Annotated in this window: 211 protein-coding genes, 3 tRNA genes, 1 other RNA gene, 5 pseudogenes and 1 other annotated feature (2 of these 221 running past the window's edge); of the genes and pseudogenes, 116 read left to right on the forward strand and 104 right to left on the reverse strand. The window is 53.6% G+C overall.

The window, feature by feature from the left end; genetic code table 11:
* The 6 genes from C7434_RS03905 to C7434_RS03935 form a co-directional block, all read right to left on the reverse strand.
* Positions 1–633: the 5' portion of an amidohydrolase family protein gene (locus C7434_RS03905; RefSeq protein ID WP_133745155.1), read on the reverse strand. Its footprint begins 438 nt before the window's first position; only the first 633 of its 1,071 coding nucleotides appear in the window; it begins with the start codon at positions 631–633; its stop codon lies off the left edge, out of view.
* Positions 634–1,242: 609 nt separating this feature from the next.
* Positions 1,243–2,187 carry a cytochrome d ubiquinol oxidase subunit II gene (locus C7434_RS03915; RefSeq protein WP_033738431.1) on the reverse strand — a complete coding sequence of 315 codons (945 nt, stop codon included), beginning with the start codon at positions 2,185–2,187 and terminating at the stop codon, positions 1,243–1,245.
* Positions 2,184–3,545, reverse strand: a complete 1,362-nt coding sequence (locus tag C7434_RS03920; RefSeq protein WP_050504769.1) for a cytochrome ubiquinol oxidase subunit I — start codon at positions 3,543–3,545, stop codon at positions 2,184–2,186. Before C7434_RS03920 ends, C7434_RS03915 begins: the two co-directional genes overlap by 4 nt.
* On the reverse strand, positions 3,545–4,096 hold the full coding sequence (locus C7434_RS03925) for a DUF1641 domain-containing protein (protein WP_133745156.1): 552 nt from the start codon (positions 4,094–4,096) through the stop codon (positions 3,545–3,547). The genes C7434_RS03920 and C7434_RS03925 overlap by 1 nt, the downstream gene beginning before the upstream one ends.
* A gap of 661 nt (positions 4,097–4,757) precedes the next feature.
* A complete protein-coding gene (locus C7434_RS03930; RefSeq protein ID WP_133745157.1) occupies positions 4,758–5,084 on the reverse strand; it encodes a four-helix bundle copper-binding protein in 327 nt (108 codons plus the stop codon).
* A gap of 327 nt (positions 5,085–5,411) precedes the next feature.
* A complete protein-coding gene (locus tag C7434_RS03935) occupies positions 5,412–6,470 on the reverse strand; it encodes an SDR family oxidoreductase (RefSeq protein ID WP_033738428.1) in 1,059 nt (352 codons plus the stop codon).
* 98 nt (positions 6,471–6,568) lie between these two features.
* On the opposite strand from C7434_RS03935, the gene C7434_RS03940 reads away from it, so the two are divergent.
* Both C7434_RS03940 and C7434_RS03945 read left to right on the forward strand, forming a co-directional pair.
* A complete protein-coding gene (locus tag C7434_RS03940; RefSeq protein ID WP_133745158.1) occupies positions 6,569–7,459 on the forward strand; it encodes a LysR family transcriptional regulator in 891 nt (296 codons plus the stop codon).
* 139 nt (positions 7,460–7,598) lie between these two features.
* Complete coding sequence (locus C7434_RS03945; protein ID WP_033738422.1) at positions 7,599–8,549, forward strand: bifunctional helix-turn-helix transcriptional regulator/GNAT family N-acetyltransferase; 951 nt, start codon at positions 7,599–7,601, stop codon at positions 8,547–8,549.
* 106 nt (positions 8,550–8,655) lie between these two features.
* Here C7434_RS03945 and C7434_RS03950 read toward each other — a convergent pair whose 3' ends face one another.
* On the reverse strand, positions 8,656–9,078 hold the full coding sequence (locus C7434_RS03950; RefSeq protein WP_033738420.1) for a MarR family transcriptional regulator: 423 nt from the start codon (positions 9,076–9,078) through the stop codon (positions 8,656–8,658).
* 198 nt (positions 9,079–9,276) lie between these two features.
* Between C7434_RS03950 and C7434_RS03955 the strand changes: the two genes are divergently transcribed.
* The 3 genes from C7434_RS03955 to C7434_RS03965 are packed head-to-tail and all read left to right on the forward strand — an operon-like array spanning position 9,277 to position 11,538.
* Complete coding sequence (locus tag C7434_RS03955) at positions 9,277–9,840, forward strand: non-oxidative hydroxyarylic acid decarboxylases subunit B (RefSeq protein WP_033738417.1); 564 nt, start codon at positions 9,277–9,279, stop codon at positions 9,838–9,840.
* Between the two features lie 33 nt (positions 9,841–9,873).
* Entirely contained in the window at positions 9,874–11,301 is a 1,428-nt protein-coding gene (locus C7434_RS03960) for a non-oxidative hydroxyarylic acid decarboxylases subunit C (RefSeq protein WP_133745159.1), read from the forward strand.
* A gap of 9 nt (positions 11,302–11,310) precedes the next feature.
* Positions 11,311–11,538, forward strand: a complete 228-nt coding sequence (locus C7434_RS03965) for a non-oxidative hydroxyarylic acid decarboxylases subunit D (RefSeq protein WP_072021682.1) — start codon at positions 11,311–11,313, stop codon at positions 11,536–11,538.
* A gap of 243 nt (positions 11,539–11,781) precedes the next feature.
* Here C7434_RS03965 and C7434_RS03970 read toward each other — a convergent pair whose 3' ends face one another.
* Complete coding sequence (locus C7434_RS03970) at positions 11,782–12,117, reverse strand: hypothetical protein (RefSeq protein ID WP_050504766.1); 336 nt, start codon at positions 12,115–12,117, stop codon at positions 11,782–11,784.
* Positions 12,118–12,375: 258 nt separating this feature from the next.
* Between C7434_RS03970 and C7434_RS03975 the strand changes: the two genes are divergently transcribed.
* Together C7434_RS03975 and C7434_RS03980 are read left to right on the forward strand one after the other, a co-directional pair.
* Positions 12,376–13,899 carry a GGDEF domain-containing protein gene (locus tag C7434_RS03975; protein WP_133745307.1) on the forward strand — a complete coding sequence of 508 codons (1,524 nt, stop codon included), beginning with the start codon at positions 12,376–12,378 and terminating at the stop codon, positions 13,897–13,899.
* A gap of 465 nt (positions 13,900–14,364) precedes the next feature.
* Positions 14,365–15,522: an epoxide hydrolase family protein gene (locus C7434_RS03980; protein WP_133745160.1), complete on the forward strand. Its 1,158-nt coding sequence runs from the start codon at positions 14,365–14,367 to the stop codon at positions 15,520–15,522.
* Positions 15,523–15,875: 353 nt separating this feature from the next.
* On the opposite strand, the gene C7434_RS03985 is transcribed toward C7434_RS03980, so the two are convergent.
* Together C7434_RS03985 and C7434_RS22365 are read right to left on the reverse strand one after the other, a co-directional pair.
* A complete protein-coding gene (locus tag C7434_RS03985; protein ID WP_033738410.1) occupies positions 15,876–16,325 on the reverse strand; it encodes an NUDIX domain-containing protein in 450 nt (149 codons plus the stop codon).
* 45 nt (positions 16,326–16,370) lie between these two features.
* Entirely contained in the window at positions 16,371–16,952 is a 582-nt protein-coding gene (locus C7434_RS22365; RefSeq protein ID WP_110267634.1) for a DUF6886 family protein, read from the reverse strand.
* A gap of 198 nt (positions 16,953–17,150) precedes the next feature.
* Between C7434_RS22365 and C7434_RS22115 the strand changes: the two are divergent.
* Positions 17,151–17,333: pseudogene (locus C7434_RS22115) on the forward strand (AraC family transcriptional regulator); the annotation flags it as partial.
* 86 nt (positions 17,334–17,419) lie between these two features.
* Here C7434_RS22115 and C7434_RS04000 read toward each other — a convergent pair.
* Complete coding sequence (locus C7434_RS04000; RefSeq protein ID WP_033738408.1) at positions 17,420–17,971, reverse strand: GNAT family N-acetyltransferase; 552 nt, start codon at positions 17,969–17,971, stop codon at positions 17,420–17,422.
* Between the two features lie 308 nt (positions 17,972–18,279).
* Between C7434_RS04000 and C7434_RS04005 the strand changes: the two genes are divergently transcribed.
* On the forward strand, positions 18,280–18,855 hold the full coding sequence (locus C7434_RS04005) for a YceI family protein (protein WP_033738405.1): 576 nt from the start codon (positions 18,280–18,282) through the stop codon (positions 18,853–18,855).
* Between the two features lie 28 nt (positions 18,856–18,883).
* On the opposite strand, the gene C7434_RS04010 is transcribed toward C7434_RS04005, so the two are convergent.
* Genes C7434_RS04010 through C7434_RS04025 form a run of 4 tightly spaced genes read right to left on the reverse strand, consistent with a single transcriptional unit; the run spans position 18,884 to position 21,347 of the window.
* Positions 18,884–19,690 carry a hypothetical protein gene (locus C7434_RS04010; RefSeq protein WP_033738403.1) on the reverse strand — a complete coding sequence of 269 codons (807 nt, stop codon included), beginning with the start codon at positions 19,688–19,690 and terminating at the stop codon, positions 18,884–18,886.
* Positions 19,687–20,244 (reverse strand): sigma-70 family RNA polymerase sigma factor, encoded by a 558-nt coding sequence (locus C7434_RS04015; protein WP_033738459.1) that lies wholly within the window; start codon positions 20,242–20,244, stop codon positions 19,687–19,689. The genes C7434_RS04010 and C7434_RS04015 overlap by 4 nt, the downstream gene beginning before the upstream one ends.
* Complete coding sequence (locus C7434_RS04020; protein WP_033738401.1) at positions 20,225–20,776, reverse strand: tetratricopeptide repeat protein; 552 nt, start codon at positions 20,774–20,776, stop codon at positions 20,225–20,227. Before C7434_RS04020 ends, C7434_RS04015 begins: the two co-directional genes overlap by 20 nt.
* A gap of 13 nt (positions 20,777–20,789) precedes the next feature.
* Positions 20,790–21,347 carry a cytochrome b/b6 domain-containing protein gene (locus C7434_RS04025; RefSeq protein WP_133745161.1) on the reverse strand — a complete coding sequence of 186 codons (558 nt, stop codon included), beginning with the start codon at positions 21,345–21,347 and terminating at the stop codon, positions 20,790–20,792.
* Positions 21,348–21,567: 220 nt separating this feature from the next.
* Here C7434_RS04025 and C7434_RS04030 point away from each other — a divergent pair, with 220 nt between their 5' ends.
* From C7434_RS04030 to C7434_RS04045, 4 genes are all read left to right on the forward strand, one after another.
* Positions 21,568–22,536 carry a D-2-hydroxyacid dehydrogenase family protein gene (locus C7434_RS04030; protein WP_033738399.1) on the forward strand — a complete coding sequence of 323 codons (969 nt, stop codon included), beginning with the start codon at positions 21,568–21,570 and terminating at the stop codon, positions 22,534–22,536.
* Between the two features lie 318 nt (positions 22,537–22,854).
* Positions 22,855–23,184 (forward strand): DHCW motif cupin fold protein, encoded by a 330-nt coding sequence (locus C7434_RS04035; protein ID WP_133745162.1) that lies wholly within the window; start codon positions 22,855–22,857, stop codon positions 23,182–23,184.
* A gap of 225 nt (positions 23,185–23,409) precedes the next feature.
* On the forward strand, positions 23,410–23,865 hold the full coding sequence (locus tag C7434_RS04040) for a GNAT family N-acetyltransferase (protein WP_033738395.1): 456 nt from the start codon (positions 23,410–23,412) through the stop codon (positions 23,863–23,865).
* 391 nt (positions 23,866–24,256) lie between these two features.
* On the forward strand, positions 24,257–24,823 hold the full coding sequence (locus C7434_RS04045) for a hypothetical protein (RefSeq protein ID WP_033738394.1): 567 nt from the start codon (positions 24,257–24,259) through the stop codon (positions 24,821–24,823).
* 777 nt (positions 24,824–25,600) lie between these two features.
* On the opposite strand, the gene C7434_RS04050 is transcribed toward C7434_RS04045, so the two are convergent.
* The 6 genes from C7434_RS04050 to C7434_RS04075 all read right to left on the reverse strand — a co-directional run bounded on the left by C7434_RS04050 (position 25,601) and on the right by C7434_RS04075 (position 33,052).
* The gene (locus C7434_RS04050) at positions 25,601–25,906 is read right to left on the reverse strand and encodes a hypothetical protein (RefSeq protein ID WP_133745163.1); all 306 of its coding nucleotides are present in this window, start codon (positions 25,904–25,906) and stop codon (positions 25,601–25,603) included.
* Between the two features lie 19 nt (positions 25,907–25,925).
* Positions 25,926–27,470, reverse strand: coding sequence for a methyl-accepting chemotaxis protein (locus C7434_RS04055; protein WP_133745164.1), 1,545 nt, complete (start codon positions 27,468–27,470; stop codon positions 25,926–25,928).
* A gap of 374 nt (positions 27,471–27,844) precedes the next feature.
* Positions 27,845–28,201, reverse strand: a complete 357-nt coding sequence (locus tag C7434_RS04060; RefSeq protein ID WP_243835873.1) for a hypothetical protein — start codon at positions 28,199–28,201, stop codon at positions 27,845–27,847.
* Entirely contained in the window at positions 28,194–29,738 is a 1,545-nt protein-coding gene (locus C7434_RS04065; RefSeq protein WP_133745165.1) for a methyl-accepting chemotaxis protein, read from the reverse strand. Before C7434_RS04065 ends, C7434_RS04060 begins: the two co-directional genes overlap by 8 nt.
* 860 nt (positions 29,739–30,598) lie before the next feature.
* The gene (locus tag C7434_RS04070) at positions 30,599–31,885 is read right to left on the reverse strand and encodes an aromatic amino acid transport family protein (protein ID WP_033737918.1); all 1,287 of its coding nucleotides are present in this window, start codon (positions 31,883–31,885) and stop codon (positions 30,599–30,601) included.
* A 36-nt stretch (positions 31,886–31,921) separates the two neighbouring features.
* Positions 31,922–33,052: a PLP-dependent aspartate aminotransferase family protein gene (locus tag C7434_RS04075; RefSeq protein WP_166649044.1), complete on the reverse strand. Its 1,131-nt coding sequence runs from the start codon at positions 33,050–33,052 to the stop codon at positions 31,922–31,924.
* A gap of 101 nt (positions 33,053–33,153) precedes the next feature.
* Between C7434_RS04075 and C7434_RS04080 the strand changes: the two genes are divergently transcribed.
* The 3 genes from C7434_RS04080 (at position 33,154) to C7434_RS04090 (ending at position 35,614) form a co-directional block, all read left to right on the forward strand.
* Positions 33,154–34,089 (forward strand): LysR substrate-binding domain-containing protein, encoded by a 936-nt coding sequence (locus C7434_RS04080; RefSeq protein ID WP_133745167.1) that lies wholly within the window; start codon positions 33,154–33,156, stop codon positions 34,087–34,089.
* Positions 34,090–34,644: 555 nt separating this feature from the next.
* Entirely contained in the window at positions 34,645–34,923 is a 279-nt protein-coding gene (locus C7434_RS04085) for a hypothetical protein (protein WP_033737924.1), read from the forward strand.
* Between the two features lie 355 nt (positions 34,924–35,278).
* Positions 35,279–35,614, forward strand: coding sequence for a hypothetical protein (locus tag C7434_RS04090; RefSeq protein WP_050504744.1), 336 nt, complete (start codon positions 35,279–35,281; stop codon positions 35,612–35,614).
* A 407-nt stretch (positions 35,615–36,021) separates the two neighbouring features.
* Here C7434_RS04090 and C7434_RS04095 read toward each other — a convergent pair whose 3' ends face one another.
* The 3 genes and pseudogenes from C7434_RS04095 to C7434_RS04105 form a co-directional block, all read right to left on the reverse strand.
* Positions 36,022–36,429 carry a hypothetical protein gene (locus C7434_RS04095; RefSeq protein WP_033737925.1) on the reverse strand — a complete coding sequence of 136 codons (408 nt, stop codon included), beginning with the start codon at positions 36,427–36,429 and terminating at the stop codon, positions 36,022–36,024.
* A gap of 751 nt (positions 36,430–37,180) precedes the next feature.
* Positions 37,181–37,671 (reverse strand): annotated as a pseudogene (locus C7434_RS04100) (methyl-accepting chemotaxis protein); the annotation flags it as partial.
* A gap of 98 nt (positions 37,672–37,769) precedes the next feature.
* Positions 37,770–38,648 (reverse strand): annotated as a pseudogene (locus tag C7434_RS04105) (dihydrodipicolinate synthase family protein); the annotation flags it as partial.
* Between the two features lie 22 nt (positions 38,649–38,670).
* On the opposite strand from C7434_RS04105, the gene C7434_RS04110 reads away from it, so the two are divergent.
* Positions 38,671–39,306, forward strand: a complete 636-nt coding sequence (locus C7434_RS04110) for a methyl-accepting chemotaxis protein (protein ID WP_243835874.1) — start codon at positions 38,671–38,673, stop codon at positions 39,304–39,306.
* Positions 39,307–39,511: 205 nt separating this feature from the next.
* On the opposite strand, the gene C7434_RS04115 is transcribed toward C7434_RS04110, so the two are convergent.
* Together C7434_RS04115 and C7434_RS22120 are read right to left on the reverse strand one after the other, a co-directional pair.
* On the reverse strand, positions 39,512–39,949 hold the full coding sequence (locus C7434_RS04115) for a VOC family protein (protein WP_133745309.1): 438 nt from the start codon (positions 39,947–39,949) through the stop codon (positions 39,512–39,514).
* An 821-nt stretch (positions 39,950–40,770) separates the two neighbouring features.
* Positions 40,771–40,848, reverse strand: a complete 78-nt coding sequence (locus tag C7434_RS22120) for a hypothetical protein (RefSeq protein WP_226374504.1) — start codon at positions 40,846–40,848, stop codon at positions 40,771–40,773.
* A 397-nt stretch (positions 40,849–41,245) separates the two neighbouring features.
* On the opposite strand from C7434_RS22120, the gene C7434_RS04120 reads away from it, so the two are divergent.
* From C7434_RS04120 to C7434_RS04150, 7 genes are all read left to right on the forward strand, one after another.
* Positions 41,246–41,482 carry a hypothetical protein gene (locus tag C7434_RS04120; RefSeq protein WP_110267613.1) on the forward strand — a complete coding sequence of 79 codons (237 nt, stop codon included), beginning with the start codon at positions 41,246–41,248 and terminating at the stop codon, positions 41,480–41,482.
* Between the two features lie 236 nt (positions 41,483–41,718).
* Positions 41,719–43,551 carry a DUF3857 and transglutaminase domain-containing protein gene (locus tag C7434_RS04125; RefSeq protein ID WP_133745169.1) on the forward strand — a complete coding sequence of 611 codons (1,833 nt, stop codon included), beginning with the start codon at positions 41,719–41,721 and terminating at the stop codon, positions 43,549–43,551.
* An 83-nt stretch (positions 43,552–43,634) separates the two neighbouring features.
* Positions 43,635–44,870, forward strand: a complete 1,236-nt coding sequence (locus tag C7434_RS04130; protein WP_166649045.1) for an HlyD family efflux transporter periplasmic adaptor subunit — start codon at positions 43,635–43,637, stop codon at positions 44,868–44,870.
* A 9-nt stretch (positions 44,871–44,879) separates the two neighbouring features.
* The gene (locus C7434_RS04135) at positions 44,880–46,931 is read left to right on the forward strand and encodes a peptidase domain-containing ABC transporter (protein WP_133745171.1); all 2,052 of its coding nucleotides are present in this window, start codon (positions 44,880–44,882) and stop codon (positions 46,929–46,931) included.
* Between the two features lie 882 nt (positions 46,932–47,813).
* Positions 47,814–47,963, forward strand: a complete 150-nt coding sequence (locus C7434_RS22130) for a LysR family transcriptional regulator (RefSeq protein WP_226374482.1) — start codon at positions 47,814–47,816, stop codon at positions 47,961–47,963.
* Positions 47,964–48,163: 200 nt separating this feature from the next.
* A complete protein-coding gene (locus tag C7434_RS22140; protein WP_232374210.1) occupies positions 48,164–48,766 on the forward strand; it encodes a substrate binding domain-containing protein in 603 nt (200 codons plus the stop codon).
* Between the two features lie 174 nt (positions 48,767–48,940).
* Positions 48,941–49,870, forward strand: a complete 930-nt coding sequence (locus C7434_RS04150; protein ID WP_039340776.1) for a flagellin — start codon at positions 48,941–48,943, stop codon at positions 49,868–49,870.
* A 318-nt stretch (positions 49,871–50,188) separates the two neighbouring features.
* On the opposite strand, the gene C7434_RS04155 is transcribed toward C7434_RS04150, so the two are convergent.
* Positions 50,189–51,355 (reverse strand): PAS domain-containing methyl-accepting chemotaxis protein, encoded by a 1,167-nt coding sequence (locus tag C7434_RS04155; RefSeq protein WP_133745172.1) that lies wholly within the window; start codon positions 51,353–51,355, stop codon positions 50,189–50,191.
* A 392-nt stretch (positions 51,356–51,747) separates the two neighbouring features.
* On the opposite strand from C7434_RS04155, the gene C7434_RS04160 reads away from it, so the two are divergent.
* Complete coding sequence (locus C7434_RS04160; RefSeq protein ID WP_006119690.1) at positions 51,748–52,323, forward strand: histidine phosphatase family protein; 576 nt, start codon at positions 51,748–51,750, stop codon at positions 52,321–52,323.
* Positions 52,324–52,468: 145 nt separating this feature from the next.
* On the opposite strand, the gene C7434_RS04165 is transcribed toward C7434_RS04160, so the two are convergent.
* Positions 52,469–54,043: a methyl-accepting chemotaxis protein gene (locus tag C7434_RS04165; protein WP_133745173.1), complete on the reverse strand. Its 1,575-nt coding sequence runs from the start codon at positions 54,041–54,043 to the stop codon at positions 52,469–52,471.
* Between the two features lie 649 nt (positions 54,044–54,692).
* On the opposite strand from C7434_RS04165, the gene C7434_RS04170 reads away from it, so the two are divergent.
* The 5 genes from C7434_RS04170 (at position 54,693) to C7434_RS04190 (ending at position 64,564) form a co-directional block, all read left to right on the forward strand.
* On the forward strand, positions 54,693–55,937 hold the full coding sequence (locus C7434_RS04170; protein WP_110267609.1) for an EAL domain-containing protein: 1,245 nt from the start codon (positions 54,693–54,695) through the stop codon (positions 55,935–55,937).
* Between the two features lie 933 nt (positions 55,938–56,870).
* The gene (locus C7434_RS04175) at positions 56,871–58,004 is read left to right on the forward strand and encodes a glutathione-independent formaldehyde dehydrogenase (RefSeq protein ID WP_033741031.1); all 1,134 of its coding nucleotides are present in this window, start codon (positions 56,871–56,873) and stop codon (positions 58,002–58,004) included.
* A 712-nt stretch (positions 58,005–58,716) separates the two neighbouring features.
* A complete protein-coding gene (gene fdhF / locus C7434_RS04180) occupies positions 58,717–61,686 on the forward strand; it encodes a formate dehydrogenase subunit alpha (RefSeq protein WP_205956231.1) in 2,970 nt (989 codons plus the stop codon).
* Positions 61,686–62,168: a DUF1641 domain-containing protein gene (locus C7434_RS04185; RefSeq protein ID WP_133745175.1), complete on the forward strand. Its 483-nt coding sequence runs from the start codon at positions 61,686–61,688 to the stop codon at positions 62,166–62,168. The genes fdhF and C7434_RS04185 overlap by 1 nt, the downstream gene beginning before the upstream one ends.
* Positions 62,169–62,980: 812 nt before the next feature.
* Positions 62,981–64,564, forward strand: a complete 1,584-nt coding sequence (locus C7434_RS04190; RefSeq protein WP_039340752.1) for an APC family permease — start codon at positions 62,981–62,983, stop codon at positions 64,562–64,564.
* Positions 64,565–64,793: 229 nt separating this feature from the next.
* On the opposite strand, the gene C7434_RS04195 is transcribed toward C7434_RS04190, so the two are convergent.
* The 4 genes from C7434_RS04195 to C7434_RS04210 all read right to left on the reverse strand — a co-directional run bounded on the left by C7434_RS04195 (position 64,794) and on the right by C7434_RS04210 (position 68,382).
* Positions 64,794–65,042 carry a DUF2543 family protein gene (locus C7434_RS04195; RefSeq protein ID WP_006119678.1) on the reverse strand — a complete coding sequence of 83 codons (249 nt, stop codon included), beginning with the start codon at positions 65,040–65,042 and terminating at the stop codon, positions 64,794–64,796.
* A 107-nt stretch (positions 65,043–65,149) separates the two neighbouring features.
* Complete coding sequence (locus C7434_RS04200; RefSeq protein WP_039340748.1) at positions 65,150–65,842, reverse strand: haloacid dehalogenase type II; 693 nt, start codon at positions 65,840–65,842, stop codon at positions 65,150–65,152.
* A 160-nt stretch (positions 65,843–66,002) separates the two neighbouring features.
* Positions 66,003–67,481, reverse strand: a complete 1,479-nt coding sequence (locus tag C7434_RS04205; protein ID WP_133745176.1) for a SulP family inorganic anion transporter — start codon at positions 67,479–67,481, stop codon at positions 66,003–66,005.
* 640 nt (positions 67,482–68,121) lie between these two features.
* A complete protein-coding gene (locus C7434_RS04210; RefSeq protein ID WP_006119675.1) occupies positions 68,122–68,382 on the reverse strand; it encodes a hypothetical protein in 261 nt (86 codons plus the stop codon).
* A 355-nt stretch (positions 68,383–68,737) separates the two neighbouring features.
* Between C7434_RS04210 and C7434_RS04215 the strand changes: the two genes are divergently transcribed.
* On the forward strand, positions 68,738–68,941 hold the full coding sequence (locus tag C7434_RS04215; RefSeq protein WP_080752806.1) for a hypothetical protein: 204 nt from the start codon (positions 68,738–68,740) through the stop codon (positions 68,939–68,941).
* Positions 68,942–69,198: 257 nt separating this feature from the next.
* On the opposite strand, the gene C7434_RS04220 is transcribed toward C7434_RS04215, so the two are convergent.
* Positions 69,199–69,474, reverse strand: a complete 276-nt coding sequence (locus tag C7434_RS04220) for a hypothetical protein (protein ID WP_033741039.1) — start codon at positions 69,472–69,474, stop codon at positions 69,199–69,201.
* A 90-nt stretch (positions 69,475–69,564) separates the two neighbouring features.
* On the reverse strand, positions 69,565–69,798 hold the full coding sequence (ycgZ, locus tag C7434_RS04225) for a regulatory protein YcgZ (protein ID WP_006119672.1): 234 nt from the start codon (positions 69,796–69,798) through the stop codon (positions 69,565–69,567).
* A gap of 499 nt (positions 69,799–70,297) precedes the next feature.
* On the opposite strand from ycgZ (C7434_RS04225), the gene C7434_RS04230 reads away from it, so the two are divergent.
* A complete protein-coding gene (locus C7434_RS04230; protein ID WP_133745177.1) occupies positions 70,298–70,795 on the forward strand; it encodes a glutathione peroxidase in 498 nt (165 codons plus the stop codon).
* Between the two features lie 105 nt (positions 70,796–70,900).
* Here the strand turns inward: C7434_RS04230 and C7434_RS04235 are convergent, their stop codons facing one another.
* Positions 70,901–72,325, reverse strand: coding sequence for a trehalose-6-phosphate synthase (locus C7434_RS04235; RefSeq protein ID WP_133745310.1), 1,425 nt, complete (start codon positions 72,323–72,325; stop codon positions 70,901–70,903).
* Positions 72,326–72,443: 118 nt separating this feature from the next.
* Positions 72,444–72,995: pseudogene (locus tag C7434_RS22370) on the reverse strand (GNAT family N-acetyltransferase).
* Between the two features lie 686 nt (positions 72,996–73,681).
* Between C7434_RS22370 and C7434_RS04245 the strand changes: the two are divergent.
* Positions 73,682–74,800, forward strand: coding sequence for an alkene reductase (locus tag C7434_RS04245; RefSeq protein WP_133745178.1), 1,119 nt, complete (start codon positions 73,682–73,684; stop codon positions 74,798–74,800).
* Positions 74,801–74,814: 14 nt separating this feature from the next.
* Positions 74,815–75,129, forward strand: coding sequence for a helix-turn-helix domain-containing protein (locus C7434_RS04250; RefSeq protein WP_006119667.1), 315 nt, complete (start codon positions 74,815–74,817; stop codon positions 75,127–75,129).
* 308 nt (positions 75,130–75,437) lie between these two features.
* Here C7434_RS04250 and C7434_RS04255 read toward each other — a convergent pair whose 3' ends face one another.
* Positions 75,438–76,982 (reverse strand): methyl-accepting chemotaxis protein, encoded by a 1,545-nt coding sequence (locus tag C7434_RS04255; protein ID WP_033741048.1) that lies wholly within the window; start codon positions 76,980–76,982, stop codon positions 75,438–75,440.
* Between the two features lie 586 nt (positions 76,983–77,568).
* On the opposite strand from C7434_RS04255, the gene C7434_RS04260 reads away from it, so the two are divergent.
* Entirely contained in the window at positions 77,569–79,533 is a 1,965-nt protein-coding gene (locus tag C7434_RS04260; RefSeq protein ID WP_133745179.1) for a methyl-accepting chemotaxis protein, read from the forward strand.
* 300 nt (positions 79,534–79,833) lie between these two features.
* Here the strand turns inward: C7434_RS04260 and ychF are convergent, their stop codons facing one another.
* The gene (gene ychF, locus C7434_RS04265) at positions 79,834–80,925 is read right to left on the reverse strand and encodes a redox-regulated ATPase YchF (protein WP_033741049.1); all 1,092 of its coding nucleotides are present in this window, start codon (positions 80,923–80,925) and stop codon (positions 79,834–79,836) included.
* A gap of 107 nt (positions 80,926–81,032) precedes the next feature.
* Positions 81,033–81,620: an aminoacyl-tRNA hydrolase gene (gene pth / locus C7434_RS04270; protein ID WP_033741051.1), complete on the reverse strand. Its 588-nt coding sequence runs from the start codon at positions 81,618–81,620 to the stop codon at positions 81,033–81,035.
* Positions 81,621–81,878: 258 nt separating this feature from the next.
* Between pth and ychH the strand changes: the two genes are divergently transcribed.
* Positions 81,879–82,154: a stress-induced protein YchH gene (ychH, locus tag C7434_RS04275; protein WP_033741052.1), complete on the forward strand. Its 276-nt coding sequence runs from the start codon at positions 81,879–81,881 to the stop codon at positions 82,152–82,154.
* On the opposite strand, the gene C7434_RS04280 is transcribed toward ychH, so the two are convergent.
* The 4 genes from C7434_RS04280 to lolB form a co-directional block, all read right to left on the reverse strand.
* Complete coding sequence (locus C7434_RS04280; protein WP_033741053.1) at positions 82,155–83,303, reverse strand: GGDEF domain-containing protein; 1,149 nt, start codon at positions 83,301–83,303, stop codon at positions 82,155–82,157.
* A gap of 220 nt (positions 83,304–83,523) precedes the next feature.
* Positions 83,524–84,471, reverse strand: coding sequence for a ribose-phosphate diphosphokinase (prs, locus tag C7434_RS04285; RefSeq protein ID WP_006118899.1), 948 nt, complete (start codon positions 84,469–84,471; stop codon positions 83,524–83,526).
* A 136-nt stretch (positions 84,472–84,607) separates the two neighbouring features.
* Entirely contained in the window at positions 84,608–85,465 is an 858-nt protein-coding gene (gene ispE / locus C7434_RS04290) for a 4-(cytidine 5'-diphospho)-2-C-methyl-D-erythritol kinase (protein ID WP_133745180.1), read from the reverse strand.
* Positions 85,462–86,088 carry a lipoprotein insertase outer membrane protein LolB gene (gene lolB, locus C7434_RS04295; protein WP_006118901.1) on the reverse strand — a complete coding sequence of 209 codons (627 nt, stop codon included), beginning with the start codon at positions 86,086–86,088 and terminating at the stop codon, positions 85,462–85,464. Before lolB ends, ispE begins: the two co-directional genes overlap by 4 nt.
* 216 nt (positions 86,089–86,304) lie before the next feature.
* On the opposite strand from lolB, the gene hemA reads away from it, so the two are divergent.
* From hemA to kdsA, 6 genes are read left to right on the forward strand one after another with little or no spacing between them, the layout of a single operon-like run.
* Entirely contained in the window at positions 86,305–87,561 is a 1,257-nt protein-coding gene (gene hemA / locus C7434_RS04300; protein WP_058708723.1) for a glutamyl-tRNA reductase, read from the forward strand.
* A gap of 42 nt (positions 87,562–87,603) precedes the next feature.
* The gene (gene prfA / locus C7434_RS04305) at positions 87,604–88,686 is read left to right on the forward strand and encodes a peptide chain release factor 1 (protein WP_006118903.1); all 1,083 of its coding nucleotides are present in this window, start codon (positions 87,604–87,606) and stop codon (positions 88,684–88,686) included.
* Entirely contained in the window at positions 88,686–89,528 is an 843-nt protein-coding gene (gene prmC / locus C7434_RS04310) for a peptide chain release factor N(5)-glutamine methyltransferase (RefSeq protein WP_133745181.1), read from the forward strand. The genes prfA and prmC overlap by 1 nt, the downstream gene beginning before the upstream one ends.
* Before the next feature lie 30 nt (positions 89,529–89,558).
* Entirely contained in the window at positions 89,559–89,957 is a 399-nt protein-coding gene (locus tag C7434_RS04315) for a SirB2 family protein (RefSeq protein ID WP_039340706.1), read from the forward strand.
* Complete coding sequence (sirB1, locus tag C7434_RS04320) at positions 89,954–90,763, forward strand: invasion regulator SirB1 (protein WP_033741062.1); 810 nt, start codon at positions 89,954–89,956, stop codon at positions 90,761–90,763. Before C7434_RS04315 ends, sirB1 begins: the two co-directional genes overlap by 4 nt.
* Positions 90,764–90,788: 25 nt before the next feature.
* On the forward strand, positions 90,789–91,643 hold the full coding sequence (kdsA, locus tag C7434_RS04325) for a 3-deoxy-8-phosphooctulonate synthase (protein ID WP_054687807.1): 855 nt from the start codon (positions 90,789–90,791) through the stop codon (positions 91,641–91,643).
* A gap of 63 nt (positions 91,644–91,706) precedes the next feature.
* Here the strand turns inward: kdsA and chaA are convergent, their stop codons facing one another.
* The gene (gene chaA, locus C7434_RS04330; RefSeq protein ID WP_006118908.1) at positions 91,707–92,798 is read right to left on the reverse strand and encodes a sodium-potassium/proton antiporter ChaA; all 1,092 of its coding nucleotides are present in this window, start codon (positions 92,796–92,798) and stop codon (positions 91,707–91,709) included.
* 365 nt (positions 92,799–93,163) lie between these two features.
* Here chaA and chaB point away from each other — a divergent pair, with 365 nt between their 5' ends.
* Both chaB and C7434_RS04340 read left to right on the forward strand, forming a co-directional pair.
* Positions 93,164–93,394 (forward strand): putative cation transport regulator ChaB, encoded by a 231-nt coding sequence (chaB, locus tag C7434_RS04335; protein WP_006118909.1) that lies wholly within the window; start codon positions 93,164–93,166, stop codon positions 93,392–93,394.
* Between the two features lie 427 nt (positions 93,395–93,821).
* The gene (locus tag C7434_RS04340) at positions 93,822–94,496 is read left to right on the forward strand and encodes a gamma-glutamylcyclotransferase (protein ID WP_162835475.1); all 675 of its coding nucleotides are present in this window, start codon (positions 93,822–93,824) and stop codon (positions 94,494–94,496) included.
* A gap of 29 nt (positions 94,497–94,525) precedes the next feature.
* Here C7434_RS04340 and C7434_RS04345 read toward each other — a convergent pair whose 3' ends face one another.
* Genes C7434_RS04345 through icmH form a run of 7 tightly spaced genes read right to left on the reverse strand, consistent with a single transcriptional unit; the run spans position 94,526 to position 102,904 of the window.
* Entirely contained in the window at positions 94,526–95,932 is a 1,407-nt protein-coding gene (locus C7434_RS04345) for a serine/threonine-protein kinase (protein ID WP_006118911.1), read from the reverse strand.
* Between the two features lie 44 nt (positions 95,933–95,976).
* Positions 95,977–96,918, reverse strand: coding sequence for a hypothetical protein (locus C7434_RS04350; RefSeq protein WP_133745182.1), 942 nt, complete (start codon positions 96,916–96,918; stop codon positions 95,977–95,979).
* Positions 96,919–96,928: 10 nt separating this feature from the next.
* Positions 96,929–97,708: a PP2C family serine/threonine-protein phosphatase gene (locus C7434_RS04355; protein ID WP_006118913.1), complete on the reverse strand. Its 780-nt coding sequence runs from the start codon at positions 97,706–97,708 to the stop codon at positions 96,929–96,931.
* Positions 97,705–98,832: a type VI secretion system-associated FHA domain protein TagH gene (gene tagH / locus C7434_RS04360; protein ID WP_133745183.1), complete on the reverse strand. Its 1,128-nt coding sequence runs from the start codon at positions 98,830–98,832 to the stop codon at positions 97,705–97,707. The genes C7434_RS04355 and tagH overlap by 4 nt, the downstream gene beginning before the upstream one ends.
* A 34-nt stretch (positions 98,833–98,866) precedes the next feature.
* Positions 98,867–99,565: a type VI secretion system-associated protein TagF gene (tagF, locus tag C7434_RS04365; RefSeq protein WP_058701708.1), complete on the reverse strand. Its 699-nt coding sequence runs from the start codon at positions 99,563–99,565 to the stop codon at positions 98,867–98,869.
* A gap of 13 nt (positions 99,566–99,578) precedes the next feature.
* Positions 99,579–101,687, reverse strand: coding sequence for a type VI secretion system membrane subunit TssM (gene tssM, locus C7434_RS04370; protein WP_033741079.1), 2,109 nt, complete (start codon positions 101,685–101,687; stop codon positions 99,579–99,581).
* Positions 101,687–102,904 carry a type IVB secretion system protein IcmH/DotU gene (icmH, locus tag C7434_RS04375; RefSeq protein ID WP_133745184.1) on the reverse strand — a complete coding sequence of 406 codons (1,218 nt, stop codon included), beginning with the start codon at positions 102,902–102,904 and terminating at the stop codon, positions 101,687–101,689. Before icmH ends, tssM begins: the two co-directional genes overlap by 1 nt.
* Positions 102,905–103,013: 109 nt before the next feature.
* Here icmH and C7434_RS04380 point away from each other — a divergent pair, with 109 nt between their 5' ends.
* From C7434_RS04380 to cobA, 8 genes are all read left to right on the forward strand, one after another.
* On the forward strand, positions 103,014–103,211 hold the full coding sequence (locus tag C7434_RS04380; RefSeq protein WP_133745185.1) for a hypothetical protein: 198 nt from the start codon (positions 103,014–103,016) through the stop codon (positions 103,209–103,211).
* Between the two features lie 634 nt (positions 103,212–103,845).
* Positions 103,846–105,069, forward strand: a complete 1,224-nt coding sequence (locus C7434_RS04385; protein WP_133745186.1) for a nitrate regulatory protein — start codon at positions 103,846–103,848, stop codon at positions 105,067–105,069.
* Positions 105,070–105,329: 260 nt separating this feature from the next.
* Entirely contained in the window at positions 105,330–106,592 is a 1,263-nt protein-coding gene (locus C7434_RS04390) for a CmpA/NrtA family ABC transporter substrate-binding protein (RefSeq protein WP_133745187.1), read from the forward strand.
* A complete protein-coding gene (gene ntrB, locus C7434_RS04395; protein ID WP_006118920.1) occupies positions 106,592–107,464 on the forward strand; it encodes a nitrate ABC transporter permease in 873 nt (290 codons plus the stop codon). Before C7434_RS04390 ends, ntrB begins: the two co-directional genes overlap by 1 nt.
* Positions 107,465–107,474: 10 nt before the next feature.
* Positions 107,475–108,263 (forward strand): ABC transporter ATP-binding protein, encoded by a 789-nt coding sequence (locus C7434_RS04400; protein WP_033741085.1) that lies wholly within the window; start codon positions 107,475–107,477, stop codon positions 108,261–108,263.
* Between the two features lie 10 nt (positions 108,264–108,273).
* Positions 108,274–112,347 carry a nitrite reductase large subunit NirB gene (gene nirB, locus C7434_RS04405; RefSeq protein ID WP_133745188.1) on the forward strand — a complete coding sequence of 1,358 codons (4,074 nt, stop codon included), beginning with the start codon at positions 108,274–108,276 and terminating at the stop codon, positions 112,345–112,347.
* On the forward strand, positions 112,344–114,965 hold the full coding sequence (locus C7434_RS04410) for a nitrate reductase (protein ID WP_133745189.1): 2,622 nt from the start codon (positions 112,344–112,346) through the stop codon (positions 114,963–114,965). Before nirB ends, C7434_RS04410 begins: the two co-directional genes overlap by 4 nt.
* Positions 114,962–115,792, forward strand: coding sequence for a uroporphyrinogen-III C-methyltransferase (gene cobA, locus C7434_RS04415; protein WP_133745190.1), 831 nt, complete (start codon positions 114,962–114,964; stop codon positions 115,790–115,792). Before C7434_RS04410 ends, cobA begins: the two co-directional genes overlap by 4 nt.
* Before the next feature lie 34 nt (positions 115,793–115,826).
* Here cobA and C7434_RS04420 read toward each other — a convergent pair whose 3' ends face one another.
* On the reverse strand, positions 115,827–116,639 hold the full coding sequence (locus tag C7434_RS04420; RefSeq protein ID WP_033741089.1) for a DeoR/GlpR family DNA-binding transcription regulator: 813 nt from the start codon (positions 116,637–116,639) through the stop codon (positions 115,827–115,829).
* A 343-nt stretch (positions 116,640–116,982) separates the two neighbouring features.
* Between C7434_RS04420 and C7434_RS04425 the strand changes: the two genes are divergently transcribed.
* The 8 genes from C7434_RS04425 (at position 116,983) to C7434_RS04460 (ending at position 125,494) form a co-directional block, all read left to right on the forward strand.
* Positions 116,983–117,780, forward strand: coding sequence for a GolD/DthD family dehydrogenase (locus C7434_RS04425; RefSeq protein ID WP_033741092.1), 798 nt, complete (start codon positions 116,983–116,985; stop codon positions 117,778–117,780).
* Positions 117,781–117,835: 55 nt separating this feature from the next.
* Positions 117,836–118,771, forward strand: coding sequence for a D-ribose ABC transporter substrate-binding protein (locus tag C7434_RS04430; protein WP_033741095.1), 936 nt, complete (start codon positions 117,836–117,838; stop codon positions 118,769–118,771).
* Positions 118,772–118,815: 44 nt separating this feature from the next.
* Positions 118,816–119,427, forward strand: coding sequence for a DUF2291 domain-containing protein (locus C7434_RS04435; protein ID WP_133745191.1), 612 nt, complete (start codon positions 118,816–118,818; stop codon positions 119,425–119,427).
* A gap of 10 nt (positions 119,428–119,437) precedes the next feature.
* A complete protein-coding gene (locus C7434_RS04440; protein ID WP_033741096.1) occupies positions 119,438–120,964 on the forward strand; it encodes a sugar ABC transporter ATP-binding protein in 1,527 nt (508 codons plus the stop codon).
* A gap of 16 nt (positions 120,965–120,980) precedes the next feature.
* Positions 120,981–122,048: an ABC transporter permease gene (locus C7434_RS04445; protein WP_033741097.1), complete on the forward strand. Its 1,068-nt coding sequence runs from the start codon at positions 120,981–120,983 to the stop codon at positions 122,046–122,048.
* A gap of 12 nt (positions 122,049–122,060) precedes the next feature.
* Positions 122,061–122,855 carry a glucose 1-dehydrogenase gene (locus C7434_RS04450; RefSeq protein WP_033741098.1) on the forward strand — a complete coding sequence of 265 codons (795 nt, stop codon included), beginning with the start codon at positions 122,061–122,063 and terminating at the stop codon, positions 122,853–122,855.
* Between the two features lie 164 nt (positions 122,856–123,019).
* The gene (locus C7434_RS04455) at positions 123,020–124,492 is read left to right on the forward strand and encodes a YchO/YchP family invasin (protein ID WP_133745311.1); all 1,473 of its coding nucleotides are present in this window, start codon (positions 123,020–123,022) and stop codon (positions 124,490–124,492) included.
* A 96-nt stretch (positions 124,493–124,588) separates the two neighbouring features.
* Positions 124,589–125,494 (forward strand): bestrophin family ion channel, encoded by a 906-nt coding sequence (locus tag C7434_RS04460; RefSeq protein WP_033741099.1) that lies wholly within the window; start codon positions 124,589–124,591, stop codon positions 125,492–125,494.
* 68 nt (positions 125,495–125,562) lie between these two features.
* Here C7434_RS04460 and C7434_RS04465 read toward each other — a convergent pair whose 3' ends face one another.
* Complete coding sequence (locus C7434_RS04465; RefSeq protein WP_033741100.1) at positions 125,563–126,654, reverse strand: porin; 1,092 nt, start codon at positions 126,652–126,654, stop codon at positions 125,563–125,565.
* 877 nt (positions 126,655–127,531) lie between these two features.
* On the opposite strand from C7434_RS04465, the gene C7434_RS04470 reads away from it, so the two are divergent.
* The 6 genes from C7434_RS04470 (at position 127,532) to spy (ending at position 134,398) form a co-directional block, all read left to right on the forward strand.
* The gene (locus C7434_RS04470) at positions 127,532–128,752 is read left to right on the forward strand and encodes an aspartate aminotransferase family protein (RefSeq protein WP_033741102.1); all 1,221 of its coding nucleotides are present in this window, start codon (positions 127,532–127,534) and stop codon (positions 128,750–128,752) included.
* Positions 128,749–129,780, forward strand: coding sequence for an arginine N-succinyltransferase (astA, locus tag C7434_RS04475; RefSeq protein ID WP_033741105.1), 1,032 nt, complete (start codon positions 128,749–128,751; stop codon positions 129,778–129,780). Before C7434_RS04470 ends, astA begins: the two co-directional genes overlap by 4 nt.
* Complete coding sequence (astD, locus tag C7434_RS04480; protein ID WP_033741108.1) at positions 129,777–131,246, forward strand: succinylglutamate-semialdehyde dehydrogenase; 1,470 nt, start codon at positions 129,777–129,779, stop codon at positions 131,244–131,246. The genes astA and astD overlap by 4 nt, the downstream gene beginning before the upstream one ends.
* The gene (gene astB, locus C7434_RS04485; RefSeq protein ID WP_033741110.1) at positions 131,243–132,568 is read left to right on the forward strand and encodes an N-succinylarginine dihydrolase; all 1,326 of its coding nucleotides are present in this window, start codon (positions 131,243–131,245) and stop codon (positions 132,566–132,568) included. Before astD ends, astB begins: the two co-directional genes overlap by 4 nt.
* Before the next feature lie 49 nt (positions 132,569–132,617).
* Entirely contained in the window at positions 132,618–133,613 is a 996-nt protein-coding gene (gene astE, locus C7434_RS04490) for a succinylglutamate desuccinylase (RefSeq protein ID WP_133745192.1), read from the forward strand.
* A 290-nt stretch (positions 133,614–133,903) separates the two neighbouring features.
* Positions 133,904–134,398 (forward strand): ATP-independent periplasmic protein-refolding chaperone Spy, encoded by a 495-nt coding sequence (gene spy / locus C7434_RS04495; protein WP_054633909.1) that lies wholly within the window; start codon positions 133,904–133,906, stop codon positions 134,396–134,398.
* Positions 134,399–134,597: 199 nt separating this feature from the next.
* Here the strand turns inward: spy and cho are convergent, their stop codons facing one another.
* The 4 genes and pseudogenes from cho to C7434_RS04515 form a co-directional block, all read right to left on the reverse strand.
* Positions 134,598–135,461: an excinuclease Cho gene (gene cho / locus C7434_RS04500; RefSeq protein ID WP_033741457.1), complete on the reverse strand. Its 864-nt coding sequence runs from the start codon at positions 135,459–135,461 to the stop codon at positions 134,598–134,600.
* A gap of 67 nt (positions 135,462–135,528) precedes the next feature.
* Positions 135,529–136,391 (reverse strand): annotated as a pseudogene (yddG, locus tag C7434_RS04505) (aromatic amino acid DMT transporter YddG).
* A gap of 79 nt (positions 136,392–136,470) precedes the next feature.
* Complete coding sequence (gene nadE, locus C7434_RS04510; protein ID WP_033741113.1) at positions 136,471–137,295, reverse strand: ammonia-dependent NAD(+) synthetase; 825 nt, start codon at positions 137,293–137,295, stop codon at positions 136,471–136,473.
* 128 nt (positions 137,296–137,423) lie between these two features.
* Positions 137,424–138,614 carry a multidrug effflux MFS transporter gene (locus tag C7434_RS04515; RefSeq protein WP_033741115.1) on the reverse strand — a complete coding sequence of 397 codons (1,191 nt, stop codon included), beginning with the start codon at positions 138,612–138,614 and terminating at the stop codon, positions 137,424–137,426.
* Between the two features lie 244 nt (positions 138,615–138,858).
* Here C7434_RS04515 and osmE point away from each other — a divergent pair, with 244 nt between their 5' ends.
* Complete coding sequence (gene osmE, locus C7434_RS04520; RefSeq protein ID WP_006118944.1) at positions 138,859–139,194, forward strand: osmotically-inducible lipoprotein OsmE; 336 nt, start codon at positions 138,859–138,861, stop codon at positions 139,192–139,194.
* A 53-nt stretch (positions 139,195–139,247) separates the two neighbouring features.
* Here osmE and C7434_RS04525 read toward each other — a convergent pair whose 3' ends face one another.
* From C7434_RS04525 to hxpB, 4 genes are all read right to left on the reverse strand, one after another.
* Positions 139,248–139,658, reverse strand: a complete 411-nt coding sequence (locus tag C7434_RS04525; protein ID WP_006118945.1) for a DUF6515 family protein — start codon at positions 139,656–139,658, stop codon at positions 139,248–139,250.
* 193 nt (positions 139,659–139,851) lie between these two features.
* Positions 139,852–141,243: an L-cystine transporter gene (locus C7434_RS04530; RefSeq protein ID WP_006118946.1), complete on the reverse strand. Its 1,392-nt coding sequence runs from the start codon at positions 141,241–141,243 to the stop codon at positions 139,852–139,854.
* Positions 141,244–141,392: 149 nt separating this feature from the next.
* A complete protein-coding gene (locus C7434_RS04535; RefSeq protein ID WP_033741117.1) occupies positions 141,393–141,983 on the reverse strand; it encodes a metal-dependent hydrolase in 591 nt (196 codons plus the stop codon).
* A gap of 131 nt (positions 141,984–142,114) precedes the next feature.
* Positions 142,115–142,783 carry a hexitol phosphatase HxpB gene (gene hxpB / locus C7434_RS04540; RefSeq protein WP_033741119.1) on the reverse strand — a complete coding sequence of 223 codons (669 nt, stop codon included), beginning with the start codon at positions 142,781–142,783 and terminating at the stop codon, positions 142,115–142,117.
* A 153-nt stretch (positions 142,784–142,936) separates the two neighbouring features.
* Between hxpB and C7434_RS04545 the strand changes: the two genes are divergently transcribed.
* The gene (locus tag C7434_RS04545; protein WP_006118949.1) at positions 142,937–143,473 is read left to right on the forward strand and encodes a YniB family protein; all 537 of its coding nucleotides are present in this window, start codon (positions 142,937–142,939) and stop codon (positions 143,471–143,473) included.
* A gap of 4 nt (positions 143,474–143,477) precedes the next feature.
* Here C7434_RS04545 and C7434_RS04550 read toward each other — a convergent pair whose 3' ends face one another.
* Complete coding sequence (locus tag C7434_RS04550) at positions 143,478–144,371, reverse strand: fructosamine kinase family protein (RefSeq protein ID WP_033741121.1); 894 nt, start codon at positions 144,369–144,371, stop codon at positions 143,478–143,480.
* A gap of 79 nt (positions 144,372–144,450) precedes the next feature.
* Positions 144,451–144,753 (reverse strand): type V toxin-antitoxin system endoribonuclease antitoxin GhoS, encoded by a 303-nt coding sequence (gene ghoS / locus C7434_RS04555; RefSeq protein WP_006118951.1) that lies wholly within the window; start codon positions 144,751–144,753, stop codon positions 144,451–144,453.
* A 351-nt stretch (positions 144,754–145,104) separates the two neighbouring features.
* Here ghoS and C7434_RS04560 point away from each other — a divergent pair, with 351 nt between their 5' ends.
* The 15 genes from C7434_RS04560 to C7434_RS04635 all read left to right on the forward strand — a co-directional run bounded on the left by C7434_RS04560 (position 145,105) and on the right by C7434_RS04635 (position 158,799).
* Entirely contained in the window at positions 145,105–145,866 is a 762-nt protein-coding gene (locus tag C7434_RS04560) for a DUF481 domain-containing protein (protein WP_006118952.1), read from the forward strand.
* Between the two features lie 247 nt (positions 145,867–146,113).
* Positions 146,114–148,042 (forward strand): threonine--tRNA ligase, encoded by a 1,929-nt coding sequence (gene thrS, locus C7434_RS04565; protein ID WP_006118953.1) that lies wholly within the window; start codon positions 146,114–146,116, stop codon positions 148,040–148,042.
* Between the two features lie 3 nt (positions 148,043–148,045).
* Positions 148,046–148,597, forward strand: a complete 552-nt coding sequence (gene infC / locus C7434_RS04570) for a translation initiation factor IF-3 (protein ID WP_006118954.1) — start codon at positions 148,046–148,048, stop codon at positions 148,595–148,597.
* A 100-nt stretch (positions 148,598–148,697) separates the two neighbouring features.
* Positions 148,698–148,895 (forward strand): 50S ribosomal protein L35, encoded by a 198-nt coding sequence (rpmI, locus tag C7434_RS04575; protein WP_006118955.1) that lies wholly within the window; start codon positions 148,698–148,700, stop codon positions 148,893–148,895.
* Positions 148,896–148,939: 44 nt separating this feature from the next.
* On the forward strand, positions 148,940–149,296 hold the full coding sequence (gene rplT, locus C7434_RS04580) for a 50S ribosomal protein L20 (protein WP_006118956.1): 357 nt from the start codon (positions 148,940–148,942) through the stop codon (positions 149,294–149,296).
* Positions 149,297–149,412: 116 nt separating this feature from the next.
* Positions 149,413–149,538: a sequence feature (Phe leader region), on the forward strand.
* Entirely contained in the window at positions 149,418–149,462 is a 45-nt protein-coding gene (pheM, locus tag C7434_RS21910) for a pheST operon leader peptide PheM (protein WP_106120997.1), read from the forward strand. Its footprint overlaps the feature before it by 45 nt.
* A gap of 71 nt (positions 149,539–149,609) precedes the next feature.
* Positions 149,610–150,593 (forward strand): phenylalanine--tRNA ligase subunit alpha, encoded by a 984-nt coding sequence (gene pheS, locus C7434_RS04595; protein WP_033741123.1) that lies wholly within the window; start codon positions 149,610–149,612, stop codon positions 150,591–150,593.
* 14 nt (positions 150,594–150,607) lie between these two features.
* Positions 150,608–152,995 carry a phenylalanine--tRNA ligase subunit beta gene (pheT, locus tag C7434_RS04600; protein WP_133745193.1) on the forward strand — a complete coding sequence of 796 codons (2,388 nt, stop codon included), beginning with the start codon at positions 150,608–150,610 and terminating at the stop codon, positions 152,993–152,995.
* Positions 152,996–152,999: 4 nt separating this feature from the next.
* Entirely contained in the window at positions 153,000–153,302 is a 303-nt protein-coding gene (ihfA, locus tag C7434_RS04605; RefSeq protein WP_006118960.1) for an integration host factor subunit alpha, read from the forward strand.
* A gap of 99 nt (positions 153,303–153,401) precedes the next feature.
* Positions 153,402–154,409, forward strand: coding sequence for a vitamin B12 ABC transporter permease BtuC (gene btuC, locus C7434_RS04610; RefSeq protein ID WP_033741127.1), 1,008 nt, complete (start codon positions 153,402–153,404; stop codon positions 154,407–154,409).
* 15 nt (positions 154,410–154,424) lie between these two features.
* Complete coding sequence (locus C7434_RS04615) at positions 154,425–154,970, forward strand: glutathione peroxidase (protein WP_133745194.1); 546 nt, start codon at positions 154,425–154,427, stop codon at positions 154,968–154,970.
* The gene (gene btuD / locus C7434_RS04620) at positions 154,971–155,720 is read left to right on the forward strand and encodes a vitamin B12 ABC transporter ATP-binding protein BtuD (protein WP_033741133.1); all 750 of its coding nucleotides are present in this window, start codon (positions 154,971–154,973) and stop codon (positions 155,718–155,720) included. It abuts the gene before it with no gap.
* Positions 155,721–155,786: 66 nt separating this feature from the next.
* A complete protein-coding gene (locus tag C7434_RS04625; RefSeq protein WP_033741136.1) occupies positions 155,787–156,245 on the forward strand; it encodes an NlpC/P60 family protein in 459 nt (152 codons plus the stop codon).
* Positions 156,246–156,536: 291 nt separating this feature from the next.
* Positions 156,537–157,271, forward strand: a complete 735-nt coding sequence (locus tag C7434_RS04630; RefSeq protein ID WP_006118964.1) for an EAL domain-containing protein — start codon at positions 156,537–156,539, stop codon at positions 157,269–157,271.
* Positions 157,272–157,362: 91 nt separating this feature from the next.
* The gene (locus C7434_RS04635) at positions 157,363–158,799 is read left to right on the forward strand and encodes a protein adenylyltransferase SelO (RefSeq protein ID WP_033741138.1); all 1,437 of its coding nucleotides are present in this window, start codon (positions 157,363–157,365) and stop codon (positions 158,797–158,799) included.
* Between the two features lies 1 nt (position 158,800).
* Here C7434_RS04635 and C7434_RS04640 read toward each other — a convergent pair whose 3' ends face one another.
* Positions 158,801–159,847 carry a 3-deoxy-7-phosphoheptulonate synthase gene (locus tag C7434_RS04640; RefSeq protein WP_033741140.1) on the reverse strand — a complete coding sequence of 349 codons (1,047 nt, stop codon included), beginning with the start codon at positions 159,845–159,847 and terminating at the stop codon, positions 158,801–158,803.
* Positions 159,848–159,998: 151 nt separating this feature from the next.
* Positions 159,999–160,826: a pyruvate, water dikinase regulatory protein gene (locus C7434_RS04645; protein ID WP_006118966.1), complete on the reverse strand. Its 828-nt coding sequence runs from the start codon at positions 160,824–160,826 to the stop codon at positions 159,999–160,001.
* A 439-nt stretch (positions 160,827–161,265) separates the two neighbouring features.
* On the opposite strand from C7434_RS04645, the gene ppsA reads away from it, so the two are divergent.
* The gene (gene ppsA / locus C7434_RS04650; RefSeq protein ID WP_033741141.1) at positions 161,266–163,650 is read left to right on the forward strand and encodes a phosphoenolpyruvate synthase; all 2,385 of its coding nucleotides are present in this window, start codon (positions 161,266–161,268) and stop codon (positions 163,648–163,650) included.
* Positions 163,651–163,853: 203 nt separating this feature from the next.
* On the opposite strand, the gene rprA is transcribed toward ppsA, so the two are convergent.
* An RNA gene (gene rprA, locus C7434_RS04655) (antisense sRNA RprA) lies at positions 163,854–163,963 on the reverse strand.
* 259 nt (positions 163,964–164,222) lie between these two features.
* The gene (gene ydiK / locus C7434_RS04660) at positions 164,223–165,317 is read right to left on the reverse strand and encodes an AI-2E family transporter YdiK (RefSeq protein ID WP_006118968.1); all 1,095 of its coding nucleotides are present in this window, start codon (positions 165,315–165,317) and stop codon (positions 164,223–164,225) included.
* A 207-nt stretch (positions 165,318–165,524) separates the two neighbouring features.
* Here ydiK and C7434_RS04665 point away from each other — a divergent pair, with 207 nt between their 5' ends.
* Positions 165,525–168,578: an FAD-binding and (Fe-S)-binding domain-containing protein gene (locus C7434_RS04665; protein WP_133745195.1), complete on the forward strand. Its 3,054-nt coding sequence runs from the start codon at positions 165,525–165,527 to the stop codon at positions 168,576–168,578.
* A gap of 30 nt (positions 168,579–168,608) precedes the next feature.
* Here C7434_RS04665 and C7434_RS04670 read toward each other — a convergent pair whose 3' ends face one another.
* Positions 168,609–169,013 carry a hypothetical protein gene (locus C7434_RS04670; RefSeq protein WP_133745196.1) on the reverse strand — a complete coding sequence of 135 codons (405 nt, stop codon included), beginning with the start codon at positions 169,011–169,013 and terminating at the stop codon, positions 168,609–168,611.
* Positions 169,014–169,404: 391 nt separating this feature from the next.
* Between C7434_RS04670 and sufA the strand changes: the two genes are divergently transcribed.
* The 7 genes from sufA to C7434_RS04705 are packed head-to-tail and all read left to right on the forward strand — an operon-like array spanning position 169,405 to position 176,004.
* Positions 169,405–169,779 carry a Fe-S cluster assembly scaffold SufA gene (sufA, locus tag C7434_RS04675; RefSeq protein ID WP_006118971.1) on the forward strand — a complete coding sequence of 125 codons (375 nt, stop codon included), beginning with the start codon at positions 169,405–169,407 and terminating at the stop codon, positions 169,777–169,779.
* Between the two features lie 7 nt (positions 169,780–169,786).
* Positions 169,787–171,280 (forward strand): Fe-S cluster assembly protein SufB, encoded by a 1,494-nt coding sequence (sufB, locus tag C7434_RS04680; RefSeq protein WP_033741147.1) that lies wholly within the window; start codon positions 169,787–169,789, stop codon positions 171,278–171,280.
* 46 nt (positions 171,281–171,326) lie between these two features.
* The gene (sufC, locus tag C7434_RS04685) at positions 171,327–172,073 is read left to right on the forward strand and encodes a Fe-S cluster assembly ATPase SufC (protein WP_006118973.1); all 747 of its coding nucleotides are present in this window, start codon (positions 171,327–171,329) and stop codon (positions 172,071–172,073) included.
* Positions 172,048–173,325, forward strand: a complete 1,278-nt coding sequence (gene sufD, locus C7434_RS04690) for a Fe-S cluster assembly protein SufD (RefSeq protein WP_133745197.1) — start codon at positions 172,048–172,050, stop codon at positions 173,323–173,325. The genes sufC and sufD overlap by 26 nt, the downstream gene beginning before the upstream one ends.
* Positions 173,325–174,548 carry a cysteine desulfurase SufS gene (sufS, locus tag C7434_RS04695; RefSeq protein ID WP_033741458.1) on the forward strand — a complete coding sequence of 408 codons (1,224 nt, stop codon included), beginning with the start codon at positions 173,325–173,327 and terminating at the stop codon, positions 174,546–174,548. Before sufD ends, sufS begins: the two co-directional genes overlap by 1 nt.
* A 21-nt stretch (positions 174,549–174,569) precedes the next feature.
* The gene (sufE, locus tag C7434_RS04700; protein WP_006118976.1) at positions 174,570–174,986 is read left to right on the forward strand and encodes a cysteine desulfuration protein SufE; all 417 of its coding nucleotides are present in this window, start codon (positions 174,570–174,572) and stop codon (positions 174,984–174,986) included.
* Between the two features lie 55 nt (positions 174,987–175,041).
* Positions 175,042–176,004 (forward strand): L,D-transpeptidase family protein, encoded by a 963-nt coding sequence (locus C7434_RS04705; RefSeq protein ID WP_033741150.1) that lies wholly within the window; start codon positions 175,042–175,044, stop codon positions 176,002–176,004.
* 230 nt (positions 176,005–176,234) lie between these two features.
* Here the strand turns inward: C7434_RS04705 and C7434_RS04710 are convergent, their stop codons facing one another.
* From C7434_RS04710 to C7434_RS04735, 6 genes are all read right to left on the reverse strand, one after another.
* Positions 176,235–176,471, reverse strand: coding sequence for a major outer membrane lipoprotein (locus C7434_RS04710; RefSeq protein WP_006118977.1), 237 nt, complete (start codon positions 176,469–176,471; stop codon positions 176,235–176,237).
* Positions 176,472–176,777: 306 nt separating this feature from the next.
* Positions 176,778–178,190: a pyruvate kinase PykF gene (gene pykF / locus C7434_RS04715; protein ID WP_033741152.1), complete on the reverse strand. Its 1,413-nt coding sequence runs from the start codon at positions 178,188–178,190 to the stop codon at positions 176,778–176,780.
* A gap of 344 nt (positions 178,191–178,534) precedes the next feature.
* Positions 178,535–178,611, reverse strand: a tRNA-Val gene (locus tag C7434_RS04720).
* Positions 178,612–178,621: 10 nt separating this feature from the next.
* Positions 178,622–178,698 (reverse strand) — tRNA-Val (locus C7434_RS04725).
* A gap of 3 nt (positions 178,699–178,701) precedes the next feature.
* Positions 178,702–178,778 (reverse strand) — tRNA-Val (locus tag C7434_RS04730).
* 152 nt (positions 178,779–178,930) lie between these two features.
* The gene (locus C7434_RS04735) at positions 178,931–180,304 is read right to left on the reverse strand and encodes an MATE family efflux transporter (RefSeq protein WP_039340608.1); all 1,374 of its coding nucleotides are present in this window, start codon (positions 180,302–180,304) and stop codon (positions 178,931–178,933) included.
* Between the two features lie 193 nt (positions 180,305–180,497).
* Here C7434_RS04735 and C7434_RS04740 point away from each other — a divergent pair, with 193 nt between their 5' ends.
* Positions 180,498–181,166, forward strand: coding sequence for a riboflavin synthase (locus C7434_RS04740; RefSeq protein ID WP_033741155.1), 669 nt, complete (start codon positions 180,498–180,500; stop codon positions 181,164–181,166).
* 186 nt (positions 181,167–181,352) lie between these two features.
* Here C7434_RS04740 and cfa read toward each other — a convergent pair whose 3' ends face one another.
* Together cfa and punC are read right to left on the reverse strand one after the other, a co-directional pair.
* Positions 181,353–182,501 (reverse strand): cyclopropane fatty acyl phospholipid synthase, encoded by a 1,149-nt coding sequence (cfa, locus tag C7434_RS04745; protein WP_033741158.1) that lies wholly within the window; start codon positions 182,499–182,501, stop codon positions 181,353–181,355.
* A 284-nt stretch (positions 182,502–182,785) separates the two neighbouring features.
* Positions 182,786–183,988: a purine nucleoside transporter PunC gene (gene punC, locus C7434_RS04750; protein ID WP_133745198.1), complete on the reverse strand. Its 1,203-nt coding sequence runs from the start codon at positions 183,986–183,988 to the stop codon at positions 182,786–182,788.
* Between the two features lie 108 nt (positions 183,989–184,096).
* Between punC and punR the strand changes: the two genes are divergently transcribed.
* Positions 184,097–185,002 (forward strand): DNA-binding transcriptional activator PunR, encoded by a 906-nt coding sequence (gene punR / locus C7434_RS04755; protein ID WP_033741159.1) that lies wholly within the window; start codon positions 184,097–184,099, stop codon positions 185,000–185,002.
* Here punR and purR read toward each other — a convergent pair.
* Positions 184,999–186,024: an HTH-type transcriptional repressor PurR gene (gene purR, locus C7434_RS04760; RefSeq protein ID WP_006118983.1), complete on the reverse strand. Its 1,026-nt coding sequence runs from the start codon at positions 186,022–186,024 to the stop codon at positions 184,999–185,001. The two genes, punR and purR, sit on opposite strands and share 4 nt — an antisense overlap.
* A 282-nt stretch (positions 186,025–186,306) precedes the next feature.
* On the opposite strand from purR, the gene C7434_RS04765 reads away from it, so the two are divergent.
* The gene (locus C7434_RS04765) at positions 186,307–186,396 is read left to right on the forward strand and encodes a YnhF family membrane protein (protein ID WP_100208612.1); all 90 of its coding nucleotides are present in this window, start codon (positions 186,307–186,309) and stop codon (positions 186,394–186,396) included.
* Between the two features lie 270 nt (positions 186,397–186,666).
* Here C7434_RS04765 and C7434_RS04770 read toward each other — a convergent pair whose 3' ends face one another.
* Positions 186,667–187,485: a C40 family peptidase gene (locus C7434_RS04770; protein WP_033741161.1), complete on the reverse strand. Its 819-nt coding sequence runs from the start codon at positions 187,483–187,485 to the stop codon at positions 186,667–186,669.
* Positions 187,486–187,849: 364 nt separating this feature from the next.
* Between C7434_RS04770 and C7434_RS04775 the strand changes: the two genes are divergently transcribed.
* Positions 187,850–188,185, forward strand: a complete 336-nt coding sequence (locus tag C7434_RS04775; RefSeq protein ID WP_170317969.1) for a Grx4 family monothiol glutaredoxin — start codon at positions 187,850–187,852, stop codon at positions 188,183–188,185.
* Positions 188,186–188,223: 38 nt separating this feature from the next.
* Here C7434_RS04775 and rnt read toward each other — a convergent pair whose 3' ends face one another.
* The 4 genes from rnt to C7434_RS04795 all read right to left on the reverse strand — a co-directional run bounded on the left by rnt (position 188,224) and on the right by C7434_RS04795 (position 191,285).
* Complete coding sequence (gene rnt, locus C7434_RS04780; protein WP_033741459.1) at positions 188,224–188,895, reverse strand: ribonuclease T; 672 nt, start codon at positions 188,893–188,895, stop codon at positions 188,224–188,226.
* A gap of 122 nt (positions 188,896–189,017) precedes the next feature.
* Positions 189,018–189,425, reverse strand: a complete 408-nt coding sequence (gene gloA, locus C7434_RS04785; RefSeq protein ID WP_033741163.1) for a lactoylglutathione lyase — start codon at positions 189,423–189,425, stop codon at positions 189,018–189,020.
* 113 nt (positions 189,426–189,538) lie between these two features.
* Positions 189,539–190,636, reverse strand: a complete 1,098-nt coding sequence (locus tag C7434_RS04790; protein ID WP_039340582.1) for an alkene reductase — start codon at positions 190,634–190,636, stop codon at positions 189,539–189,541.
* Between the two features lie 46 nt (positions 190,637–190,682).
* A complete protein-coding gene (locus C7434_RS04795; RefSeq protein ID WP_033741167.1) occupies positions 190,683–191,285 on the reverse strand; it encodes a TetR/AcrR family transcriptional regulator in 603 nt (200 codons plus the stop codon).
* A gap of 124 nt (positions 191,286–191,409) precedes the next feature.
* On the opposite strand from C7434_RS04795, the gene C7434_RS04800 reads away from it, so the two are divergent.
* The 4 genes from C7434_RS04800 to C7434_RS04815 all read left to right on the forward strand — a co-directional run bounded on the left by C7434_RS04800 (position 191,410) and on the right by C7434_RS04815 (position 193,873).
* The gene (locus tag C7434_RS04800; RefSeq protein WP_191091045.1) at positions 191,410–191,700 is read left to right on the forward strand and encodes a DUF1289 domain-containing protein; all 291 of its coding nucleotides are present in this window, start codon (positions 191,410–191,412) and stop codon (positions 191,698–191,700) included.
* A gap of 65 nt (positions 191,701–191,765) precedes the next feature.
* Positions 191,766–192,662: an aldo/keto reductase family oxidoreductase gene (locus C7434_RS04805; protein WP_033741168.1), complete on the forward strand. Its 897-nt coding sequence runs from the start codon at positions 191,766–191,768 to the stop codon at positions 192,660–192,662.
* 82 nt (positions 192,663–192,744) lie between these two features.
* On the forward strand, positions 192,745–193,263 hold the full coding sequence (gene sodC / locus C7434_RS04810; RefSeq protein WP_033741169.1) for a superoxide dismutase family protein: 519 nt from the start codon (positions 192,745–192,747) through the stop codon (positions 193,261–193,263).
* 142 nt (positions 193,264–193,405) lie between these two features.
* Complete coding sequence (locus C7434_RS04815; protein ID WP_039340576.1) at positions 193,406–193,873, forward strand: hypothetical protein; 468 nt, start codon at positions 193,406–193,408, stop codon at positions 193,871–193,873.
* On the opposite strand, the gene C7434_RS04820 is transcribed toward C7434_RS04815, so the two are convergent.
* From C7434_RS04820 to C7434_RS04830, 3 genes are read right to left on the reverse strand one after another with little or no spacing between them, the layout of a single operon-like run.
* Entirely contained in the window at positions 193,874–195,874 is a 2,001-nt protein-coding gene (locus C7434_RS04820; protein ID WP_033741171.1) for an FUSC family protein, read from the reverse strand. It abuts the gene before it with no gap.
* Positions 195,871–196,728: an HlyD family secretion protein gene (locus tag C7434_RS04825; RefSeq protein WP_203232187.1), complete on the reverse strand. Its 858-nt coding sequence runs from the start codon at positions 196,726–196,728 to the stop codon at positions 195,871–195,873. Before C7434_RS04825 ends, C7434_RS04820 begins: the two co-directional genes overlap by 4 nt.
* 5 nt (positions 196,729–196,733) lie before the next feature.
* Positions 196,734–196,976, reverse strand: coding sequence for a DUF1656 domain-containing protein (locus tag C7434_RS04830; RefSeq protein WP_006118996.1), 243 nt, complete (start codon positions 196,974–196,976; stop codon positions 196,734–196,736).
* 143 nt (positions 196,977–197,119) lie between these two features.
* On the opposite strand from C7434_RS04830, the gene slyA reads away from it, so the two are divergent.
* A complete protein-coding gene (slyA, locus tag C7434_RS04835) occupies positions 197,120–197,557 on the forward strand; it encodes a transcriptional regulator SlyA (RefSeq protein ID WP_006118997.1) in 438 nt (145 codons plus the stop codon).
* A 46-nt stretch (positions 197,558–197,603) separates the two neighbouring features.
* On the opposite strand, the gene slyB is transcribed toward slyA, so the two are convergent.
* On the reverse strand, positions 197,604–198,071 hold the full coding sequence (gene slyB / locus C7434_RS04840) for an outer membrane lipoprotein SlyB (RefSeq protein WP_006118998.1): 468 nt from the start codon (positions 198,069–198,071) through the stop codon (positions 197,604–197,606).
* A 282-nt stretch (positions 198,072–198,353) separates the two neighbouring features.
* On the opposite strand from slyB, the gene anmK reads away from it, so the two are divergent.
* On the forward strand, positions 198,354–199,475 hold the full coding sequence (gene anmK, locus C7434_RS04845; RefSeq protein WP_006118999.1) for an anhydro-N-acetylmuramic acid kinase: 1,122 nt from the start codon (positions 198,354–198,356) through the stop codon (positions 199,473–199,475).
* Positions 199,476–199,524: 49 nt separating this feature from the next.
* On the opposite strand, the gene C7434_RS04850 is transcribed toward anmK, so the two are convergent.
* Complete coding sequence (locus C7434_RS04850) at positions 199,525–199,758, reverse strand: DUF4060 family protein (RefSeq protein ID WP_006119000.1); 234 nt, start codon at positions 199,756–199,758, stop codon at positions 199,525–199,527.
* Between the two features lie 228 nt (positions 199,759–199,986).
* The gene (locus C7434_RS04855) at positions 199,987–201,198 is read right to left on the reverse strand and encodes a diguanylate phosphodiesterase (protein WP_006119001.1); all 1,212 of its coding nucleotides are present in this window, start codon (positions 201,196–201,198) and stop codon (positions 199,987–199,989) included.
* A gap of 701 nt (positions 201,199–201,899) precedes the next feature.
* Between C7434_RS04855 and C7434_RS04860 the strand changes: the two genes are divergently transcribed.
* Entirely contained in the window at positions 201,900–202,175 is a 276-nt protein-coding gene (locus C7434_RS04860) for a hypothetical protein (protein WP_033741176.1), read from the forward strand.
* A 173-nt stretch (positions 202,176–202,348) separates the two neighbouring features.
* Here the strand turns inward: C7434_RS04860 and C7434_RS04865 are convergent, their stop codons facing one another.
* The 7 genes from C7434_RS04865 to C7434_RS04890 all read right to left on the reverse strand — a co-directional run bounded on the left by C7434_RS04865 (position 202,349) and on the right by C7434_RS04890 (position 213,118).
* The gene (locus C7434_RS04865) at positions 202,349–203,113 is read right to left on the reverse strand and encodes an SDR family oxidoreductase (RefSeq protein WP_033741178.1); all 765 of its coding nucleotides are present in this window, start codon (positions 203,111–203,113) and stop codon (positions 202,349–202,351) included.
* Positions 203,114–203,251: 138 nt separating this feature from the next.
* Positions 203,252–205,324: a glycogen debranching protein GlgX gene (gene glgX, locus C7434_RS04870; protein ID WP_033741181.1), complete on the reverse strand. Its 2,073-nt coding sequence runs from the start codon at positions 205,322–205,324 to the stop codon at positions 203,252–203,254.
* A gap of 59 nt (positions 205,325–205,383) precedes the next feature.
* A complete protein-coding gene (treY, locus tag C7434_RS04875) occupies positions 205,384–207,915 on the reverse strand; it encodes a malto-oligosyltrehalose synthase (RefSeq protein WP_133745199.1) in 2,532 nt (843 codons plus the stop codon).
* Positions 207,912–209,699 carry a malto-oligosyltrehalose trehalohydrolase gene (gene treZ, locus C7434_RS04880; protein WP_133745200.1) on the reverse strand — a complete coding sequence of 596 codons (1,788 nt, stop codon included), beginning with the start codon at positions 209,697–209,699 and terminating at the stop codon, positions 207,912–207,914. Before treZ ends, treY begins: the two co-directional genes overlap by 4 nt.
* A gap of 465 nt (positions 209,700–210,164) precedes the next feature.
* A complete protein-coding gene (gene katE, locus C7434_RS04885; RefSeq protein ID WP_033741189.1) occupies positions 210,165–212,429 on the reverse strand; it encodes a catalase HPII in 2,265 nt (754 codons plus the stop codon).
* Positions 212,430–212,514: 85 nt separating this feature from the next.
* A complete protein-coding gene (locus C7434_RS22305; protein ID WP_269750992.1) occupies positions 212,515–212,643 on the reverse strand; it encodes a hypothetical protein in 129 nt (42 codons plus the stop codon).
* A 298-nt stretch (positions 212,644–212,941) separates the two neighbouring features.
* Complete coding sequence (locus C7434_RS04890) at positions 212,942–213,118, reverse strand: KGG domain-containing protein (RefSeq protein ID WP_072021692.1); 177 nt, start codon at positions 213,116–213,118, stop codon at positions 212,942–212,944.
* Between the two features lie 326 nt (positions 213,119–213,444).
* Between C7434_RS04890 and C7434_RS04895 the strand changes: the two genes are divergently transcribed.
* Positions 213,445–214,413 carry a UV damage endonuclease UvsE gene (locus C7434_RS04895; protein WP_033741191.1) on the forward strand — a complete coding sequence of 323 codons (969 nt, stop codon included), beginning with the start codon at positions 213,445–213,447 and terminating at the stop codon, positions 214,411–214,413.
* A 46-nt stretch (positions 214,414–214,459) separates the two neighbouring features.
* Here the strand turns inward: C7434_RS04895 and C7434_RS04900 are convergent, their stop codons facing one another.
* Positions 214,460–215,317, reverse strand: coding sequence for a manganese catalase family protein (locus tag C7434_RS04900; protein WP_039340546.1), 858 nt, complete (start codon positions 215,315–215,317; stop codon positions 214,460–214,462).
* A gap of 237 nt (positions 215,318–215,554) precedes the next feature.
* A complete protein-coding gene (locus C7434_RS04905) occupies positions 215,555–215,812 on the reverse strand; it encodes a biofilm development regulator YmgB/AriR family protein (protein WP_033741464.1) in 258 nt (85 codons plus the stop codon).
* A 589-nt stretch (positions 215,813–216,401) separates the two neighbouring features.
* On the opposite strand from C7434_RS04905, the gene C7434_RS04910 reads away from it, so the two are divergent.
* On the forward strand, positions 216,402–216,626 hold the full coding sequence (locus tag C7434_RS04910) for a hypothetical protein (RefSeq protein WP_133745201.1): 225 nt from the start codon (positions 216,402–216,404) through the stop codon (positions 216,624–216,626).
* Positions 216,627–216,875: 249 nt separating this feature from the next.
* Here C7434_RS04910 and C7434_RS04915 read toward each other — a convergent pair whose 3' ends face one another.
* Both C7434_RS04915 and bla read right to left on the reverse strand, forming a co-directional pair.
* Positions 216,876–217,664 carry a BPL-N domain-containing protein gene (locus tag C7434_RS04915; protein ID WP_133745202.1) on the reverse strand — a complete coding sequence of 263 codons (789 nt, stop codon included), beginning with the start codon at positions 217,662–217,664 and terminating at the stop codon, positions 216,876–216,878.
* Positions 217,665–217,892: 228 nt separating this feature from the next.
* Positions 217,893–218,774 carry a class A beta-lactamase gene (gene bla / locus C7434_RS04920; RefSeq protein ID WP_050504956.1) on the reverse strand — a complete coding sequence of 294 codons (882 nt, stop codon included), beginning with the start codon at positions 218,772–218,774 and terminating at the stop codon, positions 217,893–217,895.
* A 272-nt stretch (positions 218,775–219,046) separates the two neighbouring features.
* Between bla and C7434_RS04925 the strand changes: the two genes are divergently transcribed.
* On the forward strand, positions 219,047–219,913 hold the full coding sequence (locus tag C7434_RS04925; RefSeq protein ID WP_033741195.1) for a LysR family transcriptional regulator: 867 nt from the start codon (positions 219,047–219,049) through the stop codon (positions 219,911–219,913).
* A 213-nt stretch (positions 219,914–220,126) separates the two neighbouring features.
* Here C7434_RS04925 and C7434_RS04930 read toward each other — a convergent pair whose 3' ends face one another.
* Positions 220,127–220,414 carry a hypothetical protein gene (locus C7434_RS04930; protein WP_110267565.1) on the reverse strand — a complete coding sequence of 96 codons (288 nt, stop codon included), beginning with the start codon at positions 220,412–220,414 and terminating at the stop codon, positions 220,127–220,129.
* A gap of 664 nt (positions 220,415–221,078) precedes the next feature.
* On the opposite strand from C7434_RS04930, the gene umuD reads away from it, so the two are divergent.
* The 5 genes from umuD (at position 221,079) to C7434_RS04955 (ending at position 224,869) form a co-directional block, all read left to right on the forward strand.
* Entirely contained in the window at positions 221,079–221,498 is a 420-nt protein-coding gene (gene umuD / locus C7434_RS04935; protein WP_033741198.1) for a translesion error-prone DNA polymerase V autoproteolytic subunit, read from the forward strand.
* Between the two features lie 2 nt (positions 221,499–221,500).
* Positions 221,501–222,766 (forward strand): translesion error-prone DNA polymerase V subunit UmuC, encoded by a 1,266-nt coding sequence (gene umuC / locus C7434_RS04940; protein ID WP_033741199.1) that lies wholly within the window; start codon positions 221,501–221,503, stop codon positions 222,764–222,766.
* Between the two features lie 128 nt (positions 222,767–222,894).
* A complete protein-coding gene (gene hchA / locus C7434_RS04945; protein ID WP_033741201.1) occupies positions 222,895–223,740 on the forward strand; it encodes a glyoxalase III HchA in 846 nt (281 codons plus the stop codon).
* A gap of 131 nt (positions 223,741–223,871) precedes the next feature.
* Entirely contained in the window at positions 223,872–224,522 is a 651-nt protein-coding gene (locus C7434_RS04950; protein WP_033741203.1) for a TetR/AcrR family transcriptional regulator, read from the forward strand.
* Between the two features lie 143 nt (positions 224,523–224,665).
* Complete coding sequence (locus C7434_RS04955) at positions 224,666–224,869, forward strand: hypothetical protein (RefSeq protein ID WP_033741206.1); 204 nt, start codon at positions 224,666–224,668, stop codon at positions 224,867–224,869.
* A gap of 144 nt (positions 224,870–225,013) precedes the next feature.
* On the opposite strand, the gene ycgZ (C7434_RS04960) is transcribed toward C7434_RS04955, so the two are convergent.
* The 4 genes from ycgZ (C7434_RS04960) to C7434_RS04975 all read right to left on the reverse strand — a co-directional run bounded on the left by ycgZ (C7434_RS04960) (position 225,014) and on the right by C7434_RS04975 (position 226,806).
* On the reverse strand, positions 225,014–225,253 hold the full coding sequence (gene ycgZ / locus C7434_RS04960) for a regulatory protein YcgZ (RefSeq protein WP_033741208.1): 240 nt from the start codon (positions 225,251–225,253) through the stop codon (positions 225,014–225,016).
* Between the two features lie 227 nt (positions 225,254–225,480).
* The gene (locus tag C7434_RS04965) at positions 225,481–225,750 is read right to left on the reverse strand and encodes a hypothetical protein (RefSeq protein WP_033741209.1); all 270 of its coding nucleotides are present in this window, start codon (positions 225,748–225,750) and stop codon (positions 225,481–225,483) included.
* Between the two features lie 563 nt (positions 225,751–226,313).
* On the reverse strand, positions 226,314–226,541 hold the full coding sequence (locus C7434_RS04970; protein WP_033741210.1) for a YgdI/YgdR family lipoprotein: 228 nt from the start codon (positions 226,539–226,541) through the stop codon (positions 226,314–226,316).
* 31 nt (positions 226,542–226,572) lie between these two features.
* Positions 226,573–226,806 carry a YgdI/YgdR family lipoprotein gene (locus C7434_RS04975; RefSeq protein ID WP_033741212.1) on the reverse strand — a complete coding sequence of 78 codons (234 nt, stop codon included), beginning with the start codon at positions 226,804–226,806 and terminating at the stop codon, positions 226,573–226,575.
* A gap of 220 nt (positions 226,807–227,026) precedes the next feature.
* On the opposite strand from C7434_RS04975, the gene uraH reads away from it, so the two are divergent.
* The 5 genes from uraH to pdxY form a co-directional block, all read left to right on the forward strand.
* Entirely contained in the window at positions 227,027–227,443 is a 417-nt protein-coding gene (gene uraH, locus C7434_RS04980; protein ID WP_006119009.1) for a hydroxyisourate hydrolase, read from the forward strand.
* 275 nt (positions 227,444–227,718) lie between these two features.
* Complete coding sequence (locus C7434_RS04985; protein WP_006119010.1) at positions 227,719–228,033, forward strand: MliC family protein; 315 nt, start codon at positions 227,719–227,721, stop codon at positions 228,031–228,033.
* A gap of 23 nt (positions 228,034–228,056) precedes the next feature.
* The gene (gene pdxH, locus C7434_RS04990) at positions 228,057–228,713 is read left to right on the forward strand and encodes a pyridoxamine 5'-phosphate oxidase (RefSeq protein ID WP_033741468.1); all 657 of its coding nucleotides are present in this window, start codon (positions 228,057–228,059) and stop codon (positions 228,711–228,713) included.
* A gap of 136 nt (positions 228,714–228,849) precedes the next feature.
* Positions 228,850–230,124, forward strand: coding sequence for a tyrosine--tRNA ligase (tyrS, locus tag C7434_RS04995; protein WP_033741218.1), 1,275 nt, complete (start codon positions 228,850–228,852; stop codon positions 230,122–230,124).
* A gap of 56 nt (positions 230,125–230,180) precedes the next feature.
* On the forward strand, positions 230,181–230,686 hold the 5' portion of the coding sequence (pdxY, locus tag C7434_RS05000; protein ID WP_006119013.1) for a pyridoxal kinase PdxY. 355 nt of this gene lie beyond the right edge of the window; only the first 506 of its 861 coding nucleotides appear in the window; its start codon is at positions 230,181–230,183; the stop codon falls past the right edge of the window.

A 230,686-nucleotide genomic window follows, 5' to 3' on the forward strand; every position in this document is an offset into this window, starting at 1 on the left:
GTCCACAATGATATGAAGATCGGGTAGCGCATCTGCCAGCGCAATAATGTCATCAAGCTGGGTGTGGTAAACCCAGACATCCAGCGAGAGTCCGTTCCGGACAAGGCAGGCTGCGCCTTTGCGAAATGCGGTAGTGGTGGCAAGGCCAGCAGGCGGTGTGACAGGGCTTGATACGACGCGGGGATCACTGTGCCAGGCAAGCGGATTACGCATTCCTCGTAAACGTCCCCCTGAGCGCGCCATCATGAATTCAATGACGGGTTGCAGGTCATCTCCTGCCAGCAGACTGGCACCACCTACAATCGCTTCGCAGCCTGCTGCCTTACCATAATGGCCACTGTCAAACATAGCGGCAGCGCCGCTCGCGAACTCAACCTCACCCACGGGCCTGAAAGCTTCAGGTCCGTTACAGCGCAGCATGGAACGGCACTGCACATAAACCGTCGACAGAACCCGGTGTCCGGACTGCTCAATATCGTGGCTGAACTCAGGAACCAGATAACGTCCTGACTGGCGGTCCCATAAGTGGTGATGAGCATCCACTATGGGTAGATCGGGCATCAACGCGTTTTCGTGATGCCGTGCCAGCCAGTTTTCTCTGACAGGCAAATGCGGTGCGTTAACTGTCTCCATCGCTTCCCCTTATGCTTTGTAACCGAACCCAATCTGACGTTGCTGACAGGGCTCGGGAGCCAGTCTGCACGCAATGCGAGGTTTACAGAGTAAAACTGTGTTTTACAGAATAAATTGACTATAGAGTCATCGCCCAGCGGCAAGCCAGCAAAAAGAGGATGTTAATTGTGTAAATAAGATGTTAATCACAAATAGCCGGTCTTAACGTCAAAGCCGCGTTTTTAGCGCGTTGTTACCGCACAATGTGTACGGGGCAATCAGTACACGTGATAACCCTGTCAGCTGCAGGTTTAAGGCAGAACATCGCGAAGGAGCGCCTGCGTCGGGCATAAAGGGAGAACCGACACTTCCGGGGTCATTACTACACTGATAGCTACACGCGTCTGGCTGGAATACTGTATTTAACCGGAGGGTTATGTCATGCCGCATACTTATAAACGGGTAAGACGAGATAGATGGACGTTCTTCGGTAATGGAAACGGCAAGAAAGCGAATCGATGAAATCGATAGTGCACCGGTTAACCTCATCGCGCAACGCAGCGAATGTGTTAAGGCTGCCGCAGCGTTCAGTTCGTGCGCCAGATCGTGTCTGTCAGGTTATCTGTGGGATCATTTGACCCGTCCCCGAAAAACCCAGAAAGCCCAGCTATTGTAGGCCAGTGTCAGGGGCATAATGATGGCGATGCCCGCCAACAAGAAATACTGACCAGAGGCACCTGAAGAGGCGTCAGACAGCGTTAACGTACCAGGAATCAGCCATGGATACATGCCGGTCATCAGGGTGATAAACGTGAACGTCACCATCAGCAGCGCAAAAATTAACGGCGATAAAGCGGCGTTACTTTTCAACTTCACGATCAGCCCTGCCCAACAGAGTGCGACAAGCGCGAGGCTTATTTTTCCGGGAAGCGTTGAGAGGGCTTTCTGCCAGGGGGCAGGTAAATACGCTATGTTAAAAATGAAAAACAGGAAAGTCAGCCCCAGTAACCACCCACTCAGTTGCCTCGCACGTATGTTTGCCTGATCGCCCACGCGCCAGCGTATCCAGCAACAGGCCAGCAGGCTGTTAATCCATACCATGCCCAGGCCACTGATTAATGCATATCCCGACAGCCAGCTAAATTCGGTTTGACCCGGTAAACCGCTCACCAGTAAGCCGGCCATGTAGCCCTGCAAAAAACCGGCCGCAAACGATGCGATAAAAAGGACGAAATCAAGCCAGCGCTTAACGCGAGATGAAGCCTGCCCGCGGTATTCCAGCGCCAGCGCACGGCCAAAGAGGGAGAAAAACATCAGAAACAGCGGAACATAGATAGCATTAAAGATCCGACTGTAGGCCGCGGGAAATAGTGCTAAAAGCGCACCCGCGGTCAGGACAAGCCAGGTTTCATTAGCATCCCACACAGGCAGGATGGACTGGACCAGGCGGCGGCGATCCTGCTCATTATCAAAAAAAAGAATAACGGAACCGACGCCCAGATCGGTTCCGTCCAGCAAGAGGTAGATAAGTAACGAAAAGGCTACCGTGGCGGCGGACAGATCATCGAGACTCATGAAGAGGCCTCCGTGCTGATTTCGTCGCTGAGCGCATGACTGTCGAACGAATAAACGAGGCGTAAGAAATAATAGATTCCCAGGCCAAAGACCAGAGAATACACCCCGATGATGCCGGTGAAAGAGAAGATGACGGTCGATAAAGAAAGGGGAGCAATACTTTGGTCGGTACGTAATAACCCGTAGATCGTCCAGGGCTGACGGCCCACTTCAGTTACGATCCAGCCTGCGAGCAGGGCGATAAAGCCAGCGGGCGTCAGGCCCACAACCCACTTCATCAACCGGCGCGGCCACAGCGCGCGCCGGTAACGCAGCCAGAGCGCGGTCAGGCTGGTCACAAAAATAATGAGCCCCATGCCTACCATCACGCGGAAAGCAAAAAAGACCGGCCAGACCGGCGGCTGTTGATCTGGCTGGAATTCGCTCAGGCTTTTAATGTGCCCGGTGAGGTTATGGCGCAAATAAAGTGAGGCCACTGTCGGGATCGCCACTTCTGCGTGGTTAACCTGCGCTTTTTGATCGGGCAGGGCGAAAAGGCGTAAAGGCTCACCCTCACCCTGAGGCGGCCTGCGCCAGCTGCCTTCAATTGCAGCCAGTTTGGCAGGCTGGTAGTCACGGGTTTTTTCACCCTGCAGATCGCCCGTTACGATTTGCAGCGGCATAGCAATCAGCAGCAGCCAGAGGGACCATGACATCACACATTTCGCGGCACGGTCGGCGGGCTGCTTGAGTAACCGCCATGCACTGGCCCCGGCAGTCACGCAAAAACTCGCAATAAGAGAAGCCAGCACCATATGCGTAAACCGCAGTGGAAACGAGGGAGAGAAGACGATGTTTATCCAGCTCCTGGCATGGAAAATACCATGCTCATCGCGGAGATAGCCAACAGGCGTTTGCATCCAGGAGTTGGCGGCAAGGATCCAGAATGCGCTGAGGAAAGCCCCTAACGCCACCAGGCAGGTTACAATGAAGTGCAGTTTTGGGTTTATTTTACCCATACCAAATAACATCACGCCGGTCAGGCCTGACTCCAGGAAGAACGCCACCAGGATTTCATAAAACATCAGCGGGCCCATGACGCCACCCACTTTATGAGCAAAGGGACTCCAGTTGGTACCAAACTGGAATTCCATGACCACACCCGAGACGGCACCTACTGCAACCGTGAGCGAAAAGACACGCATCCAGAACTGAAGCGCCTGCCAGTGGTGTGAACGGCGGTAGCGTAACCAGGCTCCTTCCAGCAAAACAATGATCAGGCCAAGCCCCAGGGTAAACGCCGCCAGCACAATGTGCATGCCTATCGTCAACGCAAACTGCGCGCGCGATAGCAAGAGTACGATTTCGGATTCAGGCATCAGCTTTGCTGACCACGGTAACGGCTGACACCGTTTCCAGACGATTGTCGGCTCTCCCGGCCCGACGCGCACATATCTTGCCGGTCCGGTTTTATCTCCCGCCATAACGTTTCGTCTTTCATTAACCTGATGATGTTTTCATCAGCCCGTCCTGCCATCTGCGCCGTTTTTGCAGCATGAACGATGACTAACGCCACCGGATTAAACGCTCCGGACGGAATCGTTACCTGCGGCTCAAAGCGCCGTAACCGCTTCTGCACGGCATTGCGCACACCGGGCGGATGCGGGGCGTTGAGTGGCTGCGCATAAATCGATGTGTGGCTATCGGCCTTGTCCGTGACAGGACGCAGGAAACCCTGTCGATGTCTGCTTTCCCGCAACCAGACAGAGCATCTGCTTGCCGTATGCCCGGTGCGGGCAAATTCTGCGCCAGGTCTGGCGGTTCGGCGATAAGAATGTCGCTGGACAGGCCGCCTGTTCAGGGGGCAGGGGGTAACACGGCCGACGCCTGACGGCTGTTCCGCATCGCAGACAGAGGAGTAAGTTTCCATCGTATTCGCCTTTCTGACCAGCAGGCCCGTGCGCTGAAAGGATGACTCGCTGTTGCGCATAAACGGACCGGGTAATTAACTCAACGTTTTTTTAAATTAGCTGTCAGACGGGAATAAAGCAGGCGAACCGGCAGACTGAATGAATGAAAAGCCGCCGTCAAAGATAACAGTCAGAAAATTTTAATAACTTTAAACAGTCAGTTAGCGCAGCTGGATAGACGCTCGGGAATAATCTTAATTTTAGCCATGAGTGGGATGATCACGTTACCGCTTACCCCTGAAATAACAGGCTGCAATAAACGAAGCGCAGACGCTGATCTATTCGTTTGCCGCTGCGCTCTGAATGGTTATTCCAAATGGATTTTGATTCATAAAAGAATACATGTGCTGTAGAAAGTCAGGTAATGACAGAATTTCAACGCTACAGCTTACAACTCCTGTATCCTGTGACAGTCCTTTTAAAATGATTTTATGCACGCATTAAACCTGTCACCGTGCAGAACGTATCAGACAGGGCCTGGCAACCGGTAAACTGAGTCGGCGAGTCACGCAGGATAGCATTGGCGCGACTGGATCGAGGTGACATCAGCTTCAGGCTGAATATTCACTCTGATCCTTTACCTTTATAAAAACCCGCCAAAGCGGGCCTGATAATCTGTCCTCATGCGGCCATCTTCCTGCAGTGTTCAGAACACTGGTGACAGGCTCTGGCGCAGTCCTGGCAATGGTCATGTCTGTGCTGACCACATTCATCGCTGCACCGCTGACAGACCTTCGCGCAGAGCTGACAAAGCGCTGACGCAAATTCGCTATTAAGCGTCAAAAACTGCGCGGCAAGACGACAAATATTGGCACATTGCATATCCAGTTTTATGCACGTGCGCATCATATCGACATTTTCTTCTTCAAGGCATGAGGCGGCACAATGGTCGCATGCGGCTGCACACAAATAACAAGCCTCAATACAGCTTTTGTATTCATCACGCATAATATCTCCTTAGTGAAGGTGGATTAATAAGCATGAAGAAGATGACTGTTTATTCAAGGCTGAAATGACGCAATAACCGGTTATACAGGCTACATGGTTGACTTCCGGTGAATTATTCATGGGTGCTTAATTCCGTTATGCCGCGACGGACATAAAACGACGATTAACGTCACAGAGGGGATGACGCCCGTGCGTCATAATCAACGCACAGGCATCATTAGCGGTTTGCTAAGCCCGCATTTTTTATACGACGGATCTGTTCCCGCGTAAGGGCGTCCCGACTGCCCACTTTTGTTTATCCCGGCCGGAACCCGCGGCGGTCAGCGATTAAGGAATTATGCGGGCAGCTCTGAACTGTCTGAACAGACGGAAGAACATCTCATCTGTTGCCTGCATGCCCCGAAATCCTGCACGGCGCAGCTTACTGCCATCGCCGAACATGTCGTAATCCCAGCGAAAAACAAAGTCTGCGAACTGCCCGTCGTTCAGCTTCAGAATGTCAGATTCTGCCAGACGCTTGTTCAGCGCAAGTTCACGCCAGACTGAGCGGTAATCTTTGAACATACGCTCAAACGACACTCTCACGGGCGGTGCGCATTCAATCTCAAACCAACGCGCAATCAACGGCCAGAGTTCAGCCCAGCGCCAGACATCGCCGTTGTTGACGTTGAACGCCTGGTTTGAGGCAGCGGGTGAGGTGGCTGCCCAGAGCGTTGCATCAGCGAGTAAACCTGCATCCGTAAAATCAACGATGCTGCCCCAGGTCTGCGGTGATCCAGGAAAACGGAGCGGGAGATTCAGCGACTGACAAAGTGAAGCATACAGCGCGATGCTCAGTGCAAGATTCATGGTATTACCGGGCACGTTACTGCCTACTACGCCCGGCCTGACAGCATTCCATCGCCATAACCGTCCACGTTGATAATCGCTGAGCCACGTCAGTTGAGCCGCATTGAATTCAGCGCCAGCAACGCCAGGATCGCTTTCACGCGCAGGCGTTTTAAAGGGACCAAGATGTGCGCCATACACTTTATAACCCTGCATCAGGCTTACCGTTTTTAACGATGCCACGGTATCAATGTTGGACACCAGATTACGCAGCATGGTGACGTTGGGTTCCACCATTTCGGCCCAGTTGGCCGCGTTAAGCCAGGCACTGTAAAAAATATGCGTGACATGCGTTAACGGCTGCAGCGCACGTGCGGCCTGCCCGGCATCCCGTAAATCTACGGTGACAACGGGTAGGTTTTGGAGATGCGGCGATGGGTTACGGCTCAGGCCAATCACCTCCCAGTCATTTTGCAGCAGCGTGTTAACGAGCTGACGCCCGACAATGCCACTGGCTCCCGCGACCAGCGCGACGTTTTTCGTTTGCAGCGTATTCATGCATTTTCTCCAGATAAGGTGACGGGAGAGAGTGTGATATATTCATTTTTTTGCGCATATCCCCCTTAACTGATGGCACTTATAAGTGAAATCATTAAATGAACAACAAGCTTAACGCGATGGCGACGTTCCTGCGGGTCGCTGAGGCAGGCTCCTTTTCCGCCGCTGCGCGCCTGATTGGCATGAAACAGTCTGCCGTGAGTCAGCAGATTGCCGCACTGGAAGCAGAACTGGGTGTGGTGTTATTTCGCCGGACAACGCGCGTTATGATGCTCACCGAGCAGGGAGAGAGGTACAGACGCGACATCAAACCTTTGCTGGATGCCATACGGGAAGCAGAGAGGGCGCTCAATCCCGGGGATCAGCAGTGGCAGGGCACGGTGCGCGTGCAGTTGCCCAGCGGCTTAGGGCGCCTTTTTCTTCCCCATCTTCTGGCGCTCCAGAAATCGCACGCCGGATTACATCTTGAGCTTTCACTTGATGATCGTATTGCCGACCTGGTCAGTGAAGGGGTAGATGTTGCGGTGCGGCTGGCGGGCAAACCGCCAGACTTACATGCGGTACGCATGCTGGGCCGCGTGACATCCGGGCTTTATGCGGCGCCGGGATTTAAACAAATTCATTCAGTTGATGAGCTGACGCAGTTGCCTCATATCCGGTTCAGCGGTCTCGCGCTGGACAGGCCTCTGCAGTTAGTTTCAGGAGAGGAGGCAATCGAATTAGAGGTGAACACCGTTTTTCGGGCCAATACCAGCGAAGGGCTCATCGCTGCTATTCAGGCAGGTATCGGGATCGGGGGCATTCAGCATCCGCTGGCAACGGAAGGGCTGGCGTCGGGGTTACTGGTTCCTGTCCTGTCGACATGGCGACTCCCGGACAGGTTTCTTTATGCGATTTTTCCTGATGCCCGTTTTATTCCCCCGAACGTCAGGAGCGTTGTGGATGTGATCGCGCAGTTACTTCCTCAACTGGTGGGTATTCACGGTTAAGCCTGGTCGGTTCAGACGGGCACTGAGCGGGTCAGAAAGCGTTTTAGTCTGCGCCAGCCGCACAGCGGCGTAGCAAGATTGACAGGATCTCCCGTCATATGGTTGTATGATACAACTATGTCGTAAAGGATCTACGCTGATGAACACAGCCTCAAACACCATTAACACTATCCGCGTTGCATCACGTCTGATGGTGCGCGAACTGGGCTTTATGAATCAGACCCTGGCGGCAACCGATTATTCAGCGTCTGCCGTTCATACCTTACTCGAAGCAGAAGCAAAAGGGTGCGTGACCGCGTCCCAGTTGGTAGAGACGCTGGGGCTTGAGAAATCCAGCGTGAGTCGCCTGCTCACTAAACTCGTCGAGGCCGGTGAGCTGGATGAAGCCCCGTCCGCGTATGATGGCAGAACGAAATACCTGCGGCTCACAGACAAGGGGATAAAGACCGTGGGGGCGATTAATCAGTATGCTGATGAGCGGGTCGCCGCTGCGCTGAGAAAGCTTGACCCTGCGCGACAGCACACTGTCTCACTGGGGCTGTCATCCTACGCCCGCGCACTCAAAGCCTGTCGTGAAAACACAGAGCTTGATGAACACAGCCATGTGAGCATCGTCACTGGCTACCAGCCGGGCATGGCAGGCCGCATTACGGAGATGCATGGCCGTTACTATGCCAGAGAGCACAATTTCGGTGCCTTTTTCGAAGCAAAGGTCGCAGCGGGCCTTGCCGATTTTACGGGACGTCTCGGTAATGAAGGCAACCAGATCTGGCTGGCAGTCATGAATGATCGTATCGTTGGCTCTGTGGCCATTGATGGTGAAGATCTCGGGAACAATGAGGCGCATCTGCGCTGGTTCATTCTTGACGATGACTGCCGGGGCAGCGGCCTCGGTCGAAAACTGATGGCAATGGCGATGGCGTTTTGCGATGAGCAGAAGTTCTCTGCGGTGCAGCTATGGACCTTTAATAAGCTAACGGCGGCAAGGCGTTTATACGAGTCATTCGGGTTTGAATTATCGAAAGAGTGGGAAGGGGATCAATGGGGCAGCACGATTACGGAACAGCAATTTACCCGCAAAATCCGCTAACCGCGCCGTAAATATTCCCAGGCGGCGAAGATGGCCCTGGTGGTTTGTCATTCCGCTGCGGGAATGACCCGGCGGTTAAACCTGTTTCTAAAAGGTAAGGATGCTTTCAGGAAACAGGTTTTTTTAACATGATCTTCAGGAGGCTGATGATGTCGTTTTGTTCATTTTTTTCTAACCTGTTCAGAAAATGGGAATCAACGCGTTCAGCTATCGGTGCCGCAGTTTTAAGCATCTCTTCGCCCTGAACCGTCAGCGTAATAAATCTACGACGTTTGTCTTTTTTTCCCTCTGCACGATTGATCAGTCCTTTACCTTCCATTCGTACAAGCAGTTCTGCCAGCGTAGCCTTTGAACTCAACGCCGCCTCCATTAAGTCCAGTTGTTCGATTCCCGGTTGAGCATGAACGGCTGACAGAACAGCGAACTGTTGCTTTGTCAGAAAGGGCATCTTTTCCTGCCATAAGGCGGTATGTTCCTGAAGAAGTTTCCGCGTCAGATGAAAGAAAAGGTTGCTCAAGTCTTTGTGCATTAAGGTTTATTCCTGATTTTTTACCCGCTGTGTCCTGCTAATGTTAAATCATTATTCCCTCCGTTCAACACTCTTTGTCGGCAGACATAAAAGATAACGCTGATAATAGTAACCATAGAAATTAATTGACTTTCAGGGCGTGCCTGACGTACCGTCAATTTCATTCGTACACGAACATTATTTTAATGAGGCAGTCAGATGAGAATTGTCATCGGTATGACGGGAGCCACAGGCGCGCCTTTAGGGGTTGCGCTGCTCAGGGTTTTACAGGAAATCAGCGAGGTTGAAACGCATCTGATCTTGAGCAAGTGGGCTAAAACCACAATTGAACTTGAAACGCCTTTTTCATCGCGTGAGGTGATGAATATGGCTGATGTCGTGCACGGTCCTGCCGACCAGGCCGCTACCCTCTCGTCAGGCTCTTTTCACACCGATGGGATGGTGATTATTCCCTGCAGTATGAAAACGTTAGCTGGCATTCGCATCGGATACGCGGAAGGGCTCATTGGACGGGCTGCTGACGTCATCATTAAAGAAGGCAGAAAACTTGTCCTGGTTCCCAGAGAGACGCCTCTCAGTCCTCTTCATCTTGAAAATATGCTGGCCCTCTCCCGTCTTGGCGTCGCTATGGTTCCGCCAATGCCCGCTTTTTATAACCACCCCAAAACTATTGATGATGTGATCGATCATGTCGTCGCCCGCGTTCTCGACCAGTTTGGAATTGCCTCGCCAAAGGCAAATCGCTGGAAAGGCCTCAACTAGTCTTTAGAAATTTCTGAGTATGGAGAGTGAATAATGGCGTTTGATGACCTACGTAGTTTCCTGAAGGCGCTGGACGAACAGGGCCAGCTTCTTGAAATTGATGAAGAGGTGTTGCCCGAACCGGATATGGCCGCCGCGGCAAATGCGACAGGGCGAATGGGTGAAGGCGCACCGGCCCTCTCGTTTAAAAAAATTAAGGGTTACCATCATGCTCATGTCGTGATGAACACCATCGGTTCCTGGCAAAACCATGCCATTTCGCTGGGCCTCCCACTAAATACACCAGTGAAACAGCAGATAGACGAATTCATTCGCCGCTGGGAAACGTTTCCTGTGGCTCCAGAAAGGCGCGCCAATGCGCCCTGGTCAGAAAATACCGTTGAGGGTGAAGAGATCAACCTCTTCGACATCCTTCCACTGTTTCGCTTAAACGATGGCGATGGCGGTTTCTATCTTGATAAGGCCTGCGTAGTTTCACGTGACCCACTTGACCCGGAACATTTCGGGAAGCAAAACGTTGGTATTTACCGGATGGAGGTGAAAGGTAAACGCAAACTCGGGCTGCAGCCCGTGCCGATGCACGATATTGCACTTCATCTTCACAAGGCGGAAGAACGTGGCGAAGATTTGCCCGTGGCTATCTCGCTGGGCAATGACCCCGTTATCACGCTGATGGGAGCCACGCCGCTGAAGTACGATCAGTCAGAATATGAAATGGCAGGTGCGCTACGCGAAAGCCCGTACCCCATCGCGACGGCCCCTTTGACAGGCTTTGATGTGCCATGGGGATCGGAAGTCATTCTTGAAGGCGTGATTGAGGGCCGCAAACGTGAGATTGAAGGACCGTTTGGCGAATTTACCGGTCACTATTCCGGCGGTCGCAAGATGACGGTTGTGCGGATTGATAAAGTCTCCTACCGCACTAAGCCCATATTCGAATCCTTGTATCTGGGCATGCCCTGGACCGAAATTGACTATCTGATAGGCCCGGCAACCTGCGTCCCTCTGTATCAACAATTGAAAGCGGATTTCCCCGAGGTGCAGGCTGTAAACGCCATGTACACGCACGGTTTACTGGCCATTATTTCTACTAAGAAACGCTATGGTGGGTTTGCCCGTGCGGTAGGGCTACGGGCGATGACGACGCCGCATGGTCTGGGCTACGTCAAGATGGTGATCATGGTCGATGAAGATGTCGATCCCTTTAACCTGCCTCAGGTGATGTGGGCCCTGTCTTCCAAGGTCAATCCAAAAGGCGATCTCGTTCAGTTGCCAAACATGTCCGTACTGGAACTGGACCCGGGCTCTAGTCCCGCAGGGATAACAGATAAACTTGTGATCGATGCGACGACACCGGTCGCACCCGATATACGCGGCCACTACAGTCAGCCGGTAAAAGACCTGCCAGAAACATCACTTTGGGTTGAGAAGTTAACGGCCCTGTTATCAAATCGCGGTTAAGGAGAGAGTATGATTTGTCCACGTTGTGCTGATGAGCACATTGAAATGATGGCAACATCGCCTGTTGAGGGTGTATGGACGGTACAGCAGTGTCAGCATTGCCTGTACACATGGCGCAGCACAGAGCCGGCCAGAAGAACGGAGCGGGAACATTATCCTGACGCTTTCCGGATGACCCAACATGATATTGATACGGCGCCGGAAGTCCCGTCTGTACCTCCTCTGTTAACCCGGTAATTTCCTTTATGGCGGGCCCAGGCCCGCTATGAATGATTTGCCACGTTAAACCTGCTTCATTTCTGTTACTGAATCAAAAAATTATTTGATGACATGACTTTGTACTGCGGTGATATTGAGTGGGTGAAATTAATAATCGGCAGGCGCAAGCAGTAAGCTTAGGGCACGTTAACAGTAATCGTCACCGGGGCCGGTGTCAGCTTCACACGGCAGTAACGATCACAGGAATATAAAGCGGCTGGTTCACATGACTAAATTAAAAAAGGATGTGGGGTTACCGTGTAGCTGACGAAGACCAAAAGGGTGCCCGAAGGCTTTCGGGCCTGAGAGGGTTATCTTCAGCGCTCTGGATTTACCCAGACGGCTCAGCCTTTTCCATGAGATAAAAGCCTCCAGAAGAGCGGAACCGAGTGGACCTGAAAGGTGATACTGACGCTCGGTCCAGTCGAGGCACATACGATGATTCTCTTCCCATTGTTCCGGGATTTCTGTTCCCTGTTGTTCTAACCAACGATGCCCTGTGTCTGTCAGCACATCGCGCTGGCTTTCCCCGCTGGCAATCAGTCCACGGTTAAGCATCCCTTTTCGTGACTCAACTGCGTTTCTGGCTTTTTGACAAACAGCCTGGACTCTCTCCAGTCCGGCGGGCAATACAGGGGAGACTCAAATGATAAAAGCCTTGCAAAGGCAGTTGAGATGTTCGCCCGCCCAGGGAGGTCTGGTCAAACCTCAGAAAGCTTTTAAAATCGTCCACCTGCTATATCCTTAAGTGTTTCTAATACCTTCCGGAGTCATGCCTTCTTGAATCAGTTACCCGATAACGTATCTTCCCCGCTGATGCGGACATCGCTTGGTCGTAGCCTGGCTGTATTTTTACTCGTTACGGCCCTGTCGGTTGTCGGTATTAACGCGTGGTCTCTCTGGAATGACTGGCGCCTCAAACTTTGTGAGCGGGAGGAAGGCGCTCGTAATCTTTCCGTCTCACTTGCCAGGCAGGCCGAAGACGCGTTTCTTCAGGTGGACATCACTCTTAGCGACGCAGTGAGGCAGCTTACGCTGAACGGACCGGAGTATGCTTCCACGTCAGCATTTAAAGCGCAAATCCACGAGCAGCAGGGAAAGCTTCCCCAACTACACGGTTTGTTTATCTATGACAGACAGGGCAACTGGGTCGCGACGTCAGGCAGCTTCGTGCCGGTAAAGGCAACTAATGCTGACCGGGACTATTTTATCTGGCACCGCACGCATGCTGATACAGGGATTCATATCAGTCACGTAATCCGAAGCCGCTCAACGGGCGATTTGGTCATACCGGTATCGGTCCGGCTGAATGATGCCGCCGGCAATTTTGCAGGGGTTGCGCTGGCGACCGTGAAGGTGGACTATTTTCGGCAGTTCTACAGTTACTACAGCCTGGGCAAGCGGGATATGCTGGCGCTTATCCTTGCCGACACGTCCGTGCTTTACATTCGTCCTTTACCCGATTCCTATATTAACCGCAGCCTTTCCTCAAGCCCGCTGTTCAGGAGCGTGCTTAAAAATTCTGACAGCGGCAGTGCGTCATGGCGCTCTGCGCTTGACGGTGTGGAGCGGATATTTGGTTATGCCCGGCTGGAGCGGTATCCACTGATTGTGACGGCAGGATATGACCGGGACGAAGCCCGGGCTGAGTGGATATCTGAAAACCTGATCGATTTAGCACTCAATGTCGTGCTGCTGTTTGTCATCACCGGGATGGGGTTATTTATGCTGAGACAGGTCAGAGTCAACGTAAAAAACCAGCTGGAGCTGACGCTGGTCAGGGATGAACTTACCGGCATTAACCATACGCTCCAGTCACTGGCACTGGTGGATGGCCTGACGGGACTGGCTAACCGCAGGCAGTTTGATGTGCTGCTGGAAAGGAATCTGAAACGCTCGGCTGAGTCAGGTGAACCGCTGTCGCTGATTATGGTGGATATTGACTATTTCAAGCGCTACAACGATACGTACGGGCACGTGACGGGCGATGAGTGTCTGAAAAAAGTAGGTTTTGCCCTTAAGAGCGTTATTCATCGCAGTGACGATATCGTGGCCCGTTACGGTGGAGAGGAGTTTGCTGTCATCCTGCCAAATACCGGTCAGGCTGATGCACTGAAAGTGGCGCAACGGGCGGTGCAGGCCGTGTCCGATGCCGGACTGGTGCATAAAGCAACCGCTGTAGAGGGCGGGACCGTAACTGTCAGCGCCGGTTGCGGGACGATAACCGCCAGGGGAGACGCCAGTGAGGCAGAAAGACTAAAAGAGCAGGCTGATAACGCGCTTTATCAAGCCAAGCGAAACGGAAGAAACCGTGCCGTCAGTGGAAACAGTCAGTCCTGAGAGTATGGGGTTTAAGTTGTTCAGCGTCGATCGTCTGCCTGAGCCACGCAAAGACATATACGGGTTATTTCAATCCGGCAGCGACCAGAAATCCACTGGGTTACAAACCTGTTTCCACACAGCGCAGCCCAGACTTCGCTAAAGAAAGTATGAAAATCTTTCGTTTTCCAGAAAGTCCGGTGCACATTCATTAATTCCTGGCTTGACAACGCCTGCTTCTGACACAAAGCGGACAGGCTGACTGAGATGAAGGTCCGCTTTGAGCGAAAAGCGGACGCGCGCAGTCAGCCGACAGTAGAGAGTTTGCTAATGAAGCCGCGTATTCATTTACAGGGAGCAGGTCAGCTAATTGAGTTGAACGTCCGCTATGCTCCTGGAGCAGGCAGAAAGATGTCGGCAAATATCTTTAGCAGTTAAAATTTTACTCTCAGGGTCAGCGTGCATACCTTAAGGAGACTAATCTTTATGAAAGCAGAACGTTTCGTAATTGATATCCCTCAGAGTCAGCTTGATGATCTCGACCGAAGGCTTACAGAGACCCGCTGGCCACGTACAAGCAATGATGATAGCTGGGGAAAAGGTGTACCTTCGCAATTTTTAAAACCGCTTATAGAGTACTGGCATGACCGTTTTAACTGGCGTGAACAGGAAGCTTCCCTGAACCAACTCCCTCATTTTTGCGCAGAAATTGAGGGGCACCGTATCCACTTTATTCATGTTCGTGGGAAGGGAAAGTCGGCCATTCCGCTTATAATGACACATGGCTGGCCAGATTCATTTACCCGCTACACAAAGTTAATCCCCTTTCTGACAGATCCTGCCCGATATGGCGGGCTGGAAAGTGATACCTTCGACGTTATCATTCCCTCCGTACCGGGGTTTGTTTTTTCACAAACTCATTCAGGCCAGAGCCTTAACAATGCTGAAGTTGCCCGTCTCTGGTTCAGACTGATGACTGAAGTCCTTGGCTATCAGTCCTTCTGTGCTGCTGGTGGCGACATCGGTTCCGGTATTACGCGCTACCTGGCCTCTCTCTATCCTTCCCACATCAGAGCAATTCATCTGACTGACGTTGGGATCCTTCGGGAACTGTTATCGCTGAAAGATACGGAATACATGACGAAGGAGGAGCAGTTATATCGAAGCAGAGCCTCAGCATGGTTTGCTGAAGAATCAGCATATATGGCACTTCAGGCGACGCGGCCCCGCACGCTTGCATACGCGCTTAACGATTCACCGGCAGGTCTGGCTGCATGGATTACGGAAAAGTATGTCGCCTGGAGCGGGGGTGATGGGGACCTGTTCAGTCACTTTAGCCCTGAAGACATCCTCACCAATATTTCATTGTACTGGCTGACCGACAGTACAGAAACGGCTGCGGCGATGTACAGACAAAATGCGCGAACACTTCCAGCTTTGACTACTACGTCTGTTCCTGTAGGGCTATGCTGTTTTCCATCCGATATATTGCCACCACCAAAAAGCTGGGTAGAAAAACATTACAAGCTATGCCACTGGACTGAAATGCCGCGGGGAGGCCATTTTGCAGCGATGGAAGAACCTGCGCTTTACGCTGAAGATGTAAAACTCTTTTTCCGTACTTACAGAAGCGCCATTGGTTGAATAACAGAAGAGCTGGCCAGCAAAAAAACAGTAAGCAATGACCGTTAAATCTGAAGGGTGTCACCTCAGACAAAACCCAAACTGTTTCCGGAAGACTTACCCTGGCTATCTTCAAGTGCAAAAGCTCTTGAGTAGAATTTTCATTATGGCAGATGAATCTGACCCAGACTAAGGGGAGCTGGATGCCCACTTCTGGCACGAAGCGGGATATTCCCTGCTTCTTGCTTAGCCTTCAGTCTACCCGTTCTTTTCCAACGCTAACCATCCGGGGCTTAGGGCAAATGCTGAACTCTCTTCCCTGACGCTTTGCTGTACCAGCTTTATCTGACTAAGTACTTAATCAGTCTTTAAAGTCAGTTGCCGCGATTCACAAAGTAGTTTATGTACGTTAAATATTCGTTGTTCATCGGCGAAGGCAACTTTCTTGCAGAGAAAAATTCAAGCGCAAGTCCTTCTCTGGGGTCGTTGACTAACTCCCCGGACCAACTGTCAGTGAAGTAAAGTGCGGTAATGACATTAATTTCGTCCCGGTTGTGCAGAATGAAACTATAATTCTGCCCTGAAAAAACTTTCAGAAAGTGAAGGCAATGAATATCAATATTGGTCTCTTCTTTTACTTCCCTTAACGCAGTCTGTTCAAGTGATTCTCCCGGTTCAAGCAAGCCGCCCGGCAATCCCCAGGTAGAGTCTTTGCGCTGCTGAAGTAAAATTTTGCCATCATTCCGGACAATGATGACGTTGGCACCCGCAAGCAAAAGCATACGATGGCCGATGATGCTGCGCATCTCAGAGACATAGTCCATATAAACTCCATAATGAGAAAAACAAGCCTGACTGCACAGGCAGCGTCACACAATTACCTGACGGCCTGGTTTTGAATGAGTCCACCCTGGTTTCCCCCAGTCCTGGGCGTTCCTGAGTCTTATGCCGCTCGCGTGCAGCGTGGATTGCCAGATACTTTTCAGGGGCGTCAGCCTGTCCATAACGCGAAGACCAATATTCCTGTCCGTAAGTTCGGTGGGAAGGCTTGAAAAGCATTTAAGGCCGACAGGTACAACTTCTTCAGGACATACCCACATCCCGACCTCACCTGTAGGTTCAAAACCTGCGGTAGGCAGTTCATACCTGAAAATCTGTCCGAGGTTAAACCGCGAAAGCCACGTCTGCTCTATGCAGGCTATAGCCGATGAGCTGATCATATTACCCATCCACAATTCTCTGTCCTCGCGTGTGGTTCCCGCGACAGGCCAATAAACAATGCGAGGGCATTCGCGTGGAAACAGATACAAAAGCTCATAAGCTTCGGCGGTAGCCCATATGAGTGAACCGTTCAGCCATTCCTGACCTGCCGGTCTGTCAACACGAACCTTTAAGGGGCGAGGTCTGAAGACAGCGATGTCGGGATTATCACTGAAATGAAACAGGCGCATTCAGAAGTCCATTTAAAGTAGACGATGTATGATGAATTCATCATTCTATGTTGGAAAAGTTTTATTTAGATGAATACGTCAATGACGGTTTAAGCCACAACTTCTGAAAGATGTGCTGCATTTGCCGTGAGAAATTGTGCTGCTACGTCCAGATCCTCTTGTGCAATGCCTGAGTAACTAAACTGAACTTCAGTCTGGGTCCGTCAGCAGCTCACTGCCGCCGCCGCGAGCTACGCCGTTGGCTACGAGAGCCCGCCGCAGTTTAATCGCGAGTTCAAACGGCTGTTTGGCCTGCCACCGGCAGAAGAGATAAAGCGTATGCAACGTAATTTCGCCTTTCCGCCTTTGCAGCAAAACTCTGCATTTGTGTCATCGCACTGAAGCTGTGATGGCATCGCTGACGAGATGCAAAATGAGCAGGTAGAAAACCGCTCTTTTTCTGATTTATCAGTCATATTTAAGCCGTGCTAATACCGGTAGATAACCGTATCATCAATCCGCCCCAGACTATCGAGGCGTTCGTTAACCAGTCTGGCTTCGGGTTTGAAACCGCACTTTAACGCAACAGACTGACTGCGTACGTTACGTCCTGCCGTACGAATTTCGATTCGCTTTGCCTGAAAAAAATCGGCGGCCATGTTTGTGACCAGCTTACAAGCTTCAGACATAATGCCTTTACCCCACATATCAGTGGCGAGCCAGTAGCCGATTTCATAATAAGGAATCGCGCGATTCCTGATAAATAAGCTAATACAGCCTGAGAGGTCATCTGACTGACGATCAATGATTAAAAACTTATATTCAACGTTGTCATTCAGGAAATTCCCGGCCGCCTCCGCCATATTTTTCTCAACAGCATTCAGAGAGTGAAAACCGGGAGACCAGAGCAGGAATTCATGATGAAGGGAACTAAATGCATTCAGTTTTTGCTGCATTTCTTCCGTACGACTCATGTCCGGGGCGATCAGATAAAAGGTTTCATGCTGCCGAAAATTAAGGGGAATATCATCCAGGTACATAACTCATCTCCTGAACTCAGATTAATTTTCTTTCTTATCACAAGCGATGAAGATCTGCATCCGCTTCAGATAACAGGTTGAGCAACCTCCACGCCGGACGCCGCGCCAACAACCCGCTCACAGCGGAAAGACGCTCGCGCATCGCAAAAAACCGCCGCACTATCCTGCATCTACCTCACATAACCGTGCCGCTTCCCCATCCAAATGCGATCTCCGGCCTCACGAATGTTATATAACTGTAAGTATTAATCGAATAACGTTGTCACCTGGCGCGTTAACGCGTTATCTGTTTACTGGAGAAGCCTGCTATGACGCGCGCTGTTTCTTTTTTGGTTGCTGGAGTACTGCTGAGTCCGTTCGCCCATGCGGCCCCGCTTTACTACACGATTTCCACGCCTGACACGGCAATAGGGCTGTCATGGCATGCCTTTGGCGGGATGTCGCATGCGAAACTGACGGGTGTGACCGGCGAGGTGACGCTGAACCCGGCGAATGAGCTGGATAATCATGTCCGGGTCACCATTCCGGTTTCCACGCTAATCGCCTCAAACAATCTGCTGACCTATCAGCTGAAAAGCAGCATGTTTTTTGATGCGCCGCGCTATCCCAACATCGTCTTTACCAGCACCCGCATCGTGGCGCGCGGCAACGGTAAATACCGGCTTTTTGGTGCGTTAGCGGTGAAGGACGTCCAGCGACCGGTGATCCTTGACGCGACGATGGAAGAGCATGATCGCACCGCAGAGACTGGCGACAGGATCTCGCTGCATGCGATGACCACGATCTCGCGCTCGGCCTACCATATGGATCGCTTTACCTCGCTGGTGGATGACAGGGTGACCATTACTATCGATATTCAGGCAGAGGCCAGCCATGTCCCCTGAACGCGCCTGGCTAAATGCCGCGTGGTGGTCAGGCGTTAAGCGCGGTTTTCAGGGCACTGGCGCTGGCGGATAATTCCCCGGCCGGATTGCGGCCAATCAGAACAAACTGGTAGCCGCGGTGATGCCACCACACCAGGCGCATATCATGGCGCTGTTCGCGCTCAAGCCCGGTTGAAGTCGGATGCGCATCGGGGGAAATGCACAGCGCCATCGGGCCATATTCCGCATGGATCCAGGCAATCTGCGCAATTGACGTACTGTCATAGCGTAGCATGCGCACCATTTTTAACTCTGCGTCGGGCAGCGTGAGCTGCTGCGTATTCAGATGCAGACCGATATCCTGTGCCGTGCGGGCCAGGCCATGCTGCAAGGCGGCAGGGGAGTTATCGGCATCCAGCAGGGTTTCTGCGCTGTAGAGCGACATGTACTGCGCTTCAAGATCGCGAATCTTCTCACTCTCACTCAGCGCGGTTTTGCCGGGGCGCGCCAGATAACCCAGTCCCGAGCCGATCATCAGAAAACTCAGCGAGGCGGCGATCAGTGAACGACGACTGACGCCCGTAGTGGACGTCATTTTGGGTTCAGGCGCGGGGGGAGCTGAGAGTGCATCCAGCTGGCGCCGCATGTTGGCTTCCGGGGCTTTGTCCAGTAACGGCGCAAAGGCCGCCTCAAAGTCGAGCTGGCTTTTCATCAGTTCATCAATGCGATCAGCCAGATCAGAATCCGTCTCCAGCAGCGCTTCGAGCCTGCGCGCGTCAGCCGGATCCATCTCGCCATCCAGCCAGGCGACCAGGGCTTCGTCGCTGTACGGAGGCGTAAATTGCGACGTGTTCATGAGCGTTTCTCCTTTGCGGCATCCCTATCATCAAACGACCTGGCCAGCGCCGAACGCGCGGTGGCCAGCCTGCTCATGATGGTGCCGACAGGCACGGCCAGCGTCTCTGCGGCTTCCTGATAGGTAAAGCCTTCTACATAAACCAGAAACACGGTATTACGCTGGGCTTCCGGTAGCGCACTGACGCGCTGCATGATTTTCTGAAAATGCAGGCGTTTTTCATCACGTTCCTGCGCGTCCGGGGCCAGCAGTTCGTCACTGTCAACAAAGCCCTGTCCCAGCCGCACGCGGCGGGCGCGCAGATCAGAAATCCAGATGGAGTGAAGGATCGTGAACAGCCAGCGATCGATGCGCGTGCCGGGCGTATACTGCGCGCTCTTTTCGAGCGCGCGAACGCAGGTCGACTGTACCAGTTCTTCGGCAACGTCGTGGTTTCGGGACAGAACCAGGCCGTAGCGCCACAGGCGCGTCAGATGGGCAGCAAGCTGTTGACGAACTTCGCTGGTCGTAATATCACTGTCCTCGCATTGCGTATCAGGATTCCGGATGGCCAGCAATGGCGGCCTGCAAATCACGATACTCCTCGCAGCCCGTTCCGCACAGGCGGGCGAGAGTATTTAACTGTGCTTTCGCCAGGTCGGGACGACCTTTAATCAGCCACGCTTCGCCGAGATATTCGCGTACTTTGGCATAGCGTGGATTGAGCGCCAGCGAACGCTGATAATACCCGATACCTTCATCGGTTCGCCCGAGTTTTCGGGTGGCATAGCCGCGGTAATTCCAGGCTTCGGCGGTGTCAGGCTGTTTCAGCTTATCCAGCAGCGTCAGCGCGGCCTGGTACTCGCCTTTTTTCGCCAGATGATAGGCATAACGGGTTTTGTCTTCGTCAGTCAGACGCGCCGATTTATCGGGGACGCACTGTTTACGCTTGCTGTCATAAACCTGCCCATGCGGACAGTCTGGGATCGTACTGTTGGTGCTGTCATCCCCTGCGGCCAGCGCGGGTGCGGTGTGGATAGCCAGCAGCAGCGCCGGAATCCATAGTTTACGGCCTGTATTATGCAGTATCGATGCAATGTTTTTCATGGCAGAGCTCCAGTTAGCGGAAGGGGCGAACGGGCAGCATGCGACGCAGCACGTTATCGCGGAAAACAAAGTGATGAAGCAGGGCGGCCAGGGCATGAAACGCGACCAGAACGATCAGCGTCCGGGCGATGGTGTTATGCCATTCCCTCAATGAATGTTTAAACAGGGGATCGACATGAACCCGCCCGCTCAGCCCGAAGAGGCCGAAAAAGTGAAACGGCTCCTGCTGTGCCCAGCGGAACAGAAAGCCCAATACAACCTGCGTGAACAGCAACAGACAGCGCGCGCCGTGCACGCAATGAGACAGAATGGATGCCGGACGGGATATCGACGCCGCAGGCAGGGCATAACGCGGCGAGCATTGACTCATCACCCGCCAGACCGGACGAACCACCATCACCAGCGCCAGCAAAATACCGCAGGAAATGTGCACTGACTGTAAGCCTTTCCTGAGCGGCGTGCCGCGCTCCAGCCATTGCCAGATGTGGGCGCTGGCGGCGGTGATCCAGTGCAGCGCCAGAGTCAGCCGGTTATCGTGCTGTCGGGGTTTTACGGGTTGAGCATGAATCATGACGTGGGTTCTCTCGTTCAGATTTCTGCTGAGTAAACGTGCGTCCTGCGATTTCTATTCACTCTTTTTTTTGCAACCCATTGGCAGGGTCCGCCTTGCTCAAAAGCGTGGACAGAATGCGGCGAAGTCGATTGACGAAACCCTGTTGGTGTTTTAATGATGTAAGCCTGTTTACAGGCGGCAGTGAAAAGCGAATCCGACTCTTGAGGCGCGCGTAACGATGACGATACCGGTATGTATTCCCGACGATTATCAACTGGCTACGGCAGGACTGGACTGTCTGAAACGCCATCCGGCCTTTCACTGTACCGCCGTTGGGGATATCCATTGCGATCCCGCCGCCGCTGAAGCGCTGGCAAGTGCTCAGGCCCTGATCCTGATTCGCGAGCGCACCACCATTGACGAGGCGTTTTTACAGCGCACGCCCCAACTGAAGCTGATCAGCCAGACCGGCAAGCTCGCCCGCAATATCGATCTTGCAGCCTGTTCCCGGGCTGGCGTGGCGGTGGTGGAAGGCGTGGGTTCGCCCGTTGCACCGGCAGAGCTGACATGGCTGTTAATCATGGCGGCCCGAAGGAAGTTCGTACAGGCCGTTAACGCTATGCGTGCCGGACACTGGCAGGCAGAACTGGGGCAGGGTGTACACAAACAGACGTTAGGGATTCTGGGCTACGGCAAAATCGGCAAGCGTATTGCGGCTTACGCCCGCGCGTTTGGCATGCAGGTGCAGATTTGGGGCAGCGATCGCGCCCGACAGGAAGCGCAGCAAGAAGGCTTAATCGTGCCAGCCAGCCGTGAGGCGTTTTTTGCGACCAGCGATGTGATCACTGTTCATCAGCGGCTGGTGGCCGCCACCGAGGGCAACATCACGCTGAGCGACCTGGTGCAGATGAAGCCCGATGCGTTGTTTGTGAACACCAGCCGGGCAGAGCTGGTGGCAGAGGGCGCCCTGCTGAGCGCGCTCCGGCAGGGCCGTCCGGGATTTGCCGCGCTGGATGTCTTTGAGGCAGAGCCCCTTTACGATCCGGCGCATCCAGTGTTATCGATGCCCAACGTACTTTGCACGCCCCACATCGGCTATGTTGAAAAGGACAGTTACATGCTTTATTTCAGCACCGCGTTTGACAATGTGGTGCGTTTTTTCCAGGGTGACACAAGCCACGTGATCAACCCTGAGGCGCTGGATTAAACGCAATTTGCTGCGCTAAACCGTTACGTGGACGCAGTGTCAATACGTACGGGTGTTCAGGGAAAAGATAACACGTTTAAGAAAGCTAAACAGAAAGCCGAAAAGTGATAAAGCCATCCGCTGATCCGTTTAACTATCGCCAGGTTTGTCATCGAGTCCACTCGTATTCACGGCTCACATACCCGAGCGCAGAGGGTAGGAAATGGTTTAATGGCCTGAAGCTGAAGCGTCGCGTTTACTGAGCCAGCCGTTATCTGCCTGCTCCGCTTTAAATACCCCAGGTGACGTCACTCACCCTCGCGAATAAGGCATAAAAAAATGAAGATGGAAAATATCCCTTTTGGCACAACCGACTGGTCACAGATCGAGGAAGAACGCCATAAAGGTGAATGCGGCTTCGCGCTCTGGCGTGTGGCAAAGTTTGGCGCTATCCGGGTGAGAATGGTTGAGTACTCTCCGGGTTATGTCGCCGATCACTGGTGTTTAAAAGGTCACATTCTTCTGTGCCTGAAAGGCGAAATGACCACGGAACTGGAGGATGGACGAGTGTTTGTCCTGACGCCTGGCGTGAGCTATCAGGTGGCGGACAATGCCGAAGCGCATCGCTCGACGACAATGCAGGGCGTAACGCTGTTTATCGTTGATTGAAGGGAGATAGGGTGATTTTCTTGTTGTACGCCAGTAAAGGGGGAAGCGCGTTTTTTAAACGTGAGATCGGTTGTTGAAATAATGCGCCAGAACCCGGCATGGAGCACGACAGGTGATGGCCTGCGTCATTAAATAAGGCCTGTTCATGTGCTGAGTCAGACAAACAATATAAACAGGTCTGAAATATCGTGATGATTTCATCAGACGAAAATGAAAAGGACTATCATGTTCTACCTGTCAGAAATAAATAAAGATGACGCTGCGTTAGCCTGCCTGGTAAGTGAACTTGATGCGTTTCAACGCGCGCTTTATCCTGCAGAAAGTCATCATTGCCTGGACCTTTCCACCGTCAGTAATAAGAAACTGCGCTGCGTCATTGCGCGTGATGCTAATGGGCTGCCCGCTGGTTGTGGCACTTTACTTCTTCAGGATGGCAACGTAGGCGAAATTAAACGGGTTTACATTCGTCCAGAATATCGGGGACGCCAACTCGGCGAGCAAATTCTGGCCTCACTTGAAAAATTCGCGTCAGAGAACAGCTGTTATCAGCTACGCCTTGAAACCGGCATTCATCAACAGCCCGCTATAGCGCTGTATCGTCGCTGCGGCTACAGGCTTTGTGAGGCTTTCCCTCCCTATATCAGCGATCCTTTAAGCGTGTATATGTGCAAGGACCTGTAGAAGTACGGCTTACACTTCATACCTCCGCTTTTATAACGCGCGGTGACATCTTGAGCGTTTGTCGAGGGAGCTGCGTTGCAACTGAGGGTAAATAATTCAGGAAAGACGGTGCAGTAACCGGTTTGTAACCCCGTCATGTTTGCCTGTAAAGGCGGTCGTTTCCCTCTGCCAGGGTAACGTCTGCTGCTCTGGCACTGTTTCTAATACAAGGTTCGCGAGGAAGGTGTCGCTTGTCTGACGCATGAATGTTTGCGCGGTGGCAGAAGCGGACGTTTCTGACCTGCTTATGTTGTTGTTTGGGGCGCGCAGTCTGCTCACCCTGTCCCGGTTGCCTTGCTCACCCTCGCTCTGCGTCTATGCTTTTTCATTTAAGCTTTACAGGTAAAGTAAAATGCTTCCTTCTTCCGATCCTCAGATGTTGCTGCTGCTCTACTTTGTTTTGCCTGTCTGGCTTATTGCTGGGTTTGCGGACTGGCTTTGTCACAGAGCCACTGATATCGAAACCACCACCGGTCTGAAAGAAACCTATATTCATATTCTGATGTTTCTGGAGATGGGCCTGCCCTTACTCGCGGCCCTCTTTTTAGAGGTAAACGCGTTAGTCATTGCGTTTATGATAGTGCTGTTTTTCTGCCATGAGGCGACAGCGCTGTGGGATGTGACTTATGCTGTGACCGCAAGGCGGGTCTCACCGGTTGAGCAGCATGTGCACAGTTTTTTGGAAATGCTACCTTTAGTGGCGCTTCTGCTGGTGGTTTCCCGTCACTGGCCGCAGTTTTTGGCACTGTTTGGTTTCGGTGAAGAATCTGCACGATTTGAACTTAAACTCAGAACAGACCCGTTGCCAGGCCACTATATCGTGGCTGTGCTTACAGGAATAGTGATGCTTGAATTGCTGCCTTACCTTGAAGAGTACTGGCGCGGCAAAAAAGCAAAACAGCGCACACGAAACATCTGACCTGCCATCTGATACATCAGTCGTCCTGATGCCCTAAGCGGCGTCCGCTCAGACGCTTAAAGCCGTCGTTTGTTTAATCCTGCCTTGTCGGTATCCGGGGTGCCGATAAGCGTGGCGCAACCGTTATGACGCTGACGTGTTTCGTTGCGCTTCAGGGGGAATTTCACTGGGGTTCGTGTGGGGTGCAGACAGGAGTGGGAAGTCACAGTGTAAGGAAGATGAGCAGCAATGCGCGCACTTTGTGTTTGAAAAATGCCCGGCCAGCACGGGAGTCAAGGTGCTCATACCGCTATTGATGACGATGCCGCACGGAGTCTTGATGTAGTCAAATCTGGAAGCGTAATGCGCCCACAGAGAGGGATTCACATGCTGGTGCTGTACAGCGGGGGCAGGCACCCGGCGCAAGCAGAGACAATGCCGTGTCATCGTCAGCCACGGCAGGCTTCGGTGTACCCGACTGTCAGCGAATGCTGCCGGTCCGGAAATGGCGACTAACGCAAATGATAAGAATAGTCCGCCCGGTGAGCCGGTAATGTCTGTTTATTCAGTCCGGTCCAGGGCGTCTTCTGACCGTGAAGAAACACACTACAGGATCGGACAGGCCGGAGGCAGGAAAGGGCAGGGGAAGTCAGGTGCGGGGGCTGTCTGGCAGACATTATGCCTGTAAAAAAAAGCCCGTCGGCATAAACGCGACGGGCCAGCCCGAAGGCGATAAGTATCTTTCTGACAACAACCACATCACATCAGAGTTAACTCGCACTTCATGACAGGCATATTTCAGCCCGCGTCAGGTTTCGGCTTCTCCGTTGTTTCTTTTGCGGCCTGACGGGAAAGACAGTGAATAAAGTTTCCCAGTATGGCGACTGAACTGACGATACCCAGCAGATCTGCCGTGAGCAGCAAATCAGTACGCGCCAGGCGATCAATAAGACCGGACTGTGCCAGAAAGGGCTCAATGTCCTTAACCATTCGCAGCAGATGATGGAGATTGTTGGCAAAGGTATCCGGGCTGCTGTAGTCACCACTTTTCAGTTGCGTAAAAAGTACATCAACATCTGCTTTTAGTCTCAGGACGAGAGTCATGTACTCGATGTCATCCTTTTCAGACACGGAATGCCTCCACCATGCCGCGCAGGGCGTGCGCCTGCTCAGAGAGGGAGCGGGATGCCGACGATGACTCCTCGACCAGCGCCGCGTTGTTCTGCGTCACGCCGTCCATCTGGCTCACGGCCACGCTGACCTGCGAAATCCCCTGCATCTGCTCCGACGAGGCCAGCGCAATCGTGTCCATGGATTCGGCCAGTTCACCGACCATGCCCACGATTTTCAGGATGCTCTGCCCGGTGCCAGTGGCAACCTCCACGCCGCTTTCCACCTGGCTCACGGCCTGTTCAATCAGGGCCTTGATGTCCTTCGCTGCCGTGGCGCTGCGCTGCGCCAGCGTACGGACCTCACCGGCCACCACGGCGAAGCCGCGACCTTCCTCACCGGCGCGCGCCGCTTCAACGGCGGCGTTCAGCGCCAGGATATTGGTCTGGAACGCGATGCTCTCAATCACCGACGTAATATCCCGGACCTTCAGCGCACTTGCCTGAATGTTATGCATCGTCTCCGTCATGTCAGTGACCTTTGCCTTGTCGGCGTCGACCGTCCGCGCGGTCTCGCGGGCAGACTCCGCAGTCTGCTGCGCACCGGCAGTATTGCTCTTCACCGTGGCGGTCAGCTGCTCCATGCTGGCGGCGGTTTCCTGCAGCGCGGCGGCCTGTTCTTCGGTGCGGGAAGAGAGTTCGGTGTTCCCCTGAGCGATTTCGTCGGCGGCCAGGGCCACGGAGGCGGCGGCATCCTTGATCTGCGACACCAGGCCGCGCAGGTTGGCCTGCATGCTGTCCAGCGAGGCCAGCAGGCTGGTTGTGTCGTTGCGGCGAAGGGCGACGGGGGTGGTCAGGTCACCTGCGGCGATGCTGGCAGCCAGCGTCTGCGCCTGAGCGGGCTCACCGCCGAGCTGACGCATCAGTACCCGGATAATCACCAGGCAGGCGCCTGTCCCCACGAGCACAGAGGCTGTAGCGAACACTATCAGCATAAGAGAAGAGCGTGCGGCTGAGGCGCTGCTTTCTTTTACGGCGCTCTGGCTGTTGTGTTGCTGTATATCCGTCATGTCGCTGAGAGCACTGAGCAGCTTGTTTTGTACAGGCCGGACATTATTGATAAGGAAGGCGGCTGTCTCTCTGTCGTGGTTAGCGACCGCCATCTGGGCGGCCTCATCAAGAATTTTAAACGTGGGTGGGCTCGTGTCAGAAATACGCTTCATCGCCTCCCGGCCAGCCGGCGTAGAATCGGACTGCATTATGTCGCTCAGCGCCTGCTGGTTGGCCATAAACAGATCCTTTTGCTTTTGCAGGCGAGCCAGCTCAGGTTTCATTGCGTCAGGCGTGCTGAGGAGGGCGATATTTCTGACCGCCACGCCCATGTCCCGCACACTGGTGAACATCGCCTGGGCAAGCTGGTATTTCTTCATCTTTATGTTGACGGTGTCCTCCATACGATCGCGCGCGGTATAGAGCGCATGAACGCCAATTCCTGAGCAAAAAATAAACAGAAGGATGAGCAGGCCGAAGCCTGCAGCAAGGCGGGTTGATATTTTCATCGGTTTTTCTCGTTATGTAGAGTAGCGCTGGTGTGTGTCAGTCTTTTCAAAACGTAAAGTAAAATCGTGAACATTTTATATTTATTTGATCATTAGTGCTTCTTTTGTGCCAAAAAACATAAGAAAGATCTGAAATTTTGAGAGGCTGATCCCTTTCTGACCGGTAATCTGGCTTTTTGCGCTGACAGTTACAGTGGTGCTACGCTGTCGATGAGGCCGTGCAACCATGAAGTGACGAGTCAATCATCCCGCACGTCTGACAACAAAAGCCCACCGGCATGAACAACGGCGGGCCAGGCAAAGACGATGTACTTTTTTCTGGCAACGATCATGCCACGCAGCGCCGTGAACTCGTCCTGGGTGGCAGAGGGCTTTCAGACTGAGTCACCGTCACCCGGGTCTTTTGGCGACTGTCTGGCGTGACGAGCCAGACAGTCCATAAAGTTCCCGATTATCTCCACGGCGTGAGTGATGGCCAGCAGGTCCGCCATCAGCATGACATCCGTATGCAGCAGCATCTCCGTGACGCCGGGCTTGCTGAGGATGGGTTTCATCTCTTTTACTTTGTCTATCAGGTACCCCCAGTTGTTAACAAAGGTGTCCGGACTGGCGTAATGACCGCTTCTGAGCTGCGTTAATATGACGTCAACATCAGCCTTCATCGCCCTGATGGCAGCCACACAGGTCTGTTCATCCTGCGGCGAGGGGGAAGATAAATCATGGTCAGACACGGAATGCCTCCACCATGCCGCGCAGGGCATGTGCCTGCTCAGAGAGGGAGCGGGATGCCGACGATGACTCCTCGACCAGCGCCGCGTTGTTCTGCGTCACGCCGTCCATCTGGCTCACCGCCACGCTGACCTGCGAAATCCCCTGCATCTGTTCCGACGAGGCCAGCGCAATCGTGTCCATGGATTCAGCCAGTTCACCGACCATACCCACGATTTTCAGGATGCTCTGCCCGGTGCCAGTGGCAACCTCCACGCCGCTTTCCACCTGACTCACGGCCTGTTCAATCAGGGCCTTGATGTCCTTCGCTGCCGTGGCGCTGCGCTGCGCCAGCGTACGGACCTCACCGGCCACCACGGCGAAGCCGCGACCTTCCTCCCCGGCGCGCGCCGCTTCAACGGCGGCGTTCAGCGCCAGGATATTGGTCTGGAACGCAATGCTCTCAATCACCGATGTAATATCCCGGACCTTCAGCGCACTTGCCTGAATGTTATGCATCGTCTCCGTCATGTCAGTGACCTTTGCCTTGTCGGCGTCGACCGTGCGCGCCGTCTCGCGGGCGGACTCCGCAGTCTGCTGCGCGCCGGCAGTGTTGCTCTTCACCGTGGCGGTCAACTGCTCCATGCTGGCGGCGGTTTCCTGCAGCGCGGCGGCCTGTTCTTCGGTGCGGGAAGAGAGTTCGGTGTTCCCCTGAGCAATTTCGTCGGCGGCCAGGGCCACGGAGGCGGCGGCATCTTTGATCTGCGATACCAGTCCGCGCAGGTTGGCCTGCATGCTGTCCAGCGAGGCCAGCAGGCTGGTTGTGTCGTTGCGGCGAAGGGCGACGGGGGTGGTCAGGTCACCTGCGGCGATGCTGGCAGCCAGCGTCTGCGCCTGTGCGGGCTCACCGCCGAGCTGGCGCATCAGCAGCCGGGTAATGAAAACACCGGTGCCTGCCGCAACAAGCACGGATGCGACAGCGAGCAACATCAGGATGAGTGAGGCATGTGCGATGGCGGCACTGTTTTGTTCTCCGGATGTGACGCTGACCTTCTTCTGTATTTTTACCAGGTCAGTAAGGGCGCTGAGCATCCTGTCCTGAACCGGATTGACCTCTTTTGCAAGATAGGTAATAAAGGCCTTGTCCTGATTGGCGAGTCCGAGCTGTCTGGCATTTTCAAAAACGGTAAAAAAAGCGTTCTGAGCGTCGGTCAGTCTTTTCAGCGCTTCCTGACCCGCTGGCGTTGAGTCTGCTTCCATGATCTGATGCATTTCTGCAAGGCTGGTCAGAAAGTCGGCTTTACTCTTCTGCATGAGTACATCAGCAGGTTTCATGTCTTCAGGAGTGCTGAGCAGGCCGAGTGTCCTCACCGAGATGGCCATGTCTTTCAGTTCACTGAGCATGAGGGTGGCAAGCTGGCTTTTTTTCATTTTGTAACGAACAACATCATCCAGGCTTTCACGCGCTTTAATCAGGGCATGAAGCGCAGTGCCAGTACATATGGCAGACAGGAGGATAAGAAGGCCGAAACCGGCAGCAAGGCGGGTGGAAATTTTCATGCGCTCTCTCTGTTAAGTTGTTATTTTGCTGTGTTTTTAGTTACTAACCACAATTTACTATCGGCACACCGCTCCGCTTGCTCCACACTTGTTTTGTTAAATTAATATTTCACTTTCCACCCGCAGCCCTCTGACACAGGACTGAGCGAGCGTCGCTGGGCGGCGTGCTGTAACGGATCACGCCTTCGCCTGACGCTGTGCTCTTTAACCCTTCTGCGTTCGTTTTCCGGGGACTGAACCCTCTCTGTACGTTAATGCCTGTGCCACATTTGGCGCGTCGAAAATGTTGGCGCACTGTAGGCTGAGCGCTGTCCTGCTCCCCCGCCAGCGTCTGACTGGCCGTCTGGCCGGACACCGGAAGGTTAAGTGTGCGTCCGAAGCAGGCGGCAGCCTGACTGGAGTTCATGGACAGACGAGAGGAGGGCGCAGTGCATAAATCCGGCAGAAGCGGCTGGCAATGCTATCAGCAGGCGCGTCGCCTGATTAACATCTTTACTGACGCTCAGCAGACCGCAAACTTTCGCCACCTATGTCAGCGCAAAACGCGGCAGTGTGGGGTAGTCACCGTTATGAGGGAGTGATGATGCGTATTCGCGGAGCATTGATCCGTGTGATTGGCTGATGCAAACGCGATCGTTTATGAATTTGACCCGGAAGGTGGGTTTACAGAGTAAAAGGCGGTTTAAAACGACGCAACCCAGGCCGCTTTACGTCCGATAGTCGAGTTTCATTATCATTAAACCTGCTCTGCTAACGGGCGCAGAGCAGGTGATCAATCATCATACAGACAATGATCTTATTGTAGTGATCAGCAAAATAAGAGGCGACAATAGCATCCTGATTTCAGGCGTTAAACTTTATCAGAAAACGTGCCTGATGATAGTTAAAACACCTGCAAACAGAGCACATATTCCGGTCAGGATGACAAACCAGTTAATGAATCCACCGCGAAGATGACGCAATGCCGGGATTCGGTAAAATGCATATTGAGGCAGAAAGAAAACAATGAATACGCTGACGGGGACCATAAAATACTTGATGATGTTAATAACATCCAGATTAGCTATGGTGGGTATGATGGTAATAAAAAAGACGACCACGACAGATACAAGGCGCATTCCCGTTCCGTTTGAAAAGGCGTCGTTGCATCCGAAATTATTAAGCGCCATTCCAGTCAGGCTTTCACGCGTGGCAATAAACGTACCCAGGAAGGCTTTCATCGCCGCAAAAAATATGATTATCTGAGAACAGATGGCAAGCCAGGGAGCGTCAAACTTTCTTGCCAGTATTGACAGCGATGTCAGATTCTCAAGGCGCGCTTCCTTAATGTCTGACGGCGTTAAGGAAAAGATACACCCGAGCGAGAAAAAGACGACTGTTGATATGATGACTATCAGTGAAAGAACGAGGATCTGATTTATTTTTTCGAAAGCCTGTTCACCGTGGGTCTGTTTATAATGAGCAACCAGGCTGGAAACGATGGGCGTGAAGCTGAAAGCAAAAATTAATACCGGAAGGTTATTGAAGAGGGATTTTGCAATCTCCGGTATTGACGTTGTATTCGCCTCCGCGGTAAGGAAAGAAGTATTCCAGTGTGGAACTGACATAATGCCAAAAAAAATCAAAGACAGGATGAATGGGAAAACGATTACCCCGACAACTTTTAATATCGTCTCTGTTTTTCCTAAAGAAATAAGCGACATCAGAAAGATTATTCCGAAAACGGTAGCGCCTCTGTTTAAGGGAGGAAACCCCATCTGCGTTTTGAAAAAATCCAAAAATGTATTGCTCATTGTTATGGCATAAACGGCCAAGGATGGGACCATAATGAGAAAGTACGCCACGGTAAGAAATTTTACCGCTTTCCCTCCCAGTAATTCGTTGGTTGTGTCGATAAGATTGCTTTTTGACGTTCTCGTCACCGTTCCTGCCGAGATATACAGTGAAAGCACGCGGTACGTAAAATAAGTAACCGGAAATGCCAGAGCAATAAGTATCATCATTGACCATAAGCCGGCGCTGCCCAGACTCACAGGCCAGAAAAGCGATCCGCTTCCGACGGCACATCCATAAATAGCTAAAATCCACATTATATCTGTTTTAACGGTGTTCCCGGTTATTTTTGGCGTAAGGGTACTGGAAGACATGGTAATCTCCATTTCAAGAGGGGATGTTATGTTTATTTAAATTATTTTATTCAATGCGGAATCAAGATCGTTAATAAGTAACTGACAGTCTTCCAGGCCTACAGACAGCCTGATAATAGAGGCGGTGCTGTCGTGATAACGCCGGGAAGACAGACTTTCAGGCGAGTAATAGGCAATCAGGCTTTTGGTGCCACCATAGCTGGCTCCAATTCTGAACCGGGTCAGGCTGTCAAAGAAGCGTTCGAGGCGACTTTCATCTTTTAACGTTAAAGAAAAAACAGTTCCATATCCATCAAAGTATTTCTTATAGAGACGATTGTCTTCGGAAGATGCCAGTCCGGGATGAAACACAGCGGCCACGGCAGGATGCTTCTCAAGCCAGTGAGAAATAATCTCAGCCGAAGTGGACTGTTTCTCCTGGCGTAATGAATACGTTTCAAGCCCTCTTATCGCCAGGAAACAGTCGTCGGGGCTGACATACATGCCCATAATATCCTGCAACTTTCTGAGACGGGCATGGTGTTCATTATCAACAGTGCTGATACTGCCCAGCAGAATGTCAGAATGGCCATTCATCATTTTCGACACCGCCTCGACGACATAGTCCACGCCAAATCTGAATGGTCTGGACAGCAGCGGACCTCCCCACGAATTATCGACAACCGTGAGAATATTATGTCGACGCGCTAGCATGGCAATTTGTTCAATATCCTGTATTTCCATTGTCAGTGAACAGGGTGACTCAATTAAGATCAGCCGGGTGTTGTCACATAGTGCATTCTGTATAAAAGCAGTATCTCGCGGTGGGCAAAATGTAACTTCAACGTTTAGCTGTGCTAAATAATCTGTTAGAAAGTCACGTAACGGCCCGTAGCAGGAATCAGGCGCAATAATATGGTCTCCGCCCTTCAATGTTGACATCAATACCAGCACCAGGGCGGCCTGGCCTGAAGGAAGTACAACGGTATTTCGGCTGCCTTCCAGGCTGGAAATTAATTTTTCCAGTTCGCGGTGGGTGGGTGAGCCCGTAATGCCGTAACTGAATCCATCCGGCTGCCTTTTCTTTCTTTCTTCGAAACTTTGAAAATCCTCGAAGACAATTGTTGAACCTCTGTAAACCGGCGTCGCCAGAGATTTAAATGAATGTTTATCATTGTTCTTTTTCACGGCTTTTCCCCTTGTGTTTATACGCTGCCCCCACTATTGCGCTTAAAAAAGCGTAATTCTATACTGAACACTAATGACTTTATAAGTACAGGTAATGGGCTGTGTACAGAGAAATTGAAACCTTCAGAGCAGTTATGCTTACAGGAAGCGCAACGAAAGCGGCTGAAATGATTGGCGTTTCTCAGTCTGCCGTCAGCCAGAAATTAAAAATTTTTGAAAACGAATGCGGGCTTGTGTTGTTCAGGCGAGAAAGGGGCAGGTTAGAAGCCACGGAAAATGCTCACCTGCTTATGAAAGAGGTTGAAAAACATTTTCGCGGTATAGAACTGATTGAACACAAAGTGAAATCTCTCAAAAATCGTATTGATACAACCATCCATCTTGCGGCTCACCCGGTGTTCGGGCAAAAAGTGATTCCGAAAGTGATTGCTGACTTTGTCAAAGCCTCTGTGACGAAAGTCAAATTTTCTATTAACAGTTCTCGAGATATTTATGAAACCGTAGATTCGGGAGAACTGGATTTTGGTCTGGTAGCAAACGAAATATATGGCAACAGCTGCGTTTTTTACAGTTTCTGCACGGTACAAGGTGTATTCATTACGCCAAAAAACATGCTCAGCGCCTCAGTAAAATCGGTCAGCCTTACAGAGATAGCCGATCAAAACTTTATCGCCCTTAACTCTGAGGATACGACGAGAATAGCGCTGGAAAAAGAGTGTCGGTTAAAGAAATTAAGCTTAAACATGCTCGTTGAAACGCCATATTGTCATACGGTGTTAGAAATGGTGACGTCTGGGGCCGGTGTGGGTATTGTGCATCCTCTGACCCTGGCGGGGATTAACGCTGAAGCAGTAGATGTATTTACGCTTCGTGAAAATATTACTTTCGGAAGCAATTTGATTTTCAGAAAAGACAAGGTGTTGAAATCCAGCGCAAAAGAATTGATAAAAAATCTCAGAATTCAGACGGCAAGAGAATTAAGAGAAGTGTCAAAGGTCCATCATGTCGATATCAAGGTAAAGCAATTCAATATTTGACTGTTTAATCTTGCCATTCTGCGTTTTTAACTTTCAGATGGCCGTCTGATTTACCCCAACTCCGCCTGTCAGCTCAGTAGACATGTGACCTGCGTTTTTACTTAAGTTGTCACAGTAAAAATACCTGATGGATGGCTGGCTGAATGCAAACAGGCACCCATCTCAAAGCGGGTCAGTATTAAAAAAACACGCCTGTTTCCTTGCCTCTCTGTGCCTCGGATTGGTGAGACAGGAGCTTTACCATTCCCCGCTTCGGGCGTTTAAACAAACCGGTTATTTACCATGGTGATCTGAGATAGGCTGAGAAATCAGGCCTCACGATTAAGGTGCCGTGCAGAGCCTGGACGCCTTTTCCTGCAACTGTTTCCCCGCGTTACAGAGGCAATATTTCATTACTCTCTTTAACAACCGATATCATCAAACTGTCACAGAAGAATTTTTGAATACCTGAGGCGCGTCTCAACACCGCGCCCGCTTTTGTGAACATGTTTCTCATTTCGCTGAGTGCTGTCCAGGCAAACATCGATTAACTTACTTAAGCTGAGAGGATTCATCATGTCTCTGTCTGTCATTAAAAATGCAGTTAAAACCACAGCGTTGGCCACTGTCGTACTGGCTGGCCTGCAGGTGTCTTCGTTTGCAAAGGATCTGCCTTCTCAAATGACTTTCGGTGCAGTGGCAACCGGCAATGTTTCTGCTAAAAAGCCTGATGTTTCTGTTAATGAACGTGCAGTTAAACTGGCCGCGTGGCATCACCATCTGGAGATTAACCAGGCCTGTGATGATCCTTCGCTGGGTGTGGGTCCGAGTTGCCCGAACGAAGGCAACGCATAACGAGTAAAATCGACAGACACCGTTCACAGGTGCGGTGTCTGTGTTTCCTGAACTGACCGGCTACGGGCCAGTCAGCTTTCTGCCCGCAGGGTATCTGAGCTTTTATCCTGCGCCTGAACGTCTTCCGGCCCAATAACAGGACAGCAGACCGCCATACGGGGCAGACAGGGTAAGCGCGTTCACCCTGGTGATGGCAGGAACCGCCTCAACGCATTTCTCCGCCTGTGATGAAAAAACGCCAAATGTTCCGGCTGTGGGAAAAGACCAGAACCAGTAAATGTAACGCTATTTAGCAGCGCTGGCCGACAGGATTGAAGTCACCTGCCGCAACCAGAGTGGTGCGACCGTCAGCGACATGAGTGCGTCATTGATCATGACCTACTGGCAGGCCAAAACAGCACGTATCGACGTGACAAAGGCACTTTACCGCTCGGTGGCAGAGCTGGATAACCAGCCGCTGATTGACACGTTTAGCAAGCGGGTAAACCGCGCGACAACAGCGATGCTTACGAGCGCCAGCAACATGACGTTTCCTGACGTCAGTAGCGTCAACCTGACGCTTATCACCGTCATATTTGGCACCGTGCGTAATGTGTTTGAGCAGGACCTTACGCCGTCAAACGCGGACAGGGTGATCCGACAGCTCATCACCATGTGCAATGCCTGTCTGGATACCTTCAGGACGGGGTAACGTTCCTTCTGCGGTAAGTTCCGTTGGCCGGGCGGGGGCTGCGGTAAGCGACTTTCGGCGTGCATCCCGGGCACATTGCTTTTCTGCTGCGGAAAACCAGCTTACCAGCAAAAAAGTGTAAGGTGTCGTGCGCAGAATGGCTGCGTATCGCTGACGTTTATCCTCTGTACGCACGGCGCATTTATTAAACGTCCTGGCTGGCATCAGATACACCTGAGCCCCGCCGTGTGCGACTTGCGCATGCTGTAAACGTACGGCGAAGGTAAGGCCGCGCAAAACATGCCGAACCGCTGCTAACAGGTTGCGTATGGCCAACCAGGCGGAGAACAGGAGTAAGGAGCTGACGCTGATGGTCGGTGACGTCGCTCCGTCATTTGTCCAGGCGCAGGCAGAAAAGATTGGGGGATTTAGCCCGCAAATTTCATATATGCACACCTGATCAGGTAAGGTTCGACTGAATAATATGCCCAGACTGACGACAGGACATTCAGGTCATGCTGACTGTCACCTGAATAGGCTTTTAACAGTTTATCTTTCTTGTCTTTGGACAGTATCACCTCTTCAAGCGTGTCTTTCATCGCTTTCCGGACATCGTCAGGCGCAGCTTTAAAAATCTGGCTTGAAAAAACGGTATCAGACAGCGCTTTCATTTTTTCAGGGTGTCCAAACGCGTCAAAGATGACGGCATCAGAGGCGGCCTGAATTAACGGAATGGACGTGATGTGGCAGTATTCCTGTACTGTTTTAAGGTCTGGCGTCTGAGCCGCGAGAGCATTGCCTGTCATCAATAAGAAAAAATAAATTAATCGTTTCATAACTACCCTAGTGTAAAACCCCTGTTACAGAAACGCGGTCTGCCATAAAGTGAGAACACGACGTCATCGGGATAAAGTGAAAGGGGAAAGGTGCAATCTTTGCCCGTCGGGTATTAAACGCTGAAATATGAAGTATTCAACGCCTCTGCTCAGCGCTAAAAGCCAATCCCTGGTCGCGATCACAAGACGAATATTAAGTGTAATGCTTTTCGCTTTCGTCCTTATGCGGGTTGACGTCAGACGCGTATTCATGCTTTAAAACCACAGAAAAAAGGGGCCCGGACGTGAGCCCCAAATGACTGCATTAACTTGCTATCGATTATAGAGTGTTACTCACCGGTTAGCCGGTTCGCTTAATGATAATCGGCAAAGCAAATGTAAATTGCAAGTTTTTGATTATGTTGAAATATAATTTATATATTAGTCCGAATATCTCAAGTAATAGTATATTTCGCTGATGATTTGCGTTGTCAAACCATAATGGACCAGTTCTTTATAGAATGTATAAAGCGCCGGGTGACAGACAAATCATAATGCGAAATGGTATCCGCCAGGACCTGGATTCTGATGTAATCCAGGCCTGCGTCAACATAGTTAATCAACGTGCTGTTCGCATCCTCAATAACGCGCTTAATACAGCTGTTTTATTGCCTGCAATATATTGCTGTGCATTCTGATTTGCCTTCGGTGAGCCGATAGCCCTGAGATGGCGGATATACCGCCGGGGCTGGCCGGCGGTATAACCTGTGTGTCAGAACTGCGTCCAGTTATTCTCGCTACTCTGGTATGTTCCCGCCAGCGGCGTTAAGGTTACTGGTTGCGCGGCAGATCTGCCCGGATGTGGCTTGATATCGGGCTTTCTGACGTTCCCGTCTGCACCAGGCGTAAACGCGGCGACCAGGCCGTTCAGCGCTTCTGCCTGTTCGGTCAGAGAGCGGGCAGCGGAGGACGCTTCTTCAACCAATGCGGCGTCTGCTGCGTCACGTCGTCCATCTGATTCACCGCCTGATGCACCTGGCTTATTCCCAGCGACTGCTCCTGCGCTGCAACCGAAATTTCTTCAATCAGATCGGTGACCTGACGGACTGCATCATCCATTCGCGCCATGTTCTCACCAACGTCACTGGCCTGAGACGCTCCGGCCTCTACAAACGCGATGGATGATTCAATCAGCTCTTTGATTTCATGCGCCGAGGCGGAGGATCGCTGTGCAAGATTTCTGACTTCGCCAGCCACGACCGCAACAGAAGTCGGTAATCGTATTCACTGACAGTCTTTTTGATAAAACATTAATCGGCCCGAAACGTCTGGCCGGCTAATCAAGCCTCAGACAAGGAACACTAATTTACAAGGCCAGGTTCAGCAGAACGCATCGCCGCATGGATTTCTTCTGCTGCGCCATCGCCTAAAGGAAGCAGGGGAGAACGCACTGTCGCATGGTCAAGAATGCCACGTGCAACCAGTGCATGTTTCAGTGCCACCGTGCCTTCCATGTGAGATCCGCGATGGTAAACCGCTTTCGTAACAGGCAGCAGGCGGTCGTGGATTTTACGGGCCTTACTGTAATCCTGATCCTTGCCCGCCTTAATCATTTCAATCAGAGGTTCCGGGGCGATATTACCGTAGCCCACTAACATGCCATCCACATCAAAAACGGTGTGCAACAAATATTCATCGTGGCAGGTCAGCACCTGAAGATCAGGACGCTCCCGGCGAATCAAGGGGATTTCTGTATCCCAGCGACGCATGTTTCTGACACCGTTCTTCATGGCAAAAACCCCGGGCTGCGCTGAGATATCAAGTAAGGTTTTCAGGTTATAAGTCGCTTTGGTCACATCCGGGTACTGGAACAGAATCAACGGTAGCCCGCTTTCCTCATACACAACGCGATAGCGGTCCTGAGGAGCACCATCCTGATAACCGAACCGGAGCCAGCCATGTGAAGGATAAAGAAGGCCAGCTGAAGCCCCCGCATCAACAGCCCGCTTAGTTTCAAGCGCTGCCACTTCCGTCCCCTCACCGGTGATACCTGCAATCACAGGAATTTTTCCTTCAACAGACGTAACGAAAGCACGTATTACCGAGGCCTGTTCTTCCTGGGTCAGGAATGTGCCTTCACCCGCACGCCCCAGGACAACACATCCTTTAACACCATTGATGCTGCCCAGCCAGCTCCCCAGGCGCTGAAGGGCATCATAATCAATACGTCCGTCGCGCGTTGAAGAAGGCCGTGGTTTTGCCGTGGTGGCTGGCGAGGTGCGTAATCTTGCGCAACGAACCTCCTCCTCGGCAAAGGAAATCAGAGAGCTGATTGATTCGTCGATGCAGTTTATCCATAAAGGTTCGGAACAGACTGAAGGGGTCAGATATAATCTTAACCGTATGAACGATGCGGTGAATCAGGTGAACGACCTTATTAATGAAATATTAGTGGCGGCCAGAGAACAGTCGCAGGGTATCAGCCAGGTTCATCAGGCGGTCAATCAAATGGATGACGTTACACAACAAAATGCTGCACTTGTCGAAGAAGCTTCTGCGGCTGCGCTGTCCCTTAAGGAACAGGCCCTGTCACTGAGCAAACTGGTTTCTGCTTTTATTATATCGCCCCGCAAAAGCTCAGAAAATAAGAAGCCGGTAATCAGCCCGGAAACGTCAGGGCAGGGGCATGTTTATCCTTCCCCAGGCGAAGCGGCTCTTTCTGATAATAACTGGCAGACATTCCAGGAGCGTGTTCCGTTTAAGTGCCGGGTTGTCACGGTGGATAAATACTTTCCTGTTTATTCAGTAATATGCATCCGCCCTGCGATCAGGATTTATGTGGATAGCCTGAACTGTATGAAAAGGAAGGATCGGGCCAATGTTAACAGACTCATCTAAGTCAGCTGTTACAGGAAAAAGCAGTGCCGACAGCCTCGCAACGCTGCCGGCACAGCTTAACCAGTGTTTATTTTTTAGAAATTAAGGGGTTATTTGGCAGTGATATACTGATGGCTCATCTCAAATGAGATAACCGGGAGTCTGCTTTGGGCCAGAAACAAACATTGCAAATATCACTGTTTTAATAAGTCATAACATGTGGACTTCATTGACTGCGTTCCATCAACTCAAGCGTCTGACCATCGGGGCTTTGTAAATATATTACTCTGGTTCCCTGCATGGGTCCTGACAAAACTGTCTGCGGTTTCCCTGGCGTCTTCCAGCCATAGTCCGATACTTTGCTCAAGAGCATATCAAGATCCTGCACTATAAACGCAAGATGCGCGTAGCCTGGGATATAGGGCGCTGAAGGCTCCTGTGGCTGTTCAATGTTATTGTATTGTAATAATTCAATTTTAATGCCAGCCAGTTCAAGCAAAGCCATTCGTACATCCGCTCCCCTTGCGCCTGTTACTTCATCAATAACAGGTCCAGACATTTTCCCTTCGCGTAATAACTTCCCTCCAAGGATATAGGTCCAAAAAAATAATGAGTCTTCAATATTTTTAACTGAAAAACCGACGTGATCAGCACTTAAAATCATGAGATTATCTGCTCCCAGTTGACTGATAAGAGACTGCATTACAAGTCTTTACCAGGTGTAGAAAAACTACGAAGGTCCGCTCCTCGCTCAAAGCGGACCTTCATCTCAGTCATCCTGTTCGCTTTGTGACAGAAGCGGATACTGACATATCCGCACTGCATTATTACATCAGCGCAGAGCAGTACTTATCAAAAATATTCCATAGGGCAGTATTCGTCTGACATTCAGGCAGGCCGAATCCGGATGTTTGGCTCAAAATGTAACGACGTTAAACTTTGCACCCAAAGTCGGCTGAGTTCTGTAGCAGAAATTATTACTGCAGAAAATACCTACAGGTCAAAGTGAAGGTGCTTCTGGCACACCTGCAATCGGCTATTACCCAGGGATACAAAGTAAGGAAGGAATAGGATTGACTAATTAATCAAGTATCCTGGTCCGAGTGCAAAAAGGTCGACGAAATATTTTAAAGACGAAGTTTTGTCGTGTAGAGGCACTAAGCCAACTTACTCTCTCCCTTTGTTAAAATATATCAACCTGACTCTGGCATCATAACGTCCGCTTTTCACGCGGCGGATTTATCTGATACATTTCCGGGAAGTCTTCTCTGCCGTCCGCGTTGTTACCATCTTGACTGTCGTAGTCATTATTCCAGCGTTGTCACTCCTTTTAAAACGGGCTCAGTTTCTGTGGGGACAGGATATTGAAAAAAGGATTTTTAACATGGCAAATCATTCATAGCGGGCCTGGGACCGCCAGAAGGGAAATTACCGGGTTAACAGAGGAGGTACAGGCGGGCCTTCCGGTGCAGTATCAATATCATGTTAGGTCATCCGGAAAGCTTCAGGATAATGTTTCCGCTCCGTTCTTCTGGCCGGCTCTGTGCTGCGCGATATGTACAGGCAATACGGCCAGCTACATAGCCATTCGCTCTAAATCTGATTAATCCAGTAAGGCTATGAAATAGTAGCCTTTATTTTAAAAAAAAAAGCCAGATACTTATAAGAACAAAAAGTTACAAAAAAATATATTAAACAATTCATAAACACAACGAGGAATCTTCAAAAAAAACTTCCAATAATTTTATTACATGCGATAAATGGAAAAAAGGTTTCGTAACCAAGTGAAATAATTGAAATAAATTTAACATATTTCCGTAATTACGATTTACATGAAACTCGTAAAGCTAAGAAAAGTTTAACTTTAAATGTGCATGAAAGAGCTAATTTTTTATCAGCTTTGGCTCTTGTTGTAACGGAGTAGCAGTTATCTTAAATAGCTAACCTTGGGAGAAATGAAATGTTAAATGTCCTATCTGAAGAAGAAGTTTTACTTGTTTCGGGTGGAAGCACAGCAAGTGATGGTATTGCATGTGCCGCAGGTATTGCCGCGACAGCATTAGCATCTGAAACTATAGCAGGAGGAGCAGCAGCGGCATTAGGAGCTGCCGCCGCATGTGCAAACTATGCAGATGATCTCTCGAATGATGATGATAGCGACGACGGCGATGACGATGGTGACGGTGGTGATAATTAATTAACTAATAAGTGCCTGGTTTTGCAGGCACTTAATTTATAAGGGTAATAAAATGTCAAACAAACATAAAATTAGATTTTTTTTTGGATTATTAGCTTTTCTTTTGATTGTTGTAAGTTTTTTTATTGATTTTAGTAATGATGAGCCCCCAAAGCCGTCTCACATAGCATTGCTAATAATCATTTTCGTAGCTATGGTTTTTTCAATTTACAAAACAAAAAACAGGAAGAAAGATAATGAGTAATGCTAAGAAAAAGTTATTTTTAACTTTCATCTCAATGCTACCTTTATCTGTTTATTGTGAAGATCATGTATCAAAATATTCAATTGAGGTTGTATCAAATTTTGAAGTTAGCAAAAATAAAAAAATAAAATCCGTGTATAATGAAACTATAAAGATAAATTCTGCTGTTGGTGCAAAAAGTCTATCAAATATAAAAATCCCCTTTGATCAATATTTTTGGAATTTAACTATAAAAAACGCAAAGATAATCAAAAAAAATGGTCAGGAGGTCGCTGCTATTGTAAGACAAGATAATAATGATTTAATCGGGGCAAAGAATAATTTGTCAGACATTAGGACAACTTCTATTTCTTTTCCTGATTTAGTGGAAGGTGATACAATCCACATAACAATTAATAAAATCCAAAAGAAAACCATCTTTCCTGGTGGGTTTTCAGAAGTATTCAAAGCACCTATTGAATCTAACTATAAGAAATATAGCATCAGATTTGAAATTCCTGCCACTACTAATCTAAAGACTCAATCAACTGGATTTGATAAGAGTATTAAGTTTAGTAATGGCAAAAAAATTATAACATGGAATTTAAGCAAACAAGCGCATAACACACACAAGAGTGAATCCAAAATTAAAACAGCACCCTATTTAGTCGTTTCAAGCTTCAAAAGCTGGAATTCAATTGCTAAAAACTTCAGTAAATTGGCAGATCACTATAGCACCCCAACTCCTGATGTAAAAAAGTTAGCAGACGAATTAACATTCAATATAAAAGATAAAAAAGAACAGACCAGGATTATTTTTAACTGGGTTTCTCAAAATATTGAGTACACGAATATTTCACTTGGTGATAGTGGATATATACCAAATTCTGCTTCTGATATAATTAAGAGTAGACATGGCGACTGTAAAGATCATGTAACATTAATGAGAGCTTTACTTAAAGCCAAAAACATCAAATCAAAATATATTCTTATTTCTTTTCAACCCTATTATCAAAAAAACATCATTCCTACGATAGCATGGTTTGATCATGTTATAATTTTTATTCCAGAATTGAATATTTATTCCGATCCAACATCTAAATTATTAGCATTCAACTCATTGCTACCCAACCAGATAAAAAAGCCTGCCTTAATGGTTAATGGTCAGACAGGTAGAATAATAACGACACCTAATGTATCTCTTCAAAAAAACAAAATAGTAAATGAGGTTGATTTTTACTATGAAAAAAACCAATTCGTAGGACATCAAAAAACAACTGCTATTGGACCAGTAGCTGCAATTTTGAGGCAAGATTTAAATTATGCACAAGATAAAGGTGGTAATATTTTTATCAAAAAGATTTTAGAGCACAACAACTTAACGGGAGAAGGTTCAATTGAAAATTTAAAAAATAAGATATCCCAAGACGATCCCGTTGTTATTGTGAGCAATTTTAATATAAAAAATAAAAATACTGACAATCTGAATTACCCTGAAGTAATTGAGTTTCTACATCCACCACTGACACGTATCTTAAGTAATGGTGGCGTTCAGCAAAAAGAAATTTCTTTATGTATTTCGGAAGAATATATAGAAAAGAGTCTTTTCCACATTCCTGAAGGATGGAAGTTAGAAAAAAAACCTTTTGAGAAAACCATAAAAACAAAACTTTTTACTTATACCTCTCATTATGATTTTGCGAAAGGAAATCTTTATAGCGAGAAAATAATTAATGTATATTCAAATAATCCAGAATGTGATAAGGATAATATCAGTCAATTTAGGAAAAAGATAAATGAAGTAAAAGAAGACTTTAGGCATAAAATTAGTTTGGTTAAAATATGAATAATTTATGCCTATAAAAATACTATCCGCATCTTTAAAGTACATGTCAATGTTAATCTATAATTGGTATGATCATGACCGGCATGAAAAAAACTTTATTCATAATAAAAGATTATAACAATGAAGATGAAGGAAAACTAATATTTAATAACGATAAATGGTTAATTGTTTATGTGGTTTCAACAATTACAATCATACTAGGCTTTATTTTTCTTATTTTATTTGGTGAGTATAGTGAAAAATCTCATGTTAGCGGTTATTTGATACCAGATAAGGGTTTGATAAAAGTCACAGCCATACATCAGGGTATAATTTCTCGTGTAAATGTGGTGGAAGGTCAGCATGTTTTAAAAAATGAACTACTTTTTGTTATTGATCTGAATTCTATTAGTGATCAAGGAAAGACTTCTGATTTAATTTCAGACAGTCTGAAAAAAAGGCATAAGTTACTTGTTAATGAATTGAGTAGATTACATTTAATTCACCTTAGCCAAACAGAAATGATCGAGAAATCAATTAGTTCACTTTCTCAACAAAAAGTTGCTCTCGAAAAAGAGATTCAGGCTGAAAATATATATTTATCTTTATCCGAAAGAAACCTTAAACGATACTCTGCGCTAGGAAAAAACAATGCAATTTCTCAGTCTGACATTGAGAAAGCTCAGCAATATTTTCAAGCAGCAATCATTCAACTAAACTCAATGAAAAGAGTGCTTGCATCCACTGATGGGAACTTAGAACAAAATATACAAGAGAGAAAATCTCTAATTGATAAGCAAAATAATGAAGATTCTCAGCTACAAAGATCTATTGAAGAAATTGAGCAAGAAATGATTCAAATTTCTCAGCAGCAATATCTTGATTTAACTGCATCCTCTGATGGCACTGTTACACAAATTACTGGAAAATTAGGAGGCGAAGCGGATACTGCCATTCCTCTAGCAACCATACTCCCTGATGGAGCGAATTTGGAAGCTGATATGTATGTACCTTCTATTTCTGTTGGTTTTGTTAAAAAAGGAAATGAAGTTTTGCTCGCTTATCAAGCATATCCGTATCAAAAATTTGGATTACAACATGCGGTGGTATTTGAAATAGATAAGACTGCAGTTAATCCCAAAGAACTGCCCTTTTCCCCAACTTCACAAGATCCTATGTATCTTGTAAAAGCCAGATTAGATAAGCCTGTCATTACAATATACGGTAAAGATGAACAACTCCAGTCAGGAGAAAAATTTGATGCTTACCTTATTTTGGAACATAGAAAAATATGGGAGTGGGCTATTGACCCACTTATTGCTGAAAAAGAAAAATTTTAAGAGATTTATATGCGAGTTTTATATCAAACCGAAAGAACAGAGTGCGGATTAGTTACTGTTGCAATGATTGCAAGTCATTATGGACTGGAATTTGATTTAATTCAGTTAAGAAACATTTATCCCACATCTATGAAAGGAACTAATTTAAAAAACCTAATGGATGTTTTTTCTAAAATGAATTTAGAAAGCAGACCCGTTCGTTGTGACGTTGAAGAAATAAAAGAATTAAGGTTGCCAGCTATAATTCACTGGAAAATGGATCATTTTGTAGTACTGAAGAAAGTCAAAGGAAATAAATATTATATCAATGACCCGGATTTGGGTAGTGTAGTGGTTAGCAACCATGAATTTAATAAATCATTCACTGGTATAGCTCTTGAAGTATGGCCTGGGCCAAAATTCAAAAAAGCGGATAAAAGAAGCAAAATAAATATTCAATCAATAATACCATTTAGCTTTGAATTAAAAAAATTAATTTTCTATATTTTCATTCTCGCTTTAGCAATTGAAATATCAACGTTAGTGATTCCTATCTTACAAGAGATCATTTTAGATGATTCAGTTGTAACTGGAGATTTAGATCTTCTGACTATATTGGTTATTGCTATTGCATTATTTTCTTTTGGTTCTGTTGTAACTACTGCTGTAAAAAGTATTATTGAAAGAAAAATAACATCATCTTTGTCCATTATAGTTCCTTCACATATATTTAAACATATTTTCTCATTGCATATCGGTTGGTTCGAAAAAAGGTCAGCAGCTGATATAGCAAATAGGTTCGATTCGGCAAATACAATACATAAAACGTTAACTACAAGTACAATAAGTGCTGTAATTGACGGTTTAGTAGGCATACTTGCCTCAGTTATTATGTTCTATTATAGCCCTGTTTTAGCATCGATTGTATGTGTTACCTTTTTGATATATAGCATATTAAGATTCGCTTGGTATTCCAATTACAGGCAAAAGTCAGCTGGTTCTTTAAAGCAAAACTCAAAAATCCAGTCTTTTATTTGGGAATCACTGAGAGGCGCCGCGACGATAAAACAATTCAATGCTAATCATCAACGGCATCAAAAGTACTTATTCATGCTTGGAAACTATGTTAGAACTCAATCGGATCTTCAAAATATTAATACAGCCTACACTTTTATTCATGACTTGATCTTTGCCGTTGAAAAAATAATAACGATATATCTAGGTGCAAAGCTTATTATTAATGGTGGATTTACGATCGGGATGTTTACAGCGTTTATGGGTTTCCGCGAAAATTTTATCAATAGAGGTTCCAGTCTCATAAATACACTGATGGAGTTCAGAAGCCTAAGTGTTCATTTAGACCGTATATCTGACATAATACTTACACCAAAAGAACATGATTCCAGCCTTCCGTTCTTGGGAGATACGGTTGGAATAATGAAAAAAATAAGCATTAATAATATAAGCTATGCATATGGTGAAAATGAAAAATATATTATTAAAGACTGCTCATTTGACGTTTTTAAGGGAGAAACTGTTGCTCTCATTGGACCATCGGGGATAGGTAAGTCAACACTTCTTAAAATAATTTCTGGTCAATTAAAGCCCAGCTCAGGAAATATACTAATCGATGACCGTGCGTTAGAATCAATTGATTACAATATGATCCGCTCTATTATCTCTTTTGTAAGACAAGACGATATGTTGTTTGCTGGAACCATTACAGAAAACATTGCTTTTTTAGAAAAAAAACCAGATTTTGAAAAAGTTAAGAGACTGGCTGTTTCAGTTAACTTACATGATGAGATACAAGGAATGCCTATGGGCTATAATACCTTAATTGGACCTCTTGGAACCGGACTTTCTGGAGGGCAAGCACAACGAATAATGATTGCGAGAGCTCTTTATAGATCCCCTCAAATTTTGTTATTAGATGAGGCGACAAGCCATCTAGACATTAAAAACGAGATGATAATATCAAATCTATTAAAAAACTCAGGGATAACGCAAATTATAATAGCCCACAGAGCAGAAACTATCGCCAAAGCTGACAGAGCTATTAACATAAGTGATTTAATATAGCTATTAATCCTATGTTTATTATGATATTACTATCTACTTCGTTTTTTTTTTAATTTTATTTTTTTCTTACTTTTACAGATTAAAAAGCCAGGCAATAAGCTTTGTTAAATAATTAAGATTCCGTATGAACGACCCAGCACCTGGTCGGATTTTCAGGCTATACGCACGCTTTATGGCATATTTGCCTTAATCATTTTATTCAGCGCACGCAACACGTTCAGTACCTCTGCGACCGGACCATCGTAGTCGCTCAGTCTCAGTGAACCACCAAACATTTGTTCAACTCTGTAACGTTTACACTACCGAGCGACAGATTGTAATCTATTTTCCATTTCCACCGCGCACTGCTCACGTTCAGATGTTGATTAGCGACTTCATGATTAAGATCTGCGTACTCGCTGGGCCGTTAATTCGCCCCTTTGAGAATGAATGAAATCACTAATTATCTTAAGACCAGTTCATCGTGACATAGCCAAATGTTGTCAGAATCATTGGCGTCTGACCAAATTTTCCAGTGGGTCTGCCGGATTGATCCGAAAGTGGCTCTGAGTTAGTAACGTTGTTAAGTGCCAGGTCAACATCGATGTTTTCACATATCTTGCTGTCAACGGTCAGATGCAGTTTTCGCCAGATAAGGCTTCGTTCTTTACAAGATTTTTTGACTTACCATTCGCTATAAGCAAGTGTTAATTATAAAGGCAGCCCTTCAATACCTGTTTCTTCTTTAAGATTTCTGGATGCAGCTGTTTAAAGAGTTTCTCCCTTTTCTAATCCACCGGCAGGCAAGCTGAAGCAACTGTTCATTCAGCCAGTATTACTCCTTCGAAGCAGGCAGAATTCATCCCCTCGTAAAAGTAAAATAAACACTGCAACGGATAGGTTATGTCTTTCACGACTCTTGGCCATACTACAGGCTCCGCTCTGGACATCAGGGCAATGCGGATCTTTGTCGCTGTTGCAGAGGCAGGGAGTTTTGTTGCTGGCGGCAAGGCGATGGGGTTAACGCGCTCTTCTAACCGGGTAAAGCGATAACCCGGTTAGAAGAGCACCTGCAGACAAGGCTTTTTCAACGCACCACGCGGCGGTTATCTCTGACCCCAGAGGGGCATGAATTCTATCACCGCTGCTGCAGATTACTGGAAGACATAGAAGAAGCCGAAGCCAGTATCCGGCATAATTCACCAGTGCCAAAAGGCATTCTGAGACTGACCGTGTCAGAGGGTTATGGCAAAATGGTTATCCTTCCTTTTCTCCAGACGTTTTTACAGAACTCACCGAATATAAACATTGAAGTCAGCCTTAGCGATCGGGTTGTCGATCTGGTGGAAGAAGGATTTGACCTTGCCGTTCGGGTAGGCAATGCAGCCACAAGCCATCAATACATCACGCAGGTGATCGACAGAGCAAGGTCACAGCTATTCGTATCACCGGACTATCTTAAGCAATGGGGTAAACCGGAATCACCTGCTGACCTCAAAGAGCATCGTCGTCTTGTTTATGGTTTAGGAGCGGCTTCAGGCGCATGGACACTCTTTGACGAGGAGCATGGGCAAATAACGCTGAACGGCAGGAACCATGTCAGGTTCGACAGCGGCGATGCCATACGCTTAGCTGCCATAGCCGGATTGGGTATCGGTTATTTACCTTCATCCATGATTGAAAAGGATATTTTAGCAGGGCACCTGGTACAGGTATTGGCTGATACACGAGGCGAGGAGGTTGCTATCCATGCTATTTACCCCACTCGCTTACATCTCTCCCTGAGGGTGCGCATTTTTATTGATGGCCTAAAAAACTTTCTAAGTAATCATAAAAAAAGAAATATCTCTCGTTGAGAATATATATCTCCATTTCTCGCTCAACGCGGGCATTATCAGCAACGAGGCCGGGTTAAAAAAGCAGCAGTATATGACAGTTAAATGATTTCTCTGTGACACAGTTAAAGAAAGTAACTATTGTGGCGATAACGGTATAGCGTGATATACACGCTTTAACTACAAGGACTTAACATGGCCGTCATTAACACCAATACGCTTTCACTGGTTACGCAGAATAACCTGACCAAATCACAGTCTGCTCTGGGCACGGCAATTGAGCGTCTCTCTTCCGGTCTGCGCATCAACAGCGCTAAAGACGACGCAGCCGGCGAAGCTATCGCTAACCGCTTTACTTCTAACATCAACGGTATGACCGTTGCAGCCCGTAACGCCAACGACGGTATCTCTCTGTCGCAGACGGCTGAAGGCGCACTGACCGAAATCAACAATAACCTGCAACGCGTACGCGACCTGACCGTTCAGGCGCAGAACAGCTCTAACTCAGCGTCTGACATCGACTCAATCCAGGCGGAAGTTAACCAGCGTATGCAGGAAATCGACCGCGTCACCAAACAGACCGACTTCAACGGGATTAAAGTCCTGAACACCGGTTCCGGCAGCACCACCTACAACTTCCAGGTAGGCGCAAAAGACGGTCAGACAATCGGCATTACGCTGAGCGCAAGTGATGGCTTCGACCTGGCAGCAGCGGGGCAGTCAGGCACCACTCAGAATACCGAGACAACCACGGGCCAGACCGTAAACGGCAATGCCCGCAGCACCTCTGCTATCGGCTTCGACGTTCTGAAGGGCGCGGTCACCGGCGGCACTGGCGGGACGGCGTCCAGCAATACGCCGCTGGCCGACATTGATAAAGCGATTAAGGCGGTCGACAACCAGCGCAGCCTGCTGGGTGCGTCTCAGAACCGTTTTGAGTCCACCATCAGCAACCTGAACAACACCGTGACCAACTTGACCGCTGCCCGCAGCCGTATTCAGGATGCGGACTACGCGACGGAAGTGTCAAACATGTCCCGCGCGCAGATCCTGCAGCAGGCCGGTTCTTCTGTACTGGCACAGGCCAACCAGGTGCCACAGACCATGCTGTCTCTGCTTCGTTAACAGACGCCGGTGAGCTGCATTCCGTAATGCAGCTCATCAGCATTCAGCGCCGTGAGCGTAAGCGCTCTTCCTGCCTGCACACCCTGTGATACAGTCCATAAAACAAGCAAAATCCAATCCATATTTTGTCTCATCGCGCTTTAACGCATATTCACTGATGACCAGGCCCGGTTTTGGACCCGTAGCAGGGGCAGTAAAGGGTATGATGCGCAATTCAGTCCGAGCCCGGCAAAATGGGACGTTGTGTTGAGTAGTGGGCACACTCCCCGGAAGCCAACCAGAAAGTGTGCGATGAAACTGAAGGGTGCAGTGGTGATTTTAAAGGCGCGAAGAGGCATCCAGCCGGATTTGCAGACGGCTTATGTTTTCGGTTATCTCCGCGGTTCTGTCGGCCAGTTCGCGGATTTCGCTGGCAATAACAGAAAACCCTCGTCCCTGCACGCCGGCTCTGGCGGCCTCAATGCTGGCATTTAGTGAGATGAGTTTGATCTGAGCGGCAATATTGGCATTTTCAGAGACCAAATCAGCGATCTCACTGACAGAGGCTGATGCCTCATCTCTTCGCTGGCGTTCATGCTCAGCCTGAACCTCCTGGTCTTTCAGCGTCTGTATATCGATCAGCGCCCCGACCGCCCGCAAAGGTATACCCTCTTTGTCCCGTCGGGTCTGCCCACGTGCACGGAACCACCGGTAATTGCCGTTTTTGAGTTTAACGCGGTATTCAACGTCATAACCTGTTGCGCCCGAATGGTCGTTAAGGTGTTTGATAAAGGCATCCAGCGTGTGCTGACTGTCGTCGGGATGGAGACGGGAAGCCCAGCTGCCAATCACATCAGGAAACTCTTCAACGGTTTCGAATCCAAGCAGTTTTCTGAACTGTGGGGACCACCAGAAAACGTTATTCGGATGTAAAGGGTCACCATTGATGATCTGCAGGTCCCAGAGCCCGTCATTCAGCATTTCACGCGACAGGTTGAAGCGGGTCATGACAATGTCATATTCGCTTTCGTGCGCCACGTCCTCACTGATGTTCAGCAACGTACCTGTCAGCCTCTGGTTATGGCCGTCAGCGCCGCGCTCACGTTTAACGGCTACCTGAAACCATTCGTAGCTGCCGCCTGCCGTCATAAAACGGCATTTATGGGTCACACCGGAAGCGGCAGAGGGCTGAACGGTTCGTAAAAGCTGTCTGAAATGACTTTTGTCTTCATCATGAACAAGCGAGCAAAGCGCCGAGAGAGTCAGGATATTGTTCCCCCCTTGCGGAAAATTAAACGGCGCGGCAGATGAAATCCAGAGCGGAGTGCTGTCGGTGATGTCTTTCCCCTCACAGACCCACAAGAACTCTGGCAGCAGAGTCAAAAAACTGTCCAGACGATCTGATAACGTCCCGCATGGCGGCACTTCTTCGACGGGCACCTCCTGGCGTGGCGGTAAAATGACTTCTGGCGCGGGCGGGGATTTCCTGAATAATTTGCCTAACATAACTGCTCCCTGAGATTAAAATTAATTACAGACAGGTTATCGGCCATGTTGCAGGATGCATAAGTCAGCTAAATGATGAAATTTTCTACTGTTTAGCCGGGCAGCTTTGTCTGCAGATCATGTAGGGTAATGCCCGAATGAGGCTTTTTTTCGCGCGCCGGTCTCTTACAACGCAGAGAAGGGAAACGGGGCAGGCCTTATAATCACAGACCGCCGCCAAAAAATATTCGCGCCTGGCAGACGCAATACAGCTGATAAATCTGACCACATCAACCGCGATATTTTCGCCAGTCTTTTGCTTTTGCCGTCTTACCCATCATTTACCCCTGGTTATTACAGGGCCACGTGAAGTAGGTTATCCACTCCGCCATCATCGCCAACAGGAGACCCGGATGAAAAACGTTTTCGCGCTGTTGTTTGGTCTTGCAACACTTATCCCGTTGAAGGCTTCGGCTGACAGTACATTTGTGTTTTTCCGTCATGGCGAAAAGCCCGACAACGCCAGCGGGCAACTGACCTGCAAAGGGCTGAATCGCGCCCTGAAACTGCCGAGGGTATTGCTCAGCCGCTACGGCAATCCCGATGCGCTTTATGCCTCGGCACCAAAAGAGGATAAAACCGGCAGTTCACTGCGCCCGCTTTCAACCCTTATTCCTCTGGCGGTACAGGTTTCTCAACCCGTCATACTGCGTTTTCACGCCGACAAGCCCAATAAGCTGGTCGCGGATCTGCTGGCAGAAAAAGCGGTGCCTCTGACGTTTATCTCATGGGAACACAAAAATCTGGTGACCGCTGCGCGCAGGCTGGTTGAAAAAACGGGTGGGGATGCCGGGCAGGTGCCGGACTGGTCAGCAACCGATTTCGATTCTGTCTATGTGGTGAAAATTGACGACAATCAGCATTTTAAATCCTTTAAACAGGATGCCGAGGGACTGAATGGCGTTTCATCTGATTGTCCTGACCGGTAGAAATGAATGCGCAGGTGGTTTGACATGAAAGCCTGTAACGAAGCCGCTAAAAGACAGCGATGCCTGATGGCTGAGAAACGGGAAAGCTGAGAGCGGCGCGTTGAGCATGAAAGAGGCCAGCATCTGCATCTGGCCTCTGTCGGGGTCAGACCCTGAACGTTTCCACAATCGCCTGGAGCGCATGCGCCTGATCAGACAGACCGTGAGACGCGGTGGAAGATTCCTCAACCAGGGCCGCGTTATTTTGCGTGACGCCATCCATCTGACTGACGGCGATGCTGACCTGCGAAATACCCTGCATCTGCTCAGTCGATGCCAGTGAAATCTCATCCATGGCGGACGCCAGTGAGCCGACCATACCGACAATCTTCAGAATACTTTCCCCCGTTCCCTGTGCGACGCCCACGCCGCTTTCCACCTGCGTAACCGCCTGCTCAATGAGCTGCTTGATGTCACGGGCTGCCGTCGCACTGCGCTGCGCCAGTGTTCTGACCTCCCCCGCAACGACCGCAAAACCCCGGCCATCTTCACCGGCGCGCGCGGCTTCTACGGCGGCATTGAGCGCCAGAATATTAGTCTGGAAGGCGATGCTTTCAATCACGGCGATGATGTCGCGAACTTTAAGCGCACTGGCCGAAATCGTGTGCATGGTATCCGACATTTTCTGCACGTCAGTTTCCCCCTTACGTGCCAGCAATGCGGTCTCACGGGCAGACTCGGCGGTCTTCTGCGCACTGGCGGCATTGTTTTTCACCGTTGTCGTCAGCTCCTCCATACTGGCGGCCGTTTCCTGTAATGCGGCAGCCTGCTGTTCGGTTCGGGAAGACAGCTCGGTATTGCCTCGTGAGATTTCATCGGCCGCCAGCGAGACGGAAGCGGATGAGGCTTTAATCTGCGATACCAGGTCACGCAGGTTGTCCTGCATGCCTGCCAGTGAGGCCATCAGGCTGAAAGCATCATCGCGGCGAAGTTTAACCGGCGTACTCAGATCGCCGGCGGCAATGGCGGCGGCCAGCGCCTGTGCCTGGGCGGGTTCTGCGCCCAATTGTTTCTTGATACGGCGCGTAATCAGCCAGCTCATGACAAAGCCCAGAGCGATAAACACCACGGTGAGTACGCTCAGCGACAGGAACACGCCTGCGAGCCCCGTTTCGGTCTTCACTGCCGTACCGCCGGTCACACGATCCTGATAAGCCACCATATCGTTGACGGCTGAGCGGTAGTTCGTCAGGTCCGTCAGTAGCGCGTTGTCGATATGTTCACGGACGGCATTGCCGTCCTGTTGCAGGGCTCGCGTCGCACTGGCTTTGAAAGGCGGCGATGACGTTTCGATTTTTTTCAAAAAGTCAGAGGCTTCATCCACTTCGCTGAGATTAATACCCGGAATGGTACGCGCCCCGTTAATCAGCGTGCGGAAGTGGGCGGTGGTGTCATCACTGTTTTGTTGTAATGCCGCAAATTTTGCAGCGATATCCTGTATGGATGCGTGCCTGTCACCCGAGGATGCCGCCAGAAGCAGCGTAGTTTGCTGTGCAACATTGTCCTTAATGGTCTGTAAGGTGCGCAAATCATTCAGTCGGGCCACCGTCAGCTTCTGCTGATCTCTGACTGTACTGAGCTTGATACCGGCAAAAAGGGTAATACACACGCCGAGCATGATGACGGTCAGGAAAGCCGCGTTGAGCATCATGTTGAGTGACATTTTTCCTGGTCTGAACATAAGGTTCTCCATAAGAATTGTTTCCGCTAATGCTGCAAAAAGGTTATCGGCAGGCCCGGCCAGACAAGGAATAATTTACATAGTCAGCCTCTGTCTTTACAAAACCTACCCGCGTGGCGGCTTTTACAGGATGAAGCAAGGCAGCGGTAGCACCACGTTTTTGCTGCGGAGACAAGCCAGTCTGCCGTGACGGTGCCCCTCGTCTTCCCGGGGCGTTTGTCAGTGACGCGCCACGCAGGACGAAAAAATTTCGCCCCAGCCCGATCATCACGGTCAATGCGCCGCCTGGCTGCGGCTCTTCAGCAGCCTGTCAGCAAGGCAGGGCAGGGGCTTAGCGGGGATCATGCGAGGTGATTCGCAACTGAAAAGCATAAATCACTACGGTTCGCTTGTTTAATGCCGATAACACGATCACAGCGCAAGTGCTGGCAGAAGAATGAAAGGCAAAACGTCCGGCGTTTCCCGACGTGCAGCAATATGATGCGGCCGTCTCAACCTTTCATGACTGACTGAAAGAGAGGGTGACGGCAGATATTCCGCCGGCGCGCCTTTTTCAGATATGAAACCTCGTCATTTTATGAGGACTTAACGACTAACCGATCACCCATAACGGCCGGATGAAAACACGCGGCAGGTTGCAGGCACCTGAATGAACACGAAAAGAAAAAATGCGACACTGCATACCTGCTTTAAGAAACGGCTTCAGGCCGGTGAATTTACGCCTTATTTTCAGCCGATTGTGTCGCTCGAGGATGAGCGGGTAGTCGGCTTTGAAATGCTGGCCCGCCGCGTTTTACCGGACGGGCTTATTATCCCGCCCGATCAATTCATTCCCGAAATGGAACGTCAGGGCCTGCTGAATGAACTGACCGCCGTCCTGTTAACTCAGGGCATTCTGACCGCAGGCACCTGGCCCGAACAGCAGTTTTTATCGGTTAATGTTTCGCCTTCCCAACTGAAGGGCCGCCATCTGCCTGACATCATCAAGCACGTGGCAAATCAGTACGCCTTCAGTTTGCCCAGGCTCAAGATAGAAATCACCGAAACGGCCCTGATAGATGATGTGGATTCTGCGCGTGCGCAGATTGATTACCTTTCAGATATGGGCTGCATGATAGCAATGGATGACTTTGGCACCGGATTCTCAAGCCTGGCCTGGCTCATTCAGCTTCCTGCCACCACAATCAAAATCGACAGCAGTTTCATTCGCTCAATGCTGCACCAAAAGGACAGTCGCAAGATTGTTTCCAGCGTTGTCGGCCTGGGACGCAGCCTGGATATGGACGTGATCGCCGAAGGGGTTGAAACAGAGGAAGAGGCGGAAATGCTGCGGAAAATAGGCTGCACCTATGCGCAGGGCTATTTATTCGGCAAGCCGCTGACCGCAGATGAGACGCACGCGTTGCTACTCACCCGACCGGGTAAAAAATTTCATCGCAGGGTACAACGCATGTCTCTCGATCAGCGCGCGCATCAGATCTCGTCCATGTACGCTGCGCCCGGGACCTCCATCTGTTTCCTCAACACGGATCTCCGGATCGTGGATGCCAGTGAGACCTTCGCCGAACGCGTCTGCTGGGAGCTGGACGATCTCATCGACCGTTATATCTATGAAGTCATCCCTTCGGAGGCGGATAAACTGTTATGGCTTCAGGATTTCCGCGAAAAAGGGCTGCCTTACCCGCCTTATGAAGTGACGCTGCCGGGCGGTCGAATTGATCTGGTTATCATTACCCGGGTGGAGGATGAAGCCAAAGACTTGCTGGGCTTCTGTGTGTTCGGTATCGACATCAGTAGCCGGATGGGCACAGAACACCCTGTGGAACAGGATTTTTCCGCTAAACAGCAGGGCGCGGAAAGTAAGATATTACCGGGACGTTCAAAACCAGGCTGAATGGGCACGCTGCCGCATCGTAAAAACCTGCGCCCCCGCAGGCACCTCATCGGATGGGGCAGGCCGGAGATCACTTACCTGCTGTCATCTCCCTGCCTGATAGCGTTGTGCACGTTTATGTCTGCACACCGGTCTGACCCGCCAGACCGGCTCAGCACCGAAGGAAAAAACCGTTAGCACACAGGCAGGATCAGCGTATTGCCTGAATTTGTATTGACAGAGTAAGCATCCGGCAGTCTGTAATTAAAGCCCGGCGGGAACGGGCCACAAGCGCGAATACTGCCATGATAAATTAACACGCAGAAAGGTAATATAAGCCAGGCCGTGATAATCCCCTGCCGGGCATAATGCGCAACCTGTGAAAAATAAACACAATTTTCTGTTAGACATAAGGAATTCATGTTTTCGGATACCGTCTGTAATTAATCTGTTCAGGTTTACGGCATTGCTGTGCATTAAATCAGCAGGCGGCTTCGCTTTTCTCCTTTGTAACTTCCGTTCACATAATCACCTTCTCAGATAAGTCATTGTAAAAAAAGTCTAAGTTATTTTTATTTGAATTAATTTTCACGATGAGCAGCAATTTTATTTATCTCAGTTACGCTTTTAAGACTGATTTAAAAAGAACATGAAGGCAAATCTTAATCACGAAGGAGAAATGTATCGCAGGTCATTCCAGAGGGAATCTGTCATTATTCCGCCGTAGTTAAATTTGTCGGAAATATCCGAAAACATTGCGCAACCCTAATTATTTTAAAAACAGGGCAGGCAATCACGCTTTTTAGTCACGCGTATTTTAAGCGAACGGCCTCTTTCCACAGCGAACGCACGATTAGCGTCAGGCTGATTAACCAGCCCAGAAAATCCGATGCCGCTCGCCGTCCCGGTCAGGGCCGGTGGGCGCCAAATCATCCATGACCTGAGGGGAAAAATATGAAAGCAGTCGTTTATAACGGACCATACGATGTGTCAGTAAAAGACGTGCCCGATGCCAAAATTGAGCGTCCCACGGATGTTCTGGTTCGTATCACCACCACCAATATTTGCGGATCTGATCTTCATATGTACGAAGGGCGTACCAGCTTCGAACAGGGCCGTATCCTGGGCCATGAAAATCTGGGGCAGGTGGTAGAGATCGGCAGCGGTGTGGAGCGCGTGAAAGTCGGAGATTATGTCTGCCTGCCTTTCAACGTCGGCTGCGGATTCTGCGAAAACTGTGAAAAAGGGCTGACAGGCTTCTGCCTGACGACCAATCCAGGCACGGCAGGGGCGGCGTACGGCTTTGCCGAAATGGGGCCCTGGTCCGGTGGGCAGGCAGAATTATTGCGCGTACCCTTTGCCGATTTTAACTGCCTGGTGCTGCCACCCGATGCGGTTGAAAAGGAAGACGATTACGTCATGCTGTCTGATATTTTTCCCACCGGCTGGCATGCCACTGAACTGGCAGGGCTCAAACCCGGTGAAAGTGTGGCTATCTATGGTGCAGGGCCGGTAGGACTGATGGCGGCGCATTCGGCGATTATCAAGGGTGCTTCCGAAGTGTACGTCGTGGACACGCACGCCGACAGGCTGGCGTTGGCTGAAAAACTCGGTGCCATTGCTATTAATGCCACCGGGGCCGATGCGGTAAATAAAATCCTCGACCTGACGGATGGCCGGGGCACCGATTGTGGCTGCGAATGTGTGGGATATCAGTGCTGTAACAAACATGGGGTTGAAGATAACGCCGACACCATGAACAGCCTGGTGGCCTCCACCAAAGCGACGGGCGGCATTGGTGTGGTGGGCGTATTTGTGCCACAGGATCCCGGTGCTGCCACCGATCTGGCGAAAGAAGGTAAAATGCCTTTCGACTTCGGCAGCTTCTGGTTTAAAGGCCAGTCTGTCCGCACTGGCCAGGCAAACGTCAAAGCCTATAACCGCCAGCTGGCGCGTCTGATCGCGCAGGACAAAGCGAAGCCGGGACAAATCATTTCCCACCGGCTGCAACTGACAGAAGCCGCAGAGGGCTATAAACATTTTGACAACCGCGACAGCGGGTGGACAAAAGTGATTTTAAAACCCTGAATAATTCGCAGTTAACCGGGCCGCCGCAGTCTGGGATCTCGTCTGAGTACCGGGGACCGGGCTGTTGGCGGTTAAAGACGGCCCCTGTGGTTAGCTGGCTGACCGATGACGTTTTATCTCAACAGCATGGGTGGCAAAGGACGAGGCCGCCTCGCCTTCACTGTGCCAGCGTAAGTCACAGCCCATACCTGCTGTGGAAAGGTCTGGTACAGGGCGGCGTTTATAACACGAGAGAAACGTGAATATAATCGTTTGGCATCCGAAAGTGTGAACCGAAAAAACGCGGGTCTGTTATATGAGAACGCTACGTCATTTTACTGGCTTTATTTAAGCGAAAAAAAACCGCCGGCGCGGCGGTTAAGTGAAACAGTGAAATTCGGTTTGGGGGAAACCTGTCGCTAAGTTAATTTCACAAAATATTTTTTCGCAAGCGTAAGCGGCAACCAAAAACTATTAGGAAGGGAGCAAAAAAAAGAATTTAAGAGTTTTCCTGGTGGCTGGCTGCCTGTTTCATATTCCGTTGGTATAAGAATCCTGTTTCCGATATTGCGCTTACACTTTGTTACCCCTTTTCCCTCAAATTCTCCTGCCGTCTCGCCTGATTTATCGACTGTGCACAACTAGTTTTAACAGGAAATAAAAATTACCTGGCCTTTATACAGGCAGAAAGCCGATGACCGCTTATCCCATCCGCGAAAAGAAAAAAGGTAAAATCATGGAAACATGCACCATTGTCTACAACGGGGAACGGCTGTCAGGTCAGGCAGGTTTGCCCCTGATTGATTTTCTCGAACTGCACGGCAAAAAACTGCCGCATGTCTGTTATCACCCCGCTCTGAAGCCACTGGAAACCTGTGATGTCTGTTGGGTAGAGCATGCGGGCAAACTGGTGCGGGGATGTACGCTAGAAACCGTGCACGACATGGTGGTCAGCAGCGTAGATCCGCAGGCGCAGGCGGCGCAGGAAGAGGGCATGGACCGCGTTTTGGCGCGCCATGAACTTTACTGTACGGTATGCGAACACAATACCGGCGACTGCACCTTACACAACGCGGTCAGCGATATGACGATACCGATCCAGTATTATCCCTATGAACGTAAACCTGCGGAAAAAGACCATACCAACCCCTTTTATACTTACGATCCTGACCAGTGTATCCTCTGTGGTCGCTGTGTAGAGGCGTGCCAGAACGTCGAGGTAAACGAAACGCTGTCTATCGATTACACCGCCGACCATCCGCGCGTATTGTGGGACGGTGGCGAGCGCATAGCCGGATCAAGCTGTGTGAGCTGCGGCCATTGCGTTACCGTTTGCCCCTGCAATGCGCTGCTGGAAAAAACGATGCAGCCCAATGCCGGTCCCTTCACCAATATGCCGGAAACCGTGAAGCGTCCGCTGATTGACGTGGTTAAAAAACTGGAAAACAGCATCGGCGCGGGACCCGTTACCGGTGTTTCACTGATCGATATGGCGATGCGCCAGTCTGAAATTAAAAAAACGAAAACGGTCTGCACTTATTGTGGCGTAGGCTGCAGTTTTGAAATGTGGACGCGTGATCGCCACATCCTAAAAGTGCAGCCGGTTGCAGATGCACCCGCGAACGGCATTTCAACCTGTGTAAAAGGCAAGTTTGGCTGGGATTTTGTGAATGATCCGCACCGCCTGACCACCCCGCTTATCCGTGAGCAGGGGCGCTTTCGTCCCGCCAGCTGGGATGAAGCGCTGGCGGTTATCGTCCAGCGCCTGACGCAGATTCATCGACAGTCGGGCGGCAACAGCATCGGCTTTATCGGTTCCAGTAAAGCCAGTAATGAAGAAGCCTATCTGACACAAAAAATCGCCCGTTTAATCTTTGGCACCAACAATGTCGATAACTCCTCCCGTTATTGTCAAAACCCTGCCACACAGGGATTGTTCCGGACCGTCGGCCATGGGGGCGACGCGGGAACCATCAAGGATATGCAGCAGGCGTCGCTGATCATTATCGTCGGCAGCAACATTGCAGAAAATCACCCGGTCATTGCCTCCCATATCAAACAGTCCCATAAACATCACGGGCAGCAGCTTCTCGTTGTGGATCCCCGTCGCCATGAAATGGCTGAGCGCGCGGATCTGTACCTGCGGATTAAGCCGGGTTATGACATGGTGTGGGCATCGGCGATGGCGCGTTACATGTTCGATCACGGTTATGCCGATGAGGCCTTTCTTGCCGAAAAGGTCAATAACGTCGCCGAGTTTCGGGCGTCGCTGGCGCCTTTCACGCTCGACTATGCCAGTCAGTTAACCGGTCTGAGCGTGCAGGAACTGACGAACGCGGCAGAAATGATAGGCCAGGCCAAAAGCGCCTGTCTGTTGTGGGCGATGGGCATTACGCAGCACAGTCACGGTTCGGATACCAGCACCGCACTCTCGAATCTGCTGCTGGTGACCGGCAACTATGGTAAGCCAGGCACCGGCGGGTATCCCATGCGCGGCCACAATAATGTGCAGGGGGCCAGTGATTTTGGCTGCCTGAGTAATGTCTATCCCGGCTATGAAAGCGTCACGGATCCGGCCGTGCGGCAAAAATGGGCGGCGGCCTGGGGCGTCGATCCGGAAGCGCTTTCGGCGGAAGAGGGCGCAGATAATTACCGGATGATCGATCAGGCGCATCAGGGCACGCTGAAAGCGATGTACATCATTGGTGAGGAAACGGCATTTGCGGATGCGCATTCCACAAAAGTCCATGAGGCGTTCAGTCGTCTCGATTTTATGGTGGTGCAGGATATCTTTATGAGCCGGACGGCAGAATTTGCGGATGTCGTGTTGCCTGCCTGCCCGAGCGTCGAAAAAGAGGGGACGTTTGTGAACACCGAACGGCGTATTCAGCGCTTTTACGAGGTGCTACCGCCCTTAGGCGACAGTCGTCCCGACTGGCGGATACTGACCGAACTCGCCAGCCGTCTGGGCCATCCCTGGTATTATCAGCATCCCGCCGACATTATGGCGGAAGCGGCGCGCATCGCCGGTATCTTTGCCGGCGTCAGCTATGACCGGCTGGCGGGCTGGCAGTCGCAGCTCTGGCCTGTCAGCGCCGACGGCAGTAGCACGCCGTTGCTCTATACCGACGGTTTTCACTTCCCCGATGGCAAAGCGCGGCTTTATCCGTTGCAGTGGGAAGCGCCTGCCGAGGAGAGCGATGCCCATTATGATCTGCTGCTTAACAACGGCCGCATGCTGGAGCATTTTCAGGCCACCAACCAGACCGGGGCGGGGGGACGAATCACCTCGCTGTCGCCTCACTGGTACGTTGAAGTCAGCCCCGCACTGGCGCAGGAGCGTCACTTGCAGGAAGGCGACTGGGTCAGGCTGACGTCACGACGCGGTGCGCTTGAGGTGCCGGTGATCATTACTGAACGTGTGGCAGGTAATATCCTTTTTATCCCGATACACCATGGTAAGCCCGGCGTAAACGGACTCACGGGGGATCATCACGATCCTGACGTGCAGACGCCAGCCTATAAAGAAATTGCCATTCGCCTGGAGAAGCTGGCGCGTCCTCCTCACGCTTCACCGCTGCCGTCGCACAATTTTCGCCATGGGCACCGCACGCCGCGCGATCATCTGCCCGTTGAGGATAAATGGCGTCAGCCAGGCTATACGCTGCCGCCTGAACACACTGCCCATCCGGAGAAGTTTTAATGGCTGAACCGCTAAAGTATGACGTGCCGCCCACGCGCACCGAGCCCACAGCAAACGAAGCCCTTGCCACGCTGCTGGAAAGCCTTCATCAGCATGGCTTCCTGCGTCTGGCTACAGATATCGTCAATGCCAATACCCAGATTGCCGGTGTGCTGGTTGAGGGCCTGAACCAGCCAGGAGCGCTTAATGCCATGCAGAATCTGTCCCTGGTCTTTAAGGCGCTGGCAACGATTCCCCCCGAAGAGTTCAATCCTGTGCTGTTGGGGATCGTTAATGCCGCAAAAGCGATGCGGGGGGCCGGACTGGCCGGGGAAGACAAAAGCGCACCCGGCATCCGCGGCATCATCCGATTACTGAAAGATGAAGAGTTATGGCGCGGGATTAAACCGGCTCTGGCAGGCGTCCGCGCGTTTGGACGTGAGATGAAACAGCCGTCTGAAAAACCGATCAGCCGGTATAGTGGGAAGCCTACCCAAAGTTGAGTATCGGGTAACGGTGGCTTTCCCGGGAGCCTGTTGTGCCGGTAATCCAGCCCGTCCGGGCTGGATTACCGGATCCGTTAAGGACGCTGGCAACAGGCGCAAAATGTGCCCGTTTAATAAAGATGATTCACTGACATCCGCTGTTTAAATAAGGGCACCGCACTGCGTCATTTTCTCACTTATTCTCCCTTCATGTTGCGGACAGGGTATTAACACACCATCAGCGGGCCAGATAAAAAAGTTCCGTGCCGCCTGACCAATCTGTTTTTATTCCCGGCAGGCCAGAACACATCTTTACGTGTCGGCCTGGTGCAAAAATGCCGTCTGTGACTGCCCGCTCTTATTGATCATATTAATGAGGATGAGGAAAGCCTGTTTTTGCGTCTGACGTTCCCGCATCGGATGGCCCGGCAAAATGCGAACGGCGGGCGTACAAAGCCTGACTAAGGCAGGGCAGAAGGTAGGCGCGTCAGTTTCTCAGGGGGCTGTTTCACCGGCTTTCAGGCTCAGAGGCGTCCAAAACTGTGTCATGACTTTTTTACCGGTGACGGAATGTTTCAATTACCTTCACAATATATTTTTCGGATCATTGCAGTGCGCCTTGCACCGTGATCTCCTGCTTAATTTTGCCCTGATTGTCGACAGATCTGTTTATTTCCGTAGAAAGCCTCGCCTGAAACCCTTTATCGCCTGCTTATGTGAACCAGAATGTTTCTTACATAAACCATCACGACAGTAAAATAGTGCTGGCACACAATATGCTTTATTCCCACGCACAACATCTAATAATCAAAATCGTACAGGGGCATATTATGGCGTCCACAGGACTTAAAAAGAAATTAGGATTGGTCGATCTGTCGTTACTGGGCATCGGCTCCATGATCGGGTCGGGCTGGCTGTATGCCGCCCTTAACAGCTCCGGTTATGCAGGCAGCCATACCGGCTGGGCCTGGGTGCTGGGTGCGGTGATTGTGCTGATGATTGGCCTGGTTTACGCCGAGCTCTCCTCGGCGTTGCCGCGCGCAGGCGGTTTTGTGCGCTATCCTAACTATTCGCACGGCAATATCGTCGGCTTTGTCATTGGTGTCAGTTCTCTGCTGGCGTATACCAGCACCGCCGGAGTGGAAGTGGAGGCCGTTCGTCAGTACGCGATTTACTGGTGGCCTGCCCTGGGGCATACGGACGGCAGCCCAACGGGATTAGGGTTTGTGGTGCAGATTGGGCTGCTGGTGGTATTTTTCCTGCTTAACTACTGGAGCGTGAGTTTCTTTGGTCGTGTGAATACCATTGTTACCACCTTCAAATTTATCGTGCCGGTACTGACCATCATTACGCTCCTGCTTTACTTTCATGCGCCGAATCTTGACGTTCCGCCAGCACCGCCGGGCGGGGCGCATGGTGTTTTTAGCTCGCTGACGGGAGCAGGGATTGTCTTTGCCTACCTTGGTTTTCGCCAGGCCGTGGATTTTGCGAGTGAAGCCAAAAACCCACAGCGCAACGTACCGCTGGCGATTGGTATTGCCATTGCCGTCAGCTTCGTGATTTACCTGGCCCTGCAGTATGCCTTTATGGGCGCGGTGCCGGCCGATTTACTGTCACAACATGGCTGGGCCGGGCTGAAGCAGGTGTTCCAGTCGCCCTATGCCGATTTAGCGCGCAGCCTGGGACTGACCTGGCTGATTAACCTGATTCTTATCGACGCCGTGATTTCTCCGGCCGGAACCGGCAACATCTATCTGGCGGGGGCTGCGCGCGTGCTGTTTGCCTGGGCGCGTAACGGTCATCTGTTTAAAGTGTTTGGTGAAGTGGATGCAAAATCGGGCGTACCACGCGGCGCATTGTGGTTATCGCTGCTGCTGGCCATCGCCTGGACGCTGCCTTCTGAGTTTCAGGTCTGGGGCGGATTAATCGGTGCGGTCACCTCGGCCACCGTCTTTACCTATATGCCGGGCCCGATCACGCTGGGCGCATTTCGTCGTCACCTGCCGGACATGCAGCGCCCGTTTCGCCTGCCGATAGCCGGGCTGCTCAGTCCGCTGGCGTTTGTAGCCAGTACGCTCCTGATTTACTGGAGCGGCTGGTCGGTCAATGAGATTCTTATCCCGATCCTGATTATTGCCTGGGTTGCTTACGCCGTCTTTGGTAAGAAGAACAGCGAATTCAGTCAGGATCTGCGTTGCGCCTGGTGGCTGCTGGCTTACTACATTGTGGTGATGGTGATTTCCATGCTCGGTACCTACGGCGGGAGCGGCGTGATTAGCACGCCATTCGATATGATCCTTATCATTGTCGCATCCCTGGTCTGCTACTTTTGGGGCGTGAGCGCCAGCCTGGCGAAACCTAATATTACCAATGAGGAGGAGGAGTCGGTATCCTTCGGCAAACACGCGTCCTAGCCTTTATCGTCTGCACCTGTGCCTGGCACAGGTGCAGTTTCTCATGACGGCGCTCCGTTGTGACATTCACTTTTTTGACCGCCCAATCCCGCCCACATCAGGCATTGTGCCGTTCCTCTTGCTCCTGCTGAGTGTGAAACATCTTTTTTTGAGTCCATATATTAAAAGAAACAGAAAGCGGACAGGCAGCCCATAAAACTGATGCACGGACGTGCATCAATTATCGACATTAGTCCTCATTGCCCCATTGATTCAGAAAGGTGGCGATCTCGTCAATACGCGCCGCATCAATGCCTGCCTCGGCGGCCATCTCCTGCTGCGCGTCTTCGCTGATCGCTTCGTTATTCATCAGCCGGGTAATCAGTAACTGGAAGTAGTGCGCCAGCGCATCATGTTCTGACTCGCTGACCGGCGTTGCTGTTTCTGCCGCGTATTCTTCAGCAATGTCATAATACTTGAGTGGAACATCAGGGGTCATATCAGGTCCTCAGGGAAAGTGCTTACTGCTTTCAGGCGGCGATCATAGCAGGGTTGCGTGGGTTTTTCTGCCCTGCGGGCTGTCGTTACCGCGGGGCAGGTTCTGTTTCAACGGTGAGTGAACACAGCGGCAAGCGCGCCAATATCCCTGACGATCACATCGGGTTCAGGCGCCAACGGGAAAGGCGTTTGTCCCGGCCGCGCGATAAAGGCGGTTTTCATCCCCGCGCGCTTCGCACCGCCGACATCCCAGCCGTGCGCGGCTACCATCATGCATGATGTGGCTGGCTGTTTCATTTCATCCATTGCCCAGCGATAAACGCGCAAATCCGGCTTATAGACCTGTAATGACTCGACGCTGAGCACCCGGCTGAAAAAAGAGCTTAGCCCCGCCTGACTGAGTTGTTTTTCAGCCAGTGCCTGTGACGAGTTCGTCAACGCCACCAGCGTCAGGCCGTGCGATTTTAATGCGGATAAACCCTCAGCAACGTCAGGAAAAGCCGGCATGGCCGATAAGGCGTCAGCCAGCGAAGTAGCGTCAGGTAAAGGCGTGATTCCATAGCGTTCGGCGGTCATCTGCAGCACGGCTTCTGCGATATCACCAAAGCTGTGCCAGCTGCCTGTGACGGATTCCACCAGCGAGTAATGCAGCAGCGAAGTGAACCAGGCTTCTGCGCGTTCGGGTTTATTGCCCAGGCGACGCACCACACAGGCTTTTAACGGCGCGGTATCCAGGAGGGTTTCATTGACATCAAAAAAAAGCGTGTGGGTATCTTTACGGGTGACAGTCGTGTCTGTCATTTGACCTCCGTTAACCGTTGAGTATAAACAGACGGTACAGTAACGCCCATCTGGTCAGGCTTAAGCGTAGAAGGCCCATCTGAAACACTCAACTGCGGGAAAGCGTGGCGCGTCTGGCCACGCCTCCAGTGGCTGGGACAAACAGCCCCAGCCCTGTTTCTCAGTGACCGTTCATCAGTCTTTCGACCTCGTCAGGTTTGTCATGCACGCCGAAGCGGTCAACCAAAGTTTGCGTTGCCGCATTCATTCCCCGCAGCCCGACCTCCGTGCCTTCCCGCCGGAACTTGATCACGATGCGGTCCAGCGCGCTCACTGACGTGATGTCCCAGAAATGTGCATGGGTGACATCAATAATGACGCGTTCCACCTCCTCGCTGACGTCAAAATGGCGGGTGAAGCGATCGGACGAGGCAAAAAAGACCTGGCCCGTCACGGTATAAATTCGTGTGTTGCCTTGCCGCTCAGAGGACACCGCCATAAAGCGCGCCACTTTAGTGGCAAAGTTCAGCGAGGCAATCAGTACGCCGATCAGCACACCCAGCGCCAGGTTGTGAGTGGCGACCACAACGACGACGGTGGCCAGCATCACCACGCTGGTGGACATGGGATGGGTGCGCAGGTTGGCAATCGACTGCCAGGAGAAGGTTCCTACAGATACCATAATCATCACGGCGACCAGGGCTGCCATCGGGATCTGAGATACCCACTGGCGCAGAAAGACTACCATCAGCAGTAACACCACGCCCGCCGTCAGGGTGGACAACCGTCCCCGGCCGCCTGACTTCACGTTAATCACCGACTGACCAATCATGGCGCAGCCCGCCATACCGCCAATAAAGGCGGTACAGATGTTGGCGATCCCTTGCGCTTTGCACTCGCGGTTTTTATCGCTGCCTGTATCGGTCATGTCATCCACGATGGTGGCGGTCATCATCGACTCCAGCAATCCCACCACAGCCAGGCCTGCGGCGTAAGGCAGGATGATCAGCAGGGTGTGCAGATTCAGCGGAATGTCCGGGATCAGAAACACGGGCAGGCTGTCGGGCAGCCTGCCCATATCGCCGACGGTGCGCACATCCAGATGGAGCCATACAGAGATTGCAGTCAGAACAATAATGCAGACCAGGGGGGAAGGGATGGCTTTGGTGATCCGGGGGAAAAGATAAATGATGCCGAGCCCGGCAGCGGTCAGGGCATAAACCTGCCAGCTCACATGAGTCAGTTCCGGCAACTGGGCCATAAATATCAGGATGGCCAGCGCGTTGATGAAGCCGGTCACCACCGAGCGGGAGACGTAGCGCATCAGACTGCCTAACCTGAGATAGCCTGCCAGCAACTGCAGAAGGCCGGTCAGCACGGAGGTCGCCAGCAGATACTGCAAGCCGTGCTCTTTAACCAGCGTGACCATCAGCAGCGCCATCGCGCCGGTGGCCGACGAAATCATCGCCGGTCGGCCACCGAGAAAGGCCATAACGAAGGGAATACAGAACGCGGAGTAGAGTCCGACCTGGGGATCTACGCCAGCGATAATCGAAAAGGCGATCGCTTCTGGAATAAGGGCGAGCGCGACCACAATACCGGCAAGGACGTCACCCCGGACGTTACCCAGCCAGTCCTTACGCGTCGAGGACAGCAACATATTGATTTCTCAGTTTTTTAGATGAAAGTAAGCCCATGCGGGCAAAATTTAGTGATGCAAAAGCACATCCGCAGTCGGGATGTTATTGCGTGCGCGATCGGTTAAGCCGGTGCGCCAGGGAAGGGGGAAAACTCAGGGTGGCGTAAGACGCATGATGGTAATTCTCCTTTACGGCCATAAGGGGCTTTCAGGAAGTACATTCCTGCCGGGACGCGATGTCCGGGGCAGACGGCGATGCCTGTCAGGTGACGAAATGGTGCTTTCCTGAGCAGAACAGCGACTCACTATAAACAAAACGACACGCAGGTCAACGTTAAATCGTCCTGCATATTTCTGACAGGCTGCAAAGTCAACCCGAAAGTGAGTGTCAGGGGAACACAGTGAGGAAGGGGGGCGGCCGTACTTGAAAGAAAGCGCCACGCGTCGTGAGCCAGCTGTATCCGCGTGTTTGACGCGATCGTTTCGTTTACAGAACGTGTTTTGACCGCACGAGGAGCAAAAGACAACACTGTGGTTATTCGCAACATGCCGTGAAGTGTCGTCCCTGACAGTATCTCCGGCCGGTACACGCTCGCGCGAGACCGATGAGGTTATCTCGTATCGTCGTCTTCCGGCCGGGGCCGGACTACGTCCATTGGCGTTATTTCTTTTCTTCGTTCAGGCCTGCAAGTGTCTGCAGGTAGGGCACTGGCTGCTTTACGAGACCGGGCGTTAAAAATGCTCTTAGCCATGTTCTGGCTTCCAGGATTTTACTCAGGCGATCGTCGCTGCAATTGTCTGTTGCCATGCGTCTCAGTTCATTCATCAGAGAAGTAATGTTTATTTCCCTGTCAGCCAGCGCCAGGTGCAATGCTGCTTCGCCAATAATGACGTGGCCTTTCTCGTCGTCTTGAAGTAACACGGTCAATCCTCCATAAGTACGATTTATGACAACCTCACCACTGACTGTAGTCGTCCCCGCAGATAATGCCTGCTTAAAATATTCAGCACTTACCCTGTTCTGTCGTGATGCGCTCAGAAACAGGTACGCGTAACCCAGACCAGGTCTGTTATTCGTGCGTTAAAGGGAACATAATGGCACTGCGACCGGAAGGGAGAAAATCTTTTTCATTTAAAGTTATTACCGTTAGCGTAATCTCTTCGGGTGTTCAGTTTCATTTGCACTGTCTTAACCTGAAAGCGCAAGAAAGAGCCGAGGTTGGGTGGTGGGGTGAAAAGTGATAAACTGTATGTTTATACACCTGCCGGGAGGACGATTGAAAAACAATGAGCACGATATTTCACAAGAGGTGCTTGCTCTGGTAGGCAGAACCGTCAGCCAGCTCCTGAGACGGGAGGGCACTGTCATGCCTGAAGACCTGACGAGGGCCTTGCAGACGATGAGTGAACATACCGTAGAGGCAAAAACGCGCGCGGACTGCGGTGAACTCATTATCCGGCTTATGAAAAAGATGCATTAATATCCGCTTCACGTCAGGCATCTTCTTATCTGCGTCGCAGTCGGGCCTGTCACCGTAAGCTACGTGCGTAGAATATCGGGCCTTACTCTCTCTGGTGTCGTTCCGGTCACGGTAATACGATACGTTTTGTCTTACAGAAAGACTTGCCTGGCAGGGATAGCGCTTCAACGCTGTTTTCGTCCCCAAACAGACAGCCTGCTTGTGTCGTTAATCGTGAATGACTTGCTTTGACAGGCGTGTATGACGCTGAGACACGATCAGTTCCGTGAGGTTTCATCGGCATCTTGTGACAGATGGGCGGCATGATCATCGTCCCTGTCATCAGGAGAGCGACGAGCGGCCATATCGGCTTTAATTTCACTGATGGCCATGCTGACTGCGCGGCTTTTCTCTTCGCTGTCAGAAGAACGCATGATGGCATCAAGATTTTCCAGCACGCTCTTGAATGTGACGCTGCCCTGCTCCTCAAGGGATGCCAGGGCAGCCTCTCCAATGAGTGTGTCACGGAGTTTTTCATCTTTACTGTATGTCATTATTACTCTCTGAATAAGTTTTGCCTGCCCGGCTGTCGTGTATATCAGCCACTGTGCCGCAAAGTCCCTTTCAGAAGGTTCCAGCCAGTATCAGAACAGAAGGCGCAACAGCTCCTGCAGGTGTTCTTCTTCCTGAGGAGAAGAAACATGGCTCATACGTTCAATGAGCGACTTGCAAAGCGCTTTGCGGTTCAGCGTACGACCTGCTCTGAGTATTTCAACCACAACAACGCCCAACGTTTCCTGCTGTGAGGGCAGTGATGCGCGGCTGAAGAAGGATGAAACATCTTTACTTACGCCAGTTACGGGCAGTCTGTGTTGCATAAGTTTCTCCATTGTACAGTTATTATGCTGAGTGTATAGATCTAAGTTATACAACAAATCAGTCATTGTACAGGTTTATTTTGGGTTCTGATTTTTAGAGGCCAAATCATCAGGTTTCAAAGCAACTGATCGCCCAATGACGTTGGGAGAAACGGACAGGATGAGCCAGACAGCCGCTCTGACGGGACAGGCAACAAACGCCTGTAAACATGGGGGCCGGGCCTTTTTTCTTCTTAACGCGACATCGTTCCGCTGTACATCGCTGGTTTAATGACAGGCGTATTTCTCTGTTATGCTTTGGCCACGTCTTTTTAAATACCCTGGCCAGTGTTATCCCTGGCTAAGCGCGAAGAGGGTGTGCCATAAAACGGGTTGGCCGGGTCACATCCTGTTGCCAGCGCCTTCGCCGCCGATCAAAAGTCGGCTTGCCGGGCCCCTGTGTTGTTATGTACGGCGCGCCAGTCCTGGCGGTAAATGTTTTTTCTCTGAGGATTACACTATGACGGCCTTTTATCAACTCAGTGCTACCCGTTTACATGGCGAGCGCATTACGATGGCCGACTACGCTGGCAAGGTGGTGTTGGTGGTGAATACCGCCAGTCATTGTGGCTTCACGCCCCAATATGCAGGCCTGGAAGCGCTTTACAAAAAGTATGTCGATCAGGGGCTGGTGGTACTGGGCTTTCCCTGCAACCAGTTCGGCAGGCAGGAACCCGGTAATGCCGACGATATCGCACAGACCTGCCATATCAACTATGGCGTGAGCTTCCCGATGTTCGAGAAAGTCGAGGTCAACGGCGCCGCAGCGCACCCGGTGTTTCGTTTCCTGAAACAGGCATTGCCAGGTGTGTTGGGTGGGCGGATTAAGTGGAATTTCACTAAGTTTCTGATCGCGCGTGATGGTAAACCGCTCAGACGATTTGCCCCCATCACTTCTCCTGAAAAAATGGAAGCCGCGATTGTTGCCGCGCTGGAAAGCACAGCGGCTGTGATGTGAAGCGTTGATCTGGCGTGCCAGCAAAGGACAGAGACCCGGTCAGGTTGTCTGCCGTGCCGCAACCGGCGCCAGGGGGGCTGACTGGCGCAGCGTTTGCCTGTCACCTCAGTAGCGCACCCGGCTGCTGCTCAGACGCAACGCGGGCGCGGCTGCCATAACCGTGCCCGGAATGACCGGCATGCCGCCCAGCACAGACAGAAATGCCTCTGCCCAGTGATGGCTGTCATGCAGATGTAACCCCTTCATCAGGCGCGCGTGCAGGTGTCGCCGTTCACGCAGCGGCATCAGCAGAGCACTGTGAATGGCATCGGCCATGGCATCCGGATCGTAGGGATTGACGATAAGCGCGCCGTCCATCTGCTCCGCCGCGCCCGCAAACTGTGACAGGATCAACACACCTGGGTTTTCCGGATCCTGCAGGGCCACATACATCTTCGCCATCAGACCCATGCCTGACATCAGGGGCGTGACCAGCGCGACGCGTGAGGCACGATAAATACCCGCCTGCTCCTCACGGCTGTAGGCATGCGTCAGGCAATTCACGGGATACCAGTTCATCATGCCATGCACGCCATTACATTCTCCGCACAGAGTTTCTAACGTGTGCGTGACAGCCGCTGCCCGGTCCGCGTAGCCCGCAGCAGGCGGGGCCAGTTGCAGCAGGGTAATATTTTTTTGATAGACGGCATGTTTGCGCAGTAACACTTCTACCGCGCTGATGCGGTAAGGCAGTCCGGCGCTTTCATCAAGATGACCGCCGCTCAGAACGGTGTTTTCCGGTAAGCTTTCCCGACACTGCATTTCCATAAACGCACAGCTGTTGCTGTCACGCAGGCAGCGCACATCATCCAGATCGATCCCGACAGGAAAGACGCCGAGCTTTACAATCCGCCCCTGCACGCGAACGCTGTCTACGCTCAGGCGCTCGGTGCGGAATTCGCTTTCCAGCCAGACGATAAAGTTGTTCAGGTCCTGAACGGTCTGAAAGCCAAGCAGATCACAGCACAGCAGCGACTGCGTGAGCCAGCGCCAGTCGGGAATCGCCTCAAACATCGTGCCTGAGGGAAAGGGCTGGTGCAGGAAAAAGCCCACAGGATTAGTCAGTCCGGCCTCACGGAGGTAATGGGCGCAGCCCAGCAGATGGTAATCCTGTATCCAGATGGTGTCTTCGGGCATAGCGTTATCACAGATGACCCGCGCATAGGCTTCGTTAATCTTTTTGTATTCCCGATAGCCGTCAGCAGAAAAGCGGGCCAAATCCGGACGCTGGTGGAAAACCGGCCACAATCCCTGATGAACATAATGGTGATAACCCTCTTTCACTTCGGCGGAAGACAGAGGAAAGGTCAGCGTTTCATAAGGGCCTTTCTGCTGAATGCTCAGCGGCCTTGGTGCATCAGAAGGCAGCACCGTCGTCTCACCATCCCAGCTTATCCAGAGTCCGCCATGGCGGGAAAGCAGGCCTTCATAAATTGCAGACAGTGTGGAACGTTGTGAATGATTATGTGATACCAGGATAAAACCTGACATGGTGTTTTCCTTATGGGCGGGCAGGGCATCAGTTGCCGTGCCCGGCGTCCAGCCGTTATCGGGTTGAGGTCGGATGAAAAACTGCAGCAGGCCACACATGGCAAAGCGTCCTGTCCGCTTAATGGTGGTGGGCGCGGTCAGCGCTCAACGAGTCGCTCAGGCCGTAAGGGGCAACTGCTCTGAGATAAAGACCCGGCAGCGAGGCATGGCAAATGAATCCGTTGCGTTCAAGAAAGTCCTGGGCGCTGTCGCTCAGCGCAATAATGCGATGACAGCCACTGGCGCCAGGGTGGGTCAGACAGCAGTGGAGCAGCTAGGATCCCAGCCCGATATAGCGATACTCTGGCGAGATAAACAGGTCCTGTATAACCCAGGTTTCGGCCATATCGGTAACGACCCGCGCAAAACCGATCTGCCGGGTATGACGATAGAGGCCAAAGCAAAGACTGCTGTTCAACGCCAGCGTCAGCAGACGTGCATCGGGAATAGCCGAACCCAGCCACTGGGCAATCAGCCGCGGATTGAGCATGGACGGATCGGTGTTGATCTCCATCGTCTCTCTGAACCATTTACGGGGAGACAGCAGGCGTAGCCGCTGCTGCTCGGCAAGATCCGCAATCACGGCATCACCACAAACCGGCAGGAAAGAGGCCGCATTCACACATTTCATCAACGGTTTCCTTTTACATGGACGCCTCAGCGCCCGGTGCCGTTGATTTAAGCGCCCGGCGTGTAAAAGTGGCGTAAAAAAGATCGGGTGCGGTGTAAAAAGGGTGCAAAGGAAAGGGTGAAGACATGGGGGCATGAGCCAGTGAAGAAGCCCCTGTGGCGCAAAGATTACGTGCCGTCGTATCCCCAGCCTGATATATCCCTGTCTTCTCTCCTGAAAAGGGCGGCATGCATACGCTGAGGACGGGACAGACAAGCAATGTTATGTGAAGGCGACTCGCCTTCGTCTCTGCCCGAGCTGTACCGCAGGTCGCGTTTCAGGTGACCGGTTCTGACGATTTAACAGGGTATAAAGCGGCTATCTTCTGCTTTACGCGCCGATCTGCCATTGTTTTGCTGCGTTCATCATCCAGGCTGCTGCACGCGTTCATACTGCGCTGATAAAGGGCAGTGAGGGATTTTCCGACCGGCGGAGTGATGCTGATTTTTGCCGCAAAAAGCAGAAACAGCCACCATCAGCCCGGTCGTTCCGCCGTGAGGATAACGGTAACGCTTAGGTGAAGGGCGCGGTGAAGGCAATCTGGCAGAGTCATCATGACAACGGGAGATAACCGCACACATTACATATTTACAAATTTAAATGTGTAAATATAATGCCGACCCTGTTTCTTTTTAAGGATGTTAATTATGTCGTCTCTTTTCACGCCCCTGACGCTGGGTGATCTCACGTTGCGTAACCGCATTGCGCTTCCACCCCTGACCCGTTGCCGTAGCGAGCAGCCGGGCAACATTCCCGGCACGATGATGGTGGAGTACTATCGCCAGCGTGCCAGCGCGGGCTTCATGATTACCGAAGGTACGCAAATTGAACCGCGCGGGCAGGGCTATGCCTGGACGCCTGGCATTCACAGCGACGCACAAATTGCGGGATGGCGAAACGTCACCGACGCTGTGCATGCAGAGGGCGGAACGCTCTTTTGCCAGCTCTGGCACGTGGGCCGCGTATCGCACAATGCGTTGCAGCCCGGTAAACAGCCGCCTGTTGCTCCTTCCGCCGTTGCCGCCAGCGGCGTACGGGTCTTTATTGAAACCGGACCAGGTGCCGGTATGCTGACGGAACCCAGCATGCCGCGCGAACTGACCACATCGGAAGTCAAAGCGATTGTGGCGATGTACCGCACGGCAGCAGAGAACGCGAAAAAAGCCGGTTTTGACGGTGTCGAGCTGCATGCCGCCAACGGTTATCTGATCAATCAGTTTATTTCTGAACACACCAATTTCCGTACCGATGAATATGGCGGCTCCCTTGATAACCGCCTGCGCTTTCTGCGTGAAGTCACCGAAGCGGTGAGTGCGGTATTTGGCAGTCACCGTGTCGGCGTACGTTTCGCGCCATTGTTCTCAAGCACAGAGGAAGAACGCGTTTATCTGGGGCTGGTTGAACGCGATCCGCATGCTACCTACATTCGTGCTGCGCAGATGCTAAACGAGCTTGAAACTGGCTATCTGTCTATCGCCGAAGCGGACTGGGACAACAGTCCGGAGATGCCCGAAAGCTTCCGTATTGCGCTGCGTGAAACCTTCCGTTCCCCCATCATGTATTCCGGACGTTATACCAGGGAAAAGGCCGAACGTATGCTGGAAAAGGGATGGGGCGATCTGTTTGGCTTCGGGCGCACGTTTATCGCTAACCCGGATTTACCGGCGCGTTTCAAAATGGGCTACCCGCTGAACAACGCGGATCCTGCCTCACTGTATGGTGGAAGTGAGAAAGGCTATACTGACTACTCTTTCTATTCTGCTTGAGGTTCTGAGACGGCATGACACCTGAAAATGCCATTAAATTACTGGCTAACCCGACACGGGTTGCGGTGCTCAAATGGCTTAAACGCCCTGACGAAGCCTTTGCTGACTATTCTCAGCTGTATCCCTTCGATCAGTACGGTGTCTGTGCCAGTCTTATTCAGGACAAAGCGGGCCTCTCACAGCCCGCCACCTCGTTATGTCTGAAAGCGCTGCATGATGCCGGCCTGCTTGAGGCAAGCAAGGTCGGTAAATGGACATACTATCGCCGGCGTGAAGAGGCGGTTCACGAGATGAATACGTCAATTATCCAGGCCCTGCAGGATCTGTAGGCGGCTTGTCAACGACAGTCATACGGACGTCCGGTAACGCTGCGTTGTGGCACATCAGGACATGCATGAAAATCAGCGCCAGGCTCACGCATTTCGCTGGCGAGGAAGAGAGGGCGCATGAGCGCCACTCTCTTTTACCGTTGCGACGTTTAGGGCAGCCTGAATAAGTCACGATACAAAGCGCCATCCCTTCGTAACACGCGCCGGAATCTGTCGCAGATACCACAGCCTGTGGACCTGCGACAGACGGATGTGATTGCCCCTGTACCTTCCTGATGAAGCCTGGAACGCCGGCGTTACCTGAATGTTCAGACGCTAAACGACCCAACAATCTGTCGTAATGTTTGGGCCTGTTCAGACAGCGAACGGGAGGCCATTGACGATTCCTGGACCAGCGCCGCGTTATTCTGTGTGACGCCGTCCATCTGATTCACTGCCACGCTGACTTCTGAAATTCCCTGCAGCTGTTCAGAAGAGGCCCGGGCAATCGAGTCCATCCCTTCAGCCAGGTCGCTGACCATACTCATGACCTTCAGGACGCTCTGCCCGGTTAGCGCGGCAATTTCTACGCCGCTGTCAACGTGTGCGACGGCCTGTTCAATCAGACGCTTGATGTCTTTCGCGGCTGTGGCACTACGCTGGGCAAGTGTCCGCACCTCACCAGCCACGACGGCGAATCCGCGACCATCTTCACCTGCACGCGCGGCTTCCACGGCGGCATTCAACGCCAGGATGTTGGTCTGAAAAGCGATGCTTTCAATCACGGACGTAATATCACGGACCTTGACTGCGCTCTCATGGATGTTGTGCATGGTATCGGTCATGTGGCTGACCTTGGACTTGTCGGCGTTAACGGTCTCTGCTGTTGCCCGGGCAGATTCAGCGGTTTGCTGCGCACCGGCTGTGTTGCTCTTCACCGTGCTGGTGAGCTGCTCCATGCTGGCGGCGGTCTGCTGCAGCGCGGCAGCCTGCTGCTCGGTTCGTGATGAAAGTTCTGTATTTCCCCGGTCGATTTCATCGGCCGCCAGCGCAACGGACGCGGAGGCGTCTTTAATCTGCAACACGATCCCGCGCAGTCTGGCTTGCATCGCGTCGAGAGACGCCATGAGGCTGCGGTCATCATTTTTTCGCAGTTGAACCGTTGAGGTCAGATTCCCTTGTGAAATAGCGTAAGCGAGCCGTTGCGCTGTAACCGGCTCACCGCCGAGTTCACGCATAATCTTGCGAATCAGGTAACTTCCCGTCAGCAAGCCCAAAATGACCGCAATGCCCAGCAGAACCAGCAAAATAATATAGGCCTGCTCCGTTGTCTTACTGTTCTGACTGACGGCATTATCAGAGCGCTGAGTGAGCACTTCGCCCATTGAGGTGAGTCCGTCAATCAGGGGGTTCTGGGCTGGTCTGACGGTATCAAGAAGAAATTTCACTGTTGCTGCGTTATTTTTCCCCAATGCCAGAGGAACAGTATTACTGAAGGAGTCCAGGGCATTTTTTTGACTCTTTTCTATTGCCTCAAACGCTTTTTTTTCCTCGTTACTGCCCGACTGGTCAATCATCTGGCCCAGTTGAGAACTGCTGTCAACAAACCGGGCTTTTAATTTTTCAAGACGAGCGGATTGCTCTTCAAGACCTTTTTCATCTGTAAATAAAGACAAATTCCTTACCGTGATTGCCATATCACGCTGAATAAGTGTCAGGTCTGTGATTAATTTTGTTTTCTTCATATCACCCTGAACAATGGCTTCAAGGGTGTTTTTAGACTGGTATAAAGAATGAATGGCTACCACTATGCACAGGGAGAAAAAAATGATTAACGTGCCAAAACCCAAACCGAGCCGTGTTGCGATCTTCATAAATCTATCCTGATAAAGGGAGAGGGGGACGGTGATCTTTCGGCACAGACAGACCAACCTTTATCGAAACCAGGACAATTAAATGTAAGAAAACACGTCATGGTAATTTCTGGAAAAATTAAATTTTGTCAATGAGTTAAGACGCATTATTCATAGGTTTTTCTTATATCCCTTCCGTCATCAAAGCATCGGTAAATCGCAGTAAAAAAGTCATGTCTTCCCCTCTGTCTTACGGCGTGACGGGTTTTAGCATGACTAAACAGAAGGGCAGATCACTGCGCTGGCCATGAAGGCGTCCGGGCGGAAAGGGCGCGTCGGTTCTGTGCGCATCTTAACTGCGGGCAGGCATCCCAATGAAAATGCAGAGAACCAGCCTGTCGCAACCGTCGCCCTGTCCAGCGCTGACCCATCAATAACAATAATCGCAGTAATCGTTGAAGCAATTGCCTCCTGTGTCGATAACGCATGCTCAGTTCAATGTTGGGGCTGAGCCTGAAGCGTCAAAGCTGATTATTACTCAGTCATTTGTGTGCTTTTTTACGACACCAGTACGTGCATTCCTTTTAATTACAGTGGAAACAAAAATATGTCTGTCATCAAGACAATGACCAGAAGCTTAACCGGTTCACGTTTTGCGGGGGGATCTCAGCCCGCCAACGGGATCTTTAACTGTGAAAGCTTACCCACTTCGCTCTCTGCAGCAGGCCTCAGCAGTCGTGCTGCGGGTATTTTGCTGACGTTTGTGCCGCCAGAGGCCGATTTTCATAAGGTCAGTCAGGCATGGCAACGCTTTACATCAACAGATTTGACCGTCATTACGCTCTCCTCTAACGGAGCGCTCAGCGCCAGCGGCAAGCAAACAACGTACTGCAAAGGCGACGGGCAGGAAGGCAGCTGGCTCTGGTTACCCCGTAACCTGATTGCAGAGCATGAAACACATGTGGTCGATCTGCACCTTCACGATACCCACACGGCGACGGATCGCATTCGTGCCATTCAGGATGAGCTGGCTGCGTTGAGGCTGAGCATGCCGCTCTCTGCTGACCGTACCTTTGCCATGATTTACTGTGACGGGCTGTCTGCATCGGAAGGGTTTTTAATGCAGGCCTGGTATAATACGGGCCGCTTTCCCTGCCTGGCAATCGGCGGATCCGCCGGTGGACGCGTCACCTTTGACGGGACATGGATTGGCGCTGGCGGGCGTGTACTGCAGGGGAAAGCCGTTATTGTTTTCTGCAAAATGGCGGCGGGTAAGTCCTTTTCACCCTTTAAGAGTCAGAACTTCGAGCCACTGAACAAGAGCTGGCTGATTGCCGAGGCGGATCCGGTTAAGCGTACCCTGACTTCCGTGTTCAACCCACAGGGGCAGCAACAGCCCTTCACCCAGGCACTGGCTGAACATCTGGGCTGCAATGAACAGCAGCTGACGGAGCGTCTGAAAGGTTTAACATTTGCGGTGAAGGTAGGTGACGCGTATTTCATTCGTTCTGTAGCGAAGATGGACAGCCACAGTGTACAGTTTTTTTGCGATCTGGAATTTGGCGATCGGCTTTACTTAATGCGTGAAACCGATTTTAAGCAGGCTACGCTGCGGGACTGGCAGGCCTTTACGCAACGTCACGGCAAACCGGCGGCGGTCCTGATGAATGACTGCATACTGCGCCGACAGGGCAATCCCGATAAGCTGCACGATGCGCATTTCTTTAAAGGCATCCCGGCTGCCGGGTTCTCCAGCTTTGGTGAAATTCTGGGCGTACCGATCAATCAGACCTTGTCTGCACTGGTATTCTTCAATCATAACGTAAACGCCATGGCGCAATTTCCGGTGGAATATGCCAGCTATGCCGCGCACTATGCGCAGCGCGCGTTACGTCGCTGGGAAGCGCTAAACCGCGTCCAGTCGGGCGTGCTGGCTCGCGTGGTGAATTATCAGCAGGAGTTGGCACCTATCGTTCAGGCGCTGCCGGTGCTTGAGGCGGCAACCCAGAGCCAGAGCGAAGCGTTGTCGATGGCCGAAAGCAGCATTCGCGCTATCAGCACTCTCGCCAAAGAAAGCCAGCAGGCACAAGGGCGCCTGGGGGACGGGCTGGACGATCTGGAAGCGATATCTAACGGTATCAACGTTATTACGCACGGCATCAGCAATATCGCTTTCCAGACCAATATTCTGGCGCTCAATGCCGCTGTCGAGGCTGCACGCGCGGGGGAAGCTGGCAGAGGATTTGCCGTTGTGGCAGGGGAAGTTCGCCGTCTGGCGCAATCCTCGAAAGAGCAGGCTGAAGCGACCGCAAGCAACATTAATGATGCGGTCGACACGATCTCGCGTATCCGCGATGTCGCGACAAACACGGTACAAACCGCGACGGACATGGCAGACCGCAGTATCCAGGCTGCCGATGCGATTGCCGCCATGAGCGATCGAAGCCGCCATGAACGCGCAGGGATGGCGAAACAGCTGGATAATCTGCGCACCTTAACGGCAGGTATGGATGCGATGCAGGAAGCGGTCGCCGAGCTGAAAGTGCTGCAGACACTTTCAGCGTCACGGTAAATCACTGCTGGCGCCGCGACCAGGAAGGCCCTGCGCCAGTCTCTGTTAAGCAGGGATAACAACTGTGGTGATGGCAAAGTGAACCCGGGCTTTCTTGTTGTTATTTATCACACCTCGTCAGATTGCTTATTTGCCGCCTTATTTTCAAGACGGAAAATTCAGCCTACGTTGCGTTTGATCCTCAATGTCTTAGCGGCTTTTTTCAAACCTGTTCTGTTAAGCTTTAAAACAAAAAAGCCACGCATTCGCGTGGCTTTCACAACCTTATTCATTCACGTGCAGTTCACTTCACCGTGAGGATTAGACGTTAAACAAGAAATTCATCACATCGCCATCTTTAACGATGTACTCTTTGCCTTCTGAACGCATCTTGCCCGCTTCTTTCGCGCCTTGCTCACCCTTATAGGTAATAAAGTCTTCAAACGCGATCGTTTGTGCGCGAATGAAGCCTTTCTCGAAGTCGGTATGGATTTTACCGGCGGCCTGTGGGGCGGTGGCGCCAACAGGGATAGTCCATGCGCGTACTTCTTTGACGCCGGCGGTGAAATAGGTCTGCAGATTCAGCAGTGCGTAACCGGCACGAATCACGCGGTTCAGGCCTGGCTCTTCGATGCCCAGCTCGGCCATAAACTCGTCACGATCTTCGTCTTCCAGTTCGGCGATATCAGATTCGACAGAGGCGCAGACTGGCACAACGACAGAACCTTCTTTGGCGGCGATTTCGCGCACTTTATCCAGGTACGGGTTGTTTTCAAAGCCATCTTCGTTGACGTTAGCAATGTACATCGTGGGCTTAAGCGTCAGGAAGCTCAGATAACGCAGGGCGGCTTTGTCTTCATCGGTCAGATCCAGCGCGCGCAGCATGCCCGCGTTTTCCAGATGAGGCAGACATTTCTCCAGCGCCGCCTGTTCCGCTTTCGCGTCTTTATCGCCGCCTTTGGCTTTTTTCTGCACGCGCTGCAGTGCACGTTCACAGGTGTCCAGATCCGCCAGCGCCAGCTCGGTGTTGATGGTTTCGATATCATCAGCCGGATCGACTTTATTATTCACGTGGATAATATTGTCGTTTTCAAAGCAGCGAACCACGTGGCCGATCGCTTCAGTTTCACGGATATTGGTCAGGAACTGGTTGCCCAGGCCTTCACCTTTCGATGCACCTTTTACCAGACCGGCGATATCGACGAATTCCATGGTAGTCGGAACCACGCGCTGTGGCTTGACGATCTCGGACAGCTGATCCAGACGCAGGTCAGGCATAGGTACAACGCCCGTGTTGGGTTCAATGGTGCAGAAGGGGAAGTTCGCCGCTTCAATACCCGCTTTTGTCAGCGCGTTAAACAGAGTGGATTTACCGACATTTGGCAGGCCCACGATACCGCATTTGAATCCCATGGTTTAATACCCTTTATAGCTGGATGGGCAACGCCTGAACGCAGGCGCCGCCGGAAACGTAAGATAATTTTCGCGCATTATACACAGATTCGCGACAATCGGGGCGATTAGACAGGCTTAAAGGCATGCAGGCGGTTCATTGCCTTAATGCGATCTTCCTTCAGCCACAGTTCGGTGCAGCGCGCTGCTTCATCAATGGCGTCATCGATCAGCTTTTGCTCACTGGCGGGCGGTTTGCCTAACACAAATCCGGTCACTTTGTTGCGGTCACCGGGATGGCCGATACCGATGCGCAGACGATGAAAGTTATTATTATTGCCCAGCTTGCTGATGATGTCTTTCAGGCCGTTATGACCGCCGTGACCGCCGCCTTGTTTGAATTTCGCAATGCCCGGTGGCAGATCGAGTTCATCGTGCGCCACTAAAATTTCTTCGGGCGCAATACGGTAGAAGGTCGCCATCGCCGCGACCGCTTTGCCGCTGAGGTTCATAAAGGTGGTGGGCACCAGCAGTCGGACATCTTCGCCCGCCAGCGCCAGTCGCGCCGTATAACCGAAAAATTTGGCTTCTTCTTTTAACGACTGATTGTGCCGCTCAGCCAGCAAATCCAGATACCACGCACCCGCGTTATGGCGCGTGGCGGCATATTCCGCACCGGGATTCGCCAGGCCGACAATCAGTTTAATGCTGCTCACAAGGAATATCCTGCTGTTATCACCAAAGGGCAGTAGTTTACTGTGCCAGGCTGCGGATCACAAAGTGTGAGCCACGAATTATTAGTGTCGGTGATTAATTGTTTTTCATCTAAATCAATAAGCTGTAATTATGCTTTGGTCACACTTATCCTGTTCTGAGTGTGACGAAGTGCACAAATTAGCCTGCTGTCATTGCCTAAACTACTGACAGGTTAACATTGTGTGCGCTCATCGGACCGCACCGTCAGGAGGTGAAAGATGAAACGTCATCACTCACGTATGGCAGGAAATGCCTTAATGGCACTGGGCTTAGTGACCATGGTACTCGGCGTTGGTTTTTCGATTATCAACCAACTTCCCTCTTTAAATCTGCCGCAGATACTGGCGCAGGGCGCGATGTTTGGGATTTTCTTTGGCGCACTGTTATGGCTGGCCGGTGCCTGCATTAGCGGTCGTGAGAAAGTCGAAGATCGCTATTACTGGGAGCGGCATTATGGCGATAAACGCTGCCGCCGCAGCCATCACTCGTCATAATCACGTTCCCGGCAACGTCAGGCAGGGTTGGGTTCGGTTTCTGCCTTTGGCTTTTGCCTGATAGAGCGCTTTGTCAGCCAGCGCCATCAGTTCGCCAAAATCAATGTGGCGATTGTCGGCGGTAGAGAAGCCAATGCTGACGGAATAGGGAATCTGCCCCGGTCGGGAAAGGTGGATCGCCTGGCGCACCTGCTCGCACCAGACGTTAGCCTGTGCTGACATCATCGGCAGAAGGGCGGCAAATTCTTCGCCGCCCAGTCGCGCAAAGCGCGCCCCTTCAGGCAGCATGCCGGACACACGGTGACTGAAATCAATCAGAACCTGGTCGCCCTGATGATGCCCGTAGCGGTCATTAATGCCTTTAAAATGGTCCAGATCGAATAACACCACCGTCAGCGCTTTATTCTGCTTCTGACAGGCTTTAATCATCACCTCGGCCCCGGTAAACAGCGCACGACGGTTCCAGATATTGGTCAGAGGATCGTGCAGTGAAGCCGCTTTCAGCGCATTGCGCGTCCGCTCATTGACCATCGCCAGAATCGTCACGGTAAACCCAATGACAAACAGCATGGATTCCATAATCACATAGACGGAGAAATTCGATCCGCTTATCGCGCCCTGAACGCCGACCGGGCGGGAATTATCCAGAAATATGCGAGCCACATGGAATATCAGGTGAATCCAGAGCAGGAGCTGGGCAGGCCAGAACGTTGCATCCATATTGCGCCGCGCCAGCCAGAGAAAATAGATAAGCGCTCCGGTATAACCGATGCAGAGCAGGCAGAGCACCAGTACGCGCAGCGATAAGCTGTAATAAAATCCCGGAATCAGGCAGAGCAGTGACCAGATCAGCGCCCCGACCAGACCACTCATCCCCGGCTGCTTACCGCAAAAGGTGCGAAACGCGCTGAACAATCCCCCGTAAGCCAGCATAAGCAACACGTTGCTCATGGCCACCGGTAAAAACTGATAGCCCTGGCTGCGCAGGCTACTGAGAATAAAGGCGACCAGCGTCAGTAAAATGGCCACGCAAACATAGCCCAGCGTGCGATCGTAATGCGAACCGACCCAGGCAAATGCCAGGATCAGACTCATAAACCCCAGTACGTAGAGTTCGCAAATAAATAACGTATAGACGTCGAGGTTCATAGTGGAAAACGATCGCAATAAAAAGTGCGGGCAAAGTACCACTCAACGCAGAATGGCAAAAGAGCAGATAAGATAATTTCAGCGAAAGAGTTTTTCGTAGTAAGCGTGACAATAACGGCGGTGACTCATAACGAAAATTTCTGTGAATCAAGCAGCTTTGTCGGAAGGGGAGAGGTACAGACAAAAGAAAAGGCCGGACAGCGTGTCCGGCCTGCGAAGATTAGTGTTCGAACATTGCCGAAATGGACTCTTCGTTACTGATGCGGCGAATGGCTTCGGCCAGCATGCCTGACAGCGTCAGGGTACGGACGTTTGGCAGCGACTTCATCTCTTCGGATAACGGAATGGTGTCACACACGATAACCTGATCGATGACAGATTTACGTAAGTTTTCCACCGCGTTACCGGAGAAGATAGGGTGCGTCGCGTACGCGAACACGCGCTTGGCACCGCGCTCTTTCAGCGCTTCCGCGGCTTTGCACAGTGTGCCGCCGGTGTCGATCATGTCATCGACCAGCACACAGTCACGGCCCGCAACGTCACCAATGATATGCATGACCTGAGAAACGTTCGCACGCGGGCGACGTTTGTCGATGATGGCCATATCGGTGTCGTTCAGCAGTTTCGCAATAGCACGGGCACGAACCACGCCGCCAATGTCAGGCGAAACAACAATCGGGTTTTCCAGGCCAATCTGTAACATATCCTCCAGCAGAATGGGACTGCCGAAGACGTTATCAACCGGGACGTCGAAGAAGCCCTGGATCTGCTCAGCGTGCAGGTCAACCGTTAAAACACGGTCAACGCCGACGCTGGAAAGAAAGTCAGCCACGACTTTGGCGGTAATAGGCACACGCGCAGAACGCACGCGGCGGTCCTGACGGGCATAACCAAAGTAAGGGATAACAGCGGTAATACGACCAGCTGAAGCACGACGCAGCGCGTCGACCATCACGACCAGTTCCATCAAATTATCATTGGTGGGAGCACAGGTGGACTGGATGATGAAAATATCACCACCGCGTACATTTTCATTAATTTGTACGCTTACTTCGCCATCACTGAAACGACCGACAGCGGCGTCGCCCAGGCTGGTGTAAAGGCGGTTGGCAATACGTTGTGCTAGTTCCGGGGTGGCGTTACCAGCAAAAAGCTTCATATCAGGCACGAGAAGAACCTCAGGCTTTGCGTCCAGAGAATGAACGTCATGACAGTAACCGGCGAATACTGTCGTGATCGTTCACACGGGTATGTGAGTGCGAAACGTGCTGTATCTGGAACAGGGTGACACAGTCACGCTATCGCTAATCGCCTTGCAGAGTGCGCTGTAACGGCGAGACGTTAACGCCTCGGGCTACAAAACCGCGCACCCATGACGGGGCAAGTTCCAGCACCTGGCGAGCAGCGTACTCGGTGTCAAATTCAGCAAACACACAAGCACCTGTCCCTGTCAGGCGCGACGGCGCGTATTCTAGCAGCCATGAAACAAGCTCATCAACCTCACGAAAACGTTTTCTTACTACTGATTCGCAATCGTTAAGAAAGGGGGCCTGTAAAAGTGCTGATAAAGTGCGCACGGGCGTGTCACGGGGGAGTGCCGGATCGTTAAAGACCACCGGCGTGGCCACGCTGACGCCGGGATGGGCAACAAGATACCATTTTTCGGCAGGCGATGCGGGAGAAAGCACCTCGCCGACCCCTTCGGCGAAGGCGGCGTGCCCTTTAACGAACACCGGGACATCCGCACCCAGTTTCACGCCCATCTGTGCCAGTTCCGTCGGCGAAAAACCGGTTTTCCAGAGATGATTAAGCGCCACCAGAACCGTAGCGGCGTCAGAAGAACCGCCACCCAGTCCACCGCCCATTGGCAAACGCTTTTCAATGGCGATCCGCGCACCCGCCTGCGCCGGCAGCGTTCCCTTCGCGCGGGCAGCCGCCTTAAGCATGTCGGCGGCACGCACGATCAGGTTTTCAGCATCCGGCACGCCGGACACGGGCGTGAGAAGGGTAATGGCATCGCTCTGATCGGGAACAATCTCCAGACTGTCGCCATAATCCAGAAACTGAAACAGGGTTTGCAGGTTATGGTAACCGTCCGCCCGGCGCCCGGTGATGTACAAAAAAAGGTTCAGTTTTGCCGGAGCAGGCCAGGTGGTGATCATTTCAGCGTCCAGCTATCCATACGTAACTTGATGCGCTGATCGCCTTCTTTCAGCTCCAGGCTGGCGGGCAGCGCAGGGGTGACGTTGCTGTCATAGCCGGCGATGGTCACCTGCCAGGTCTGGCCATCATGTTGATAGTTCAGGCTGCGCAACTGATACTGATCGTTAAGCTGGTAGTCGGTCGCATCGCCCGGCAGGCCCATCATCCACTGGCGCAGGTTGGTCAGCGGAATATCCATGCCGGTCAGCTGCGAGATCATCTTCTGCGCATCGTTGCTGACATAGCGTTTGCCCTGGCTATCCACGATCTGCACCACAGAACCCTGCGCATCCAGCTGCAGTTCTGTGCTGCCTAACGGGTTGGTTAACAGCAGACGATAACGGTCAGGTGCGGTCTGCTGCCAGTTGAAGCGGGCATAGACTTTTTGTTTGTCCGACAGATAGGCGAACGCGCCGCGCGTCTGGTACTGCGTCACTTTACTGACCGCTTGCTGATGATGTTGCCATTGGGGTGCAGTGGCGCTCGGGCCGGGACCTTGTGGTTTATTGATGCTACAGGCAGCCAGCAGAACAGCACCGGCCAGGGGTAAAAGGCGCAACAGATTGCGTGGGGAAGTAAGCATCAAGTGGTCATCTCCTCGGACTCATTTTTCATTGGTAACAGGTAACGCTAACCATCCGCATTTTAACCGTCAATGCTGTTATACGGCAAAATCGCTATGATCGGCTTAATCTTATTACAGTCATAGCCTTTGTATGGCTTTTCTTGATCTGCTGCATCTTGTAGAATGCGCTTCACAAAACCCTGACATTATTGGGACAACCCAACCTAAATCGCCATGACGCTGCTCGCTCTCGGAATCAATCACAAAACTGCACCCATTGCTCTGCGCGAACGCGTTGCGTTCGGGCCGGAGTCGCTGGAACAGGCCTTAGACAGCCTGTTATCTCAGCCCATGGTGCAGAGTGGCGTCGTGCTCTCCACCTGTAACCGAACCGAACTCTACCTGAGTGTAGAGCAACAGGTCGATCTGCAGGAACGTCTGGTGCGCTGGCTGTGTGACTATCACCAGCTTGATGAAGAGGATGTACGTAACAGCCTCTACTGGCATCAGGACAATGAGGCCGTCAGTCATCTTATGCGCGTCGCCAGCGGGCTGGATTCGCTGGTGCTGGGCGAGCCGCAGATTTTAGGTCAGGTGAAAAAAGCCTTTGCCGATTCGCAGCGCGGTCATGCACTGAGCAGTGAACTGGAACGTATGTTCCAGAAAACCTTCTCGGTTGCCAAGCGCGTGCGTACGGAAACGGAGATTGGCGCGAACGCCGTTTCCGTTGCCTTTGCCGCCTGTACGCTGGCGCGGCAGATCTTTGAGTCTCTCTCTACCGTTAACGTGTTACTGGTTGGCGCGGGGGAAACCATTGAGCTGGTGGCGCGTCATCTGAGCGAACATCAGGTCAAAAAACTGATTATTGCCAACCGTACCCGCGAACGCGCGGACGCGCTGGCAAAAGAAGTGGGCGCGGAAGTGATTGGCCTTGCGGACATCGACGCACGCCTGGCCGATGCCGACATCGTCATTACTTCCACCGCCAGTCCCTTGCCCATCATTGGTAAAGGCATGATGGAACGGGCGCTCAAAGCGCGCCGTAACCAGCCAATGCTGCTGGTGGATATTGCGGTGCCGCGCGACGTAGAGCCGGAAGTGGGCAAGTTAGCGAATGCCTATCTCTACAGCGTTGACGATCTGCAGGCCATCATTGAGCAGAACCTTGCCCAGCGCAAAGCCGCTGCGGTGCAGGCCGAAAGTATCGTGGTGCAGGAATGCAGCGATTTCATGGCCTGGCTGCGTTCCCAGGGCGCGGTCAACTCTATTCGTGAATACCGTGCTCAGGCGGATGATATCCGCGCTGAACTGGAAGGCCGTGCGCTGCAGGCGCTGCAGCAGGGTGCCGATCCGCAAAAAGTGATGCAGGAACTGGCCCACAAGCTGACCAACCGTTTGATTCATGCACCGACCAAATCTCTTCAGCAGGCCGCGCGCGACGGCGACAGCGAACGCCTGCAGATTTTACGCGACAGCCTGGGTCTCGATTAGGCACACTGCTGTCGTCTTCTGTTACGGGAATCCCACAGTTAAATGAAAACCTCTATTGTTGCGAAACTGGAAGCGCTGCAGGAGCGCCACGAAGAAGTGGAAGCGATGCTGGGCGATGCAGGCGTCATTGCCGATCAGGAACGCTTTCGTGCTTTGTCGCGTGAATATGCTCAGTTGACCGATGTCACGCGCTGCTTCCGCGACTGGCAGCAGAACCAGGATGATATCGAGACGGCTAAAATGTTACTCGACGATCCTGAAATGCGCGATATGGCGCAGGAAGAGCTGCAGGCGGCACGTGAGAAAACCGACGCGCTGGAGCAACAGTTGCAGCTGTTACTGTTGCCGAAAGATCCGGACGATGAGCGCGACTGTTTTGTCGAAGTCCGTGCCGGTACCGGCGGCGACGAAGCGGCCATTTTTGCAGGTGACCTGTTCCGTATGTACAGCCGTTACGCCGAGTCACGTCGCTGGCGGGTGGAAATCGTCAGCGCTAACGACGGTGAGCACGGTGGCTATAAAGAGGTGATTGCCCGTATTATGGGTGACGGTGCCTATGGCCGACTGAAATTTGAATCCGGCGGCCATCGCGTACAACGCGTACCCGAGACGGAATCCCAGGGCCGTATTCATACCTCTGCCTGTACGGTGGCGGTGATGCCTGAACTGCCGGAAGCGGAGCTGCCCGAGATCAACCCGTCAGATTTAAAAATCGATACTTTCCGCTCCTCCGGTGCCGGTGGGCAGCACGTTAACACCACCGACTCCGCGATCCGTATTACCCACTTGCCGACCGGTATTGTGGTGGAATGTCAGGATGAACGCTCTCAGCACAAGAACAAGGCAAAAGCCTTATCGGTGTTGGGCGCGCGTATCCATGCGGCCGAAATGGCAAAACGTCACGAAGCTGAAGCCAGCACCCGCCGTAACCTGCTGGGCAGCGGTGACCGTTCCGATCGTATCCGCACCTATAACTTCCCGCAGGGCCGTGTGACCGACCACCGCATCAACCTGACGCTTTATCGTCTGGATGAAACCATGGAAGGTAAACTGGACAGCCTGATCGAACCCATCGTTCAGGAATACCAGGCTGACCAACTGGCGGCGCTGGCCGGTCAGGATTAATGGATATTCGCCACTGGCTCAAACAGGCGGTTGCCACGCTGTGTGGGGGCGACAGCCCGAAGCGTGATGCGGAAATCCTGCTGGGTTATGTCACAGGCAAACCCCGCAGCTGGCTGGTGGCTTTTGATGAAACCCTGCTCAGTGACGCGCAGTTACAACAGTTGACGGCGTTGCTGGCACGGCGCGCACGGGGAGAACCGATTGCCCATTTAGTTGGCGAGCGCGAATTCTGGTCGCTCCCGCTGAGGGTTAGCGACGCCACACTCATCCCGCGGCCGGATACCGAGATCCTGGTTGAACAGGCGCTGGCCCGATTGCCTGCCGCACCTGCGCGCGTGCTGGATCTCGGCACGGGCACCGGCGCCATTGCCCTGGCGATTGCCAGCGAACGGCCCGATTGCACCGTGATCGGCGTTGATCGTGTCCCTGCTGCCGTTGCGCTGGCGCAGGATAACGCTGCGCATCTGGCGATAGCTAACGCGACGTTTATGCACAGCCACTGGTTTGCACAGCTCACCCCGACCCGATTTGATCTTATCGTGAGTAATCCGCCTTACATTGATGCCAGCGATCACCATCTGGAGGAGGGCGATGTGCGTTTTGAACCGCGCAGCGCACTGGTGGCAGATGAGGCGGGCATGGCCGATCTCCGGTGGCTGATCGCACAGTCACCCGCCTGGTTACAGCCGGGTGGCTGGCTGCTCCTGGAACATGGCTGGCAGCAGGATGAGGCGGTGCGTCAACTGATGTGCCAGCACCACTATCAGGCAGTGGACACGGTGAAGGATTACGGTGGCAATCCCCGGGTCACATTTGGGCAGACCGCGCCGATACCGGTATAGTGCCGCAACGTAAAACCACAGGGATGAATGATGTTTACTTATTACCCACTGCTAAAAAACCTGCATCTGCTGACCGTGGCGATCACGGTTTCGCTGTTTCTGCTGCGCTTCTACTGGCAGCGCGTTGGCGCAGCCATACTGCAACGCCGCTGGGTCCGCATCCTTCCACATGTCAACGACACGTTGCTGCTGCTGAGTGGCGCAGCGCTGGTAATGCTGACCCACTTCTATCCGTTTTCACCTCAGGGAAGCTGGCTGACGGAGAAGCTGTTAGGCGTTATTATCTATATTGCCCTTGGGTCCGTGGCGCTGAGCCGCCGCCCTCGTTCTGATCGCACCCGCTGGATGGCCTTTGTGGTCGCCTTAATCGCGCTGGTGACGATCATTAAGCTGGCACTGAGTAAAATGCCGTTATTGGGGATAGTATGAGCTCCACCGAACAACTCGATTACAGTGAAACACCGCTCTGTGAGGCGGTGATGGGTGCAACCAAAGCCATTCGCACCGATTTTCCGACCCTGTCGGTCGAACAACAGTTAGCGGCGTTAGTGGCTGAAGCCCGGGATTACGTCAGCGACCAACAGGATGCGGATTTAAAGCTCGAAAAGCTGCTGGAGCTGTTTTACAAGCAGTGGAAATTTGGCGGTGCCAGCGGCGTGTATAATCTGTCTGATGCACTCTGGCTGGATAAAGTGCTGAAAACCCGTCAGGGAACCGCCGTGTCACTGGGCGTGATTCTGCTGCATATTGCGGCGGAACTGGAATTGCCCCTGATGCCGGTGATTTTCCCGACGCAGTTGATTCTGCGCGCCGACTGGCTGGATGGCGACAAGTGGCTGATTAATCCCTTCAACGGGGAAACCCTGGATACGCACACGCTCGAAGTATGGCTGAAAGGCAATATCAGCCCGCTGGCGCGTCTGTATGATGACGATCTCGACGAAGCCAAAACCGTCAGCGTAATGCGCAAAATGCTGGATACGCTGAAAGCGGCGCTGATGGAAGAGAAGCAGATGGAGCTGGCCCTGAACGTCAGCCAGGTGTTGTTGCGCATTGACCCGGACGATCCCTATGAAATTCGCGATCGGGGATTAATCTATGCACAGCTTGAGTGCGATCATATCGCGTTAACGGACTTAACCTACTTCGTTGAACAGTGTCCTGAGGATCCGGTCAGCGAAATGATTAAAGTCCAGATTCACGCAATCGAACAAAAACGCGTGACGCTGCATTAAGCGTCACCCCAGATAAGGAAAGGGCATGACACAGAAAGTTGTCAGTATTGGTGATATCAGGGTCGCAAACGATCTGCCATTTGTTCTCTTTGGCGGCATGAACGTGCTGGAATCCTACGACCTCGCGATGCGCATCTGCGAGCACTATGTAAACGTGACCGACAAACTCGGCATTCCTTACGTTTTCAAAGCGTCTTTTGACAAAGCCAACCGCTCCTCCATCCACTCTTACCGTGGCCCCGGCCTGGAAGAGGGCATGAAGATTTTCCAGGCGCTGAAGCAGGCCTTTGGCGTGAAAATCATCACCGATGTGCACGAAGCGGCGCAGGCTCAGCCTGTGGCGGATGTTGTTGACGTGATTCAGCTGCCGGCCTTCCTGGCGCGTCAGACCGATCTGGTTGAGGCGATGGCGAAAACGGGCGCGGTGATTAACGTCAAGAAGCCCCAGTTTGTCAGCCCCGGTCAGATGGGCAACATCGTGGACAAGTTTGCCGAAGGCGGAAACGACAAGGTTATTCTTTGCGACCGCGGCAGTAACTTTGGCTACGATAACCTGGTAGTGGATATGCTGGGTTTCAACGTCATGAAAAAGGTGACGAATAACTCGCCGGTGATTTTCGACGTGACGCACGCGCTGCAAACCCGCGATCCGTTCGGTGCCGCCTCAGGCGGACGCCGTGCTCAGGTGGCCGAACTGGCGCGTGCCGGTATGGCGGTGGGCATTGCGGGCCTGTTTATTGAAGCCCATCCGGAGCCGGACAACGCCAAATGCGACGGTCCGTCGGCGTTACCGCTGGATAAACTGGAACCGTTCCTGGTGCAGATGAAGGCGATTGACGATCTGGTGAAAAGCTTCCCGGAACTGGACACCAGCAAATAAGCCGCAGTGCAGACGAAAAAAGAGCGAATTCTCGCTCTTTTTTTTCGTCTCAGTTTTGTGAGATTACAGCATGATGGTCATCAGATAGCCGACAAATAAGGCCAGGTGCGCGGCACCATTCAGCACATTCGTTCTGCCGGTTGAGAAGCTAATCTGACACAGGATCAGAGAGGCAATCATAATAACCATCTGCGGCGGTTCCAGGCCGAATATCAATTCCTGGCCTGTCAGCGTCGCAATAATAGAGACCGCCGGTACGGTCAGCGAAATCGTGGCCAGCACTGAGCCAAAGAACAGGTTCATCGCGCGCTGTACCTGGTTCATCAGGACGGCCCGGATGGCACCCAGACCTTCTGGTGAGAGGATCAGTAACGCCACCAGGAAGCCGGTGAACTGCTTCGGTGCGTTGAGGTCGGTCAGCAGATGCTCCAGCGGGTTAGCATTCATCTTGGTGACGGCAATCACCGCAATCAGATGCACGATCAGCCAGATGGCGTGCCAGAGGCTACTGTGCGCAGAAGGTTTACCGTGGTGAGGATCGCCATCATCACTGTCATCTTCGTGCTCATAAACAAACAGGCTCTGGTGCGTTTTGGTCTGAATCAACAGGAAAACGCCATACATCGCCGCAGAAATAGCGGCAATCAGTAAACTTTGCGCAGCGGTGAAATTTCCGCCCGGCAAGGCATTCGGAAACACCAGCACCAGGATGGCTAACGGAAAAATAGCGATCAGGTATTGCTTTACGCCGGCCAGATTCACGTATTGCGTCGCAAACTTTCTGCCGCCCAGCAGTAAGGCAAAGCCCACCAGCCCGCCGGTCACGATCATAATGATCGAGTAGAGCGTATCGCGCATCAGCGCAGGCGCCGCATCGCCGGTGGCCATCAGTGCCGAAATCAGGCTGACTTCCAGAATCACGACAGACAGGCTGAGGATCAGGGAACCATAGGGTTCGCCCAGGCGGTGAGCCAGCACATCCGCATGACGCACCACGCTGAACGCGCTGCTGAGAATAGCAACCAGCGCCAGTAAATTAATGCCGACGACGAGTGGGAGTGAGGTTTGTGCACCAAAAAAATAGAGTACACCCAGGGCAATAAGGGGAAGTATCAGTGAAAACTCTTTGTGACGTGTTTTTTCATGTAAAGGCATTCACTCTCCTCGCTGCTGAATAAAAGGGGCAATTTATTTACCCACCCTGACAGGGAAATATATAAGTCAGGCAGTGTAACTTTTCAATCGAACAGCAGGTGAAAATTTACCGCTTTTTACTTTCACACACATTCAGCCTGAAAAGGGGTTTATAAAAATTTATTCCCGCTTTTGTCAGATAAATCAGTCATCAAGTAAATCCTCTTTCGCGATAATCTTCCGCATTATTGCAAAATACATCCCAATAAGGTGATCGTTAATGCCGGAACAGAGAAATAACAAGCGGAGAGGCGCAGAAACCACAGTTTGCATTTTGGCTTATCTGCGCCAGACTTATAAACCATCATGTTAGAGGAGGATAAACGATGCCTTATGCTAAGCGAAGCGACCTGCCAGAAAGCGTTAAGCACGTCCTGCCAGCGCATGCCCAGGATATCTATCAGCAGGCCTTTAACAATGCCTGGTCACAATATAAGGATCCCGATGACCGACGAGGCAATGAATCACGCGAGGAAGTGGCCCATAAAGTGGCCTGGTCAGCGGTGAAACATGACTATGAAAAAGGGGATGACGATAAATGGCATCCCAAAAAATAGTGTGTTGCGTTGTGGGCCTGAACAGCAGGCCCGTTTATATGTCCCGTCCCGCCAGCATCATGTCCGTTCTCACGCGCATTTCTTCCCTCTGATCGCCCACGTTTCAGGCTTCTTGTCGCGCCCACGTTACGCATGTTTACTTCACGTTGCGCGAGCAGGGGTTATCCTGAACGCCAGGATGCCGTGAAGAAACTCATCAGCCCTTACCGTTTTACGCGCTGTAAAACACTTTTTTTGGGTGTTATAGCTGCCGCTTTTAATAGTTAAATAAAGGCTATTTTTTAGCGGATATTCCCACTCTTACTTGAAACTGATTTTGTTAATAATTAATGTCAGTTTAATGAATACAGCGTAAATTTGTGAATGTTCACGCAACAGAACCGAGGAGTGTCTTACACAGGACGTGGTGAAAGTCGAGGAGGTCGCATTGCTTACCCGGGAATTTTTATTAAAAGCGGATTGTAAAACATCATTTGGTGATATTGAGGAGACATTACTGTGGAGTTGTGAACAGCGCGCGGCGTCGCTGGCGGCAACCCTGGCATGTCGGCCCGATCACAGCCCGGTATGGATCTTCGGCTACGGTTCTCTGATGTGGAACCCGGTATTTGAAGCCGATGAAGTGGCATCGGCCTCGCTGCACGGCTGGCACCGTGCCTTTTGCTTGCGCCTCACAGCCGGGCGCGGCACGGCTTCCCATCCGGGGCGCATGCTGGCGCTGAAAGAGGGTGGCATTACGCAGGGACTGGCATTTCGCCTGCCGGAATCACGGCTGCACGACGAACTGGCATTACTGTGGAAGCGTGAAATGATCACCGGCTGCTATTTGCCGACCTGGTGTGAGTTGGTGCTGGACGATCAACGCCGCGTGACGGCGCTGGTTTTTATTATGGATCCGCGTCATCCGCTTTATGAACCGGATACCTGTCCTCAGGCGGTTGCGCCCCTGATCGCAGCGGCCAGTGGACCGTTAGGCTCGAACGCCCAGTACCTGTTTTCGCTGGAAGAAGAACTGACTAAGCGCGGGATGCAGGAGGACGATTTGATCCGCCTGGCGCACCAGGTGCGTGAACTGCAGCAGCATTGGCCAAGACAGGCGTAATCCGCGCCCGCCAGGCCAGCAGCATCCGGTCACTGGGTTGGGTTAATCAGCCAGGTGCCCGGTCTGTCAATTACCACGGACTGACTGCGCGTCGTATTCCCGGCATGCACATCAATGCGGTACTGGCCTGCCGCCAGGTTCAGCACGGCAAAACCGTTGCTGCTGGCGTGCAAGGCCACGGGCTGACCGTTCAGGACCACCTGTTCATCACCGGCCAGTTTCAGGTAAACCATCGCCAGGCCCGCGGGCACCGTGCCGGTCGCTGGTGCAGCACTGCGTTTCGCCACCTGCGGCACCGAAGCGGTTTGCGAGTTTTCAACCCACACCACCGCGCCGACGGCAATAACGGCAACGGCGGCCAGCGCCAGAAGCCCCGGTGACAGACGACGCACTGTGCGTCCGGTCAGCGGTTCCGCCATCGTCGCCCCGTGATTCATCGCCAGGACCACCGGTGGGACCGTGTCGGCCGCGGCTGCGTCCAGTTGGTTTTGCGCGTCATTGCGCTGTTGCAGACTGTTAACGACCGCCTCCACATCGCTGACCGGTAAGGCAATGAGGGCAGCAAACACGTCGATGCTCTGCGGACGATCGTGCGGTTTCATCAATAGCGCACAGTCAATGGCATGCAGCAGCGGCAGCGAATAGCCTGAAGGCTTACGCACTACCAGCGGTTGATAGTTGTCTTCAATGCAGCGCACCACGCTGACCGGCGGCGGGGAGCCGGTAATCAGCGTGTGCAGTACCGCGCCCAGCGCATAGATGTCTGTCCAGGGGCCTTGTTCACCTTCGCCTTCTTCGCTGTACTGCTCAATGGGGGCAAAACCCGGTTTCAGCATGATTTCGGTTTCATCAGAGAGATTGCCTATCTCTTTGCGGGCAGAGCCAAAGTCGAGCAGCACCGGCAGTTGATTTTCCTGAATCTGAATATTATCCAGCGAAATATCACGATGCAGATAGCCAGCCTGATGAATGGTATTGATAGCCCCCAGCAAGGGCGGCAGTAAGCGGCGAATCCAGTCTTCGGTGATAGACTCATGGCTGGTTAACTGCCACTCTTTCAACGTCATGCCGTTGTAGTAAAGTGTGCCCATATAGGCGGTGCCGTTTTGTTCCCAGAAGCGCAGGACATGCAACAGGCCCGGATGATTGAAGCGTGCCAGCAGTCGGGCTTCCTGAATAAAGCTGTTCAGACCGGCATTAAACAGCTTCTGAAAACGTTCACCGCGCAATTCCAGCGACATATCCGCCGTCCTGACCGCCAGCGAAACAGGCATGTATTCTTTAATGGCAATGGTGCGTTCAAGTTGATGGTCCCATGCGCGATAGACAATGCCGAAACCGCCGCCGCCAATCACCTCTTTGATTTCGAACTCGTTAAAGCGATATCCGTCAGGCAAGGCATTCGGTACTGCTTTCTGATTGTCATTAGCCGACATAGTGGACTCTCTGAACTGGGCCTGCTTGCCAGGCAACGCGATAATTAATGGATGTTACGCCAGGCACCTGCGCCGGGATCAACCTGATCCGCGCGCAAGGTGTCCACAAGTAACACATTCACTTTCTGTTGTGACGGTAAACTGCCTGCCCACCGGCTACGCAGCGTGTCGAGCCGTGCAGACAGGGCGCTGGCATTCTGCTGCGCAGTGGCTTTATCCGCTCTGACCAGAAGGGTGCCCTCAAAGCGCCACAGATGTTGCGTATCGTCGAAAGGCAGCACCAGCCAGCTGTCAGGCGCATCAGCACGGGTCATAATCATGCGCTGTTTATTGACGCTAACGATTTGCAGGGCGTTACCGGCAATGGCCAGACTGGCGATCGGGTAACCCTGGTAAAACGTGACGGCAAGCGTCTGCGGTTGGCCGTGTCCACTGACGGTAATATCACTGTTGCCTTCGAGCCAGCCTTCCGACGAGCAGCGCAACCGACCGCCTTGCGGGACAAAGATCGACAATCCGTTTTCGTCCCATGCGGTGCGAAAGCGGCAGCCATCAGGTAACGCAAAATGCTGTAACGGGGTGCTGTCTGCTGGCCGCGACGCGACAACCGGAACGTTAATGCTTGTGGCGGCATCGGCGTTCACAATCAGACGCCAGTTCTGCAATTTACTGGCGCTGCCGGAAGCCAGCACGCTGCCCTGGCTGTTGGTCATTTGCCAGGGCAGAACGTCCAGTTCATTACACTGATTCGCTAACAGTGTCCCGACGCGCGGCAGGAACGATTTAAGGATCTCTGCATTCTGGCTCTTACCCGAGACAATACGCAGTGGCAGTGTCTCCTGGCACCAGTCGTCGGGCGTTTTGCCTTCAACGTTGTCGATATACACTTCCAGTTCGAGGCTGGGTGAGTACACCACGCGATAATTTTCCGCCTGCGCAGTAAAGGCCATCAACAAGGTAGCCAGAGCGGGCAACCACACTTTCATAGCGTTTCTTTCATCCATCACGAGAGGGCAGAAAACGGGTTGAGTCAGCCAGCGAATAAAGCAGCGTGGCCTCCTGCGGTTCGCCGATCCACACGGCCAGCGCACTCAGATTATCTTTCTTTACTTCACGGCTCACGGCATGTTCCATCAACGTCAGCCACTCTTCACAGGCATTCACCATGCGCAAGGTCTGCTCCATTTCCCGGGTGGTCAGATTGAGCCAAAACCCGTCGCTACAGACTAAAAACGCATCGCCGTCTTCCAGCAGTATTTCGTCAGAAAAGCTCACAGGATGGGCAGGTTCTGTGCCGAGCGCATTATAAAGTAAATTACTGTTAATTCCGGTATTTTCATAGCCTGCCTCGCTCAGTTTTTGCACAAGGCTGTGGTCGCGGGTGACCGCATTGAGCACGCCATGCCGAAAGTGGTAAACCCGGCTGTCGCCCGCGTGCGCCCACCATGCGCGCTGTCGGGTGCGGTCGATAAACAGGCCCGCCAGCGTGGTGCACATCGTGGCAAAATTCGGATTATTACCCTGTGCGATTTCAAGCACAGAGCGGCACGTTTCTATCGCCTGCTGTGTGAAGGCGAGGGTAAGGTGCGGACAGGTGTGCAACTGAGTCAGCAGGCTGTCGCATACCAGTTGTGCCGCCTGTTCCCCACCGGGCAGTCCCGCTACGCCGTCGCATACCACGAAGCTGGCCTGATGGGCATCCAGTACCACACCGGTGCGATCCGCATGTTCATCACGCTGACCTTGCTGACTTCGCTGGGCAAACGCGATATTCATGCATCATCCGTACGCGTCTGGGAATCTTTGTACTGATTCACCTCCATGTCGTAAGCATGAAGGAAAGCTTCACCAAACAGCGTATGGAAATCGTCTTCGATTTCACCCGCAGTGCGCTGATAGCGGCGAGTGAAATAGTCCCATAGTGCGGCTTTTTGATAAGGCGTAAACGGGACTTTTGACACGGCACCGTCTGACTTCGCCTGCTCCTCCAGCCCCTGCGGATTAAACGACTGCAACATGGCGGCGATGATGGCGCGGATCCCGGCGATCATGCCCAACTGATGTGCCTGCAGATCCACCAGCGCATCCCGTACCGCCTGTTCAGGCTGCATAAAGCCCGGCATCTGGCTCTGGTACATCTGCATCAATACGGTTTTACCCGAGGGCAGAATCTTGAACGGGTTATTTGCTTCGTTCAGGATCATCGTCATTTCCGCTTTGACGCCCCGTTTAAGGATAGAGCGCGACGACAGCAATGCCACCGTGCCCTGCGAAAACAGACTTAACATGCGGCCAGTGGTCCGCATCTGTTCTTCGTTAATCACCGTATTGTGGCCGTTGCTTAGTCCCATACCGTCAAGCAGCGCCGCGACCAGGTTGTCGTGATCGTGTGCGGCGGGCGAGGGCGCATATCGGGGCTCACCGGCCTGGGGATCGATGGCCAGTCTGGCATCGCCCCGGTGGTCGTGGCGTCTGGCGACAGGTTCCTGAGCGACCTCTTCGACTTCAGTAAATTCGGGGATATCCAGCGGATTCGTCTGCGGGCCCGCATGGCTAAAAAACGCCAACGGATCGCTGTTGATGCCCTGTACCGCAGGGTCACGTACGTCGATGGCATAGTCGCCGATGCGCAGAGCATCCCCGTGTTTCAGGCTCACCTGCATTCCCCGGCTGAGCGGCACACCGTTGTGTTCGACCGGTGTCACGCTGCCCTGATTAGTCAGGCGGCACTCTCCGTTACAGGACAGGTGCACCAGCGCCTGCAGACGAGAAATAGAACGGGCTTCATCCGGTAACACCAAATCGTTATCCTGACTGCGGCCGATCGTGCCGCCCGGCGGATGAAACGTGACGGTTTTCACCGGCACATCAGACGTGCATTGAACGATGGTAAATTGCATGAGCTATCCCGTTATGAAGGACAAAGGCAACGTCTCACTCGAACATCGGTGGATAGAGGCCGTTGCGTCCCGGCTGTGCACCTGCTGCCGGATTAAACAGTAATGAGAACAGTTCTGCCGTGAGGGTACCGCTATGCTTGTGTGTCGCATGTACGAAACCGTCACTGCGGTTGCTCCACCAGTAACTTATGTGTTGCTGCGGGTCGAAATGTTCGGCGACGTCCTGCCAGCTCAGCGTGCAAGGCAAATCCGCGAAACCGATTACATCCATAATATCTGACGGCTGCTGGACCGGGACCATCAGCGGAGCCAGGGCCTGGATGTGCTGATCGAGCTGGTCCGGGCTCAGACCGTGAGTCACGGCATTCAGCAGCGTGGCCCCCAACTCCTGATACCAGTCTCCCGAGATCGTTAACTGTGCCGGATGCCACTGACTGAGCGGAAAGCTCAGCAAGGCCAGCAGCGGCCAGGCGCGCCCCACACGATCGCATGACGGTAACAGGCAGCCCATCTGTACCTGCTGACGCGTTGGCGTGATCGGTAACACAAAATTCCACACCGGCGCGCGCAGAAAATCGGCGCTCACGGCCGCGTCCTGCTGATGCCAGTGAATGAGGCCCTGCTGAAACCAGTGATTCCACGGCGTGATGACCTGTTCAGTGAGCCGATGATGTATAAAGTCCCCTGTTGAGGGCAGTTTGCCAAACCAGCCAGGGGCCAGAGATACAGACATGTTCACCTCGCCATTATGGATTATGCGTCGTCGGGCGCTGTGCCTTCGCGGGGGCAATCGCCAGTACCGCGCCGCCGCGCCCCGCATTGTTCAAATTATCAGCCAGCTTGCGCATCATCAGCGCATTGTCACGCGCATAAGGTGAAGACTGAATTTGCTGATCGAGTAGCTGGCTTAAGTGCCAGTCAAGCTGCTGCAAATCCCGCGCGCTGACCTTTTCAGGTAACGAACGCTGCAGATTTTGCAGTAGCCAGGCCCGTAGAAATTCCCCATCGTAGTTTCTGGGCTGATACAGCATCTGATAAGCGCGGAGCGCATTACGACTGTATTCATTGTCATCACCGGGATCGTTACGCAGCAGGTTGGTGATCTGCTGAGCGACCCGGGGCAGCAGTAAAGACTTAAGCGCATTTTGATAAAGCGCCCAGGCGGCATCGCTGACCTGATTGCCACGATATAAGCCTGCCCGCATAGTAAGCGGCGGATTATCGAGAGAAAACTGGTCGGACACCGGTAACTTCACCAGGTTATTCAGAAAGGGTAGCAGATCGAAAATATTATCAGCGGGCTGATGTATCACTTGCTGACTTTGTGCAGAAATTGCCGGTACGCGCGCGGTAACCTGCTGCAGATAATGCTGGTTCTGATAGTAGCTGATCAACCACAGTCCGCTCATGATCACCAGCGCCCCGGCCAGCATGCCATAGCCAATCCAGTGCAGGAGCTGATTACGGTATTCCCAGCGACGATTGCTGCCCGCCAGGCCACTTTCTTTAAACACCAGATTGCTCAGCAAATCACGAATAAAAAAGCTCTGGCCTTTATTGCCGGGAATAGGGCTGTTGCGGTTGACCCGATCCCAGGCGGCAATCGAGTGAGCCCCCGCCTGACGCAGTTGCAGTTTGCGGCTCAGCTCGCCCATCACGCGGTCAAAAGGCAAACCTTCCTGTGTACCGCTGGTAAAGAACAGCCCACGAGGATTCCAGGCCACGGTCTCAGAACGCGGGGAAAAAATGCTGTCCAGGTATTCGCTGAGCAGGGGACGCAGCGAAGCAAACTCCTGCGGAAACAGAAAACATTCTGCCCGCTCATTGAGGTCGCGCTCATGGGTCATTTGCCCGGCCAGTTGCTGCTGCAGTTGCTGTTCTAACTGGGTAAACTGCCCCTCGAAGTGAAGATGCCAGTCCTGCTTGTGTGGCTTACCGGCTTCCCAGGGAAACGTGAAGCCCCAGATAGCATCGCGGCGGGCCTTCTCCATGCTGCCGAAATAACTCATAAAGCCTTTCAGCAGGTCGGTTTTGGTCACCATGACATAGACGGGAAAATGAATACCGGTGTGCTGATGCAGTTCGTTCAGCCGTTCGCGCAGCGCGTTCGCCTGTTCGTAACGCGCCTCAGCCGAATCGCTGAGTAAATCCGCGACGCTGATGGTCAGGATGACGCCGTTGATCGGCTGCCGCGCCCGATAGCGCTTCAGCAGATTGATAAAACTCTGCCACTCGCTGGCATCGCGTGCCCGCTGACTTTCCTGTAACGCATAGCGCCCGGCGGTATCGATCAGCACGGCGCTGTCGGTGAACCACCAGTCGCAGTGCCGGGTACCGCCGACGCCGCGAACGGCCTCGTTGCCGAACGTATCGGTCAGGGGAAATTTCAGGCCGGCATTGAGCAGAGCGGTGGTTTTACCGGCACCCGGCGCACCAATCATCAGATACCAGGGAAGCTGATAGAGGTAATTGGCGTTAATCCGTGCCCACAGGCTGCCCTGGCGTCGGCCAAAATGGGTGCGCTTGAGGCGCATGGCCGCCTCACTAAAGCGCTGGCTGAGCAGCGCCTCAGTGGCCTGCCGTTCCGCCGGATCGTCGCTCTCTGCGACCTGCAACCGGTCAAGCAGGCGACTGTTGAACCAGGCACGGTACAGCGCAGGAATTAGCTGGAAACCAATCCAGAGAAGATAAAGCAGACTGACCACAATCTTGCGGTGTAGCGCGGGTTCAAGCGGGCGGGTTTCATTCCACGCGATAAGCGGTCCCAGCATCCACAGCAGGCAACTCAGTGCCGTGACGCCAATAAAGCTCCACAGCAGCCGATGCGTTAAGAATAAGCGGAAAGAAGCGCGCATCAGGGTGTTCCTTGGTGAGTACTCAGTGTTTCAGGTGCGGCAAACAGCGTAATTTCAACACGGCGATTACGGGTACGGTTCTCGCTGCTGTCGTTGGGCAGCAGCGGATCGCTGTCGCCGCGGCCTTCTGACCGGAGCACGTGTGAATCGGCCAGTTGCACCTGCAGTAACTGGCTAATCGCACGGGCACGGGCGAAAGAGAATTCATAGTTTGAGGCAAACCGACTGCCGTCAACAGGCTGATCGTCGGTAAACACCGACACCAGAATGGTGCCTTTGACGTCTTTCATCGCTGCGGAGACCCGCGCCAGAAGCGCCCGACCCACCGGATTAATCACCGTGCCCTGTTCGGCAAACAGCTTGTCTGCCGGGATAATCACTTTGCTGCCAAACGCACCGTCGCTGACTTCGAGCTGGCCGGCGGCGATCACGTCATTTAACCGCTGACGTAAGTCGAGCAGCGCCTGTGGCGACGAAGGGCGACGATTCATCGTGATTTGTGGCAACGGCATATTATACAGACTGCGCAGCAGAGGCTCAGCCGCGTTGCCCAGCCGCCAGTTGAGTCCGCTGTAAATCAGGCAGCCGATCAGGGCCACCAGCATGGCACAGGCCCAGAGTGGCACCATCGGACGGGCCAGCGTATTAACCAGCGGATGTACCTGCACCAGCGGCGTGGACTCCGTGGTTTGCTGCGCACGGGTTTCGTCGATCAGCGCTTTTAACCTTGCCCGCAGGCTGTCGCACTGAGCCCGGCCTTTTTCACTGCCCCGGTAACGCCCTTCATAACCCAGCAGCAGGCAGTAATGAATAATTTCCAGCAGCCAAAGGTGCTGCTGAGGGCTTTGTGAAATGCGTGAAAGCAGCTGGAAGAACTTTTCGCCGCCCCAGCTTTCATTATGGAAGGTCACCAGCATGCCGTTGCCGGACCAGACGCCGCGCGTGCCCCATGGCGTTTGCGCGGCGGCTTCATCCAGGGCACTGCACACACAGTACCGTGCACCGATGATCATCTCAAACGGCAGGCCTGCCTGCTTGCAGCGTTGTTCAAACAGGCGGATTTCATCAATCAGAGACTGACGTAAACCTGCCGGGTCATCGTGGGTAGCAGCCTGACGAATTTGCACCACCGCATTCAGCAGAGGCGCGGCCGCTTTAAGTAACAAATTTTCGCGACCAGAGGTCGTCACCTCACGCGGTGAAGATTCCACGCTCATGGCTGTGTGTACTTCCCGCGTTGCGTTGCGCGTCCGGCAGTATGCGCAGGACGGCAGGGGTTAAATTTCATCAGTTCATGATCCAGGTTGCCGTCGTGACAGGACCGCAGTGTCTGCTGTCGCCACCCACGTCAACGCACAGGGGTTAAGTTATCTGGCCATGCAAATGCGTGCTGCCTCGCGTGTCACCGTCAGGACGACGGTTCACACCGGTGGTCAGCTCAACCTCGCCGGGAGCCTGCCCGCGGACATCACCGCAATGGCATATCCGTATCGGCAACGTCGGGGTGGACCGGGGCTGTGTTGAGCCTTTGCCCGCGCGGCCTGACTCAGGCAAGGGCGGTGGGCATGTCCCGAACAGGGCGCGCACGTTCCACTGCACGTCACCGGCGAATCGGCATTGACCGAGGAGGGGGGCGTTTTGCTGCCGGACAAAAAATGTGCAGCTAACGGGCAAAACGCTAAATGATTTTTCACCCTTTTCCTCACGTCAGTGTCTCTGCCTGCACGATGTTTATCACACGTATCGCGCCTCCTCATCGGGAGGCGCACAGCCGGGCAGGTTATCTGTTCAGAGACAAGGCCGCTCATGGTCACTCTTTACAGCGCTCAGTCTACCTAAGACTTTTGAGAATTCAAACCATTGCACCCAATGATATAGCATGGTAATGGCCGTTTAGCCCGTTCCTTGTGCAGGGGCTTCAGGGATGGCACCTCCGGGGCAGTATCGGGCGCATTACTCGCGACATTTCGCCTCAAAAACGCGGGTGATCCCATCCCTGCCACGGCCCGGCGGCCTGGGTAAAAGAATAAGCCGCGTTAACCACTTTACACCGCAGTGAGAAACGGAAAGGGCGGAACGTGCGGCACAAGCCGTCAGGCTAAGAAAAGACGGCACGGCTTTTGCTTGACTCCTTTTTTGTACGAAAAGGGGGTGAGCAATGGATGACGCACTGAGCTGGGTGCAGGCCTCACGGCAAAGCGATATTGCCAGCCTGCAACGCCTTCGCCAGACCGGTAAACTCATTACCACCGTCAGCGAACTGGTGCATCAGCTTCAGCGTGAGCGGGGGGCGAGCACTTTGTGGATTTGTTCTGAAGGCCGGCTTTACGGTGAGCAGCGGCTCGCCAGTGAGCAGGATGTGACGCGCTGCCAACGGGATTTTTGCCAGGCCTTACCCAAAGCCGAAGCCCAGCCGGGATACAGCCGGTTCTGTAACCTGATCGCCGCCGCGCTGCAGGCCCTGGCCGGGTTACCGGCGTTGCGCCAGCAGATTACGCAACAACAGATTGCGCACGCGCAGGCCGTTGCGGCATTTAACACAATTATCCGCAGCTTACTGAACCTGGTCTTTGAAGCCGCCGACACCGCCAGCCATCCTGACATTACCCGCGCGCTCATTGCGCTGTTCAGCTTTATGCATGGCAAAGAGCTGGCGGGACAGGAACGCGCTCTGGGAGCGGCCGGCTTTGCCGCCGGCCAGTTCAGCGCAGAGCAGCGCAGCGCCATGGTGGCCTTAATTGAAGCACAGGAGCAAAGTTTTTCGACGTTCCAGCAGTTTGCTGATGAGGCGGTTTTGCATCACTGGCAGCCGCTGGCGCAGGCCAGTCGCGAGATTGAACGACTGCGGCGCATTGCCTGTACCGACGGGCGGCGGGATGACAGCGGCGCACCGCACTGGTTTTCACTGCTGTCACAGCGTATCGATCAAATGAAACTGCTGGAGGATCAGCTGTCAGCCACGCTGATGTCGCGCTGCCGCGAGGCGATCGCACTGGCACAGCATCAGGCCGCTGAACCCCTGCATGTGGCACAGTCGGGCTGCAATTTTACGTTATATGTCTCCGGGGCGGACTGGCTGGCTGCCGAGTCCGGTGCGCTGAACAGCGACGGGCTGGCGCCCCAGCTCGGTCGCTCGCTGCTGTCGTTGATCGCGGAGCAGTCCCAGCGTTTGCAGCATCAGGCCAATGAGCTGGCCACTCTGCGCGCCACGCTGGAAGAGCGCAAACTGCTCGACCAGGCTAAAAACTGGCTGATGCAGCAGCATGGGTTGAGTGAAGAGCACGCCTGGCAACGGCTGCGTAAAAGCGCGATGGATCAGAACAAACGGCTGCCGGAAATCGCTCAGGCGATCGTCACGGTGGCCGCCACGATGAAGAGGTAACTCGAAAGCGTTAGCTGCACAATGCTTGTGCGTGATCTGCGTCACCAATGTGCAAAATCGGTTAAAAACTCGCCAGAGAAAACCCTGAAGCGCCACGCGCAGGACCGTTTCAAAGCTGGCACGCGGTTTGCTTTACCTTACTGAGTGTGTGCATTTGCTTTGCCAACGGCGGTAAAGCGAGTGCTTTGGATAAAGGCGTCCATCTCCCTGTGAAAGCAGTGGAGAGGACGCCTTTTTTTATTTCCTGAGGGTGGCAAAAAATGAGCAAATCGCCAGTTTCACTGTCTCGTCGTCAACTGCTGTTATCCAGCGCCGCCGTTGGCGGGCTGTGGCTGTTGCCGGGATTGCGCAACGCCGTATGGGCGGCGGGTTCCGATGCGCCAGAAAAAGCCACCGTGCGGGTGGGATTTATTCCGCTGACCGACTGTGCGCCGGTCGTCATGGCCTCGGTGAAAGGCTTTGACAAAAAATATGGTCTGACGCTACAGCCCAGTAAAGAAGCCAGTTGGGCAGCCGTCCGCGACAAGCTGATCTCCGGTGAGCTCGATGCGGCACACGTCCTGTACAGCCTGATCTATGGCCTGCAACTGGGCGTTGCCGGCCCGCAGCATGCGATGGCGAACCTGATGACGCTCAATAACAATGGCCAGGCGATCTCCCTGTCGAACCAGCTGAAAGCGCAGAAGGTTACCGATGCCGCCAGCCTGAAAAAGAGCATCGACAGCCAGGCCAAAGGCAGTCTCACCTTTGCCCATACCTTTCCGACCAGCACCCACGCGATGTGGCTGTACTACTGGCTGGCGAATGCCGGTATCAATCCGTTTGATGACGTGCGCACCGTCGTCGTGCCGCCGCCGCAGATGGTGATGAATATGAAGATTGGCAATATGAGCGGCTTCTGTGTGGGCGAGCCGTGGAACCAGCGCGCCATCAGCGACGATATTGGTTTTACCGTCGCCACCAGTCAGCAGATTTGGCCCGATCATCCCGAAAAAATTCTCGGCACCCGCGCCGCGTGGGTGAAAGAGAACCCCAATACGGCGCGCGCGCTGACGGCGGCTGTCCTTGAGACGGCACGCTGGATCGATGCCTCCGATGATAACCGCCGCGAAACGGCGCAGGTGCTGGCCGGGCGCGCCTGGATCAACACTAAACCTGAGATTCTGCAAGGCCGCATGCTCGGCCAGTACGAAAACGGGCTGGGACAGAAATGGCAGGATCCGCATGCGATGCGCTTCTTCCATGACGGCAGCGTCAGTTTCCCGTATCTGTCCGATGGTATGTGGTTCCTTACCCAGCTTAAGCGCTGGGGAATGCTGACCCAGGATCCGGACTACCTGGCTGTCGCAAAGCAGATCAACCAGATCGATATCTACAAACAGGCTGCCAGCGCTGTCGGCAACGTCACGTTGCCCGGCAGTGAGATGCGCAGCAGCACCCTGATGGACGGCAAGGTATGGGATGGCACGAATCCTGCCGCTTACGCCGCCAGCTTTGCCATTAACCATAAAGAGAGGTCGTGATGAAAACCCAGACTCGCTCGCTGGCGCAGCCTGAGACGCTGCCCACCCACGCCACTGTGGTGCCCCTTCAGGTCACGCCAAAAAAGATGCGTTCACCTGCGCGCCTGCGTCCGTTTTTGCAGCGTGCCATTCCCGCGCTGTGCGGTGTGCTGCTTCTGCTCCTGATCTGGCAGATTGCGGCGCTTTCCAGCAAAGGCTTTCCCGGCCCGTACGCCACCTGGGAGGCGGCGAAAGTCCTGTTCGCCGATCCGTTCTATAACAACGGTCCCAACGATCAGGGCATCGGCTGGAATGTGCTGGCCTCGCTGCAGCGCGTGGCTGTCGGCTTTGGTCTGGCCGCGCTGGTGGGGATTCCCGCAGGCTTTCTGCTGGGGCGTTTTACCTTTGTGGCACGCATGTTCAATCCGGTTATCGCGCTACTGCGCCCGGTCAGCCCGCTGGCCTGGCTGCCTATCGGCCTGCTGCTGTTTCAGCGGGCCGAACCGGCCTCCAGCTGGACCATTTTTATCTGTTCCATCTGGCCGATGATTATCAATACCGCAGAAGGCGTACAGCGCATTCCCCAGGATTACCTCAACGTGGCGCGCGTGCTGCAACTGTCGGAATGGACCATCCTGCGCCGCATCCTGTTTCCCGCCGTTCTGCCAGCGGTGCTGACCGGGGTCCGCCTGTCGATTGGCATCGCCTGGCTGGTGATCGTGGCCGCCGAAATGCTGACGGGCGGCCTGGGGATCGGCTTCTGGATCTGGAACGAGTGGAACAACCTCAATGTTGAAAACATCCTGATTGCCATTTTGCTGATTGGCGTCGTCGGCCTGCTACTGGAGCAGGGACTGATGCTGCTGGCGCGTCGCTTTAGCTGGGATAAATAAGGGGAACACTATGCAACCTATCATTCGTGTACAGCAGGTCAGCCAGCGTTTTACCACCTCCGGCGGCGATTTTCTGGCGCTCGATAATGTCAGTTTTGATCTTCATCAGGGGGAAACGCTGAGCCTGATCGGTCACTCTGGCTGTGGTAAATCCACGCTGCTCAACCTGATCGCCGGTTTAACCCGGCCTACCAGCGGTGTCCTGTTGTGCGATAACCGCGAAGTTACCGGCCCCGGCCCTGAGCGCGCCGTTGTGTTCCAAAACCACTCTCTGTTGCCCTGGCTGACGGCGTATCAAAACGTTGAGCTGGCGGTCGAGCAGGTGTTCAAAGGCAAGATGAACAAAGCCGAAAGACGTGACTGGATCGAGCACAACCTCAACCAGGTGCAAATGAGTCATGCCATGCATAAGCGCCCCGGCGAGATCTCCGGCGGCATGAAGCAGCGCGTCGGCATCGCCCGCGCGCTGGCAATGAAACCTCGCGTGCTGCTGCTGGACGAACCCTTCGGTGCGCTGGATGCCTTAACGCGCGCGCATCTGCAGGACAGCGTCATGCGCATCCAGCAGGCGCTGAACACCACCATCGTCCTGATTACCCATGATGTGGATGAAGCCGTGTTGCTGTCCGATCGGGTGCTGATGATGACCAATGGCCCGGCGGCGCAGGTGGGCGACATCCTGACGATTGACCTGGCCCGGCCGCGTTCACGCGTGGCGCTGGCGGATGACGTGCGTTATCACCATCTGCGCCAGAAAGTGCTGCATTTTCTCTACGAAAAACAAACCTCGGCGGCATAAGGACGACACCATGAGACAACGGTTGCTGGTTGTGGGTAACGGGATGGCGGGCATGCACATGGTGGAAACCCTGGTGCAGCTGGCGCCGACGCGTTACGACATCACCGTGATTGGCAGTGAGCCGCACGGCAACTATAACCGTGTGCTGTTGTCGCCACTGCTGGCCGGAGAAACCACCGTTGCGCAAACGCTGATCCACGATCGTGACTGGTATCACCGTCACGGCATGACCTTGCTGGCGGGAGAGACGGTGGAACAGGTGAATGTCGCTGAGCGGACCTTACGCACCGACCAGCGCCTGCTGCACTGGGACCGCCTGGTACTGGCGACCGGATCGCAGCCCTGTCGGCCGTCTGTCCCAGGCAGCGACCTGCCGCATGTCAGCACCTTTCGCACGCTGCAGGATGTGGACACTTTGCTGGCGGGGCAGGGTCCGGTCGTGGTGGTCGGCGGGGGCTTTCTGGGTATTGAAGCGGCCGCCGGGCTTCAAGTGCAGGGGCGTCAGGTTACGCTGCTTCATCGTCAGTCGTGTTTGCTGGACAGACAGCTGGACGCCAGGGCAGGGGAATTACTGCTGGCCCAGCTCCGGGCGCGCGGCATTCGCTGTGAACTGAATACCAGCCTTGCGGCGATCCGGACGGATAGCGTGATCCTCCACGATGGCCGGGTGCTGGCGGCGCGGCAGGTGGTGATGGCCATTGGTGTCCAGCCGGCAATCGCCCTGGCGCAGGCCGCCGGGATTCCCTGCCAGCGCGGCATTCTGGTGGATCGCCAGTTGCGCAGTGCGCACGCGGGAATTTATGCCGTAGGCGAATGTTGTGAAATCAGCGGCGAGACCTTCGGTCTGGTCGCGCCCTGTCTGGCCCAGGCGAAGATTCTGGCGGCGCAACTGGCCGATCGGCCTCAGGCGGATTTCTACAGCGCGGCCACGGGCACCCGTCTCAAAGTCAGCGGTATTTCCCTGTTTAGCGCCGGTGACGTTCGCGAAGCCCCGTCTGTCACTAGTTTTGACCCGATCGCCGGGCACTATCGCCGCCTGTTTCTCAAAGACGGCCGGCTGAACGGCGTGCTGCTGTATGGCGACTGCCAGCAAAGTGGTGCGCTGCTGAACCAACTCCATAATGCCGGACCGGTTTCTGTGAATACGCTGTTCGGCCTTGATGAACCTGAAACGCAGCCGCTGGCTGCAGGAAACCCTGTGATGAGCCAAACGAAACCTGTATTAGCCGTGGTGGGTCACGGCATGGTCAGCCACCATTTTCTGGAGCAACTGGTCGATCGTAACCTGCATCAACATTATCACGTGGTGGTTTACGGCGAAGAGCGCTATCAGGCTTACGACCGGGTTCACCTTTCCGAGTATTTCACCGGTAAAACGGCCACGCAGTTGTCGCTGGTAAGCGAAGAATTTTTTGCCCAAAACGCGATTGAACTGCGTAGCGGTTGCCGGGTAGAGGCGATCGATCGCCAGCAGCGCAGCCTGCGCGACAGCGCGGGCCGTGAGCTGGCCTGGGATAAGCTGGTGCTGGCCACCGGCTCGCGCGCCTTTGTCCCCCCGGTACCCGGCCATGACGGCGAGCGCTGCTTTGTCTACCGTACGCTGGACGATCTGGATGCCATCGCAGCCTGTGCCCGCCAGAGTCAGCGCGGCGTGGTGATCGGCGGCGGGCTGCTGGGCCTGGAGGCCGCCAACGCGCTGAAGCAGCTTGGGCTGGAGACCCACGTGGTTGAGTTTGCGCCGCGCCTGATGGCTGTGCAACTGGACGAAGGTGGGGCGCTGATGCTGCGGCAAAAAATCGACGCGCTGGGCGTGACGGTACATACCGCGAAGCAGACCGAACAAATTGCCAGCCAGCCTGACGGCAGTCTGGTGCTGCACTTTGCCGATGGCGGCGAGCTGGCCACCGACCTGGTGCTGTTCTCTGCCGGTATCCGTCCGCGTGATGAGCTGGCCCGCAGTGCCGACATCAGCGTGGGGCCGCGCGGCGGCATTACCATCAATGACCATTGCCAGACCAGTGACAGCGACATTTATGCCATCGGCGAATGCGCGCTGTGGAACGGGCAGATTTTTGGCCTGGTAGCGCCGGGCTACCAGATGGCGCGAGTGCTGGCCGGGCATCTGGCGGCCGAACCCGCGCAGTTCACCGGTGCCGACATGAGCACCAAACTGAAGCTGCTGGGCGTAGACGTCGCCTCCTTTGGCGATGCGCACGGCAAAACGCCGGGCAGCCTGAGCTACCACTGGGCCAATGGACCAAAAGGCATTTACAAGAAGATCGTCGTGAGCGCCGACAATACACGACTGCTGGGCGGCGTGCTGGTGGGAGACAGCAGCGACTATGCCACCCTCCTGCAAACGATGTTAAATGACATGCCGCTGCCGGCAGCACCGGAAGCGCTGATTTTGCCTGTATTAAATGGCGCGCCGGCCAAAGGGTTGGGCATCGCTGCGCTGCCGGACAGCGCCCAGGTGTGCTCCTGTCATAACGTCAGTAAAGGCGATATCTGCCAGGCGGTGCAGAGCGGCTGTGGCGAGATGGCCAGTATTAAAAGCTGCACCAAAGCGGCAACCGGCTGTGGCGGCTGCGCCGCGCTGGTAAAACAGGTAATGGAGTTTCAGCTGGAAAACCAGGGCGTCGCCGTTAAAAAAGACATCTGTGAGCACTTCGCCTATTCCCGCCAGGCGCTGTATCACCTGATCCGTATCAATGGCATCAAAACCTTTGACGAGCTGCTGGCCAGCCACGGACGGGGCTGTGGTTGCGAGGTATGTAAACCGCTGGTGGGTTCGCTGCTGGCCTCGTGCTGGAACGATTACCTGCTGAAACCGGCCCATTTACCCTTACAGGACACGAATGACCGTTACTTTGCCAATATCCAGAAAGATGGCACCTATTCGGTAGTGCCGCGCGTGCCAGGGGGCGAGATCACGCCACAGGGCCTGATCGCCATCGGCGAAGTGGCCGCGCGTTACGACCTCTATACCAAAATTACCGGCGGCCAGCGTATCGATCTGTTTGGTGCGCGACTGGACCAGTTGCCTGCTATCTGGGAAACCCTGCTGGAAGCCGGCTTTGAAACCGGTCATGCCTACGGAAAATCCCTGCGTACGGTGAAATCCTGCGTTGGCTCGACCTGGTGTCGTTATGGCGTGCAGGATTCTACCGCCTTCGCCATCGCGCTGGAGAACCGGTATAAGGGCCTGCGCGCACCACATAAAATCAAGATGGCCGTGTCCGGCTGTACCCGCGAATGTGCGGAAGCGCAAAGTAAAGATATCGGGGTCATCGCCACGGAAAACGGCTGGAACCTGTATGTCTGCGGCAATGGCGGCATGAAGCCACGCCATGCGGAACTGTTTGCCAGCGATCTGGACGATGACACGTTGATCCGGTACGTCGACCGGATTCTGATGTTCTACGTGCGCACGGCGGATCGCCTGCAGCGTACCAGCGTCTGGATGGATAACATGGAGGGCGGGCTGGACTACCTGCGTGAGGTGGTGATTCATGACAGCCTGGGGATCGCCGCCACGCTGGAACAGGACATGCAACAGGTGGTAGACACCTGGCAGTGCGAATGGCAGACCACGCTGGCCGATCCTTCGCGACGTGCGCTGTTTACCGCCACAGTGAACAGCGATCACCCGGATGAAACGCTGCACTATGCGCGCGTGCGCGGACAGCGCCAGCCCCACAAGGCCAGCGGTATTCCCCTGATGCATCTGCCCGCCGAACCCTGGAGCGAAATCTGTCCGCTGGAGGCCATCCCGCCAGAGGCCGGCATCGGGGCCCGACTTGGCAGCGTCCGTATTGCTTTATTCCGTCTGGGTGATGACTGTTATGCGCTGGAGGATCGTGAGCCAGGCAGCGAAGCCAGCGTGCTGTCACGCGGCATCCTTGGCGATGTTGCCGGGGAGCCGGTGGTGATCTCTCCGCTTTACAAACAGCGGGTGCGCCTGCGGGACGGACAGAGCCTGGATAACCCTCAGCATCAACTGCGCTGCTGGCCGGTCAAACTGGAGGACGGCCAGGTGTGGGTCGCCAACCGTCCGCTTAACCTGATGGCGCAGGCATCATGAAAACCACCTGCGCTTATTGCGGTGTGGGCTGCGGCGTCGAGGTCACGCAGTCGCAGAGCGCGTCGGCTCAGGTCCGGGGCGATGCCAGTCATCCGGCGAATGCCGGGCGGCTGTGCGTGAAGGGCGCGGCGCTGGGCGAAACCCTGACACAGGCCGGACGGTTGCTGCATCCTCAGCTTCATCACCAGCGCGTCAGCATGGAGACGGCGCTGGATGCCGCGGCTGACGGACTGCGCAGGATTATCGATACGTACGGCCCGGAGGCGGTGGCTTTTTACGGTTCCGGCCAGTTACTGACCGAGGATTACTATGTGGCGAACAAGCTGATGAAAGGTTTTCTCGGCGTCGCCAATATCGATACCAATTCACGCCTGTGCATGGCCTCAGCGGTGACGGGCTATAAACGGGCGTTCGGTGCGGATGCCGTGCCGTGCTGTTACGAGGATCTGGATCAGGCCGAGGTGGTTATCCTGGTCGGCTCGAACGCCGCCTGGGCTCATCCGGTGCTGTTTCAGCGCCTGAAGCAGGCAAAAACGCAGCGCCCTGAGATGCAGGTTGTGGTGATCGATCCGCGCCGCACGGCCAGTTGTGAATTCGCCGATCTGCACTTACCGCTCCGGCCGGGCAGCGATCCGGCCCTGTTTTCGGGCCTGTTGCACTGGCTGGAACAGCATGGCGGCATTGACGCCACGATGCTGCCGCATCTGGACGGTGTAGACACAACCTTACAGGCCGCGCGGCAGTGGGATTGTGCGACGGTGGCAGCCCATTGTGATATCAGCCACGACATGATCGCCGCGTTCTACCGGTTGTTTACCCGGCATGAGCGCGTACTGACCTTATGGTGTATGGGCATCAACCAGTCACAAAGCGGCAGTGACAACAACAATGCCATTCTCAATGCGCATCTGCTCAGCGGCAAGATAGGCCGACCCGGCTGCGGCCCGTTTTCGCTGACCGGACAGCCGAATGCGATGGGCGGTCGGGAGGTTGGCGGACTGGCCAACCAACTGGCGGCTCATATGAGTTTCACTGCGGAAGACTGCGACCGTTTACAGCGTTTCTGGCGCAGTCCGCGTATGGCGCGTCAGCCCGGCCTGACGGCGGTCGATCTGTTCGACGCCATTGATCGCGGGGCGGTCAAAGCCGTATGGATTATGGGCACCAATCCGGCGGTTTCGATGCCAGAAGGCAATCGCATTGCCCGGGCGCTGGCTGCCTGTCCGCTGGTGATAGTGTCAGACGTACTGGCGCAAACGGATACCACCGCCTTTGCGCATATTTTGCTACCCGCGCAGGGCTGGGGGGAAAAGAACGGCACCGTGACCAATTCTGAACGCCGGATTTCCCGCCAGCGCGCGTTTATGCCCCCGGCCGGAGAAGCGAAACCGGACTGGTGGTTACTCGCCCAGGTCGCCCAGCGTCTGGGCTTTCATGAAGGCTTTGCCTGGACGCACCCGGCAGCCATCTTCCGCGAACACGCGGCGTTGTCGGGGTTTGAGAACAACGGCCAGCGCGCGTTTGATATCAGCGGTCTGGCCGGGATGAGCGACGCACAGTGGGATGCGCTGACGCCGGTGCAGTGGCCGGTCAACGCCCGCTATCCCCAGGGTTGCGCGCGGCTGTTTAGCGACCGGCACTTTTACCATCCTGATGGTAAAGCCCGCCTGTTGCCACCGGCCACGCCGCAGCCCGTCGCGTGCAGGGCGGCGTATCCGTTATTGATGAACAGCGGACGGATCCGCGATCAGTGGCACACCATGACACGCACCGGTCTGGTTCCCCGGCTCATGCAGCATTGTGATGAGCCGTTTGCAGCACTGCATCCGCAGGACGCACAACGCTATGGCCTGTGCGCAGGGGCACTGGCACGGGTGCAGTCCGACGCGGGCTGGATGACGGTGCGCGTGACGCTGGACAGCGGTCTGCGACGCGGTGAGATCTTTGTCCCTATGCACTGGAACCGACAGTTCAGCCTGCAGGGCACTGTCGGCGGGCTGGTGGCCTCAACCCGCTGTCCGGTCTCGGCACAGCCTGCCTTTAAACAAACCGCCGTACGTATTCAGCCGCTCCACACCCGCTGGCAGGGCTGGCTCTGGCAGCGCGACGTAAGCCCGCCTGACGGGCTGCGCTACTGGGCGCGTACACCCTATGAGGGCGCGCAACGTTTTAGCCTGGCCGGAGACGGTTCGCCAGAACAGTGGCTCACGGCAACGATCCCGCTGGACGGGCTGCAACGGCAAACCGCCCATGCGGCGGAACCGCATTACCGCCTGCTGGCCTGGCGCAACGGAGAGCTGCAGCTGGCCTTTTATGCCGGCGCGTCGTTACCCGCGATCGATCATGACTGGGTTGCGCAGGCTTTTCGCCAGGCGCCGGCGAATGCGGCGGAACGGCATGCTCTGCTGGCGGGACAATCGGCACAACGTGCCGTGGCCGGCCGGACGATCTGTAGCTGCTTTGGCGTCGGAGAAAACACGATCTTACAGGCGATTAAACAGGGCTGTCACACCACCCAGGCACTGGGTAACGCACTCAACTGTGGTACTAACTGCGGCTCCTGTCTGCCGGAGCTAAAACACCTTTTGCTTTCCGTTGCTGTACCGGAGGAAGAATGACGATCGCGATCAACGCTTTAGATAAACTGCTGGCGCCGGAAAACGCGTCCAGCCCGGGCAAGGTCTGGCTGGTCGGGGCCGGGCCGGGGGATGTGGAGCTACTGACAGTCAAGGCGCTGCGTCTGCTGCAATGCGCGGACGTCGTGGTTTATGATCGCCTGGTCAGCGAAGCGGTGATGGTGGAAGTCGCCAGCAGCGCGCTCTGTATCGACGTTGGTAAACAGCCGGGTCATCACGGCCTGAAGCAGGCACAGATCAATCAACTGCTGGTGGATCTGGCCGCCAGCGGGCGCAATGTCGTGCGGTTAAAAGGCGGCGATCCCTTTATCTTTGGCCGTGGCGGCGAAGAGATGGTCAGCCTGCAGCAGGCGAATATTGTCTGCGAGGTGGTACCCGGCATTACCGCCGCCGTGGGCTGTGCGGCTGCCAGCGGCATTCCGCTGACGCACCGTGACTGCGCCCAGTCATTGCGCTTTATCACCGGGCACGGGCGCAGCGGCGAACCGCAGCTGGATGCGGCGGCGCTGACCGCCACCAATCAGACGCTGGTGTTTTACATGGGGTTAAGCTGGAGCAGCGTGATTAGCGCCCGGTTACGGGAATATGGCCGCAGTGAGGCGACGCCGGTGGCAATCATTGAAAACGGTACGCGCCGGGACCAGCGGGTGCTGATCACCACGCTGGCCGGGTTGCCTGATACGGTCGAACAGCAAAAACCGGTGTCGCCGTCGTTACTGATTGTGGGCGACGTGGTGCGCTATTACCGTGCCGATCTTATGGCTGCCCAACCGCGCGAGACGGCGATGAGCGTGACGGCATCGCACTGACGATGACGGCGTCGGGGGAAAAATCAGGGACAGACTATCCTGACCGGCGGGTCGGAGTGGGCGCAACCAGCACCCTGACGCCCAGCGCTTCAAAGGCCGCAATATGCGACGGGCTGATCCCACTGTCGGTGATCAGATAGTGGATGTGGCTCCAGTCGCAGGGCAGGGCAAACATCGAGACCTTGTCGATTTTGCTGGAGTCCGCCACAACATAAACGGTACTGGCGGAGTTAATCATCGCCATTTTCACTTTAATATCGGTTTCACTGGGGAAGCTCAGGCCCAGCCGCGGCGAAATACAGGCGGTGGCGAGAAACAGCTTTTCCGCCAGCACATTTTCAAAAAAGCTGGCCGCTTTCTCGCCCGACGTTGACAGCGTCGGAAACTTAAAGGTGCCGCCTGTCAGCAACACATTAATGCCGGGCTCACCGCCCAGTTTCAGGGCGATGTTGACGGCGGTGGTGACCACAGACAGACGGCGAATGTGGCTGATGGCATCGGCAATTGCCGTCGTTGTCGTACCGGAATCGAAAATCACCGTATCGCCATTTTCGATGTGCTGTGCGGCCAGACGACCAATGGCGTCTTTCTCTTCCAGATGCGTCTGACGTTCAAGCTGCAACAGGCCGGTGTTCTGCTTGCCTGTCATCAGCGTTGCGCCACCATGATAGCGTTGTACAAATCCCTGTTTTTGCAGCATGCGCAGGTCGGTCCGCAGCGTGGCCTCGGTAAGCCCAAAGGTTTGGGTTAACGCTTTAACCGTTACCGTGCCGTCTTCCCGAATCATCTCTAAAATCTTTTCACGCCGCTGCTGCATTTCAGCTAACTGCTCAGTTTTGCTTTTCAATCGAAATGCTCCCTCTTTTACTTGCATCGGGCTTCGTGCATTCACGCGCTGTGAAAGAGTTTACCTTGCCGGTTTCGCGTTGGCGAGTGAGCGCCGATTCTCTGTTTGTTTTCGAACGAAAATGAATGTGACTTATTGTCGCCTCCTGTCTCTCACCCTGTCACCGTTTGCACCGCCTGTTTCACGGGAGCTGTAATCTGGATCACGGGATTTTAACGGGCTGTCGCTGCCTGAAGGGCATTTTCGCGAAATTTGATCTTAGCCACATTAACCATCAATTCGATAGCATATATTTTTGTTCGAAAATGATTGTGGGGAATTAAAAACCTGAGAGGACAGTCGGATGAGCAGTGAATATGACGTTAACCTGCGTTATGGCGTAGACAACAACATGGATCTCAGCGGCAAAGTAGCCGTGGTGACGGGCGGCCTGGGCGGCATTGCCATGGCCAGTAACGAGATGCTGTTGAAGAAAGGGGCTCGCCTGGCGCTGCTTTATCCGCCTTTTGAAGCCGAAAAAGCGGAACACCTGCGTGAGACGTTCGCTGGTCAGCCGGTGCAGCTGGTGTGCTGTGATGTGACGGAACCTGCCGACGTTGAACGGGCGTTCGGGGCGGTGGAAAACCACTACGGACATATCGACATTCTGGTGAACTGCGCGGGTTATGTGATGCTCCAGCCGGTGCTGGACACCGAATTTGCGGAATGGCAAAAGCAGATCGCCGTCAATCTGACCGGGCCTTTTCTGTGCTCGCAGGCAGTGGCGAAACGCATGGTCCGGGCTGGCAACGGCGGCAAGATTATTAATATCGCCTCTCAGGCGGCCTCCATCGCTATCGACAACCATGTGGCCTATACCTCGGCGAAAGCTGGCCTGCTGGGTATGACAAAGGTGATGGCGAAAGAGTTCGCCCCGCACCGCATTAACGTCAATACCTTATCACCGACGGTGGTACTGACGCCCATGGGCGAAAAAGCCTGGCGCGGTGAGAAGGGCACAGAAATGAAAAAACTCATCCCCTTAGGCCGCTTTGCCTATACCGACGAAATTGCCGCCGCCGTCCTGTTCTTTGCCAGCAATGGCAGCGACATGATCACCGGTGCTGACCTGATGATCGACGGTGGATTCACCATCTGGTAAGGCGACCGGCCCCGTCATCTTTTCCCTGCCACAACGATAATAGCGAGACATCACCATGAAAAAAACGACGTTGCTCTGTACTTCGATTGCCGCCTGCCTGTTTTCCCACGCGGCGCTTGCCGTGGAAAAGGGCACCATCATGATTTTGGTTAACTCCCTGGATAATCCCTATTACGCCTCAGAAGCGAAGGGGGCCAATCTGAAAGCGCAGGAACTGGGCTACAAAACCTCGGTGCTGTCTCATGGTGAGGATGTCAAAAAACAAAATGAGCTGATCGATGCGGCCATCGGCAAAAAAGTGCAGGGCATCATTCTGGATAACGCGGACTCGACAGCCAGCGTCGCGGCCATTAAGAAAGCGAAAGACGCCGGGATACCGGTGGTGTTAATCAATCGCGAAATCCCGGTAGACGATGTGGCGCTGGAACAAATCACCCATAACAATTTTCAGGCCGGTTCGGATGTGGCCAACGTGTTTGTCGAGAAAATGGGTGAGAAAGGCAAGTATGCCGAGCTGACCTGTAACCTCGCAGACAACAACTGCGTCACCCGTTCAAAATCCTTCCACCAGGTGCTGGAACAGTATCCCGATATGCAAAGCATCGCCCGTCAGGATGCCAAAGGCACGCTTATCGACGGCAAACGCATCATGGACAGCATTTTACAGGCCCACCCGGACGTAAAAGGGGTGATTTGCGGTAATGGTCCGGTTGCGCTGGGCGCGATTGCCGCACTAAAAGCGGCAGGCCGCAACGATGTGGTCGTGGTCGGGATTGACGGCAGCAATGACGAGCGTGATGCGGTGAAAGCCGGGACCTTAAAAGCCACCGTCATGCTGCAGGCCCAGGCGATTGCCGCGCAGGGCATGACTGACCTGGATAACTACATCCAGAAGGGCGTCAAGCCGGAGAAACAACGTGTGATGTTCCGCGGCATTCTGATCACGCCAGACAATGCCAAAAACGTACAAGATTTTAACTACAAGTCGTAATTCACGCGTATTGCGCCCGTCTTTACGGGCGCCAGGGAGAATGTATGTACAACCAACTCTGTCTGATAGTGGTGGTCGCCGCGCTGAGTGGCTGCCGTATTGTCTCACAGCAGGAACTGGCCGATCTCAAGAATCCCCCCAATCCGCACATGGCCAACATCCACGCCCTCTGGCAGCAGAAGCTGGTTCCGCAGATCGTCGCTCAGGCCAGACCGCTGGGCGAGTTGATGCAGCGGCTGCAGGCAGAGAAGGATCTGGACAGCGCCTGTAAGGCGCTCGGCTATCGCTCACAAAGCGAAAACCCCTGTGTCTTTAGCGTCAGTGTCAGCGGCGATGTCACGGCGCTGGAGACCACCTCGCGCAACGGCAAAATGAAGGTCAAAGATGCATCAGGTGACACTGTCACTATTCAGACGGGCCCGATTATTCGTGGTACGGCGCTGCGGGATGCGTATAAAGGCATCAGCTATCAGGACTTCAACAATCAGGACCTGTTCAGTGATTTTGGCAAAGCCATTAATCAGCAGGCCGTCAACATGATGAAGGACAGCCATATCAAAACCGGTGATCACGTCCAGGTGGTAGGGGTGTTCAGTAGTTGGGATATTCCGCGCGCCCTTCCTGCTATCACGCCAGCCCAGATTACGCGTCAGTGAGGAGGTGATCATGCCTGAAGCGCAACCGCAAGACGACGTCATTATTGAAACGCGTGGCCTGTCACGCGTGTATCCCGGTGTGACCGCGCTGGATCAGGTCAATTATCGGGTGTATCGCAACAAAGTAAATGTGCTGATCGGGGAGAACGGCGCAGGCAAATCCACCATGATGAAGATGCTGGCGGGGGTTGAAACGCCCTCATCAGGTGAAATCTGGCTGGATGGCAAGCCGGTTACGCTCAGTTCCACTCATCAGGCTGAGAAGTTGGGCATCAGCATTATTTTTCAGGAACTGAACCTGTTCCCCAATATGAACGTGATGGACAACATCTTTATCGCCAACGAATTCTTTCAGCGCGGCGTCATCAATGAAAAGTACCAGTATCAGCTGGCCCAGGCGCTGCTGGAGCGGCTGGAGCTGGACATCGATCCCTGTGCGCCGCTGGATGAGTTAGGCATTGGTCATCAACAACTGGTAGAGATCGCCCGGGCGCTGTCAAAGGACACGCGCGTGCTGATCATGGACGAACCCACCAGCGCCCTGAGTCAGTCGGAAGTCAAAGTGCTGTTCAACGTGATTGAGCAACTCAAGCGACGTGGCGTCACCATCATTTATATCTCCCATCGGCTGGAAGAACTGATGGAAATTGGCGACCACATCACCATTTTCCGGGACGGGCGCTTTATTGCGGAACGGGAGGTGCGCGAGGCCAGCGTGCCCTGGATCATTGCGCAAATGGTGGGCGACAAGAAAAAACACTTCGACTATCAGCCTGCCGTACAGGGCGAAACGGTACTGAAAGTCGACGGGCTGACGGCGCTGCATCAGAACGGCGGTTACCGCCTGAATGCAGTCAGTTTTAGCCTGCGCAAAGGCGAGGTGATTGGGATTTATGGTCTGCTGGGTGCCGGGCGAACGGAGCTGTTTAAAGGTCTGATCGGGCTACAGCCCTGTCAGGACGGGCATATCTGTCTGGGTGAGCAGCGACTGGATACCTGTAATTTTCAGCAGCGGCTCAGGCGTGGGATTGCGCTGGTGCCGGAGGATCGCAAGGGCGAAGGCATCGTGGGGTTGATGTCGATCACCGCCAACATGACGTTGTCCGATCTCAGCCTGCGCGGGTTTCGACGCGCGCTGGGCCTCGTAAACCCTGAACGGGAGCAGCAGCGGGTGAATGACATGATTCGGCAGCTGGCCATTAAAGTCAGCGACAGCGAACTGCCCATCACCTCGCTGAGCGGCGGCAACCAACAGAAAGTGGTGCTGGGCAAAGCGCTGATGACCGGTCCTCAGGTCGTCCTGCTCGATGAACCCACGCGCGGCATTGATGTGGGCGCCAAAACCGATGTGTACCACCTGATTGGTCAGCTGGCGCAACAGGGGCTGGCGGTCATGTTTTCGTCGTCTGAACTGGTTGAGGTCATGGCGCTGGCCGATCGCATTCTGGTGATGGCCGACGGCCGTATTACTGCCGATCTTCCCCGCGCGGATGCCACGCGCGAAAAACTGATTAGCGCGTCAACCCCGCAAGCCTGAGGTGCCGGAGAACTCCATGAACCAAAAATATCTGCTTTATATGTATTTGCTCAAGGCGCGTACCTTTATTGCCTTACTGATCGTCGTCGGTTTCTTTAGCGTCATGGTGCCGAATTTTCTGACGCCCTCTAACGTACTGATCATGACGCAGCATGTGGCGATTACCGGCCTGCTGGCGATTGGCATGACGCTTGTCATCCTGACCGGCGGCATTGATCTCTCGGTGGGCGCGGTTGCCGGTATCTGCGGTATGGTCGCGGGGGCGTTGCTGACCGCAGGCATCCCGTTATGGGACGGGAACCGGCTCTTCCTGAACGTGCCGGAGGTGATTCTGGTGGTAGCGCTGTTTGGTGTGCTGGTGGGCATGCTTAACGGGACGATAATTACCCGGTTGGGCGTCGCCCCCTTCATCTGTACCCTGGGCGTGATGTATGTCGCCCGCGGCGCGGCGCTGCTGTTTAACGATGGCGCGACCTATGCCAACCTGGTGGGCCTGCCTGCGTTAGGCAACACCGGCTTCGCGTGGTTAGGATCGGGCACCTTCCTGGGCGTGTACATTCCGATCTGGCTGATGATCGGCTTCCTGCTGCTTGGCCTTTATCTCACCCGTAAAACGCCGCTTGGTCGCTACATCTATGCGACGGGCGGCAATGAACCGGCCGCAAGGCTGGCCGGTGTGCCGATTATCAAAGTGAAAGTATTCGTCTATGCCTTTTCGGGCCTGTGTGCCGCACTGGTCGGCCTGATCGTTGCCTCCCAGTTACAGACTGCGCATCCGATGACCGGCAATATGTTTGAAATGGATGCTATCGGTGCCACGGTGCTGGGCGGTACCGCGCTGGCGGGGGGGCGCGGTCGTCTCTCCGGCTCAATCATCGGGGCCTTTGTTATCGTCTTTCTGGCTGACGGCATGGTCATGATGGGCGTCAGTGATTTCTGGCAAATGGTGATCAAGGGCGTGGTGATAGTGACCGCCGTGGTGATTGACCAGTTCCAGCAGCGCCTGCAGAGCAAAGTGATACTGTTGCGTCGTCATGAAAAAAAGCAGCCGGTCACGCCACGGGCTGATATCAGTCATGGATAACAGGGGAGCAGCATGAACCGCAATTTTAGTGGAAAAACCGTGGTGATCACCGGCGCCTGCCGCGGGATTGGTGCCGGCATCGCCGCCCGCTTTGCCCAGGACGGCGCAAACCTTGTGATGGTCTCCAATGCTGATCGGGTATTTGCCACGGCCGACAGTCTTCGCGCCACCGGGGCCGCTATCCTGGCCCTGCAGGCGGATGTCACGGATGAAGCGCAGGTACAACGCCTGTATCGGCAGGCCGCAGAACGTTTTGGCGGCATTGACGTGTCGATTCAAAACGCAGGGATTATCACCATTGATGCGTTTGATGCGCTGCCGAAAAGCGATTTCGAGCGCGTGCTCGCCGTCAATACCACCGGTGTCTGGCTGTGCTGTCGTGAGGCGGCCAAATACATGGTGCAGCAAAACGGCGGCAGCCTGATCAATACGTCCTCCGGCCAGGGACGCAAAGGCTTTATCTACACGCCGCATTACGCCGCCAGTAAAATGGGGGTAATCGGTATTACACAAAGTCTGGCACTGGAACTGGCGCGCTGGAACATTACCGTGAATGCGTTTTGCCCGGGCATTATTGAAAGTGAAATGTGGGATTACAACGATCGGGCCTGGGGGGCCATTCTCAGCAGCGATAAGAAAACCTATGGCAAAGGCGAACTGATGGCGGAGTGGGTCGACACAATTCCGTTGAAGCGCGCCGGACAGCCGCAGGATGTGGCCGGGCTGGTGGCGTTTTTGGCCTCGGATGATGCGCGCTATATTACCGGGCAAACGATCAATGTGGACGGCGGATTGATTTTCTCCTGATGTTTTCCCCGGCGCGTTACGTCGGTGAAGGGTTATCTTAACGCCGTTTCATACGGGGTTTGCCGCTTCGCTGAGCACAAATATCGCTTCAAATCATTAATCTGTGTCACATTATGCTAAAATAGTCTGCGCTGGTTTTGTCATTCTCGTTGAGAAACCACCTGATAATGTTTATGCCCGGACCTGATGATGTGATTTACAGACCTGTTCTCCTCGCGTTGACTGTCATGACGGCCATCGCCGCCGCCCCTGTTCGTGCGCTGCAAGCCGACAGTCAGATTCCTGCCACCCCGTTTGGCGATCCCGCTCGTTTCCGGCAGTCGCTTGACGACCTTCCGTCGCTGGGGCATGTCGAAGAGGATCATCAGTGGAGTGAAAAACTGGCGAAGGCGGCGAAAAGCATTGCAGAAGCCAGTGAAAGCAGCAGCGATGTGACCTTTGGTCAGCAGGCCGGGCAGTGGGCGTTTAATCATCTGCGTGACGAAGTTGCGACGCGGGTGGAAACGGAAGGGCAGTCGCTGCTCTCTCCCTACGGTAATGCAGAATTCGACCTGAAAGTTGACATGGACGGCAATTTTGACGGGACCGGCGGTAATCTGTTTAGTCCGCTGGCCGATGAAAACCGCTATCTGACGTTTAGTCAGCTTGGTCTGCACGATACGGTGGAAGGGGTGGTCGGTAATGCGGGACTGGGCCAGCGCTGGGATCTGGGCAACTGGCTGTTAGGCTACAACAGTTTTATCGATCGCAGTTTTCGCAGCGGCCTCCAGCGCGCATCGGTGGGAACGGAAGCCTGGAGCAACAACCTGCGGCTCTCCGCTAATTACTATCATCCGCTTTCAGGATGGCGCAATCGTGACAGCAGCCAGCAATACCGCATGGCCGAAGGTTACGACATCACCACTCAAAGCTATCTTCCTTTTTACCGTCAACTGGGCGTGTCATTCAGTTATCAGCAGTATCTGGGTGAAAAGGTTGATCTGTTTAACAGCGGTAATCGCTACCACAATCCGGCGGCACTCTCGCTCGGGCTGTCTTACACGCCCGTGCCGCTGGTGACCTTCACGGCCAGCCACAAAACCAGCAGTGCCGGCGAGACCCAGGATCAGGTTGGGCTGAAACTGAATTACCGTTTTGGCGTGGCTTTAAGCCGCCAGCTGGATGCCAGTAACGTCGCCGAGATGCGTTCGTTGCGTGGCAGTCGCTACGATACCGTCACGCGCAGCCAAACGCCGGTAATGGCTTACCGGCAGCGCAAAACCCTCTCCGTGTTTCTGGCGACGCCGCCATGGCAGCTTAATCCGGGCGAGAGCGTTCCACTTAAGCTGCAGGTACGCGCCAGTCATGCGATTAAGGGGCTGAGCTGGCAGGGCGACACGGCGGCGCTGAGTCTGACTGCTCCCCCGAACAACAGTGCAACGGACGGCTGGAGCGTGATTGTGCCGCCGTGGGACAGCACGCCAGGGGCCAGCAATACTTACCATCTGTCGGTTACGGTCGAAGACAGTAAACAACAGCGCGTCACGTCCAACTGGATCACCCTCAGGGTCCAGCCGCCGTTGTCGCTGGATGAGCCGCCCGCGGAACAGGCGGAGGCGCGCTCGCCGGTTACCGATCCGCTGAGCTTCAGCGACTAACGTCACAATAAAGTGTGATTTTTGTCACACTTTTTCACTGGTAAAAGCACACGCACACTCGCAGAATCGGCAAAAATATCCATTCATCTGCACACCATGATTCTTCGACCCCCCAACCATTGGTTTATCCGCCTGTTTGCCTGGCATGGCTCTGTTCTGCCCGATATCCTGTTCCGCCTGTTTCTTAACCTGTTAATGTCGCTGCTCGCCCTAGCGTTGCTGGACTGGTATGAAACCCTGGGCATTAAGCTCACGCTGGCGCCGTTCAGCCTGTTGGGCGTCTCCATCGCTATCTTTCTGGGTTTCCGTAACAGCGTTTGCTATGCGCGATTCAGCGAGGCCCGCCTGTTACTGGGGGCGTTGCTGATTGCCTGCCGTAATATTTTGCGTCAGGTTATTGCCTTCTGTCCGGCAGATGCGGAGCGGGTGCAGGCCATGCTGCTGGCATTCTGTGCCAGTCTGAAACATCAACTCCGTCATACGGATGCACGTGACGACCTGACGCGCCTGCTGGGCAGCGAGGCCGAGGTGCTGCTGGGCCAGCACTCGGCGGCAAATATGCTGCATCTGCAATTGTCGCAGTGGCTGGCAAAGCAGCGACAAATAGGGGTAATCAGCGATATTGTCTGGAGCACGATTGACAACAACCTCAACCAGATTGCGGCAGTGCTGGGAGGATGTGAACGGCTGGCCAGCATGCCGGTGCCGTTTGCCTATGGCTTGCTGCTACGGCGTACCGTTTATCTGTTTTGTGCGTTGCTGCCGTTTGCGCTGGCGCCGGACCTGCATGCGATGACGCCGCTGGTGTCGATGTTTATTTCCTACACCTTTTTGTCACTCGATACGCTGGCGGAAGAGCTGGAAATGCCGTTTGGCTATAAGAATAACCATCTGCCGATGGATGCTATCTGCATCAACATAGAAATCAATTTGCGGGAAATGTCGGGAGAGAAGGATCTGCCCCAACCGATGCAGCCGGACTGTCACTATCGCCTGAGCTGAGAGGACGGGGTAAAGAGAAACGGCCCGTCAGACACAGGCCGGGCCGTTTAACAATGAGGGGGTAACGCTTAGAACTGGTAGACCAGACCTACCGCTGTAATGTCATCTGTTGCCAGACCCAGCGGATTATTTTTCTTCAGCAGGTTAATACGGTATTCGCCGTACACCGACATGTTTTTATTGAAGTAGTAAGTTGCACCCACAGAAGAGTATTTATACAGATCGGCATCACCGATACCTTCAATGTCTTTGCCTTTTGAGGTGACGTAGCTTAATGAAGGGCGTAAGCCATTCAGGAACTGGTATTGCGCAACAAATTCCATGTTCTGTGCTTTGTTAGCGAAACCGGTCGCACTGGAAGGCATCGGTGTGGCGTTAAGCGTTTCACCGTACATTGCTGCCAGATAAATCTGGTTAGCATCATACTTAACAGATGTTGCCCATACCTGTCCTTTGTCACCGCGACCAAAAGTCGCTGCGTTTTGTGCCTGAGTACGTTGCAGGCTTGAGTAAGCGCCAGCAAAACTCAAACCAAAATCAAAGTCATATGAGGTAGATAAAGCAAAGCCATCGCCATTCGCACGGCTCACCTGCAGACCGGCATTGTTGGTCGAGGTACGATCGTTCTTACCTTCGTACTGTGCCGCAATGTTCCAGCCCTTCACCAGACCAAAGAAGTCTTTATTGCGCCAGGTCAGTACACCACCTGAGCGAGCAGTCAGGAAGGCGTCGTTATAGGCAGAGTCTCCACCCCATACCGGCAACATATCGGTGTAGCTTAATGCGTCATAAACCAGACCGTAGTTACGGCCGTAGTCCAGTGAACCCAGTTCGCCATATTTCAGCCCGGCATAACCCAGGCGGGTTTTGTTACCGGTGTTGGCATCTGCACCTTCAGAGTTTTTGACGCTGAACTGGTACTGCCAGAAACCATAGCCAGTGAGTTGATCGGTGATGGCGGTTTCGCCTTTAAAACCGATGCGGGCATAGGAAGTGAGATCGCCATTATTTGACGGATCATCTGAAAAATAATGCGAAACGTTAACCTTGCCTTGTAAATCCAGCTTATTTCCGTCTTTATTATAAATTTGTGCGGCCTGAGCAGTCGGCAGGCCGATCAGTAACGGCATTAATGCCGCCACTAAAGTGCGCTTCATCATTTATTATTTACCCTGTGGTTGTCTTATTATTTGCCCCTCTGGTGGGGTGAAAAGAAAATGACACAAATTGTTAATTCAGCCTAGCGCAATAAGTGTAACTAAATGTGTATTTCAGGGAACTAAACGATAAAAACGCCTTTGCTGACTGGCTTGTGGCCGGTATTATTGTTTTTTCTTATGAATTATCTGGCAATAAAAAGAAGAAAATCTCATATATAACAGTCATTTGATTTATATCATTAACGTGCCCTGTTCAGACCAGTAAAAAAACGAAAGCGCTAGCGACCGTGGTGAAATAATCAACCTTTTATGACTAAAAAATAATCTAAAAAGGACAGGTTTCATATCATTAGTCTGCGTAGTAATTGTAATTCTGGCCTGGTACAGGTTATTAAATTCCTGATAGTCACCCTGGAAATAAAATAAAAAAACAGATGAATAATTATAAATTATGAAACCAGGAGTAATTTATTCCAGTTCATTCTTTTGTCTTTTATTTGAGTTAATTCATCCCGGTCATAATAGTTTTCTTTTGTTTTGCACAACAACCATGCAAGCGCCCCATTGTGAGGCGCACTTTGCACGCTTTTAAACAAATAATTTATCAGCGATCACAAAAGCAATATTTCATATCGTCGTTGCATAATTCCGCTATAAAAAACGCTACTATCCCGTCTCCCTCAGACTATTATTCACTATTTATGCATTTTAAATGAATAAGAGCCACGCGTAAGTTATTGATAATTGGTTATGCGCTCCATTTTATGCATTTTAGTCCTTGGCTGGCACGCTATCTGCAATCTATCGTAGGACGAGTCTTTACATTCTTAACATTTAACAAACAAACAGATTACCCCTGGGGTACAGGAGAAGGACTATGCCACTGCAGGTTTCGCGTCATGATTTTGATCACTGGATGATGCCGGTTTATGCACCCGCCAGTTTTGTACCGGTCCGCGCAGAGGGCTCAACCGTCTGGGATCAGCAGGGAAAAGACTATATCGATTTCGCCGGCGGTATCGCCGTTAATGCGCTGGGCCATGCGCATCCCGCGCTTCAGCAGGCGCTTCAGGAGCAGGCTTCACGTCTGTGGCATACAGGCAATGGATATACCAATGAACCCGTTTTACGTCTGGCGAAACACCTGATCGATGCCACCTTTGCTGACCGTGTGTTCTTTTGCAACTCCGGGGCAGAGGCAAACGAAGCGGCGCTGAAGCTGGCCCGAAAAGTGGCACATGACCGGTTTGGTAACCATAAAAGCGGCATCGTCGCATTTAAAAATGCCTTTCATGGCCGCACGCTGTTTACCGTTTCTGCGGGAGGGCAGCCTGCCTATTCAAAAGATTTTGCGCCACTTCCGGCAGATATTCAGCACGCGGAATTTAACGATCTTGCGTCTGCTGCCGCACTGATTTCCGATCAGACCTGTGCCGTCATTGTCGAACCTGTTCAGGGGGAAGGCGGTGTTGTTCCGGCAGAGCCCGCGTTTCTGCGCGGCCTGCGTGAACTGTGCGATAAACATCAGGCCTTGCTGATTTTCGATGAAGTGCAGAGCGGCGTTGGCCGGACCGGCTCTCTGTACGCCTATATGCACTATGGCGTGACGCCGGATGTCCTGACCAGTGCCAAGGCGCTGGGCGGTGGGTTTCCCATTGGTGCTATGTTAACGCGTGAAGACCTGGCGCAGGTGATGGGCGTGGGCACGCATGGCACAACCTATGGCGGTAATCCCCTGGCGGGCGCGGTGGCAGGGAAAGTCATGGAACTGATTAACCGGCCTGAAGTGATGGACGGCGTGAAGATGCGCCATGACTGGATTGTGGCGGCGCTGAATGACCTCAATCAACGTCTGCATCTTTTTAAAACGGTGCGCGGGTTAGGGTTATTGATTGGGGCCGTACTGAACGACGACTTTGCGGGGAAAGCCAAACAGATCAACCTCGCCGCTGCTGAACAGGGCGTTATGGTGCTGATCGCCGGGGCTGACGTGGTGCGTTTCGCGCCGGCGCTGAATATCAGCGAACAGGAAGTAAAGACTGGTATGGCGCGCTTTGCCCAGGCCTGTGAACAGCTGTTTAAGGGCCAGGCATCATGATGGTGATTCGTCCGGTCGAGCGGGATGATCTGAGTCAGCTGATGGCACTGGCGGCAAAAACAGGCGGCGGACTGACCTCCTTGCCGGTTGACAGCGCCACGCTACAGGCCCGAATCGAACGCTCGCTGCATACCTGGCAGGGCACGCTGCCGCGTGCTGAACAGGGCTATGTGTTTGTGCTGGCTGACAGCCAGGACAATCGCGCGGTGGGGATCTGCGCCATTGAGGTGGCTGTAGGTCTACAGGAACCCTGGTACAACTTTCGGGTCGGCACACAGGTGCATGCCTCAAAAGAGCTGAACGTGTACGCCACGTTGCCGACACTGTCATTAAGCAATGACCATACAGGCAGTAGCGAACTCTGCACGCTGTTTCTGGATCCCGACTATCGTGACGGTAAAAACGGTTATCTGTTATCGAAGTCCCGTTTTCTGTTTATGGCGAACTTTCGCGACTGCTTTATGGCGCGGGTGGTTGCCGAAATGCGCGGCGTCAGCGATGAACAGGGGCATTCCCCGTTTTGGGACAGCGTGGGCATTCACTTTTTCTCGATGGAATTTCGCAAAGCCGATTTTCTGAGCGGTACCGGGCAGAAAACGTTTATTGCGGAACTCATGCCCAAGCACCCGCTTTATCTGCACTATTTAACCCCGGAAGCGCAGGCCGTCATTGGTCAGGTCCATCCTAAAACCGCGCCCGCACGTGCGGTACTGGAGGCGGAGGGTTTCCGCTACCGCCAGTATATTGACATCTTTGATGGCGGGCCGACGCTGGAATGTGACATTGATGACATCCGCGCCGTGCGGGACAGCCGGTTACTGACGGCACGAAAAGGCGAGGCCCGGCAGGATGCGCCACTTTGTCTGGTCGCCAACACCGATTATCACCGGTTTCGTGTCGCACTCATACCGGTCGATCCGAGCGCTGAACATATTCAGCTTAATGACGAACAGTTACAGGCGTTGCAGTGCCAGCCGGGTGACAGCCTGCGCGTAGTGACGCTGTGTAGTGAGGAGAAAAAGGCATGACGCACCTGATTAACGGACAGTGGCTCGCTGGCGAGTCAGATCACTTTTCCAAACAGGACCCGGTCAGCGGCGACACGCTGTGGCAGGGGTGCGCGGCTTCATCGGAGCAGGTTACAGCGGCCTGCCAGGCGGCCCGGTCGGCCTTTCCGGCGTGGGCAAGACAGCCTTTTGCCGCCCGTCAGGCCATCATTGAACGTTTCGCGGTACAGCTCGAGAACCACAAAACCGCCCTGGCCGACTGCATTGCGCAGGAAACGGGGAAACCGCGCTGGGAAGCGCTGACGGAAGTGACCGCGATGATCAACAAAATTGCGATTTCCGTTAAAGCCTATCACGCTCGCACCGGGGAGCAGCAACAGGGCGAAAATGCCCTGCGTCATCGTCCTCATGGCGTGCTGGCGGTATTCGGCCCGTATAATTTCCCGGGCCATTTACCGAATGGTCACATTGTGCCCGCCTTGCTCGCCGGTAACTGTGTGGTGTTCAAACCCAGCGAGCTGACGCCGGCCACCGCTGAGAAAACGGTACAGCTTTGGCGGGAGGCGGGCCTGCCAGATGGCGTCATGGGACTGCTGCAGGGCGGACGTGAAACCGGCCAGGCGCTGGCGGCTGAGCAGGGCATTGACGGCCTGCTGTTTACCGGTAGCGCACATACCGGTTATCAGCTTCATCGCCAGTTTTCCGGGCAGCCTGAAAAAATGCTGGCGCTGGAAATGGGCGGCAACAATGCACTGATCGTGGACGACCCCGCGGATATCGACGGGGCGGTGCATATCGCCATTCAGTCAGCCTTTATCACGGCAGGCCAGCGTTGTACCTGCGCGCGCCGCTTACTGGTCAAACGGGGCGCGGCCGGTGATGCCTTCCTGACACGGTTGGTTGAGGTGGCCGGGCGGTTGCAACCCGGCGCCTGGAACGCCGATCCGCAACCTTTTATGGGCAGCGTGATCTCCTGCGCCGCTGCCGAAAAAATTTATGCCGAATGGCAGCAGCGCGTCGCGACGGGCGGCAAGATACTGCTGGCAATGCGCTGGCCCAACCGGCAACAGGCGCTGTTAACGCCCGGCATTATTGACGTGACCGCGGTAGACAATTTGCCGGATGAAGAAGTATTTGGCCCGCTACTGGCGGTGATGCGTTACGACGATTATCCGCAGGCGATTCAACTGGCTAACCAGACGCGTTACGGCCTGGCGTGCGGGTTAATTTCACCTTCCCGCGAGCAGTTTGACCAGCTGTTGCTGGAAGCGCGTGCCGGTATTGTGAACTGGAATAAGCCGCTGACTGGCGCTGCCAGTACGGCACCGTTTGGCGGGATTGGCGCCTCGGGTAACCATCGCGCCAGCGCCTGGTATGCCGCAGACTATTGTGCCTGGCCGATGGCCTCGCTGGAATCGCCGCAGCTTACGCTTCCGGCAACACTGTCACCGGGCCTGGATTTTTCACCGCAAGGAGGTCGCCCATGAAAGCCACAGAAGCCAACTTTGATGGGCTGGTCGGACTGACGCACCATTACGCGGGGTTGTCATTCGGTAACGAAGCCTCGACGCGCCATCAACACCAGCCGTCGAATCCGCGGCTGGCGGCAAAGCAGGGCTTACTGAAAATGAAAGCGCTGGCCGACATGGGATTTGTTCAGGGCGTGATCCCGCCGCATGAGCGGCCCGGCATTGCCGTGCTGCGTCAGTTGGGTTTTAGCGGCAGCGATGCGCAGGTTCTGGAAAAAGCCCATAAAACGGCCCCCGCGTTACTGTCAGCCGCCAGCTCGGCCTCGGCGATGTGGGTGGCCAATGCGGCAACGGTATCACCCTCAGCCGACAGCGCTGACCGTCGGGTGCATTTCACCGTCGCGAATCTCAACAACAAATTTCACCGTTCCATTGAAGCCCCGCAAACGGCCGCTCTGCTGCGAGCGCTGTTTCGCGATCCGCGACATTTTGTTGTGCATGATGCGCTACCGCAGGTGGCCAGGTTCGGTGATGAAGGGGCGGCCAACCATAACCGTCTGGGCGGCGACTATGGTGACGCGGGTGTACAACTGTTTATCTATGGTCGCGACGGCCAGTCTGATACGGCCCCCCGACGCTACCCGGCCCGGCAAACCCGTGAAGCCAGTGAAGCGGTCGCCCGCCTGCATCAGCTCTCGCCTGAAAAAGTCATTTTTGCGCAGCAAAATCCGGCGGTCATCGATCAGGGCGTTTTCCATAACGATGTCATTGCCGTGAGCAATCAGCAACTGCTGTTTTGCCATCAGCAGGCTTTTGTTGATCAGCCCGGTTTACTGGCGCAACTGCGCGACCGTGTGCCGGGTTTTGTCGCCCTGGAGGTGCCAACAGCCCGGGTCTCCGTGCAGGATGCCGTCAGTACCTACCTGTTTAACAGCCAGATGCTGACGCGCCCGGATGGCAGCATGATGCTGGTGCTGCCGGAAGAGTCGCGCCAGCATCCCGGCGTCTGGGAATACCTGCGTGAACAGGTGGAAGGCGGCGGTCCGTTACAGTCCCTGCAGGTGTTTGACCTGCGGGAAAGTATGCACAACGGTGGCGGCCCCGCCTGCCTGCGGTTGCGCGTGGTATTAACCCCCGAGGAGCGCCAGGCCGTTAACCCGGCGGTGCTGATGAACGATCACGTGTTCGCCACGCTGAACCGGTGGGTCGATAAGCACTATCGCGACAGGCTGACGCAAAGCGATTTAGGCGATCCGCAATTACTGGAAGAAGGGCGGGTTGCCCTTGATGAATTGACCAGGCTGCTAGACTTAGGAAATGTGTATATATTTCAGCAGTGAAGCAGGTGGTGCCGTCAGGGTTGCCCGCTTCCGCTTTTAAGGAGAAACGATGCAGGACTTTTTGCAGCAAACGCTGTCGGGTGAAGCGCCACGTTTGCGTAGCGGTGAGACGGCGCATCTTCGCTGGCAGTGGTTATACCATGGTCTTTTGCTTATGGAGCCAAAGGCACCGGTTAACCAGGCGCTGGTACTCTCTGCGGGCGTTCACGGAAATGAAACCGCCCCGGTTGAAATCCTTAATCAGATCATCACGCCTTTACTCCGGGGCGAAAAACCACTTCAGCAGCGTATGCTGGTGGTGTTAGGTAATCCTTCGGCGCTGCGCGCGGGGAAGCGTTATGTGACCTGTGACATTAACCGACTGTTTGGTGGCCGCTGGCAGCAGATTGATGATGGCGATGAAGCGCGGCGGGTGCTGCGGCTGGAACAAACGCTGGAAAACTTCTGGCAGCGGGGGGCATGTGACGAAACCCGCTGGCACCTGGATATGCATACGGCACTGCGCGGCTCTTACCATCCCCGCTTTGGCGTACTACCGCATAATCCGCGTCCCTGGCCGGACGCGTTTTTGCACTGGCTGGGCGCAGCCGGTCTGGAGGCGCTGGTATTTCATCGTTCGCCGGGGGGCACCTTTACCCATTTCAGCTGCGAACATTTTGGCGCAGCCAGCTGCACCCTGGAGTTGGGGCAGGCGCGGCCGTTTGGCGAAAACGATCTGTCGCAGTTCAGCGCCGCGTCTCAGGCCCTGGCTGCTCTGCTGTATGGTGAAACATTGCCTGAGCCCGCCGGTCGCCCGCGCCGTTATCGGGTCTGCCAGCAGATCACGCGCTTAAGTGAGGCGTTTCAGCTGCATATGCCGGATGACACGAAAAATTTTACCGCGTTTCCGCAGGGGGCGTTGTTAGCTGAGGATGGCGAGACGCGCTACTTTGTCCAGCAGGCGCGGGAATACGTGCTCTTTCCCAATCCCCATGTCGCGCTGGGATTGCGGGCGGGTTTAATGCTGATTGAAGAGAGCGAGCAGACTCAGGCGTTACCTCTCTGAACGGTCTCACCGCGCAGTTTAAAAAAAGAGCGGAAGAGACCTTCCGCTTTACTGCTAAAGGCATTACAATTCTCCACGATTTATCCGAAATTTCCTGATTATTCATACCCTTTTGCAATTCCTGACGCCATTCTTCTTATTCCCTCCATGATCGGCTGAAATATGACTTTTGTGCTTTCACGCTTTTACGCTCACTCGCAGTAGTTGACGTTCAACGTCGTATGCTTGTTTCCGAAGACGCGACAGCGCGCTGTCGTAACGAAAGTGAACAAGTAAAAAAGGACACTGTTATGCGTAAACTGACTTCTCTGTTACTGGCTTCTACCCTGGCATTTGGTGCGGCATCTGTAGTGCATGCCGAAGCGGATAACCTGACGCCACCGCCAGCAGGCAGTGAGAAACCGATGCACAAGCCGATGCACCGGGGTGGGATGGACATGATGTTTGGCGGACTGAATCTGACGCCAGAACAAAAAACAAAAATGCATGAAATTATGAAAGCGGGCCGTGGCGAGATGCAGCGCCCGTCAATCGAAGAGCGTCGCGCTAACCATGCGATTATCGCCTCTGACAGCTTCGACAAAGCGAAGGCCGAAGCCCAGGCGGAGAAAATGACCGCCAACGCCAAAGCGAACGCGGTGGCAATGATGGAAACCCAGAACAAACTGTACAACGTACTGACGCCAGAACAGAAAAAGCAGTACAACGCGAATTTTGAAAAGCATCTGACTGAAAAACGCCCGATGCATGACAAAGTGGCTCCGGCCCCTGCACCTGCTGAATAAGCCTCGGGTTAATCACTAAAGAGGGTCTGAGACCGCCGGCCTTGTCCACGTTGCGTGGGCAGTGTCGGCGGTTTTTTTATGCACGCGCGCCAGCGGGAAAGCGGTTAAGGAAAAGGGCGGTTCTGTCGCGTCACGCGGTCAACTCAGGGTTGCGTTGCAGGTCGTCATCTGTCCGCCTTTTGTGCCGTCAGCAGGCGGTTCAGAGCGGAATGACCGGATACTGGCCGGACAACACCGGACGGCACAGGATCTTATAACCATCGTGGTCGAACCCGCCTTTACCCCGTTTCAGCCGTCTGGCTTCTTCAATCGAGTCAACTGAGCCCAGATAGAACCAGTGGTCAATGACATGAATCTGCGTCATCTGTTTCCCTTCTTCCACCAGCGCCACCGCCCCCTGCCAGGGCCAGCAGAAGACGCGGACGTTTTCCAGCGCCGCCAACAGTCGGTCCTGATGATCGCTCACGGACTCTTTGCCACAGCAGGCACCCGCACAGCGGCGTAACGCTGAGCGGAAACAGCCCCGGCTGGGGCTCAGTGCTTCCAGACCTAATAAGCCGTGGCAAAGCTGATACTCATCGGCCAGCTGTTTCAGCCGTTCCAGGGCAGCAAAGCGACTGCGGTATAAACCAAACAGGTTGGGCGACTGACTGAAATCGACATCGCGCGCATACACGACCTGTGGTTTCCCTTCGGGCGTAATTTGCAGCGAGCAGAGCTGGCGATTTTTGCGCAGGCGTTTATTGAAGAGCGGCTGCTGAGTTTTAATCATCTGCGCTTCCAGTAGCAACGCGCCGAGATCGCCCGCCGTGGGGATCCAGCTAACGCGTCGCGACTGGCGCAACATTTTGGCTTCATCAGGTGTTCGGAAATGAGACATGACGCGCGAACGCAGGTTAACGCTTTTGCCAATGTATAACGGCAGCGTGTCGCTTTCGCCATGAAAGGTATACACGCCGGGCAGGTTGGGCAAGCCTTCCAGCCATTCACGCAAATGTTCCGGGTATTCATAAATCGCTGCCGCATCAAATTCGAGGCGGTGGGTTGCTGCACGTCTTGCCAAAACGAACTCCCTATACTGGTTGTCCATACAGCATAACAGGCAGGTTAAATGATCGCCAGCCTCAGATTCATAACCGGTATGTTGCCCGCCAGCCGATCAGCGAGCCTGCGGTGATCAGGGCAACACCTTGCCAGAAGCTGGCGGGCGGTGTCAGGCCCAGCCATAAGCTGGCCAGCAAGGCGGACAGCACGGGTGTAAAACAGGAGGCGGTCGCCAGCAGGGGCAAATTTCCCTGCTGAATGCCGTCGTTCCAGGCAGAGTAGGCCACGGCGGTAGAGGCACCCACGAACAGCACTTGCGCCAGCGCGGCTGCGCTGACGTGCATCGCTTCCTGCTGTGTGCCGAACGCAAATTTAAGCCAGCGCGCCAGCGCGGTGACGATAAAAAACAGTGAAACACCGTTGCTACCGCATGCATAACGGCGTGTCACATTGTTATAAAGCGCCCAGGCCAGGGCTGCCGCCAGTGCCAGCAGTTAAGCCAGCGGGTTATGGGCCATATTTAAACCATCTGCGTGGCCACGCTGTCATGTGTGCCTTTCATGACCCAGACAATGCCGCACAGAGAGAGCAGCAGGCCGGGCCACAGCCAGTGGCGGAAACGCTGCTGATTAAACGGAATGGCCAGCACAATGGTCAGGGATGGCCAGAGGTAATTAATCATGCCCAGTTCCAGCGACTGTGTCCGATCGTGGGCAAGTCCAATCGCCAGCGCCAGACAGATTTCATATCCCACAAACAACCCGCCGCCCACCAGCAGATAGCAACGGGGCAGGGCACGCGGATCGGGCAGGCCTCTTGTCAGGCACAACAGCAGGGCGGTGATGGAATAGATCAGGGCGGCACCGCCGGTGGGGCCAAAAGCCTCACTGACGCTACGCAGCAGACCCAGGGTCGTACTCCAGAGTAAAATTGCGCTCAGCCCGGTCAGGGTGGCGTTCGTGTAACGTTACGGACATGGGGTTTCAGCAGTTAAGGCAACCCTTGCCGGGCGGCAAGGGTCGGCGGCGTTATTTCCAGAAATCGTCGAAAACAGTGATAGGCGGTCGACGTTTGTGCTCGGTTTTCAGATACCAGCCTTCAATGATTTTCGCGCTGTCCGGATCGATCGTTTTCCCTTCAAGGTAGTCATCGATCATGTCGTAGGTGACGCCCAGTGCGACTTCATCCTGCAGACCGGGGCGATCGTCTTCTAAATCGGCGGTCGGTTTTTTCAGATACAGATGTTCCGGGCAACCCAGCGTTTTCAGCAGCAGTTTGCCCTGGCGCTTATTGAGGCGGAAGATAGGGTTAATATCGCTGCCGCCATCGCCGTACTTGGTAAAGAAGCCCGTGACGGCTTCTGCGCCATGGTCGGTGCCCACCACCACGCCTTTGGTCATACCGGCAATGCTGTACTGCGCTTTCATACGCTCACGGGCTTTCTCATTGCCGCGGACGAAATCCGACAGCACAATGCCGGCGTCTTTCAGCGCGCGCTCACTGGCCAGCACCGCTTCTTTAATATTGACCACCAGCGAGCGGTCTGGCTGGATGAAGGCCAGCGCATCCTGGCAGTCCTGCTCATCAGCCTGCACGCCGTAAGGCAGACGCACCGCGATAAAGGTGTAGTCGTTATCGCCTGTTTCCTGGCGAAGCTCCGTGATCGCCATCTGGGCCAGCTTGCCCGTCAGGGTAGAATCTTGTCCGCCGCTGATACCGAGTATTAACGCCTTCAGGCCGCTGTGGCGCGTTAAATACGCTTTGAGGAAATCCACGCTGGTACGAATTTCCTGCTGCGGATCGATAGTGGGTTTCACACCCAGTGCGGTAATGATTTCCTGCTGCAGTGACATCAACATCTCCTTAAGTCTTTAGCCAGCCGGCACAATACAAAGCCTGTCTTAAAGCTAACGCGCATCCCCGAAAACAACAAGCCAAAGCGGGTGATGTTTTCTTTTTGCTGGTCTGAATCCGACAATTTTTACCTCAGCGGAGGTTTTTTTGCCAAAACGATAAAGGTCAGTATAGCCAGCATGAAGCAACCAAATATCGTCAACGTCATACTGATTACTGATGTGCCGCCCATCCCGGTTACCGGCACGGCGAGTGCGCCCAGAGTGAACATCGTCACGCCAATGACAGCCGATGCGCTACCGGCACGTTGCCCCTGACTTTGCATCGCCAGTGAGGCGGCGGTGGTGGCAATGACACCATTGCTGGCAATCGAAAAGAACAGCGCAACCAGCAGCAGCGGGAGCGGGGCGTGCGTTAACCCGGCGGCCAGCAGCGCGCTGGAGGCCACGAATGCCAGCATCAGGCCGCCTTTCATGACGCGATATTCACCCCACAGCGGGCAGAGGCGGGCGCTGGTCTGTGAGGCAATCACTAAACCGATACCGTTGGCGGCAAAGCAAAAGCTGAACGCCTGGGGTGACAGACCGTAGATTTCCTGCAGCACGAACGGCGATGCACCGATATAGGCGAACATGCCCGACATCATAAACCCTTGCGTCAGGCAGAAACCCATAAAGGCACGGTGGGTGATGACCTGCCCCAGCGCAGCATAAGCAGCAAAAACCGAGCCCTGACTCCGCCGATCAACGGGCAGACTTTCATGCAGTTTCCCGCGCGCCAGCAGGATGAGCAAAATGGCGATGCCGCTCAGCACAACAAAAATACCGCGCCAGTCCAGCACGGTCATCAGGGCTCCGCCCAGTACGGGGGCGCCAATAGGGGCAAGGCCGTTAACCAGCATCAGCAGCGCAAAAAAGCGCGTCAGTTCATGGCCATTGTACATATCGCGCGCTACTGCCCGTGACAGCACCGCACCGCCCGCTCCCGCTAATCCCTGAAACAGACGAGCCAGTAACAGTTGATCGATAGTCTGGGCAAGGGCGCAGCCCAGCGACGCGATAAACAACAACGTCAGTGACAGGGTCAGAGGGCGCAGACGACCAAATTTGTCGCTCATGGGACCAAACAGAAGCTGACCGGCGCCCAGTCCCAGCAGGCCAGCGGTAAGGCTGAGCTGTGCCGTAGACGTTGGCGTAGCCAGGTCACTGGCTAACTGCGGCAGGGCGGGCAGATACAGATCGATGCACAACGGTCCCAGCGCAGCCAGTAATCCCAGGGTGATGGCGTAAACCAGCCGGTTGGGTGAGGAAAGCGTCATTTGGCCTCTGATGATAATGTTTAAGTGACGTTGTCACAAAAGTGCATTCAGCGCGTCTTTTGTGCCTGTAAAAACGGCACTGGCCAACACGCAATGGTGCAGTGAGCCAGCATGCCTGGTCTGTTCCGGCGCATTTTAACAAATCCCGCGAGACAGATTGAGTTTAAGTCTGTCATTAACTTGATAAAAACCGTTTTATGTTCCAGGCTTTTCACCACATGGACAAAAAATGAGGAACAACAAGATGAATAAAGTGATGGGATGTATCGCTGCAGCGCTGACGCTGGCTGCGCTCTCTGGTTGTACGACTTACGATCGTGCGGAAAGCTACGTGACTAAGCCAGTGGTTAAGGACGTCAAAAAAGGCATGACCCGCCAGCAGGTCCGTCAGATTGCTGGCCCTGCTTCAACTGAAATCACCATGGTGCATGCGCGCGGTACCTGTCAGACCTATGTGATTGGCGAGCGTGACGGTAAAGCACAGACTTACTTCGTGAGCTATAACGATATGGGTCGCGTGATGAACTACGGCTTCCAGAGCTGTGCTGAATACGATACCGATCCGCAGGTTAAGCAGTAAATTTTTGCTGACCTGAAAAAACGGCTCGCTTATGGCGAGCCGTTTTTTTATCTCTACAGTCCAGCCGGACGCGGCACTTCAACGTAGCTGCCGTTAATCTCCCGCTGATAGTAATGCCCGTCCTGCACGTAGAACCGTCGGCCATTAAAATCCAGCACCCGCATACCGCCGACGCTGCTGACATAGGTCGGAGCAGGCGGCTCAACAACCACGTACTCATCACCGTGTCGCTGATAATAACTGCCATTCAGCAAATAGTAGGTTAATCCCCCAATCAGAACCGCCGTTGCCGCCAGTGGCAGAACGTGGAAATGGTCAGGACCATGCCAGCGTGGCGCAGGACCATGCCAGCCTGGGCCGGGCCGGTACCAGTGAGGGCCGGGCCCCCAGTCGCCGGGACGCGCAAACACTGCGCTGGGCGTAATCATCGCTAACGCGAGGAATGAAGCGATAACCGTTTTCATGTGCATTCTCCTGCTGTGACTCGCTGCAGAATTCTCCTTTTAGCGTCCAAAAACAAGCAGAAAGCGCACGTATTATTGCCCCTTTACCACGCTTAACGTTTCCTTAACGTGAATGTAAAGAGAGAGGGGAAATAAGGAGAAACAGGCAGGGAAAAGGGAGAAGACCTGGCACCGGGTGCCAGGTCAGCTGTGATTAGCTGTGCTCTAATTCACGGTGTTCGTCTTGCTCAAGAACGCGTCGGTCTGTCAGGCCCAGCCAGCGACTGGTCAGGGAACCTGCGGTCATTGCACCATTCACGTTCAACGCGGTTCTGCCCATATCGATCAACGGCTCGATCGAAATCAGCAGTGCGACCAGCGTGACGGGCAGGCCCATCGCGGGCAGCACGATTAACGCCGCGAAAGTCGCGCCACCGCCGACACCGGCAACGCCCGCTGAGCTCAACGTCACAATGCCCACCAGAGTGGCAATCCACAGCGGATCAAACGGGTTAATGCCCACTGTCGGCGCTACCATCACGGCCAGCATGGTCGGATAAAGACCGGCACAACCGTTCTGCCCGATCGTAGCGCCAAACGACGCCGAGAAACTGGCAATGGATTCCGGCACGCCCAGACGACGGGTTTGCGCTTCCACGTTCAGCGGAATGCTGGCGGCACTGGAGCGGCTGGTGAAGGCAAAGGTCAGCACGGGCCAGACTTTGCGGAAAAAGCGCATAGGGTTGATGCCATTTACGGACAGCAGCAGACCGTGTACCACAAACATAATGCCCAGGCCCAGATAGGATGCGACCACGAAGCTACCCAGCTTAATGATGTCCTGCAGGTTCGATCCGGCAACCACTTTAGTCATCAGCGCCAGCACGCCGTAAGGCGTCAGTTTCATGATCAGGCGCACCAGCTTCATCACCCATGACTGCAGCGTATCGATCGCCGTCAGGACACGCTGCCCTTTCACTTCGTCATCTTTAAGCAGGTGCAGGGCCGCCACGCCTAAAAAGGCTGCGAAGATGACGACACTGATAATCGAGGTGGGGCTGGCACCGGTTAAATCGGCAAAGGGGTTTTTCGGGATAAAGGACAGGATAAGCTGCGGCGCCGTCAGATCGGCCACTTTGCCTACATAGTTATTCTGGATGGCGCTCAGACGCGCCGTTTCCTGGGCACCCTGTACCAGGCCGGTTGCATTAAGATGGAACAGCCCGGTCACGAAAACCCCGACCAGCGCCGCAATCGCGGTCGTAAACAGCAGCACCCCAATGGTCAGGAAACTGATTTTGCCCAGCGAAGAGGCGTTATGCAGGCGCGCCACCGCGCTCAGAATTGAGACAAAGACCAGCGGCATCACGATCATCTGCAACAGCTGGACATAGCCGTTACCGACCACGTTAAACCAGCCAATTGACGCTTTGACCGTATCGCTGTTACTGCCGTAAATAAACTGCAGCGCCAGGCCAAACGCGACGCCAAACACTAACCCGACCAGCACTTTTTTTGACAGACTCCAGTTGGCGCGGCTCAGGCGTGACAGCAGAAGCAGCAGCACCACAAAGGCAATGATATTAAGCGTTAAAGGGATATCCATAGAAACTCCGAATCATGCAGCATTCCCCTGGTAAGGAAAGCAAAAGTAGTTATTGTTCATACAGGTGTCCGGAAATGGTATCAGGTGAATTTAGTGCGATCTTATATCCAAATGGAATAGCTTATAACGTTGCCTGAGCGGCCAGTGGCTCAGGAGCCGGAATGCCCGGACAGGAGGCGGCTGACGCCGTTTTGCAAGGTATCAAATACCTGAGTGGGCCAGCCATTTTCGCCAAACGCAGGCATCCCTGGCGGGAACCACAGCGCGTAAGCCATCAGGCACAGGCACAGAGCGCGCTCCAGTTGATTGCCTTTTTGGCTGTTCAGAATGGGCAGACGAAAACGCCAGCGACAGGGCCAGAGCAGAGGAACGCCGGCCGGAGTGAGCATATCGGCCACAATGTGGCTCAGGTAACCCAGCGTCATGCCCTGCAGAACATCGGCGGGCACCGGCCAGCTTTTCGGCACGTTAATCTGAAACAGCCACAGGCCAGCCGCGACGGCAAGCAGACTGTGGGTGAACCCGCGATGACCAAATGCCCGGGCAATGGGATGCGACAACCAGCGCAGGCGCTGGCCCAGCAATGACTTAGGATGATCGATGTCAGGCAGCAGGCAGGTCAGCAGGCTGGCGGGAATTAAATGCCACCAGTCCGCCTGAGCCATCACCGGGGTGAGCTCGGCCCGTTTCGCAAAAATGGCGCTGGCAACAGCAAAAAAGATATGGCCTTCGGCCGTCATGATAAACCTGGCTGCAAAAGAAACTGTCAATGCATCCAGTATAGGGATTTATCCAGTAAATGAGAACCTGTGACGCTGTAACGAAGCGTTAATTTTTTAAGGGGATGCAACAGGTTACAGCGCCTTTGCGGTTAAGCCTGCAAATGCTCCCGCGTTAACTGCGTCAGGCTGCTCAGCTTCACGTCGGCAAGCGCCCAGCGGGCATCATCCTGATGGCTGGCTGCCGGAATCACAATTGATCGCATTCGTGCGGCTTTGCTTGCTACCATGCCGTTCACCGAATCTTCCAGCGCGACGCAGTGAAGCGGATCAATGCCCAGCGCCTCGGCGGCGTTGAGGTAGACCTGCGGATGCGGCTTGCTGTAGGGCAGATGTTCGGCGGAAGACAGCACATCAAAATAGTGCTTCAGGTTAAACATCGCCAGTACCTGTTCCAGCATGAAGCGGGGCGATGCGGAAACCAGGCCGGTCTTCAGGCCGTGCTGTTTGCACAATGAGAGGGCGGACTCAACGCCGGGCAGAAGCGGGCGGTTTATCGCAATCAGTTCCATTGCACGGGTGATGATACGCTGTGTGACCGCTTCCTGACTCGGTCCCGACCAGGGCAACGTTTCGTACCACATGCGCACCGTCTGATCGATACGTAATCCGAGCGTATCAGGTAATTCGTGGCGTCGGGTCAAATCGATATTCAGGGTTGAGAAGATGTCCATTTCAGCCTGATCCCAGAGAGGTTCAGAATCAATCAACAATCCATCCATATCAAATAAAGCTGCAAAAACAGGGCGGTGGTAAGACATGTGTCGCTCCTTAAAAAGTTCAGGCTACCTTAGCATGAACACAGGGTTGGTGCGCAGATGAGGCGAAACGGGCGCAGACCGCTCTTTTTTTTGGGAAAATTCTGCAAGGGCAGGTAGACTGAAGCAAATGGGATTTTGGGTTCAGGAGATATCATGACCTATCAACAGGCTGGCCGCATTGCCATCCTTAAGCGTGTCGCTGGCTGGGTGATTTTTTTACTCGCGTTGCTGTCTACCATCATTTCACTGCTGAGCTTTTTGTTTAAGCACAGTGAAAAGAAACCCGGTATTGATGCCGTGATGCTGGATTTCATTCATGTCATGGTGGATATGATTCGCTTTAATACGCCGTTTCTGAATGTGTTCTGGCAAAACTCACCGGTGCCCGAGTTCAATGGACAGATGAATCTGGGCTTCTGGTTTATCTATATTTTGATTTTTGTCGGGCTGGCGCTGGAAGCGTCCGGTGCGCGCATGGGACGTCAGGTGCGCCATGTGCGGGAAGGGATTGAAGATCAGATGATTCTTGAGCAGGCAAAAGGCAGCGATGGCCGGACCCGGCAGCAGCTGGAAGAAAAGGTACGGGTCCCGCGCCACACCATTTTTCTGCAGATTTTCCCGCTCTACATCCTGCCGCTGGTGATTGCCATCGCCGGTTACTTTCTGCTTTCTCTGCTTGGTTTTCTCTAAACGATCAGGCCGGTTTCACCTGACCGGCTGCCCGTGCATCGTCATCCAGCAACTGGCCCACGGCAAACTGCGCCGCGCCCAGCCAGTTGCCGCCAAACACGTTGGCCCGGTTCAGGAGATAGTAAAGCTGATAAACCGGCTGACGCTGCGAAAAGCCATCGGGTAATGGCCAGCTCTGGTGATAACCGTCAAAGATCGCCTTCGGCAGATCGGTAAACCAGCTCAGCATCGCCAGGTCGCATTCCCGGTCGCCCCAGTAACAGGCAGGATCGAAAATCCAGGGGCCAGTCTCGCTGCCCGCACAGTTAGCTGGCCACAGATCGCCGTGGAGCAGGGAAGGTTGAGGGTGATGGGACGCCAGGGTCCGTTGCACACAATCAATAATCCGTTCGGCATCGCCGTACAGAATGCCTTTCTCAGCGGCAATCTGCAGTTGCCAGCCGATTCGTTGCTCCGCAAAGAAAACTGACCAGCGCCGCAACCAGCTGTTGGGCTGTGGTGTAGAGGTCAGATTATTATCGAAATCAAGCCCGAACTGAGGTTGCTCGCTCCACTGATGCAGACGCGCCAACTGCTGGCCTAACTGGTAGGCGCTCTGCGGATCCAGGGGCTGAGGTTTGATATATTCCAGCAGCAGGAAACTGTAGTCACGATCGCTGCCAACGCCATAAACGTCCGGAACGCGGACCGTCTGGGTACGGCGCAGCAGGGCGAGTTGATCGGCTTCCCAGCTAAACAGGGACACTTTATCGCGGCTGTTGCACTTCACAAACACATCCTGCTCACCATAGCGGATGAGCCAGGCGGGATGCACATCCCCCCCGGGGAGTTCGTGACGTTGGGTAATTTCGGCGTTGCCAAATTGCTCGTTTAACAGACGACTAATGGCTGACCACATCGGGTTATCCTCTTTATTCGCTGCCTGAGTTCAATTGTAACGCGGACGCACGCGATAAAAATCTGCGCGTGTGCACAGACTAGTCTGCGGCACCTGTTGCTTGGCGCAGAAAGTCGTCAAGCGTGGTCAACGTCACGTCGGGTTTCTGGCCCAGCGCGCTTTCGCCCGCGGCAAGAGCCTGCTGTTTTAGCGCGGCCTCATCCAGTGTGGTGACAATGCCAAAACTGTTGGTGCCAAGCTCATGGGCGGTGCCACTGTCATCCATTAACGTGGTAGAGAAGCCCCCTGATGTCAGAGCACCGGTCAGGTTCAGAACGTCACTGAGTCCGGCTTCCTGATAATGAAAGGTCACGACATAGCGATGTAGATCTCCACTGCTCATTTTGCACCTCGAAAGGGTTAAATATCACACAGCGTAGTACAGGGTGAAAAAACAGGCGAATAATGAAGGGGATGAGCCAACAATTCGGACTAAACTGTTTACCGTTTGTGCGGATGCTGGCGACCCGAACGTATGTAAATCTTGTAAACGAACAGATGTTATTTGGCAAAAACAACTCTATAATGCGCGCCGAACTCAGGTTAACGTCCAGCAAATACGGGACGTTACGCTAATGCATGATGTTCTGAGCGAATTCATATCTCTTTACAAAAGTTACGGTAAAGGGGATTGATCGCACCGGGAAACCCTTCAGAATCTTCGTTTTCAAAACTGTTGCACGGATCACACTTAATGAACGCCTTTAACAAGCTGTCTGCTGTTCTATTGCTTTCTGCCGGAGCGTTTTGTCACCAGGCGCTGGCCGATAACGCGGTCTTCACCGCGATGGATGACCCTTCAACGGCGAAAAAGCCTTTTGAAGGATCGGCCTCTGCAGGTTACCTGGCGCAAACCGGTAACACCACCAGCTCATCGTTGACCGCACAGACCAACATGACATGGTATACAGAATCAATGGCCTACAGCTTGTGGGGCAATGCCGCGAATACCTCTGCAAACGATGAGCGCTCGTCCGAAACCTATAACGTAGGTGCGCGTTCGCGTTACAACATGAGCGCCTATGACTACCTGTTTGGTCAGGCAAGCTGGTTAAGTGACCGTTACAATGGTTATGACGGACGCGATGTCCTGACCGCCGGTTATGGTCGTCAGATCCTGAATGGCCCGGTGCATTCACTGCGTGCGGAATTCGGTCCTGGTGTCCGTTACGACGATTACCGCGAAGGTGGCCATAAAACGCAGGCGCTGGCTTACGGTGCGGTGAGCTACCAGTGGCAGCTGACAGATACCACCAAATTCATTCAGGGTGTTTCCGTGCTGAGCTCACTGGGTGACGATACGACAGTGAACTCTGAAACGGGCTTACAGGTAGCGATTAACGACCATTTCGCCCTGAAACTGGCGTATAACGTCACCTGGAACAACAATCCACCTGAGTCTGCGCCCGACCATACGGATACCAAAACCACGGTCATGCTGACGTACGCGATGTAATCCGCGTTAACTCTGTCTGACGGAGAAGCGGTCTGGCCTGGGGCCTGGCCGCTTTTTTTTGATCTGTCTGAGAGTTAGCGGAAAGGCATGGGTTTTGCTCACGTCTGAAAACTGCTATTATTCGTGCCGCATCAACTTCCTGGCGACATTCCGACAATGTGGGTCTGATTTCACGCCAGGTGAATCAAACTACTCAATTTTGTATGTAGGCTTTCGTGTGGCTTACCACTGCAACTAAGGACATTCTATGCCTGTAATTACGCTTCCTGATGGCAGCCAGCGCACTTATGATCGCCCTGTCAGCGTGATGGACATCGCGCTTGATATCGGCCCCGGTCTGGCCAAAGCCTGTATCGCCGGACGAGTGAACGGTGAACTGGTCGATGCGGTTGATCCCATCACCGACGACGCGTCTGTCGCCATTATTACTGCAAAAGACGAAGCGGGTCTTGAAATCATCCGTCACTCTTGCGCGCACCTGTTAGGCCATGCCATTAAGCAGCTGTGGCCCGACACGAAAATGGCTATTGGTCCGGTTATCGACAACGGTTTCTACTATGATGTCGACATCGATCGCACGCTGACCCAGGAAGATATTGAGCTGCTGGAAAAACGCATGCATCAGTTGGCTGAGACCAACTACGATGTCGTGAAGAAGAAGGTCAGCTGGCAGGAAGCGCGCGATGTCTTCGCGGCGCGGGGTGAAGTCTATAAGACCACCATCCTGGACGAGAATATCAGCCATGATGATCGCCCTGGGCTGTATCATCATGAAGAATACGTCGATATGTGCCGCGGTCCGCACGTACCGAATATGCGTTTTTGTCACCATTTCAAACTGCAGAAAATTTCAGGCGCCTACTGGCGTGGCGACAGCGACAACAAAATGTTGCAGCGCATCTACGGCACCGCCTGGGCCGATAAAAAGCAGCTGTCTGCCTATCTGCAGCGTCTGGAAGAAGCGGCGAAGCGCGACCACCGTAAGATCGGTAAACAGCTCGACCTCTACCATATGCAGGAAGAAGCGCCGGGTATGGTTTTCTGGCATAATGACGGCTGGACAATTTTCCGTGAACTGGAAGTGTTCGTCCGCAGTAAGCTGAAAGAGTACCAGTACCAGGAAGTAAAAGGTCCGTTCATGATGGACCGCGTGCTGTGGGAAAAAACCGGTCACTGGGAAAACTACAAAGATGCGATGTTTACGACCTCTTCGGAGAACCGTGAGTACTGCATCAAGCCAATGAACTGCCCGGGTCATGTGCAAATCTTTAATCAGGGGCTGAAATCCTATCGCGATTTGCCACTGCGTATGGCCGAATTCGGGAGCTGCCACCGTAATGAACCCTCAGGTGCGTTACATGGTCTGATGCGCGTTCGTGGCTTTACTCAGGATGATGCCCATATTTTCTGTACGGAAGATCAACTGCGCGCCGAAGTGAACAGCTGTATCCGCATGGTTTACGACATGTACAGCACCTTTGGCTTTGAAAAGATCGTGGTGAAACTGTCTACCCGTCCTGAAAAACGCATCGGTTCTGATGAAACCTGGGATCGTGCAGAAGAGGATCTGGCTGCGGCGCTCAATGAAAACAACATTGCGTTTGAATACCAGCCGGGTGAGGGCGCCTTCTACGGCCCGAAAATTGAATTTACTCTATACGATTGCCTTGACCGTGCCTGGCAGTGCGGAACAGTTCAGCTAGACTTTTCCCTGCCTAAACGTCTGGATGCCACTTACGTGGGTGAAAACAACGATCGTCAGACGCCCGTGATGATTCACCGTGCGATTCTGGGGTCGATGGAACGCTTTATCGGTATTTTGACCGAAGAGTTTGCCGGTTTCTTCCCTAGCTGGCTGGCACCAGTGCAGGCTGTCGTCATGAATATTACCGACGGTCAGGCAGAATATGTTGAGACTTTGACACGTAAATTGCAGAATGCTGGCATTCGTGTGAAAGCGGACTTGAGAAACGAGAAGATAGGCTTTAAAATCCGCGAGCACACATTACGTCGCGTCCCTTATATGTTGGTCTGTGGTGATAAAGAGGTGGAAGCTGGCAAAGTGGCCGTTCGCACCCGCCGTGGTAAAGACCTTGGGTCGATGGATGTCGATGTGTTTGTTGAGAAGCTGCAGCAAGAGATTCGCAGCCGCAATCTTCACCAATTGGAGGAATAAGGTATTAAAGGCGGAAAACGAGTACAACCTACGCGTCCGAATCGCATCAACAGTGAAATTCGCGCAACAGAAGTGCGCTTAACAGGCGTTGAAGGCGAGCAACTTGGTATTGTCAGTCTACGCGAAGCTTTGGAAAAAGCTGAGGAAGCGGGTGTAGATTTAGTTGAAATCAGCCCGAACGCCGAACCGCCGGTTTGCCGCATTATGGATTACGGCAAGTTCCTCTATGAAAAAAGCAAATCTTCTAAGGAACAGAAGAAGAAGCAAAAAGTTATTCAGGTTAAGGAAATTAAATTCCGTCCTGGAACCGATGATGGCGACTATCAGGTCAAACTACGCAACCTGATTCGCTTTCTGGAAGAAGGCGATAAAGCCAAAATCACGCTGCGTTTCCGCGGTCGTGAGATGGCGCACCAGCAGATCGGTATGGAAGTGCTTAACCGCGTCCGTAAAGACCTGTGTGATGATCTGGATTTGGCTATTGTCGAATCCTTCCCTTCGAAGATCGAAGGCCGCCAGATGATCATGGTGCTCGCACCTAAGAAGAAACAGTAGGCATTCAAGTAGCAATGACCGCGCAGCGCTCGCGTTGTGCGGTTTGTTGTTCGCCTGTCTGGGTCATGTTATCAACAATGCGAAGTGGATATTTTTTAAAATGCCAAAGATTAAAACTGTACGTGGCGCGGCTAAGCGCTTCAAGAAGACCGCTTCTGGCGGCTTCAAGCGTAAACACGCGAACCTGCGTCATATTCTGACTAAGAAATCTACCAAGCGTAAACGTCACCTGCGTCCGAAAGGCATGGTGTCTAAAGGCGATCTGGGTCTGGTTGTTGCCTGCCTGCCGTACGCATAAGTAAATTTTTTTAATTAATTCAGAATATTAAACAGGAGAGCTAAATGGCTCGTGTAAAACGTGGTGTAGTTGCTCGCGCACGTCACAAAAAAATCTTAAAACAAGCTAAAGGTTACTACGGTGCACGTTCACGTGTTTACCGCGTTGCCTTCCAGGCTGTTATCAAAGCTGGTCAGTATGCTTACCGCGACCGTCGTCAACGTAAGCGTCAGTTCCGTCAGCTGTGGATCGCGCGTATCAACGCAGCGGCGCGTCAGAACGGTATGTCTTACAGCCGTTTCATCAATGGTCTGAAAAAAGCAGCCATTGAAATTGACCGTAAAATCCTGGCCGACATCGCTGTATTCGACAAAGTGGCATTCACTGCACTGGTAGAAAAAGCGAAATCAGCTCTGGCGTAAGTCAGTTGAAAAAGGGAGCTTGCTCCCTTTTTTATTACCTGTAACCTGAGCAAAAGATTGACTTTTTCGCCTCTGCGCTTTTCAATAGTGCCGTTGAGTATCACGACAAGGTAACGCAAGCATGAATGCTGCTATTTTCCGTTTCTTTTTTTACTTTAGCGCCTGACAATCAGGGGCTTTTGCGCATAAGAAAAGAAACGAAAAATCGCGCTGAAAGCCTCCCACGTGGAGGCTTTTTTATTTTTGGCGCTGGCATATTGGACCGGCAGGTCCCAACAAGTACTAACCAGCCTGACTGGAAAAAGAGGAAAACATGTCCCAACTAGCAGAACTGGTGGCGAACGCCACGGCGGCCATCGACGGGGCGACCGATATCGCCGCCCTTGACGCGGTGCGCGTCGAATATCTGGGGAAAAAAGGGCATCTGACTTTGCAGATGACCACGTTGCGTGAGCTGCCAGCAGAAGAGCGTCCAGCAGCCGGTGCCGTGATTAACGAAGCCAAACAGCAGGTGACAGATCGTCTGAATGCCCGCAAAGAAGCGATGGAGTCGGCGGCGCTCAACGCCCGTCTGGCGGCGGAAACCATCGATGTCTCGCTGCCGGGACGCCGTATCGAAAACGGTGGGCTGCATCCGGTTACCCGGACTATCGATCGCATTGAAACCTTCTTTGGTGAACTGGGATTTGCGGTGGTGACCGGCCCGGAAATTGAAGACGATTACCATAACTTTGACGCGCTGAATATCCCCGGCCATCACCCGGCACGTGCCGATCACGACACCTTCTGGTTCGATGCCACTCGCCTGCTGCGTACGCAGACATCCGGCGTACAGATCCGCACGATGAAAAACCAGCAGCCGCCGCTGCGCATTATCGCCCCGGGCCGCGTGTACCGTAACGACTACGATCAGACGCACACGCCGATGTTCCACCAGATGGAAGGCCTGATCGTCGATAAGAACATCAACTTCACCAACCTGAAAGGCACGCTGCACGATTTCCTGAACAACTTCTTTGAGGAAGATTTGCAGATCCGTTTCCGTCCGTCTTACTTCCCGTTCACCGAACCGTCTGCGGAAGTGGATGTGATGGGGAAAAACGGCAAGTGGCTGGAAGTGCTGGGCTGCGGCATGGTGCATCCTAACGTGCTGCGCAACGTCGGTATCGATCCGGAAGTCTACTCGGGCTTCGCCTTTGGTATGGGCATGGAGCGTCTGACCATGCTGCGTTACGGCGTGACCGATTTACGCGCATTCTTCGAAAATGATTTACGTTTCCTCAAACAATTTAAGTAAGGGCAGGTTATCCAATGAAATTCAGTGAACTCTGGTTACGCGAATGGGTAAATCCAGCCCTTGACAGCGCAGCGCTGTCAGAACAAATCACCATGGCGGGTCTGGAAGTGGATGGCGTTGAGCCAGTGGCTGGCGCGTTTCATGGCGTGGTGGTCGGTGAGGTCGTAGAGTGCGGTCAGCACCCGAATGCCGACAAGCTGCGCGTGACCAAAATCAACACCGGGGGTGATCGTCTGCTGGACATCGTGTGCGGTGCGCCGAACTGTCGTCAGGGCCTGAAAGTGGCCGTCGCCACCGTGGGTGCCGTTCTGCCGGGCGATTTCAAAATCAAAGCCGCAAAGCTGCGCGGTGAACCCTCGGAAGGCATGCTGTGCTCGTTCTCGGAGCTGGGTATTTCCGATGATCACAATGGCATTATTGAACTGCCTGCCGATGCGCCTGTGGGCACCGATATCCGTGACTATCTGCAGTTAGATGACAACACCATCGAAATCAGCGTGACGCCTAACCGCGCTGACTGTCTGGGCATCATGGGCATCGCTCGGGATGTTGCGGTCCTGAACGGCCTGCCGCTGAATGCGCCCGCCATCGAGCCGGTCACTGCCACGATTCCCGATACCTTCCCGATTCGCGTTGACGCGACCGATGCCTGTCCTCGCTATTTAGGCCGGGTGGTCAAAGGCGTGAACGTTGCCGCAGCAACGCCGCTGTGGATGAGAGAGAAACTGCGCCGCTGCGGTATTCGCTCTATCGATCCGGTCGTGGATATCACCAACTACGTGCTGCTGGAGCTGGGTCAGCCGATGCACGCCTTCGATCTGGATCGTCTTGACGGCGGGATCGTGGTGCGCATGGCAGAAGAGGGCGAAGCACTCACGCTGCTGGATGGTACAGAAGCCAGACTCAGCAGCGATACGCTGGTCATTGCTGACCACCAGAAAGCGCTGGCGATGGGCGGCATTTTTGGCGGTGAGCATTCCGGCGTAAACACCGAAACGCAAAATATTTTACTGGAATGCGCCTGGTTTGAGCCGCTGGCGATTACCGGCCGGGCGCGTCGTCATGGTTTGCATACGGATGCTTCACATCGTTACGAGCGTGGCGTGGATTCGGCGCTGCAGCACAAGGCGATGGCGCGGGCGACGCAGCTGCTGCTGAGCATCTGTGGCGGCGAAGCCGGTCCGGTTATCGATCAGACGGTAGAGGCCGCGTTGCCGGTGCCTGCCACCATCACCTTACGTCGTGAGAAGCTGGATCGCTTAATCGGTCATGTGGTCAGCGATGCCCAGGTGACCGACATTCTGACCCGCCTCTGTTGTGAGGTGAGCGTAGGCAGTCAGGAATGGCAGGCGGTCGCACCGACCTGGCGCTTCGATATGGCTATCGAAGAAGACCTGGTGGAAGAGATTGCGCGCATCTACGGTTATAACAATATCCCGAACGTGCCGGTGCAGGCCGGGCTGGTAATGACCAAGCACCGTGAAGCCAACCTGTCGCTGAAACGCGCGAAGATGCTGCTGGTGGATAAAGGCTATCAGGAGGCCATTACCTACAGCTTCGTGGATCCAAAAGTCCAGCAGTTGCTGCATCCCGGCGAAGAGGCATTGCTGCTGCCAAGCCCGATTTCCAGCGATATGTCCACCATGCGTCTGTCGCTGTGGACCGGTTTGCTGAGCGCCGTGGTCTATAACCAGAATCGTCAGCAGAGCCGCGTGCGCCTGTTTGAGAGCGGCCTGCGTTTTGTGCCTGATACACAGGCAGATTTAGGTATCCGTCAGGATTTGATGCTGGCCGGCGTACTGAGTGGCAATCGCTTCGAAGAGCACTGGGATCTGGCGCGCCAGGCGGTTGACTTCTATGATTTGAAAGGCGATTTAGAGTCATTACTGGATTTAACCGGTAAGCTCGACGCCATCACTTTCCGTGCAGAAGCGAATCCGGCGTTACATCCGGGACAAAGTGCGGCAATTTATTTGCATGATGAACGAATCGGATTTATCGGAGTGGTTCATCCCGAACTTGAACGTAAGCTGGATCTCAACGGTCGCACCTTAGTCTTTGAACTGCTTTGGAATAAGGTCGCAGACCGCGTCCTGCCTGATGCGCAAGAGATTTCGCGCTTCCCGGCAAACCGCCGAGATATCGCCGTTGTTGTGGCGGAAAACGTGCCCGCAGCAGATATCATCGCAGAGTGTAAGAAAGTTGGCGTAAATCAGGTAGTTGGCGTAAACTTGTTTGACGTGTACCGAGGTAAGGGTGTTTCCGAGGGCTATAAGAGCCTCGCAATCAGCCTGATTTTGCAGGATACCAGCCGGACACTCGAAGAAGAGGAGATTGCCGCGACGGTTGCCAAATGCGTTGCGGCATTAAAAGAGCGATTCCAGGCAACCTTGAGGGATTGAACCTATGGCGCTTACAAAAGCTGAGATGTCAGAATACCTGTTTGAGAAACTCGGGCTGAGCAAACGTGATGCAAAAGAGTTAGTGGAGCTGTTTTTCGAAGAGGTTCGCCGCGCTTTGGAAAATGGAGAACAGGTTAAACTGTCGGGGTTTGGTAATTTTGATCTGCGTGACAAAAACCAACGTCCGGGCAGAAACCCAAAAACGGGAGAGGATATTCCGATTACTGCACGTCGCGTAGTCACCTTCCGTCCAGGGCAGAAGCTTAAAAGTCGCGTTGAGAACGCCACACCCAAAGACAGTGACTGATCCCAGTGTTTTAAAAAGGCCGCGCAAGCGGCCTTTTTCATTTCTTTTTTTCGCAATCCTTTTACAATCAATTCCCTGTTACCCAGATCAATTCCGCTTATGTCCCAGCTTGAACAACTTGCACGGCACAGCACACGGCAAAATCAAAAATGGCTGGTGGGCCTGAGTCTGCTGCTGCTGGCGCTTTTTACGGTCAGCCTGTGTGCAGGCGAGCGCTGGATAGGGCCTGCCGCCTGGTGGAGTGAGAGCGGCAGGCTGTTTGTCGGCCAGTTACGTTTACCCCGTACCGTCGCGGTGATGCTGGTGGGGGCGGCGCTGGCGTTGAGCGGGGTGATGATGCAGGCGCTGTTTACCAATCCGCTGGCCGAGCCCGGCCTGCTGGGGGTGTCCAGCGGGGCAGGCATTGGCCTGGTGGCGGGCGTGCTGTTCAGCGGCGGCGCATTATGGAGCCTCTCGCTTTCGGCGATAGCGGGCGCGTTGGTGATTACGCTGATTCTGCTGCACTTTGCCCACCGCCATTTATCCGTCAGCCGTTTGTTGCTCACCGGCGTAGCGCTGGGCATGATTTGCAGCGCGATGATGACCTGGGCGGTGTATTTCAGCAGCAGTCTCGATTTGCGCCAACTGATGTACTGGATGATGGGCGGATTCAGCGGCATCGACTGGCGTTATGGCTGGATGATGCTGGCGTTATTGCCGGTGATTCTGGCCAGCATGACGGCGGCCCGCGCGCTCAATCTGTTGGCCCTCGGTGAGACCTCCGCGCGCCAGTTGGGACTGTCTCTGGTCTGCTGGCGTAATCTGCTGGTGCTGGCCATGGGCTGGCTGGTCGGGGTAAGCGTTGCGCTGGCCGGGGCGATAGGATTTGTCGGGCTGGTCATTCCTCATCTGTTACGCCTGGTGGGATTGCACGATCATCGTGCGTTGCTGCCGGCCTCCGCGCTGGCAGGGGCCAGCGTACTGCTGGGGGCAGATATTATTGCCCGTCTGGCACTGGCCTCGGCTGAGTTGCCTGTTGGCGTGGTCACGGCCACGCTGGGTGCGCCATTGTTTATCGTTCTGTTAGTCAAATCGACACGTCAGCCTGCGCTGACAAACAAGTCTTAACCACAGGAACCCCGTATGAGCATTTATCAAACTGAACTGGTTACGCTGGATGGTGAGAAAACCACGCTGTCTGCCTGGCAGGGCAACGTCCTGCTGGTGGTGAACGTGGCCTCGAAATGTGGTTTAACGCCGCAATACGAAGCCCTGGAAAATATCCATGAAGCCTGGCATGACCAGGGCTTCAGTGTACTGGGTTTTCCGTGCAATCAGTTCCTGGAGCAGGAACCCGGCACCAGCGAAGAAATCAAGACGTTTTGCAGCACCACCTACGGTGTGACCTTCCCTCTGTTCGAAAAATGTGAGGTGAATGGTGAACATCGTCATCCGCTTTATGCGCAGCTGGTGGCCGCAAAACCGGATGCCGTTCGGCCGGAAGAAAGTGGCTTTTATGAGCGTATGGTCAGTAAAGGCTGGGCACCAAAAGCGCCAGGGGATATTTTGTGGAATTTTGAAAAATTCCTGATTGGACGTGACGGCAGCGTGATCCAGCGTTTCTCACCCGATATGTCGCCAGAAGACCCGATTATTCTGGAAACGATTAAGGTCGCGCTGGCTAAGTAGGTGTTACTCAGCCTGCAAGCGGCTGCCGTTGCCGGACGGCTGCAACCGGTGAGCGGTGCGCTTCATGCCGGGCATCTGATCCATCTGGTGGGGCCGAATGGCGCGGGCAAAAGCACCTTGTTGTCCGCGCTGGCCGGTCTGGAGCCGATAACCGGTCAGATGACTTTACAGGATAAAGCGCTGGCTGACTGGCCCGGACCGGCGCTGGCCCGGGTGCGCGGCTGGCTGCCTCAACAGCAGCTGCCACCCGGCATGATGCCGGTTTATCACTATCTTCGTCTGCATCTGGCGTCTTCAGGACCACACAATGATGCGCGGTTAATGAGCTTACTCGCCCGGCTGCAGTTGACAGAAAAACTCTCCCGACCGCTGAATCAGCTTTCCGGGGGCGAATGGCAGCGCGTCCGGCTCTGTGCGGTCATGGCACAAATCGATCCGCAGATTAATGCGGACGGTAAACTGCTGATTCTTGACGAACCCATGACGGCGCTGGATGTGGCGCAGCAACACGCTGTCGATAATCTGATTCAGGAACTCTGTCGTGCAGGGGTTTGTGTGATTGCCAGCAGCCATGACCTTAACCACAGCCTGTGGCATGCCGATCGGGTCTGGCTGTTGCATCAGGGCGCTGTTGTGGCACAGGGCAAACCCTGTGAAATCCTGCGCCCGGAACAGCTCACGCCACTCTACGGTATCCCTTTCCGACAACTCACCCTGGAAGGCCGTCCGCTGCTAACGGTTTTACCCTGAGACTTGCCACGTAGCGGGCTTTGCCGCTACATTTACCCCGTTATAACTGATTAAGGATGAGCTGTGATGCGCATGGGGTTGCTGTTCGTGGTGTTACTGTTGGTGGGCTGTAGCCATCGTGCACCGCCTGTCAATGGTCGCCTCTCTGACTCCATTACCGTTATCGCGCAGCTCAACGATCAACTGGGGAGCTGGCGGGGAACACCGTATCGCTATGGTGGCATGAGCCGCAAGGGCGTTGACTGCTCGGGTTTTGTCTATCTGACATTTCGGGATAAGTTTGATTTGCAGCTCCCACGCAGTACCGCCGCCCAGAGTGATATCGGCACGCGCATCAGCAAAGAGGACCTTCTGCCCGGCGACCTGGTGTTCTTCAGGACCGGCAGTGGCGAAAATGGCTTACATGTGGGCATTTACGACACGGATAACGCCTTCATCCATGCTTCAACCAGTCAGGGCGTCATTCGGTCCTCGCTGGATAATGTCTACTGGCGGAAAGTGTTTTGGCAGGCGCGACGCATATAATTTGTCAACCTAAGCCCGCCCGGTTAGTGCGGATTAATTCAGAAAATGACCGGATCTAAAAAATATTCCTAATTTGGCTTTAACCAACTCATTTTATTTATAACATTGGGAGCGGGAATCTTTTTCATACTTTACAGAATTGTCCCAAAAATTATTTGGCTTAAAGTTTATTTTCTTAAAACTAAAGCCAGTAATGGCCTAAAAATATCTATCTCATCAGTCCTTTGCTACTATTGCCAGTAAGTTTTTAATCATATACGATGCACTATCGCCACATATACTGGCTGTAAAATGAAAATTCATCTGTCGGCCGACTATGAGTCGGAAATTTGGTTTTATGCCGCCTGTTCCCAGGAAGGGCACTTAACCGCTATTGAGCTGGCTACCCAGTTCGTCCACGAAAGTGCGCCTATCACGTTGCCGCAGGATGTTCTGTTGCCGCAGCTTGATGAGACACAGCGCCTGCGCCTGCTGCAGCGGCAGGTTTCGTTACTGGAAAAGCATCAGACCTTTTTCGAAACGCACAATCTGCTGGCCTTTATGCCCACAGACGAGGGCATGGCAAGCACCCTGCTCGAAAGTGAGTTTCTGACGCGTAAAATAAAACAACTGCCCTTTTTAAGGTTGGATATCAGCGAAACGTTTCTCTCGCTCCATTTGGGAAAAAATAATCCGCTTCTCGCGGCGTTATATGGTGAGTTTAAATTGTCTCTGTCGCATTTTGGCGCGGGGAAATCGTCGACGACTGCCGTTTACGATAATCTGTTTAGCTGTATCAGGCTGGATAAACACTTTATTCAGTCGCTTGCTAAACGTGCTTCTTTTTTACCATTTATGCAAAGCATCATTGATAATTTCCGTAGCCATTGCGATCGGATGATTATTTGTGGCGTAGATGACGAAATTTTACTGGATAAAGTTAGCCATCTAAGTAATGTGCATCTGCAGGGTGCCTTGTTCCCGGTGGTGAAATCTGATGCGTTTGAGTCCTTGATCTACTCCGAGCAATTCCTGCACTCTCCCTGATATTTGCACGACTGTCGCCTGTTTAATCCCGGCTATCAACGCTACACTGTGGGTTTTATCATACGATACCCGGTGTCGTTTGGGAGTAGACATGGTCTTTGACAACAGCTGGTTTCGAGAGCTTTCGGGTACTTATACCGCCTTACATCCCACCCCGCTTGCCGGTGGCAGACTGTTATATCACAACGGTCCGCTGGCGCACGAAATGGCGCTGGAGAGCGATCTGTTTACCGGGCAGGGGCACGGTGTCTGGTACGGTGCGTCACTGTTGCCGGGTATGCAACCGCTGGCGCAGGTATACAGTGGCCACCAGTTCGGCGTCTGGGCAGGTCAGCTGGGTGACGGGCGCGGCATTCTGCTGGGTGAGCAGCGCCAGCAAGATGGCAGCCGTCTCGACTGGCATTTAAAAGGCGCAGGGCTGACGCCGTATTCGCGCATGGGCGATGGTCGTGCTGTGGTGCGCTCGACGGTGCGTGAGTTTCTGGCCTCGGAGGCGCTGCACCATCTGGGGATCCCGACCACGCGCGCGTTAACGATAGCCATCAGCGATGAGCCGGTTTACCGTGAAACCGCTGAGCGCGGTGCAATGCTGATGCGGATCGCGCCGAGTCATCTGCGCTTTGGCCATTTCGAACACTTCTTTTACAGCCAGCAGCCTGACAAGGTCAAACAGCTGGCGGAGTATGCCATTCGTCATCACTGGCCGCATCTGGCGGAGGACGCCGACCGTTATTATCTGTGGTTCGCCGATATCGTCCTGCGCACAGCACGCCTGATTGCGCAGTGGCAGAGCGTGGGCTTTGCGCATGGTGTGATGAATACCGACAACATGTCGATCCTTGGCCTGACGCTGGATTACGGCCCTTACGGTTTTCTGGATGACTATCAGCCGGACTTTATCTGTAATCACAGCGATTACCAGGGGCGCTACAGCTTCGAGAATCAGCCGATGATCGGTCTGTGGAACCTTAATCGTCTGGCGCATGCCCTGTCAGGATTACTCAGTACAGAGCAGCTAAAGCAGGCGCTGAGCGGTTATGAAAACGAACTGATGCGCGTCTGGGGCCAGCGGATGCGGGCGAAACTGGGCTTTCTGACCGAAGAGGCAGGGGATAACGCGATTCTGACCGGTCTGCTCAGCTTAATGAGTCAGGAACGGCGCGATTATACGCTGACGTTCCGCCTGCTCAGTGAAACGCAGCAGTCAGAACAGCGATCGCCGTTACGGGATGAATTTATCGATCGCGCTGCCTTTGATCGCTGGTATCAGGATTACCGCACCCGTTTGTTGCAGGAGCAGGTCAGCGATGCGACGCGCCAACAGGTGATGAAAGCGGCCAATCCGGCGCTGGTCTTGCGAAATTATCTGGCACAGCAGGCGATCGAGGCGGCGGAGCAGGGTGAGAGCGGGGCGCTGGCCCGTTTACATCAGGCGCTTCAGCAGCCCTTCAGTGACGCGACGGCCGCTGAGTATCGTCAACGGCCGCCGGACTGGGGCAAATCACTGGAAGTCAGTTGTTCCAGCTAAGTTATAAACGGTGAGAAACTGCCTCAGCTAACAGGGCCAGTACAGCTTCGCTGTCTTGCCAGTTGAGGCAGGGATCGGTGATGGACTGACCGTACGTCAGGGGCTCACCGCTCACCACTTTCTGATTGCCTTCTTCGATAAAACTTTCGATCATCACGCCCGCTACCGCGCGTGAACCTCCTTTGATCTGTTCAGCCACATCAGCAGCAACGTCGCGCTGACGACGATGCTGTTTCAGGCAGTTGCCGTGGCTGAAATCAATCACCAGCTGTGGCGCTAAGCCGAATTCATTCAGGCAGGCAGTCGCCTCGGCGACATCGGTGGCATGATAATTGGGCTGTTTACCGCCACGTAAAATCACATGGCCGTGCGGGTTGCCGCTGGTCTGGTAAATGGTCATCTGCCCCTGTTTATCCGGCGACAGGAACATATGGCTGGTTCGGGCAGCGCGAATGGCATCCACAGCAATACGCACATTGCCATCGGTGCCGTTTTTGAAGCCGACAGGACAGGAGAGCGCAGAGGCCATTTCACGATGGATCTGGCTTTCAGTGGTGCGGGCTCCAATGGCCCCCCAGCTGATCAGATCGGCAATAAACTGCCCGATCACCATATCCAGAAATTCCGTTGCTGTGGGTAAGCCGAGTGCGTTGATATCAATCAGTAGTTTACGGGCAATGCCGATGCCGCGGTTCACATCAAAGCTACCGTCCAGATCCGGATCGGAGATCAGGCCTTTCCAGCCGACCACCGTACGTGGCTTTTCAAAATAGGCCCGCATCACGATTTCCAGCCGGTCCTGATACTGCTCGCGCAGCGCATTTAAACGCCGGGCATAGTCTAAAGCCGCCACCGGGTCATGCAGGGAGCAGGGACCAATCACGACCAGCAGACGGGGATCGTCGCCCGTGAGGATGCGCGCAATGCGCTTGCGTGCTGCGGTGATATTATCGGCCATGGCGGAGGAAAGCGGATATTCAGCTGCCAGACTGGCAGGAGAGATCAGGCTGCCAATGCGCGCCGTGCGCAGTTCGTCAGTTTTATTCATGGTGTTCTCTAAATGTGTTCTTCGCAGCGGTGGAATACCGGGAAGTGATGAGGGTCACAATAAACCATTAGCTTGTGAATTCAAGCATCAACGTGACAATGGCAGGCAAAATTACGGCAGCGCCACGTTACAGGGCGCTGCCGGCGGCGAATCAGTACATGCGGCGCGTCAGGCCCATAATATCGAGGATCTTGGTGGCGATCTCTTCCACGGAATAGTTGGTACTGTTGAGATAGCGAATCTGGTGGGTACGGAACAGCGCTTCCACTTCGCCCACCTCCAGCCGACACTGACGCAGGGAAGCATAGCGGGTATTTTCCGCGCGTTCCTGACGTATGGCCGCCAGGCGTTCCGGGTCAATTGTCAGGCCAAACAGTTTATGCTGATGCTGGCGCAGAGCGGGTGGCAGTTTCAGGTTATCCATATCATCGGCAATAAACGGATAGTTCGCGGCACGAATACCAAACTGCATCGCCAGATAGAGGCTGGTGGGGGTTTTACCACAACGGGAAACGCCTAACAGAATGACCTGCGCGTCTTCCAGGCCGCGCAGTGAAATGCCGTCATCATGTGCCAGGGTGTAATCAATCGCCGCAATACGCGCATCGTATTTGCCCAGATTGCTGGCATCCAGTCCGTGCGTTCGGTGTGCGACCGGTGCCGGTGCGAGACCAAGCTCCTGCTGAAGCGGAGCGACCAGCGCCTGAACAATGTCCTGACAAAACCCGTCACTTTGCAGAATGATGTCGCGCACTTCCGGCGTGACGATAGAAAAAAAGACCAGTGGACGCACGCCGCTTTGCTGAAAAAGGGCATTGATCTGAGCTTTAACCGCCTGCGCGCGCTGAACATTTTCAACAAACGGCAGGGTGACACTGTTGGTGTTAACGGGAAACTGCGATAGCACAGCGTGGCCTAACACTTCGGCGGTAATCGCAGTGCCGTCGGAGATATAAAAAACGCTTCTGTCGGTGGTCATGGGGCTTGCCTCGTGCAAGGAAGTCGTGAAAAGACGGAGCAGGGTTAAGTTCAGGCGCGCGAATCCCAGCGGGGGCATGTGAAGTCTGGCTTAACCATTTGTCGTACAGTTTTAGCATAACCGACAGAAAATATTCCTTTTCTCCGCCACAGATTTGCCATGAAAAGCGCGCCTGAAGCTGCCTTTTCCACCCGCCTTGTTGCGCAACAAAAACGACGCTTCAGGCGGCACTGAAATGAAAAACACTTTTAAATGAGTAGGTTGTGATAAAAACAATCCTTTGCGCAACGTCTTAAAAAAGCGGGTTATAGTCTGAAACTGCCGCGCAGAATCTGCTTTAACGATTCAACAGATCGTGTTTGCCAAAACCTTATGCCAGGCTGATTGTGTTAATAGCAGGATTTTCCATGTGCCCATTCATTAATAAAGGATCAGTTCAATGTCCAATAAAGGCGAACAGCCGTTAGTACTCTGGTACAACCAGCTTGGCATGCATGATGTTGATCGGGTAGGAGGCAAAAATGCGTCTCTGGGTGAGATGATTACCAATTTGTCCTCTCTGGGGGTTTCGGTACCCAATGGTTTCGCGACCACCTCCTGGGCCTTTAATCAGTTTCTTGAGCAGAGCGGTCTGAACCAGCGTATTTATGCATTGCTGGATGACACCAATATTGATGATGTTGATCAACTGGCGAAAGCAGGTAAGCAGATTCGTCAGTGGGTCGTCGAAACGCCCTTCCAGCCTGAACTTGAAGCCGCCATTTTGTCGGCCTACGAACAGCTCTCAGCAGACGATGCCGAGGCCTCTTTTGCCGTACGCTCCTCGGCCACCGCAGAAGATATGCCCGATGCTTCCTTTGCCGGACAACAGGAAACCTTTCTGAACGTGCAGGGCATCGAAGCTGTGATGGTAGCGGTGAAACATGTTTACGCATCCCTGTTTAACGATCGTGCCATCTCTTACCGTGTTCATCAGGGCTACGATCACCGGGGTGTTGCCCTGTCGGCAGGCATACAGCGTATGGTCCGTTCCGATCTGGCCGCATCAGGCGTGATGTTTACCATTGATACGGAATCTGGCTTCGATCAGGTGGTGTTTATCACGGCGGCGCTGGGTCTGGGCGAAATGGTGGTGCAGGGCGCTGTCAACCCGGATGAGTTTTACGTGCATAAACCCACACTGGCCGCGAAGCGTCCGGCAATCGTGCGCCGCAACATGGGCTCGAAAAAAGTGCGGATGGTGTATGCCGATTCACGTGAGCACGGCGAGCAGGTGCGAATCGAGGATGTGCCGGAAACGGAACGCGACCGCTTCTGCCTGAACGACAGCGAAGTTCAGGCGCTGGCACAGCAGGCGGTACTGATCGAGCAGCACTATAAGCGCCCGATGGATATTGAATGGGCAAAAGACGGGCATACCGGCAAGCTGTTCATCGTGCAGGCGCGACCGGAAACCGTGCGCTCAAATGGTCAGGTGATGGAGCGTTACACCCTGCAAGGCCAGGGAAATGTGGTCATTGAAGGCCGTGCAATTGGCCATCGCATTGGTGCCGGGCCGGTTAAGGTGATTCATGACATCAGCGAAATGAACCGTATCGAAAAAGGTGACGTGCTGGTGACCGATATGACCGATCCTGACTGGGAACCGATCATGAAAAAGGCCTCCGCTATTGTCACCAATCGCGGGGGGCGTACCTGTCATGCCGCGATTATAGCGCGTGAATTGGGAATTCCGGCGGTGGTCGGGTGCGGCGATGCCACCGAGCGCCTGAAAGAAGGTCATACCGTGACCGTGTCCTGTGCGGAAGGCGATACCGGCTATGTTTACGACGAACTGCTCGATTTTGACGTGACCAGTTCGCAGGTCGATACCATGCCGGACCTGCCGCTGAAGGTGATGATGAACGTGGGTAACCCGGATCGCGCCTTTGATTTTGCCTGCTTACCCAATGAAGGGGTTGGGCTGGCGCGCCTGGAGTTCATCATCAACCGCATGATCGGTGTGCATCCTAAAGCGCTGCTTGAGTTTGACCAACAACCGCCGGCGTTGCAGCAACACATCCGTCAGCTGATGAAAGGCTTTGACGATCCCGTCGAGTTCTATATTGCGCGCCTGACTGAAGGTATCGCGACCCTGGGCGCGGCATTCGCACCCAAACGGGTGATTGTGCGATTGTCCGACTTCAAAACCAATGAATACGCCAATCTGGTCGGCGGGGAACGGTACGAACCGGAAGAAGAGAACCCCATGCTGGGCTTCCGCGGCGCTGGTCGTTACGTGTCAGAAAGCTTCCGCGACTGTTTTGCGCTTGAGTGTGAAGCGGTGAAGCGGGTGCGAAATGACATGGGACTGACCAATGTCGAGATCATGGTGCCGTTTGTACGTACGGTGGACCAGGCGCAGGCGGTGGTCGAAGAGTTAGGTCGCCAGGGCCTGAAACGGGGTGAGAACGGACTGAAGGTCATTATGATGTGTGAAATCCCGTCAAATGCTCTGCTGGCGGAGCAGTTTTTACAGCACTTTGACGGCTTCTCCATTGGCTCGAACGACATGACGCAGCTGGCGCTGGGGCTCGATCGTGATTCCGGCGTCGTGTCTGCCCTGTTTGATGAACGCAATGAGGCGGTGAAAGCCTTACTGTCCATGGCGATCAAGGCGGCGAAAAAACAGGGTAAATACGTCGGTATCTGTGGACAAGGGCCTTCGGATCATCAGGATTTTGCGGCCTGGTTGATGGAGCAGGGCATCGACAGTTTGTCACTTAACCCGGATACCGTCGTGGAAACGTGGCTGAGCCTGGCGGCCCTGAATAAGTCTGCCTGACGCGACGTTTACACTGTTACTTTAAGGCCAGCGCAAGCTGGCTTTTTTATTCCCAGCGGAAAAACAGACGGGGTTGATCAGTGCTGACCCGATCCGGTTGTCGAGATATCACTTGCGCGGAAAGCGTATAAGGGACGAGGTTGCTCTTCGGCCTGTTCATACAACCTGACCGGTAAAAAGAGGGAGCAACCCCTTTTCGACAGGCAAAAAAAAGCCCATCACAGGGGATGGGCAAAGACTACACACAGCAATTCTTTACGCTACTCAGGGGAAATAAGGGTGTTTAGAAATCAGTGAGTTGATTTCAAACTTGTTAAATATGTTATTCATACCGCTTGCTGGCGTCTTTAAGAATCCTCTTATTAGTTTAAAGGAAATAATATTTTGACCATCATTAAGAGCGTTGAGGAGAGTTATTATGTATGAAAAATAATCATTTCAGGCCGAAAAATGGGCTTAAAGCGCTAAATATGCGTTTTATCTTAAAAACTACTAATGAAAAAAAGGCTGGTGATATCTTAATCAGCCAGCCTACTTAACCACTACTAATCATATGAAATGCAGAACAGGGCCTATTGATCCGTCTTTTCGTCCAGGGCTTTGAGCGGATCGACCGGTGGTCTGGGCACTTCATTCATCCAGACGGACACCAGGCGATAGGAGACGGCCAGCACGACGGGGCCGATAAACAGTCCGATCATGCCAAACGCGATGAGTCCGCCAATGACACCGGATAAAATCAGAATCAGCGGCAGGTCGGCACCCATACGAATCAGCACGGGACGCAAAATATTGTCCAGTGTTCCGACGACGCAGCTCCACACCAGCAGCACTGTGCCCCAGGTCGTATCGCCGCTCCAGTAGAGATAAACGATGGCGGGCACCAGCACCAGCAGGGGACCAATCTGGACCAGACAGCAGAGGATCATCAGGACGGTCAGCAAGGTCGCATAAGGAATGCCGGAGATGGCCAGCCCGATACCGCCCAGCACGCCCTGTACCAGCGCAGTCACCACCACGCCCAGCGCCACCGCGCGTACGGCTTGCCCGGCCAGCAAAACGGCGGCATCACCGCGACGGCCCGCCATGCGCACAGCGAAATGGCGAATCCCCAGCGCCGCCTGTTCACCGCGCCAGTAGAGCAGCACGCTAAACAGCAGCATCACGGCCAGATGAATCATAAACCGGCCAAAGTGTCCGGCCTGCGCAACAAAGAAGCCTGTTGTACGACCGACGTAAGGCTGAAGCTTGGCCATGATGGCCGCACCGCCGCCGGCCACCAGTTTCTGGTAGCTGGCATACAGTTTTTCCCCGACCACAGGAATGTCATTCAGCCAGCTCAGCGTCGGCAGCATATGGCCCTGCGTCGCCCAAGCAATTACCGGAGCACTGTTATCAATCAGGCTGTTCACCAGCAGGGCAACCGGAATAATAAACAGCAGCAGAAGCAGAATGGTCATCACAATGACGGCCAGAGAACGCCGGCCCCAGAGCAGTCGCTGAATTCTCAGCATCAACGGCCAGGTCGCAATCACTACCATGCTGGCCCAGGCGAAGCCGAGGATAAAAGGTTGCACCACCCATAAGCAGGCGGCAATCAACAGCAAAATGAATATCAGAGTGAACAACATTTGGGGAAGGTCTATCTGCCGTTCCAGGCTTTTCATCTTAAGCATTACCTCTTTGAGATCCGTCAACGCAGGGGATGACAGTGACCCGTCATCATGAGCTATTTGAGGGCGTTTAAACAGGCTTGTAAAGAAATGGTTTCAGCCTTTCCTGAAAAAACGACAGGGCTGACAGAAATGTGATAAAACAGGAGATTAACGCACGCGACAGACGCAAACCTACACAACATCGTTGGTCACAGAATCATGATCCCACAGATTTCTCAGGCACCGGGTCTTATCCAGCGGGTGCTGACATTCCTTGAAACCCTCAAAGAACAGGGCTTCACCGGCAATACCGCCACCAGTTATGCCGACAGGCTTTCTCTCTCAACCGACAACAGCATCTATCAGCTGCTGCCCGATGCGGTGCTGTTTCCGCGCTCGACGGCTGATGTCGCGTTGATTGCCCGCGTAGCGGGGGACCCGGCGTTCTCGAGTCTGGTTTTCACCCCGCGCGGTGGCGGGACCGGCACTAACGGCCAGTCACTGAATCAGGGCATTATTGTGGATATGTCCCGCTACATGAACCGTATCCTGGAGGTTAACACCGAACAGGGATGGGTGCGTGTAGAAGCGGGCGTGGTTAAAGATCAACTTAACGCGTATCTGAAACCGTTTGGTTACTTTTTCTCGCCAGAGTTGTCGACCAGTAACCGTGCTACGCTGGGCGGCATGATCAATACCGATGCCTCCGGCCAGGGATCGCTGGTGTATGGTAAAACCTCTGATCATGTTCTTGGTTTGCGGGCGGTCCTGCTGGGGGGCGATATTCTGGATACCCGGCCCATGCCCACGGCGCTGGCCGAAAGCCTGGCGCAAACGCCCACGCCAGAGGGCCGCATCTATCAGCAGGTTCTGACGCGATGTCGCGAACAGCGTGACCTGATTCTGGAAAAATTTCCCAAACTGAACCGCTTCCTGACCGGCTACGATTTGCGTCATGTCTTCAGCGACGATATGCAAACGTTTGACCTGACGCGCCTGCTGTGCGGCGCAGAAGGCACGCTGGCCTTTATCAGTGAAGCCCGGCTGGACATTACGCCCCTGCCTAAAGTGCGGCGCGTGGTGAATATCAAATACGACTCCTTTGATTCTGCTTTGCGCAATGCGCCTCTGATGGTACAGGCGCAGGCTCTGTCCGTCGAAACGGTGGACTCGAAAGTGCTCAATCTGGCACGGGAGGACATCGTCTGGCACTCGGTGAAAGCGCTGATCACCGATGTTCCCGACAAAACGATGTCAGGGCTGAATATTGTGGAGTTTGCCGGGGATGACGAAGCGAAAATTGAGCAGCAACTGACGCAACTCTGCAGCCGACTTGATGCGCTGATCGCGCAGCAGGAAGGCGGCGTCATTGGCTATCAACGCTGTAACGACCTGGACAGCATCGAACGCATTTATAACATGCGTAAAAAAGCGGTGGGATTATTGGGCAATGCGAAAGGGCGGGCGAAGCCGATTCCGTTTGTCGAAGATACGGCCGTGCCGCCGGAACACCTTGCCGACTACATCGTCGAGTTCCGGGCGCTTCTTGACAGCCATGGCCTGAGTTACGGCATGTTTGGCCATGTGGACGCGGGCGTGCTCCATGTCCGTCCGGCGCTGGATATGTGCGATCCGCATCAGGAAATGATGATGAAGCAGATTTCTGATGAGGTGGTCGAACTGACCGCGCGCTATGGCGGTCTGCTGTGGGGCGAACATGGCAAGGGCTTTCGCGCGCAATACAGTCCGGCCTTCTTCGGGGACACCCTGTTCAACGAACTGCGCCGTATCAAAGCGGCGTTCGATCCCGGTAACCGGTTGAACCCCGGCAAGATCTGTACGCCTTACAACAGCGATGCGGCGATGATGCAGGTGGATGCCATTAAACGCGGCAGCTATGACCGCCAGATTCCTGTACAGGTGCGTGACACCTGGCGTGGCGCGATGGAATGTAACGGTAATGGCTTGTGCTTCAATTTCGACGTGCGCAGCCCGATGTGCCCCTCGATGAAAATCACGCGCAACCGCATTCATTCACCTAAAGGGCGCGCCACCTTAACACGCGAATGGCTGCGCTTGCTGGCAGAGCAGGGCGTGGATCCGGTGATGCTGGAGAAAAAACTGCCGGAGAAGACACTGTCGTTGCGGGGGCTGGTTGGCCGCATGCGGAACACCTGGTATGCGAATAAAGGGGAATATGATTTTTCGCATGAAGTGAAGGACGCCATGTCAGGCTGCCTGGCCTGTAAGGCCTGTTCAACCCAGTGCCCGATTAAAATTGACGTGCCGGCTTTCCGCTCGCGTTTTTTGCAGCTTTATCATACGCGCTATCTTCGTCCCCTGAGCGATCATCTGGTGGCCGCGGTGGAAAGCTATGCGCCCGTGATGGCAAAAGCGCCTACGGTCTTTAACTTCTTCCTTAAACAGCCCTGGGCCGCATCGTTCAGCAAAACGCACATTGGCATGGTGGATTTGCCCTTGCTTTCCTCACCTACACTCAAACAGCAGCTGAGCGGCCATCCGGCAATGCAGATGACACTGGAACAGCTTGAAGGGCTGACGGAGGCGCAGCGGGCGAAAACGGTGCTGGTGGTGCAGGATCCCTTTACCAGCTTCTATGAGGCCCGGCTGGTCAGCGACTTTATCAGGCTGATTGAGAAACTCGGCTATCAACCTGTTCTGTTGCCCTTCTCGCCAAACGGTAAGGCACAGCACGTTAAAGGCTTTTTACAACGCTTTGCCCGCACGGCCAGTAAAACCGCTGATTTTCTCAATCGCGTCGCCCGACTGGGGATGCCAATGGTCGGCATCGATCCCGCCACGGTCCTGTGTTATCGCGATGAATATCGCCAGACGCTGGGGGAGGCGCGGGGCGACTTCAATGTGCTGTTGGTGCATGAATGGTTGCAGAATGCGGTGCAGGAACGTGACGTCCAGATTGCCAGCGGCGAAGCCTGGTATCTGTTTGCGCACTGCACCGAAGTCACCGCCTTGCCTGCAACGCCCGGTCAGTGGCAGGCGATTTTTTTACGTTTTGGTGCAAAGCTGGAAAACATCAACGTGGGCTGCTGTGGCATGGCGGGCACTTACGGACACGAGAGCAAAAATCTGGACAATTCGCTGGGCATTTACGCGCTCTCATGGCATCCGCAGTTGCAGAAGCTGCCGCGTCAACGCTGTCTGGCAACCGGTTTTTCCTGCCGGAGCCAGGTTAAACGTGTTGAAGGCAATGGTATGCGCCATCCGCTTCAGGCTCTGCTTGAGCTGGTGTAAAAAGGCAGGAGACGTCAACCGCAGGCTGGATTAGAATATCCAGCCTGCATGTTTGACAAAGTTACTCTGGAGCACCGTCGCCTGTTCCCATTCACCTGTAATGGCCAGCTGGTGGCATAGCCGGGTCAGTGACAGTCTTGCCAGCTGGTAAGCCTGAATGCGAAACAGCCGATCCCGGTCGGGATTTTGCATTTCTACGACCAGTCGGTGATGAAGCTTACCCATGGCATGCAAATAACTCTGGTCGTCACCGTTCAGTTGGCAAAGTTCTGCCATATCCAGACAGGTATCATTGAACTGACGTAACTGCTGAACGGTACACTCAGCCCGGTCAACTCTGGCCTGCGCCAGGTAAAAATCGACAGTGAGATCGCGAACCGAAAAACGGTATTCATCAAGTTTGTGCTGAAGCCAGGCGGAAACCGATAACGACATAACGCATCCTGATGCTGAATGATAATAATTATCATATTCAACTGAGCAGCGATTGCAATTGGCAAATGAGAATTTTTTTCCGATTTATTTCACCTGTCGGTATAATCGGAAATAACAATCTGTTTACAACACAGAAAGGCGTAACCTATCAATAAAGGGTTTATCATAAAGTGATGATTTTAAAATTCACCAGTTATTAACAGGTTACGGGGTCGTGCTTCCTGCCGGTTTTGCGAATGCAAGCCTGGCTGAAGACGCTATGCTTAATAAATGCGCTGTTAAAAACAGCACCTAATGATTATCCCTGCAAAACAAGAGGTTGAAGTGATCAGTGAGATCACTACCATAGGGGGATAGCCTGAAAAGGTCCGGACTCACAAGAGGTAGCAACATGTCATCCGTGAATGCAGACTCTTTCTCACCTGACGAATATGTGTGGAAAGGGTTAACGCTGACCGAAACCGCAGCGAAACAAATTCTAAATCTGGCCGCAGAAAACCCAGAAGTCAAGGGCCTGCGTTTAGCGATTAAACAATCCGGTTGTGCCGGCTTTGGTTATGTCATGGATCTGGTGAAGCAACCAGAAGATGACGACCTGCAGTTTACCTACTACGGCGCAACATTGTTTGTACCGCTTCAGGCGATGCCATTTATCGATGGCACTGAAGTGGATTACGTCCGTGAAGGCCTGAATCAAATTTTTAAATTCAATAACCCTAAAGCTCAACACGCCTGCGGGTGCGGTGAAAGCTTTGGCGTCGAGTAAGTGAAATATGTCACGACACAGCGAAACATCTGACGATGTACAAATGTGGGAAGGCAAGCTCAATTATAAAGAGGGCTTCTTTACCCAGTTGCAAACCGAAGAATTTGCCAACGGCATCAATGAAGATGTCGTGCGCGCAATTTCGGCTAAGCGTAACGAGCCAGAGTGGATGCTGGAGTTTCGGCTTAAAGCTTTTCGTGCCTGGCTGGAAATGGAAGAGCCACACTGGCTGAAAGCGCACTACGAAAAGCTCGACTATCAGGATTACAGTTACTATTCCGCGCCGTCGTGCGGCAATTGTGACGATACCTGTGCGTCGGAGCCGGGAGCCACGCAGGCTTCAGGCGCGGCGCCTGCCAACGATTACCTGACGCAGGAAGTGGAAAACGCCTTCAACCAACTGGGTGTACCGGTGCGTGAAGGCAAGGAAGTGGCGGTTGACGCCATTTTTGACTCGGTGTCGGTGTCCACCACCTATCGTAGCAAGCTGGCGGAACAGGGCATTATCTTCTGCTCTTTCGGTGAAGCCATTCACGATCATCCGGAGCTGGTGAAGAAATATCTGGGCACGGTAGTGCCACCCAACGACAACTTCTTCGCTGCCCTGAATTCAGCGGTTGCGTCAGACGGTACCTTTGTTTACATCCCGAAAGGGGTGCGTTGTCCGATGGAGCTGTCAACCTACTTCCGTATTAACGCGGCGAAAACCGGTCAGTTTGAACGCACCATCCTGATTGCTGATGAAGACAGCTATGTCAGCTACATTGAAGGCTGTTCTGCACCGGTCCGTGACAGCTATCAGCTGCACGCAGCGGTGGTCGAGGTGATCATCCACAAGAATGCGGAAGTGAAATACTCCACCGTGCAGAACTGGTTCCCGGGCGGTGAAGGCGAGGGCGGTATCCTTAACTTCGTGACCAAGCGTGCGCTGTGTGAAGGCGACCACAGTAAAATGTCCTGGACGCAGTCGGAAACCGGGTCGGCCATTACCTGGAAATACCCGAGCTGTATCCTGCGTGGCGATCACTCCGTGGGCGAGTTCTACTCCGTCGCCTTAACCAGCGGACGCCAGCAGGCGGACACCGGTACCAAGATGATTCACATTGGTAAAAACACCCGGTCGACCATTATCTCCAAAGGTATCTCTGCCGGTAAAAGCCAGAACACCTACCGTGGCCTGGTGAAAATCATGCCGACGGCCACCAACGCACGTAACTTTACCCAGTGTGATTCCATGCTGATTGGGCCAGATTGTGGTGCACATACGTTCCCATATGTTGAAACCCGCAACAACACCGCCCAACTGGAGCATGAAGCGACCACTTCACGTATCGGCGAAGATCAGATGTTCTACTGTCTGCAACGTGGCATCAGTGAAGAAGATGCTATCTCGATGATCGTGAACGGCTTCTGTAAAGACGTATTCTCTGAGCTGCCGCTGGAATTTGCAGTGGAAGCACAAAAACTGTTAGCCATCAGCCTTGAGCACAGTGTGGGCTGATTGACGCCGTCACACGCGTTGCCGGAAGCAATGTGAAGGAATAAGTATGTTAAGTATTAAAGATTTACAGGTTAGCGTTGAAGACAAAGCGATCTTACGTGGTCTGAACCTTGAGATTAAACCAGGCGAAGTTCATGCCATCATGGGACCGAATGGTTCAGGTAAAAGTACGCTGTCTGCGACCTTAGCTGGCCGTGAAGACTATGAAATCACCGGCGGTTCAGTGACCTTTAAAGGCAAAGACCTGCTGGAGCTGGAGCCGGAAGAGCGCGCGGGTGAAGGGATCTTCATGGCGTTCCAGTATCCGGTTGAAATTCCTGGCGTCAGCAACCAGTTTTTCCTGCAGACCTCCGTGAACGCAGTGCGCAAATACCGTCAGCAGGATGAGCTGGATCGTTTCGATTTCCAGGATTTCATCGAAGAGAAAATTAATCTGCTCAAGATGCCTGAAGATCTGCTGACCCGTTCTGTCAACGTCGGTTTCTCCGGCGGTGAGAAGAAGCGTAACGATATTCTGCAGATGGCCGCGCTTGAGCCCGATCTGTGCATTCTGGACGAAACGGACTCCGGTCTCGACATCGATGCCCTGAAAATCGTGGCTAACGGCGTAAACAGCCTGCGCGATGAGAAGCGTGCGTTCATCATCGTCACGCACTATCAGCGTATCCTGGACTATATCAAACCTGATTTTGTGCATGTGCTGTATCAGGGCAAGATCGTGAAATCTGGCGACTTCTCGCTGGTGAAACAGTTGGAGGAGCAGGGTTATGGCTGGCTTACCGACGAAGAGTGATACTGCGCTGCAACAGTGGCACCACCTGTTTGAATCGCGCGGTGAACTGCGCTCCATGCAGGCACAGCAGCACTGGCAGCAGTTAATGCGTCTGGGCTTGCCCACGCGCAAGCATGAAAACTGGAAATACACGCCGCTGGATGGCCTGCTGGCACAGCACTTTGTGTTGCCTGAGTCTCAGGACGTCAGTGCTTCACAGGTTGAAGCGCTGGCTCTGCCGCTGGATGCCATTCGTCTGGTGTTTGTCGACGGCAAATTCCAGTCTGCGCTGAGTGCGACCGGGACTGATTTTTTCGAGATTCAGCACAGCGTTGCCGCTGAGCGTCGCGATCTGCCTGCGCCGGTTCAGCCAGAAGTCTTTCTGCATCTGACGGAAAGCCTGGCTGAAGAAGTGACTCATATTCGTCTGCCGCGCGGTAAGGCGGCTTCACGTCCGCTTTATCTGCTGCACATCACCAGCGGCAAAGATGATGGCATGAACACCGTTCATTACCGTCATCATCTGCAACTGGAAGAGAGTGCAGAAGCGGAAGTCATCGAGCACTATGTCACGCTGAACGACAGCGCGCACTTCACCGGCGGTCGCTTTAGCTTCGCTGTCGCTGATAATGCTACGCTGAAGCACACCAAGCTGGCCTTTGAAAGCACTAAAAGTTATCACTTTGCCCATAATGACATCGTGATTAACCGTGATGCGCAGGTGACCAGCACCAGCTTCTTACTGGGTGCGGGTTTAAGCCGTCATAACACCAGTACGCAGCTCAATGGTGAAAACACCCAGCTGTCTTTGAACAGTCTGGTGCTGCCCGTGAATCAGGAAGTGGCGGATACCCGCACCTATCTTGAGCATAACAAAGGCCACTGCCTGAGCCGTCAGATGCACAAAACCATCGTGCGTGACAAAGGGCGTGCGGTGTTTAACGGCCACATCAAAGTGGCGCAGCATGCGTTAAAGACAGATGGTCAGATGACCAACAACAATCTGCTGTTAGGCCGCCTGGCCGAAGTGGATACCAAGCCGCAGCTGGAAATTTATGCCGATGACGTTAAATGCAGCCACGGTGCGACCGTAGGCCGTATTGATGACGAGCAGATGTTCTACCTGCGTTCGCGCGGTATCGAGCAGGACGCCGCGCAGACCATGATCATTCACGCCTTTGCGGCTGAGTTAACCGAAACGCTGGAGAACCCCGTTCTTCGCCAGGCGGTGCTCCAGCGCATTGCTCAGCGTTTTCCAGGAGACAACTCATGATGAACTTCGATCTCGAGCGTATCAGAGCGGATTTTCCGGTTCTGAAGCGTGAGGTCAACGGTCATCCGCTGGCTTACCTTGACAGCGCGGCCAGCGCACAGCGTCCTTTGTCGGTCATCAATGCCGAAAGCCATTTCTACCAGCACGGCTATGCCGCCGTGCACCGCGGTATTCACACGCTCAGCCAGCAGGCAACCAGCGATATGGAAAACGTTCGCGAACAGGCGGCACGTTTTCTGAATGCGGCTTCTGCGGAAGAAATCGTTTTTGTTAAAGGTACGACGGAAGGCATCAACCTGGTTGCCAACAGCTGGGCGGGCAGTCAACTGCAACCCGGTGATAACCTGATTATCACGCAGATGGAGCACCATGCGAATATCGTGCCCTGGCAGATGGTGGCTGAACGCTGTGGTGCGGAAATTCGGGTACTGCCCCTGACCGACAACGGTGAGCTGGCGCTGGCTCAACTGGCGGGGCTGATTGACAGCCGCACGCGCCTGCTGGCGGTCACCCATGTGTCCAATGTGCTTGGTACGGTGAATCCGGTCAAAGCCATCGTCGCGCAGGCCAGGGCAGCAGGTGTGGTTACCCTGATCGACGGGGCGCAGGCCGTGATGCACAGCGCTGTCGATGTACAGGATATCGGCTGCGACTTCTATGTGTTCTCCGGCCATAAGCTCTATGGCCCAACGGGCATTGGCGTGCTGTATGGCCGCAAGGCGCTGCTGGACATCATGCCGCCCTGGGAAGGGGGCGGATCGATGATTGGCGAAGTCCTGCTGCCCACCGGCACCACCTGGAATACGGCACCGTGGCGTTTTGAAGCCGGAACGCCGAATACCGGTGGCATCATTGGTCTGGGCGCCGCGCTGGAGTATGTTGAGGCGCTGGGACTGGATACGATTCATCAGCGGGAAACAATCCTGATGAATTATGCGCTTGATAAGCTCGCCTCCGTGCCGGATATCCAGATCTACGGTTCGCAGCAGCGTACCGGTGTGATTGCCTTTAACCTGGGCAAACATCACGCCTTTGATGTCGGCAGCTTCCTTGATCAGTACGGTATCGCGATTCGTACCGGCCACCATTGCGCTATGCCGCTGCTGCGCCATTATCAGGTCCCCGCGATGTGTCGCGCTTCTTTCACGTTCTACAACAGTGAAGACGAAGTGGATCGGCTGGCGGCAGGTCTGACGCGTATTCATCGCCTGCTGGGCGGCTGAACAACGTAAACGGAGTGATTCATGGCCACGTTGCCAGAAAAAGAGAAACTGGTGCGCAACTTTAATCGTTGCGCTAACTGGGAAGAGAAGTATCTGTACATCATTGAATTAGGTGCCAAACTCCCGGAATCGTCTGAAACACTGCACCAGCCTGAAAATGCCATTACCGGCTGTCAGAGTCAGGTGTGGATCAAGATGACCCCGCAGGCAGACGGTACGATCGCCTTTGAAGGTGACAGTGATGCAGCTATCGTTAAGGGACTGATTGCTATCGTATTTAGCCTTTATCAGAACCTGCAACCCGCTGAAATCGTGGCACTGGATGTTCGCCACTGGTTCAGCGAACTGGCCCTCGTTCAGCACCTCACGCCGACGCGCTCGCAGGGGCTGGAGGCGATGATTAAGTCAATTCGCCATACCGCTCAGAACCTCAGCTAAGATACACTCCAAAGACGCCATCCGGCGTCTTTTTACTGTCTGATGAGAACATCGCATGAAACCTGCTTTTTATATAGCCGGTGCATTGCTGCTGACCTGTTTTGGGCTCTCTGCACCCGGTTTTGCTACCGAATATCCCTTGCCGCCGCCTGGCAGCCGCCTGACAGGTGAAAATCTTGTTACCCAGGTGCCAGATAATAAACGCCCGCTGGAAGATATCGCTGCGCGTTATCAGGTTGGCCTGCTGGGCATGCTGGAAGCGAACCCAGGCACCGATCCGTGGTTGCCCAGGCCGGGTACACAGCTGACCATTCCGCTACAGATGATTCTGCCGGATACGCCACGCGAAGGCATTGTGGTAAACCTGGCGGAACTGCGGTTGTACTATTACCCAAAAGGTGAAAACAAGGTCATTGTGTATCCGATTGGTATCGGTCAGATGGGGATCATGACGCCCGTGATGGTGACCAGCATCAGCCAGAAAATCCCCAACCCCACCTGGACGCCTACCGCGAATATTCGCAAGCGCTACGCGAAAGAGGGCATTACCCTGCCTGCAGTGGTGCCCGCAGGCCCGGATAACCCTATGGGGCTGCATGCGTTGCGTATGGCACGGGGAACCGGGCAATACCTTATCCATGGTACTAATGCCAATTTTGGTATCGGCATGCGCGTGAGTTCGGGTTGTATTCGCCTGCGCACGGATGATATTGAAGCGCTGTTTAATGCGGTGCCGGTGGGAACGCGTGTGCAGGTGATTAACCAACCGGTGAAATATACCGTTGAGCCCGATGGCAAACGTTACGTTGAAGTCCATCAGCCCTTGTCGCGCAGCGAGAAAGACGATCCGCAAACCGCGCCTCTGGCCTTAAGTGCGGGCTTCAGGACGTTTATGAAGAGCGAGAAAAGTGACCAGGCCTTAATTAACGCTACGCTGACGCGCCGTTCGGGCATGCCGGTGCTGGTCAGTGCCGGTGAGCCGGTGCGGGATGAGGCAAGTGTCCTGACGGCACACTAATTAATGCGGGACAGGGCGCGAGTCCTGTCAGTGTACTAACCGAAGCAGATTGAGTGGACATAACCGATGCGGAATGGGGCTAACGGACAGTCGCGACAGTAAAGGAGGCAGGACAGGGCAAACGTGCTGTCGACGAACGACGCGGCATCAGTGAAAGAGAAGGCGTTAGTTGCGGATCAGCAGACAAAAAAAATGGTGCCGCAAGGGCACCATTTTTAAAACCAGAACTCTTACTTACGGTAAGAGTGAGCCTGGTTGTCCAGACGCTGGTTAGCGCGAGCTGCGTCATCTTTAGCAGCCTGAACGTCAGAACGCACTGCGTTCACGTCGTTGCTCAGCTGGTCAACTTTAGCGTTCAGAGTCTGAACGTCTGAAGACAGCTGGTCGATTTTAGCGTTGCTTGAGCAACCAGCCAGCAGAGTTGAACCCAGGATTACCGCGCCCAGTACCAGTTTAGTACGATTCATTATTTATACCCTCTAGATTGAGTTAATCTCCATGTAGCGTTACAAGTATTACACAAAGCTTTTTAACTTGAGAATAATTTTTTGATAAGAACATGCTTAAACATGATCGTTCGCTCAAAGAAACAGCGGATCAAAGAAGAAGATAAAAAAATTTAGCTAAAACAGAGAGATTTAATCGGATTAACCTTAATTTCAGGGGCGTTTTTATTGTTGTTTTGGGCTGGCGTTTTCAGGAATCTGTATTACAAAGCCCATAAAAAAAGCGCCTTTTAAGGCGCTTTCGATAATAAAGCCATAAACCCCGTATTACAGCACGTGTACCGATGCGGTATTCGTGGTTCCACTTGGCACCAGCGCGCCAGAAACCAGCACAACAACATCGCCTTTTTGAGCAAAACCGCTTTCCAGCGCCGCTTCTTTACCCAGACGATAGAAATCGTCAGTTGAGGCAATTTCGCTGACCATACGCGTCTCAATACCTTTGCTCAGAATCAACTGACGCGCTGTGGTGGCATTGGTGGTTAAGGCCAGGATGGTGGCGTTAGGGAAGTACTTACGCACGGCCTTCGCTGATTTACCGCCTTCTGTTGCGACAACGATAAGTGGCGCTTCCAGCTTCTCGGCGGTTTCAACGGCACCACGGCACACCGCTTCGGTGATACGCAGTTTGCGGTTGTCATTCTGCTCATCAATGCGCGGCTTCATCACGCGGTCGGTACGCTCACAGATGGTCGCCATGATGGTGACCGACTCCAGCGGATAACGGCCTTTCGCACTTTCGCCCGACAGCATGACGGCGTCCGTCCCGTCCAGGATGGCGTTCGCTACGTCGCCGGCTTCTGCGCGAGTAGGGCGTGGATTCTTGATCATGGAATCCAGCATCTGGGTGGCGGTGATAACAACCTTACGCGCCTTATTACATTTTTTGATCATCATCTTCTGCGCGAAGATCACTTCTTCAACCGGGATTTCAACGCCCAAATCGCCACGGGCGACCATGATGCCGTCAGACGCATCCAGGATCTCGTCGAAGTTGTTCAGGCCTTCCTGGTTTTCAATTTTAGAGATGATCTGAATATTTTCGCCGCCGTGCTGCTTCAGGTGCTCACGGATTTCCAGCACGTCAGAGCGCTTACGGATAAAGGACGCGGCAACGAAATCAACGCCTTGTTCACAACCAAAAATCAGGTCGCGTTTGTCTTTCTCGGCCAGCGCAGGCAACTGGATAGAAACGCCTGGCAGGTTAACACCTTTATTCTCACCTAAATCACCGTTGTTCAGTACTTCACAGATGACGCTGTTTTCGGTGACTTCAGTCACTTTCATGCCGATCAGACCATCGTCAACCAGAACGGTATTGCCGATTTTCAAATCGTTGGCAAAGCCAGAATACGTCACCGCAACACGTTCGCTGTTGCCAATCACGCTCTGGTCAGTGGTAAAAGTAAAGGTCTGGCCAGCTTTCAGTGACACATCATTGCCACCTTCCAGCTTCATGGTGCGGATTTCCGGACCTTTGGTATCCAGCAGAATAGCGGCAGGAATGCCAGTTTTTTGGGTGACAGCACGCATATTGGTGATGCGCTGACCGTGTTCTGCATAGTCGCCGTGCGAGAAGTTCAGACGCATCACGTTCATGCCTGCTTCAAGCAGCTGGGTCAACATCTCTTCGGATTCGGTTTTTGGGCCGATAGTACAAACGATCTTAGTCTTTTTCATGACGGGTTATCTGTAAGTTGTGATGGATGATAAATAGGGTTTCGATGACAGCGCACCGAAATGAAAACGCTGGTTGAAAGAGAAAAGGGTGATACAGGATAAGAATAGGTGACGAAGGCCAGGCGTGCAGAGAAGTTGCGTGGTTAGTTGGCTTAACCACCGGGACGTTGTTGCGCAAACAATCTTAATTATCGTCATAAGCACGTAGTCGCTGAAACCTTTCAAGTAAACAACGCGGCCAGTATAATCACTAAGTATGCGAAAACCAATCGAAAAACAGTACGTAAAGGCAATGTAAATCAAGAAATGGGTTGTTGCGCAAGTGAAGAAAGGAAGTAAAAGAGTGGTGCGCTCTAATGGACTCGAACCATCGACCCCCACCATGTCAAGGTGGTGCTCTAACCAACTGAGCTAAGAGCGCAAAGTAAATTTGGTGCGTCCGAGTGGACTCGAACCACCGACCCCCACCATGTCAAGGTGGTGCTCTAACCAACTGAGCTACGGACGCACTTGGTGCGCTCTAATGGACTCGAACCATCGACCCCCACCATGTCAAGGTGGTGCTCTAACCAACTGAGCTAAGAGCGCAACATGCTGTCAGGGCGACAGCGGGGACGAATATTAACGACAGCGCAGAAGGCTGGCAAGGGGAAAAACGCAAAATTGCAAATGAATGAACATCATCTGTGCGAAGCGTCGTTTTTTTGAACGTAACGGGCCTGTTACGGCCCGTTCTGCTTTTAACGCGATGCGCGCGAAAGGATTAACGCGGCCGGGAGTTGCTGCAAACGCCGAACCCGCCACAGCATCATGACGGCGGCTGAGGTCAGGCCGACAATAAACCCACACCAGAATCCTGCCGGGCCCATGCGCGGCACCACCCAGTCGGTCAACGCCAGGATATACCCTGAAGGCAGCCCCAGTAGCCAGTAAGCGATAAAGGTTATAAAGAAAATGGACCTTGTGTCTTTGTAACCGCGCAGGATACCGCTGCCAATCACCTGAATGGAATCCGAAATCTGGTAAATGGCGGCCAGCATCATCAGTTGAGCAGCCAGCGTCACTACGGCGGGGTTATCGTTATAGAGCTGCGCAATGTGATGGCGGAAGGTCACCGTAAAGATCGCCGTAAGCACGGCCATACTCACGCCCACGCCCTGCGCGGTCCAGGCGGACACGCGCGCCTGTTCGGTTGATCCCTGACCCAGGCGATAGCCCACGCGAATGGTTGTCGCGACGCCCAGTGACAGCGGCAGCACGAACATCAGTGAGCTGAAGTTCAGGGCAATCTGGTGACCAGCCACATTCACAATGCCCAGCGGGGAGACTAACAGCGCCACCACGGCAAACAGGGTCACTTCAAAAAACAGCGCCAGGGCGACAGGCAGGCCCAGACCGGCCAGACGTTTCAGAATGGCGGCCGAGGGCGATGACCAGCGCTGTTCAGGCCGGATATCCTGCATGCTGCGCATGCGCCGAACCCAAAAGCGCATACAGATAAACATCGCCCAGTAAACGGAGGCGGTGGCGACGCCACAGCCCACACCGCCCAACGCGGGCATACCAAAATGCCCATAGATAAAGACATAGTTGAGCGGAATGTTGAGCATCAATCCCAGAAAGCCCAGCACCATGCCGGGCTTGGTTTTAGACAGCCCTTCACACTGGTTACGCATCACCTGAAAAAACAGGTAACCCGGCGCGCCAAACAGCAGGGCATGCAGATAACCTTCCGCTTTTTCAGCCAGCAGCGGATCGATATCGTGCATCGAGCGAATAAAATAGCCCGCGTTCCAGAGGACCAGCATGATGAGCAATGAGAGAAAAAACGCCAGCCAAAACCCCTGACGAATCTGTTCAGCGATGCGCTCGCGGCGACCTGAACCATTAAGTTGCGCAATGGTCGGCGTCAATGCCAGTAAAACACCATGACCAAACAGGATGGCGGGAAGCCAAATGGACGTGCCAACAGCGACGGCGGCCATATCCGTGGCGCTGACGGCGCCGGCCATAATGGTATCTACAAATCCCATCGCGGTTTGCGCCACCTGAGCCAGGATAACGGGAATCGCGAGGGCCAGCAATTGACGCGCTTCTGTTAAATACTTCTGCACGTAAACACCTGACTTGTGTGATTAATAAGGAAATGAGGACGACTTCAGGCGAAGTCGGCACTAGTGTAACTGCCGCAGCCGATTTCTCCAATCTTTGTCACGCTTTGCGGTTGCGCATCTCTCAGCACGTTGAAATCTAAAAGTTAAGCGCGCCTGTGATAAACTGGAGGCAAACTTCACAGAGGCAAAGATTATGTTTACCGGTATTGTGCAGGGCACCGCAGAAATCGTGTCCATTGAAGATAAAGGTTTATTCCGTACTCATGTTGTCCGGCTTCCCGCTGAACTGGTGCCAGGACTGGCACTTGGCGCATCCGTGGCCCATAACGGCTGTTGCCTGACCGTTACCGAGATTAACGGTGATTTGGTGAGTTTTGACCTGATCAAAGAAACCTTACGCGTGACCAATCTGGGCGACTTGCGCCAGGGCGACGTGGTGAATATTGAACGCGCGGCCAAATTCAGTGATGAGATTGGCGGACACCTGATGTCGGGCCATATCATGACCACGGCAGAAATTTGCAAAATTATCCGCTCTGAAAACAACCGCGAAGTGTGGTTCAGGATTCAGGATCCTCTGCAGATGAAATACATCCTGCACAAAGGATTTGTCGGCATTGATGGCATCAGTCTGACCGTGGGTGATGTGACAAAAACGAAGTTCTGCGTCCATTTGATTCCTGAAACGCTGGAGCGCACCACCCTGGGTGCCAAAACCTTTGGCGATCGGGTCAACATTGAAATCGATCCCCATACACAGGCCATTGTGGATACGGTAGAGCGCGTGCTGGCGCAGCGTGAAGCCGCTGCCGTGAAGGCGCTTGCGGAGCAGGCCGATCAGCCGGAAGCCGATCACGAATAAGGCCCGCCTGGCAACAATCTTGTTGTCATTCGCACGCGGTTATTGCAAAAAAGCAGCCCTGTTATCAGGGCTGCTTTTTTATCGGGAAACTGCTGACGCGCCGTCGCGTTTCGTCGCCCCGGCATCTCAGCCAACCGACCTGAGCCGGTTCGGGCAATGCGCGGCGCCAAACCGCAGCGCGTCCTGTTACCGTGCTACGCGCAATCCCCCCTCTATGCCTCGGCTAAACACCACCTGCCATAGCTGGATCTCGCGGGCGCGAAACGCACCCGCGCAGGCATTCAGATAGTACGTGAACATGCGGCGGAAGCGTTCGTCATAGCGCCCGGCAAGCTGCGGCCAGGCATGTAAGAAGCGTTCGTGCCAGGCCATCAATGTCGTGTCATAGTCCGCGCCAAAGTTATGCCAGTCTTCCATAATAAAATGGGGTTCGCTGACGTCGGCGATATGGCGCAAAGAGGGCAGGCAGCCGTTCGGAAAGATATATTTGCCAATCCAGGGATCGACGTGCATATCCGTTTTGATCGCGCCTATTGTGTGAAGCAGGAAAATCCCGTCAGGCTTCAGGTTGCGATCGACCGTAGCAAAATAGGTGGGGTAATTTTTAGGCCCGACATGTTCAAACATGCCCACGGACACAATGCGGTCAAACTGCTGATCGAGATCGCGGTAGTCCTGCAACAGGATTTGGACATCCAGCCCCTCACAGCGCTGTTGAGCCAGTTTTTGTTGCTCTGCTGAGATGGTTACGCCCTGAACGCTCACGCCATAATTTCTGGCGGCAAAGGCCGCCAGGCCGCCCCAGCCGCAGCCGATATCCAGCAGGCGCATTCCCGGTTTGAGTTGCAGCTTGCGGCAAATCATATCGAGTTTGGCTTCTTGCGCCGCCTCAAGCGTGGTGGCGTCTTTCCAGTACGCGCAGGAATACTGCATGTAAGGATCCAGCATCAGGCTGAAGAGATCGTTGCCTAAATCGTAGTGGGCTTTACCCACCTGCCAGGCCCGCTTTTTGGATTGCAGGTTCACCAGACGCGCCAGCGCAATACGCAGGATGTCCTGAATATGATGCGGCAGTTGCTCGTCGAGTTTATGCTTCAGCGCCCGATGAAAAAACATATCCAGCCGCTCGCATTCCCACCAGCCATCCATATAACTCTCGCCCAGGCCCAGGGATCCTTTCTGCAGAACGCGTTTGAAAAAATCGGGGTGTTTAACCTGAATATCCCAGGGCCGCGAACCGTTAATTTCAATATCGGCTTTTTGCAGTAACTCCTGAACGATGCGATACCAATGGTTACGTTCGATGCCTACTTCTTCTACACATGATGAACTCATAGCCACTCCATCACCAGAACCGTCAGAACCTGAGAAAAAGCAGGAGCTGTTTCTCAGGATTATGAGAAAAGTCACAGATGACGCCTTGCGCCAGACAACAAAAAGGGTACAGAGAAGAGAAAACGTCGGTATCCATGCAGCGTTGCTCACACAGATGCCGTCACAGCCTGAAGGCTGTGTGAAACATTTTTATTATGATGACAGTGCGAGTGGGTCTGGCAGAGGAGGCACACTGGCAGACCCTGATTCAGTCAGTGAAAACGGGTAACACGCAAATCTTTGCCTCAGTGATTATCCTGGCAGGGATGTGCAGATGAGGCAATATCAGTTTGTGCGCCGGCGCGGCGCTGTAGCTGATAGCCCATCAATGCCAGACCAATCGTCACCATCATAATTAGCGTGGTCGTAAACAGAGCCTGGATCAAGCCTGCGGACACCGCAAGGCTGGCGGCAAAACAGAGTCCGAGCTGAAGCGTGTTCTGCAATGCCGCCGCTTTCCCGGTGGCATTTGGGAAGGGCAGCAGCGCACTGGACACCACAATCGGATAAATCGCGCCATTTGCCAGCGCCATGCCGCAGAACGGCACCAGTAACGCCGTGAGTGACGGGCTTCCCGAAAGCGCGACGGCAAACAGCGCCCCGACACTCAGGCTATAGACGCCGAGCAACCACGGCAGCAGTGTTGCGCCAGAAAACCGGTTGAGCAGCGCACGGCAGCCAAACCCGCCGATTAAAAAGGCGATGGTTTGGGGAATATAACTGAGCCCGATATCCGCAGGAGACAGACCAATATCAGCCAGAATAAACGGCGAACCCGTCAGCCATGCAAAAAAACTGGCCGAGCAGGCGGAATACATCAGTACGTTACCGCTGTAGGCACGTGCGCGCAGCAGCGTCAGAAACCCAGGCTGCGGAGCAGGGGAACGTTGATTTTTTTGCGGCGAAGGCAGGCGCAGCGTGACCAGGATGAGCGCCACAGCAATTCCCGTCAGCACCGCAAAAATGGCGCGCCAGTGAAAATGGCCAATCAGCCAGGCGCCCAGTAACGGCGCCAGGGCGGGAGACAGCGCGACGAGCGGCATAATGGTAGCAAAGACTTTATTGGCCTGTGACTGAGGATAGCGATCGACGACCAGCGCCTGCCAGCTGACGGCCGCCGCGCACACGCCGATAGCCTGTACAAAACGCAGTACCAGCATCAGGATCACATTATCTACCCACAACATACCCGCACAGCCCAGAGCAAACAGGGCGAGGCCTGCCAGCAGCACCGGCTTACGTCCCAACCGATCAGATAAGGGGCCCCAGACCAGTTGACCACAGGCAAAACCGGCCAGAAACAGACTCATGCTGGCGCTGATCATCCCGGCTGACGTGCTAAAACTTTGCTGCATAGCGCCGAAGGCGGGCAGGTACATATCGGTTGCCAGAAAGCCCAGCATACTGAGCACGGCAAGATAGGGAATAAAGCCTTTTGAAGCGGACATCGGGTTCTCATCAGTTGCAGAATAAACGCGGGGCAGTGTAAAAGCTGTACTTCACGCTGTGAAACGGTAAAATTTGCCTGTTGCTGTTAAAAATTTTGAAGGCAAATTATGTGGTCTGAATATGCGCTGGAAGTGGTGGATGCGGTCGCACGCGGTGGCAGTTTTAGCGCGGCCGCCCAGGAACTGCACCGTGTGCCTTCTGCCATCAGCTATACCGTTCGCCAGCTGGAAACCTGGCTGGCTGTGCCGCTGTTTGAACGCCAGCACCGGGAGGTGATTCTCACGCCGGCGGGCGAGCATTTCGTGCGGGAAGGGCGCAGCGTTATCAAAAAAATGGATGCCACACGACGTCAGTGTCAACAGCTCGCCAACGGCTGGCGCGGTCAGATTGGTATCGCCGTCGACTGCATCGTCAAACCGCAGCGAACCCGGCAGTTTGTCAGGGATTTTTACCGCCATTTTCCCGACATGGAGTTGCACATCAGCTATGAGGTCTTTAACGGCGTCTGGGATGCGCTGGCAGACGGGCGAGTGGATGTGGCGATAGGTGCGACACAGGCGATTCCGGTGGGGGGGCGTTTCGCCTTTCGCGATATGGGCACCCTGAACTGGCGTTGCGTGGTGGCGCATCAGCACCCTCTGACGCAGGTTGCTACGCTGGATGATGAAGCGTTGCGCAACTGGCCTTCTCTGGTGCTGGAAGATACGTCGCGCGCGTTACCGCGTCGTATGACCTGGGCGCTGGATAACCAACGCCGGCTGGTGGTCCCGGACTGGCAAACCGGTCTGGACTGCGTGCGCGCCGGCTTGTGTGTCGCGATGATACCCGGCCATTTAGCGCGGCCCTTACTGGACAGCGGCGAGATGGCAGAGCTGAACTTACCGCAGGCGTTTCCGGAAAGTCCCTGCTGCGTCAGCTGGGCGGAAGATCGCGCATCACCGGCGCTGGGGTGGTTACTCCAGTACCTGGGCGATGCGCAAACGCTAAATCAGGAGTGGTTGAGCGAGGATTAACGGCGGTAATCGCGATAAGGGCCATAGCCCACCGAGCGTCGCTCAATAAGCGTCGGGTGGACTTCAATTGTCTGCGACTCTTCCCGTTTACTGGTGATGCGATCTAACAACATCTCCAGCGCTTTCTCACCCAACTGGGCTTTAGGCTGATGCACCGTGGTCAGTGCCGGGGTGAAATAGCGCGCATTGCGCACATTGTCGTAACCGATGACGGAGATATCCTGCGGCACGCGCAGGCCCATTTCGTCGGCCGCGCAGATTGCGCCCATCGCCATGATGTCGCCCCCACAGAATACGGCGCTTGGGCGCTGCTTCTGTGACAGAATCTGCTGCATGGCCTGATAGCCAGATTCGGGTTCAAAGTCACCCTGCACAATCCATTCGGCACGTGGCTGAATACCCGCTTCTTCCAGCGCCTTGAGGAAACCGGCATGGCGACCGCCTCCCGTGTTACGCTCCATCTGGCCGGGAATGGCACCAATATCGCGATGACCACGCTCAATCAAATAACGTCCCGCCAGATAACCGCCCTGGAAAGCATTGTCCAGTACGGTATCGGTAAAGTCGGCACGGGATTCGCCCCAGTCCATCACCACCATCGGAATATTGCGGTTCGCTTCCAGCATTTGCAGCAGATCATCCGGATACTCTGAACACATCACCAGAAGCCCGTCAACGCGCTTTTGCGCCATCATTGACAGATAGGCGCGCTGTTTTTGCAGGTCATTATGTGCGTTGCCCAGAATCAGGGTATAGCCTTTATCGAAGCAGTGATTCTCAATGGCTTCGATAATTTCAGCAAAGTAGGGCGCTTCACTGGACGTGGCGAGCAGGCCCAGCGTTTTGGTGTGATTCACCTTCAGGCTACGCGCGACTGCGCTGGGAGAATAATGCAGTTCCCGAATCGCTTCCCACACCGCTTCGCAGGTATTTTCTGCGACAAAGCGCGTTTTATTGATGACGTGTGAGACGGTCGTGGTGGACACGCCCGCACGCTTCGCCACATCTTTAATTGTTGCCATGTAAATCGAACTCCCGGGCCTATCTAAATTATTGATAAGCATATTGTTAAACGTTTGCGTCAGCGGACGGTTATTTCTGCGAAAAACATCGCTTTTCTGTCCGGTATTGAGTCATCAGGGCAGGAAATAACGTCTGAAAAGGGCGCGGACGCAACCGATATTGCGCGCTGTTGCGCAACAAAGGGGGGATTCTAACAAGGCTGTGCGGATAAAACGAGATTTTTACCCACGCGTATGTGAAAATGCTTTCACCTTACAAACGTCAGGGTTAAAGGAGAGGGGATGAGTACCGATTTAAAACTGTCATTAATGACGACGGCAGCCGCACTGTTAATGATCATCGCGTTTAGCTTCACCGCTATTCTGCACTAGCCGCATTCGTTTGCAGCGACGCTATACTGGCTGACTGGCTGACTGGCTGACTGGCTGACTGGCTGACTGGCTGACTGGCTGACTGGCTGACTGGCTGACTGGCTGACTGGCTGCGCGTCCAGCCTTGCAGGTGATACGTCCTGTCTGTCAGACCGTATCACCGGCAGGGGCGGCATTTTCGCCCGGAACATCCGGCTGCACAATCGGGGTGAGGTGGGCAATAAAAAAGCCGGGAAGTTGCCTTTCCCGGCTTTTTTGTATGAAGGACGTTTAGCGAACGGTCTTTGGCGTCATAACGCGACGCGCACCAATATAATGGCGCTGCCAGTAATCTTCGCTCAACGCACTGATTTGAATATCTTTACCGGTACGCGGTGACTGAATGAATTTACCGTTGCCCAGGTAAACCCCGACATGATCTGCGGTTCCACGCCCGTTGATGCGGAAGAAAACCAGATCGCCTTTTTCAAGGGATTCGCGGTTGACCGGTGCTGCATCCCGCAGATGGTACATTTCGTTAGCGGTACGGGGGATCTTAAACTTCACGACGTCTTTGTAGGCGTACCATACGAGGCCACTGCAATCAAAACCCGTATGGGGCGATTTGCCTCCCCACTGATAACGCTTGCCAAGTTGCCCCATCAGTTTTGCCATCGCCGTTTCACGCGCTTTCTGGTAACGCTGGCGATGCGCTTTACTCATTTTAATGGTGCCGGTTTCGGTATTGTCTGCCGTTAACGCCTTCGCAGCACGTTGATGACCATACCGTTTTTTGCTGGCGGCATTAACGGCGACTTTTTTGCTCAGCGTCTTGTGCGAGGCAGTCGTTTTAGCGAGCGTTTTGTGCGTGGTGGTGTGGGAGGTCGTTTTGCTGGTTTTCGTGGTCTTACTGACTTTCTGAACAGCGGATGTGCGACTTTTTTTAGATGAGGCTTTAACCGCGCGTCGTTTGCGCCGATCATCGTCGCGCGCACTTTTTTTCTCTACCTTATGCAAGCTGGCCTTAACCGTCGCATGCGGGGAGGCAGCAGCGATGTTAAAGAAGAGTTGCGCAAAAGCCAGAATAAGAAGCGTAATGATTGAACGCATAGTCCGTTTACTGGTTAAGCTGTCAGATCAAACAGGTCTCTGACAAAGTTAAGAAAAATCTGATCACCGATCAGCGCCGAAGTCATTCTAGTCCAGTTTTTTTTAAAAGAGTAAGTCCTTTTTTTATTAATTGATGGCCTGGATAAAAATCAGGCATAAATCAGGAATTTCAGTCTCTTATAACAGCAAATTCATTGCAAATTATGAATACATTCATAGTCTTTGTCACAGTTTCCTGCGAATGCCTGACCAGCCTACTTAGCAAACATGGCGATTTAACGTCGGACGAGCCAAAATCTCGTTTTCAGTCCTGGCGTGAAGTCGCTACAATAAAGAAACACGAAGTGACGAATTAAGGAAGGCAATAATGAGTACTGTAGAAAAAATTCAGCGCCAGATCGCAGAAAACCCGATCCTGCTGTACATGAAAGGTTCGCCGAAACTGCCAAGCTGCGGTTTCTCTGCGCAGGCGGTCCAGGCGTTGTCTGCCTGTGGTGAGCGCTTTGCTTACGTGGATATTCTGCAGAACCCGGATATTCGCGCAGAGCTGCCAAAATACGCCAACTGGCCCACGTTCCCGCAGTTATGGGTTGATGGCGAACTGGTCGGCGGCTGCGACATTATTGTTGAAATGTTCCAGCGCGGCGAGTTGCAGCCGTTAATCAAAGAAACCGCTGAGAAGTTTAAAGAAGCGGAATAACTGAAAAAGGCCGACCTCGTCGGCCTTTTTTACGCGCGTTACTCGGTTGTTTCTCCACCCGTCTCCGACGCTTCCGTTACAGCTAACGGCCAGCCTCCCAGCCGTTTCCAGCGGTTAACCAGCTCGCAAAATAAGGTCGCCGTTTGCTGTGTATCATAGAGCGCGGAGTGCGCCTGACTGCTGTCGAACGCCATTCCTGCGGCTTTGCAGGCTTTCGCCAGCACGGTCTGGCCCAGCACCAGTCCGCTCAGCGCGGCCGTGTCGAAGGTCGCAAAGGGATGAAAGGGATTGCGTTTCAGGCCCGCACGTTCCGCCGCCGCATTCATAAAGTTCAGATCAAACGTGGCGTTGTGAGCGACCATGATGGCGCGGTTGCATCCGGTCTCTTTGATGCCTTTTCGCACCATTTTAAAAATGGCATGCAGGGCCTCATATTCGCTGACTGCGCCGCGCAAAGGATTCGTGGGATCGATGCCCGTAAACGCCAGCGCTTCAGGGTGCAGGAGCGAACCGACAAAGGGTTCCACATGAAAATGCAGCGTCTCGTCGTGATGAAGCCAACCCTCATCATCCATTTTCAGGGTGATGGCAGCAACTTCCAGCAGCGCATCGGTTTGCGCATTAAAGCCCGCCGTTTCAACATCGATCACGACAGGATAAAAACCACGAAAGCGTTGATTGAGTGCGTTGGGGGAAGACGATTCAGACATCAGGATCTCATTGCAGAAAAAGGGCAGCGCGTAGTATGCCAAAAAAGCGCACTCTCTGCAGCAGATGTGGGCGAGGGAAGTAAGAATCAGCCTGCAGGCGGCAGGCTGATGGGCGGTAACGGTTAGTTACCGAGGCCGTGACCGGCATGTTTGTTTTCGATCAGCTCGATCTTATAACCGTCAGGATCTTCAACGAAGGCGATGATGGTGGAGCCGCCTTTCACCGGGCCCGCTTCACGGGTCACGTTGCCGCCGTCGTTACGGATACGTTCACAGGTTGCCGCGACATCATCAACGCCCAGCGCAATGTGGCCATAAGCATTCCCCAGGTCGTAGCTGTCTACGCCCCAGTTATAGGTCAGTTCAATCACCGCGCCTTCGCTCTCTTCGGTGTAGCCGACGAACGCAAGCGTATATTTATATTCAGCATTTTCGCTTTGACGCAGCAGACGCATGCCCAGCACACGGGTGTAAAAATCGATTGAGCGTTGTAAATCGCCAACGCGCAGCATGGTATGAAGTAAACGCATAGTTTCCTCTTTAAAAAAACGTCATCCCCGGATGACATAAATACGCAGTATAGCGACGATCATCGCCAAACAATAACCGCAGCCGTAACACCTTCTCACGGCTGCCTGCTGTTTTACAGCGCAGGATAATCAGTATAGCCCTCTGCGCCACCGCCGTAGAACGATTCGGGACGTTGTGGGTTAAGCGGAGCATCTTTTTGTAAACGCTGCGCCAGATCCGGGTTGGCGATGTAGTCACGACCAAACGCAACGGCATCGATCAGGCCACGGCTGATCAGGTCATCGGCTTTTTCGACCGTGTAGGCGCCGGCACCAATGATGACGCCCGGGAAGGTATCCCGCACTTTCTGGCGGAAAGCGTCGCTGTAAGGTGTGCCGCCTGCCCAGTCCGGTTCGGACATGTGCAGATAAGCGATGTTGCGTTTTGCCAGCTCAGCGATAAACCACAGCGCATCTTCTTCTTCGTTCGGACCGTTATCCAGGTTCTGGAAACTGCCAACAGGCGACACGCGAATACCTACGCGGTCTGCGGACCAGTTAGCAATAGCGGCATCGACGACCTCCAGCGCAAAACGGCCACGGTTTTCCACGCTGCCGCCGTAGGCATCGGTACGATGGTTAGACGACGGCGACAGGAACTGATGCATCAGATAACCATGAGCAGAGTGCAGTTCCAGCAGGTCGAAATCAGCTTCACGCGCATTGGCGGCTGCCTGACCAAAATCCGCCACAATCTGCTGGATTTCACTGACGCTCAGCTCGCGCGGCATCGAGGTATCTTCGCGATACACGCTGCCGTCTTCAGCACGTAATGAGGTGCGGGTGCCTGCCGGAATGGCGGACGGTGCAACCGGTGCCTTACCTTCAGGCTGAACGCTGTTATGTGAAATGCGGCCGGTGTGCCAAAGCTGGACTGCGCTGTGGCCGCCTGCCTGATGAATGCCTTCATTGATGACTTTCCACGCGGCAATTTGTTCCTGCGTGTGCAGGCCTGGCGCGCCCGCATAACCTTTCGCCTGGAAGGAGACCTGAGTCGCTTCAGTGATAATTAACCCCGCACCCGCACGTTGGCGATAGTATTCGGCCATCAACGGCGTCGGGATATCGCCCGGTTCGATGCTACGTAAACGTGTCAGTGGGGCCATAAAGACACGATGAGGAACGGTAATTGCGCCCACTTTTAACGGACGAAACAACTGGGTACTCGCCATAACAACTCCTTTCAAGTAGACCGGTCGTCTACAAATGGTGGTTTTTTTAAACCAGCGGTTTTGTTAGCCACTGTTCGATGGTAATTAAGGCCAGCCGCATGGGCTGTGCATTACGGGATAGCTTGCTCTGTAAACTCGCACCCAGCCAGAGAACATAAAGCAGTTCAGCCAGTTGCTCCGGAGGCGAGGGCAGAGATAAATCCTCTTCGTGCTGTGCCTGCGTCAGCGCCTTAACATAGGCGGCGATAACGTGGCTGGCTCCCTGCTGCAAGGCTATGCGCATAGGCTCTGACAGGTCGCAGACTTCGGCTGATAATTTTACGCTCAGGCAGCCCACAATATTGCCCTGCCGTTCAAACAGATCGAGCGCATGGCGAAAATGGGCCAGTAATCGCTCACCCGCAGATCCCGCAGGCTGGAAGAGCTGCTGCTCAAGGTTCTGCAGGTAACGGACAAAGTACCGCTCAAGCAACGCCACGCCAAAGGCTTCTTTAGAGGGAAAATAGTAATAAAACGATCCCTTAGGGATCTGCGCCTGGTTCAGTAGCTGGCTCAGGCCCATGCCGGTAAAGCCCCGTTGCAGACAAAGCGATTCGCCTGTCGTCAGCAGGTGTTCCCGGGTTTCATTACGTTGCGGCATCTTATTCATGGGGTTCATCCTGGTAGACCAATCGGTCTAATGCAAACTTTTATCGCGCGCCAGGCACGCAGTGTTAAATTGAAGGTGATTTAGAATGAATAAATTGTTCAAGTTATGATTATTTCTTGCACAAATGCCGGACTCTGGCTTCAATAGACGTATCACCGTTTCAGTAGAGGCCGTTGTGGCAGAGCAGCTTGAGTTTTTTCCGGTACCCAGTCCCTGCCGGCGTATTTGCGAAACCGATTCACGTGGCTACTGCAAAGGCTGCCTGCGTAGCCGTGAGGAACGTTTTAACTGGCTGCAATACAGCGACAGTCAAAAGCGTGAGGTGCTCCGCCTCTGCCACCAGCGCCGTTTGCGCCTGTTACGTCAGCAGCACAAAGAAGAACCGCAGGAACCGCAGCAACCCACCTTATTCTGACCGCATGGTGATTTCCGTTATACTCCCTGACACACATCCAGCCTCAAGGCCACAGGGAGAACACCATGCTACAACCGCAAGCCATCGCGCCACAGGGCCCCGACTTTTCACCGCTGATTATGGGCTATTGGCGTTTGATGGAATGGGGCATGACACCACAGCAGCTGGTGGGGTTTATTGAGCACCATCTTTCACTGGGCATTTCGACGGTCGATCATGCCGACATTTATGGTGATTACCGCTGTGAGGCCGCATTTGGTGAGGCGCTCAGACAGGCCCCGGGATTACGTGATCGGCTGCAGATCGTCACCAAGTGCGGTATCGCGACCCGCGCAAAACCTGAACACCAGATTGGCCATTACATTACGGAAAAAGCGCATATTGTGGCCAGTGCCGAACGCTCGCTGGGACATTTCAATACCGATCGCCTTGATCTGCTGTTGATTCATCGCCCCGACCCGCTCATGGCGGCCGATGAGGTTGCCGAAGCCTTTCTGCACCTGCATCAGGCAGGCAAAGTGTTGCATTTTGGCGTGTCCAATTTTACCCCCTCGCAGTTTGCCCTGCTGCAGTCTCGTTTGCCGTTTAGCCTCGTGACCAACCAGCTTGAGATCTCACCCGTTCAGCAACATGTTCTGCTTGATGGATCGCTCGATCACTGCCAGCAGCAGCGTTTGCGCCCAATGGCCTGGTCGTGCCTGGGGGGCGGACGTCTGTTCAGCGATCCGCATTTTCAGCCGCTGCGCGACGAGCTGGAAGCCATTCGTCAGGAGATCGGGGCATCAAGCCTTGAGCAGGTCGTCTATGCCTGGGTGATGCGTCTGCCGAGTAAACCCTTGCCCATCATCGGGTCAGGCAAAACCCATCGCATTACAGAAGCGGCAGGGGCGGCCGGGCTGACGCTCAGTCGGCAGCAGTGGTTCCGCATCCGCAAAGCCGCACTGGGCTATGACGTGCCCTGAGCGTAAACATTCGTCAATTTGCGGCAATCTTTGCGCTACGGGGCCAGGCTTAAGCTGAACCCCAGAGCAAAAAGGAGCCACAATGAAAGTGAACGCAATTGCGATAGCGACGCTGTTAGCCTGCGGTGCCGCGCAGGCGGCCAGCGAACAGGTGACAATTCATGCCGTTTCGGCGCAGGGAATCGGCAATGCCATCGGCACGGTAAATATTGAAGAGACGCAATACGGTTTGCAACTGACGCCCATGCTGGAAGGACTGAAGCCGGGCATTCACGGTTTTCATGTCCATGCGAAAGGCAGCTGTGAACCCGGCGAATCGGAAGGAAAAAGGGTGGCCGCGGGGGCGGCAGGGGGGCATCTTGATCCGGCGAACACCGACAAGCACCTGGGGCCCTATGCTGAGGGCCATTTAGGCGACCTGCCTGCGCTCTATGTCGATGCGCAGGGTAAAGCCACCTATCCGGTGCTGGCACCGCGCATTAAAACGCTGAGCGAGGTGAAAGGCAAAGCGTTGATGGTGCATGTGGGCGGGGATAACCATGCGGATCACCCACAACCTTTGGGCGGTGGCGGGGCACGGTTTGCCTGCGGTGTTATCTGACGCTGAGTGTCGCTGATGGCGGCAGATTTTGCCGCCATCACGGCTTTTCGCTTGTTGACAATTTGTTGTAGCATCATCGTCTTATTCCCCCCTATGATACTGATTCCCGTTACAAAGCCTGACAAACTGAGGAGCAGTGCAAATGAAATGGAAGGGCGCCTGGCTACTGTGTCTGTTGCTGGCAGGATGCGATAAACCCAATGATACGCAACTGATCACAGAAACAGGACGTGAACTGCAGCGCACCATTGATACCAGTTCAGCACGCCTTCGCTGCGAAGAGATTGCGAAGGGCCGTGAACGGCTCAGTCGGGATGTGCGGCAAAAGCTTGAAGCGCAGCATTGCCAGAATGTTCTGCGCAGCGCCACGGAAACCAATTTCACGGATACCACCATTTACCGGCATAACACGACAATGATTTGTGGTGGCATCCTGGGCAAAAGTTTTACGGGGTCGATGATTTACCGGCGTTTTATCTATTCACCCGACGAAAAAGCCCTGGTGATTGAGCCTGTTTCCGAAGCCGATAAAACCCGGTTCGAAGGGCAAAAAACCGTTCAGCAACTTCAGGATGATTTTAACCGGCAGCACCAGCAGTATTGCCAGTAATCAGTCGGGAATCGCCTGTTTCAGCTGCGCCAGTGAACAGCGCAACCGCCACAGCAGGCCGGCCAGGGTGCTGGCGTCGGCACTGTTGACACTAAGCGCCTCTTCTGTGAGGCCCTGAAGCGCGTCCAGCGCGGTGTCCAGGTGGCGATGCTGCACACCGTGTAAGCTCATAATATTCTGCAGATTGTGCAATGCTTCGCTCCGGTACTGGTTCAGTATCGGGGTGTCTGTTTGCCAGTCACGCAGTTGCCAGACGAGATGGGAACAGTTAAGCAGAACGACGCCCCAACGCAGTAGCCAGACGCGCGCCGTTTCATCTTTACTGTTACTGAGTTGACCAATTTTATGATAAATCAGCGACTCAAAACGGTTCTGATCCCGGTGGGGATGCTGACGAAGCTGATCCAGAAACGCCAGCCTCAACGCCTGGATATGGCGACGGCTGCGGCGTGAATCGGAGCTGGGACGCAGGATCTGGAAAGCCAGCCAGGCCAGCAGCACACCGCAGACTTTCGCTATGTTATCGTTCACGAACCCCTGATAATCCCAGTCGGGCGGATTGGTGACGGCCAGAAACGACCCCAGAAAAACAATAAACTGGCCCCACATCGCCGCCCGCTGTTTTTGCTGTACCCGGAACAGTTGTAGCGTCAGCAGCAGCGGAAACAGGATGGCCAGCAGTTGCCACAGCTGATTAAACTGCACCATCACACCAAATTTAAACAGCACGCTAAAAGCAAACAGCCAGAGCAACGTTTTCAGTAACAGCGTAATGCTGCCTGTGGGCGAAGGGGCCGAGGCGTAAAGGACACAGGCAATCGCCGTAAACGTCAGGGCCGAGGCACCCGAGGTCCATTGTGTCGCGATCCAGAATGCGCAGCCTGCCACGATGATGCTGAATGTTCGTAGCGCACTCCAGCCGGCTTCGGCGCTGTCACTTTCGCTGGCCAGCGCAGACACTGCAGGCGGTTGAAAGCGGGTATCGGCATCAGCCTGTTCCAGTTGCCTTATCCAGCGCAACACATTGAGATACATCCAGCAGAAGTAGCGCAGCCGCTGACAAAACGCCCGTTGCCGGTAATCACCATCGCTGGCAGGGGTGATGCTGCGTAACAAGGCTGCCAGCCGGTACTTATCACAGTCCGGTTTTGCCAGCTCCTGCGTAATGCGTGTTAAGGCCAGATACAGCGCTTCCGGCGCGTCTGGCCAGTTCAGCAGCATGCGCCGCAGGCTGGACAGGACGCTGGTCAGACGAAGCTGCTGATGCAGGATATAGTTCAGAACGTTATTTTGGCGACGAAAGCGGTAATGGCTCCAGAATGCCTGGATACGCAATAAATTCATGGTCAGGATCTGGCCAATCACCGCTTCGTGAGCGTGACGGATCTCGTCGTTCCGGGTGTCCTGCAAGAGCAGCGTGGCGTGATCCAGCAGACGCGTGTGCATCTGCTTCAGGGCGGTGATCAGGGCTTCACCGTCTGACGTACTGGGCAGGATCATCATCATTAAACCCGCACAGAGCAGCCCGGAAATCACCTCACAGACGCGCGCCTGGGCAATGTCCCACAGGCCACTGATATCGGTCAGATTGACACAGCTGAAGGCAATGATCGCCGCAGTGTACCCGGCCAGCGAAAACCCATAGGCGACATTATTTTGATAGTGGTTGGCCACCCAGGTACACAGCGCCAGCCAGCCTGCGATAAAAAAGGCAAACAGCCAGGGTTCATTAAGCGTATGGCCCGCAATCAGCAAGGCGGCCGTTGCCCCCAGCAGGCTTCCAACAATACGTCCCAGACTCTTACTGATCACACCGCCGATTGTCGGGAAGCTTACCACCGCAGCGGAGGTCATGGCCCAGTAGGGTTCGTTAAGATCCAGTCCATAGGCAATGCTCAGGGCCAGGCACATGGCAGCCGCGTTACGCAGAGCATAACGCCACTGATTGCTGTCCGCTTTCAGCCAGGGCAGGTTTTGCCAGGCCAGTCCGTTGAGGTTCATGGTTGTATCGTAATCGTGCAGGTCGTACCGGCGATTAACAGAGCGTTATCCGGGAGAGCAGCGAGACGAATGCGTACAGGAACACGTTGAGCAAGGCGCACCCAGGGCACGTTCGGTTTGATATCGGGCAGCAGCCCACTGTCGGCGTCCAGACTCTGATCGTAAATCGCGCGCCCTATGCTCTCAACCTGACCGGATAACTGCCGGCCCGTACTGTAGAGCGTCACCTGAGCGGCCGCACCCGGACGAATATGGCGCAATTTGGTCTCTTCAAAGTAGCCCACGACATAAAAAGCGTGACTGTCCACCAGCGCAAAAAGCGGAGTGCCAGCCGTGGCGAAATTGCCGGGACGTAGTGTCAGATTGCTGACCCAACCGTCCGTGGGGGCGTTCACGGTGGTTTGCTGTAAATTCCATGCGGCCTGTTCACGCGCGGCCTGCGCGGCCTTGACGTTGGCCTGCGCCGCCGCTGCATTCAGTCGGGCGACATCCAGATCTTCGCCCGAGATGGTATTGCGCGGCAGTTTACTGCGCCGGTTGAATTCATTTTGGGCTTTCGCCATATCGGCCTGCGCCTGGCTCAGCTGTGCGTCGGCTTTATGCAGAGCGATTTGCCAGGGCACAGGATCCAGCGTCAGTAACCGATCCCCTTTATGTACAAACTGATTATCGACCACGTTCAGTGCCGTGATCCGTCCCGAAATTTGCGGGGTGATCGTGACCAGCTCGGCACGTACTTTGCCGTCGCGCGTCCACGGTGACTGCATGTAGTAGTTCCAGGCCCACCAGGCGCTGAGAAGCGCCAGCGTGAAAACAATCAACGTAGAAAAGTACTTTAATCCTGAAAGGTTCATCTTTTTCATCCGTGCGCCATTAACCAGAGTGCGCCTGTTACACACAACACAAACAGCGAGAGATCGAACAAGGTGGGATGCCAGACCTCACCCGACGCAAGCCAGCCGCGCAGAAGCGGGTGGATAAATAACCAGAGAACAAAACCGGCCAGCACCGCTTTAAACAGGGGAGGGAAATAGAGTGAGGCGCCGAAAATCAATTCGGAAAGCGGGCTGATGCTGAAAAATCCTTGGCGAATGATATCCATTGCAGTGCAGTATCCTGGAACCTGTGCGTGAAACAATTTCAGCCGAAACTGTTCACTTGGTTATTTGTAATTTAAACTTCGGGCTTGCAAAATGCTATACAATGCAGCTTGATAGCTGCGTACATACATTATAAGGAGATAGCATGGATACCCCTCTCGGCACGGATCTGTCCAGGCTGGTGCGAATCTGGCGAGCACTGATTGATCAACGTTTGAAGCCGTTAGAGCTGACTCAAACGCACTGGGTAACACTGCACAATATCCATCAACTGCCGCCTGAGCAGTCGCAAATCCAGTTAGCGAAAGCCATTGGTATCGAGCAGCCTTCTCTGGTCAGAACCCTGGATCAACTTGAGGAGAAAGGGCTGATTACCCGGACCACTTGCGCCCACGATCGCCGGGCCAAACGCATTAAGCTGACACAACAGGCAGAGCCAGTCATTCAGCAGGTTGAACACGTGATTGATATTACCCGGGATGACATTCTCTCCGGTATCAGCCGCGACGAAATCAACCAGATGGTGACGCTGATTGCGCGTCTTGAAAAGAATATTCTCGAACTGCAAAACAAAGAGAAATAAGACCGACGCGCAGTGCGACCGGCACCGGCGTCGGTTGGTCACTGCGTTAACGCGGAGAAACGGTAACCTGACTACCGTCGGTGGCCAACGCAACACGTTGTCCGACTGAGTAACGGCTGGCTGCCTGTTTCTGCACCACCATAATGGTGTTGCCGTCATCCTTACGGATTTCCAGCTCAACGCCGTCAGTTTTGTTCATTGCGCCTTGTACGCCCTGACCTGCAACGCCACCCAGCACCGCGCCTCCCGCTGTTGCCAGGCTACGTCCTGCACCACCGCCGATGGTATTACCCAGGAATCCACCCAGTACGGCGCCGCCAATGGCCCCAATGATGTTGCTGTCGTCTCCACCCTGGATTTTAACCGGGCGAACTGAGACTAAGGTACCGTAAGAAACACTTTGTACCTGCTTGGCCTCACTGGCACTGTAGGTATCGCCCGATAACGTATCGGTATTGCTACAGCCCGCCAGCATCGCACCAGTCAAAGCGACCACAATTAAACGCTTAATCATTTGAAACTCCTTTATTCAAGAATGCGCCATCTCTATCGCGAAATCCTGTAAACAGTATAAGACAGAAAACTGGCGAATTAACCTTCTGCGGAATAAAACATGGCTGTCGACAGCATAGACCGCAAATTTTTAACAATGATTCAATCAATCATAAAAATACCCGGGACGTTAACCACCAGGCAGTTTGTTGATTTAAAACAAAGTAATCGTGGATTCAGGGCCGATATTTTGTCAGGCTACAGGCAGCGTATTCACTTTTTCATCCCGATGAAAGGAACGGCTATGAAATCAGGACGCTACATTGGCGTGATGTCGGGTACCAGCCTTGATGGGGTCGATGTCGTGCTGGCCGCCATCGACGAAAATATGGTGGCGCAGCAGGCGAGCTATTGCCATCCCATGCCGCCCGATCTGCGCCAGAGCATTCTGGCGATTTGTCAGGGCCAGGCAGTGACGTTGTCGCAACTGGGGCAACTGGACACGCGACTGGGCCAGCTATTCGCTGACGCAGTACTGACGCTTATGCAGCGCGAGGCGCTGGAGATGAGCGATGTGGTGGCGATTGGCTGTCACGGTCAAACGGTATGGCATGAGCCGCACAGCGCGGCACCCAATACCTTACAAATTGGCGATAACAACCAGATAGTGGCGGCAACAGGCGTGACGGTTGTCGGGGATTTCCGTCGGCGCGATATGGCGCTGGGTGGGCAAGGCGCGCCGCTGGTGCCTGCCTTTCATCAGGCCCTGTTAATGGATGCCACGGAACGGCGCATGGTGCTGAATATCGGCGGTATTGCCAATCTCTCCCTGCTGATTCCGGGGCAGCCCGTGCGCGGCTTTGATACCGGGCCGGGCAATATGCTGCTGGACGCATGGATATGGCGTAATCAGGGGAAAGCCTATGATAAGGACGCGAACTGGGCGCGAAGCGGTAAGGTCAGTCCTGCGTTACTGGAAGCGCTACTGCGTGAACCCTGGCTGGCGCGGGTGCCGCCCAAAAGTACCGGACGTGAACTGTTTAATCTGGGCTGGCTTGAACAGCATTTGCGCCACTTTCCCGGCATCGCTGCTCAGGATGTGCAGGCCACGCTAAACGAGTTTACCGCCGTGACCATTGCGCAACAGGTACAACTCAACGATGGCTGCGATCGGTTGCTGGTATGCGGAGGCGGCAGCCGAAATCCGTTGCTGATGGCCCGCCTGGCGGCGCATCTGGCCGGAACAGAAGTCACGACAACCGATACCGTCGGGATTAATGGTGACGACATGGAAGCGCTGGCATTTGCCTGGCTGGCTTACCGCACACTGTCTGGTTTGCCGGGCAATTTACCTGCGGTGACCGGGGCGCGGGAGAAAAGCATCATCGGGGCGATTTATCCGGCGAATCCGCGCTTTTACCGCTGAGAGAAAGGGGACAGGTTTGTCCCCTGAGCAGAAGGCGCGTAAAAGAGCATCAGGCCACGCCGGGCAGGTGCGTCAGTTTACGCACGCCGGTAATGACGGTGGCGACGATCGTTTCACGTCGTGTAATGACTTCAACCTGGTAGTATTTGCTGCGATAGGCAATTGAATAGATAACCGGATGGTATTTATTTCCCTCACCATAGCGGGACATATGGGCTTCAAGCGCGCGCGAGGCGGCTACGATATGGACGGGTTCTTTATCACCGCGGATGATTTGCTTCATTCAGTTCCTCAAATGCTGTACCTGTGGGGCGCGCCTTAAGACGGCGCGTGACTTCGGCCTTTAACACTGAACATCTGACTGCTTAACATCTTTGATAATTTAAAAACAGCGTGCACGTCGACTATTGCAATGCGATGACACAATCTGAAACGCGCTTCTAATATTTAGCAGCGCGTTTTCAGTCCGGCAAGGAAGAACGAAAAATTCACTTTCCTGCGGATAACCGTCTTATTTTAACTCAGGCCAGGTAACAGAGGAGACGCCGTTGACTTTCGGCCAGGAGAAAAGAAACCCCTGGAATTGTGAAACGCCGGCGGCTTCCAGCCACATCCATTCTTCGGGCTGTTCAATGCCCTCTGCAATCACGGTAATTTCCAGTGACGAACAACAGGCTAAAATAGCGTGCACAATAGCCTGCTTCGGGCCGCTTTTATGCACATTGCTGATAATGCTGCGATCAATTTTTATTTTGTCGGGCTGAATCTGCGTCAGTAAGGATAGCCCGGCATAGCCCGCGCCAAAATCATCCAGTGCCACGCTGATGCCCGCTGCTTTGAGCTGTTTCAGCGCCGCTGCAAAGTCGTCAGGACGGGAAATGATTTCATTTTCGGTAAACTCGACCACGATCTGCTCAGGAACCAAATCGTGGGCGTAGATTTCAGTAAGCAGAAACGTTACGGCATCCGGCACCAGCACCAGCGACATGGGCAACAGGTTGACTGACAGCATAATGCCGTCTATCCCCAGCGCCTTCGCCTGTGCAAAAGCGATGCGTTTGGACTGCAGATCGTCGCGGTAGATGTTCTCCGGCGGGAGGCGTGAAAAGTAATCCTGTTGTGTTTCGCCCTGCGAGCCCCGAAGCAGGGCTTCCAGCGAGACGATTTTACGTGCAAGGGGATCGATAATCGCCTGAAAAGCAAAATTGACGCCTTCGTGATTAATCAGCGCGTCGTCACCTTCGCGCACTTCCTCATCATCACTGATAAAATCCCAGCTTTCCGCTGAGGGAATTTCAAAATAATTCTCTTTTTCCCGTGCTTCGACAAAGGTGCGCAAAAATTTAAGCGCTCTGTCTTCATAGGTCAGCTGATATTTGGTTGTGCCTTTTTCAAGCACGGCATTAAGTACAGTGGTTTTATCGTATTCACGCAGATCAAACAGCTCCATGCCCACGTTACCAAAACGGCGGGAAGGCGCATAATCCCGCATTAATTCCACAATATTATGGTGGCTGGTATCACGGCAGATACGTTCGTAAACCGCCAGTACATCATTCTCTGGACCTTCAAGAACCTGAAAAAAATGGGTGCCATTAAATAATAAGATGCCGGTAACGCTTGATGACTCATTAATTTTATTGGCTTTAGCGACCAGGCCTTCCAGCATTTTCAGTGGAACATGATCAGCGATGTGACTGCGATAGATAATTGTCGACAACATAACGTCTTCCAGATTCTTGTTCTTTTTACCGCACACATTGCCAAAACCCAGACCGGGCGGCCCCGAGCCTGCGTGAATCCCGTTGCAAAATGTGTTTGAGCCAGGCTTTTCCAGCATGGCGCAAGGAGGGTGCTTACCTGTGAGGTTCCGTTGTCACAGACGGGTTAATAGCGTTCAGATCACGCTGTCGGGCATCAACCGATTTGCTCTGGTTTTTTCTTTACCAGCGTGGTATCGCATCGTTTCCATTATATCAGTACTTCGACGTCCGGCGAGGAAATCCTGGTGTCTTTTTTGCAGTTTATGAACGGTTAATAAAGCGGTTTCTCTGCCTCAGCAGTCAGGTTACGCGAGGTAATCAAATTTTCTCTTTCATCTTCTCCTGCACGGGATTTAAAAAGGGTAGTGCCTTGATTTGGTATGATTTTCTTAGCGGGAGGCCAGACGATAAGGCTGAACGTAATGATTAAGACGGCGAACCGAACTTTCCGTATAAACCGTTTTGTAAAACAGGATGCTGATACAACATTAACGGAAGGGCGAAGATGGGTTGCGAATAAATCTCAAAACCACCGTTTTATAATTGCCTGCGTAGTTTTAGGCATAATTCTCAGCTAGTGTTAATGACGCTACATTATTAAATAAAATCATACTTTGCTTTTTCTCACCTGATTGATACAGCAACTACCGGGGGCAGTACCATGCTTAAATCAAGCTACTATTATGTGTGTCCATACAACAGAAGCGGATGGATCATTCATAAAGAAGGCTGTGTTCATCTTTATAACAGCCGTGGCCGGGAATTTATTGGTTCACTGTATAGCCGTCAGCAGGCGCTGACAGTGGCAAAAATCCATCATCCCGAAGCGATTCTGTGTACGGTCTGTCTGAGCCACTATGTCTGTCCCACAGCCGGCAACCGTCTCACTTCCCGTGGCCGTCCGCTGCCGACACGACATACGCCAAAATCATCCTGAATAAGGCTGCGTGATAAAGCAGGGGGACTATGATGTCAGAAGGCGGAGGGCGCCGGTCAGCCCGACGTGAATGCCAGAAGTTGAAATGGCGGTTGCTGAACCCGTGAAATAACGGGCAGCGGCGCTGTCGTGCAGTCAATAAAAAAGCAGCTGCGAACAGCTGCTTAAGTCGGTTAAGCCTGTTTAGGCTGACCGTTTGAGGCGGTCAGGCCGCCATCGACAGGCAGATTCGCCCCGGTAATGTAGCGGGCGTCATCGCTGGCAATAAACGCAATCGCATCAGCGATATCTTCCGGCTCCCCGGCGCGACGCAGCGGAATACGGTCATAGAAGCGTTCAAGCAGTGCCTGATCGTTCTTAACGCCTTCGGTCAGGTCGGTAAACGTAAAGCCAGGACAAATGGCGTTGACCCGCACGCCATCGGTGCCATAGTCCATCGCCAGTGAGCGGGTAAAATTGGTGATTGCGCCTTTCGCCGCGTTATACACACTCATGCCCCAGTCGCCGCCCAGGCCTGATACTGACGAAATGTTCACGACGTTGCCCCGGGTTTTCAGCAGGGCAGGCATAAAATAGTGCACGCAGTGGAAGACGCCGTCGAGATCAACGCTCATCAGCTTTTTCCAGTCAGCGAGTTCAATCTCGTGAATGCGGCCCTGCACGATGATCCCGGCGTTATTCACCAGCACATCAACGCGGCCATATTTTTCTTCAACGCGGCTTGCCAGGGCCTGAACCTGGTCGGCTTCAGCGACATCACAATCGGCAACCATATGGTCCTGACCCGACAGTTGTGCCGCGACCTTTTCCAGTTTATCCCGGGTACGTCCCACCAGCACAACAGACGCGCCTTCCTCCGCAAAGCGTTTTGCACTCGCTGCGCCAATTCCTGATCCGGCGCCTGTCACTACAACGATTTTTCCTGTAAATCTGGACATGTTGCCTCCTTAATGGCGTTGCTTTTCTGTTGATACGCGTTTAAGCCTGGCAGCCACCAGGCTCAGGTCAAGCGCAGCGCGTCCGGATGCGCAGAGTTTAACCTGAGCAATCGCGGTACGCGTTGCGCTAACGCCGGCCTACGGCCTTCTGAACAGCGCCATACTGCGGCCTTCCAGTTCGAAGTCCTTTTCCTTGGTAATCACCAGACCGCGTTTATCCACATCGCTGGTGGTCAGCTCCAGCACCCAGCCGCCGTCACCGAACTGCGGAATACGGAAGGGCACATTACCCTCGAAAGGATTAATTAACATCAGCACGTCATACCAGATTCCTTCCTGATTCTGCAGGTCGGGCCGACCGATATAAACGCCAAGGGTTGAGCCTTCATCCCACTGTTCAGCCTGTTGCAGACCGCCGCCCGCATTGAACCATTTAATTTCCATGCCATCGCGCCAGCTTTCGCGCCGCAATAACGGCTGGGTTTTACGTAAGGCGATAATGTGACGGGTAAACTCGCGTAACGCTTCGGCGGAAGGGGGCAGATTGTCCCAGTGAACCCAGGAAATTTCACTGTCCTGACAATAGCCGTTATTGTTGCCCATCTGGCTACGGCCAAACTCATCGCCTGCCAGCAGCATGGGCGTACCGTGCGAGAAAAACAGGGTGGCCAGGAAGTTACGCTTCTGACGCTCACGGACGGCATTGATGCCTTCGTCATCCGTCGGCCCCTCAACGCCATAATTGTACGAACGGTTATCGTTATGCCCGTCGTTATTGTCTTCACCATTATCGGCATTATGCTTCTCGTTGTACGACACCAGGTCGTTCAGCGTGAAGCCATCATGCGCCGTGATAAAATTGACGCTGGCCCAGGGGCGGCGACCGCGCTGGTCATACAGATCGCCGGAGCCAAGCAACCGCGCCGCAAAGTCGGTAGAGACATTATTGCCTTTCCAGTAATCACGCACCGTATCGCGATACTGATCGTTCCATTCCGCCCAGCCCGGCGGGAAACCACCAACCTGATAACCACCCGGACCAATGTCCCACGGTTCCCCGATCAGTTTTAATCGGGAAAGCAGCGGATCCTGAGTAATGGCGTCGAAGAAGCCGCCGCGTGGATCGAAGCCTTCCGGTTCACGTCCCAGAATTGTACCCAGATCGAAGCGGAAACCATCGATATGCATGGATTCTGCCCAGTAGCGCAAGGAGTCCGTGACCATCTGCAACACACGTGGATGCGAGGTGTTGACCGTGTTACCGGTTCCGGTGTCGTTAATGTAGTAACGATGCTGGTCCGGTAATGTACGGTAGTAGGAGAAGTTATCGATGCCCTTAAACGACAGGGTTGGACCGAGCTCATTGCCCTCGGCCGTGTGGTTATAAACCACGTCCAGAATCACTTCGATACCGGCATCATGGAAGGCGCGCACCATATCGCGGAATCCCTGAATTCCACGCGGGCCGAAATAGCGTGTGGCCGGGGCAAAAAAGTTCAGTGAGTTATAGCCCCAGAAGTTTTTCAGCCCTTTATCCAGCAGGTGTTGATCGTCGGGAAACCAGTGCACCGGCAGCAACTCGACTGACGTAATGCCCAGACTTTTGATATAGCCCACCGTCGACTGATGGCTCATGCCATCGTAGGTGCCGCGCATCTCCGGAGGTAACGCCATGTTCAGTTGGGTGAAGCCTTTCACATGGGTTTCATAAACGATGGTTTCTGACCAGGGAATCTGCGGCCGGTTCTGATCCTGCCAGTCAAATTCGTTCGGATCGATGACGCGACATTTCGGCGTAAAAGGCGCACTGTCGCGATCGTCAAACGTCAAATCTTTATCGTCGTGATACAAATCATATGCGAAGTGCGCCTCATTCCAGGCAATATCGCCGGCCAGTTCGCGCGCATACGGATCGACGAGTAATTTGTTAGGGTTGAATCGGTGACCGTTTTCCGGGTCGTAAGGGCCATACACCCGGTAGCCATAAAGCGCACCTGGCTGTAAACCCGGCACGTAACCGTGCCAGATCTCATGCGTAAACTCCGGCAGCTCCAGACGGGCGATCTCCTGCTTGCCGCTGGGATCATAAAGACACAGCTCTACGCGTTCTGCATGCGCAGAAAACAGCGCAAAGTTGACGCCTTGCCCATCATAATTTGCCCCAAGCTGATGGGCCGATCCCGACGTAATTTCAAAACGATGATTTGACATCTGTCCCTCTCAATTAACGAACCCAGTAACGGCGTTTTAGTCCTTGTACCAGCCTGTTTCTAGCAAGCTAACAGTGCCAGTGCCCAAAAGTTATTTAATCTGTCCAGCGCAATATGGTCGGTCAGGGTGATTTCCTCGCCGCTCAGCAGATCGCGGTAGCGTCGATGCGCCAGCGCCTCAGGCAGCGGGATCGCGGTGTCATCCCAGCGTCCGGCAGGCGGGGACGTCAGCGTCTGTAGCGTGTTAAAAATCAATCGCGGCGTAATCACGATAATCGCCTCGTCACCCTGCGTGCGGGCAAACGCCAGCAGCGCGTCCTCATGGGCGCCCTGTGCCGTCAGCGGCAGGTACGCGCCCCGGGCAAACAGCGCGGGGTGCGACTGCCGGGCGTTCAGCAAGGCCTGCGTGGCATACTGGTTCACGTGACCACTGAGCCAGCCCTCAGGCGTATCGGGCAGCGCGGTGATGCCAGCATGCAGCATCTTGTCCAGCGCCGCGTAATCGGGCTCACGCCGGTTGTCCGGATCGACCAGGCTGAAGTCCAGCGCTTCACTTCCCTGATAAATATCCGGCACGCCGGGTGCGGTAAGTTTGATGATTCGCTGGCTCAGACTGTTTATCAGCCCGGCCTGAATAAACGGCTGTAATGCGGCGACAAAATCCTGCAGAAAAGCCTGATTATCAGGGGAGAGCAGATGATGAGCGTAATCCAGTACCGCCTGTTCGTAATCCGTATTGTTTTCCGTCCAGTCGGTACGCAGCTTGGCTTCACGCAGGGCTTTTTCAACGTAGCCGGCAAAGCGCTCGGCCAGGGCGGCCAGTCCGGCCCGATCATCCGGTTGCAACGTCGGCGGCCAGACGCCCGCCAGTGCCTGAAAGAGTAGCCATTCCACGGTGGCTTCGGGTGCCGGACCTTCCGCAAGCGAGCGGACCGCCGGGCGATTCAGCTCACGCCAGCGCGCGACGCAGGCTGCCCACTGCTGCGGTGCTTCTGTCAGGGTATAGAGACGGGCACGGGCATCTTCGCCACGCTTGGTATCATGGGTTGAACTGGCGGAAAGAGCATCGGGCTGGCGCGCAAGGCGGTCCTGCATTTCCTCATGAAACTGCGCCGGTGAAAACTGCGCCTGCAGCGGTTCTGCGCCCACTTCATTCAACGCCAGCGCCATGTTTTGACGATAAAACAGCGTGTCTTCGATGGATTTCGCCATCAGCGGGCCGGTCAGTTGCTGGAAACGTGTACGGAAGCTGTCTGCCTGCCCGGTCACCGCATGCGCCACATCACCCTGCATAATGCGCAGCAGGAAATCCAGCGCGTGGCTGTCCGGTGCATGAGCTGATGCCTTGACGTCTGCGGCGACCGCCTGTAACCGTTGCTGGTCATCGGCGGTCAGGCCCTGCGTATTGCCATAGGTACGATAAACCGGAAACGCCACCAGCAGCTCACGCAGCGCGTTGCGCAGATCGTCCGGGCGCACGGCGACGTGTTCATCTTCGGCAATAGCCGTGGCCAGCTGCAGCAGACGTGAAAACTCGCCGGCAAAGTTACGGTCTGCCATCAGGCATTTCGCTTTACGCAGTTCCTCTTCCATCTGCACGTCAGCGCCGCTGACGTCTTCCCAGGCCTGACGCAGTGACCCAAGCGTTTTATTATCCACCAGCACATGAGACAACGCGCTGATAAATTCATAGCCCGTGGTGCCCGAGATGGGCCAGTCGGCCGGAAGGTGTTCTCCGGCGCCCAGGATTTTCTCAACGGTGAGATAACAATCTGGCCCGGCGGCCTGGCGGAGCTGCTCCAGATAGCCTTTGGGATCGGCCAGCCCGTCAACGTGGTCAACGCGCAGTCCGTCAACCGCACCGCTGTGTACGAGGCTCAGAATAAGCCGGTGCGCATCTTCGAACACCGCCGGATCTTCCACCCGCACGCCCACTAAACCGGTGACCTCGAAAAAGCGACGATAGGAGAGGTCGTGTGCAGCATCGCGCCACGACATCAGCCGCCAGGGCTGCTGCTCATGCAGTGCCGCCAGTTCGCCTTTGCCGCTGAGCTGGAGCACCGCCGCTTCACGACCTTCCCAGCTTGCCGGGGTCAGTGGATAATAGCTTTCGAAATAGGCCAGCGCGGGCTTGCCTGTATCGGGATCGCGCTTCACGCTGATCTCGCCATTTTCCAGCACGGTATCGATATCGTCGCCCAGGAACGGCAGCGTTAAGCGCCGTGACCAGTCAATATCAAAGTAACGTGCATAGCGGCTGTCCTGACCATGCTCAAGGACGTCGCGCCACCAGCCATTTTCCAGCGAGGCCGCCATGTGGTTGGGTACGATATCAATAATCAACCCCAGTCCGGCGGCTTTCAGGGCGCTGACCAGACGATCAAAGCCCGCACGACCGCCAATGGACGGATCGATCGCGTTGACGTCGGTGACATCGTAGCCGTGGGTGGATCCCTTTGTAGCGGTAAAAATGGGCGAGGCATAAAGATGGCTGATGCCCAGGTCTTTCAGATAGGGCACCAGCGCCGCAGCACGATCAAACGTCATGCCGTTACGAAACTGAATACGGTAGGTAGCGGTTGGAATACTCATTTGCTGTCTCCCGCAGCCAGACGAACCACGATGGAATGTTGGGGCAACCGATCGGCCGCTTTCGGCCAGGCAAAGAGGGTTTCACCGGGCATTTCAGGCAGCGGCTGGGCCTGCTCACCTATGTTCAGCGCCATGGCCAGTGTCCCCGCAGGGAAGGTCCAGCTCACGGCAACAAAGCCCTCGGCGGTCGCCAGCACCTGACCGCTGTGACCGCCTGCGGTGGCCAGCAGCGGGACAATGGACTGCTGTCGGATTGCCAGCAGTGACCGGGTCAGCGTCAGCCAGCGTTGGCCTTCCTCATTTTCCAGCTTGCGCCAGTCCAGCTTTGAACGCACAAACGTCGCTTCGTCGTTTGGATCGGGCACGCTTTCGCCCTCATGACCGGCATGGCCTTCAAACTCTTTTGCCCGGCCTTCACGCACGGCTTTAGCCAGATCGCCATGAAAATCGGTAAAGAACAGGAAAGGGTGGGTTTCGCCATACTCTTCCCCCATAAACAGCAGCGGGATATGCGGTGATAACAGTAATGTCGCCAGTAGCACCTGTGTGCGTTCAGCGCCGGCCAGCGAAATCAGCCTTTCGCCCTGCGCACGGTTGCCCACCTGGTCGTGGTTCTGAATAAAATCAACAAAGGCCACAGGCGGCTGTCCCGTGCTGTCTACACCGCGTTTCTCACCGGACTGAACGGACACCTCACCCTGATAGACAAAGCCCTCGGCCAGCGCGCGCGCCACGCGTTTTTCAGGCTGATCGGCAAAGTCTTTGTAGTAAGCGTGCGTTTCACCGGTGGCGAAGACATGCACGGCATTATGGAAGTCGTCATTCCACTCCGCCGTAAACAGCGGCACGCCGCCGTTTTCCGTCCTGGGGTGCAGGAAAATAACGTTACGGCAATCTTCGGTGGTGAGGTGAATCTGGCGGTCAGGAATGTCCGCCCGGATCCGCTCAGCAATCTCCGTTAGCACGTGTTTGTCAGCGATATCCTCAATCTGATCGATGGCATCAAAACGCAGGCCGTCCAGACAATACTCTTGCAGCCAGAAAAGGGGCGCTTCCGCGATATAGCGGCGAACGGCGTCAACATCATAGGCAATACCCGCGCCCCACGGCGTCATGCGATCTTTGTGAAAGAAGTCGGGTGACAGCAGCGGCAGATAATTTCCGTCCGGACCAAAGTGGTTAAGCACGATGTCGAGTACAACTGCAATGCCATAGCCATGCGCGGCATCAATAAACGCTTTGAAATCGTCGGGCGAACCGTAGGCGGCATGCGGTGCGTAAAGCAGCACGCCATCGTAGCCCCATCCGCGCTGGCCGCCAAACTGCGAGACCGGCAACACCTCAATCATGGTGATGCCGGTCTCAGCCAGATAAGGCAGTTTTTTAATTGCGGCCTGGAAAGTACCTTCTTCCGTGAACGTGCCGATATGCATTTCATAGACCACGCTTTCCTGCCACGGACGACCACGCCAGTCGGTGTTCTGCCAGCGATAGTGTGTCGGATCGATAACCAGCGACGGTCCACTGACATCATCCTGCTGCGCGCGTGAGGCGGGATCGGGGATAACGGTGCCATCGTTCAGCACAAAGTTGTACGCTGTGCCCGCCTGAATGCCGCTGGCATGATATTCAAACCAGCCGTCTTCGGCGGGTGTCATGGCACTATCCTGACCGCCCAGTCGCAGCGTGACCTGCTGCTGGCCGGTCGCCCAAACGCGGAAACGCACGCTCCCGTCGGCCAGAAACTCCGCCCCCCAACTCTTACAAAATGCTGTCGATCCCATTCCGTTGCCTCTTTAATCAGAAAGTACGCAATAAGCACCCTCACGCTATCGGTCAGCCGAGGGTACGGGTTGAAAATGTTGTTAACGAGATCAGGCACCCAGGAGAGGGGAACGCCTTCATCACCTCTGCCTGCGTTACTATTCAGAAAGTGTTATGTGTCATACCGCTTCAGACGCCAGGCAGCGTCTGATTCACACCATGCTTAAGCCCTAATCATAGACTACGTTGCCGCATTTACTGCGCGTGCCCGCCTTTGTACACGATTTATTCCTCAGCGAGGCTGATACGCACCGCCATCGGGCCCGCCCTGGTTTTCGCTGAACTTTATGGAAAATCAGATAAAACCCTGTGCCGTTATGCACAAAAAAACCGCCGTAAACAGCGGTTTCGCGGTCAAATAGGTGAATTTATGTGACGTTGTCACGATAACGTCAGCCAGACCCGAAAGCCTGGCTGACGCGCCATCAGGCCGGGATGGTTTCCGCCTTTTGGCTACGTGACCAGACACGGTGTTCGGCCATGGCCGCCGTGAAATCATTCATCAGCGCGATTTCAGCATTGTCGGCTTCCACGATGCCGTCTTCCTGCTGATTCTCATCCAGGTCAAACTGCGCTTTAAAGCGACGCGCTTCCCCACTCAGACCAATGACTTTCAGGTGCTTGTACGCTTCCAGCAGGAAGTAGCGTGCATCACCACTTTTCAGCAGCGCATCCATGTTGCCATTGGGGACGATCACGGCGTCGAACGTAAGGGAAGGCAGGCCGTTAAAGGTGGCATCGATGGGTAACTGTGATCCATCGTCGGCACTGACCTGGCCCATGTGCGCCGCCAGCAGTTTCGTATGCACGCCGGCCGTTTTCAGGTGTTGCAGGATATGCAGCACATCATCGGCGTTGACGCCCTCGCTGACTAACAGCGCCACCTGGCGGCCTTTGATATCCCCATCCGGGATCGCGTACAGGCTCAGGCTGTCATCCTTTTGCAGGCCGTTAACCTCTTTTGGCGCGGCGGTATTCAACTGGTCGTCGCTGAGCGCAATCCCCAGATTGGCGGCAACGCCCTGCGCCAGCGTGACGTCAATGCGCAGCAGATGATCGAGCACGCGCTCACGAATGTAAGGGCGAGCCACTTTACTCAGTTCAAACGAATACGCGCCAATAATATGTTGCTGTTCGATGGCAGTCTGGCTGTTCCAGAACAGTCGCGGCTGTGAATAGTATTCGCCGAATGAAGGGCTGCGTTCGCGCACTTTATGTCCTTCAATGCGCTCCTGATAGCTTTCAAAGCCGCCACCTTTTGCCGCCGGTGGGGTTTCCCGTGGCCAGTTGTCATTGATCGAGTTCGGCTCGTAGTTGGCCGGATTGGTATCAATGTCCATCCGGTGCATGCCCTGACGCTGAAAATTGTGGTAAGGGCAAACCGGGCGGTTAATCGGAATTTCATGGAAGTTAGGCCCGCCAAGACGGCTGATTTGCGTATCGGTGTAGGAGAACAGACGGCCCTGAAGCAGGGGATCGTTGGTGAAATCCAGGCCGGGAACGATGTGACCGGGATGGAAGGCGACCTGCTCGGTTTCGGCGAAGAAGTTGTCCGGGTTGCGGTTCAGCACCATTTTGCCGACGCGCACCACAGGCACCAGCGCTTCAGGAATCAGTTTGGTGGCGTCCAGAATATCAAAGTCAAACTTAAACTCATCCTCTTCCGGAATCATCTGCAGGCCAAGCTCAAACTCAGGGAAATCACCCGCTTCAATCGCTTCCCACAGATCGCGACGGTGGAAGTCGGGATCGCGGCCTGTCAGCTTCTGAGATTCGTCCCACAGCAATGAGGCTTTACCGGCCAGCGGTTTCCAGTGGAAACGCACAAACGTGGCTTTACCTTCGTCGTTGATCAGGCGGAACGTATGAATGCCGAAGCCTTCCATCGTGCGGTAGCTGCGTGGGATACCGCGGTCGGACATCGCCCACATAACGTTGTGCAGGGTTTCGGGCTGCAGCGAGACATAATCCCAGAATGTGTCGTGCGCACTCTGGCCCTGAGGGATCTCATTGTGCGGTTCGGGTTTCACCGCATGCACAAAGTCCGGGAACTTATGCGCATCCTGAATAAAAAAGACGGGCGTATTGTTGCCCACTAAATCAAAAACGCCTTCCTCGGTATAGAACTTGGTGGCAAAGCCACGAATATCACGCACGGTATCCGCCGAACCGGCACCGCCCTGAACGGTAGAGAAGCGCACAAAAACCGGCGTGATCTGCTCAGGCTCGCTCAGAAAATGGGCTTTGGTCACGTCCTTCAGCGAGCAGTAAGGCTGGAAGTAACCATGGGCGGCCGAGCCGCGCGCATGGACGATGCGCTCAGGGATGCGTTCATGATCAAAATGGGTGATCTTCTCCCGCATAATAAAATCTTCAAGCAGCGTCGGACCGCGTGATCCGGCGCGCAATGAGTTCTGGTCGTCTGCAATACGGGTGCCCTGGTTGGTGGTCAGCGCGCTGCCTGTGCCGCCTTTGCGGTTCACCTCCAGCTGATCCAGCTTTGCATTACGCGTCTCAGGTGCTTTAAGGCTGCCGGGCGCCGTTGGTTGTTTCCCCGGTGGTGTGGGTTCGGCAGGAGGCTGATGTGAACCGTCTTTGGGGGCTAATGATCCCAGGCCGGGCTGTGAGGATTCGGGGCCGGTGGTTGGGGCACGGTGATTCAGGGGCGTAGTAGATTTCTCATTCGACATGACACATTGCTCCAGCTTTTTTTATACGACGTGAGGTGGCTGTAAATATAGAACACCTCACCGATTACGCCTGAAAATATTCTGTTTAACCGGTGCGCTTAAATATCGCACGGTGTGTGATGCCTGTTTTTTTATTTTCAGCAAAGCACAGGCGGAAATAATTTATTAGCGAAATTAAATGGCGAATTTTTGATGGTTTTTCTTTGTTTTTCATCTGGTTGATTGTTTTCTGTAAAGGCGGGGAAGGGCCGGGGTAATCGCCGCACGTTTATTTTTCATGCGGTATTTTCTGAAACAGGTCGCCTCTCGTGATTAACGCACTTTGCTGGCGATACGGTATTTTACGCATAGCGTTATACCGCTGCGCTTATTAAGGTAAAGGGCGATGTGATTGAGTCAGACAAAAGACAAAGCAGAGCCGGTGATAGTGTGCAGAGCGGATAAAAGGGGAACTGACAGAGGAAAAGTGCCAGTCCATGGCGTCGTCCTTCCTTAAGGCGCCTTACTCAGAACTACTTAGACGTGCGTCGGCTGGTTTTGCCGCCTTTCCGACCGGCCTCCCTGGCTCTTTCAGGATCGTTTCTGAAATTACCTCCGCTGGCTTTGCCTCCTGCACTGCCAGCTTCACTGGCGCGATCAGGATCGTTAGCAAAATTTCCGGCTCCACCTCTGTATTTCTGTTGTGTCATAGTCAGACCTCATATCAGTGTTCCGTAAGATAAAAAGGACTAGCTAGTCACACTGTCATTTTAGTTGTTACAGGAAATTATGCCACTCTGCACGCGCAGACTTTTTGCGGCTTCCGTAAGTTATTTCCCGAAAAATCAGTAAGTAATATTCTGTTACGGGTGAGCGGCTGTGACGGGATGAGTGACGCTTATCGTTCACCCACTGTCAGAATGGGTTTAATGAAGCATTACCTGGAAAGATGGTCATTAACCTATTGATAAAATTGCCCAAAATGGCGAGTTAAAAATTAGCTGTTACACTTTCTGAATACCTTTCAGGAGTGACTATGAAATTAGGCTTTGCATGCAAGTACTTAAATGCGGACGGCAAGCAGTTCTTTCCCTTTCGCGCCACCACCCGGACACGTTTTCTCCGCCTGGATAAGGCGCAGGGCGGCGCACTGCTTTATGAGATCGCGCAAACTAATTTGCAGAATCTGTATTTAACGCTGGAGGCGATAGCGACACAGCCTGATGCGTTAAGAATGATGCGCATTGGCAGCGATTTACTGCCGCTGTACACCGTGCCAGAAGCAAAACCCCTGTTTGCCCGTTTTTTGCCGGAACTGTATCCGCTTTTTGCCCGCTGCGGTGAACTGGCCAGACAGCATAACATTCGTCTGTCATTCCATCCGGGACAGTACAGCGTGCTGGCGTCAGACAATCCTGATGTAGTAACCCGCGCGCTGGAAGATGTGGAATACCATGCCCTGTGCGCCTGCCTGATGGGCTACGGCAAAACCTTTCAGGATTTTAAAATCAATATCCATATGAATGGCAAACGGGGTTTTGACGGGTTTAAACAGGCCTTTCACCGTCTCAGTCCCGAAGCCCGCCTGATGCTGACGGTAGAAAATGATGAGATATCCTGTTCGCTGGACGACGTGCTTCAGGCCCGTGCATTGTGTCCCGTCGTGTTAGACATTCATCATCACTGGGTGAAGGAGAATCAGTTTATTCAGGCCGATGATGTTCGTATTGCCCAAATTACAGAGTCCTGGCGTGGGGTACGGCCAGTATTGCACTATTCCATTTCGCAGGAGGGCCTTATCCCTGAGAAGGGGTTCCCCGATCAGCAGCAACTGGCGGTGCCAAAAACCAAACTGCGGGCGCACTCCGATTATTATTTCAACGCGACGCTCAATGACTGGGCATTGTCGTTTAGCGATTTCGACATTATGTGCGAAGTGAAAATGAAGAACCTGGCCAGAGAAACGCTTTACACGCAGGCAAAAAGTCACAGGCTGGTGGCCTGACAGGACCGGCGGGCAAAAAAAGAAGGGCCGGTGGCCCTTCAGATCATCACAATCCCTTTTTCAGTGGCGGAACGCCACCTTCGATTTGTGCCTGCTGAGCACCGGAACCGGGGCGGGCATTCCCCAGCAGCGGCTCTTCTCCTAAAATATCCGGCTGCTCTTTCGCGCTAAACTCACCGCGACCGTCGAAGGAGGGGCCTTCACTCCAGCGGCCTTTCGGCAACGGTTTATCCAGTGAGGTATTCAGGCAGTAGTAAGCATGTTCCTGCGCTTCCCCTTCCTGTGGGAAACTGTCCGGGATGGGCAGCGACGCATCCAGGCCGCCTAAATCTTCGATTACCGCCAGCCACTGCTGCTGGTGCATCGTGTCGCGGGCAATCAGGAAAGACAGGAAATCCTTCATGCCTTTATCCTCAGTCAAATTGTACAGGCGCGTCGCCAGTACCCGGCCTGTGGCTTCAGCCGTCACGTTTGCCAGCATATCGGCCGCCACATTGCCGGACGCGTATATATGGCTCATGTCAAAAGGCATGCCGTTCGCATTCACCGGCAGGGCAGCCAGCCCTGATGACAGGATATGACGGGGATTCATTCCGCCGAGAATCGCATTCACCACGGGATCTTTTGCCGAGGCTTCCTGATAAGAAAGGGGCGCGCCCTCCAGGTTGAGGGCCACCGCATGGCCCAGCATCTCAATATGGCTCAGTTCTTCAGTTGCCGTAGAGATAAGAAGATCTTTGATTCGCGCATCGCCGCGTGCGCCCATGGCCTGGAAGAAGTACTGCATTGCCACACGTATTTCGCCTTCCACGCCGCCAATGGCTTGCTGGAGTAACATGGCGAATTCAGGATCGGGTTTCTCTACTCGCACGGGGTACTGCAGCTTTGATGAGTGATGAAACATGGTTATCTCCTGGTTAGTGAGGAATCGATCAACAGCCAAAAGCCTGGTCATGAATGCCAGAGAAATAAAGCGCAGCGAGGTAGGTTTTCTTCATCGCCGCTGCGTTTAACCTGTTGATTTACCGCGAAAGGAGAGGCGAGGTAAGCTGAAAAAAAATAAAAAAAAAGCCCCTGAATCAGGGGCGAATTTTTAGGGAAGGCAAAGCATCCATGCTAATTAGCGTTTCATCACAACTTATCAAAAACGGACATCGCCCGGCGTACGCTGAAGCACAATCTCCAGGGCCTGACGATAGATATCCTGCATGGTCACATCGGTTTCACATTCGAGTTTGTGGATCAAACCCAGCACGATATCTTTTTCAGAAACGTGAGCCTTATAGGCAGCAAGCTCTGACCAGGTTTCGGCAATCACATCTTTTTCGCTGGTGAAATGGGCACCCGCGTTCATGAAATAGTCTGAAATCTGAGACTCAGTATTCGTTGTCGTTTGCATCATGGCCTCAAAATCGTTAGAAAGAAAAATTTTGCATCTGAAGGTGGAAATCCACTCACCTTCAGATGCGGTGCAAAGCACCTTTCGTTACAAGTGACTTAACATCACGCCGTAAAGTTATACAAAAAAACCAAGTTTGTACAATTTTTTGTATAAAATTTTAAGTGGTCGGATGACTTTTCGGTGCTTATTGCAACATAAAATCTAAAAATACCAACATTTGCTGTTGATTTTTAAGGGGTTGTTGAGAGTGCCCTCTGCGCGGCGCCTCTTTGGAAAGTTGTACAGCCTTGTACAAGATGGCTTTTCTGAGCGGCCCGGGTTGTACAGGCGACGCAGGAACGGATCACTGTTACGCGTGCTGTGTGCGGCGACGTCCTTCCTGGCGGCAACGTCGACATGGCAGGCTAATAACCCCTGAGCGCAGACGGGGAACCGCGTCTGGCAGGTGAACTCTGCAAACAGGCCGGGGCGGGCGCGTTGCCCGGAAGTGCCGTGTGAATCTGTCGGGAGCCGTGGTCATAATTTACTTTCTTATGAACGCGCAGGGCGTTAAGGTTTACGCCTCTTGAATCACAAGGACATGATAATGGTTAACGACTATTTTTCACTGCCGTCCGCGGGCATGACGCAGGAACAACACAAACGTACGGTCGCCGTTGCGGCGGCGCTGGCAGTGGCAAAAGCATCCGTCAGCGCCTCGACGTCAGCGAATGGCTCTAAAGCCGCCTGGGATTTGCAGGCCGTGGCAAACGAAATTGCCAATCTGGCGGATGCGATTCAGGATGCGCTGGAGGCCGACAGCACCGTGTAATCTTCCTGCCTGACGGGATGCGCAACGCTGATTGCCTTCACGTGCCAGCCGTCAGGCACGGCGACCTGGCGGGCGCAGGGCGGATTAAGGAACGTGAGCGTCAGCTGTCCGCCAGCCGGATTCTCCCGGTTATATTCACGACAGACAGCTACGCAGCGATCCGGATGCCGCTCACATCGCGTACAGGAAAAGCGGTACCGCCACGTCAGGACAACGCCGCCCGGCCACGGACACTCACGCAGTGCGGGCTTAAGGCACGCGGTGGGTGTTATCAAACCCGGCCAACAGGCGGGACATTTTTGCCTGGGGCGTGGTGTCAACGCCGTCTTTACCGCCGTCTGCCTGGTCCATCCAGCTCTCGTCGGCTTCCGGATGCGGTCCGGTTAACACAACCGTGCCTTTTCCATACGTATAGTGGGCGATAGCGACGTCACCATTCCGGTAAAAGGCCAGAGGGGTAAAACCATCCCGGGCTTGATTGCCCTCAAGGTACGGACCGTCCTGATAATAGAACCGCGTTGGCTGACGCTGCCAGTCAACGCGAATCGTGTAATCGCCCTCATCAGCAATGCCCGAGCCTGGACGGCCCACTTCCGATTCCAGCGGTGAGCTAATCAGCCCCAGCCACTGACTGTCTGCCAGGTAGGCCCCCATGCAAAGGCCCAGAACCCCCTTGCCGCTGCGAACAAACTGTCGAATAGCCCGGACGCCTTCCTCTCCCAGTGCGGCATAAGCCGCGGGAATATCCTGACCGCCGCCAGGCTGAATATAGAGATCAAACTGACGCAGGTTCTGTGCCGTCAGCCTGAGCGTTTCATGCTCGCCGATGTACGTTGTGCGAACCGGCCGGGTGAGGCCGTGGAGCGATTTCACCACCATTTCCGAACAGCCGTCACATCCTGCCGCGCCGCGATAAACGGCGATGTTCAGCGGCGGCGGGACAGCCAGCACCGCGCCGGGCACCAGGCTTAAGGCAAGCAGCAGGGCGGTCAGTCTTCCGTTACGGGGGCGAAGGATTGCATGATAAGCCAGCCTCATAGGTTATTTCCTGTCGGTTAAATAACGTGGGTATGCACGGCGTAATCCCGGCCAGTCGCCTGTGCTCAGGCAGGCGTACTGGCGGTAAACCGGCGACTTGAGCAAGCGCTCAATTTAGGGAAGTGACGGATGCCTGTCAACGGGTTTATTGACCTGACAAACCTTTTCAGCGGCGTGATACAGCCCGTACAGACAGGCCATATCACGTGTTAACGCCGTTACGGTCGCTTAGTTTTCATAACCTGAGGCGATAATTTTTGCGGCGCTGGCCAGCACATCCTTACGCGAGGCCGCGTGTTTGTCGGTCTGCGTGTAGTAGGTCACCAGCACCAGCGGGGCATGATGCGGTGGCCAGATCACGGCGATGTCGTTGGTGGTGCCGTAATCACCGCTGCCGGTTTTATCCGCGACCACCCAGTCAGCAGGCAGACCCGCACGTATGCTGTAGGTGCCGGTTGTATTGCCCTTCATCCAGTCGGCTAACTGCTGGCGTTGAGCAGGTCCCAGCGCCGTGCCTAAAACCAGTTTTTGCAGGCTCTGCGCCATCGCTGTCGGTGACGTTGTATCACGTGTATCACCCGGAATAGCGGTATTAAGCGTGGGCTCGGTTCGATCGAGACGAAACGTGTTATCGCCGATGCTGCGGGCGAAGGCGGTCACGGCATGCGGCCCGCCAAGGTGCGTCAGCAGTTTATTCATCGCCGCGTTGTCGCTGTACTGCAAGGCCGCCGCACTGAGTTCTGCCACGGTCATCGTGCCGCCCACCTGTTTTTCGGTCACGGGGTTGTAATTCACCAGGTCGGCGTGACGAATCGCGATGTTTTCATTCAGCAGGCCTTGTGCGGTTTCCGCTTTCTTCAGAATGGCCGCCACCGTAAAGACTTTACTGGTGCTGCAAAGGGGAAAACGTTCGTTACCACGATAAGTAAAAACAGAACCATCACCGGTGTCGATCGCCGCCACGCCTAAGCGTCCGCCTGCGGCGTGTTCCAGCTGCCGGACAGGTTGCGCTAACAATGCGTCATTGAAATGGGCCTCGGCGACAAAAGGGACCGCCAGCGCCAGTAGGGTTGCCGCTGCACAGATGCGCAGCCGGGGAGCCGTAGCCATATAAACCTCCGTTAATGTGTATCTGCATTCAGACATACCCGGCACCTCACCGCCTCAGGAAGCGGCGCGTACTGAGCGAAACGTGTGAAATGCGCCCCTCGTGAAACTTATGTCAGTTTCTGCCACCTGATGCCCCCCGTTATGACACGAAGGTCGCGTTATTGCGGGACATATCGCCTGTCAAAAGTGTGACGAGGGAAAGAGTAAGGGATTTCAAATTATCGACAAGCGAGATAATTTGAGAGGAGCCAAAAGAATTTCTGGGGTGAACAATGAAAAATGATGTTCCGCTTAATGCACTCCGGGCCTTTTATGCTTCGGCCCGGTACCTGAATTTTACTCACGCAGGTATGGCACTTTTCGTCTCGCAGGCGGCCGTGAGCCAGCAGGTCAGGCTACTTGAAGAGCGGCTGGGCGTGACGTTATTCCGGCGCTTACCGCGTGGGCTGGAGATGACGGACGAGTCCCGACTGCTGTTTGCCGAGGTGTCCGAGGCGTTCACCCAGCTTGAAAAAGCCTGGCGCCGGTTTGAAGGGGGTGAATACCGCGAAGTGATGACCCTCGCCTGTGTCGGGACCTTTGCGCTGGGCTGGCTGCTGCCGCGTCTGGATGCCTTTCATCAGCAGCATCCTGCGCTGGAAGTGAACGTGCGCACCCATAATAACGTCGTGAATCTGGCGGGCGAAGGCATCGATTATGCTATTCGCTTTGGGACGGGGGCCTGGCCTGCAACGCACAACGAACCGCTGTTTACCGCACCGCTGACTGCGCTTTGCCGGCCGGATATCGCCCGTCGGCTGCAGCAGCCCGGCGATCTGTTACGGGAAACGCTGCTGCGTTCTTATCGCGCGGATGAGTGGGGCAACTGGTTCACTGCGGCAAACATCACGCCCCCCAGAATGACTGGTCCGGTTTTCGACTCCTCGCGGCTGATGGTCGAGGCAGCGGTTCAGACGGGCGGTGTCGCGCTGGTGCCGTTCTGCATGTTTCAGCGGGAGCTGGAGGCGGGCATCCTGGTGCGGCCTTTTGACATTGAGATTGATGTCGGTGGCTACTGGTTAACCTGGCTGCGATCAAAAACGCTGACGCCATCGATGGAGATATTTCGCGAATGGATAAGGCAGCAGGTAAATGGCTGACCGGATCGGTCACAAGCCCATGCGCCCCACACGCCGCTCAGGTTACGGTTGCCGGCGGAAAGCGCAGGGCGAGTCAGGCGCGCGGTGACGTTATCCCGGCATGATGACGGCGCAGGGTTAACCGATGATGCCTGCGCGGACATTGTGCGTATTCATCACGCGGGCGGAGGCAACGTATTATCCTGCCATGCGGGCAAAACAGCGCGACGTTTTTTATTTTCTGAGATGAATCAGCCAGAGGATAAACTCACTGTTATTTCTCACGCCTACTTTCTGCATGATTTTTTGCTTAAGATAATAGATGACGTGTACAGGTGAAGCCATCTGGTACGCGATCTGGTTAACCGTCATACCGGTCATAAAAAGCCAGCTTAAAGAAAGTTCCTGCTCGGTTAAATAGACCTTTTTTCCCTGTGTACTTTTCAATTCCATTTTTATTCTGCCTCTCAATGCTTTTTTCAATGCCATGGTGATAGCCGTGTTCGGCGGTAATGCAGGCATGATAGGCAAACGTGTTGGATATCACAGTATAAATCATTTCACGTTATCTTATTTTTTTAAGTATATGATTATTATCGCTTTTAATCCGAATGAGACACGTTCACATCACAAAAGATGAACGTTGTATCCGGCGATCCTGTCTTCATTTTTGCAAAAAAGATCGGCTGTAGTGATTTTCCCGTCATAAAGGGCGAGCGTGCAGCGTGAAACAGCGCTGGCAAATCAGACCCCGTTTATCGCCTGCTATTTTGACGCCTTTTTTCGGACTTGCTTAGGGCTATTTTTATCACTATGCACGGTCAGGCGGTTGTTTATTTCCGTTATCGTCTGCGCGCCGCTTGTACGCTTAGCCGATTGATGTTGCTAACGCTGTCAGCATTATTTCCGCCCGGATTGTGCGGCGAATAAATACGCGCCGCTAACGGGCAGCGTTCCGTGCTTTTTAAACATCCGTTCAGCGAAGAGAAGAATTCTGCATGCGCCGGCGAAAAAACAACCGGTACGGTTAATGGCTGCACAGGCCTGTCATAAGGCGATGAAAAGGGCAGAAAAAAATATCCATCCACATCAACTGGTTTACATAAACCTCTCCGGTTTCGCTTGATCGCACTGGCAGATCGCGATTACTGTAATTATATACAGTAATTTGGCGTGAGAGGTGAATATGGAATTTATCAGGCCAGCAAAAGTGAGCACGCCTTTGCAATTACCGCTGTTTGTCGAGCGGGTGCCGTGCGGTTTTCCGTCTCCGGCGCAGGACTACGTTGAGCAGCGGATTGATTTGAACAAGCTCATCGTTCAGCATCCCAGTTCGACATACTTTGTGCGCGTCAGTGGAGAATCGATGTCCGGAGCGGGCATTAACGACGGCGATATGCTGGTGGTGGACAGCGCACTGGTGGCTTCTCATGGCGATATTGTGGTGGCCGCGATTGAGGGCGAATTTACCGTCAAGCGGCTTCAGCTTCAGCCCTGCCTGCAACTGATGCCAATGAACCGTCAGTTCAAACCCATTGTGATTAGCACAGAAGATGCGCTCGAAGTGTTTGGCGTTGTGACCTATGTGATCAAGTCGGTTTATTAATCATGTTTGCGCTGGTCGATGTGAACAATTTTTATGCCTCCTGTGAAACGGTGTTTCGACCGGATCTCAAGGGCAAGCCCATTATTGTGCTCTCTAACAACGATGGCTGTGTGATTGCGCGTAATGCCGAAGCCAAAGCCCTTGGCGTCACCATGGCCGTGCCGTTTTTTAAAATGAGAGAAATCATTGCCCGCCATAACGTGCAGGTCTTTAGCTCTAACTATGCGCTGTATGCGGATATGAGCACCCGGGTCATGACGCTACTGGAGGAAATGGCCCCGTCGGTAGAAATTTATTCGATTGATGAGGCCTTTCTGGATTTAACCGGCGTCAGCCACTGCATGTCGCTTGATACCCTGGGGCACCAGATTAAAAAACGCATCAAAAAAGAAATTCATCTTAACGTCTGTGTCGGGATTGCCCCTACCAAGACGCTGGCGAAGCTGGCGAATTTTGCGGCCAAAAAATGGGCGGGCTACACCAACGGTGTGGTCGATCTGTCCGATCCGGTGCGCCAGCAAAAACTGCTGGCGAAGGTGTCGGTCAAGGATATCTGGGGCGTTGGCCGCCGTCTCAGCCAGCGGCTTGAGGAGATGGGGATAACCTCGGCCGCAGACCTGGCGCGTCAGCGTCCCAGCCTGATTCGTAAGAATTTCAGCGTGGTGCTGGAACGCACGGTCAGAGAATTATGCGGTGAACCCTGTCAGGATTTAGAAGCCCTCGAACCCACCAAACAGCAGATCATGTGCTCACGTTCTTTCAGTAGCCGTCTTTCAGACTATGCACAGGTGCGTGAGGCAGTCTGTACCTATGCCGAACGTGCCGCCGAAAAACTGCGGAAAGAAAAACAGTACTGCCGACAAATCGGGGTGTTTCTGCGCACCAGCCCCCATGCCGTTGGTGAAAACTTTTACGGTAATCAGGCCACTGGTCAGTTACTGACGCCGTCGCACGATACGCGCGACATTATCCGGGTGGCGACCGACATGCTGGACTACATCTGGATCGCGGGCCACCGCTATATCAAAGCGGGCGTTGTCCTGAGCGACTTCTTTGACCACGGCGTGACTCAGTTGGATTTGTTTGATGAGCGACCGGTCAACCCGGGCCGTAACGATCTGATGCAGGTTATCGATCAGATCCACAAAGCGGGCAAGGGGAAAATGTGGTTCGCCGGACAGGGGACAGAGAAGCGCTGGGCGATGAAGCGCGAAATGCTGTCGCCGGCTTATACCACGCGCATCAGCGATCTGCCGGTGGTGAAGTAAGGCGCGGGCAGGGATGACAGCAACAGAATGCTCTTATAAGGGGGGCCGTTTGGGCTGCCGCTCGGTTTAAATCTGGCGTTGTGGTCTAGGCTAAAACAGGTATCCATCCCCTTAAGGAGAGCTTTGTCATGTCAGAACTCAGTAAATCGCCGGTGGCAGATCGGGCCGAACATAACGCCTTTTTTCCTTCTGCCTACTCACTTGACCAGTTCACCCGCCCCACATCTGATCTCGGTGATGCCGACTATCCCCAGCCGTATTCAGGGAATAAAAAGGTCCTGGTGATCTGCACCGACGAGCGCTATCTGCCGCTTGATAACGACACCCTGTTTTCCACCGGTAACCATCCGATTGAGACGCTGCTTCCGATGTATCACCTGTATCAGGCCGGTTTCCAGTTTGATGTGGCGACGTTGTCCGGGCAGATGGTGAAGTTTGAACACTGGGCGATGCCCCAGCAGGATGAGGTGGTCATTGGCTTTTACAATCACTGCCTGTCGCTGTTTCGTTCCCCGCTGACGCTGAACGCTGTCGTTCAGTCACTGACGCCCCGGTCAGAGTACGCAGGCGTCTTTATTCCGGGCGGTCACGGCGCGCTAATAGGGCTGCCCGAAAGTGAAGCCGTCGCTGAGGTGATCCGCTGGACGCTGGCCAACGATCGTCACCTGATTTCGCTGTGCCATGGCCCGGCTGCCTTTCTTGCTCTGGACAAAGGCGACAATCCGCTTAATGGCTATAAAATTTGCGCCTTCCCCGATGCGACCGACAAACAAACACCGGATATCGGCTACATGCCGGGACAGTTAACCTGGTTCTTCGGGGAGAAACTTCAGGCCATGGGACTGACGCTGGTGAACAGCGATATTAAAGGGACCGTGCATAAAGATCGCCGGGTACTGACGGGCGACAGTCCCTTTGCGGCGAACGCGCTCGGTAAACTGGCGGCAGACGAGCTGCTTAAAGCCAACGCCTGATCGACCTGCTTTTTATCCCACCACGGCATCGCCTGCACCGCACTTTGTGCAGACGATGCGCCGGGGTGGGATTCGGGTGTACTTGCACCCGGTGCCTGAGATACAATCGTTCTGCCTATCGTTTCCGGGTAATGTCGGAAATGCAGCCTCTCAAACTGGTCGTCATGAGCAGCCAACAATCCACAGCGAATAAACAAAAAGAACGCGGCAGGCCCAGAGAATTTGATATCGAACAGGCTCTGGACCAGGCGATGATCGTGTTCCGGCAGAAAGGATATCATGCCGCCTCGCTTAACGATTTGAGTGAGGCAATGCAGCTTTCTGTCGGTAGTATCTACAAAGCGTTTCAGGACAAGCGATCGTTGTTCCTGCTGGTTTTTCAGCGTTATATCACGGTCCGAAACGAGGATCTGCGCGGACGCCTGGCCCGCTTTTCGACCGGCCGCGCAAAGTTAAGTGAACTACTCCAGTTTTATCTGGATTCTTCCCGGTCAACGGAAGGGCGCACCGGCTGTCTGGTCGTAGGCAGTGCTATTGAATTACAGGTGCTGGATGCGGAGCTGTCACAACAGGTTACACAGGTTATCTTCCGCAATAAGGCCTTTCTGATGTCACTTTTGCAGGAAGGGCAGCATGATGGCTCCATCAGGCGCGACCTGGATGTGGAGACGGCTGCAGGACTGATTTTGCGTATTGCCTTTGGTATGCGTGTTACCGGCAAGGTGGCGGATGTACACGATGAACAGGCTACGATTGCGCTGGCCCTGAAAATCCTGGATTAATCTTTGCTCATTTAGGAAGCAAATATTCCCTTATGTCATCCATGCAGGGCGGCCGGTCACCCACGGGCTGCCAGACACAGGCACAGTGTGCCTTCTCTAAAACACTTTGCTGTTACAGAAAAAGTAAAATTTGAGGATTATGCGTGAAACATGACAGGGCAAACATCGGTGAAGAGATTCACGCGCTTTTAGGGCGCGTTGTGTCAGGCATCCTGCAGCCGGGTAAAACGCTCACACTGCAGGAAATTATTGGTGCGTTGCACCAGCAAAGTCTCCAGACAAGCTGTAAAACGACCCGACAGACCTGCGAAGAGGCTATCCGTATCCTCGCGCATAAACTCCATTAATGACGACGGGCTGAAGCAAGGAAGCCTGTATGGCCGTCACGTCACAGTAACGACAGCAGCAACAATAATGCCAGCAGCAGCAGCGAAAAGGCCGCAACGGCTTCGCAACGATGCCCCGTCCCGTCACGGCAGTCACTGGCCGTCTTAACGACCAAACAGCAACCCAATCAGTTCACGGCAAAGGCGCTCTTCTTCCTGACTGGCTGACAGCTCAAGACGGCGCAGCAGTTTAGTGCAGATAGACTTACGGTTCACGTTCTGGCCGGCGCGTAAAATATCTACCACGATTTGCCCCAGCATTTCCTGCTGTGAAGGGAGACCCGCCGCAGAAAAATAGCGGGAGATATCGTCGGCGCTCTGCGGTAAGCGATGATTGCGTTGCATAGAGGTTCTCGGGTGGTTCAAAAGTAGTCAGTTGAAAGTAGCGTAAAGTTATACAATAAAATAAAACTTGTACAGCTATTTTCGCAGAAAAAGCGTGCGGCGCGATTCAGGCGGGGACAGAGAGAAGGGCGGAAAGCGGACACAGAGAGAATACAGACAGCTGGCACGCAGTAAACGCGGACGCATCCGGCGTCCGCGAAGCGCGGTATCGCATTAACCTGTCAGCGTTAATGCTCGGTCACATTGGCGGGAACCTGGCCCGTTACTACCATCCAGTTGAGTTCGGCCCGCTCGCGCGTGGCCACGTTAATAAAACTTTTCAGCCATTTACGCGCATCGGCGATCAGGAGCACGCGCTCATCGTCGCTTTCATGGTCCGCCATCGTGCTGAGCTGGCGAATCAGTGAAACCACCGTGATCTCCTCATTCTGTAGTGCCAGGTTCACCGCAGCTTCACCAATAATCTTATGACCGGTAGCCTCATCGTGAAAATTCATATGCACCTCCTGAGAGTGAGTGAGAATGTCGTCGACCCAGTGATTAGTTTAGTAAAAGGAATGAATAGCGATAGTGTGATTTCATTCGGTGATACCTATCAAAGAAAACATTAAAAACAGTGAACTTTCATACCGCAGGCTAACACCTTAATAAGCGAGCGAAAATTTATACAGACCCGTTTTATCCGCCAGAATTGAAGTGATTAAACCACTAGATAGTGGCGAACTGGCCTGAAATTACGATAGGTCCCTGACACGGTGACCTGGCCGTCAGCGGCATTCCGGACCGCAACCTGACGCTGTAAATAAAATGTACATAAGAAAGAGATGCTAATGTTTTTGTGTTGTCACAAAGCAAAGTGAGAAGGAACGAAAAAGGCCATAACAGGCGAGCGCCTGCGTCAGAAAGACAAAAGGATATATGAGCCATGATCATGCCGTGTAAGTCGTTATTACACTGTTTACGACGAACCGTTATTTCCGGATAAAAAGATATTGAGAGGGTGAAGCAATGAAGAGGCGGCAGGAAATAAAAAAGCCGCCCTGATCAGGCGGCAACGCTGTTATTTTGGCACTTCGGAAACGGCTTTAACGTCCGCTTTATTGATCTGCTGTTTCACACCATTGGCATCGGTATAACCCAGTAAACCGGCATCAGATTCAGACGGCTTACCGTCGCTGATAATAGTGCGGCCATCGTTGGTATGAATAGCGTAGCTTGTGCGGGTACAACCTGTTAATGCGGTCATGCCGATCAAAACTGCCAGCGGTAAAATCAGAGTCTTCTTCATATTATCCACCTTATTTCTGTGATTGAGTCCGTTAGTTATCAAGTTCACTCATATTGCTGATCTGATCGCGATTAATTTGTTCGGTTTTGCCTGTCTGGGCGTCACGATAGGACACCAGCCCCGTATCGCTGTCAATTTGAGGCTTACCATCGGTCACTATTGTACGGCCGTCTGACGTTTTAATGGACTGGTTGGAAGAACAACCGGCTAACGTTGCCAGAGAGAGGGCAAGCAAAACGGCAGCTGACAGGGATTTAGTATGCATTTCATCTCCTTGAAGTGGACCTTGAATTAAACAGCATAGTCGCTTTTGAGAATTTTGCAGGGCGGTGAGCGAAACAATAAACGCACTTGCGCAGAAAAAGCGCGAATAGCTAAAGTGTATTTATGCCTCTCAGAAATTTCACATTTAGCGCCTGCGGTTTGGTATTTAGTCTGCGGCCCTTTACGCTCGTTGACAGGTTAACGAAAAAAAGGAATCGAGAATGAAATGGCAAATGGGTGCAGTTGCAGCGTTATTAATGGGTTCCGTTGCTTGTGCGGCAGAAACAACCGCGATGAAGAATCCGCTGAGTGTACACGTATTAAATCTGGAGACCGGCACGCCGACTCCCGGTATTTCTGTTGACCTCGAACATAAAGAACAGGGCAAGTGGGTTAAGCTTTCCTCAGGGGTAACCGATAAAAACGGCAGAATTAGTGCACTATTCCCGACAGATAAACAATATGAAACGGGCGATTATAAAGTTGTATTTAAAACGGGAGATTATTATCAGAAGGTTCAGCACGCGTCCTTTTTCCCGGAAATTCCGGTGATATTTCACATGGACAAAAGTGAATCGCATTACCATATTCCATTGCTGCTGAGCCCGTACGGCTATTCTACCTATCGCGGTAATTAATCTTCACCGGCAACGCCTGAATACCCGGGTGTTGCCGGTCTCTTTCGCCCCCTCCACCCTGGTCATCGCCGCGCGATGTCGCGTTTTCCCGACCAAACCCTGGCTTTGCAGTCTTCACCTTCCCACGCCCGGACAAAAAAACTTTTGCTGCTACGGGTGCGATCATCGGTTAAATTGCCCCTCTGTGCCGGAACGGTTAACCTGCCGGTGCCGGAACCTTCATACCGAACAAAGCAGGGCGCGTTGTGCCTGCTTTACGTACAGGAGAATCGCTGATGCGAAAAGGATTAACTGTGGTTGCCATGGTCATGCTGTCAGGCTGCAGCCTGATGCACAAATCGTCGCCCGCGCCAGAAACGTTACACTATCGCTGTGGCACCTTGCCGCTCACCGTCACCCTGGATAACGCTAAAGATCAGGTCAGCTTTATCATGGATGGCAAACCGCTGACGCTGACGCAAACCGTTTCTGCCTCGGGGGCCCGCTACAGCGACGGACAGTATGTTTTCTGGTCTAAAGGAAACGGTGCTTTTATTGAGCGCAACGATAAAATCGTCGTGAATGACTGCGAGCTGCAACCGGCTGGTTAACGTTATCTGAGTGAGTGTGCATGATGAGTGACAATGAAATGCTGCAAAACATTGCCCACCTGCGTCGTGAATACACGCGCGGTGGTCTGCGTCGTAACGATTTGCCGGATAATCCGCTGGCGCTGTTCGAAAGCTGGTTAAAGCAGGCCTGCGAGGCACAATTGCCCGATCCTACAGCCATGACGGTAGCCACGGTCGATGAACAAGGCCAGCCTTATCAGCGTATCGTGCTGTTGAAGCATTATGATGAACAGGGCATGGTGTTCTATACCAACCTCGGCAGCCGTAAAGCACAACATCTGGCCAACAATCCGCGTATTTCGCTGCATTTCCCGTGGCATTTTCTGGAGCGCCAGGTCATGGTGCTGGGCGAAGTCGAAAAACTGTCGCCGCTGGACGTCCTGAAATATTTCAGCAGCCGCCCGCGTGACAGCCAGATCGGTGCCTGGGTTTCGCGTCAGTCCAGCCGGATTTCTGCCCGCGGTGTGCTGGAAGCGAAGTTTCTGGAACTGAAGCAGAAATTCCAGCAGGGCGATGTGCCGCTGCCCAGTTTTTGGGGCGGCTATCGGGTAAAATTTAACACCATGGAGTTCTGGCAAGGGGGCGAACATCGCCTTCACGATCGTTTCCTCTACCAACGGGATAACGACGGCTGGAAAATTGACCGACTCGCCCCGTAAAACTGCGCTTTCCCCTTATCAGCGCTGGCACAGAAGCCGTCAGCGCTTTATGCTATAGCCCTCATTTTTTTCTTCCGCAACTCAGCGGAAAGCTGTGTACCAGCCTAGGTGCAGTCTGATCAATTTGGAGTCAGTGATGACCAGCAGTAACCTGATACAACAATTGCAAGAACGGGGCCTGATCGCCCAAGTGACGGATGAAGACGCGTTAGTCGAGAAACTGGCGCAAGGGCCAATTTCGCTCTATTGCGGCTTTGACCCCACTGCTGACAGCTTGCACTTGGGCCATCTGGTACCGCTGCTCTGCCTGAAACGTTTTCAGGACGCCGGACACAAGCCGGTGGCGCTGGTGGGCGGCGCAACCGGTCTGATTGGCGATCCCAGTTTTAAAGCGGCAGAGCGTAAGCTCAACACCAGCGAAACCGTCGGTGAATGGGTCGAAAAAATCCGTAAACAGGTTGCGCCATTCCTGGATTTTGACTGTGGTGCGAACAGTGCGATTGCGGCCAACAACTATGACTGGTTTGGCAATATGAACGTGCTGACCTTCCTGCGTGACATTGGTAAACACTTCTCGGTTAACCAGATGATCAACAAGGAAGCGGTCAAACAGCGTCTGAACCGTGACGACCAGGGGATCTCGTTTACCGAATTCTCCTACAACCTGTTGCAGGGCTATGATTTTGCCTGCCTGAACGAACTGCACGGCGTAACGCTGCAGATCGGCGGCTCGGACCAGTGGGGCAACATCACTTCCGGTATCGATCTGACACGTCGTCTGCATCAGAACCAGGTGTTTGGTCTGACCGTTCCTCTGATCACCAAATCGGACGGCACCAAGTTCGGTAAGACCGAAGGCGGCGCGGTCTGGCTGGATGCTAAGAAAACCAGCCCGTACAAGTTCTACCAGTTCTGGATCAACACCGCCGATGCGGATGTTTACCGTTTCCTGAAATTCTTCACGTTCCTGAGCATCGAAGAGATTACTGCCCTGGAAGAAGAAGATAAAAACAGCGGAACCGCGCCGCGTGCACAGTATGTACTGGCCGAGCAGGTTACGCGCCTGGTTCATGGCGAAGAGGGTCTGGCAGCCGCGAAACGCATCACGGAAAGTCTGTTCTCCGGTGCGCTCAGTGACATGACCGAGGCCGATTTCGAACAGCTGGCGCAGGACGGCATGCCCACCATTACGCTGTCTGCTGAGGACGATCTGCAGCAGGCACTCGTTAAAGCGGAGCTGGTACCGTCACGCGGCCAGGCGCGCACCATGATTGGCTCAAATGCCGTATCGCTGAACGGTGAGAAGCAGTCGGATGCGGAATACCGCTTCCGCGACAGCGACAAGCTGTTTAACCGCTTCACGTTATTACGCCGCGGTAAAAAACATTACTGCCTGATCAACTGGCAGTAGCTTTTCAGGGCCGGTTTCCGGCCCTTTTTTATGGCAAGGCACGACAGGGTAAAAAAGTGAAAAACGTTTTAGCAATTCAGTCGCACGTGGTGTTTGGTCATGCAGGCAATGCGGCGGCAGAGTTCCCGATGCGCCGTATGGGCGTGAACGTCTGGCCGCTGAATACCGTGCAGTTTTCCAATCATACGCAGTATGGGCACTGGACCGGCACCGTCATGCCGGCGTCGCATCTCACCGACATCGTCAAAGGCATCGCCGATATCGACCGCCTGAAAACCTGTGATGCGGTGTTAAGCGGCTATCTGGGATCGGCCGAACAGGGCGAAAAGATTCTGGACATCGTGCATCAGGTAAAAGCCGCCAACCCCGAGGCCTGGTATTTTTGCGATCCGGTCATGGGGCATCCGGAAAAGGGCTGCATTGTGGCACCGGGCGTGGCGGAGTTTCACTGCAAAATGGCGCTACCGGCCAGCGATATCATCGCGCCAAATCTGCTGGAGCTGGAAATGCTCAGCGAACGCACGGTAACCAGTGTCGAATCCGCCGTTGAGGCTGCCCGCCT

The organism is Pantoea sp. PNA 14-12, assembly GCF_004364735.1.
In the GTDB taxonomy this organism is placed as follows: Bacteria; Pseudomonadota; Gammaproteobacteria; order Enterobacterales; family Enterobacteriaceae; genus Pantoea; species Pantoea stewartii.

Bases quoted from the DNA above. Each gene is read 5' to 3' on its own strand.
- thrS (WP_006118953.1), top strand. From the start codon at position 146,114: ATGCCTGTAATTACGCTTCCTGATGGCAGCCAGCGCACTTATGATCGC.
- prfA (WP_006118903.1), top strand. From the start codon at position 87,604: ATGAAAACCTCTATTGTTGCGAAACTGGAAGCGCTGCAGGAGCGCCAC.
- C7434_RS04525 (WP_006118945.1), bottom strand. From the start codon at position 139,658: ATGAAAACGGTTATCGCTTCATTCCTCGCGTTAGCGATGATTACGCCC.
- C7434_RS04855 (WP_006119001.1), bottom strand. From the start codon at position 201,198: ATGTTGTCGACAATTATCTATCGCAGTCACATCGCTGATCATGTTCCA.
- C7434_RS04220 (WP_033741039.1), bottom strand. From the start codon at position 69,474: ATGACATACAGTAAAGATGAAAAACTCCGTGACACACTCATTGGAGAG.
- umuD (WP_033741198.1), top strand. From the start codon at position 221,079: ATGGAATTTATCAGGCCAGCAAAAGTGAGCACGCCTTTGCAATTACCG.
- tagF (WP_058701708.1), bottom strand. From the start codon at position 99,565: ATGTCTGTATCTCTGGCCCCTGGCTGGTTTGGCAAACTGCCCTCAACA.
- C7434_RS03980 (WP_133745160.1), top strand. From the start codon at position 14,365: ATGAAAGCAGAACGTTTCGTAATTGATATCCCTCAGAGTCAGCTTGAT.
- C7434_RS04550 (WP_033741121.1), bottom strand. From the start codon at position 144,371: ATGTGGTCAGCCATTAGTCGTCTGTTAAACGAGCAATTTGGCAACGCC.
- C7434_RS04135 (WP_133745171.1), top strand. From the start codon at position 44,880: ATGCGAGTTTTATATCAAACCGAAAGAACAGAGTGCGGATTAGTTACT.
- C7434_RS04820 (WP_033741171.1), bottom strand. From the start codon at position 195,874: ATGAACCTCAACGGACTGGCCTGGCAAAACCTGCCCTGGCTGAAAGCG.
- tagH (WP_133745183.1), bottom strand. From the start codon at position 98,832: ATGCAATTTACCATCGTTCAATGCACGTCTGATGTGCCGGTGAAAACC.
- C7434_RS03945 (WP_033738422.1), top strand. From the start codon at position 7,599: ATGAACACAGCCTCAAACACCATTAACACTATCCGCGTTGCATCACGT.
- C7434_RS04035 (WP_133745162.1), top strand. From the start codon at position 22,855: ATGAAGATGGAAAATATCCCTTTTGGCACAACCGACTGGTCACAGATC.
- C7434_RS03985 (WP_033738410.1), bottom strand. From the start codon at position 16,325: ATGGACTATGTCTCTGAGATGCGCAGCATCATCGGCCATCGTATGCTT.
- gloA (WP_033741163.1), bottom strand. From the start codon at position 189,425: ATGCGTTTACTTCATACCATGCTGCGCGTTGGCGATTTACAACGCTCA.
- C7434_RS22305 (WP_269750992.1), bottom strand. From the start codon at position 212,643: ATGAAAAACAAAGAAAAACCATCAAAAATTCGCCATTTAATTTCGCTA.
- lolB (WP_006118901.1), bottom strand. From the start codon at position 86,088: ATGCTTACTTCCCCACGCAATCTGTTGCGCCTTTTACCCCTGGCCGGT.
- ycgZ (WP_006119672.1), bottom strand. From the start codon at position 69,798: ATGCAACACAGACTGCCCGTAACTGGCGTAAGTAAAGATGTTTCATCC.
- hxpB (WP_033741119.1), bottom strand. From the start codon at position 142,783: ATGTCTTACCACCGCCCTGTTTTTGCAGCTTTATTTGATATGGATGGA.
- sufD (WP_133745197.1), top strand. From the start codon at position 172,048: ATGGCTGGCTTACCGACGAAGAGTGATACTGCGCTGCAACAGTGGCAC.
- C7434_RS04765 (WP_100208612.1), top strand. From the start codon at position 186,307: ATGAGTACCGATTTAAAACTGTCATTAATGACGACGGCAGCCGCACTG.
- C7434_RS04975 (WP_033741212.1), bottom strand. From the start codon at position 226,806: ATGCATACTAAATCCCTGTCAGCTGCCGTTTTGCTTGCCCTCTCTCTG.
- C7434_RS04005 (WP_033738405.1), top strand. From the start codon at position 18,280: ATGACGCGCGCTGTTTCTTTTTTGGTTGCTGGAGTACTGCTGAGTCCG.
- sodC (WP_033741169.1), top strand. From the start codon at position 192,745: ATGAAAGTGAACGCAATTGCGATAGCGACGCTGTTAGCCTGCGGTGCC.
- C7434_RS04165 (WP_133745173.1), bottom strand. From the start codon at position 54,043: ATGTTCAGACCAGGAAAAATGTCACTCAACATGATGCTCAACGCGGCT.
- rplT (WP_006118956.1), top strand. From the start codon at position 148,940: ATGGCTCGTGTAAAACGTGGTGTAGTTGCTCGCGCACGTCACAAAAAA.
- pheS (WP_033741123.1), top strand. From the start codon at position 149,610: ATGTCCCAACTAGCAGAACTGGTGGCGAACGCCACGGCGGCCATCGAC.
- rpmI (WP_006118955.1), top strand. From the start codon at position 148,698: ATGCCAAAGATTAAAACTGTACGTGGCGCGGCTAAGCGCTTCAAGAAG.
- C7434_RS04925 (WP_033741195.1), top strand. From the start codon at position 219,047: ATGAAAAATGATGTTCCGCTTAATGCACTCCGGGCCTTTTATGCTTCG.
- C7434_RS04615 (WP_133745194.1), top strand. From the start codon at position 154,425: ATGAGCATTTATCAAACTGAACTGGTTACGCTGGATGGTGAGAAAACC.
- C7434_RS04445 (WP_033741097.1), top strand. From the start codon at position 120,981: ATGAACCAAAAATATCTGCTTTATATGTATTTGCTCAAGGCGCGTACC.
- slyB (WP_006118998.1), bottom strand. From the start codon at position 198,071: ATGATTAAGCGTTTAATTGTGGTCGCTTTGACTGGTGCGATGCTGGCG.
- C7434_RS04040 (WP_033738395.1), top strand. From the start codon at position 23,410: ATGTTCTACCTGTCAGAAATAAATAAAGATGACGCTGCGTTAGCCTGC.
- C7434_RS03920 (WP_050504769.1), bottom strand. From the start codon at position 3,545: ATGCCTGAATCCGAAATCGTACTCTTGCTATCGCGCGCGCAGTTTGCG.
- C7434_RS03935 (WP_033738428.1), bottom strand. From the start codon at position 6,470: ATGAATACGCTGCAAACGAAAAACGTCGCGCTGGTCGCGGGAGCCAGT.
- C7434_RS04770 (WP_033741161.1), bottom strand. From the start codon at position 187,485: ATGCGTTCAATCATTACGCTTCTTATTCTGGCTTTTGCGCAACTCTTC.
- C7434_RS04315 (WP_039340706.1), top strand. From the start codon at position 89,559: ATGTTTACTTATTACCCACTGCTAAAAAACCTGCATCTGCTGACCGTG.
- C7434_RS04460 (WP_033741099.1), top strand. From the start codon at position 124,589: ATGATTCTTCGACCCCCCAACCATTGGTTTATCCGCCTGTTTGCCTGG.
- astB (WP_033741110.1), top strand. From the start codon at position 131,243: ATGAAAGCCACAGAAGCCAACTTTGATGGGCTGGTCGGACTGACGCAC.
- C7434_RS04825 (WP_203232187.1), bottom strand. From the start codon at position 196,728: ATGAACCTTTCAGGATTAAAGTACTTTTCTACGTTGATTGTTTTCACG.
- punC (WP_133745198.1), bottom strand. From the start codon at position 183,988: ATGTCCGCTTCAAAAGGCTTTATTCCCTATCTTGCCGTGCTCAGTATG.
- C7434_RS22365 (WP_110267634.1), bottom strand. From the start codon at position 16,952: ATGCGCCTGTTTCATTTCAGTGATAATCCCGACATCGCTGTCTTCAGA.
- C7434_RS04350 (WP_133745182.1), bottom strand. From the start codon at position 96,918: ATGAAAGTGTGGTTGCCCGCTCTGGCTACCTTGTTGATGGCCTTTACT.
- spy (WP_054633909.1), top strand. From the start codon at position 133,904: ATGCGTAAACTGACTTCTCTGTTACTGGCTTCTACCCTGGCATTTGGT.
- C7434_RS04255 (WP_033741048.1), bottom strand. From the start codon at position 76,982: ATGAAGATCGCAACACGGCTCGGTTTGGGTTTTGGCACGTTAATCATT.
- C7434_RS04170 (WP_110267609.1), top strand. From the start codon at position 54,693: ATGAACACGAAAAGAAAAAATGCGACACTGCATACCTGCTTTAAGAAA.
- C7434_RS04970 (WP_033741210.1), bottom strand. From the start codon at position 226,541: ATGAAGAAGACTCTGATTTTACCGCTGGCAGTTTTGATCGGCATGACC.
- sufE (WP_006118976.1), top strand. From the start codon at position 174,570: ATGGCCACGTTGCCAGAAAAAGAGAAACTGGTGCGCAACTTTAATCGT.
- C7434_RS03940 (WP_133745158.1), top strand. From the start codon at position 6,569: ATGAACAACAAGCTTAACGCGATGGCGACGTTCCTGCGGGTCGCTGAG.
- umuC (WP_033741199.1), top strand. From the start codon at position 221,501: ATGTTTGCGCTGGTCGATGTGAACAATTTTTATGCCTCCTGTGAAACG.
- uraH (WP_006119009.1), top strand. From the start codon at position 227,027: ATGAAATGGCAAATGGGTGCAGTTGCAGCGTTATTAATGGGTTCCGTT.
- C7434_RS04010 (WP_033738403.1), bottom strand. From the start codon at position 19,690: ATGAACACGTCGCAATTTACGCCTCCGTACAGCGACGAAGCCCTGGTC.
- rnt (WP_033741459.1), bottom strand. From the start codon at position 188,895: ATGTCTGAATCGTCTTCCCCCAACGCACTCAATCAACGCTTTCGTGGT.
- hemA (WP_058708723.1), top strand. From the start codon at position 86,305: ATGACGCTGCTCGCTCTCGGAATCAATCACAAAACTGCACCCATTGCT.
- C7434_RS04815 (WP_039340576.1), top strand. From the start codon at position 193,406: ATGAAATGGAAGGGCGCCTGGCTACTGTGTCTGTTGCTGGCAGGATGC.
- ydiK (WP_006118968.1), bottom strand. From the start codon at position 165,317: ATGAAAAGCCTGGAACGGCAGATAGACCTTCCCCAAATGTTGTTCACT.
- C7434_RS04915 (WP_133745202.1), bottom strand. From the start codon at position 217,664: ATGAGGCTGGCTTATCATGCAATCCTTCGCCCCCGTAACGGAAGACTG.
- C7434_RS04235 (WP_133745310.1), bottom strand. From the start codon at position 72,325: ATGTCAGGTTTTATCCTGGTATCACATAATCATTCACAACGTTCCACA.
- C7434_RS04865 (WP_033741178.1), bottom strand. From the start codon at position 203,113: ATGTCCAGATTTACAGGAAAAATCGTTGTAGTGACAGGCGCCGGATCA.
- anmK (WP_006118999.1), top strand. From the start codon at position 198,354: ATGAAATCAGGACGCTACATTGGCGTGATGTCGGGTACCAGCCTTGAT.
- C7434_RS04120 (WP_110267613.1), top strand. From the start codon at position 41,246: ATGTTAAATGTCCTATCTGAAGAAGAAGTTTTACTTGTTTCGGGTGGA.
- C7434_RS04545 (WP_006118949.1), top strand. From the start codon at position 142,937: ATGACCTATCAACAGGCTGGCCGCATTGCCATCCTTAAGCGTGTCGCT.
- C7434_RS03970 (WP_050504766.1), bottom strand. From the start codon at position 12,117: ATGCTTAACCGTGGACTGATTGCCAGCGGGGAAAGCCAGCGCGATGTG.
- cfa (WP_033741158.1), bottom strand. From the start codon at position 182,501: ATGAGTTCATCATGTGTAGAAGAAGTAGGCATCGAACGTAACCATTGG.
- pykF (WP_033741152.1), bottom strand. From the start codon at position 178,190: ATGAAAAAGACTAAGATCGTTTGTACTATCGGCCCAAAAACCGAATCC.
- C7434_RS04905 (WP_033741464.1), bottom strand. From the start codon at position 215,812: ATGCAAACGACAACGAATACTGAGTCTCAGATTTCAGACTATTTCATG.
- C7434_RS04385 (WP_133745186.1), top strand. From the start codon at position 103,846: ATGGATGACGCACTGAGCTGGGTGCAGGCCTCACGGCAAAGCGATATT.
- C7434_RS04470 (WP_033741102.1), top strand. From the start codon at position 127,532: ATGCCACTGCAGGTTTCGCGTCATGATTTTGATCACTGGATGATGCCG.
- ghoS (WP_006118951.1), bottom strand. From the start codon at position 144,753: ATGAGCAGTGGAGATCTACATCGCTATGTCGTGACCTTTCATTATCAG.
- btuC (WP_033741127.1), top strand. From the start codon at position 153,402: ATGTCCCAGCTTGAACAACTTGCACGGCACAGCACACGGCAAAATCAA.
- C7434_RS03965 (WP_072021682.1), top strand. From the start codon at position 11,311: ATGATTTGTCCACGTTGTGCTGATGAGCACATTGAAATGATGGCAACA.
- C7434_RS04020 (WP_033738401.1), bottom strand. From the start codon at position 20,776: ATGAAAAACATTGCATCGATACTGCATAATACAGGCCGTAAACTATGG.
- C7434_RS04260 (WP_133745179.1), top strand. From the start codon at position 77,569: ATGTCTGTCATCAAGACAATGACCAGAAGCTTAACCGGTTCACGTTTT.
- C7434_RS04095 (WP_033737925.1), bottom strand. From the start codon at position 36,429: ATGAAACGATTAATTTATTTTTTCTTATTGATGACAGGCAATGCTCTC.
- C7434_RS04425 (WP_033741092.1), top strand. From the start codon at position 116,983: ATGAGCAGTGAATATGACGTTAACCTGCGTTATGGCGTAGACAACAAC.
- tyrS (WP_033741218.1), top strand. From the start codon at position 228,850: ATGACCAGCAGTAACCTGATACAACAATTGCAAGAACGGGGCCTGATC.
- C7434_RS04000 (WP_033738408.1), bottom strand. From the start codon at position 17,971: ATGTACCTGGATGATATTCCCCTTAATTTTCGGCAGCATGAAACCTTT.
- C7434_RS04155 (WP_133745172.1), bottom strand. From the start codon at position 51,355: ATGTTAGGCAAATTATTCAGGAAATCCCCGCCCGCGCCAGAAGTCATT.
- bla (WP_050504956.1), bottom strand. From the start codon at position 218,774: ATGGCTACGGCTCCCCGGCTGCGCATCTGTGCAGCGGCAACCCTACTG.
- chaB (WP_006118909.1), top strand. From the start codon at position 93,164: ATGCCTTATGCTAAGCGAAGCGACCTGCCAGAAAGCGTTAAGCACGTC.
- C7434_RS04025 (WP_133745161.1), bottom strand. From the start codon at position 21,347: ATGATTCATGCTCAACCCGTAAAACCCCGACAGCACGATAACCGGCTG.
- tssM (WP_033741079.1), bottom strand. From the start codon at position 101,687: ATGCGCGCTTCTTTCCGCTTATTCTTAACGCATCGGCTGCTGTGGAGC.
- katE (WP_033741189.1), bottom strand. From the start codon at position 212,429: ATGTCGAATGAGAAATCTACTACGCCCCTGAATCACCGTGCCCCAACC.
- C7434_RS04115 (WP_133745309.1), bottom strand. From the start codon at position 39,949: ATGATTTTAAGTGCTGATCACGTCGGTTTTTCAGTTAAAAATATTGAA.
- C7434_RS04400 (WP_033741085.1), top strand. From the start codon at position 107,475: ATGCAACCTATCATTCGTGTACAGCAGGTCAGCCAGCGTTTTACCACC.
- C7434_RS04245 (WP_133745178.1), top strand. From the start codon at position 73,682: ATGTCGTCTCTTTTCACGCCCCTGACGCTGGGTGATCTCACGTTGCGT.
- C7434_RS04390 (WP_133745187.1), top strand. From the start codon at position 105,330: ATGAGCAAATCGCCAGTTTCACTGTCTCGTCGTCAACTGCTGTTATCC.
- C7434_RS03950 (WP_033738420.1), bottom strand. From the start codon at position 9,078: ATGCACAAAGACTTGAGCAACCTTTTCTTTCATCTGACGCGGAAACTT.
- C7434_RS04930 (WP_110267565.1), bottom strand. From the start codon at position 220,414: ATGCCTGCATTACCGCCGAACACGGCTATCACCATGGCATTGAAAAAA.
- C7434_RS04530 (WP_006118946.1), bottom strand. From the start codon at position 141,243: ATGGATATCCCTTTAACGCTTAATATCATTGCCTTTGTGGTGCTGCTG.
- hchA (WP_033741201.1), top strand. From the start codon at position 222,895: ATGTCAGAACTCAGTAAATCGCCGGTGGCAGATCGGGCCGAACATAAC.
- C7434_RS04150 (WP_039340776.1), top strand. From the start codon at position 48,941: ATGGCCGTCATTAACACCAATACGCTTTCACTGGTTACGCAGAATAAC.
- ycgZ (WP_033741208.1), bottom strand. From the start codon at position 225,253: ATGCAACGCAATCATCGCTTACCGCAGAGCGCCGACGATATCTCCCGC.
- C7434_RS04705 (WP_033741150.1), top strand. From the start codon at position 175,042: ATGAAACCTGCTTTTTATATAGCCGGTGCATTGCTGCTGACCTGTTTT.
- C7434_RS22130 (WP_226374482.1), top strand. From the start codon at position 47,814: ATGTCTTTCACGACTCTTGGCCATACTACAGGCTCCGCTCTGGACATC.
- pdxH (WP_033741468.1), top strand. From the start codon at position 228,057: ATGAGTGACAATGAAATGCTGCAAAACATTGCCCACCTGCGTCGTGAA.
- C7434_RS03955 (WP_033738417.1), top strand. From the start codon at position 9,277: ATGAGAATTGTCATCGGTATGACGGGAGCCACAGGCGCGCCTTTAGGG.
- C7434_RS04640 (WP_033741140.1), bottom strand. From the start codon at position 159,847: ATGAATAAAACTGACGAACTGCGCACGGCGCGCATTGGCAGCCTGATC.
- ychH (WP_033741052.1), top strand. From the start codon at position 81,879: ATGAAACGTCATCACTCACGTATGGCAGGAAATGCCTTAATGGCACTG.
- C7434_RS03960 (WP_133745159.1), top strand. From the start codon at position 9,874: ATGGCGTTTGATGACCTACGTAGTTTCCTGAAGGCGCTGGACGAACAG.
- C7434_RS04125 (WP_133745169.1), top strand. From the start codon at position 41,719: ATGAGTAATGCTAAGAAAAAGTTATTTTTAACTTTCATCTCAATGCTA.
- C7434_RS04130 (WP_166649045.1), top strand. From the start codon at position 43,635: ATGAAAAAAACTTTATTCATAATAAAAGATTATAACAATGAAGATGAA.
- C7434_RS04280 (WP_033741053.1), bottom strand. From the start codon at position 83,303: ATGAACCTCGACGTCTATACGTTATTTATTTGCGAACTCTACGTACTG.
- C7434_RS04670 (WP_133745196.1), bottom strand. From the start codon at position 169,013: ATGTCGTTATCGGTTTCCGCCTGGCTTCAGCACAAACTTGATGAATAC.
- C7434_RS04850 (WP_006119000.1), bottom strand. From the start codon at position 199,758: ATGAAGCAAATCATCCGCGGTGATAAAGAACCCGTCCATATCGTAGCC.
- C7434_RS03915 (WP_033738431.1), bottom strand. From the start codon at position 2,187: ATGAGTCTCGATGATCTGTCCGCCGCCACGGTAGCCTTTTCGTTACTT.
- osmE (WP_006118944.1), top strand. From the start codon at position 138,859: ATGAATAAAGTGATGGGATGTATCGCTGCAGCGCTGACGCTGGCTGCG.
- treZ (WP_133745200.1), bottom strand. From the start codon at position 209,699: ATGGGATCGACAGCATTTTGTAAGAGTTGGGGGGCGGAGTTTCTGGCC.
- cobA (WP_133745190.1), top strand. From the start codon at position 114,962: ATGACGATCGCGATCAACGCTTTAGATAAACTGCTGGCGCCGGAAAAC.
- C7434_RS04230 (WP_133745177.1), top strand. From the start codon at position 70,298: ATGACGGCCTTTTATCAACTCAGTGCTACCCGTTTACATGGCGAGCGC.
- pheT (WP_133745193.1), top strand. From the start codon at position 150,608: ATGAAATTCAGTGAACTCTGGTTACGCGAATGGGTAAATCCAGCCCTT.
- C7434_RS04195 (WP_006119678.1), bottom strand. From the start codon at position 65,042: ATGACCCCTGATGTTCCACTCAAGTATTATGACATTGCTGAAGAATAC.
- C7434_RS04185 (WP_133745175.1), top strand. From the start codon at position 61,686: ATGGCTGAACCGCTAAAGTATGACGTGCCGCCCACGCGCACCGAGCCC.
- C7434_RS04440 (WP_033741096.1), top strand. From the start codon at position 119,438: ATGCCTGAAGCGCAACCGCAAGACGACGTCATTATTGAAACGCGTGGC.
- C7434_RS04710 (WP_006118977.1), bottom strand. From the start codon at position 176,471: ATGAATCGTACTAAACTGGTACTGGGCGCGGTAATCCTGGGTTCAACT.
- sufC (WP_006118973.1), top strand. From the start codon at position 171,327: ATGTTAAGTATTAAAGATTTACAGGTTAGCGTTGAAGACAAAGCGATC.
- C7434_RS04665 (WP_133745195.1), top strand. From the start codon at position 165,525: ATGATCCCACAGATTTCTCAGGCACCGGGTCTTATCCAGCGGGTGCTG.
- C7434_RS04985 (WP_006119010.1), top strand. From the start codon at position 227,719: ATGCGAAAAGGATTAACTGTGGTTGCCATGGTCATGCTGTCAGGCTGC.
- treY (WP_133745199.1), bottom strand. From the start codon at position 207,915: ATGAGTATTCCAACCGCTACCTACCGTATTCAGTTTCGTAACGGCATG.
- C7434_RS04965 (WP_033741209.1), bottom strand. From the start codon at position 225,750: ATGAATTTTCACGATGAGGCTACCGGTCATAAGATTATTGGTGAAGCT.
- kdsA (WP_054687807.1), top strand. From the start codon at position 90,789: ATGACACAGAAAGTTGTCAGTATTGGTGATATCAGGGTCGCAAACGAT.
- ntrB (WP_006118920.1), top strand. From the start codon at position 106,592: ATGAAAACCCAGACTCGCTCGCTGGCGCAGCCTGAGACGCTGCCCACC.
- C7434_RS03930 (WP_133745157.1), bottom strand. From the start codon at position 5,084: ATGCGTGATGAATACAAAAGCTGTATTGAGGCTTGTTATTTGTGTGCA.
- C7434_RS04055 (WP_133745164.1), bottom strand. From the start codon at position 27,470: ATGAAAATATCAACCCGCCTTGCTGCAGGCTTCGGCCTGCTCATCCTT.
- sufB (WP_033741147.1), top strand. From the start codon at position 169,787: ATGTCACGACACAGCGAAACATCTGACGATGTACAAATGTGGGAAGGC.
- C7434_RS04030 (WP_033738399.1), top strand. From the start codon at position 21,568: ATGACGATACCGGTATGTATTCCCGACGATTATCAACTGGCTACGGCA.
- icmH (WP_133745184.1), bottom strand. From the start codon at position 102,904: ATGAGCGTGGAATCTTCACCGCGTGAGGTGACGACCTCTGGTCGCGAA.
- C7434_RS04625 (WP_033741136.1), top strand. From the start codon at position 155,787: ATGCGCATGGGGTTGCTGTTCGTGGTGTTACTGTTGGTGGGCTGTAGC.
- ispE (WP_133745180.1), bottom strand. From the start codon at position 85,465: ATGATCACCACCTGGCCTGCTCCGGCAAAACTGAACCTTTTTTTGTAC.
- C7434_RS04805 (WP_033741168.1), top strand. From the start codon at position 191,766: ATGCTACAACCGCAAGCCATCGCGCCACAGGGCCCCGACTTTTCACCG.
- C7434_RS04830 (WP_006118996.1), bottom strand. From the start codon at position 196,976: ATGGATATCATTCGCCAAGGATTTTTCAGCATCAGCCCGCTTTCCGAA.
- C7434_RS04900 (WP_039340546.1), bottom strand. From the start codon at position 215,317: ATGTTTCATCACTCATCAAAGCTGCAGTACCCCGTGCGAGTAGAGAAA.
- C7434_RS04250 (WP_006119667.1), top strand. From the start codon at position 74,815: ATGACACCTGAAAATGCCATTAAATTACTGGCTAACCCGACACGGGTT.
- C7434_RS03925 (WP_133745156.1), bottom strand. From the start codon at position 4,096: ATGGAAACTTACTCCTCTGTCTGCGATGCGGAACAGCCGTCAGGCGTC.
- C7434_RS04050 (WP_133745163.1), bottom strand. From the start codon at position 25,906: ATGACTCTCGTCCTGAGACTAAAAGCAGATGTTGATGTACTTTTTACG.
- C7434_RS04535 (WP_033741117.1), bottom strand. From the start codon at position 141,983: ATGACGGCCGAAGGCCATATCTTTTTTGCTGTTGCCAGCGCCATTTTT.
- C7434_RS04410 (WP_133745189.1), top strand. From the start codon at position 112,344: ATGAAAACCACCTGCGCTTATTGCGGTGTGGGCTGCGGCGTCGAGGTC.
- C7434_RS04205 (WP_133745176.1), bottom strand. From the start codon at position 67,481: ATGTTGCTGTCCTCGACGCGTAAGGACTGGCTGGGTAACGTCCGGGGT.
- sirB1 (WP_033741062.1), top strand. From the start codon at position 89,954: ATGAGCTCCACCGAACAACTCGATTACAGTGAAACACCGCTCTGTGAG.
- astA (WP_033741105.1), top strand. From the start codon at position 128,749: ATGATGGTGATTCGTCCGGTCGAGCGGGATGATCTGAGTCAGCTGATG.
- C7434_RS04070 (WP_033737918.1), bottom strand. From the start codon at position 31,885: ATGTCTTCCAGTACCCTTACGCCAAAAATAACCGGGAACACCGTTAAA.
- C7434_RS03975 (WP_133745307.1), top strand. From the start codon at position 12,376: ATGCGGACATCGCTTGGTCGTAGCCTGGCTGTATTTTTACTCGTTACG.
- C7434_RS04090 (WP_050504744.1), top strand. From the start codon at position 35,279: ATGAGTGCGTCATTGATCATGACCTACTGGCAGGCCAAAACAGCACGT.
- glgX (WP_033741181.1), bottom strand. From the start codon at position 205,324: ATGTCAAATCATCGTTTTGAAATTACGTCGGGATCGGCCCATCAGCTT.
- C7434_RS04795 (WP_033741167.1), bottom strand. From the start codon at position 191,285: ATGAATAAGATGCCGCAACGTAATGAAACCCGGGAACACCTGCTGACG.
- C7434_RS04160 (WP_006119690.1), top strand. From the start codon at position 51,748: ATGAAAAACGTTTTCGCGCTGTTGTTTGGTCTTGCAACACTTATCCCG.
- C7434_RS04890 (WP_072021692.1), bottom strand. From the start codon at position 213,118: ATGACACAACAGAAATACAGAGGTGGAGCCGGAAATTTTGCTAACGAT.
- ppsA (WP_033741141.1), top strand. From the start codon at position 161,266: ATGTCCAATAAAGGCGAACAGCCGTTAGTACTCTGGTACAACCAGCTT.
- C7434_RS04175 (WP_033741031.1), top strand. From the start codon at position 56,871: ATGAAAGCAGTCGTTTATAACGGACCATACGATGTGTCAGTAAAAGAC.
- C7434_RS04630 (WP_006118964.1), top strand. From the start codon at position 156,537: ATGAAAATTCATCTGTCGGCCGACTATGAGTCGGAAATTTGGTTTTAT.
- sufA (WP_006118971.1), top strand. From the start codon at position 169,405: ATGTCATCCGTGAATGCAGACTCTTTCTCACCTGACGAATATGTGTGG.
- C7434_RS04560 (WP_006118952.1), top strand. From the start codon at position 145,105: ATGAACGCCTTTAACAAGCTGTCTGCTGTTCTATTGCTTTCTGCCGGA.
- C7434_RS04450 (WP_033741098.1), top strand. From the start codon at position 122,061: ATGAACCGCAATTTTAGTGGAAAAACCGTGGTGATCACCGGCGCCTGC.
- prmC (WP_133745181.1), top strand. From the start codon at position 88,686: ATGGATATTCGCCACTGGCTCAAACAGGCGGTTGCCACGCTGTGTGGG.
- C7434_RS04800 (WP_191091045.1), top strand. From the start codon at position 191,410: ATGCCGGACTCTGGCTTCAATAGACGTATCACCGTTTCAGTAGAGGCC.
- C7434_RS04740 (WP_033741155.1), top strand. From the start codon at position 180,498: ATGTTTACCGGTATTGTGCAGGGCACCGCAGAAATCGTGTCCATTGAA.
- C7434_RS04355 (WP_006118913.1), bottom strand. From the start codon at position 97,708: ATGAATATCGCGTTTGCCCAGCGAAGTCAGCAAGGTCAGCGTGATGAA.
- C7434_RS04200 (WP_039340748.1), bottom strand. From the start codon at position 65,842: ATGACAGACACGACTGTCACCCGTAAAGATACCCACACGCTTTTTTTT.
- nadE (WP_033741113.1), bottom strand. From the start codon at position 137,295: ATGTCACTGCAGCAGGAAATCATTACCGCACTGGGTGTGAAACCCACT.
- C7434_RS04345 (WP_006118911.1), bottom strand. From the start codon at position 95,932: ATGTCGGCTAATGACAATCAGAAAGCAGTACCGAATGCCTTGCCTGAC.
- C7434_RS04860 (WP_033741176.1), top strand. From the start codon at position 201,900: ATGCTTAAATCAAGCTACTATTATGTGTGTCCATACAACAGAAGCGGA.
- C7434_RS04045 (WP_033738394.1), top strand. From the start codon at position 24,257: ATGCTTCCTTCTTCCGATCCTCAGATGTTGCTGCTGCTCTACTTTGTT.
- chaA (WP_006118908.1), bottom strand. From the start codon at position 92,798: ATGCCTTTACATGAAAAAACACGTCACAAAGAGTTTTCACTGATACTT.
- nirB (WP_133745188.1), top strand. From the start codon at position 108,274: ATGAGACAACGGTTGCTGGTTGTGGGTAACGGGATGGCGGGCATGCAC.
- C7434_RS04950 (WP_033741203.1), top strand. From the start codon at position 223,872: ATGTCGGAAATGCAGCCTCTCAAACTGGTCGTCATGAGCAGCCAACAA.
- slyA (WP_006118997.1), top strand. From the start codon at position 197,120: ATGGATACCCCTCTCGGCACGGATCTGTCCAGGCTGGTGCGAATCTGG.
- purR (WP_006118983.1), bottom strand. From the start codon at position 186,024: ATGGCAACAATTAAAGATGTGGCGAAGCGTGCGGGCGTGTCCACCACG.
- C7434_RS04065 (WP_133745165.1), bottom strand. From the start codon at position 29,738: ATGAAAATTTCCACCCGCCTTGCTGCCGGTTTCGGCCTTCTTATCCTC.
- astD (WP_033741108.1), top strand. From the start codon at position 129,777: ATGACGCACCTGATTAACGGACAGTGGCTCGCTGGCGAGTCAGATCAC.
- C7434_RS04515 (WP_033741115.1), bottom strand. From the start codon at position 138,614: ATGACGCTTTCCTCACCCAACCGGCTGGTTTACGCCATCACCCTGGGA.
- C7434_RS04910 (WP_133745201.1), top strand. From the start codon at position 216,402: ATGGTTAACGACTATTTTTCACTGCCGTCCGCGGGCATGACGCAGGAA.
- C7434_RS04465 (WP_033741100.1), bottom strand. From the start codon at position 126,654: ATGATGAAGCGCACTTTAGTGGCGGCATTAATGCCGTTACTGATCGGC.
- C7434_RS04435 (WP_133745191.1), top strand. From the start codon at position 118,816: ATGTACAACCAACTCTGTCTGATAGTGGTGGTCGCCGCGCTGAGTGGC.
- C7434_RS22140 (WP_232374210.1), top strand. From the start codon at position 48,164: ATGGTTATCCTTCCTTTTCTCCAGACGTTTTTACAGAACTCACCGAAT.
- C7434_RS04430 (WP_033741095.1), top strand. From the start codon at position 117,836: ATGAAAAAAACGACGTTGCTCTGTACTTCGATTGCCGCCTGCCTGTTT.
- C7434_RS04645 (WP_006118966.1), bottom strand. From the start codon at position 160,826: ATGACCACCGACAGAAGCGTTTTTTATATCTCCGACGGCACTGCGATT.
- sufS (WP_033741458.1), top strand. From the start codon at position 173,325: ATGAACTTCGATCTCGAGCGTATCAGAGCGGATTTTCCGGTTCTGAAG.
- C7434_RS04790 (WP_039340582.1), bottom strand. From the start codon at position 190,636: ATGGCGAGTACCCAGTTGTTTCGTCCGTTAAAAGTGGGCGCAATTACC.
- C7434_RS04635 (WP_033741138.1), top strand. From the start codon at position 157,363: ATGGTCTTTGACAACAGCTGGTTTCGAGAGCTTTCGGGTACTTATACC.
- ihfA (WP_006118960.1), top strand. From the start codon at position 153,000: ATGGCGCTTACAAAAGCTGAGATGTCAGAATACCTGTTTGAGAAACTC.
- ychF (WP_033741049.1), bottom strand. From the start codon at position 80,925: ATGGGATTCAAATGCGGTATCGTGGGCCTGCCAAATGTCGGTAAATCC.
- C7434_RS04085 (WP_033737924.1), top strand. From the start codon at position 34,645: ATGTCTCTGTCTGTCATTAAAAATGCAGTTAAAACCACAGCGTTGGCC.
- astE (WP_133745192.1), top strand. From the start codon at position 132,618: ATGCAGGACTTTTTGCAGCAAACGCTGTCGGGTGAAGCGCCACGTTTG.
- C7434_RS04190 (WP_039340752.1), top strand. From the start codon at position 62,981: ATGGCGTCCACAGGACTTAAAAAGAAATTAGGATTGGTCGATCTGTCG.
- C7434_RS04895 (WP_033741191.1), top strand. From the start codon at position 213,445: ATGAAATTAGGCTTTGCATGCAAGTACTTAAATGCGGACGGCAAGCAG.
- punR (WP_033741159.1), top strand. From the start codon at position 184,097: ATGTGGTCTGAATATGCGCTGGAAGTGGTGGATGCGGTCGCACGCGGT.